This is a genomic window from Arsenophonus sp. aPb, assembly GCF_029873475.1.
Lineage (GTDB): Bacteria > Pseudomonadota > Gammaproteobacteria > Enterobacterales > Enterobacteriaceae > Arsenophonus.
The window spans coordinates 1268771-1499456 of record NZ_CP123499.1; the positions used below are offsets into that span (position 1 = coordinate 1268771).

Annotated in this window: 213 protein-coding genes, 4 tRNA genes, 3 pseudogenes, 2 riboswitches and 1 other annotated feature (1 of these 223 only partly in view); of the genes and pseudogenes, 127 read left to right on the forward strand and 93 right to left on the reverse strand. The window is 37.5% G+C overall.

Going from position 1 to position 230686, the window contains the following annotated elements:
• Positions 1–29 precede the first annotated feature (29 nt).
• Positions 30–105, reverse strand: a tRNA-Asn gene (locus QE177_RS05575).
• A 151-nt stretch (positions 106–256) separates the two neighbouring features.
• A complete protein-coding gene (locus QE177_RS05580) occupies positions 257–742 on the reverse strand; it encodes a YlaC family protein (protein WP_280551835.1) in 486 nt (161 codons plus the stop codon).
• A 475-nt stretch (positions 743–1217) separates the two neighbouring features.
• Here QE177_RS05580 and cspE point away from each other — a divergent pair, with 475 nt between their 5' ends.
• The 14 genes from cspE to QE177_RS05650 all read left to right on the forward strand — a co-directional run bounded on the left by cspE (position 1218) and on the right by QE177_RS05650 (position 14700).
• Complete coding sequence (cspE, locus tag QE177_RS05585) at positions 1218–1430, forward strand: transcription antiterminator/RNA stability regulator CspE (RefSeq protein WP_026823671.1); 213 nt, start codon at positions 1218–1220, stop codon at positions 1428–1430.
• Positions 1431–1520: 90 nt separating this feature from the next.
• Positions 1521–1712, forward strand: a complete 192-nt coding sequence (dsrB, locus tag QE177_RS05590) for a protein DsrB (protein ID WP_280551840.1) — start codon at positions 1521–1523, stop codon at positions 1710–1712.
• A gap of 1031 nt (positions 1713–2743) precedes the next feature.
• On the forward strand, positions 2744–3091 hold the full coding sequence (flhD, locus tag QE177_RS05595) for a flagellar transcriptional regulator FlhD (RefSeq protein ID WP_280551842.1): 348 nt from the start codon (positions 2744–2746) through the stop codon (positions 3089–3091).
• Between the two features lie 2 nt (positions 3092–3093).
• Entirely contained in the window at positions 3094–3663 is a 570-nt protein-coding gene (flhC, locus tag QE177_RS05600; protein WP_280551844.1) for a flagellar transcriptional regulator FlhC, read from the forward strand.
• 122 nt (positions 3664–3785) lie between these two features.
• Positions 3786–4679 (forward strand): flagellar motor stator protein MotA, encoded by an 894-nt coding sequence (gene motA, locus QE177_RS05605; RefSeq protein WP_280551846.1) that lies wholly within the window; start codon positions 3786–3788, stop codon positions 4677–4679.
• Positions 4680–4681: 2 nt separating this feature from the next.
• Positions 4682–5644 (forward strand): flagellar motor protein MotB, encoded by a 963-nt coding sequence (gene motB, locus QE177_RS05610; protein WP_280551848.1) that lies wholly within the window; start codon positions 4682–4684, stop codon positions 5642–5644.
• A 2-nt stretch (positions 5645–5646) separates the two neighbouring features.
• Positions 5647–7581 (forward strand): chemotaxis protein CheA, encoded by a 1935-nt coding sequence (gene cheA, locus QE177_RS05615; protein WP_280551850.1) that lies wholly within the window; start codon positions 5647–5649, stop codon positions 7579–7581.
• 56 nt (positions 7582–7637) lie between these two features.
• Positions 7638–8129, forward strand: coding sequence for a chemotaxis protein CheW (locus tag QE177_RS05620; protein WP_280552221.1), 492 nt, complete (start codon positions 7638–7640; stop codon positions 8127–8129).
• Positions 8130–8376: 247 nt separating this feature from the next.
• Positions 8377–10053 (forward strand): methyl-accepting chemotaxis protein, encoded by a 1677-nt coding sequence (locus QE177_RS05625; protein ID WP_280551851.1) that lies wholly within the window; start codon positions 8377–8379, stop codon positions 10051–10053.
• Between the two features lie 50 nt (positions 10054–10103).
• Positions 10104–11711 carry a methyl-accepting chemotaxis protein gene (locus QE177_RS05630; protein ID WP_280551853.1) on the forward strand — a complete coding sequence of 536 codons (1608 nt, stop codon included), beginning with the start codon at positions 10104–10106 and terminating at the stop codon, positions 11709–11711.
• Positions 11708–12571, forward strand: a complete 864-nt coding sequence (locus tag QE177_RS05635) for a CheR family methyltransferase (RefSeq protein ID WP_280551855.1) — start codon at positions 11708–11710, stop codon at positions 12569–12571. The genes QE177_RS05630 and QE177_RS05635 overlap by 4 nt, the downstream gene beginning before the upstream one ends.
• Positions 12559–13602, forward strand: coding sequence for a chemotaxis response regulator protein-glutamate methylesterase (locus QE177_RS05640; RefSeq protein WP_280551857.1), 1044 nt, complete (start codon positions 12559–12561; stop codon positions 13600–13602). The genes QE177_RS05635 and QE177_RS05640 overlap by 13 nt, the downstream gene beginning before the upstream one ends.
• A 39-nt stretch (positions 13603–13641) precedes the next feature.
• Positions 13642–14028: a chemotaxis response regulator CheY gene (cheY, locus tag QE177_RS05645; RefSeq protein ID WP_026823460.1), complete on the forward strand. Its 387-nt coding sequence runs from the start codon at positions 13642–13644 to the stop codon at positions 14026–14028.
• A 15-nt stretch (positions 14029–14043) separates the two neighbouring features.
• Positions 14044–14700, forward strand: coding sequence for a protein phosphatase CheZ (locus tag QE177_RS05650; RefSeq protein WP_280551859.1), 657 nt, complete (start codon positions 14044–14046; stop codon positions 14698–14700).
• 139 nt (positions 14701–14839) lie between these two features.
• On the opposite strand, the gene QE177_RS05655 is transcribed toward QE177_RS05650, so the two are convergent.
• A complete protein-coding gene (locus QE177_RS05655) occupies positions 14840–15151 on the reverse strand; it encodes a DUF5339 domain-containing protein (RefSeq protein ID WP_280551861.1) in 312 nt (103 codons plus the stop codon).
• A 390-nt stretch (positions 15152–15541) separates the two neighbouring features.
• Here QE177_RS05655 and flhB point away from each other — a divergent pair, with 390 nt between their 5' ends.
• Together flhB and flhA are read left to right on the forward strand one after the other, a co-directional pair.
• The gene (flhB, locus tag QE177_RS05660) at positions 15542–16693 is read left to right on the forward strand and encodes a flagellar biosynthesis protein FlhB (RefSeq protein ID WP_280551862.1); all 1152 of its coding nucleotides are present in this window, start codon (positions 15542–15544) and stop codon (positions 16691–16693) included.
• Positions 16686–18773: a flagellar biosynthesis protein FlhA gene (flhA, locus tag QE177_RS05665; RefSeq protein ID WP_280551864.1), complete on the forward strand. Its 2088-nt coding sequence runs from the start codon at positions 16686–16688 to the stop codon at positions 18771–18773. Before flhB ends, flhA begins: the two co-directional genes overlap by 8 nt.
• Before the next feature lie 302 nt (positions 18774–19075).
• On the opposite strand, the gene QE177_RS05670 is transcribed toward flhA, so the two are convergent.
• From QE177_RS05670 to flgA, 4 genes are all read right to left on the reverse strand, one after another.
• Positions 19076–19348 (reverse strand): hypothetical protein, encoded by a 273-nt coding sequence (locus QE177_RS05670; RefSeq protein WP_280551866.1) that lies wholly within the window; start codon positions 19346–19348, stop codon positions 19076–19078.
• 370 nt (positions 19349–19718) lie between these two features.
• Entirely contained in the window at positions 19719–20162 is a 444-nt protein-coding gene (gene flgN / locus QE177_RS05675; RefSeq protein ID WP_280551868.1) for a flagellar export chaperone FlgN, read from the reverse strand.
• 4 nt (positions 20163–20166) lie between these two features.
• Positions 20167–20460, reverse strand: a complete 294-nt coding sequence (gene flgM / locus QE177_RS05680) for a flagellar biosynthesis anti-sigma factor FlgM (protein ID WP_280551870.1) — start codon at positions 20458–20460, stop codon at positions 20167–20169.
• A gap of 100 nt (positions 20461–20560) precedes the next feature.
• Positions 20561–21235 (reverse strand): flagellar basal body P-ring formation chaperone FlgA, encoded by a 675-nt coding sequence (gene flgA / locus QE177_RS05685; protein WP_280551872.1) that lies wholly within the window; start codon positions 21233–21235, stop codon positions 20561–20563.
• Positions 21236–21430: 195 nt separating this feature from the next.
• On the opposite strand from flgA, the gene flgB reads away from it, so the two are divergent.
• The 12 genes and pseudogenes from flgB (at position 21431) to QE177_RS05745 (ending at position 32638) form a co-directional block, all read left to right on the forward strand.
• Positions 21431–21838, forward strand: coding sequence for a flagellar basal body rod protein FlgB (gene flgB / locus QE177_RS05690; RefSeq protein WP_280551873.1), 408 nt, complete (start codon positions 21431–21433; stop codon positions 21836–21838).
• 16 nt (positions 21839–21854) lie between these two features.
• Positions 21855–22259, forward strand: coding sequence for a flagellar basal body rod protein FlgC (flgC, locus tag QE177_RS05695; protein WP_280551875.1), 405 nt, complete (start codon positions 21855–21857; stop codon positions 22257–22259).
• 13 nt (positions 22260–22272) lie between these two features.
• On the forward strand, positions 22273–22995 hold the full coding sequence (locus QE177_RS05700; protein ID WP_280551877.1) for a flagellar hook assembly protein FlgD: 723 nt from the start codon (positions 22273–22275) through the stop codon (positions 22993–22995).
• Between the two features lie 32 nt (positions 22996–23027).
• Entirely contained in the window at positions 23028–24263 is a 1236-nt protein-coding gene (flgE, locus tag QE177_RS05705; RefSeq protein WP_280551879.1) for a flagellar hook protein FlgE, read from the forward strand.
• Positions 24264–24277: 14 nt separating this feature from the next.
• Positions 24278–25024, forward strand: coding sequence for a flagellar basal body rod protein FlgF (locus tag QE177_RS05710; RefSeq protein WP_280551880.1), 747 nt, complete (start codon positions 24278–24280; stop codon positions 25022–25024).
• 22 nt (positions 25025–25046) lie between these two features.
• Entirely contained in the window at positions 25047–25829 is a 783-nt protein-coding gene (gene flgG / locus QE177_RS05715) for a flagellar basal-body rod protein FlgG (protein WP_280551882.1), read from the forward strand.
• Between the two features lie 59 nt (positions 25830–25888).
• Positions 25889–26638 (forward strand): flagellar basal body L-ring protein FlgH, encoded by a 750-nt coding sequence (locus QE177_RS05720; protein ID WP_280551883.1) that lies wholly within the window; start codon positions 25889–25891, stop codon positions 26636–26638.
• A 61-nt stretch (positions 26639–26699) separates the two neighbouring features.
• Positions 26700–27773, forward strand: a complete 1074-nt coding sequence (locus QE177_RS05725) for a flagellar basal body P-ring protein FlgI (RefSeq protein WP_280552222.1) — start codon at positions 26700–26702, stop codon at positions 27771–27773.
• A pseudogene (gene flgJ, locus QE177_RS05730) lies at positions 27773–28696 on the forward strand (flagellar assembly peptidoglycan hydrolase FlgJ). The gene QE177_RS05725 and the pseudogene flgJ overlap by 1 nt, the downstream one beginning before the upstream one ends.
• 106 nt (positions 28697–28802) lie before the next feature.
• Positions 28803–30446 carry a flagellar hook-associated protein FlgK gene (gene flgK / locus QE177_RS05735; RefSeq protein ID WP_280551884.1) on the forward strand — a complete coding sequence of 548 codons (1644 nt, stop codon included), beginning with the start codon at positions 28803–28805 and terminating at the stop codon, positions 30444–30446.
• Between the two features lie 29 nt (positions 30447–30475).
• A complete protein-coding gene (gene flgL / locus QE177_RS05740) occupies positions 30476–31414 on the forward strand; it encodes a flagellar hook-associated protein FlgL (protein ID WP_280551885.1) in 939 nt (312 codons plus the stop codon).
• A gap of 453 nt (positions 31415–31867) precedes the next feature.
• Positions 31868–32638 (forward strand): transporter substrate-binding domain-containing protein, encoded by a 771-nt coding sequence (locus QE177_RS05745; RefSeq protein ID WP_280552223.1) that lies wholly within the window; start codon positions 31868–31870, stop codon positions 32636–32638.
• 148 nt (positions 32639–32786) lie between these two features.
• On the opposite strand, the gene fliR is transcribed toward QE177_RS05745, so the two are convergent.
• The 13 genes from fliR to fliF form a co-directional block, all read right to left on the reverse strand.
• On the reverse strand, positions 32787–33572 hold the full coding sequence (fliR, locus tag QE177_RS05750) for a flagellar biosynthetic protein FliR (protein WP_280552224.1): 786 nt from the start codon (positions 33570–33572) through the stop codon (positions 32787–32789).
• Positions 33573–33574: 2 nt separating this feature from the next.
• Positions 33575–33844: a flagellar biosynthesis protein FliQ gene (gene fliQ, locus QE177_RS05755; RefSeq protein ID WP_026823270.1), complete on the reverse strand. Its 270-nt coding sequence runs from the start codon at positions 33842–33844 to the stop codon at positions 33575–33577.
• Positions 33845–33852: 8 nt separating this feature from the next.
• Positions 33853–34590, reverse strand: a complete 738-nt coding sequence (gene fliP / locus QE177_RS05760; RefSeq protein WP_280551886.1) for a flagellar type III secretion system pore protein FliP — start codon at positions 34588–34590, stop codon at positions 33853–33855.
• On the reverse strand, positions 34583–35032 hold the full coding sequence (gene fliO / locus QE177_RS05765; RefSeq protein WP_280551887.1) for a flagellar biosynthetic protein FliO: 450 nt from the start codon (positions 35030–35032) through the stop codon (positions 34583–34585). Before fliO ends, fliP begins: the two co-directional genes overlap by 8 nt.
• 3 nt (positions 35033–35035) lie before the next feature.
• Positions 35036–35455, reverse strand: a complete 420-nt coding sequence (gene fliN / locus QE177_RS05770) for a flagellar motor switch protein FliN (protein ID WP_280551888.1) — start codon at positions 35453–35455, stop codon at positions 35036–35038.
• Entirely contained in the window at positions 35452–36465 is a 1014-nt protein-coding gene (gene fliM, locus QE177_RS05775; protein WP_280551889.1) for a flagellar motor switch protein FliM, read from the reverse strand. The genes fliN and fliM overlap by 4 nt, the downstream gene beginning before the upstream one ends.
• A gap of 5 nt (positions 36466–36470) precedes the next feature.
• Positions 36471–36947: a flagellar basal body-associated protein FliL gene (gene fliL, locus QE177_RS05780; protein WP_280551890.1), complete on the reverse strand. Its 477-nt coding sequence runs from the start codon at positions 36945–36947 to the stop codon at positions 36471–36473.
• Positions 36948–37163: 216 nt separating this feature from the next.
• On the reverse strand, positions 37164–38312 hold the full coding sequence (locus QE177_RS05785) for a flagellar hook-length control protein FliK (protein WP_280551891.1): 1149 nt from the start codon (positions 38310–38312) through the stop codon (positions 37164–37166).
• Positions 38312–38752, reverse strand: coding sequence for a flagellar export protein FliJ (fliJ, locus tag QE177_RS05790; RefSeq protein WP_280551892.1), 441 nt, complete (start codon positions 38750–38752; stop codon positions 38312–38314). Before fliJ ends, QE177_RS05785 begins: the two co-directional genes overlap by 1 nt.
• Positions 38753–38761: 9 nt before the next feature.
• A complete protein-coding gene (gene fliI, locus QE177_RS05795) occupies positions 38762–40147 on the reverse strand; it encodes a flagellar protein export ATPase FliI (protein ID WP_280551893.1) in 1386 nt (461 codons plus the stop codon).
• Positions 40144–40884: a flagellar assembly protein FliH gene (fliH, locus tag QE177_RS05800; RefSeq protein WP_280551895.1), complete on the reverse strand. Its 741-nt coding sequence runs from the start codon at positions 40882–40884 to the stop codon at positions 40144–40146. The genes fliI and fliH overlap by 4 nt, the downstream gene beginning before the upstream one ends.
• Positions 40877–41869 carry a flagellar motor switch protein FliG gene (fliG, locus tag QE177_RS05805; protein WP_280551896.1) on the reverse strand — a complete coding sequence of 331 codons (993 nt, stop codon included), beginning with the start codon at positions 41867–41869 and terminating at the stop codon, positions 40877–40879. Before fliG ends, fliH begins: the two co-directional genes overlap by 8 nt.
• Positions 41866–43530: a flagellar basal-body MS-ring/collar protein FliF gene (gene fliF, locus QE177_RS05810; protein WP_280551898.1), complete on the reverse strand. Its 1665-nt coding sequence runs from the start codon at positions 43528–43530 to the stop codon at positions 41866–41868. The genes fliG and fliF overlap by 4 nt, the downstream gene beginning before the upstream one ends.
• 275 nt (positions 43531–43805) lie before the next feature.
• Here fliF and fliE point away from each other — a divergent pair, with 275 nt between their 5' ends.
• A complete protein-coding gene (fliE, locus tag QE177_RS05815) occupies positions 43806–44117 on the forward strand; it encodes a flagellar hook-basal body complex protein FliE (protein WP_280551899.1) in 312 nt (103 codons plus the stop codon).
• 813 nt (positions 44118–44930) lie between these two features.
• Here fliE and fliT read toward each other — a convergent pair.
• From fliT to fliD, 3 genes are read right to left on the reverse strand one after another with little or no spacing between them, the layout of a single operon-like run.
• A complete protein-coding gene (gene fliT, locus QE177_RS05820; protein WP_280551901.1) occupies positions 44931–45266 on the reverse strand; it encodes a flagellar protein FliT in 336 nt (111 codons plus the stop codon).
• Positions 45256–45663: a flagellar export chaperone FliS gene (gene fliS / locus QE177_RS05825; protein ID WP_280551903.1), complete on the reverse strand. Its 408-nt coding sequence runs from the start codon at positions 45661–45663 to the stop codon at positions 45256–45258. Before fliS ends, fliT begins: the two co-directional genes overlap by 11 nt.
• Positions 45664–45666: 3 nt before the next feature.
• On the reverse strand, positions 45667–47088 hold the full coding sequence (fliD, locus tag QE177_RS05830) for a flagellar filament capping protein FliD (RefSeq protein WP_280551905.1): 1422 nt from the start codon (positions 47086–47088) through the stop codon (positions 45667–45669).
• A gap of 177 nt (positions 47089–47265) precedes the next feature.
• Between fliD and QE177_RS05835 the strand changes: the two genes are divergently transcribed.
• From QE177_RS05835 to fliZ, 5 genes are all read left to right on the forward strand, one after another.
• Positions 47266–48453 (forward strand): FliC/FljB family flagellin, encoded by a 1188-nt coding sequence (locus QE177_RS05835; protein WP_280551906.1) that lies wholly within the window; start codon positions 47266–47268, stop codon positions 48451–48453.
• Positions 48454–48633: 180 nt separating this feature from the next.
• The gene (locus tag QE177_RS05840; RefSeq protein ID WP_280551908.1) at positions 48634–49842 is read left to right on the forward strand and encodes a FliC/FljB family flagellin; all 1209 of its coding nucleotides are present in this window, start codon (positions 48634–48636) and stop codon (positions 49840–49842) included.
• A gap of 133 nt (positions 49843–49975) precedes the next feature.
• Complete coding sequence (locus QE177_RS05845; RefSeq protein ID WP_280551910.1) at positions 49976–51208, forward strand: flagellin; 1233 nt, start codon at positions 49976–49978, stop codon at positions 51206–51208.
• Positions 51209–51362: 154 nt separating this feature from the next.
• Positions 51363–52085 (forward strand): RNA polymerase sigma factor FliA, encoded by a 723-nt coding sequence (locus QE177_RS05850; RefSeq protein WP_026822126.1) that lies wholly within the window; start codon positions 51363–51365, stop codon positions 52083–52085.
• 47 nt (positions 52086–52132) lie between these two features.
• Positions 52133–52648, forward strand: a complete 516-nt coding sequence (fliZ, locus tag QE177_RS05855; RefSeq protein ID WP_280551912.1) for a flagella biosynthesis regulatory protein FliZ — start codon at positions 52133–52135, stop codon at positions 52646–52648.
• A gap of 92 nt (positions 52649–52740) precedes the next feature.
• On the opposite strand, the pseudogene putA reads toward fliZ, so the two are convergent.
• A pseudogene (putA, locus tag QE177_RS05860) lies at positions 52741–56616 on the reverse strand (trifunctional transcriptional regulator/proline dehydrogenase/L-glutamate gamma-semialdehyde dehydrogenase); the annotation flags it as partial.
• A gap of 581 nt (positions 56617–57197) precedes the next feature.
• Here putA and putP point away from each other — a divergent pair.
• Positions 57198–58685: a sodium/proline symporter PutP gene (putP, locus tag QE177_RS05865; protein ID WP_280551914.1), complete on the forward strand. Its 1488-nt coding sequence runs from the start codon at positions 57198–57200 to the stop codon at positions 58683–58685.
• Positions 58686–58870: 185 nt separating this feature from the next.
• On the opposite strand, the gene cycA is transcribed toward putP, so the two are convergent.
• Positions 58871–60265, reverse strand: coding sequence for a D-serine/D-alanine/glycine transporter (gene cycA, locus QE177_RS05870; protein WP_280551916.1), 1395 nt, complete (start codon positions 60263–60265; stop codon positions 58871–58873).
• A gap of 481 nt (positions 60266–60746) precedes the next feature.
• Between cycA and modA the strand changes: the two genes are divergently transcribed.
• Genes modA through modC form a run of 3 tightly spaced genes read left to right on the forward strand, consistent with a single transcriptional unit; the run spans position 60747 to position 63288 of the window.
• A complete protein-coding gene (modA, locus tag QE177_RS05875; protein WP_280552225.1) occupies positions 60747–61520 on the forward strand; it encodes a molybdate ABC transporter substrate-binding protein in 774 nt (257 codons plus the stop codon).
• A 17-nt stretch (positions 61521–61537) separates the two neighbouring features.
• A complete protein-coding gene (modB, locus tag QE177_RS05880; RefSeq protein WP_280552226.1) occupies positions 61538–62230 on the forward strand; it encodes a molybdate ABC transporter permease subunit in 693 nt (230 codons plus the stop codon).
• The gene (gene modC, locus QE177_RS05885; protein ID WP_280551917.1) at positions 62224–63288 is read left to right on the forward strand and encodes a molybdenum ABC transporter ATP-binding protein ModC; all 1065 of its coding nucleotides are present in this window, start codon (positions 62224–62226) and stop codon (positions 63286–63288) included. Before modB ends, modC begins: the two co-directional genes overlap by 7 nt.
• A gap of 58 nt (positions 63289–63346) precedes the next feature.
• Here modC and QE177_RS05890 read toward each other — a convergent pair whose 3' ends face one another.
• Positions 63347–64165, reverse strand: coding sequence for a pyridoxal phosphatase (locus tag QE177_RS05890; protein ID WP_280551919.1), 819 nt, complete (start codon positions 64163–64165; stop codon positions 63347–63349).
• Positions 64166–64992: 827 nt separating this feature from the next.
• On the opposite strand from QE177_RS05890, the gene QE177_RS05895 reads away from it, so the two are divergent.
• On the forward strand, positions 64993–65592 hold the full coding sequence (locus QE177_RS05895) for a lytic polysaccharide monooxygenase (protein ID WP_280551920.1): 600 nt from the start codon (positions 64993–64995) through the stop codon (positions 65590–65592).
• Positions 65593–65798: 206 nt separating this feature from the next.
• On the opposite strand, the gene QE177_RS05900 is transcribed toward QE177_RS05895, so the two are convergent.
• A complete protein-coding gene (locus QE177_RS05900; protein ID WP_280551921.1) occupies positions 65799–66365 on the reverse strand; it encodes a 3'-5' exonuclease in 567 nt (188 codons plus the stop codon).
• Between the two features lie 613 nt (positions 66366–66978).
• Here QE177_RS05900 and pgl point away from each other — a divergent pair.
• Positions 66979–67971: a 6-phosphogluconolactonase gene (gene pgl, locus QE177_RS05905; protein ID WP_280551923.1), complete on the forward strand. Its 993-nt coding sequence runs from the start codon at positions 66979–66981 to the stop codon at positions 67969–67971.
• Positions 67972–67983: 12 nt separating this feature from the next.
• Here pgl and bioA read toward each other — a convergent pair whose 3' ends face one another.
• Positions 67984–69258: an adenosylmethionine--8-amino-7-oxononanoate transaminase gene (bioA, locus tag QE177_RS05910; RefSeq protein WP_280551924.1), complete on the reverse strand. Its 1275-nt coding sequence runs from the start codon at positions 69256–69258 to the stop codon at positions 67984–67986.
• Between the two features lie 88 nt (positions 69259–69346).
• Between bioA and bioB the strand changes: the two genes are divergently transcribed.
• The 5 genes from bioB to uvrB all read left to right on the forward strand — a co-directional run bounded on the left by bioB (position 69347) and on the right by uvrB (position 75545).
• Positions 69347–70387 carry a biotin synthase BioB gene (bioB, locus tag QE177_RS05915; RefSeq protein WP_280551925.1) on the forward strand — a complete coding sequence of 347 codons (1041 nt, stop codon included), beginning with the start codon at positions 69347–69349 and terminating at the stop codon, positions 70385–70387.
• Positions 70387–71553 (forward strand): 8-amino-7-oxononanoate synthase, encoded by a 1167-nt coding sequence (gene bioF / locus QE177_RS05920; protein ID WP_280551926.1) that lies wholly within the window; start codon positions 70387–70389, stop codon positions 71551–71553. The genes bioB and bioF overlap by 1 nt, the downstream gene beginning before the upstream one ends.
• Positions 71522–72295 (forward strand): malonyl-ACP O-methyltransferase BioC, encoded by a 774-nt coding sequence (gene bioC, locus QE177_RS05925; protein WP_280551927.1) that lies wholly within the window; start codon positions 71522–71524, stop codon positions 72293–72295. Before bioF ends, bioC begins: the two co-directional genes overlap by 32 nt.
• Positions 72288–72965, forward strand: a complete 678-nt coding sequence (gene bioD, locus QE177_RS05930; protein ID WP_280551928.1) for a dethiobiotin synthase — start codon at positions 72288–72290, stop codon at positions 72963–72965. Before bioC ends, bioD begins: the two co-directional genes overlap by 8 nt.
• Before the next feature lie 567 nt (positions 72966–73532).
• Positions 73533–75545, forward strand: coding sequence for an excinuclease ABC subunit UvrB (uvrB, locus tag QE177_RS05935; protein WP_280551930.1), 2013 nt, complete (start codon positions 73533–73535; stop codon positions 75543–75545).
• Between the two features lie 73 nt (positions 75546–75618).
• On the opposite strand, the gene yvcK is transcribed toward uvrB, so the two are convergent.
• Entirely contained in the window at positions 75619–76569 is a 951-nt protein-coding gene (gene yvcK, locus QE177_RS05940) for a uridine diphosphate-N-acetylglucosamine-binding protein YvcK (protein WP_280552227.1), read from the reverse strand.
• Positions 76570–76809: 240 nt separating this feature from the next.
• Positions 76810–76960, forward strand: a riboswitch (molybdenum cofactor riboswitch).
• On the opposite strand from yvcK, the gene moaA reads away from it, so the two are divergent.
• The 5 genes from moaA (at position 76950) to QE177_RS05965 (ending at position 80050) form a co-directional block, all read left to right on the forward strand.
• The gene (gene moaA / locus QE177_RS05945; protein WP_180560826.1) at positions 76950–77930 is read left to right on the forward strand and encodes a GTP 3',8-cyclase MoaA; all 981 of its coding nucleotides are present in this window, start codon (positions 76950–76952) and stop codon (positions 77928–77930) included. (Overlaps the previous riboswitch by 11 nt.)
• A 32-nt stretch (positions 77931–77962) precedes the next feature.
• Positions 77963–78439 (forward strand): cyclic pyranopterin monophosphate synthase MoaC, encoded by a 477-nt coding sequence (gene moaC, locus QE177_RS05950; RefSeq protein WP_280551932.1) that lies wholly within the window; start codon positions 77963–77965, stop codon positions 78437–78439.
• Positions 78439–78684 carry a molybdopterin synthase sulfur carrier subunit gene (gene moaD / locus QE177_RS05955; protein WP_280551935.1) on the forward strand — a complete coding sequence of 82 codons (246 nt, stop codon included), beginning with the start codon at positions 78439–78441 and terminating at the stop codon, positions 78682–78684. Before moaC ends, moaD begins: the two co-directional genes overlap by 1 nt.
• A complete protein-coding gene (gene moaE, locus QE177_RS05960; RefSeq protein ID WP_280551937.1) occupies positions 78685–79143 on the forward strand; it encodes a molybdopterin synthase catalytic subunit MoaE in 459 nt (152 codons plus the stop codon). It begins immediately after the preceding gene.
• Between the two features lie 196 nt (positions 79144–79339).
• Positions 79340–80050, forward strand: a complete 711-nt coding sequence (locus tag QE177_RS05965; protein WP_280551940.1) for a Bax inhibitor-1/YccA family protein — start codon at positions 79340–79342, stop codon at positions 80048–80050.
• Between the two features lie 85 nt (positions 80051–80135).
• Here QE177_RS05965 and QE177_RS05970 read toward each other — a convergent pair whose 3' ends face one another.
• The 4 genes from QE177_RS05970 to hlyD are packed head-to-tail and all read right to left on the reverse strand — an operon-like array spanning position 80136 to position 85148.
• Positions 80136–81242 (reverse strand): ABC transporter permease, encoded by a 1107-nt coding sequence (locus QE177_RS05970; protein ID WP_280551942.1) that lies wholly within the window; start codon positions 81240–81242, stop codon positions 80136–80138.
• A gap of 9 nt (positions 81243–81251) precedes the next feature.
• The gene (locus QE177_RS05975) at positions 81252–82409 is read right to left on the reverse strand and encodes an ABC transporter permease (RefSeq protein WP_280551944.1); all 1158 of its coding nucleotides are present in this window, start codon (positions 82407–82409) and stop codon (positions 81252–81254) included.
• Positions 82406–84142 carry an ATP-binding cassette domain-containing protein gene (locus tag QE177_RS05980; protein ID WP_280551946.1) on the reverse strand — a complete coding sequence of 579 codons (1737 nt, stop codon included), beginning with the start codon at positions 84140–84142 and terminating at the stop codon, positions 82406–82408. Before QE177_RS05980 ends, QE177_RS05975 begins: the two co-directional genes overlap by 4 nt.
• A 10-nt stretch (positions 84143–84152) precedes the next feature.
• Positions 84153–85148: a secretion protein HlyD gene (hlyD, locus tag QE177_RS05985; RefSeq protein ID WP_280551948.1), complete on the reverse strand. Its 996-nt coding sequence runs from the start codon at positions 85146–85148 to the stop codon at positions 84153–84155.
• Positions 85149–85398: 250 nt separating this feature from the next.
• Between hlyD and rhlE the strand changes: the two genes are divergently transcribed.
• The 3 genes from rhlE to QE177_RS06000 all read left to right on the forward strand — a co-directional run bounded on the left by rhlE (position 85399) and on the right by QE177_RS06000 (position 88118).
• The gene (rhlE, locus tag QE177_RS05990) at positions 85399–86697 is read left to right on the forward strand and encodes an ATP-dependent RNA helicase RhlE (RefSeq protein ID WP_280551949.1); all 1299 of its coding nucleotides are present in this window, start codon (positions 85399–85401) and stop codon (positions 86695–86697) included.
• A 7-nt stretch (positions 86698–86704) separates the two neighbouring features.
• Positions 86705–87646: a tRNA dihydrouridine(16) synthase DusC gene (dusC, locus tag QE177_RS05995; RefSeq protein ID WP_280551951.1), complete on the forward strand. Its 942-nt coding sequence runs from the start codon at positions 86705–86707 to the stop codon at positions 87644–87646.
• A gap of 220 nt (positions 87647–87866) precedes the next feature.
• Entirely contained in the window at positions 87867–88118 is a 252-nt protein-coding gene (locus QE177_RS06000) for a GlsB/YeaQ/YmgE family stress response membrane protein (protein WP_026822154.1), read from the forward strand.
• Between the two features lie 72 nt (positions 88119–88190).
• Here QE177_RS06000 and sseA read toward each other — a convergent pair whose 3' ends face one another.
• On the reverse strand, positions 88191–89033 hold the full coding sequence (gene sseA, locus QE177_RS06005) for a 3-mercaptopyruvate sulfurtransferase (RefSeq protein WP_280551955.1): 843 nt from the start codon (positions 89031–89033) through the stop codon (positions 88191–88193).
• 183 nt (positions 89034–89216) lie between these two features.
• Here sseA and dinG point away from each other — a divergent pair, with 183 nt between their 5' ends.
• Positions 89217–91340, forward strand: coding sequence for an ATP-dependent DNA helicase DinG (gene dinG, locus QE177_RS06010; RefSeq protein WP_280551957.1), 2124 nt, complete (start codon positions 89217–89219; stop codon positions 91338–91340).
• 39 nt (positions 91341–91379) lie between these two features.
• Here the strand turns inward: dinG and QE177_RS06015 are convergent, their stop codons facing one another.
• The 3 genes from QE177_RS06015 to rhtA form a co-directional block, all read right to left on the reverse strand.
• On the reverse strand, positions 91380–91601 hold the full coding sequence (locus QE177_RS06015) for an alkylphosphonate utilization protein (RefSeq protein WP_280551959.1): 222 nt from the start codon (positions 91599–91601) through the stop codon (positions 91380–91382).
• A 148-nt stretch (positions 91602–91749) separates the two neighbouring features.
• On the reverse strand, positions 91750–92256 hold the full coding sequence (gene dps / locus QE177_RS06020; protein ID WP_280551961.1) for a DNA starvation/stationary phase protection protein Dps: 507 nt from the start codon (positions 92254–92256) through the stop codon (positions 91750–91752).
• Between the two features lie 238 nt (positions 92257–92494).
• Positions 92495–93382 (reverse strand): threonine/homoserine exporter RhtA, encoded by an 888-nt coding sequence (gene rhtA, locus QE177_RS06025; RefSeq protein ID WP_280551963.1) that lies wholly within the window; start codon positions 93380–93382, stop codon positions 92495–92497.
• 274 nt (positions 93383–93656) lie between these two features.
• Between rhtA and QE177_RS06030 the strand changes: the two genes are divergently transcribed.
• Positions 93657–94238: a TIGR00730 family Rossman fold protein gene (locus QE177_RS06030; protein WP_280551965.1), complete on the forward strand. Its 582-nt coding sequence runs from the start codon at positions 93657–93659 to the stop codon at positions 94236–94238.
• 86 nt (positions 94239–94324) lie between these two features.
• Here QE177_RS06030 and moeB read toward each other — a convergent pair whose 3' ends face one another.
• Together moeB and moeA are read right to left on the reverse strand one after the other, a co-directional pair.
• Complete coding sequence (gene moeB, locus QE177_RS06035; RefSeq protein WP_280551966.1) at positions 94325–95086, reverse strand: molybdopterin-synthase adenylyltransferase MoeB; 762 nt, start codon at positions 95084–95086, stop codon at positions 94325–94327.
• A gap of 2 nt (positions 95087–95088) precedes the next feature.
• Complete coding sequence (gene moeA, locus QE177_RS06040; protein ID WP_280551968.1) at positions 95089–96330, reverse strand: molybdopterin molybdotransferase MoeA; 1242 nt, start codon at positions 96328–96330, stop codon at positions 95089–95091.
• A 784-nt stretch (positions 96331–97114) separates the two neighbouring features.
• Here moeA and folE point away from each other — a divergent pair.
• Together folE and QE177_RS06050 are read left to right on the forward strand one after the other, a co-directional pair.
• The gene (gene folE / locus QE177_RS06045) at positions 97115–97783 is read left to right on the forward strand and encodes a GTP cyclohydrolase I FolE (RefSeq protein WP_280551970.1); all 669 of its coding nucleotides are present in this window, start codon (positions 97115–97117) and stop codon (positions 97781–97783) included.
• A gap of 3 nt (positions 97784–97786) precedes the next feature.
• Positions 97787–97921 (forward strand): hypothetical protein, encoded by a 135-nt coding sequence (locus tag QE177_RS06050; RefSeq protein WP_280552301.1) that lies wholly within the window; start codon positions 97787–97789, stop codon positions 97919–97921.
• Between the two features lie 105 nt (positions 97922–98026).
• Here QE177_RS06050 and QE177_RS06055 read toward each other — a convergent pair whose 3' ends face one another.
• The 5 genes from QE177_RS06055 to metG all read right to left on the reverse strand — a co-directional run bounded on the left by QE177_RS06055 (position 98027) and on the right by metG (position 104245).
• Positions 98027–99589, reverse strand: a complete 1563-nt coding sequence (locus tag QE177_RS06055) for a phosphoethanolamine transferase (RefSeq protein WP_280551972.1) — start codon at positions 99587–99589, stop codon at positions 98027–98029.
• A 294-nt stretch (positions 99590–99883) separates the two neighbouring features.
• Entirely contained in the window at positions 99884–100579 is a 696-nt protein-coding gene (gene sanA, locus QE177_RS06060) for an outer membrane permeability protein SanA (protein ID WP_280551974.1), read from the reverse strand.
• A gap of 350 nt (positions 100580–100929) precedes the next feature.
• Positions 100930–101625 carry a CidB/LrgB family autolysis modulator gene (locus QE177_RS06065; RefSeq protein WP_280551976.1) on the reverse strand — a complete coding sequence of 232 codons (696 nt, stop codon included), beginning with the start codon at positions 101623–101625 and terminating at the stop codon, positions 100930–100932.
• A 5-nt stretch (positions 101626–101630) separates the two neighbouring features.
• Positions 101631–102086, reverse strand: coding sequence for a CidA/LrgA family protein (locus tag QE177_RS06070; RefSeq protein ID WP_280551978.1), 456 nt, complete (start codon positions 102084–102086; stop codon positions 101631–101633).
• A gap of 131 nt (positions 102087–102217) precedes the next feature.
• Positions 102218–104245 carry a methionine--tRNA ligase gene (gene metG / locus QE177_RS06075; RefSeq protein WP_280551980.1) on the reverse strand — a complete coding sequence of 676 codons (2028 nt, stop codon included), beginning with the start codon at positions 104243–104245 and terminating at the stop codon, positions 102218–102220.
• Between the two features lie 216 nt (positions 104246–104461).
• Here metG and apbC point away from each other — a divergent pair, with 216 nt between their 5' ends.
• The 4 genes from apbC (at position 104462) to asmA (ending at position 109013) form a co-directional block, all read left to right on the forward strand.
• The gene (gene apbC, locus QE177_RS06080; RefSeq protein ID WP_280551982.1) at positions 104462–105574 is read left to right on the forward strand and encodes an iron-sulfur cluster carrier protein ApbC; all 1113 of its coding nucleotides are present in this window, start codon (positions 104462–104464) and stop codon (positions 105572–105574) included.
• A gap of 187 nt (positions 105575–105761) precedes the next feature.
• Positions 105762–106403 carry a uridine kinase gene (udk, locus tag QE177_RS06085; protein ID WP_280551984.1) on the forward strand — a complete coding sequence of 214 codons (642 nt, stop codon included), beginning with the start codon at positions 105762–105764 and terminating at the stop codon, positions 106401–106403.
• Positions 106404–106444: 41 nt separating this feature from the next.
• On the forward strand, positions 106445–107047 hold the full coding sequence (gene dcd, locus QE177_RS06090) for a dCTP deaminase (RefSeq protein WP_280551986.1): 603 nt from the start codon (positions 106445–106447) through the stop codon (positions 107045–107047).
• A 142-nt stretch (positions 107048–107189) separates the two neighbouring features.
• On the forward strand, positions 107190–109013 hold the full coding sequence (gene asmA / locus QE177_RS06095) for an outer membrane assembly protein AsmA (protein ID WP_280551988.1): 1824 nt from the start codon (positions 107190–107192) through the stop codon (positions 109011–109013).
• Positions 109014–109066: 53 nt separating this feature from the next.
• Here asmA and QE177_RS06100 read toward each other — a convergent pair whose 3' ends face one another.
• Positions 109067–110656, reverse strand: coding sequence for a TerC family protein (locus QE177_RS06100; RefSeq protein ID WP_280551990.1), 1590 nt, complete (start codon positions 110654–110656; stop codon positions 109067–109069).
• A gap of 233 nt (positions 110657–110889) precedes the next feature.
• Here QE177_RS06100 and gndA point away from each other — a divergent pair, with 233 nt between their 5' ends.
• The 3 genes from gndA to QE177_RS06115 all read left to right on the forward strand — a co-directional run bounded on the left by gndA (position 110890) and on the right by QE177_RS06115 (position 115516).
• On the forward strand, positions 110890–112302 hold the full coding sequence (gene gndA, locus QE177_RS06105) for an NADP-dependent phosphogluconate dehydrogenase (protein ID WP_280551992.1): 1413 nt from the start codon (positions 110890–110892) through the stop codon (positions 112300–112302).
• Between the two features lie 638 nt (positions 112303–112940).
• Positions 112941–114413, forward strand: a complete 1473-nt coding sequence (locus QE177_RS06110) for a DASS family sodium-coupled anion symporter (protein ID WP_280551994.1) — start codon at positions 112941–112943, stop codon at positions 114411–114413.
• Positions 114414–114556: 143 nt separating this feature from the next.
• The gene (locus QE177_RS06115) at positions 114557–115516 is read left to right on the forward strand and encodes an aldo/keto reductase (RefSeq protein WP_280551996.1); all 960 of its coding nucleotides are present in this window, start codon (positions 114557–114559) and stop codon (positions 115514–115516) included.
• A gap of 108 nt (positions 115517–115624) precedes the next feature.
• Here QE177_RS06115 and QE177_RS06120 read toward each other — a convergent pair whose 3' ends face one another.
• Complete coding sequence (locus QE177_RS06120) at positions 115625–116629, reverse strand: glycosyltransferase (RefSeq protein WP_280551997.1); 1005 nt, start codon at positions 116627–116629, stop codon at positions 115625–115627.
• Positions 116630–117243: 614 nt separating this feature from the next.
• Between QE177_RS06120 and QE177_RS06125 the strand changes: the two genes are divergently transcribed.
• Positions 117244–118044 (forward strand): glycosyltransferase family 25 protein, encoded by an 801-nt coding sequence (locus QE177_RS06125; RefSeq protein WP_280551998.1) that lies wholly within the window; start codon positions 117244–117246, stop codon positions 118042–118044.
• Between the two features lie 83 nt (positions 118045–118127).
• Here QE177_RS06125 and QE177_RS06130 read toward each other — a convergent pair whose 3' ends face one another.
• Positions 118128–119216: a glycosyltransferase gene (locus tag QE177_RS06130; protein WP_280551999.1), complete on the reverse strand. Its 1089-nt coding sequence runs from the start codon at positions 119214–119216 to the stop codon at positions 118128–118130.
• Positions 119217–119524: 308 nt separating this feature from the next.
• Between QE177_RS06130 and QE177_RS06135 the strand changes: the two genes are divergently transcribed.
• The 4 genes from QE177_RS06135 (at position 119525) to QE177_RS06150 (ending at position 124064) form a co-directional block, all read left to right on the forward strand.
• Entirely contained in the window at positions 119525–121951 is a 2427-nt protein-coding gene (locus QE177_RS06135; protein ID WP_280552000.1) for a DMSO/selenate family reductase complex A subunit, read from the forward strand.
• An 11-nt stretch (positions 121952–121962) separates the two neighbouring features.
• On the forward strand, positions 121963–122589 hold the full coding sequence (locus tag QE177_RS06140) for a DMSO/selenate family reductase complex B subunit (RefSeq protein WP_280552001.1): 627 nt from the start codon (positions 121963–121965) through the stop codon (positions 122587–122589).
• Positions 122582–123346 (forward strand): DmsC/YnfH family molybdoenzyme membrane anchor subunit, encoded by a 765-nt coding sequence (locus tag QE177_RS06145; RefSeq protein WP_280552002.1) that lies wholly within the window; start codon positions 122582–122584, stop codon positions 123344–123346. Before QE177_RS06140 ends, QE177_RS06145 begins: the two co-directional genes overlap by 8 nt.
• Positions 123347–123467: 121 nt before the next feature.
• Positions 123468–124064 (forward strand): molecular chaperone, encoded by a 597-nt coding sequence (locus tag QE177_RS06150; protein ID WP_280552003.1) that lies wholly within the window; start codon positions 123468–123470, stop codon positions 124062–124064.
• Positions 124065–124117: 53 nt separating this feature from the next.
• Here the strand turns inward: QE177_RS06150 and QE177_RS06155 are convergent, their stop codons facing one another.
• The 7 genes from QE177_RS06155 to QE177_RS06185 all read right to left on the reverse strand — a co-directional run bounded on the left by QE177_RS06155 (position 124118) and on the right by QE177_RS06185 (position 130958).
• Positions 124118–124663: a DUF924 family protein gene (locus QE177_RS06155; protein ID WP_280552004.1), complete on the reverse strand. Its 546-nt coding sequence runs from the start codon at positions 124661–124663 to the stop codon at positions 124118–124120.
• Between the two features lie 434 nt (positions 124664–125097).
• Entirely contained in the window at positions 125098–125412 is a 315-nt protein-coding gene (locus QE177_RS06160; protein WP_280552005.1) for a PsiF family protein, read from the reverse strand.
• 207 nt (positions 125413–125619) lie between these two features.
• Positions 125620–126450, reverse strand: coding sequence for a hypothetical protein (locus QE177_RS06165; protein ID WP_280552006.1), 831 nt, complete (start codon positions 126448–126450; stop codon positions 125620–125622).
• Positions 126451–126566: 116 nt separating this feature from the next.
• Positions 126567–127091: a chorismate mutase gene (locus QE177_RS06170; RefSeq protein ID WP_280552007.1), complete on the reverse strand. Its 525-nt coding sequence runs from the start codon at positions 127089–127091 to the stop codon at positions 126567–126569.
• A gap of 84 nt (positions 127092–127175) precedes the next feature.
• A complete protein-coding gene (locus QE177_RS06175) occupies positions 127176–127913 on the reverse strand; it encodes a DJ-1/PfpI family protein (protein ID WP_280552008.1) in 738 nt (245 codons plus the stop codon).
• Between the two features lie 274 nt (positions 127914–128187).
• Positions 128188–130143 carry a trypsin-like peptidase domain-containing protein gene (locus QE177_RS06180; protein WP_280552009.1) on the reverse strand — a complete coding sequence of 652 codons (1956 nt, stop codon included), beginning with the start codon at positions 130141–130143 and terminating at the stop codon, positions 128188–128190.
• A gap of 515 nt (positions 130144–130658) precedes the next feature.
• A complete protein-coding gene (locus QE177_RS06185) occupies positions 130659–130958 on the reverse strand; it encodes a phage holin family protein (RefSeq protein WP_280552010.1) in 300 nt (99 codons plus the stop codon).
• 437 nt (positions 130959–131395) lie between these two features.
• On the opposite strand from QE177_RS06185, the gene QE177_RS06190 reads away from it, so the two are divergent.
• Both QE177_RS06190 and thiD read left to right on the forward strand, forming a co-directional pair.
• Positions 131396–131791 carry a winged helix-turn-helix domain-containing protein gene (locus tag QE177_RS06190; RefSeq protein WP_280552011.1) on the forward strand — a complete coding sequence of 132 codons (396 nt, stop codon included), beginning with the start codon at positions 131396–131398 and terminating at the stop codon, positions 131789–131791.
• Between the two features lie 1579 nt (positions 131792–133370).
• Entirely contained in the window at positions 133371–134168 is a 798-nt protein-coding gene (gene thiD, locus QE177_RS06195) for a bifunctional hydroxymethylpyrimidine kinase/phosphomethylpyrimidine kinase (protein ID WP_280552012.1), read from the forward strand.
• A gap of 260 nt (positions 134169–134428) precedes the next feature.
• Here thiD and QE177_RS06200 read toward each other — a convergent pair whose 3' ends face one another.
• The 3 genes from QE177_RS06200 to hxpB all read right to left on the reverse strand — a co-directional run bounded on the left by QE177_RS06200 (position 134429) and on the right by hxpB (position 137393).
• Positions 134429–135784, reverse strand: a complete 1356-nt coding sequence (locus QE177_RS06200) for an L-cystine transporter (protein WP_280552013.1) — start codon at positions 135782–135784, stop codon at positions 134429–134431.
• Between the two features lie 162 nt (positions 135785–135946).
• Positions 135947–136540 carry a metal-dependent hydrolase gene (locus tag QE177_RS06205; protein ID WP_280552014.1) on the reverse strand — a complete coding sequence of 198 codons (594 nt, stop codon included), beginning with the start codon at positions 136538–136540 and terminating at the stop codon, positions 135947–135949.
• Between the two features lie 187 nt (positions 136541–136727).
• Positions 136728–137393, reverse strand: coding sequence for a hexitol phosphatase HxpB (gene hxpB / locus QE177_RS06210; protein ID WP_280552015.1), 666 nt, complete (start codon positions 137391–137393; stop codon positions 136728–136730).
• Positions 137394–137571: 178 nt separating this feature from the next.
• Here hxpB and QE177_RS06215 point away from each other — a divergent pair, with 178 nt between their 5' ends.
• A complete protein-coding gene (locus QE177_RS06215) occupies positions 137572–138111 on the forward strand; it encodes a YniB family protein (RefSeq protein WP_280552016.1) in 540 nt (179 codons plus the stop codon).
• A gap of 407 nt (positions 138112–138518) precedes the next feature.
• On the opposite strand, the gene QE177_RS06220 is transcribed toward QE177_RS06215, so the two are convergent.
• Genes QE177_RS06220 through QE177_RS06235 form a run of 4 tightly spaced genes read right to left on the reverse strand, consistent with a single transcriptional unit; the run spans position 138519 to position 142067 of the window.
• Positions 138519–139382 carry a metal ABC transporter permease gene (locus QE177_RS06220; RefSeq protein WP_280552017.1) on the reverse strand — a complete coding sequence of 288 codons (864 nt, stop codon included), beginning with the start codon at positions 139380–139382 and terminating at the stop codon, positions 138519–138521.
• Complete coding sequence (locus tag QE177_RS06225) at positions 139375–140265, reverse strand: metal ABC transporter permease (RefSeq protein ID WP_280552018.1); 891 nt, start codon at positions 140263–140265, stop codon at positions 139375–139377. Before QE177_RS06225 ends, QE177_RS06220 begins: the two co-directional genes overlap by 8 nt.
• A 3-nt stretch (positions 140266–140268) precedes the next feature.
• Positions 140269–141153 carry a manganese/iron ABC transporter ATP-binding protein gene (locus tag QE177_RS06230; RefSeq protein ID WP_280552019.1) on the reverse strand — a complete coding sequence of 295 codons (885 nt, stop codon included), beginning with the start codon at positions 141151–141153 and terminating at the stop codon, positions 140269–140271.
• A 2-nt stretch (positions 141154–141155) separates the two neighbouring features.
• The gene (locus QE177_RS06235; protein WP_280552020.1) at positions 141156–142067 is read right to left on the reverse strand and encodes a metal ABC transporter substrate-binding protein; all 912 of its coding nucleotides are present in this window, start codon (positions 142065–142067) and stop codon (positions 141156–141158) included.
• A gap of 325 nt (positions 142068–142392) precedes the next feature.
• On the opposite strand from QE177_RS06235, the gene QE177_RS06240 reads away from it, so the two are divergent.
• From QE177_RS06240 to QE177_RS06320, 17 genes are all read left to right on the forward strand, one after another.
• Positions 142393–142941 carry a transglycosylase SLT domain-containing protein gene (locus QE177_RS06240; protein ID WP_280552021.1) on the forward strand — a complete coding sequence of 183 codons (549 nt, stop codon included), beginning with the start codon at positions 142393–142395 and terminating at the stop codon, positions 142939–142941.
• 439 nt (positions 142942–143380) lie between these two features.
• Positions 143381–145303, forward strand: a complete 1923-nt coding sequence (thrS, locus tag QE177_RS06245; protein ID WP_280552022.1) for a threonine--tRNA ligase — start codon at positions 143381–143383, stop codon at positions 145301–145303.
• Positions 145304–145306: 3 nt separating this feature from the next.
• Positions 145307–145846, forward strand: coding sequence for a translation initiation factor IF-3 (infC, locus tag QE177_RS06250; protein ID WP_280552228.1), 540 nt, complete (start codon positions 145307–145309; stop codon positions 145844–145846).
• Positions 145847–145937: 91 nt separating this feature from the next.
• Complete coding sequence (gene rpmI, locus QE177_RS06255) at positions 145938–146135, forward strand: 50S ribosomal protein L35 (RefSeq protein ID WP_280552023.1); 198 nt, start codon at positions 145938–145940, stop codon at positions 146133–146135.
• 56 nt (positions 146136–146191) lie between these two features.
• Entirely contained in the window at positions 146192–146548 is a 357-nt protein-coding gene (gene rplT / locus QE177_RS06260) for a 50S ribosomal protein L20 (protein WP_026821652.1), read from the forward strand.
• A 93-nt stretch (positions 146549–146641) separates the two neighbouring features.
• Positions 146642–146764, forward strand: a sequence feature (Phe leader region).
• Positions 146765–146828: 64 nt separating this feature from the next.
• Positions 146829–147812, forward strand: a complete 984-nt coding sequence (gene pheS / locus QE177_RS06265; RefSeq protein ID WP_280552024.1) for a phenylalanine--tRNA ligase subunit alpha — start codon at positions 146829–146831, stop codon at positions 147810–147812.
• Between the two features lie 14 nt (positions 147813–147826).
• Complete coding sequence (pheT, locus tag QE177_RS06270) at positions 147827–150214, forward strand: phenylalanine--tRNA ligase subunit beta (RefSeq protein ID WP_280552025.1); 2388 nt, start codon at positions 147827–147829, stop codon at positions 150212–150214.
• Positions 150215–150218: 4 nt separating this feature from the next.
• On the forward strand, positions 150219–150515 hold the full coding sequence (gene ihfA / locus QE177_RS06275; protein ID WP_026821649.1) for an integration host factor subunit alpha: 297 nt from the start codon (positions 150219–150221) through the stop codon (positions 150513–150515).
• 407 nt (positions 150516–150922) lie between these two features.
• On the forward strand, positions 150923–152068 hold the full coding sequence (gene arnB, locus QE177_RS06280; RefSeq protein ID WP_280552026.1) for a UDP-4-amino-4-deoxy-L-arabinose aminotransferase: 1146 nt from the start codon (positions 150923–150925) through the stop codon (positions 152066–152068).
• Positions 152068–153060, forward strand: coding sequence for an undecaprenyl-phosphate 4-deoxy-4-formamido-L-arabinose transferase (arnC, locus tag QE177_RS06285; protein WP_280552027.1), 993 nt, complete (start codon positions 152068–152070; stop codon positions 153058–153060). The genes arnB and arnC overlap by 1 nt, the downstream gene beginning before the upstream one ends.
• Positions 153060–155060: a bifunctional UDP-4-amino-4-deoxy-L-arabinose formyltransferase/UDP-glucuronic acid oxidase ArnA gene (arnA, locus tag QE177_RS06290; RefSeq protein WP_280552028.1), complete on the forward strand. Its 2001-nt coding sequence runs from the start codon at positions 153060–153062 to the stop codon at positions 155058–155060. Before arnC ends, arnA begins: the two co-directional genes overlap by 1 nt.
• A complete protein-coding gene (gene arnD / locus QE177_RS06295; RefSeq protein ID WP_280552029.1) occupies positions 155060–155953 on the forward strand; it encodes a 4-deoxy-4-formamido-L-arabinose-phosphoundecaprenol deformylase in 894 nt (297 codons plus the stop codon). The genes arnA and arnD overlap by 1 nt, the downstream gene beginning before the upstream one ends.
• Before the next feature lie 6 nt (positions 155954–155959).
• On the forward strand, positions 155960–157624 hold the full coding sequence (gene arnT, locus QE177_RS06300; RefSeq protein ID WP_280552030.1) for a lipid IV(A) 4-amino-4-deoxy-L-arabinosyltransferase: 1665 nt from the start codon (positions 155960–155962) through the stop codon (positions 157622–157624).
• Entirely contained in the window at positions 157621–157959 is a 339-nt protein-coding gene (gene arnE, locus QE177_RS06305) for a 4-amino-4-deoxy-L-arabinose-phosphoundecaprenol flippase subunit ArnE (protein ID WP_280552031.1), read from the forward strand. Before arnT ends, arnE begins: the two co-directional genes overlap by 4 nt.
• Positions 157956–158345 (forward strand): 4-amino-4-deoxy-L-arabinose-phosphoundecaprenol flippase subunit ArnF, encoded by a 390-nt coding sequence (gene arnF, locus QE177_RS06310; RefSeq protein WP_280552032.1) that lies wholly within the window; start codon positions 157956–157958, stop codon positions 158343–158345. Before arnE ends, arnF begins: the two co-directional genes overlap by 4 nt.
• Before the next feature lie 142 nt (positions 158346–158487).
• Positions 158488–158970, forward strand: coding sequence for an NlpC/P60 family protein (locus tag QE177_RS06315; protein WP_280552033.1), 483 nt, complete (start codon positions 158488–158490; stop codon positions 158968–158970).
• 71 nt (positions 158971–159041) lie between these two features.
• Positions 159042–160058 carry a lipoate--protein ligase gene (locus QE177_RS06320; protein ID WP_280552034.1) on the forward strand — a complete coding sequence of 339 codons (1017 nt, stop codon included), beginning with the start codon at positions 159042–159044 and terminating at the stop codon, positions 160056–160058.
• Between the two features lie 139 nt (positions 160059–160197).
• Here the strand turns inward: QE177_RS06320 and QE177_RS06325 are convergent, their stop codons facing one another.
• The 9 genes from QE177_RS06325 to pabB form a co-directional block, all read right to left on the reverse strand.
• The gene (locus QE177_RS06325) at positions 160198–160554 is read right to left on the reverse strand and encodes a helix-turn-helix domain-containing protein (protein WP_026821639.1); all 357 of its coding nucleotides are present in this window, start codon (positions 160552–160554) and stop codon (positions 160198–160200) included.
• A 351-nt stretch (positions 160555–160905) separates the two neighbouring features.
• Positions 160906–161469 carry a manganese efflux pump MntP gene (gene mntP / locus QE177_RS06330; protein ID WP_280552035.1) on the reverse strand — a complete coding sequence of 188 codons (564 nt, stop codon included), beginning with the start codon at positions 161467–161469 and terminating at the stop codon, positions 160906–160908.
• A gap of 48 nt (positions 161470–161517) precedes the next feature.
• A riboswitch (yybP-ykoY riboswitch) is annotated at positions 161518–161658 on the reverse strand.
• 132 nt (positions 161659–161790) lie between these two features.
• The gene (locus tag QE177_RS06335; protein ID WP_280552036.1) at positions 161791–162249 is read right to left on the reverse strand and encodes a DUF986 family protein; all 459 of its coding nucleotides are present in this window, start codon (positions 162247–162249) and stop codon (positions 161791–161793) included.
• A gap of 98 nt (positions 162250–162347) precedes the next feature.
• Positions 162348–163205, reverse strand: coding sequence for a PTS mannose transporter subunit IID (locus QE177_RS06340; protein ID WP_280552037.1), 858 nt, complete (start codon positions 163203–163205; stop codon positions 162348–162350).
• A 15-nt stretch (positions 163206–163220) separates the two neighbouring features.
• A complete protein-coding gene (locus QE177_RS06345; protein ID WP_180560753.1) occupies positions 163221–164021 on the reverse strand; it encodes a PTS mannose/fructose/sorbose transporter subunit IIC in 801 nt (266 codons plus the stop codon).
• Positions 164022–164094: 73 nt separating this feature from the next.
• The gene (gene manX, locus QE177_RS06350; RefSeq protein WP_280552038.1) at positions 164095–165063 is read right to left on the reverse strand and encodes a PTS mannose transporter subunit IIAB; all 969 of its coding nucleotides are present in this window, start codon (positions 165061–165063) and stop codon (positions 164095–164097) included.
• 448 nt (positions 165064–165511) lie between these two features.
• A complete protein-coding gene (locus QE177_RS06355) occupies positions 165512–166876 on the reverse strand; it encodes an L-serine ammonia-lyase (protein WP_280552039.1) in 1365 nt (454 codons plus the stop codon).
• 169 nt (positions 166877–167045) lie between these two features.
• Positions 167046–167621, reverse strand: coding sequence for a CoA pyrophosphatase (locus QE177_RS06360; RefSeq protein ID WP_280552040.1), 576 nt, complete (start codon positions 167619–167621; stop codon positions 167046–167048).
• Complete coding sequence (pabB, locus tag QE177_RS06365) at positions 167621–168982, reverse strand: aminodeoxychorismate synthase component 1 (RefSeq protein WP_280552041.1); 1362 nt, start codon at positions 168980–168982, stop codon at positions 167621–167623. The genes QE177_RS06360 and pabB overlap by 1 nt, the downstream gene beginning before the upstream one ends.
• Before the next feature lie 123 nt (positions 168983–169105).
• On the opposite strand from pabB, the gene QE177_RS06370 reads away from it, so the two are divergent.
• Both QE177_RS06370 and yebF read left to right on the forward strand, forming a co-directional pair.
• The gene (locus QE177_RS06370; protein ID WP_280552042.1) at positions 169106–169276 is read left to right on the forward strand and encodes a YoaH family protein; all 171 of its coding nucleotides are present in this window, start codon (positions 169106–169108) and stop codon (positions 169274–169276) included.
• A 113-nt stretch (positions 169277–169389) separates the two neighbouring features.
• Complete coding sequence (gene yebF / locus QE177_RS06375; protein WP_280552229.1) at positions 169390–169758, forward strand: protein YebF; 369 nt, start codon at positions 169390–169392, stop codon at positions 169756–169758.
• Between the two features lie 48 nt (positions 169759–169806).
• Here yebF and QE177_RS06380 read toward each other — a convergent pair whose 3' ends face one another.
• The gene (locus QE177_RS06380) at positions 169807–170037 is read right to left on the reverse strand and encodes a DNA polymerase III subunit theta (RefSeq protein WP_280552043.1); all 231 of its coding nucleotides are present in this window, start codon (positions 170035–170037) and stop codon (positions 169807–169809) included.
• Positions 170038–170298: 261 nt separating this feature from the next.
• On the opposite strand from QE177_RS06380, the gene ftnA reads away from it, so the two are divergent.
• On the forward strand, positions 170299–170802 hold the full coding sequence (gene ftnA / locus QE177_RS06385; RefSeq protein WP_280552044.1) for a non-heme ferritin: 504 nt from the start codon (positions 170299–170301) through the stop codon (positions 170800–170802).
• A gap of 180 nt (positions 170803–170982) precedes the next feature.
• Positions 170983–171333: a YebY family protein gene (locus tag QE177_RS06390; protein ID WP_280552045.1), complete on the forward strand. Its 351-nt coding sequence runs from the start codon at positions 170983–170985 to the stop codon at positions 171331–171333.
• A 386-nt stretch (positions 171334–171719) separates the two neighbouring features.
• Here QE177_RS06390 and QE177_RS06395 read toward each other — a convergent pair whose 3' ends face one another.
• Complete coding sequence (locus QE177_RS06395; protein ID WP_280552046.1) at positions 171720–171953, reverse strand: DUF1480 family protein; 234 nt, start codon at positions 171951–171953, stop codon at positions 171720–171722.
• 561 nt (positions 171954–172514) lie between these two features.
• Here QE177_RS06395 and QE177_RS06400 point away from each other — a divergent pair.
• The 4 genes from QE177_RS06400 (at position 172515) to htpX (ending at position 177451) form a co-directional block, all read left to right on the forward strand.
• Positions 172515–173012, forward strand: a complete 498-nt coding sequence (locus QE177_RS06400; RefSeq protein WP_280552047.1) for a GAF domain-containing protein — start codon at positions 172515–172517, stop codon at positions 173010–173012.
• Between the two features lie 95 nt (positions 173013–173107).
• Positions 173108–173824 (forward strand): RNA chaperone ProQ, encoded by a 717-nt coding sequence (proQ, locus tag QE177_RS06405; protein WP_280552048.1) that lies wholly within the window; start codon positions 173108–173110, stop codon positions 173822–173824.
• 19 nt (positions 173825–173843) lie between these two features.
• Entirely contained in the window at positions 173844–175883 is a 2040-nt protein-coding gene (gene prc, locus QE177_RS06410; RefSeq protein WP_280552049.1) for a carboxy terminal-processing peptidase, read from the forward strand.
• 683 nt (positions 175884–176566) lie between these two features.
• Entirely contained in the window at positions 176567–177451 is an 885-nt protein-coding gene (gene htpX, locus QE177_RS06415) for a protease HtpX (protein WP_280552050.1), read from the forward strand.
• A gap of 40 nt (positions 177452–177491) precedes the next feature.
• Here the strand turns inward: htpX and QE177_RS06420 are convergent, their stop codons facing one another.
• The gene (locus QE177_RS06420) at positions 177492–177713 is read right to left on the reverse strand and encodes a DUF2594 family protein (RefSeq protein ID WP_280552051.1); all 222 of its coding nucleotides are present in this window, start codon (positions 177711–177713) and stop codon (positions 177492–177494) included.
• Positions 177714–178058: 345 nt separating this feature from the next.
• On the opposite strand from QE177_RS06420, the gene QE177_RS06425 reads away from it, so the two are divergent.
• From QE177_RS06425 to QE177_RS06470, 10 genes are all read left to right on the forward strand, one after another.
• A complete protein-coding gene (locus tag QE177_RS06425) occupies positions 178059–178487 on the forward strand; it encodes a universal stress protein (protein WP_026821621.1) in 429 nt (142 codons plus the stop codon).
• A 139-nt stretch (positions 178488–178626) separates the two neighbouring features.
• Positions 178627–179064: a universal stress protein gene (locus QE177_RS06430; RefSeq protein ID WP_280552052.1), complete on the forward strand. Its 438-nt coding sequence runs from the start codon at positions 178627–178629 to the stop codon at positions 179062–179064.
• 253 nt (positions 179065–179317) lie between these two features.
• Positions 179318–180115 carry a threonine/serine exporter ThrE family protein gene (locus QE177_RS06435; RefSeq protein WP_280552053.1) on the forward strand — a complete coding sequence of 266 codons (798 nt, stop codon included), beginning with the start codon at positions 179318–179320 and terminating at the stop codon, positions 180113–180115.
• Positions 180106–180576, forward strand: a complete 471-nt coding sequence (locus QE177_RS06440; RefSeq protein ID WP_280552054.1) for a threonine/serine exporter — start codon at positions 180106–180108, stop codon at positions 180574–180576. Before QE177_RS06435 ends, QE177_RS06440 begins: the two co-directional genes overlap by 10 nt.
• Positions 180577–180910: 334 nt before the next feature.
• Positions 180911–181915 carry an endonuclease gene (locus QE177_RS06445; RefSeq protein ID WP_280552055.1) on the forward strand — a complete coding sequence of 335 codons (1005 nt, stop codon included), beginning with the start codon at positions 180911–180913 and terminating at the stop codon, positions 181913–181915.
• Between the two features lie 456 nt (positions 181916–182371).
• The gene (gene phoH / locus QE177_RS06450; RefSeq protein WP_280552056.1) at positions 182372–183163 is read left to right on the forward strand and encodes a phosphate starvation-inducible protein PhoH; all 792 of its coding nucleotides are present in this window, start codon (positions 182372–182374) and stop codon (positions 183161–183163) included.
• A gap of 495 nt (positions 183164–183658) precedes the next feature.
• Positions 183659–188884, forward strand: coding sequence for a DUF637 domain-containing protein (locus tag QE177_RS06455; RefSeq protein WP_280552057.1), 5226 nt, complete (start codon positions 183659–183661; stop codon positions 188882–188884).
• A gap of 19 nt (positions 188885–188903) precedes the next feature.
• Positions 188904–189428: a hypothetical protein gene (locus QE177_RS06460; protein WP_280552058.1), complete on the forward strand. Its 525-nt coding sequence runs from the start codon at positions 188904–188906 to the stop codon at positions 189426–189428.
• A gap of 256 nt (positions 189429–189684) precedes the next feature.
• Positions 189685–190644, forward strand: coding sequence for a hypothetical protein (locus QE177_RS06465; protein WP_280552059.1), 960 nt, complete (start codon positions 189685–189687; stop codon positions 190642–190644).
• A complete protein-coding gene (locus QE177_RS06470; protein WP_280552060.1) occupies positions 190641–190871 on the forward strand; it encodes a hypothetical protein in 231 nt (76 codons plus the stop codon). The genes QE177_RS06465 and QE177_RS06470 overlap by 4 nt, the downstream gene beginning before the upstream one ends.
• A 399-nt stretch (positions 190872–191270) precedes the next feature.
• Here QE177_RS06470 and QE177_RS06475 read toward each other — a convergent pair whose 3' ends face one another.
• Positions 191271–192560, reverse strand: coding sequence for a cytosine permease (locus QE177_RS06475; RefSeq protein ID WP_280552061.1), 1290 nt, complete (start codon positions 192558–192560; stop codon positions 191271–191273).
• A 100-nt stretch (positions 192561–192660) separates the two neighbouring features.
• Here QE177_RS06475 and QE177_RS06480 point away from each other — a divergent pair, with 100 nt between their 5' ends.
• The gene (locus QE177_RS06480; protein WP_280552062.1) at positions 192661–193344 is read left to right on the forward strand and encodes a PAS and helix-turn-helix domain-containing protein; all 684 of its coding nucleotides are present in this window, start codon (positions 192661–192663) and stop codon (positions 193342–193344) included.
• 737 nt (positions 193345–194081) lie between these two features.
• On the forward strand, positions 194082–195173 hold the full coding sequence (locus tag QE177_RS06485; RefSeq protein ID WP_280552063.1) for an SGNH/GDSL hydrolase family protein: 1092 nt from the start codon (positions 194082–194084) through the stop codon (positions 195171–195173).
• A 239-nt stretch (positions 195174–195412) separates the two neighbouring features.
• Here QE177_RS06485 and QE177_RS06490 read toward each other — a convergent pair whose 3' ends face one another.
• Positions 195413–195640 (reverse strand): SymE family type I addiction module toxin, encoded by a 228-nt coding sequence (locus QE177_RS06490; RefSeq protein ID WP_280552064.1) that lies wholly within the window; start codon positions 195638–195640, stop codon positions 195413–195415.
• Between the two features lie 56 nt (positions 195641–195696).
• On the reverse strand, positions 195697–196116 hold the full coding sequence (locus QE177_RS06495) for a helix-turn-helix transcriptional regulator (RefSeq protein ID WP_280552065.1): 420 nt from the start codon (positions 196114–196116) through the stop codon (positions 195697–195699).
• Between the two features lie 659 nt (positions 196117–196775).
• Here QE177_RS06495 and QE177_RS06500 point away from each other — a divergent pair.
• Genes QE177_RS06500 through ptuB form a run of 3 tightly spaced genes read left to right on the forward strand, consistent with a single transcriptional unit; the run spans position 196776 to position 200022 of the window.
• On the forward strand, positions 196776–197714 hold the full coding sequence (locus tag QE177_RS06500) for a retron St85 family RNA-directed DNA polymerase (protein WP_280552066.1): 939 nt from the start codon (positions 196776–196778) through the stop codon (positions 197712–197714).
• Positions 197714–199345: a retron Ec78 anti-phage system effector ATPase PtuA gene (gene ptuA, locus QE177_RS06505; protein ID WP_280552067.1), complete on the forward strand. Its 1632-nt coding sequence runs from the start codon at positions 197714–197716 to the stop codon at positions 199343–199345. The genes QE177_RS06500 and ptuA overlap by 1 nt, the downstream gene beginning before the upstream one ends.
• Positions 199346–199356: 11 nt before the next feature.
• Positions 199357–200022 carry a retron Ec78 anti-phage system effector HNH endonuclease PtuB gene (gene ptuB, locus QE177_RS06510; RefSeq protein WP_280552068.1) on the forward strand — a complete coding sequence of 222 codons (666 nt, stop codon included), beginning with the start codon at positions 199357–199359 and terminating at the stop codon, positions 200020–200022.
• Positions 200023–200200: 178 nt separating this feature from the next.
• Here the strand turns inward: ptuB and ychF are convergent, their stop codons facing one another.
• Together ychF and pth are read right to left on the reverse strand one after the other, a co-directional pair.
• The gene (gene ychF / locus QE177_RS06515; RefSeq protein ID WP_280552069.1) at positions 200201–201292 is read right to left on the reverse strand and encodes a redox-regulated ATPase YchF; all 1092 of its coding nucleotides are present in this window, start codon (positions 201290–201292) and stop codon (positions 200201–200203) included.
• Positions 201293–201411: 119 nt separating this feature from the next.
• Positions 201412–202005, reverse strand: a complete 594-nt coding sequence (gene pth / locus QE177_RS06520; protein ID WP_280552070.1) for an aminoacyl-tRNA hydrolase — start codon at positions 202003–202005, stop codon at positions 201412–201414.
• 292 nt (positions 202006–202297) lie between these two features.
• Between pth and ychH the strand changes: the two genes are divergently transcribed.
• Positions 202298–202555: a stress-induced protein YchH gene (ychH, locus tag QE177_RS06525; protein ID WP_280552071.1), complete on the forward strand. Its 258-nt coding sequence runs from the start codon at positions 202298–202300 to the stop codon at positions 202553–202555.
• A gap of 200 nt (positions 202556–202755) precedes the next feature.
• Here ychH and prs read toward each other — a convergent pair whose 3' ends face one another.
• The 3 genes from prs to lolB form a co-directional block, all read right to left on the reverse strand.
• On the reverse strand, positions 202756–203703 hold the full coding sequence (prs, locus tag QE177_RS06530) for a ribose-phosphate diphosphokinase (protein ID WP_280552072.1): 948 nt from the start codon (positions 203701–203703) through the stop codon (positions 202756–202758).
• Between the two features lie 66 nt (positions 203704–203769).
• Positions 203770–204636 carry a 4-(cytidine 5'-diphospho)-2-C-methyl-D-erythritol kinase gene (gene ispE, locus QE177_RS06535; RefSeq protein WP_280552073.1) on the reverse strand — a complete coding sequence of 289 codons (867 nt, stop codon included), beginning with the start codon at positions 204634–204636 and terminating at the stop codon, positions 203770–203772.
• Positions 204633–205286 carry a lipoprotein insertase outer membrane protein LolB gene (gene lolB, locus QE177_RS06540; protein ID WP_280552074.1) on the reverse strand — a complete coding sequence of 218 codons (654 nt, stop codon included), beginning with the start codon at positions 205284–205286 and terminating at the stop codon, positions 204633–204635. Before lolB ends, ispE begins: the two co-directional genes overlap by 4 nt.
• Positions 205287–205529: 243 nt before the next feature.
• On the opposite strand from lolB, the gene hemA reads away from it, so the two are divergent.
• From hemA to QE177_RS06570, 6 genes are read left to right on the forward strand one after another with little or no spacing between them, the layout of a single operon-like run.
• Complete coding sequence (hemA, locus tag QE177_RS06545; protein ID WP_280552075.1) at positions 205530–206792, forward strand: glutamyl-tRNA reductase; 1263 nt, start codon at positions 205530–205532, stop codon at positions 206790–206792.
• Positions 206793–206821: 29 nt separating this feature from the next.
• Positions 206822–207904 carry a peptide chain release factor 1 gene (gene prfA / locus QE177_RS06550; protein WP_280552076.1) on the forward strand — a complete coding sequence of 361 codons (1083 nt, stop codon included), beginning with the start codon at positions 206822–206824 and terminating at the stop codon, positions 207902–207904.
• Positions 207904–208755, forward strand: coding sequence for a peptide chain release factor N(5)-glutamine methyltransferase (prmC, locus tag QE177_RS06555; RefSeq protein ID WP_280552077.1), 852 nt, complete (start codon positions 207904–207906; stop codon positions 208753–208755). The genes prfA and prmC overlap by 1 nt, the downstream gene beginning before the upstream one ends.
• On the forward strand, positions 208739–209548 hold the full coding sequence (gene sirB1 / locus QE177_RS06560) for an invasion regulator SirB1 (protein ID WP_280552078.1): 810 nt from the start codon (positions 208739–208741) through the stop codon (positions 209546–209548). The genes prmC and sirB1 overlap by 17 nt, the downstream gene beginning before the upstream one ends.
• Before the next feature lie 45 nt (positions 209549–209593).
• Positions 209594–210448 (forward strand): 3-deoxy-8-phosphooctulonate synthase, encoded by an 855-nt coding sequence (kdsA, locus tag QE177_RS06565; protein WP_280552079.1) that lies wholly within the window; start codon positions 209594–209596, stop codon positions 210446–210448.
• Between the two features lie 10 nt (positions 210449–210458).
• Positions 210459–211361 (forward strand): TIGR01212 family radical SAM protein, encoded by a 903-nt coding sequence (locus QE177_RS06570; RefSeq protein ID WP_280552080.1) that lies wholly within the window; start codon positions 210459–210461, stop codon positions 211359–211361.
• A 44-nt stretch (positions 211362–211405) separates the two neighbouring features.
• On the opposite strand, the gene QE177_RS06575 is transcribed toward QE177_RS06570, so the two are convergent.
• Positions 211406–211495, reverse strand: a tRNA-Ser gene (locus QE177_RS06575).
• A gap of 221 nt (positions 211496–211716) precedes the next feature.
• On the opposite strand from QE177_RS06575, the gene QE177_RS06580 reads away from it, so the two are divergent.
• Positions 211717–212265, forward strand: coding sequence for a molecular chaperone (locus tag QE177_RS06580; RefSeq protein WP_280552081.1), 549 nt, complete (start codon positions 211717–211719; stop codon positions 212263–212265).
• An 84-nt stretch (positions 212266–212349) separates the two neighbouring features.
• Here QE177_RS06580 and QE177_RS06585 read toward each other — a convergent pair whose 3' ends face one another.
• Together QE177_RS06585 and mdtH are read right to left on the reverse strand one after the other, a co-directional pair.
• Positions 212350–212910 carry a lipoprotein gene (locus QE177_RS06585; protein WP_280552082.1) on the reverse strand — a complete coding sequence of 187 codons (561 nt, stop codon included), beginning with the start codon at positions 212908–212910 and terminating at the stop codon, positions 212350–212352.
• 44 nt (positions 212911–212954) lie between these two features.
• Positions 212955–214072 (reverse strand): annotated as a pseudogene (mdtH, locus tag QE177_RS06590) (multidrug efflux MFS transporter MdtH).
• Between the two features lie 123 nt (positions 214073–214195).
• Between mdtH and rimJ the strand changes: the two are divergent.
• On the forward strand, positions 214196–214774 hold the full coding sequence (rimJ, locus tag QE177_RS06595) for a ribosomal protein S5-alanine N-acetyltransferase (RefSeq protein WP_280552083.1): 579 nt from the start codon (positions 214196–214198) through the stop codon (positions 214772–214774).
• Between the two features lie 142 nt (positions 214775–214916).
• Positions 214917–216452, forward strand: a complete 1536-nt coding sequence (gene murJ, locus QE177_RS06600) for a murein biosynthesis integral membrane protein MurJ (RefSeq protein ID WP_280552084.1) — start codon at positions 214917–214919, stop codon at positions 216450–216452.
• 138 nt (positions 216453–216590) lie between these two features.
• Here the strand turns inward: murJ and QE177_RS06605 are convergent.
• The 3 genes from QE177_RS06605 to QE177_RS06615 form a co-directional block, all read right to left on the reverse strand.
• A tRNA-Val gene (locus tag QE177_RS06605) sits at positions 216591–216667 on the reverse strand.
• A 25-nt stretch (positions 216668–216692) separates the two neighbouring features.
• Positions 216693–216769: transfer RNA gene (locus tag QE177_RS06610), tRNA-Val, on the reverse strand.
• Positions 216770–216934: 165 nt separating this feature from the next.
• A complete protein-coding gene (locus QE177_RS06615) occupies positions 216935–218308 on the reverse strand; it encodes an MATE family efflux transporter (RefSeq protein ID WP_280552085.1) in 1374 nt (457 codons plus the stop codon).
• A 197-nt stretch (positions 218309–218505) separates the two neighbouring features.
• Here QE177_RS06615 and QE177_RS06620 point away from each other — a divergent pair, with 197 nt between their 5' ends.
• Positions 218506–219117 (forward strand): riboflavin synthase subunit alpha, encoded by a 612-nt coding sequence (locus QE177_RS06620; protein WP_280552086.1) that lies wholly within the window; start codon positions 218506–218508, stop codon positions 219115–219117.
• Between the two features lie 419 nt (positions 219118–219536).
• On the opposite strand, the gene punC is transcribed toward QE177_RS06620, so the two are convergent.
• Positions 219537–220745, reverse strand: coding sequence for a purine nucleoside transporter PunC (gene punC, locus QE177_RS06625; RefSeq protein WP_280552087.1), 1209 nt, complete (start codon positions 220743–220745; stop codon positions 219537–219539).
• Between the two features lie 120 nt (positions 220746–220865).
• On the opposite strand from punC, the gene punR reads away from it, so the two are divergent.
• Complete coding sequence (gene punR / locus QE177_RS06630; protein ID WP_280552088.1) at positions 220866–221771, forward strand: DNA-binding transcriptional activator PunR; 906 nt, start codon at positions 220866–220868, stop codon at positions 221769–221771.
• A 19-nt stretch (positions 221772–221790) separates the two neighbouring features.
• Here the strand turns inward: punR and purR are convergent, their stop codons facing one another.
• Both purR and argS read right to left on the reverse strand, forming a co-directional pair.
• Positions 221791–222816, reverse strand: coding sequence for an HTH-type transcriptional repressor PurR (purR, locus tag QE177_RS06635; protein WP_280552089.1), 1026 nt, complete (start codon positions 222814–222816; stop codon positions 221791–221793).
• Between the two features lie 464 nt (positions 222817–223280).
• Positions 223281–225011, reverse strand: coding sequence for an arginine--tRNA ligase (argS, locus tag QE177_RS06640; RefSeq protein WP_280552090.1), 1731 nt, complete (start codon positions 225009–225011; stop codon positions 223281–223283).
• 522 nt (positions 225012–225533) lie between these two features.
• On the opposite strand from argS, the gene cutC reads away from it, so the two are divergent.
• Positions 225534–226292 (forward strand): copper homeostasis protein CutC, encoded by a 759-nt coding sequence (gene cutC / locus QE177_RS06645; RefSeq protein ID WP_280552091.1) that lies wholly within the window; start codon positions 225534–225536, stop codon positions 226290–226292.
• Between the two features lie 41 nt (positions 226293–226333).
• Here cutC and cmoB read toward each other — a convergent pair whose 3' ends face one another.
• From cmoB to QE177_RS06660, 3 genes are all read right to left on the reverse strand, one after another.
• Positions 226334–227305: a tRNA 5-methoxyuridine(34)/uridine 5-oxyacetic acid(34) synthase CmoB gene (cmoB, locus tag QE177_RS06650; RefSeq protein ID WP_280552092.1), complete on the reverse strand. Its 972-nt coding sequence runs from the start codon at positions 227303–227305 to the stop codon at positions 226334–226336.
• A complete protein-coding gene (cmoA, locus tag QE177_RS06655) occupies positions 227305–228060 on the reverse strand; it encodes a carboxy-S-adenosyl-L-methionine synthase CmoA (protein ID WP_280552093.1) in 756 nt (251 codons plus the stop codon). The genes cmoB and cmoA overlap by 1 nt, the downstream gene beginning before the upstream one ends.
• Positions 228061–228186: 126 nt before the next feature.
• Entirely contained in the window at positions 228187–228585 is a 399-nt protein-coding gene (locus tag QE177_RS06660) for an MAPEG family protein (protein WP_280552094.1), read from the reverse strand.
• Between the two features lie 272 nt (positions 228586–228857).
• On the opposite strand from QE177_RS06660, the gene aspS reads away from it, so the two are divergent.
• Complete coding sequence (gene aspS, locus QE177_RS06665) at positions 228858–230621, forward strand: aspartate--tRNA ligase (protein WP_280552095.1); 1764 nt, start codon at positions 228858–228860, stop codon at positions 230619–230621.
• A 5-nt stretch (positions 230622–230626) separates the two neighbouring features.
• Positions 230627–230686: the 5' portion of a dihydroneopterin triphosphate diphosphatase gene (gene nudB / locus QE177_RS06670; protein WP_280552096.1), read on the forward strand. Its footprint extends 378 nt past the window's final position; 60 of the gene's 438 nt are visible here — the first part of the coding sequence; the start codon lies at positions 230627–230629; the stop codon falls past the right edge of the window.

A 230686-nucleotide genomic window follows, 5' to 3' on the forward strand; every position in this document is an offset into this window, starting at 1 on the left:
AGCCCGCATAATTGCGGGCTTTTAGTATTTGGCTCCTCCAACTGGGCTCGAACCAGTGACATACGGATTAACAGTCCGCCGTTCTACCAACTGAACTATGGAGGAATTGAGCGAGCTAAAAAGCTGGCTGCATACTAACGATGTCCTCGACCACTGTCAATGTTAAAAATATAATATTTTTACTGTTTGTTTGTACTGTAATCACATTGAATTAAAAATGAGCTATTTATCTGATATTATATGATTTATAGGTGAATTATGAGTGGTTTTTTAATGAATTAGGCGAATAGGCAAGTAGATATATATCATAAAATGTTATTTTGCTTTTTTGTTTGATAAGATGCTTTAGCTCAGTTTTGATGGCATCATTGATAGTTGGTTCAGTAAGTATTTTGTTAATAGCTGCATCTGATACTTTTTCAGTAACAAACCATTCACCATTATAACAGACGCGTAAATCCAGTATTCCAATATCCTTAAAGCGGTATGTTGGTTTGATATCAAACAGCAATGCAGCGGCCAACAGCAGGAAAAATAGTGTGAAACCGATTGTCCAGTATAAACCAAAGTAGGGTGTATAATAGATTAGAATCGCTGCCAGCAAGTAAGCAATGACCATTCCTATACAAAGGTAGGGATGGGTAGTAATGAACTGCCAATTTAAATAAGGTTTATTATTACGGTTTTGCTGTTTATTTATTTGGCAGAGATTTTCACTCAGAATTACTTTTATCATATCCATGATATTTACCTTAATTGATTAGATTTATAGATGAATATAAGTTTTGAGACTAGCATATAAAATTGCTTGAGTTATCGACATCGCCGTTTTTCTCTCTATTTAAGCAAAATCTTTATTGATTAGGAATCGTCCCAAACAGAAAAAAAATTTATATTTATGAATTTATTTAGATCATTTTGATTTTTTTATTAATTTGCTGGGTTAACGAAGAATATTCTTGAAAAAATTCAATTTTTTTCTTAAACAAAAGCATAAAACTATTGATATTATTAACTACTCGTGCGTTAATGGGAGGAAGCCTAATAAACAGATCTATTTTATTTACGACATTTAAGTTAATGTGTTATGAGTAGCGTTATCCTTGATAGCCTTTCGACCGTTTCTTGCTGAGTGCTTCCATGAATTAAATAGTGATGTAGGCTTTTGTATACCTGCCGAAAACGGCAATGTTTATTTGTTATATAGGAAAAGGCACATGTCTGACAAAATGAAGGGTCAAGTGAAGTGGTTTAACGAATCTAAAGGCTTTGGTTTCATCACTCCTTCTGATGGTAGCAAAGATGTATTCGTTCACTTCTCTGCCATTCAAGGAAATGGATTCAAAACCCTGGCTGAAGGGCAAAATGTAGAATTTACCATTGAAGATGGTTCGAAAGGCCCAGCTGCAGCGAATGTAACTGCTCTTTAAGATTAGTTAAATAAATGGATTTCTTGAAGCCTGTCGTGCAAGCGGCAGGCTTCTTTATTTTTTATAGTAAAAATTTTTTTGGTATAGCTTATGAAGATCAATGATAGCGTTTTAGTAAAAACTGATGGTGAGCTGATGCGGGAAGGTATTATTCGCTTAATAGAGCCTTTTAATGAGGGAATAATGTATTTAATTGAGTTACCTGAATATCCTACAGGTATTTGGTTTTTTAATGAGAGCACGGCAGGCGCGGGGACTTATGTGATGCCAAAATGTGAATAAATATAAATTAAAATCTTCATAACTCTTAGCGAACGATTATTTCTGTATAGAGTATCCTTGTTATAGTTAAAGGATTTTTAAAACTGAGTAACTTGATGATTATTTTAATAAATAATTTATAACCCAATCTAGTAGGGAATTGTTTACTAAAAAAATTATTATTTTAATATTATATTTTAAATTTTTAAAATGTGCATTTTATTATTTATATTATACATTCTAATTTATAAATAAGAATATCTATATAAAGATATGTTTTTTATTTTATTAGATATTTTTAATAAAAAAATAAGCTATTTTTTTATCGTAAAATAAGTGATTTTTTATATGAAAGATCGATAATGGGATTTTTTTGTCTAAAAATTTGTTGAATTAGAATTTTTAATTTTATAACATATTGAATAATATAAATATTTTTATATTTTTGTTATGAATGGCTTATATGTATAGATAAAATAATTTTTAATTGCCTTTGATGTAAACTAAATTTTAAAAAAATAATTTACAATAATAAATGTTGTTTTTTGGTTGTTTGTGTATAGATTATTTGGTTTTTAATCTTTTTAATGGTTTTATTTGCTGAATATGTAACATATATTGATTTTTAATTTTGAAATATTGCTAATTAATAGTTATTTTAATATTTATTAATTGGCTAAATTAATAAAATAACCTTGGTTATTATTCTATTTTTCTGAGTAAATAAAAAATTAATAATGTGTTTAATAATAAAAGCCGACTATTTTTGATATAACATAACTTTAAATTTAAATAGCCTAAGCACAACTTAATAATCGTAAGAATCAGCTATAAACATGCAAGTTATTCTGGTTATTGAGTGTGAATTTTTATTCAAATTGAAAATATCGAAGTAGGTTATGACTATAAGACTTTGGTTTTGAAATAAATTTATAGAGCAATTTTTAGTGCCACAATAAAAGAGATTTTATCCATTAATGTCATTAATGGTAAGTACTTTTATAGCCTAACACCAGCGAATTTAATTAAATAAAATAAGTGAGTATAAAAATATGAACACAGCAGATTTATTGAAGCAAATTTACGATATTAATCTTTCTTATTTATTACTTGCACAACGTCTTATCAAGGAAGAAAAAGCTTCCGCTATGTTTCGATTAGGTATTACCGAAGAAACAGCAGATTCATTGATCAGTTTGACATTACCAAAGTTAGTTAAATTAGCAGAGACTAACCAATTAATCTGTAATTTTAGATTTAATAATAGCGAAACGATTGAACAATTAACTAAAGAGTCTCGAGTTGATGATCTCCAACAAATTCATACTGGAATTTTGTTATCAACTCATTTGTTCCAACAATTATCGGAAAATGATAAATCGATAAAAAGAAGGGCATAATTATGGCGAGTAAAAGTATTGTTCAAGAAGCAAAAGATATTCATTTAGCTATAGATTTAATTAATTTAGGTGCACGTCTTCAAATGTTGGAAAGTGAAACTCAACTAAGCCGAGAGAGATTAATTAAATTATATAAGGAATTACGGGGCAATCCACCACCTAAGGGTATGTTGCCATTCTCAACCGACTGGTTTATGACTTGGGAACAAAATATTCACTCTTCTATGTTTTATAATGCTTATCGCTTTTTATTAACTAGTGGTCATTATAGAGGAATAAATGCCGTCGTACAGGCTTATCGTTTGTATCTGGAACAATGCGGCACCGAGCCAAGTAACCCGCCCATACTTGCTTTGACAAGGGCCTGGACGTTAGTTCGGTTTGTTGATAGTGGCATGTTGCAATCATCAACTTGTCGCTGCTGTGGTGGAACTTTTATTACCCATGCTCATCAACCGGTGAACAGTTTTGCCTGTAGTTTATGCCAGCCACCTTCAAGGGCGATTAAAAAACGTAAACATTCTTGTCAATTTGCCGATATTCATCCTCAAGTATTGGGGCAAATTCAGTAGCATACCCACTGTACAAATAAAATAGAGAGTTATGGTTTAGGTTTACCATAGCTCTTATCGGTCGGTATGTTAGCTTTGAATACAGATCTCTAGTTTATCATCATCAATAAAGGGAATATCAAGTGCTTGTATTCTTAGGCTATCTTGTGGTTATTGGAGCAGTATTAGGTGGTTATTTACTTGTCGGGGGGCACTTATCTGCTCTATATCAACCGGCAGAGTTTTTAATTATATTTGGTGCTGGTTTGGGCGGTTTTATTGTCGCTAATAATGGTAAAGCGATTAAATCAACATTAAGGGTGTTGCCAAGGTTACTTACAAGCTCCCGCTATAATAAATCAATTTATATGGATCTCATGGCGCTACAATTTCGCTTGTTAACAAAGTCGCGTCAAGCAGGGGTATTGTCGTTAGAGCGCGATATTGAAGATCCCGAACAGAGTGACATTTTTTCTCAATATCCAAAGTTATTAAGTGATCCGCATTTAATGAGTTTTTTAACTGATTATATGCAATTGATGATTACTGGCAATATGAATGCTCATGAAATTGAAGCATTGATGGATGAAGAAATTGCTACTTTTGAGCAAGAGGCTGAAGTCCCTGCGGTTAGCTTAAGTATGTTAGGTGACTCATTGCCGGCTTTTGGTATTGTTGCTGCGGTGATGGGTGTAGTGCATGCACTTGCTTCCGCCGATAGGCCCGCTGGCGAGATGGGAATATTAATTGGTAATGCGATGGTAGGAACTTTCTTGGGTATCCTGCTTTCATATGGTTTTATTTCACCGTTAGCTAATTTGGTACGACAAAAGAGCCATCAACAAATTAAGATGATGGAATGTATTAAAGTCACTTTACTCTCATCCATTAGCGGTTACGCACCACAAATTGCAGTAGAATTTGGCCGTAAAACGCTATTTTTAGATGATAGACCCTCTTTTAGTGAATTAGAGGATCATGTGCGTAGCATGAAAAATCCGACGAATACTAATTCCGCTGATGTTGAAGATGATTGATTATGAAAACAGCAAAATCGACCATCATTATCAAGAAAAAACGGCGTAAGAAATCCAATCATTACCACGGAGGCTCCTGGAAAATTGCTTATGCGGATTTTATGACAGCCATGATGGCTTTCTTTTTAGTTATGTGGATTTTATCTATTTCCAGCCCGCAAGAGTTAATTCGTATTGCTGATTATTTTCGTACACCGCTTAAGGTTTCATTAAATAATGGCCCTAAGAGTGGTGATGCGACAAATATTATACCGGGTGGCGGAAAAGACATTACCTATCGTGAGGGTGATACGTTACCTAAAGAGCCCAACCAACTGCCAGAGACTGAACAAGATCGCTTTAAAAAATTACAACAGGATCTTGAATTATTAATTATGAATGATCCTCGCTTACAGGATCTAAAACCTAATTTGTTAATTGATTTAATGGATGAAGGATTGCAGATACAAATAATTGATGGCGAAAATCGGCCTATGTTTGCTAGCGGCAGTGCGGTAATTGATAAAAATATGCAAAAAATCCTGCATGTGTTGGCACCGGTATTAAATGATTATCCCAATAAAATTAGTCTGGCTGGTCATACCGATAGTACAGCTTATGCCAAAGGCGGCTATGGTTACAGCAACTGGGAATTGTCGGCAGATCGGGCAAACTCTTCGCGCCGGACATTAATTAGTGGTGGTCTGGATGAACATAAAATCATGCGTGTTGTTGGTATGGCTTCAACGGTGCCATTAGAAAATAATCCTGCAGCTGCAGCTAATCGACGAATTAGTATTTTGGTGTTAAACAAAGAGAGTGAAGCCGCGATTATTCACGAAAATCAGCGGCCTCAGCCGACAAAAGAGATTGGCGAACAAAATAGCGAACAGGTAGAGAGTTCGTTAACACCTTCTTTAGCACCAACAGCAGTATTACCTACCGACCATAGCGAAGTGATATTGGCTCAACCAAAGGATAAATAGCCATGGAGCTAGGTGCGTTTTATCAAGTATTTTTCGATGAGACAGAAGAACTATTAGATGAGATGGAGCAAAAATTGCTCCATCTTAATATTGATACTCCTGATAGGGAGGCGCTTAATGCTATTTTTCGTTGTGCACATTCTGTTAAAGGTGGTGCTGCGACATTTGGCTTTAGTCAATTACAAAAAACCACTCATATATTGGAAAATGTGTTAGATGGGCTACGAAGCCAAACGATATTGTTAACGGCCGACATTCTTCAGGCATTATTAAATGCTAAAGATATTTTATTAGCGCAGCTTAATGCTTATCGCAATGAACAATTACCTGATGAATATTTATCTAGTCAAGTTGAAGCACTGTTTTATACGGTGATACCAACCAGTGATAAACCTGTAGTAGAGGCGGTCACAGCTAAAACGGCCGCGGAAACTTATTTTAGTATCAAATTAGTTGATCTTAAGCCACATGAAGTAACATTACTCCTCGATGAATTAAATATCTTAGGTACGGTGATTGAGCATCAAATTGAGCAAACTACATTAACCGCTTTACTACAGACCACTGAGTCTCAACAGGATATTACAGCTGTACTGTGTTTTCTACTTGATGAGCAACAGATCCATTTTTCCATAGCAAATTCAATTGCAGAACAAGATAGTCAGCATAGTCAGTTAATCGATGAAAATAAGCAACTAACTACAGTAGATAAAACAGCCGCGAAAACTATCGCTGCTATAGAGTCAAATCGATCTTTTACCCCCTCAGAGGCATCAACCATTCGCGTCGCGGTAGAGAAAGTTGATCAACTTATTAATTTAGTTGGTGAATTGATTATTACCCAATCTATGTTGATGCAACATAGCCAGCAATTAGATGATCGTCATAATCCATTACATGATTGTCTTAATCAATTAGCTAGGAATTCGCGTGATTTACAGCTTTCAGTGATGTCAATTCGTATGATGCCTATGGATTATGTCTTTAACCGATTTCCACGCTTGGTCCACGATTTAGCAATAAAACTTAATAAAAAAGTTTCATTAACCCTTAAAGGCAAAACGACTGAATTAGACAAAGGGTTAATTGAAAAGATTATTGATCCACTTACCCATTTGATACGTAATAGCCTTGATCATGGGATTGAATTACCCGAAGTTAGACGGCAAAGGGGAAAAGCAGAAGAGGGTCAATTAATGATTTCTGCTGAGCATCAAGGTGGCAATATCTGTATTACCGTTAGTGATGATGGCAATGGATTAAATAGAGAAAAAATTTTACAAAAAGCCCAAAGTATTGGTTTAGAAATATCCGATCAAATGAGCGATCAAGATATTGCGATGCTAATTTTTGCCCCGGGGTTCAGTACGGCGGAAAGCGTGACCGACGTTTCCGGTCGGGGCGTCGGCATGGATATTGTAAAACAGAATATTCACGAAATGGGTGGCCAAATTACATTAACTTTTCAGGCAGAAAAAGGGACTACCACCCGTATTTTTTTGCCATTAACCTTGGCTATTTTAGAGGCCATGTCTGTTCAGGTGAGTGATGAAATTTTTATTTTGCCGCTTAACGCAGTCGTCAGTGTTTTACAACCCAAAGCCGAACAAATTTTTATTTTAGGTAACAATGAAAAATTACTGTTAGTTTGGGATGAATATATTCCGCTGATTGAACTCTATCAAGTGCTGGATATTTCGCAAGGGAAAAAAACGATAAATGAAGGCATTGTCGTCATAGTTCAATATGCAGGTAAAAAATACGCTTTATTTGTTGATAGTTTATTAGGTCAGCAGCAGGTAGTGGTAAAAAATATAGAAACAAATTTCAAACCGATTAAAGGGATCACGTCTGCCACAATTATGGGCGATGGGAGTGTAGCATTAATTCTTGATATTAAAGAACTCTATCAATTGGCTTATTTAAAAAGGCAATAATAGATTATTAAATGGCAAAATTATTAATATAATTGGCAACAAGGAGTTTAGCGATGATGAAACAAGAGGGATTTAGCAATATTAAAACCGAACGACAAGGAACAGGTTATTTAATTTTCACTTTAGGTGAAGAGGAATATGGTATTGATATTCTAAAAGTGCAGGAAATTTGTGGTTACCATCATGTTACTCGCATTGCTAATATGCCTGATTTTATCAAAGGGATCACCCACTTGCGTGGAGTCATTATTCCTATAATTGATTTAAGAATTAAGTTTTCCCAGTCTGACGTAATATATGATAATAGTACGGTTGTTATTATAGTCATGTTATCACAAAGAATTATTGGTATTGTTGTTGATGCGGTTTCTGATGTATTAACGCTAATGCCAGAACAAATTTGTCCACCACCTGAAATATCAACAATTTTATCTGCTGAATATCTTATGGGCTTAGGAATGTTAGAAGAACGGATGTTGATTTTGGTGAATATTGAAAAATTACTTAATAGTCAAGAAATGGCATTAATTCAAGATATCGATGATTAAATAAATTATCATGTTGATTAATCTAGGCAAAAATAGTGCAGGATATTTATTTAATTACAATAAATAACTTGTTAACAACTGACAAAAATAAAATATATTTACTAATCTAGTGGTGTGCTAGCAATATCAGTAAAAAAATACAATTAAACGTATAAAAAAGAATAATAAAAAACCATCAATTATTGCTATAAAGTTTCTATTGCGAGGGACGATATTTTATCTATCTTAATGAAATGGAAATTTTTATATGCTAAATAGAATGAAAATTATTACAGGTTTAATCATCACATTACTTCTGTTTGGCATATTACAATTGGCATCAGGGGCATTTTTTTTCTTTGATTTAAAAGATCAAAAAGAGGAAATAGCCTTATTAGCCCAAATGCGTAACCAGCGAATATTACTTAATGAAGGCTGGGTTCATCTGCTAAAGGCCAGGATCCAACTCAATCGAGCCGGTGTTAGTTATTTATTAACCAAGAAAAAGGTACCGATAGATGAACCAGTTGGCCAAATTATTGAAGCTGCGCGCTTGAATTTAGTCAAAGCAAGAGAATATTTCGATAAATATCAACGTACCGCTAAATTATCTTTGCATGATCCGAAGATCCTCGCTGATTTATCAAAAAATTATACCCGCTATATGGAGTCATTACATTCACTAATTTTTTTATTAGAAAATGATCAAATAAAAGATTTTTCAGATCAACCAACATCAATTTATCAACAAGAATTTTCGCAAGCACTGGATCACTATCTTAACGAAAGTCTAGTGGTGTATGATGAAATTATTGGTCACTCAGAAGTATCATATCGTTATTCTGTTTATACCCTATTCGTTGTCTTGTCAGCGTTGATCCTATTGCTGATCCTCTGTTGGTTTGGTATCCATCGTTTATTGATTCATCCGTTAAATTCATTACTAATGAATATTAAAGCTTTCTCGGCAGGTGATCTCTCATCGCATATTGCTATTACTGGCAACAATGAAATGGGGAGATTGGCGGCAGGACTAAAACATATGCAATATGAATTGATCCAAATGGTCAAAAGTGTTTCAGGCTCTGCCGACAAAATTTATGCACGCACCAGTGAAATTGCAACAGGTAATAGTGATCTTTCCACTCGTTCAGAGCAGCAGGTTGCCGCTCTAGAAGAGACAGCCGCCAGTATGGAGGAGTTAACGATTACCGTTAAGCAGAATGCTGAACATGCTACTGAGGCAAATAAATTGGCTGATTCAGCCTCAGAAATTGCCTGGGAAGGGGGGCAAGTTGTCGCAAATGTCGTTGACACCATGAAAAGTATTTCTGAAAGTGCGCAAAAAATCGCTGATATTACCAGTGTAATTGATGGCATTGCTTTTCAAACCAATATATTAGCCCTTAATGCGGCGGTTGAAGCCGCCCGCGCTGGCGAACATGGCCGTGGTTTTGCGGTCGTGGCCGAGGAGGTTCGTAATCTTGCCCAACGTAGTGCTAATGCAGCCAAAGAAATTAAAGGCTTAATTGAAAATTCAGTTAGTCGTACGTTAAGCGGCGCAAAACTGGCGGAAGAAGCTGGCGAAACAATGGGCAAAATTGTTGAGTCTATAGTTAGTGTGACAGAAATCATGGGTGAAATTGCCTCCGCCTCCGATGAGCAAAGTAAGGGTATTAATCAGGTCAGTATTGCTATCAACGAAATGGATCATGTACTACAACATAATGCTTCATTGGTTGAACAGTCTGGTGCGGCGACGGCGGAATTAGAGATCCAGACTAAAATCTTAACTGATCTGGTTTCGGTATTTAAATTACCCCAAGAGGATACTGATGAGCCATATCATCAATCAAGTGAAAATCTCGCTAAGGGTGTGACGGCGGTAGAAACGATTGATGATAAGAAAAAAGTAACCAATGATGATAATTGGACAGCATTTTAAACACTGATTATTTGCCAAAGAAAAGTGAATTAAGGATTAAAGCTACAAGGATGAAATTAACACTCAGGGTATCTACCCGTCTTCACTTATTACTACTTTTTTTTTGTACTATACAATTTGTGACAGGGGGAACTGCGATCAATATCTTTCATCAGCAGCAATCTCACTTTGAACATTTAGATATCAAGATAGATAAATTAGAGGCTTTGACCTTAAGTTGGAATCATTTACTTAAAGCACGCAGTACCCTCAATCGATTGACGTTGCGGATGCAAACAGATTACCCAGCCGATAAATTGGCCATATTAAGTAGCCGAATTGATAACCAATTAGCCGAGACAGAAAAATATTTTCACCAGTTTAGTCAGTTGTCTCAGCAATATTATCAAGAAAAAAGCCGGAAAATTACCGCTGATATTGAACGCGATTATCAGGCTCTGAACCATGCACTTCATATGATAAAGAAATTATTAGATAAACGAGAGATTAAACAGGCTTTACAAGTACCGAGTGAAGGGCATCTCTTAAGGTTTGAAAATAGTTATTTTACTTATATCAAACATATCAATAGTGAAGTTGGTGAGGCAGCGAAATATAGTCGAGATTCAAGTCAGTTTTCCTTGATTATGTCGATTATTACCCTGATTACGGTTTTTATCGCTTGTCTATTGACCCATTTTAATTTGCAAAAAAAATTAATAACCCGTTTTAAAATGATGAAAAATTGTTTTATCGATATTGCTAATGGTTATTTAGACAAACCGCTAATTGAAAATGAGCAAGATGAATTGGGTAAAATTTTTACTAAGTTTGCAGAAATGCGAGAAGCGATTATTACCTCAGTTGCGGCAGTAAGGTTCAATACCCGCGAAATGCAAACAGGTATGCAAGCGGTGAAAACGGGTAATATAGCCCTGGCAAAACATACTCAACAGCAAGGGGTTAACTTAGAACAGACCGCTGCTGGCATAGAGCAGTTTACCATCATTGTTCAACAAAACGCCCATCATGCCCAACAAGCTAATGAACTGGCAATTTCAGCCGAAAAAACAGCCACTAAAAGTGGAAGATTGACGGGTAAAGTGGTGGATACGATGACCAGTATTACCCAAAGTTCGCAAAAAATTGCTGCGATTATTAGCGTAATCGATGGAATTGCTTTTCAAACTAATATATTAGCCTTAAATGCAGCAGTAGAGGCTGCCAGAGCGGGTGAACAAGGGCGAGGTTTTTCTGTGGTCGCTACTGAGGTCAGGGAATTAGCGCAACGCAGTGCTGAAGCGGCGAAAGAGATAAAAAGCCTAATAGATGAATCTGTCGAGTGTGTCACTATGGGGGCTGAATTGGTCAATCATGCGGGTAGTACCATCAACGAATTAGTCATTTCTGTTAAACAGGTTACCAAGCTTATGCAAGAAATTGCCGCGGCAACCAAAGAGCAAAATCAGGGGATCCAGCAGGTAGCGATTAGCATAGAACAAATGGAACAGATGACCCAACAAAATGCCACCTTAGTAGAGCAATCATGTCATGTTGTTGAGACATTAGAGATACAAACGGAAACCCTGATAAATATCGTGTCAAAATTTAAGTTGCCACAACGTTGTTTTAATCATTTAACCGTTAAAATGAACTTATTACAGGCAGATAATAAATGAAATTAATGCCTGGTGATTGTCATCAGCAGCAATGGCAATTAAGTGATAAAGCGTTTAAACAGATTTGTGACCTTATTTACCAAAAAACTGGCATTGTTTTGCTAAAGCAAAAAAAAATGATGGTTTACAATAGATTGCTTAAGAGATTGAAAATCTTGCAATTAACCTGCTTTGAGCAATATGTCACTTTACTGATGCAGCATAAGCAAGGTACTGAATGGCAATACTTTATCAATGCATTAACTACCAATTTGACCGCCTTTTTTCGTGAAGCGCACCATTTTGATGTGGTAGCGCAACATGCTAAAGCCAATAGACAGGATGTCTATCGGGTTTGGTGTACGGCGGTTTCTACCGGAGAAGAAGCTTATTCCGTTGCTATGGTATTAAATAGTATTAAAACCGATCATATTTTTCGTAAGGAAATTGTGGCGAGTGATATTAATAACCAAGTTTTGCAGATTGCTCAGCAAGGTATTTATGCTGAGGAAGTGATCACTGCTATCCCTGCCCAGTTAAGAAAGTCATTTTTATTAAAAGGCCAAGGTGACAATCAAGGCTATGTACGTATCCATGAGGAATTACGTAAACAAATACAGTTTCAGCAGATTAATCTTAAAGACAAATATTGGCCAATAGAAGGTCAGTTTGATGTCATTTTTTGTCGTAATGTGATGATCTATTTTGAAAGTAAAATGCAACAGGAGTTATTAGATCGCTTTTTACCGCTATTAAAAAAAGATGGTCTATTGGTGATTGGTCACTCAGAAAATATTTGCCAACCAAATAGCCATTATCAATTAGTTGAGCGCAGTATTTATCAATTGAAAAATCAGAAGATACAGCGATGGAAAAAATAAAGGTACTTTGTGTTGATGATTCAGCTTTAATGCGCAAAATTATGCGAGAAATCCTGGATCAGCAGCCAGACATGGAAGTTGTTGGTTGTGCGGCAGACCCCTATATTGCACGGGAAATGATAAAACAGCGACACCCACACGTATTGACACTGGATATTGAGATGCCACGCATGGATGGACTCTCTTTTTTAGAAAAAATCATGCGGTTACGCCCGATGCCAGTGATTATGGTTTCAACCTTAACCACCAATGGTTCTCAGGCAACATTACGTGCTTTGGAGTTAGGTGCGGTAGATTTTGTCACCAAACAAACCTTGAATTTCAAACAAGGCGTATCGGCTTATGCCAACTTATTAAGTGACAAAATTAGAGTGGCAGCAAAAGCAAATATTATAAAAATGCGTCAACCAGCGAAATACCCAAAACTTAATCTGCCCTTACTGCAAGTTACCAATGATGTTATCGCGATTGGTGCCTCAACCGGTGGCACTGAGGCCATTCGGCACTTATTACAAGGTTTACCGCAAAATATGCCGGCAATTGTCGTTGCGCAACATATGCCAGCAGGTTTCACTCGCTCTTTTGCTGAACGTCTTAATCGTTGCTGTTTTTTGCAAGTTAAAGAAGCAGAACAGGGAGAAAAGTTATTAGCGGGACATGTTTATATTGCGCCGGGTAATTTTCATCTAGCTTTAACCAAAACCGGCCGATATTACCAAATAGTCTTGCATCAACAAGATATGGTTAACCATCATCGCCCTTCGGTTGATAATTTATTTTTTTCCGTGGCTCAAACCGCCGGAAAGCGGGCAATTGGCATGATTCTTACTGGAATGGGAAATGATGGAGCTATGGGATTATTAGCAATGCGGCAAGCAGGCGCTTATACCTTCGCACAGAATGAAAAAAGCTGTGTTGTTTACGGTATGCCAAAAGTCGCATTGCATTTAAATGCGGTAGATGAAGTTGGTGATATTAATGATCTTGGTCGATTGTTACTCGATAAATTAGAGCAACGTTATGCAGGGTAATTTGCAACAAATTGAAAGTGAGATAGGGCTATTTAAACCATGACAAATAAAGAATTAATGTTTCTGATCGTAGATGATTTCTCAACGATGAGAAGAATATTACGTAATTTATTGAAAGAATCAGGGTTTCATAATGTCGAAGAGGCTGAAGATGGTGAAGATGCTTTGGCTAAAATGAATAAGCATAATTTTGATTTTATTATTACAGACTGGAATATGCCAAATATGGATGGCTTATTATTACTTGAAACGATCCGCCAACAGGAAAAGTGGGCAAAGCTACCGGTTTTAATGGTTACCGCGGAAGCCAAAAAGGAAAACATTATTGCTGCATCAAAAGCCGGTGCCAGTGGTTATGTGGTGAAACCTTTTACCGCTGCTATTCTTGAGCAGAAAATTGAACAGATTATTCAAAAAATGGCATAAAAACAAGGAGGTAATATGGTCAACAGGCAAGATGAAAAACCAGAATCTCATCACGATAAATTAGAAATCATTAACCGTCTTGGACGGTTGACTCGCATTATTCATGAAGGGTTACGTGAGTTAGGTTTAGACAAAAATATATCCAGAGCGGTAGAAGTGATACCGGATACTCAACAGCGCCTAGATTATATCGCCCAGATGACTTTTCAAGCGGCAGAAAAAACCCTTAATAGTCTTGATCAAATCAAACCTAAGCAGGAGTGGTTAATTCAACAAGCGGAACAGTTAACACAACGCTGGGATAAATGGGCGCAATTATCGATTGAATTAACGGAAACTAAATCGTTGGTGGGGGATACACGACAGTATCTGGCTCAGTCACCGCAAGTCAATAGTCAAATCAATGCGCAATTATTGGCTATTATGATGGCGCAAGATTTTCAAGATTTAACCGGACAAGTGATTAAAAAGCTCTCTTTAATAATACAGGAAATTGAACAGCAACTTGTGTCTGTTTTATTAGAAAATATGACGCCAGATATTGCCAATTCCTTATCCTCGATAAATCGTTCGAATGAATTACTAAATGGACCACAACTTACGACAGATCGGAAAGAAAATTACTGTCAGCAAACACAAGTAGATGAGTTACTGACAAGCTTGGGATTATAAATGCGATAAAATTGCTAGTCAGCGGCATGTACGGTAATTGGTTGTTAATAGGGGATAGACAGCCAAAATAAAAGAGATACAAGATTATGCAAAATAAAATAACCAATGTATCTCTTATAAAGCGATGATCAAATATTATTTACTTCATATTTAACGACTGTTTTATCTGCCGCATTGCTTCAATGCCTTGTTGGCAAGCTTTATCTTGCTGATCTTTAGGCAGGGCAACGATCTGTTTTTTACCATCTTCAAGCTGATTTTTTATTGAATCAAGTTGAGCCTTAGTTTGTGGGTTTTCAGATGCCTTAGTAACTAAGGAATCTACTTCAGAGAAATAAGTTTTACAGGTATCAGTTGCACCGATATAGTCAATTTTTTTCTCTTCTTCTGAACAAGCAGTGATAATAAATGCTAATAAACCCATGCTACAAATTAATAGTAATTTTCTCATAATAATCCCTAACCAAATAATATTTATGTAGTTTAAAAAGTATAGATTCATTTTATTAAGATGTGAAATATTAATGATTTTATTCAGCTATGAATTATACATTCGCATAAAAAGCGCATTTTAAAATGAAGAAAAAGCTAGCGCAATTAGATAACACGATCGTTCATCGTTATTGCGACAAATCAATAGCAATAGCTAATTAGCCGTAATTTAATCATCTTATAATAGGGGCAAATATGAGCACTATTTTGGTTATTATAATTTTTGCATTTTATTTAATAGCATAAATAATAACTATTTTTTCTTTGTTATCTCCCTTTTGAGTTGATTTTATTATGGCAAGCATAGCGCCTTTCCTTTGTCAAAAGAATATTAACGAGGTAAAAGGGAGTGGCAGAAGAGAGTGATTTAGAAAAAACCGAAGAACCCACCGCCAGAAAAAAGGAAAAAGCAAAGGAAGATGGCCAGGTTGTTCGTTCACGTGAATTAAGTTCTTTTTTCATGTTAATTGCCGGTGTTTCGCTATTTTGGATTTGTGGCCATTATTGTTATCAAAAGCTGCATGCACTTTTTTCACAGACTTTTTATTTTGATAAATATATTTTATATAACAGTCAGCTATTGCCTAGTTTAGTGTTTGAGTCGATTAAAATAGGCCTGAACGCATTATTGCCGATTATAGCCGGATTGGTATTAATCACCTTTGCTGCCCCCAGTTTTTTTGGTGGGATACAGATTAATTTTAAATCGATTAAATTTGACTGGAAAAAATTAAATCCAATTACTGGATTAAAACGCTTATTTTCGATTAATGCATTGGCTGAGTTGTTTAAAGCATTATTGAAAGTGATGCTAGTTTCTATTGGTATTACTCTTTTTTTATGGGTTAATCTTCCTCACTTTTTTCACTTAGTCACTGAACCACGTCATTTGGCATTAAGTCAAGCTGCGCAATTAATGATATTTGCCGCTTATATTGCCATTTTTATGCTTATACCCTTAGTGGCCTTTGATCTTATTTATCAGCTGCGCAGCCATTTGAAAAAACTCAGAATGACACGCCAAGAGATCAAGGATGAGTTTAAACAGCAAGAAGGTGATCCGCATATTAAAGCGCGTATTCGTCAGCAGCAGCGAGAGATTTCCCGCCGCAGAATGATGGCTGATGTGCCGAAAGCCGATGTTATTATTACCAACCCGACCCACTATGCTGTGGCGTTACAGTACGATAATCAACAAATGCAAGCGCCGAAAGTATTGGCAAAAGGGGCTGGATTAATTGCATTAAATATTAAGCAACTGGGTGAAGAAAATCGTATTCCAGTGCTGGAGGCACCACCTCTGGCAAGAGCGCTTTATCGTCATAGCAAAGTCGGTGGTCATATTCCGGCAACACTTTATGCCGCGGTGGCAGAGGTGTTGGCCTGGGTATATCAGCTCAGACGTTGGCAGCGAGAAGGCGGATTGAAACCAAAGAAACCAACCAATGTATCAGTACCTCAGGGACTGGATTTTGCAGGAGATAATAATACTCATGGCTAACTTAGCCTCACGATTGCGTCTACCTAAAGACTTAAAAAATACCCAATGGCAAATTTTAGCTGGACCGATATTGATCCTATTAATTTTGTCAATGATGGTTTTGCCATTGCCGCCTTTCTTATTAGATATGTTGTTCACTTTTAATATTGCCCTCTCGATTATGGTGTTATTAGTGGCCATGTTTACCAAGCGTACCCTTGAATTTGCGGCATTTCCGACTATTTTGCTGTTTTCAACTTTATTACGGCTATCACTCAATGTGGCTTCAACCAGAGTCATTCTGTTAGAAGGACACACTGGATCGGCGGCGGCAGGCAAGGTTGTCGAATCCTTCGGCCATTTTCTGGTGGGTGGTAATTTTGCTATTGGCATAGTGGTCTTTATTATTCTGATCCTAATTAACTTTATGGTAATTACTAAAGGTGCTGGTCGTATATCCGAAGTGGGAGCACGCTTTGTTTTAGATGGTATGCCAGGTAAGCAGATGGCTATTGATGCTGATCTGAATGCCGGTTTGATTGATGAAGCTGAAGCTAAAGCGCGACGTAAAGAAGTAACCCAAGAGTCTGATTTCTATGGTTCAATGGATGGCGCCAGTAAATTTGTACGCGGCGATGCCATTGCCGGACTGATGATTATGGCGATCAATATCATTGGTGGTTTAGTGGTTGGTGTTGCTCAACATGGCTTAACCCTGGGTGAATCAGCCAGTATCTACACACTGTTAACCATTGGTGACGGCCTAGTAGCCCAAATTCCGGCATTGATTATTTCTACCGCCGCCGGCGTGATTGTTACCCGCGTAGCGACTGATGAAGACGTTGGTGAGCAGATGCTAAGTCAACTGTTTGATAATCCACGGGTATTAATGTTAACTGCCGGTGTATTAGGGTTGCTTGGTCTAGTCCCCGGTATGCCAAATATTGTTTTTCTGCTGTTTACTTTTCTACTAGGTTTTATTGGTTGGAAGTTGATGAAGCGTTCAGTTAAACCAGTAATTGATGTAGAACAACAACAAAATATTGAGCAGCGTTATCAAGCGGTAGAGGTTAGTTGGGATGATGTTCAACCTGAAGATCCATTGGGGATGGAAATTGGTTACCGTTTGATCCCGATGGTTGATCAGGGACAAAACGGCGAATTACTCAATCGGATTGGTGGCATCCGCAAAAAATTTGCTAAAGAGATGGGTTATTTACCGCCGGTGTTACATATTCGCGATAATATGGCGCTTAAACCAGAAGCTTATCGTATTTTAATGAAAGGGGTAGAAATTGGTCGGGGAGAGGCCTATCCAGGGCGTTGGTTAGCGATCAATCCAGGTGGTGCTATAGGAGAATTGACCGGTGATGCTACCCAAGAGCCTGCTTTTGGTCTACCAGCGATTTGGATCGATGAAGCGTTACGTGAACAGGCTCAAGTACAAGGTTATACGGTAGTGGCAGCCAGTACGGTGGTTGCGACCCATTTTAATCATCTGTTAAGTCGATTTGCCCATGAGTTATTTGGTCGGCAGGAAGCACAGCAGCTTTATGAACGGATCAGTAAAGAATTACCGAAACTAACCCAAGATCTGATGCCTGATGTGATAAATTTGACGCTGTTTCATAAAGTATTACAGAATTTATTAAGTGAGCAGGTGCCGATACGTGATATGCGTACCATCATCGAAACGTTAGCTGAACATGCCGCTGAACAAAAAGAGGTGACAGAACTAACCAGTTTGGTACGCATTGCTTTAGCCAGAGCGATTACTCAGCACTGGTTTGGTGATAAAGAAGAGATCCAAGCTATTGGTCTAGATATTAGCCTTGAACGGGTTTTGATCCAGGCGCTGCAATCGGGTGGTGGATTAGAGCCTGGTCTGGCCGGTAATATTGAGCAACAGGCAATTGAAGCGCTCAATAATCAAAGTTTAATGGGTGCACCACAGGTGTTAATTGTCAATCATAGCTTACGCCCTTTAATGTCACGTTTTTTACGTCGCGCTTTACCGCAGCTTGCTGTAGTTTCCAGTCTTGAAATCAGCGATGAGCGAAAAATTCGTTTAACCTCATTTATTGGCCAACCGGCCAGTTAACATTAACGATGAACGCTTTTGCCACCCAAAAGTGACCAAAGCGTTCATCGCCAGCGATAAAATTCTCTCGCATAATAGCTGCATAAAATATTAACCGATTAAATAAAGCAAAAGTGACGGGGTTTATTGCCTAGTTATGGAGTTAATGAAAAAAATAATACTCAAAAATATAGATATTTCATGAATATTTTATTATTGAGGGATAGAAAACCTAGCAACAAATTGCGGGGATAATTAGAGCCTATTAAATTATATTACATTGATTTTTATTTCTTTTAACCCACAGGCATTTACATATTTTATTATTCTTTCGAGACTTGCCCTGTCCGCATTTCTTTCAAGTTTAGATATTGTTGGCGGATTACCCCGATTTTTGCCGCAATTTCTGCACTTGTTAACCCAGCTTGCTCTCTCCAAGTTTTCATTTGCTCTTGTAATTGAATATGTAATTCAAGGGCTTTTTTATTCTCATTAAACGCCTGAATGAATTCAGAATTTCCCTCTTTTTTCTTAGCTTCCAGCTTTTCACTGAATGTGATTACTTTTTTCCTGCTAACGCTCCTCTTTGATACCAACTAATCATATCTTTTTTTCTATTGATAGCTGTTTGTATATCTTTTGGATCTGTCTTTTGCGTTTTTTTGATGAAAAAACTTAAAATATAAATAATATTTTTTGCTTCACCATAACATCAAGTTCCACCGGCTATATTTTGTCTATCACCCGCCGGCCAAATCGTCAAAAGGCGGCCTTGCAGCTTCACCGACAGTGCAAAGAACAATCAGAAACGGCGATAAAAGAAGCAATATATAGCCATAAGAGAATGAAAAAGAAGGTGTCTAATTACCACATCCATTGCCACTAGTAAGGTATTAATGAAACCGCAATGGCTCAATAAAAGCTTATTAGATAGTAAATAAGGCATTGGTTTGCAATGCCTTAGGATCATATTTTGACCTGGTAACCGCTGGCGACAATATTTTCTGTCTGACCATGCTCACCATACAGTGCTGGACTATGACGTTTTTTAAGGAAGCGCAATTGCTCCTGATTGAGCTGCATATGTTGCTTGAGTATCAGCCCATTTTGACTATTCCGCTGATAAAGCTGTTTAATTTGTGGTTCGATTTTCTGCCAGATTGCTGCTAGCGTCGTATCTTGTTGATAGGGCGGGGAAGAACCACACTGTTCGCTACTAGTGATACGCTTTTGTTCACTATGGCGTAATGCAGTCAACCAATACTGTTTTTTTTCTGTCACTTCATTTAAGCGCAGTAAATCAACTTTGCCAGCATTAAGCAGTTGATATTCAATGTGAAGTAACTCACTGAGCGTTTCCACTTGGGAAAGTTGCTCAATGAGGATCTCCGGTAGTGTCTGTTGAGTCATCAATTTAATCACATTGGCTGGTATTTAATCTGAGCAGCGCATCCGCAATTTTTTCTGCGTCATTGGCTAATTCGCCGCATTCAATCTTTTGCCGAATCTGCTCAACTTTTTGCTCACGAATGTCTTTGTCGTTTGCTTGGAATAGTTTTTCTGCTGCCCCACTCAGACTTAATTTAAAGATGGGATCTTTTTGTTCGCTAGTGGCGGATTGTTTTACTTTTTTTTGTTGTGGCTGTGGCTCTTCATGGTGTGAAAGCGCTGTTATGCCACTGAGCGGTGTCGTTTTTTCAATGCTCATGAGTTACATCCTGTTATTTAATCGGGTTAGGTGTGATAGCCATTATTCATGTTCACTATCCTGCTCTATAGGTGATATAACGGCTTAGCGGCCAAAAACTTTAATGTTTTAGCGCAATTTTCGCATAACCCTCTTTTTGTGCAATAGCGGTGATAATTTGTCCTGTTGGCATTCTGAGCCGGACAGACTCATTTTCAGCGGCATTATTAATCGCTTTGCCCTCATATTTCACTTGAAAATGGCGACCTTGGGCGTAAACAGTGACATTTTTACCGGCCTGAATAACCCAAGCTCGGCGCAACATATTTTGGCTAATCGGTTGGCCGGCAGCAATATCACGTAAGCTAACACTATTTTGGTAGGCTTGAATATCACGAATAATACCACGTGGTAATTTTTCTAGCAGACCACGTTTAGCCATGACATTGTGCTGATTAATGACTGAATGACGTTTTATTGGCTGATTAGCTACCCAATAATTCCCTTCAACGCTAACGGCTAAGCGAAGATAATAGGTTTTTTCGTCACAAATCAGCGGTAGCGTTAATTTTCCCCAGTGCTGTTGGGAAGGGGCTGGTTTAATTTGTAATTGGTTACATACAGATAAATGTTCTGAGGGGGTAAGAATTTTAATATTCACTTTATCTTGCTTCAGATACTGTTGGTTAAAATAGTCCTGAAGTGCGCTTTGCAGGGTAACCGATGCGCTAGTGATACCAGGCAGAAAGAGTAATAAAGAAATAATTAATCGATTAACCACAAATTTCCTCTTCATTTTATTTCATAACCATTATTTAGCTGGCCATTATTTTCAGAACTCGCAGTGTAGAGCATTATTTCGGCCATAATGGCATAAATAAACCATTAATAATCGTTTTTTCCCGCCTTTGACTTTTTTTTCTGCGTATAAGCTACTGCTCTAAAAATAGGATCAAAAAATTGGCTTACAGATCGTTAACTGGGGAAAGTTATGCTCGATAAACTTGATGCAACGCTGAGTTTTCAGCAACAGGCACTGTCACTAAGGCATCAGCGCCAGGCTATTTTATCGGCCAATATTGCGCATGCTGATACTCCGGGCTACCAGGCACGCGATATCGATTTTAGTGCCCAATTAGAAAAAAATCTTATGGCGAATTCAGTCACCGGTAAGCAGTTATCAATGGCGGTCACATCCGTTAAACATATTGCGGTGCAGCCTCCAAATTCACTGACCGCCGATCTGCTTTATCGTGTTCCTCATCAAGTGGCTATGGATGGTAATACCGTCGATATGGATATGGAGCGCAGTCATTTTGCTGATAACAGCGTTAAATATCAAACTGATCTGTCGATTTTAAATGGACAGATAAAAAGCATGATGGCGGTTATGCAATAAATATAAGGAATAGATGATGTCACTATTTTCAATTTTTGAAATTAGCAGCTCTGCGCTTTCTGCCCAATCTCAACGTTTAAATGTCAGCGCCAGCAATATGGCTAACGCTGATAGTGTTACTGGTCCTGATGGTGAACCTTACCGTGCTAAACAAGTGGTCTTTTCTGTTTCTGAGCTTTCAGCTAATGGTATTGGTGGCGTTAGCGTTGCTCAGGTAGTCGACGATCCGTCGCCTTTTCATCTTGAGTATCAGCCTGCTCATCCATTAGCTGATCAACGCGGCTATATTCGTAAACCTAATGTCGATGTCACTGCCGAGATGATCAATACCATTTCCGCTTCACGCAGTTACCAAGCGAATATCGAAGTGATGAATACAACTAAATCGTTAATGCAAAAAACATTAACCTTAGGCCAATAGTAAAGGAAGATAAATGGGTGTTGTAAGTTCAATCAATGAATCACTGGACAACTCCAGAGTGGGTGATCCGGCTTCACAGCAAAATATTAAGAAAAAAGGCAGTGACGATATTCAGAATAATTTTCTGACGCTATTACTGACCCAGATGAAAAATCAAGATCCGACCAACCCGATGCAAAACAATGAACTGACCACCCAGTTAGCTCAAATCAGTACCGTGCAGGGAGTGGAAAAACTCAATGAGACGGTGAGTAATTTAACTGGTCAACTTCATGCCAGTCAGGCGTTAAATGCGACCAAATTAGTTGGTAAGGGCGTGATGATTGCAGGCAATAAAATCACCTTATATGAAAAGCAAAATTCTCAGGCAACCGCGCCTGGCACCAGTGAAACCTTTTTTACTCCATTTGGTTTTGAATTAACCCGTCCAGCAGACAAAGTCACGGTCACCATTAGTGATAAAACGGGCCGAATTGTCAAAACAATGGAGCATGAACAAGGGTTTAAACCGGATGTTTATCACGCTAATTGGGATGGCAAAGATAATGATGGCAACCCATTACCGGTTGGTCGTTATCAGTTTACTGTCACAGCTACTTCTGCCCAAGGTCAGGTAAATGTTAAATCCTTAAATTACGCGTTAGTTAATGGTGTGACCAATGGTGAGCAGGGAGTGTTGCTGGATGTTGGTCTAGGTAACAGTGTTTCATTAGAAGAGATCCGTCAGGTTCTGTAATTGAATAGATTAAAACTTAATATGGAGAGCATATGGCCTTTTCACAAGCAATTAGTGGATTAAATGCCGCATCCAGTCATCTGGATGTCATCGGTAATAATATTGCCAATTCGGCAACTTTTGGTTTTAAGGGAGCTTCAGCCGCTTTTGCTGATGTTTATGCCGGTTCAGGGGTTGGACTAGGGGTAAAACTGGCGGCAGTACAACAAAATTTTAGTGATGGTTCGATCACCAAAACCAATCGCGAGACTGATTTAGCTATCTCAGGTGGTGGATTTTTCCGCCTACAAGATACCAATGGTGACATTTTCTATAGCCGTAACGGTCAGTTTGGTAAAGATGCTAAAGGCCAATTAGTTAACCCGCAAGGGATGGTAGTAACTGGCTATCCGGTGGCGATGGTAAATGGCGTGCCAACTATCCAAAAAGGCGCATTGCCGACACCGATGACTATCCCAACAGATATGATGAATGCCCGAGCCACCGATGATATTCGGATGACGGCTAATTTAGATTCAGGTCAGGCAGCCATTGCAGCGACAGGTGTGACTGCGTTTAATCCAAGCGATAACAAAACCTATAGTTATAGCACCAGTGTGACCGCCTTTGATAGTTTAGGTAATGAGCGGGCACTGAATGTCTATTTTGCTAAGCGCCCTGGCGCTGCGGGTGCGGCAAATACACAATGGGATATCTATGTGGTTGATCCTAGCCAGCCAACGCCAGGTGCAGCAAGCCACAGTCTCTCTTTTAATCAAAATGGTCAGTTAACAAATGCCGCTAATTTCAACTTTAACTTAGCCGCTCATAATGGTGGTGCGGCCAGTACGATTAATTTTAATTTTGCTGATTCACGTCAACAACGATTAGCCAGCTCAGATATTTCTCGTTTAGAGCAAAATGGTTATCAGGCGGGGCAATTCACGGGCTTCAGTTTTGAAGAAGATGGCTCCATTCGTGCTTCTTATGCTAATGGTCAACAGCAATTAGTTGGTCAGGTGATATTGGCCAATTTTGCTAATCCAGGTGGCTTAGTGGCGAAAGGTAATAATGTTTGGTCAGAAACTGGCAAATCGGGTGCCCCAATTATTGGCACGGCAGGCAGCGGTATTCTCGGTAAATTAACCGCCAATGCCTTAGAGGCATCTAATGTCGATATGGGTCAGGAACTGGTGACTATGATTCTGGCGCAACGCAATTATCAATCTAATGCGCAAACCATTAAAACTCAGGATCAAATGTTACAGACCCTGGTCAATTTACGTTAATGATGGGTGATTAAATGGATCATGTCATTTATACCGCAATGAATGGCGCGCGTCATGCGTTGGATACTCAAGCGGTCATCACCAATAATCTGGCCAATGTTTCAACCCATGGTTTTAAAGCCCAGTTAGCCGCTTCGCGTTTTGTCCCGATTGAAGGCTCAGTGGGACACCCAACACGCACGCTAACCATTGCGTCAACACCCACTGCTGATCAGCGTGCTGGTGCAATGAACTATACCGCTCGATCATTGGATGTGGCGCTTAGCGATGGCGGTTATTTAGCAGTGCAATTAGCTGATGGACGGGAAGCTTATACCCGTAACGGTAATATCCAAATTTCAGCTAATGGTGAATTAATGATCCAAAATCGCCCATTAATGGGTGATGGTGGAGAAATTATAGTTCCACCGCAGGCGCAACTGACGATTGCCGCTGATGGCATCATTACCGGCTATATCCCAACCGATCCGCCCACCCAGTTAGGGCAGGTTGGTCAGATCAAACGGGTGAAACCCTTAGCGCAACAGTTGGTACGTGGTGAAGAGGGTTTATTTCATCTTGCCGAACCTAATGCCCAACCTTTAGTGATGGACAATAGTGTCAAATTACTATCGGGTGTCTTAGAGGGCAGTAATGTCAATCCAGCTCAAGCGATGGTGGCCATGATAGCCAATGCGCGTACTTTTGAGATGCAAATGAAAGTTATTCATAGTGCTAATGATAATGCCCAACGTGCTAATCAACTGTTAGCCATCAGTTAAGTTATTAAGGGAGAAACAAATAATGATCCGTTCTTTATGGATTGCCAAAACTGGGCTTGATGCTCAACAAACTAACATGGATGTCATTTCTAATAACCTGGCTAACGTCAGCACTAATGGTTTTAAGCGTGGGCGAGCAGTGTTTCAAGATCTGATGTATCAAACATTACGTCAACCGGGCGCATTAACGTCAGAACAGACCCTATCACCGTCGGGATTGCAACTAGGTACCGGGGTTCGTCCTATTGCAACTGAACGGTTACATAGTCAGGGTAATTTATCGCAGACTAATAATAGTAAAGATGTTGCTATTAAAGGCCAGGGATTTTTCCATATTCAATTGCCAGATGGCACTGATGCCTATACCCGCGATGGTGCCTTTCAGGTTGATCAAAATAATCAATTGATTACTGCTGGTGGTTTTGCGGTGGTGCCGGCCATTGTCCTGCCAGAAGGAACGCTCAAATTTACCATTAGTCAGGATGGTATTGTCAGTGTTGTCATACCTGGTAATTCTGAACCACAGCAAGTTGGCCAATTAGCATTAACCACGTTTGTTAATGAAACCGGTCTGGAGAGTATTGGTGAAAATCTTTATTTGGAAACCAACAGTTCAGGCGTACCGGTTGAGACAGCCCCTGGTGTTAATGGCGCGGGTTTACTTTATCAAGGTTATGTTGAGACATCGAATGTTAATGTGGCTGAAGAATTAGTCAGCATGATCCAGACGCAACGCGCTTATGAAATTAATAGTAAAGCGGTGTCAACTTCTGATCAAATGTTACAGCGATTAATGCAGCTTTAATTCAGCCTACCATCACAGTCACAATTCATTGTGATGGTGATTATACAAGAGTTTTTAACATGAATAAAAAGAGCATCGCCAATTTGGCAACGCTTATTTTTAGGCGATTTCCCCAAAGAGAGGGAAATCGATGGCGGTTTGGCATTATCTGTTCGGCATTAATAATGTCAGGCTGTGCTTACATACCGAAAAAGCCATTGGTCTCGGGTCCGACAACGGTTGAACCAGCAGAAATGCCAAGCATAAAGGTAACTGGCTCGATTTATCAAGCCAGTCAACCGGTTAATTATGCTTATCAGCCGCTATTTGAAGATCGACGTCCCCGTCATGTCGGCGATACATTGACCATCATCTTACAAGAAAATGTCAGTGCCAGTAAAAATTCGTCCGCCAATGCCAGCCGTAAAGGGAAAAGTGGTTTTTCAGCCGGGGCCACACCGCAGGTGTTAAATAAACTGGTGGGGGTTGATAAGTTACAGTTTGACATGGAAGGGGAAAATGAGTTTGGTGGCAAAGGTGGCGCCAATGCGAATAATACCTTCAAAGGAACGATAACGGTCACAGTGACTAAGTTACTGGCAAACGGTAACTTACAGGTAGTGGGTGAAAAACAGATCGCCATCAATCAGGGCACCGAATATATCCGTTTCTCTGGTGTGGTTAATCCAAGAACCATTAGCGGTACTAATACTGTAAATTCAACCCAAGTTGCGGATGCACGTATTGAATATGTGGGTGATGGATATATTAACGAAGCGCAAAATATGGGCTGGTTGCAGCGTATTTTGTTAAATATTTCGCCATTCTAAACAGAGGGAGCTTATGGTTGATTCATTGTTAGGTAAGTTACTATTTTGGTTACCATTGCCAATGTTATTGTTATGTTCGAGCATGGTAACAGCCGAACGTATTCGTGATCTAACGAGTATTGAGGGAGTGCGAGAAAATGCCCTGATTGGCTACGGTTTGGTAGTCGGTCTGGATGGGACGGGTGATCAAACTTCACAAACGCCATTTACCACCCAGAGTATGAGTAATATGCTCTCTCAATTAGGTATCACGGTACCGCCAGGTACCAATATGCAGTTAAAAAATGTGGCGGCGGTGATGATTACGGCCAAATTGCCCCCTTTTGGCCGCGCTGGACAAACGATTGATGTGGTCGTCTCTTCATTAGGTAATGCAAAAAGTTTACGCGGTGGCACGCTATTGATGACACCATTAAAAGGCGCTGATAATCAGGTGTATGCGGTTGCCCAAGGCAATATTATTGTGGGGGGCGTAGGTGCGAGTGCTGGTGGTAGTAGTATCAAGGTTAATCAATTAGCCGGTGGACGCATTAGTGGTGGTGCGGTAATTGAACGGGAACTAGCCAGCCAATTTGGTAAAACCAACACCCTTAACTTACAATTGAATGAAGAAAATTTTTCGCTGGCGCAAACCATTTCCGATGCCGTAAATCGCATTAAAGGTTTTGGTACCGCAACGCCATTGGATGCTAGAACGGTTGAACTCAGATTGCCGGTTAGCCAAAGTGAACAAGTGCGTTTTTTGGCGCAAATTCAGAATATTAGCATTAAATCAGTGCCGATTGATGCAAAAATTATTTTGAATGCGCGTACCGGTTCGGTGGTAATGAATCGCAGTGTGATGTTAGATAATTGTGCTATTTCCCAAGGTGGGCTCTCGATTACGGTAGATCGTCGAGTGAATGTTAGTCAGCCTGATACCCCTTTTGCCGGTGGTAAGACGGTGGTGACACGTAACACCGATATCGCCTTGAATGAAAAACACGATGGCTTACATAAAGTCAATGCCAGTGCCAACTTAAATGAAGTGATCCGCGCGTTAAATGCCTTGGGTGCGACCCCAACCGACTTAATGTCAATTTTACAGGCAATGGAAAGTGCCGGTTGTTTGCGGGCTAAATTGGAGATCATTTGATGAAAGATCTTTCCACCATGGTGGGCGCTGCTTATGATGCTAGATCATTAAATGCCTTAAAAAATCAAGTGAGTCAGCAGCCTCAACAGGGGCTGCGTCAGATCGCTGAACAATTAGAAAGTGTTTTTGTGCAGATGATGCTAAAAAGTATGCGCGCTGCTTTGCCGCAAGAAGGTTTGCTAAGTAGTGAACAAAGCCGCCTTTATACCGCACTTTATGATCAACAATTAGCCCAGGATCTGTCGCGTAAAAGCTTAGGATTTGCTGATCTGATGGTGGAACAGCTAACCCGGCACCAGAATGCGCCCGAGGATATTAAGCCAGCGCCATTACTGAATACTGATCTACCCAGGCAGTTCGTCAGCACTGTTCGCCGTTTTGTACCAGAAGAAGCGGCCGGAGCGCTCAAGTATATATCAGAAAATGGCGCTAGTTTTCTAGCCAAATTGTTTATCCCGGCTAGAATTGCCAGTGAAAATAGTGGTATCCCCCATTTACTGATAGTCGCTCAAGCGGCGTTAGAATCAGGGTGGGGGCAGCGTCAAATTTTGACCGCCTAAGGAACCCCCAGTCATAATTTATTTGGTATTAAGGCAGGTAAAAGCTGGCGGGGAAAAGTGACCAATATTGTCACAACCGAATATATTGATGGGAAGGAAGTAAAAATACGCGATAATTTTCGTGTTTATCCCTCCTATTTTGAGGCAGTCGCCGACTATGTTAATTTGTTAACTCAAAGTAAACGTTATGCTAAAGTTGCGGCCGCCAACACACCCGAGCAGGCAGCAATCGCTTTACAAGCGGCCGGTTATGCCACCGATCCGGGTTATGCGCAAAAACTGATCCAACTTATTCACCAGTTGAAAAATACCACTTCCCAGGTTAAGCAAATCTATCAACATGATCTAAGCGATCTTTTTTGATGCACATTACTTAAGTTTTGCTGGTTTTGGCCGATATTTTATTGCGTAAAACGACTATCTTACTGTCGGCTAACCGGCAGCATTCGAATTTATTAGGGAACTGACTATGTCCAGCAGTTTAATGAATACCGCAGTGAGCGGCTTAAAAGCCGCGCAAACCGCGTTATCAACAATTGGTAGCAATATTGCCAATGCTAAAGTCGAGAGTTATCACCGGCAAACCACGACATTGGCTACCGATGGTAGCAATAATAATATAAATGGTGTGAAAGTGACTGGTATTCAACGCGAATATGATGAGTTTATTAATGCGCATTATAACAAAGCGGTGACCAAGCAAGGTGAGCGCAAAATTTATGCCGAATTTGCCCTAGAGCTAGATAAGCTGATGTCTGTTTCTGATACCGATTTAGCTTCATCGATGACAGAGTTTTTTACTAGTTTGCAAACCTTGTCAACCGATGCCGCTTCTGCGCCTTTACGCAATGCGGTTATTAATAAAGCTCAAGCCATGGTTAGTCGCTTTAAATCCGTTGAACAACAATTTAACGCTATGGAACAACGGATTAATGGCAATATTGGCCAGATGGCCGATAAAGTTTCGCAATTGGCGCAACAAGTGGCCAAACTAAATGGTGAAATGACCAAAATCAAAGGCATACAAGGCTATGTGCCAAATGAGATGTTAGATCGGCGTGATCAACTAACACGTGAATTATCAGCGGTGGCAGGCATTAGTGTTATTCGCCAAGATGATAGCATCAATATTAATCTGGCTAATGGTTTATCCTTGGTTAATGGTACTAAAGCCAACAAAATCACTGCTATACCATCGGCCGCTGATCCCGCTCAAGTCACTTTGGCTTATGATGATGGCATTAATCCGCTACAAGAAATTGATACTAGGTCAATAACCGGGGGGGAATTAGCCGGCGCCTTGGCGGTGCGTGATGAAGTGCTACAGCCGAATCGGCAAAAAATTAATCAGCTGGGTTTAATACTGGCTGAGAGTATCAATCAGGTTCAGCAGGCAGGGTTTGATTTGCAGGGCAATGCCGGCCAAGCACTCTTTCAGACTGGCAAACCGAGCATTATTTCTAATAATCAAAATCAGGGAGCCAGTAGTTTTACTACTCTATTTACTGATGCTACCCAAGTTAAAGGTATTGATTATGCCATGATGTTTGATGGCACTAACTGGGTGGTTACTCAACAGTCAACTGGGGCGTCGGTAAATGTTACTGTCACAGCAGCCACAGCTAATCACGGTACAAAACTCACTTTTGATGGCATGGAAATTGAAATTGCCACAACTTCAGCGCCGCAAACAGGTGACAAATTTATTATCAAATCCGTTGATGAAGTTATTAGTGGCTTATCTGTTGCCATAACAAATCCTGCAGCTATTGCCGCTGCCAGCCAGGCGGGAACTGGACAAGCAGATAATAGCAATATTAAGAATCTATTGGCATTACAAGATAAAAAGTTGGTTAATGGAACGTCCACGCTTAGCAAAGCTTATGCTGCGGTTGCCAGTGAAATTGCATCGAAAGCCAATCAAGCTAAAGCGGATTTTACTGCCCAATCAGTGATCACCAAAAGTTATCTCCAGAAGCAGCAATCGGTTTCCGGTGTCAATCTTGATGAGGAATATCTGGAAATGAGCCGTATGCAGGAATTTTACATGTCAAACGCCAAAGTTATTCAGACGGCCAATAGCTTGTTTGAAACCTTAATGCGTATTTTCTGATAACAGTATTAATATAGAAGGAAGTTGTTATGGTTACTCGTTTAAGCAGCCAGTTTATGCATTATCAGAAAACGGATAGTATGATGCATTCTCAGTCACAACTGGCAGATAAATATCAGCGTATAACGACTGGAAAACGGTTGTTACAATCCGCTGATGATCCAGCAGCGGCAGTAGAAAATCTACAAATTAATCAGACACAAGTTCGTTTGGCGCAATATAAAACGGCGCGTAATTTTTCTCAGCATCAGATGCAATCACAGTTACAGGTGGTTGAGAAAATGGAAGATCTATCACGTCGTATTAAGCAAACTTTTGTGGCGGTTTCTAATCAATCGATCATGAGTGAAGATGCTCGACAAGCTCATGCCACTGAGCTGGAAAGTTTAAAATCTGAGTTAGTGGGCTTAGCTAATAGTAAAGATAGTTCAGGTAATTATCTGTTTGCTGGCTATCAAACCGATACCGTGCCTTTAGTGGTAGGTACTAATGGCGTGGTAAATTATCAAGGTGGCCAAGATGCCATTAAGCAGCATATTGATGCCGATCGTGAAGTGACGGTAAATTTTACTGCTCAGCAAGTTTTGCAGACTGCAACAGGCGGCGATATTTTTCAGTCATTGGATCTGGCAATTAATACACTAAAAACACCATATCAATCAGCGACTTCACAGGTACAAAGTATATTGGCGGCCAATATCGATAGTGCACATAGTGATTTGCAAAATAGCATGAAAAGTCTTTCCACAATTAGCAGTCAACTTGGCTCACAACTAAAGGAAGTTGAACAATTAAATAGTCGTAGTGAAGATGTTTCTTTGCTACTGAAAGAGCGGCAAAGCCAATTGATGGATACTGATATGGCCGCTGAGATATCGGAATATTATCAGGAAGAGGCGATATTGCAGGCTTCTTATGGTTTATTTGCTCAAATGAAAGATTTATCTTTATTTAAGATATTGCGTTGAATCATTTTGTTAATGCATTTTTAGATTATAAAATAAACGGCAAAATAAGCCGATAATTAAGATGAAATTTTCACCAGGGGATGATTTTCTCCTGGTTTTTTATTTTTTTTCTTCTATTCTATTTTTTATTTATATCTTATTTATTTTAATTAATAGCTGGAAAATTATTTTTATTATTCAATAATAGTTAATTCGTTATATTAAATATCGATTCAATATTATTGCAGGAAAATAGAATACGATTAATATCTATTGAATTACCGATCAAGTTACTATATATAATATAACGTCAAAAAGTATAACGTAATATCAAAAAATAACAGTTTCATAATGTTGAAAAAATAGTAAGATTGAATAAATTTTGCTATTTTTCATTTCGTAATTGAGGGTAATCTTGTTTAGCTAGCTTTTGTTTAGATAAACAATTTCCTGGGATAAAAAGGAACAAGCATGATGAAGAAATTGACAGTAGTCAGCCTGGTTTTCTTAAGCGCAGCGGCACAGGCGCAGTCTCATCTTGACCGAGTGATGAAAACGAAAACCTTAACGGTTTGCGCAACGGGTGATTATAGGCCTTATACTCATTTACTTCAGAATGGTCAATATGAAGGCATTGATGTTACCATGATGGAAAATTTAGCCGCTAGTTTGGGGGCAAAAGTTAAATGGCAGAAAACAACCTGGAATACATTAATAGCAGATTTTCATAGCAAACAGTGTGATATTGCAGTTGGGGGAATTTCGGTTACCTTAAAACGTCAGCAAGCTATCTGGTTATCTGTGCCGCTAGCGGTTGATGGTAAAGTTCCACTAGTCCGCTGCGATGATAAGGCGAAATATCAAACGATTGAACAACTCAATAAACCGACAGTACGTTTGATTGCACCCTTTGGTGGTACCAATGAGGCTTTTGCCCATCGCTATTTACCTAATGCCCAGTTGCAATTGACGCATGATAATGCGGCGATATTCCAGCAAATTATTGATAAAAAATTTGATGTTATGGTAACTGATGCATCAGAAGCCCTTTATCAACAAAAGCATTATCCAGCTAAGTTATGTGCACTTAATCCAAAGAGGCCACTACAATATATTGAGAAAGCTTATATGCTACCACGTGATGATATGAGCTGGAAACTTTATGTCGATCAATGGATCCATTTAAATAAAAAGACCGGTGTCTATCGTAATATTGTGTCTGAATGGATAGCAATTCCGAAATAAATGATTAGCTGATCTGCTGATAGGTAAATATTTTATTAACTTATTATTTAGTTAGCACAAAAATAACCCATAATATATAGATTTATTTGGTAGTAGACGAACAATTTAAAAGTTAATACGATAGGGGAAAAAAGTATTTAGAAAAATATTACTTTCCCGCTAATGTAAGTAGTATCAAACTTAATTGACTCAGAATATCGTTAAATATCTTCTCAGCATATTTGGTAATGATAGTGGTTAAAAGAGGTAATAGATAAATACCAATTAAAAGTGTCAGTGGGAAGCCGACAACAAAAATAGAAAGTTGGGGGGTCATTCTATTTAAGATCCCCAAACTGATATTAATAATTAATAGTAAGGTTAAAATAGGTAGCGCTAATAGTAGACCATAATAAAAAATAATTCCCGCCGTTTGAGCAACTAATATAAAACTTTGGCTATTTAATGATAATGATTGGATTGGAATAAGCTGAAAGCTATCTGCCAATAGCGACAATAACCAAAGATGAATATCGAAAGATAAAAACAGTAATAACAATAATAGATTAAAAAAACGCGCAATAATTGGCATATTGGGCCCGGCTGCTGGATCAACAAATAAGGCGAAAGAGAGCCCCATCTGCATGCCTAATACTTCTCCCGCATAACGAACGATGGCAAAGGCGATTTGCATCGTCAGTCCCATTAATAAGCCGATTAAAACTTGTTGTATTAAGATCCAACATCCGATCATGGAAAAAAGAGGGATTTGTGGTAGAGGTATTGCCGCAGAGATTAAAATAGTGATCAGCAAGGCTAGCGCAATTTTGCTTTTTTTCGGGATCTGTTTTTCACCAAAAAAAGGGGCAATACTAAATAAAGCTAATACCCGCACAAATGGCCAAAAAAATTGGTTAATAGAGGTATAAAAAAAATCGGTGCTAAAAGTGATCATCATTAACCAATAAGTTGCGGCAATTGCGTTATTAATTGACGGGTATACTCGATAAATAGTTGTAACATCCACGGGCCAGCCACTACCGCGGTAATAAAAACAGCGATAATTTTAGGAATGAATGAGAGGGTCATTTCATTAATTTGCGTGGCGGCTTGCAATAAACTAATAATTAAACCACTGATCAACGCCGCCAACAACAGGGGTGCTGCTAATGCTAAAGCCACTTTCATACCATCAATACCAAGCCCCATCACTGTTTCCGGTGTCATTTTTACTCCTAATTAAAAAAGCTTTGTGCTAAAGAGCCTAAAATTAATTGCCAACCATCAACTAAAACAAACAACATTAATTTAAAAGGCATCGCAACGGTAGCAGGCGGAACCATCATCATTCCGAGCGCCATTAATACACTGGCAACTACGAGATCGATAATCAAGAAAGGAATAAATAACATAAAGCCGATTTGAAAAGCCGTTTTTAGTTCACTAGTAATAAATGCCGGCACTAAAATACGCATCGGAACATCAGCTTGGGTTTGATACTCACTATCATTGGCTAAGCGGGCAAACAGTGCTAAATCAGGTTGACGGGTTTGTTGTAACATAAATTGGCGTAAGGGTTTGGCACCTTCCGCTAATGCCACTTCGATGCTAATTTTCTCTTCACTAAAGGGCAAATAGGCATTTTGATATATTTTATCAAATACCGGAGACATGACGAAGAAAGTCATAAATAGCGCTAAGCCTAATAAAATTTGATTAGGTGGGGCGGTCGGGGTGCCTAACGCATTTCGCAATAAACCCAGTACGATAATGATACGAGTAAAACTGGTCGTCATCAGCAATAGCGCAGGGATAAAACCGAGGGCGGTGATAAAAATTAGTGTCTGTACCGGTAATGACCAACTTTGGCCACCATTGGCTAAGGGTTGGCTAGTAATTGTAGGTATCGCGGTGTAAGCGGGTAAGGGCAGCCATAATAGCGCGCTGGATAATAAAAATAGCAGTTTACGCATTACTGTTTCTACTTTTCACTAAGTATGTCTTCATGAATTGACCAAAAGAGGGTGGAACAGAAGCTGACTGCTGTTGTTCATTCGGTTCGGTTTTGGCCGGCATTTTATGCAACAAGGTAATGTTTTCTTCGGTGACACCGAGCACCAGCGCCTGCCCTTCAACTTCAATAATGGTAATTTTGGCTTTATTACCGAGTGAGTAATTATCCGTTACCTTGATTGCGCTTGAACGGGTGGTCAGATAGCGTTTGGGTAAAAAACGGCGTACTAACCATAAAGTCACCAATAGTCCGCCAATAATTAGTAATAGCGAGCTACTCATTTCAGTTAACATGCTACTGCCTGAAAGTAAGGAGGGGCTGCTAGTAGTCGTGCCCCCTTTTAATACCGGAGCAGCACTATCTGCCGCTCCAGCAATCAGAAAAGAAGAGTAAACTGACATAATCTATCGACTCAACCGACGCATGCGTTCTGATGGAGTAATAATATCGGTGATACGAATACCATATTTATCAGAAACCACCACCACTTCGCCTTGTGCTATCAGATAACCATTGATCAAAATGTCTAACGGTTCACCGGCCAGACCATCCAGTGAAACCACTGAGCCTTGGGTTAAATTTAATAGCTTTTTAATGGTCATTTTGGTGCGACCTAGCTCTACCGTCAGTTTAACCGGAATATCCATGATCATATTGATATCTGAAAATTGGTTTTCGATATCTTGCATGTCCAAATTATCAAAGATTGCAGGACCATTATCGGTTGGTTTTGGCGGTTTAGATTGCTGAGCAATCGTCTCTGCCCAGATATCTTCAGCCGAGGTTTTAGCTTGATTTTCAGTAAAATCTTTAGTGTCACTCATGGTTTTTGTTCCTCTTCCAGAGCGTTTAAAACTGGGTTAATAAGATGTTCGACGCGCAGGGCATACTGCCCATTTAATGTTCCATATTTACTGGTCAGCACGGGAACGCCATCGACATGAACCATAAGGCGTTCCGGTTTTTCGACAGGAATGACATCCCCTTTTTGCAGTTTCAGGATCCTAGAGAGCCGCGTTGGATGTTCAATCAGATTAGCGATTAATTCCAATTCAGAATATTTAACCTGATTAACCAAGCCTTCCATCCAGACGCCTTCATCTTGTTTAACATTTTCTACCGGCGGATTGATTAATCGTTCACGTAGCGGTTCGATCATGGCAAAAGGGATACAAATGCTAAATTCACCAATCATATTGCCAATTTCCACTAAAAATGGGGTGGTAATAACAATATCGTTAGGTGAGGAAGTGATATTGGTAAATTTTACCTGAATTTCAGAACGAACATATTCTGCCTGAATTTTGAAAATACTCTCCCAGGCATCACTATAGGCGTCAAGCGCCAACTTCATCATTTTATTAATAATACGCTGTTCGGTATGGGTAAATTCACGCCCGTCAACTGGGGTGGGAAACCTACCGTCGCCGCCAAATAGATTATCGACCGCAATATAGACTAAATTGGGTTCAAAGGTAAAAAGGGCAGTACCGCGTAAAGGTTTTAAATGCACCAGGTTAAGGTTAGTCATTACGGGTAGATTGCGCGCGAATTCATGATAAGGCTCAATTTTGATTAATCCTACGGTAATGTCAGGGCTACGCCGTAGAATATTAAATAACCCCATGCGAAATTGGCGCGCAAAACGCTCATTGATAATTTCCAGCGATTGCAGTCGCTCGCGAACAGCACGTCGTTGAGTATTCGGATTATAAGGATGGATATCCATTTCAGCTGTAGATGCTTTTTTCTCTCCACCGGTAACCGTATTATCAGTTGGCGCATCATTTAGCAGGGCATCAATCTCTGTTTGTGAAAGAAAGTTATCGCTCATATGATTTATCGTAAAATAAACGTGGTGAATAACACATCGGTAATAATTTGCTCAGACTCTTCTAATTCAAAAGTCGGTTTTAATACCTGCTTAATTTCAGACATAAGATGAACTTTGCCTGTATCTGTTGCCAAATCAGCGGCGTTTTGGCGAGATAACAATAACAATATACGGCTGCGCACCTCAGGCATAAAATCATGAAGGCGTTTACGGGTTTCTTCACTGGTCAGGCGTAATGTAATATCAATATATAACACGCGATCGCGTTTCTCATCGTCGATTAGATTAACCGTAAAGGGTTCTAGTGACATGAATACCGGTAGCACCAGACTTCTTTTTTCCGGTTGATGCTCATCTTGCTCTTTTGCTTGCAATAGCCACCAACTATAGCCAGCAATAAAACAGCTTAATAGTGTGAATAACGCCATAATGGTTAACAGCATCCCACTTATGCGTTTTCCTTGATGTTGCGACTTAGACATAGACAGGTAATTCCTTTTGATTCTACTTGGGATAATCAAGGCATTGTCGATTAACGTTTTATCCCTGTTTTTGCATTCAACTATAATTATCCCGATCTATGAATAACTTGACGGTAGAATAAAACAGTAAAAATAGGCGGTTATTTTGTCATTGAACAATGCGGATAATGACAGGGGGAATTTTCCCCCACGAGAAAAGTAAAAAAACACATAGATTTAAGCAAATACATCAATACCGGTGGTTATTTGTGCCTGGTTACTTTGCCGGACTTGAGTTAATGAACTATCACTCTCTTGTTCATGGGGCTTAGTAGTTATTGATGATTGCGGTGTTGCAGGCTGATTATCTGGCGGATTATTTTGCCCGTTATGTTGCTCGCCAACATGTGTTTGTCCCAGTTGTATGCCTTGTTCTGATAGCGCATGACGTAACTGTGTTAGATTGCTTTCAATAATCTGGCGAACTTGTTGATTAGCGGTTACCACTGACAGTTGTGCTTTATCGTCGAAAATTTTAAGTTGAATTTGTAGGCTACCTAATTCTTCAGGATGAAGACGTAATTCGGCTTGTTGTGAGCCATGGCGACTGAGCATTACGAGCTGCTCACTAAACTTTTGTCCCCACTCCGGCTGATCAATCGGTGTAGTCAAAGCAATAGCATTGACGCTAGCCGTCATTGAGTGAGTTAATGTGGCTGGATTGGCTGACAAAGTGGTTAAAGGGATCGCATTATTATTGCTTGGCGATAGACTAATTAATTCTGGGTTTTCTGCCGTATTAGTCAGGGTTGCCATATTGATATTAGATTGTATGGCCGGTTGTAATGGCAGAGATTGTGATGTTGCTTGTTCATTAAAGGGGGCGGATAAATTGGCCAGCGGGTATTCGATTGCAGAACTATGGCTTGCGACTGTTGCCAGCTGAGTATGCGATTTTAAACGAAGCTTTTCATCGTTATTGTCAATATTATTAGCTAATTGTTCAATAATTGCTTGTTCAGCTGTTTCATCGGCTAGTGTGGTACGGTCATTTTCCAGCCGTAGCTGTGTTGCTACCTCTGCCAGTTGGATCGGTAATTGGTCAATAAATTGATTAGCGGTTAATGGCGAAAATTGCGGGTTATCTGACTGTGCTGTTGCTTGATCAATTTGGCTGCTGCTTTCCTCAGTTAAAAAGTCATTGAGAGCAGATAAGGTATTTCCCTGTTGTTCAATCGCTGAGTCAGCATTATCTGTTACGCTTTGTTCTTTTGCCGGCGATGAATGGTTAGTTAACAGCTGCGCAAAATTGTCTGAATGCGATGATGATAATGGTTGGTTAGAAGCGTGCCCATTAGCGGTGAATGTTAGCGATGTGTCTATCATTATGATGTCCTTAAAACGGCTTGTTGGGCCATTTCATCCATTTGTTTTTGTTCCAGGCGTTCAGCGCGTTTTTTTTGTAAACGTTCACTACGTTGTTGTAGCTTACTGAAGGCATTGGTTTTTTGCTGTTTGCCTTGCCAATTTTTTTCTGCACTTGTTTCTCGTTGTTGCCATTCAACTAAATGTTGCTGATGTTGCGTGATTGCTTGTTCAAGGGTCAGCAAAAACTGCTGATAATTTTGTAATATTGCCGAAGAGGTGCCTTGGTGGAGCATGCTATTAAGTTGTTGGCGATATTCATCCTGATACTGTAGCAATTGTGTCAGTTGTTGTTGCATTTGTTGATGTTGATGGCGAATATGCGACAGTTGTATCGCCGCCTGGTTGCTATCGTTATGGCTTAAATCACGTAATAGTGTGAAGGAATCAGTTGCTTTCATGCTTCCTCATTAGTGATTTTCAGTATTAGCTGTCGGAAATAACTGACAAAGTTGTTGATAGGCACTCTCCTTTGAACAATACTCATCGCAATCTTGGCGTAAAAATTGTTGCAAATGGGGATAAAGCTGGATGGCCTGATCAAGAATCGGGTCACTACCAACAGCATAAGCGCCAACATTAATCAGATCTTGATTACGCTGATAACGAGATAATAGTTGTTTGAACTGTTGAGCCTGATAAAAATGGTTTTTATCCACCAGAGTGTTCATTGCCCGGCTGATGGAAGCTTCGATATCGATAGCTGGATAATGGCCAGATTCTGCTAGGCTACGTGACAGTACAATGTGACCGTCTAAAATAGCACGCGCTGAATCGGCAATCGGATCTTGTTGATCATCACCCTCTGTTAGTACGGTATAAAAAGCGGTGATACTACCACTACCTTGTATGCCATTACCGGCACGCTCTATCAGGGCCGGTAATTTGGCAAACACAGAAGGTGGATAACCCTTAGTGGCTGGCGGTTCACCGATCGCTAATGCGATTTCACGTTGTGCCATGGCATAACGGGTTAATGAATCCATAATCAGTAACACGTTCAAACCGCGATCGCGAAAGTCTTCGGCAATTCGGGTGGCGTAAGTTGCGCCTTGTAAACGTAAAAGTGGTGAGACATCAGCGGGAGCGGCGATAACTACCGAGCGCTGTAACCCCTCAGGGCCGAGAATATTTTCAATAAAGTCTTTAACTTCTCGGCCGCGCTCACCGATCAGGCCAACTACGATCACGTCAGCTTGGGTATAGCGTGCCATCATGCCTAATAAAATACTTTTACCAACTCCAGAGCCGGCAAATAATCCCATCCGTTGGCCGCGACCTACCGTTAGTAAACTATTAATCGCTCTTACCCCGACATCAAGTGGCAGGTTAATCGATTCTCGTTGTAAGGGGTTAATTGGTGCAGTAACTAGCGAAGCAAAGCTGTCTATGGTTGGCAAGGGTTTGCCATCTAATGGTTCACCAAAACCATCCAGAACGCGACCCAGTAGTGCAGGGCCAAGAGGGAATTGTTGACCACTGTTTTGTTGCTTGTCTGAAGCTGAAGGATGATAGACTTGAGCGCCCGGTACAATGCCTGCAAGATCCTGATAAGGCATTAATAGCATTTTATGGCCATTAAAGCCGACCACTTCGCACGTGATCTCGTCACTGACTGCTTGATGTTGGCGTTTTATTAGACAGTTTGCCCCTAACGGCATTTGCAGACCGGTTGCTTCTAACACTAAACCTGTCACGCGGGTTAATTTGCCATAATGGCGCACTGGCGCTAGCTGGCTAAGCTGCTGTTCAAAGCTGTCAATTCGGCCTAACCAACGGGCAAGTTTGGCGGTCATGGACATTTCTCCGGCATAATCAACTGACAAAGCTCAAGCCAGCGGGTTTCTAAACTGGCATCCAATTCACTATTTTCAGCGCTAATTTTGCAACCATATCGATGCAGCTCTGGCACCGCGATCAGACGCCAGCCATTAGCGGTTAAGGTATCACCTAGTTGTGATTCAACCAGTGCCATATCATTTGGATTAACTTGTAGTTGAGGACGGCCAGCCAATAGCGGATCTTGTTGCAGAAAATGACTAATTTGGCTCAATAATGCGCTACCATCACAAACCGCCGGTTGCCCTAATACTTGACGAGCAGCCTGCAGGGCAATCTGCATTAAACGAGAAGCAATGAAACTGTCTAATCCTTCTAAGGAGTGACGAAACTCAGTTAATAGCGCTTGCCATTGTTGGGTGATAGCAGCCATCTCATTTTTGGCATCATTAGCACCTGCCTGATGGCCTTCAGCTAAACCTTGCTGATAACCGGCCTGGTATCCTTGTTGTTGACCATCCGTCAAACCAGCTTGTTGTCCAGCCGCGTAACCTTCTTGATAGCCGATTTCTTTGGCTTGCGCTTTTAAGTCATCCAGTTGATTGATTTGCGCTAAAACATCTTTTTCACTCTGTTCAGCTAATGGCGTATCACTGGCAACATGCTGATTATTGATCACAGGATTTAAACCTGGCCAAAGGGTAATTTCGTCTGGCAGCCAGGGCTGCCATGGTGAGAGCGATTTTTTAGACATAGGTTTCTTCACCGCCATTCATCACAATTTCACCATTTTCTGCCAAGCGACGAACGATGAACAAGATCGCTTTTTGTTCTGCTTCCACTTGCGGCAGGTGAACAGGGCCGCGTGAAGCCAGATCATCGCGCATGATTTCAGCGGCTCGGCGTGACATATTGTTGAGGAAATGATCGCGTAAATTCTGTTCACATCCTTTTAATGCAATAACCAGCGAATCGTTTTCCACTTCTTGCAACAGACGCTGCATAGAACGATTGTCCATTTCAATAAGATTTTCAAACAAGAACATTTCGTCGATAATTTTTTGTGCCAATTCATCGTCATACTCTTTAACTGCGCTAATAACCACCTCTTCTTGCTGACTTTTCATCAAGTTGATGATTTCAGCGGCAGTACGCACGCCACCCATTTTACTACGCTTAATATTTTGCCCATCAAGTAGGTTATTCAGCACCTCAGTCAACTCAGCTAAAGCGGAGGGTTGTACGCCACCAAAGGTAGCAATTCTTAACATGACATCATTACGTAGTTTTTCATCAAATAAAGCTAACACGTCGGCCGCTTGTTCACGCTTTAAATGCACTAAAATGGTGGCAATAATTTGTGGATGTTCATCCCGGATCATATCAGCCGCCATCTGCGGCTCCATAAAGTTCAGCGTATCGATACCGGTAGCGGTCTCTTTGGTTTCAAAAATATCCTCCAACAAGGTATTGGCACGCTCTTCACCCAATGCTTTGACTAATACTGAACGCAGGTAATCATTGGTATTAACGTTAATAGCTGCATATTGAATGGCATTTTCTTCAAATTCGGCCAATACATCCGACAATTCCTGGTTAGAGATTTGGCGTAAGCTTGACATAGCCACACTTAATTTTTGCACTTCACGGCTATTTAAGTGTTTAAAGATTTCAGCGGCTTGTTCTTCACCCACTGACATTAGCATCACTGCACTTTTTTCTGTTCCACTAAGACTCATAATTCTTTACTCATCCAATCACGAACAACCATTGCCACCACACGGGGATCTTTCTGTACCATCTCACGTAAGCGTTGGGTATGCATCTCTGCGTTAACACGTTGACGGGTCTGTTCTTGACGCGCAGCTTCATCTTGTTCAATTTTTTGTCGGGCAGCCTGCTCCGCATCTTTTTTCGCTTTCAGATCAGACGCCATTTTAGCGGCTTTCTCTGCTTGACGTTTTTTCTGTAATTGGGGTTTGACCACTAAACGCCACAATAACCAGGCCAACAGTAATAACAGCAGATAGCGACCAATCTCTAACACGTTGGCGATAAAAATCGGCTGTTGCCAAAATTCAAGCGGTTTAAGTTCAGCATCTTGCGCTTGAAATGGCGCGTTTACCACATACAGGCTATCCCCACGCTGGTCAGAAAACCCCATCGCTTCTTGTGCTAACGTTTTAATTTGCTTCAGTTTTTCATCAGTCAGCGGTAAGCTGTCATCATTTTCTTTTTTGTCGCTATCAGCATAATTAACGATGATGGCCACTGAAAGTCGCTGTAAATCGCCAATTTGATGTTGGGTATGACGAATGCGTCGATCTATCTCATAGTTAGTCGTTTCATCAACCCGACTATTATGATTATTATTTATTGGTCGCGGTGCATCTTTATCATTAGGTTTGTCAATCGGTGCTTTAGGCGCCGGCGTGGGTTGGTTGGATAGGGCACCAGGTACGCCGCCAACTAATAATTGACCGTTTTGCTCACTGCGACTGGTCTGTTTTGAACGTACCGCTGATTCATTGGGCGGCTGATTGGGTTTGTACTCTTCCGCTGTCTCTTCAGTGCGGGCAAAATTAATTTGCGCCGTAACTTGTGCGTGTACATTACCTCTACCAACTAATGGCATAATAATCGATTCGATACGTTGCTTATAACGATTCTCTATCGATTGCACATAGTTGAGTTGCGTCAAGTTAAGATCGCGGCTAATGCCATCGGGCTGAGTTAATAGATTGCCCAACTGATCAACGATAGTGACATTATTGCTCGTTAACCCACTGACACTACTGGAGATCATATGTACAATAGCGGCAATCTGGCCGTCATCCAGTTTGCGGCCGTTTTGTAGGTTGAGGGTAACCGATGCGGTAGGATTTTTTTGCTCGCGTACAAACAGTGACGGTTTAGGGATCGCTAAATGTACCCGGGCGCGTTGCACAACTCCCAATGATTCAATGGTTTTGGCTAATTCACCTTCCAAAGCGCGTTGATAGTTGATCTGTTCACTAAATTGACTCAAACCAAATTTTTCTTGATCCAGTAACTCAAAACCGGCATTGCCGCCTTTTGGCAATCCTTGTTGGGCTAACTTTAGTCTAACCTCATGGACTTTATCAGCAGGCACTTTAACCATACTGCCGTCGGCAGATAGTTGATAAGGAATATTCATTTGACTTAGCTGAGTAACAATTTCGCCGCCATCCTTATCACTAAGATTGGTATAAACTGGGCGATAGTCAGGTCCCTGTAGCCAAAACAAAGCAGCGATGAAAAAAGTTATTGCCAAAGCACCAGCAACGATCAGCGGTACTTTAGGGTCAGATTTTATTTTGTCGAAAATGGTACTTAATCCTTTGAGCGGATTTGCTCCATTAGTATTTACGGCATTCATAGACAATCCTTGCCTTCTCGTTCTTGATGAAGATTGATAACGTGGCGTAACAAAGTGGCTTCCTCATACTGATAAAGTATTTCCAGTTTCATCTTTATATTATCGTTTGTCGTGCATTGGTTTAATGGCTGAAATAGACTTTTAGTTCGGCGCTAATTGTCGGTTTTGATTTATTTAACTTGTGGTAGGGTTATTTTCCGCTTAGTGCCAAAAGATGAGTTAATACGATGGCACAGATTAGAGAAAGGTATTTGAAAAAATAGATAGAGGTTTTTATGTCAATTCCAGCCATTCAATCTGTTATCGCGCAAATGACAACAGATATGGTTAGCCAAAATAGTATACCGTTAACAGCGACACCGCAATCCGGTTTTGCCAGCCATTTATTAACTGCGGTGAGTAAAATTAATCAGACCAGGGTGAGTGCTAGTCAGAAAGCACAAGCATTAACCTTGGAAAAACCAGGGGTTGAGCTCAATGATGTAATGGTCGATCTGCAAAAGGCCAGTTTATCACTTCAGTTTGGTATTCAAGTGAGAAACAAATTAGTGGGTGCCTATCAGGAAATCATGAATATGCCAGTTTAAATGAGCTTTTAGTGTAACTAAGCCACGGACAAGTAGCTATCTTGGTTATTATTTGCCGGTAATAAATTTGTTATTGTAAATAATATCCACTGAATTAGTGACTGATAAAAGATAGTTATAACTATCATTGCTAGCGTTTTTCGCTGGCAATGTAGGTTACTGAGGGAATTATGTCTACTAATAATCTTAAACCTACCTCTTTCGTTATTAAATATCACTATAATAATCTTGATAACAAAATTAACCATTAATTGTTTATTGTAAGCTATTAAATTTAAAAGTTATTATATTAATATTGCTTTTTGCTGGAAAAAAAACTGATTGAACTTACAAATTCTGTTGCGTATTTTATTTTATTAAAATATGACGGACAAAATAAATTAAATAATTATTAATAAAATAAACAATTATGATTGTTTTAATATAAGAGGCAAGCCTAATAATAGTTCAAAAATGTAATGATAGTTTAAATCATGGTTGGCAAATCGTCGCAATAAAATAACTTATTATTCAGGAGAGAAGATTATAGCAACAAGCAAAGGAGATTTTTGGAACAGGAAGCAGGGCATAAAAACTTAGGTATTTGCCAAATTTCTAATTCAAAAAGCATGCTGATTTATTATTTCCCCGCAGTAATTTCTGTGTCATTTAACTACCCTGGTATTATGTTTTGGCCGCTTAAGCGGTCTTTTTTTTATTCGTTTTTAAACCATAAACCTAGCGCTTTATACTCAAGTAAAAAAGCATAATTTATATTAGTGATAATCAAATAAATAATAGTCAATTGGTCTAACCATGAAGTATAGTAGCCAATTATTCAAATTCTCTATAATGGGATTGCAATTGCTGCTGTTGAGCGCTCTGTTTAATTAACTGAGCCAGTTCATTCATCCGGCTTTCCATTAATTGGCGGATGGCATTTTCATTGGTTAATATCGCTTGTAATAGCTCAGTTAATTGATGGCATAGCGGCTCAGCTAGATCAGCAATTGAACCTAGAGCAGTGACTTGGTCAACCGCTTGCTGATAAACATTTTCGATAACTAATAATTGTTCCCATTGGTCAAGTTGTGCCAGCGATAACATTTGCTGACTAATGGTCAGCAAATGTTGATAAGCACTTAGAAAGGTATGTTGCTTACTGTACATTTGATTTTCTTGCCGGATCGTTAAGTTGGGCCCAGGTTTGGGCGGAGTCAGTCAATAATTTAATCACATGCTGAATTCTGTCAACATCATTATGCAGACTGGCATACAGTAGCTCGCGGATCATATAGTCATATAACAGTGTCATATTTTCGCCAATTTCACCGCCTTTTTCCCGATCAATACCGCCATTTAATCCTTCACCAATAATGGCAATCGCTTTGGAGATGGCGTTGTTTTTTTGTTGAATATTATTTTGTTCAACAAAAATGACCGCCCGCTTTAAGGCGCTAAGCGCCTCTTTATATAAGATTTGCACCAGTTGATAAGGCGAAGCATTTAAAATTTGGCTTTCAATATCCACCTGAGCATACATAGTTTCGACAGTTGCGCTATTCATAATTTATTTTGTTAATAGGGCCATTAAGGAGTTACTGCTCTGTTTCATATTGCTAATAGCTTGATCCATCGCGATGAATTTTTTCTGATAACGTTTCAGTGTGGCGGCAATCGTGGTTTGAACACTCTCCATTTTTGTCGCTAACATTTTTTTCTGTTGATTGAGGGATTCGGTGCTTAAATGTAGTGGTCCTTCAAGTTTATCCAGGGTCTTTTTTAAATAATGAAAAGTTTCGGTAGCAAAACCGCTTTTTTCACCATCACCCATAAAGAACTGTTTAACTTTGGCTGGGCTATCTTTTAGCGCTTCATCCAATTTTTTATCATCAATCGTTATTTTGCCTTCATGATTAAAGCCAATGCCAAAATGGTTCAAGTGATTCATATCGGGCATATCTTGCACATTTAGCGTCAAATCTTTCACTTGGGAAAAGATCATCGCTGCTGAGCTATCGTTTAATAAAATACCATTGTTAGCCGAAGGTGCTTCACCTGGTTTAGTTGGTACATATTTGGTTTGGGTTTTATAAAAGCTATGCAAACTATTAAAGGCATCAACCCAGCCTTTAATCGCTTTTTTAGTCGGCTCAATATCTTTAGTAATAGTGACGTTTTCAGCAATAAAAACGGTGTTATTAGCAGTAGAACGATTGGTATCTATTTCTGACGTTTTAGTCAGTTTAAAGTTCACGCCATCTGGTGCATCTTTAATCTCATTGGTTTGGCGTTCAATGTTAATACCATTAATTTTTACCTGGGCATTTTGTGCGCTAACGGTTTCAGTCATATTATTGCTGTTAAAAATAGCATCCAGTGTGCTATCGCCTTTCACCTCAATAGCCATTTTTGCTTCAGTGCCGGTTTTCTTTGAGCTCAGGACTAATTGATGTTTATCATCTTTGATTTTTACCAGGCTGGCAGTGACATTGCCATCAGTTTTATTGATCGCATCCCGGATTTCCAGCAGCGATGTTTGTTCATCGCTTAGTTTAATTTCCAGTGGTTGTTTTTCACTGTTTTGCTTAATAACTAATACCCGCTCTTGACCTGTAGCAACATTTCCGCCTAGTTTTTTCTTCACATCATCGATAGTGTTAGTCTTTAAAGCTTGTGCCTGGGCTAATTGTTCAACAACCACCTCATAATTACCGGCAGCCGCCTTCTCATCAGTGGTCACCGCGACGGTTTTATGATCTTTACTGACAGCGGTGGCATTGATTTTGTCAAACTTCATCAAGGTTTCCGAAGCCTGCTGTAATTTATCCAGTTCAGCCCGCAATGCACCATAGGCGCTGATCTGTTTATCGTATTTCTGCTGTTTTTGCTTTAAAGGATTCAGTTTTTGATTCTCTGAGCTTTCTAATTTATCCAGCCATTCGCCAATTGGCATACCGGATCCTGCACCTAATACTGTCATATTTGACATGATCTTTTCCTCTTCCTGTGACCAAGGTTATTCCTGTTATCGGCACTAACTAAAAAAAGCTGAGTCAATAGAAAAAATAAATTTATTTGCTCAAATGATTAAAGAATTAAAACTCAACGACGATAACCAAACCAGCCAATCGTTTTGGCATTATGAAAAATTAACAAGGAAATTATTATGGCTTTGGTTATTAATACAAATATGTCTGCGCTAAATGCACAGAAAGCACTGAATAAAACTCAAGATACCTTAGGGACTACTATTCAACGTCTATCGACTGGCCTACGCATTAATAGCGCCAAAGATGACGCGGCGGGTATGTCAATTGCTAATGGTATGACCTCTAACATTATGGGTATGACACAAGCTGCGCGTAACGCCAATGATGGTATCTCATTAGCGCAAACCACTGAAGGGGCGTTAGCGCAAGTTAATGATAACCTGCAAGCGATTCGTCGTTTAGCCGTCCAGGCTAGTAACGGCACTAACTCTGCCAGCGATATTGCCACATTACAAAATGAAGTCAAACAGCGTTTAGACGAAATCAACCGTATCTCTGAGCAAACTGATTTCAACGGCACGAAAGTGTTAAGCGCTAATGCAATGAAGACTATCCAAATCGGTGCTAACTACGGTGAAACGATTGAAATTGGATTAGAGAAAATCACTTCTGGTGAGTTAAAAATTGAAGAAGTGAATTTAAATATTTTTGCTAAGTCTTATGCTGATTATGCTACCTCAGCAACTGCAGCGGTAGATATTGGTAAGGATGCAAACCTTTCATTCCCAGCGTCAGCAACTAAAGATTTGACTAATGGTAATATTAAAATTGGTGGTACTGCACTAACTAATGATCAGAAATTACATCAAAAAATTGATGCAGCTACCGGTAAAGCAGTCGATGGCCAATATGTGTTAGTGGATACAGCAAATAATACAACTAAAGTTCATGAAGTAACGTTAACAACTAAAGCGGTTGGTACTAATGGAGAAGATAAAGCGGTAGATGTAACTTTAGGTAAAGAGATCACTGATGAAGCGGTTGCCGGTACTGTTGATACTAAAGTGGCTCGTGCTGGTATGTTAAGCGACGATAAAGTCCTTAGCAGCTTGGATGATGCTTTAACTAGCGTTTCTGCCCTACGTAGTTCATTAGGTGCGATGCAAAACCGCTTTGAAGCAGCGGTAGAGAACCTGAATAACACTATCAACAATCTATCTTCTGCCCGCAGCCGTATTCAGGATGCTGACTTTGCTGACGAAGTTTCTCGTTTAAGTAACGGTCAGATCCTGCAACAAGCGGGCACTACCGTATTGGCGATGGCTAACCAGTCGACTCAGTCAGTACTCTCTTTATTGCGTTAATTTCAGCGATAAATTAATTAGTCAATTTATTATTTTACTTTGCCGGCCTAGTGCCGGCTTTTTGTCGCTATTGGTAGCGAAAATATAGCAAATGGTACTCAAGTTTGGCGCTGCTGAGCCGATAAAGATAATCAGCCAGGCAAACTGGCGAACAATAAAAACTGAAATAAAGGAATAATTATGGCTCTGGTTATTAATACCAATATGTCTGCGCTAAATGCACAGAAAGCACTGAATAAAACCCAAGACACCTTAGGTACCACTATTCAACGTCTATCAACTGGCCTACGCATTAATAGTGCTAAAGATGACGCGGCGGGTATGTCAATTGCTAATGGCATGACCTCTAACATTATGGGTATGACGCAAGCAGCGCGTAACGCTAATGATGGTATCTCGCTCGCACAAACCACTGAAGGTGCGTTAGCGCAAGTTAATGATAACCTGCAAGCGATTCGTCGTTTAGCGGTTCAGGCTAGTAATGGTACTAACTCCGCTAGCGATATTGCCACGCTACAAAATGAAGTCAAACAGCGTTTAGACGAAATCAACCGTATCTCTGAGCAAACTGATTTCAACGGCACTAAAGTGTTAAGCGCCAATGCGATGAAAACTATCCAAATCGGTGCTAACTACGGTGAAACAATTGAGATTGGATTAGAGAAAATTACTTCTGGTGAGTTAAAAATCGAAGAAGTCAATTTAAATATTTTTGCTAAGTCTTATGCTGATTATAAGACCGCCGCTGCATCAACGACTGAAATTTCTGCAACGGCTAACGATCCAATTTATGCAGCGGCAGTGAATAAATTAGTTGATGGCGATATTAAAATTGCTGCAGGTGGTGCAGGGCAAAGTGGTATTGCTGTAGGTGCAATCGGTGCTAATAAACTACATCAAAAAATTGATGCCGCTACCGGTAAAGCCATTGATGGTCAATTTGTGATCAAAAAAGATGGTTCTGGTGAAGTTTATGATGTTGATTTGACATTTAAAGTCACTGGTACGGCTCAAAATACTAAACAAGAAGTTGAAGTTACTGTCCGTAATGAAGTTAAAGATGCACAAGACGGTGCTGTCGATACTAAAGTTGCTCGTGCTGGCATGTTAAGTGACGATAAAGTACTTAGCAGCCTGGATGATGCTTTGACTAGCGTTTCAGCTCTACGCAGTTCATTAGGTGCGATGCAAAACCGCTTTGAAGCGGCGGTAGAGAACCTGAATAACACTATCAACAATCTATCTTCTGCCCGTAGCCGTATTCAAGATGCTGATTTCGCAGACGAAGTTTCTCGTTTAAGCAACGGCCAGATCCTGCAACAAGCGGGCACCACGGTATTGGCGATGGCTAACCAGTCTACTCAGTCCGTACTTTCTTTACTGCGTTAATTGCTTTATTTAACCACTATACTGGTGGTTTTTTACTGGCCGGCTTTGCCGGCCATAGTTGTAAAATAGCGATGGGTATTAGCTACAGCAATATTAATCATCATTATTATTATAGGAATGAATAAATAACAGTATGGCATTTGTCACCAATAACAATCATGCAGCGCGCTTTGCTCAACGAGCACTGAATAATCAGCAACAGAGCCTGACAACCACTATCCAGCGCTTATCGACCGGACTGCGTATTAACAGTGCTAAAGATGATGCCGCTGGGTTATCGATTGCTAATGGTATCAGCAGCAATATTGTTAGTTTATCGCAAGCGGCACGCAACACGCAGGATGGCATCTCCTTGCTGCAAACCACCGAAGGGGGCTTAAGCCAGATGAGCGATAACCTACAAGCCATCCGACGGTTAGCGGTGCAGGCGTTCAATGATACTAATAGTGACCGCGATATTAAAACGCTCCAGTATGAGGTTAATCAACGCTTGCAGGAGATCGATCACATTGCCGCGCAAACTAATTTTAATGGCATTAAGGTATTCGCCAGACAGGCAAAAACCTTGTTGCAGATTGGCGCCAATTATGGCGATACGATTGAAATCGGTGGCCAAGTAATAAGTAGCAAGGCGTTAGCAATAGATGATCTGGATTTAACTAACCGATCTAATATTGCCACCAATCCAATTAATCCAGTCAATCCCGCGCAGCCAAGTAAACCCTATGCCGATTATCATATTCAGCCAGCATCTTTGCATGAAATTAATACGCAACTATTAGCTTTGGGTCGAATAACACAACCATTAACCACTGTAAATCTAAAAATTATCGTAACATTACAGTCGGGATTAACGCCACAATCGGTATTTGGTGTCGATTATCAATTACATCAAAAAATTGATAATTTAACTGGCCAAATTATTGCTGGTGAGTTTGTATTAATTACTGCCAATAAAGACCGTTATGATATAAATATACATGCTAGAACACTAGTGTCGGGCCTATCGGAAGCTCGAATTCATCTGCTAAGAAATAATCAGGGCACAGCTGGATTACCCGGCGTTCTATTGCAACCAACGCCAGCGACTAATGATAATATCCTAACCCGCATCGATAACGCCTTAGCGCAAATCAATAGCTATCGCAGTTCTCTTGGTGCAACGGAAAATCGGCTGGCAGCCACCATCAATAATTTAGGCAATACCACTAACCAATTACAGGCTGCCCGTAGCCGTATTCAGGATGCTGATTTTGCCTATGAAGTGGCTAATTTAACTAAAACCCAGCTTTTACAACAGCTGGGATCATCAGTCTTAATGTTGGCCAATCAATCAGCCCAAGAAGTGTTAACCTTATTCCGCTAACTTTTCTTTAATTATAGATGTGCCACTCCAGCGATTTATGTGGTTAAAAATAGTTGCTAAGTAAAAAACGGCCATTTTTTATCGCTATTTTCGCCATTAGCTTAAATTTAATTTCGGATAATAAGCGCCAGTTGATAACTGACAGGTGCTTACGGTGAACGATCTCTATACCCAGGATGGGGTGATTGAAAAAGATGTGCTGTGGGAGCGTTATATTCCCTTAGTACGCCATGAGGCATTAAAATTGCAAGTGAGATTACCCGCTAGTGTGGAACTGGATGATTTAGTTCAGGCGGGCGGTATCGGTTTGCTAGATGCATTAGAGCGGTTTGATGCCAGCCAAGGCACCGCTTTTACCACCTATGCGGTACAACGCGTGCGTGGTGCAATGTTAGACGAGTTACGCGCTCGCGATTGGGTGCCTCGTAGTGTGCGTCGTCAGGCGCGAGAAGCGACCAAAGTCATGCAGCAGCTTGAGCAGGCGTTAGGCCGGCCGGCGACCGAACAGGAGATCGCTGATAAGTTACACATTGGTCTGCTGGAGTATCAGCAGCTACTGCAAGATACCAATAATAGTCAGTTATGCTCGTATGATGAGTGGCATGAAGTGCATGGCGAGAGCTGTGAACCGATTATTGAGGTTGACGACGAGCGAAATCCGCTGCAAACTTTAATAGCAACTGATATTCGCAAAAATATTATAAAGGCGATAGAATGTTTGCCTGAAAGGGAAAAAATGGTTTTGACGCTCTATTATCAAGAAGATCTGAACCTGAAAGAAATAGGCGCCGTGTTGAATGTGGGGGAATCCCGCGTCAGCCAGCTACATAGCCAGGCGATAAAACGGCTACGAGCACGCTTAAATCCAGATAAATAATATTTTTTATTTTTTTGTTTACGTTTTACACACAGGGCTTATCTAATATGTCTGTTTCTAACCAAAAGAAGCGGCCGCTGAGCCGTTATATTAAAGACTATAAACATAGTCAAATTCACTGCGCGCACTGTAACAAAACCCTTGATCGGATTTCATTAGTATTTAATGATCAAATTCTGAATAAAGAAGCGATTTCAGCCATGACCGAACTGGTTGATGGCGAAGCATGGGCAGAATTGCAGCATAAATTTACTGCGTTATGTCGTTTTTGTAGTGAGATATATTGTAATAGTGATACCGGCTATTTTGATATTATGTCCTTTAAACAGTATTTATTTAAAGAGACTGAGATGAGCCATAGCACAGTGCGTGAATATGTGGTGCGCTTGCGTCGCCTGGATGAGTTGTTAAGTGAAGCGCAATTTCCTGTCAATGAAGTGGTGATTGAAAAAATTCAAGCGCAGATGCAGGATAAAATGACCGAGTCGGCCTTTAGTAATTACAACATTGCTTTGCGTAAATATGAGCAGTTTCTTAACTGGCAGGCTAGTCAGTCAGCCTAATACGGTAATCAATAGCAACTGAATGCTTTCCCAGTAATTAGGTAAATAAGGCCTTAGCGGTGTGCTAAGGCCTTATTGTTTGAAGGTAAAAATTATTCAAGCGTCATTAAACTGGCATTACCGCCAGCCGCTGCGGTATTGATACTGACGACGCGCTCATGGACTAAACGCTCGAGTAATAACTGACTGTCACCGGGTCGGTATCCTTGTACGGAAATAATTGGCCCCTCACGTTCAGCGACGAGGCTACAAACGGTTTGTAACTGCTGGCTTTCACCATGAAAAATAACCGCATCAAATTGGCAGTCAACATGTTGCCAGTTATCCGTCAGGGTGATCACTTGATTGACCAATTCAGGCAAAGTCGCATGCAGTTGCTGTTGCATAGCATTATTGGGCCATACTACTTGACATCCCATGGTTAACACCGCTGCCAGTTGCAGCAGGGCGTCTGATTGGCTTTTAGCCAAACATAGGATCCGCCCGCGCGGCACTAGGCGATAACTATTATGTTCACCAGTTGGGCCAGCTAATTGATAGTTAATCCCGCTATGGGGTAATTGTTGATAGTGGAGAATAACGCTATTTAGTACTTGATCATGCTGTTTTTTCGCCCAATCAGCGAAGGCATCAAATGGCGTTAATTGAGCTAATGGGAGTTGGTCACTAGTTAATGGAGAGGGATTATCTGGCTGCTTAAACAGTTTATCGATAACGCTATCTGGCCGCTGGCTGAGTAATCGATAGAGATAGAGCGGGCCACCGGCTTTTGGCCCGGTACCCGATAACCCTTCACCGCCAAAGGGTTGTACGCCAACCACGGCACCGACCATATTGCGATTAACGTAAATATTACCCACTTTCGCCGTTTGGCTAACATAAGTAATGGTTTCATCAATACGGGTATGCAAGCCTAACGTTAAGCCATAACCTGAGTCATTAATTTGTTTGATCAGTTGATCTAATTGATGCCGTTTAAAGCGCAAAACATGCAGTACTGGGCCAAAAATCTCCTTTTTTAGTTCGGCAAAATGGTCGATTTCAATTAAGGTAGGGCGGACAAAAGTGCCTTGTTGCCATTGATTATTATCCGCTTGACTAGCTTGTTCAGCCTGATAAATCCGTTTACCCGCTTGGCGCATTTTTTCAATATGTTGTTCAATATTCTGTTTTGCTTCGCGATCAATGACTGGGCCAATATCCGTCTCTAGCAGAGTCGGATCACCGATCCGGTATTCGGCCATCGCACCGGTTAACATAGTTAGCGTGCGTTCGGCGATTTCTTCTTGCAGGCAAAGAATACGCAAGGCAGAGCAGCGTTGGCCGGCACTATCGAAGGCTGAGATGATAACATCATTGACAACTTGTTCAGTCAGAGCGGATGAATCAACGATCATGGCATTTAAACCACCGGTTTCAGCAATCAGTGGAATGGGCTGTTGCTGCGCATTGAGTCGATTGGCAAGATTGCGCTGGATCAGTTTGGCCACACAGGTTGAACCGGTAAACAGCACACCTGCTGTGCGTTGGTCATTAATCAATTTTGTGCCCACTTGCTCGCCTTGGCCAGGCAGCAACTGGAGAACATCACGTGGTATACCTGCTTGATGCAACAATTCGACGCCTAGTATCGCGATAATGGGTGTTTGTTCGGCCGGTTTGGCCAGTACGCTATTACCGCTAGCTAAAGCTGCAGCAATTTGACCACTAAAAATAGCCAGCGGAAAATTCCATGGACTAATGCAAACCATCACACCCAGTGGAGAATAAGTTTCATTATTGAAATTTTCACTGATCTGCTCAGCGTAATAACGCAGAAAATCAATGGCTTCGCGCACTTCAGCAATGGCATTACTATAGGTCTTGCCCGCTTCACGGATCAATACACCGATTAAACGGGAAAATTGCTGCTCCATTAGGCTAGCCGCTTGTTGCAAAATCGCCGCTCGTTGCTCGACGGGTACTGTCGCCCAACGAGTAGCAGCCCTAGTGGCCACTTCCAGTGCATGCTCTACGTCGGACATAGTCGCTTCCTGAACATAGCCGACGATATCGCTATGATTGGCCGGATTAGTGATCGGCCGCCGGGCTGAAATTTCATACTGTGAATGATGTTGACCGCCGAGTAAAGGTGTAACCTGATAACAGCTTGGAGTGGCTAGTAAAGTCTGCGACAGGGCCGCTAGGTGATGCTCATTGGTTAGATCAATACCAATCGCATTAAGGCGCTTTTGGCCATAGAGTACGCGAGGCAGCGGGATTTGTGGGTGTGGTAAACCCAGTTGGCCTTCTGTTTCAGCCGCTGATAGCACCTCTTGCACTGGATCGGTAAGCAATTTATCTAATAGGATCTGATGATCGGCAATCCGATTAACAAAAGAGGTATTAGCGCCATTTTCCAGTAAGCGACGCACCAGATAAGCCAGTAAGGTTTCATGGCTACCAACCGGGGCATAGATCCGGCAGGGACGATTAAGTTTCCCCTCAGCGATGGAGCCGACAACTTGCTGATAGAGTGATTCGCCCATGCCATGTAGACATTGAAATTCATATTGCCCCGGATAATAATTTTCACCAGCCATATAATAAATACTGGCTAAGGTATGGGCATTATGAGTGGCAAATTGCGGATAAATTAAATTAGGTACTGACAGCAGTTTACGGGCACAAGCCAGATAGCTGACGTCAGTATAAATTTTTCTGCTAAAAACGGGGTAGCCTTCAAGACCATCTATTTGCGCGCGTTTAATTTCACTATCCCAATAAGCGCCTTTTACCAAACGGATCATTAAACGGTGCTGACTGCGTTGCGCTAAATCGATAATTTCGTCGATAACATACGCACAGCGCTTCTGATAGGCCTGAATAACAAAGCCAATGCCATTCCAGCCAGCCAGTTGCGGCTCGAAGCACAGTTTTTTCAGTAAATCGAGGGAAATTTCTAGCCTATCAGCCTCTTCAGCATCAATATTAATGCCGATATCATAATGGCGTGCTTGTAAAGTTAATGTTAATAGACGAGGATAAAGTTCATCCATCACACGCTGATATTGTGCGCGACAATAGCGCGGATGTAGCGCCGACAGTTTGATGGAAATGCCAGCACTGGTATAAATGCTTTTGCCGCTGGAAGCCTTACCAATTGCATCAATTGCTTGTTGATAAGCGGCCATATAGGTTTTAGCATCTTCAGCAGTTAGGGCGGCTTCACCTAACATATCATAAGAGTAGCTAAAGCCTTTATTTTCCATTTTTTGGGCATTACTGAGTGCTTGTGTGATGGTTTCACCAGTGACAAATTGCTCACCCATTAGTCGCATTGCCATATTCACAGCTTGACGAATAATGGGTTCACCACTTTTACTAATGATTCGTTTAAGGGCACTAGCCAGTTTAGTTTCATTATGGCTGGCAACTAATTTACCGGTAAATAGCAAACCCCAAGTAGCGGCATTAACAAATAATGACGAACTTTGTCCAATATGTGACTGCCAGTCACCACCACTAATTTTGTCGCGGATTAAGCTATCACGGGTCGATTTATCCGGGATCCGCAGCAGTGCTTCCGCCAGACACATAAGTGCAATTCCTTCTTGCGAGGAGAGAGCAAACTGTTGTAATAGGCTCTGTACTAAACCAGCGCGGCCAAGACTACTTTTTTGTTCGCGTAGATTTTTAGCTAGTTGATAGGCCAGTTGATAAACCGCTTCGGTTTCAGCTAGCTGGGCTTGTTGTAGTAATGGCGGTAATAGCTGTGTTTCAGGTAATCGATAAGCTGCTGTAATTGCCGAGCGTTTGGCTGATTGCGGTAAAATATGCGCGGCGAAATTTATAAAAAGGGGATGATCAGTTTTAGCGCATATCGAGGGTTCGCTGGATAAGTTTACTTTTTCATTAACTTTGGTAGCCGGGAATTGAACCATAGTTTCCTCATTATCAAAGTGTCTAAGATAATTAAATGTTGCCTGTCCTGTTCACTAAGCGATGTAAAATCCAGGCGTTGTAAGGTTTTTTGCTACCTTCTCTGATTACTTTATCAACAGTAAGAATAACTGCAATTATCGTGCGGCTCATTCTTACTGTAGATAATTGTTAGAAGTCGGTAATTTAACAATATCCTTTATGTTTTAATTTGGTGCAATATTGTTAACTGATGAAAGTGTTAGAAATGTGAAATAAATCTATTTTTGTATTAATTAAAATAGATTTTATTATAAGTATTGTTATATCTTTCTGAAACATAAATAAATAAAAAAAGATTAAAGCAAATAATAAAATAATTATTTTATTAAAATATAACCAAATAAATTAACATTTGTGACTTATTCGTTGTTTATGGGAATAAAACGATGGAATTTGTATTGTTTGATAGTTCATCAATTAAGTTGAACACATTTTTATCCAAAATTAAATTTCAGGATGGATAGGAAAATAAAAAGTCAGTTTATGTGTTAATAGTGAGTTTAATTTATGTTAATGCTAAATGATAGCCAATATGCCTGCAAACTGACTAAAACTAAAAAAAGAGAAAAACGATGGAGAGGGACAGATGATATTAAGCTACCCAATGATAACTATGTTTGTGGTTTATATTTTTGTTATGTTACTAATTGGTTTTTGCGCTTATCGTTCGACAACGAGTTTTGATGATTATATTTTAGGCGGACGTCGTTTAGGTGGGGTAGTAACCGCGCTTTCTGCTGGCGCATCGGATATGAGTGGTTGGTTATTAATGGGCTTACCCGGTGCGATTTTTCTAAGTGGTATAGCGGAAAGTTGGATTGCTATCGGATTATCATTAGGTGCTTATTTAAACTGGCGATTAGTTGCTGGGCGATTACGCATTCAAACCGAAAATAATCATAACTCCCTGACATTACCAGACTATTTTACCAGCCGTTTTGAAGATAAAAGTAAAATATTACGTATCGTTTCGGCTTTGGTGATCCTAATTTTTTTTACTATCTATTGTGCTTCCGGTGTCGTTGCCGGTGGACTACTGTTTGAAAATACTTTTGGCATTAGCTATCAACAAGCGATGTGGTTAGGTGCATTAGCCACGATAATATATACTTTTTTGGGTGGTTTTTTAGCGGTCAGTTGGACCGATACGGTACAAGCTACTCTGATGATTTTTGCCTTGTTATTAACCCCGCTGATGGTGATTTTTGCTGTCGGTGGTTTGGACAGCGCAGTAACACTAATTAACAATAAAGATCCGGCTTACCTAGATATGTTTAAAGGATTAAATTTTGTCGCCATTATTTCTTTACTAGGATGGGGGTTAGGTTATTTCGGCCAACCGCATATATTGGCACGTTTTATGGCCGCCGATTCAGCGCAAACTATCAACCAGGCACGACGTATTAGTATGACCTGGATGATACTCTGTTTAGCGGGTACGATTGCCGTTGGTTTTTTTGGTATTGCTTATTTTGATCTGCATCCCGCCGTTGCCGGCGCGGTTATAGCCAATCCGGAACGGATATTTATGGAATTAGCCACTATTTTATTTAATCCTTGGCTGGCCGGGATATTGCTATCCGCCATTTTGGCGGCCGTGATGAGCACCTTGAGTTGTCAATTATTAGTGTGTGCTAGTGCACTAACTGAAGATCTGTATAAACCCTTTATCAGACCAAAGGCCAGTCAACGTGAGTTAGTTTGGATTGGTCGTGCGATGGTGTTAGTTGTGGCGGCAATGGCTATTTTTATTGCTCGTGATCCCAATAATAGAGTGTTAGTTTTGGTTAGCAACGCCTGGGCGGGTTTTGGCGCGGCCTTTGGCCCGGTTATCTTAATTTCAGTGTTGTGGCAACGCATGAATCGCTACGGTGCCTTAGCGGGTATGTTGGTCGGCGCTTTAACGGTGTTAATTTGGATGCAATATAAGTGGTTTGGTTTGTATGAAATTATTCCCGGTTTTATTTTTGCTTCAATCGCCATTGTGATCGGTAGCTTGTTAACTGCTGCTCCTAGTCAAAGTGCAGTTAAACGTTTCATTAATGCGGAGGCAGAGTATAAGGCCAGTCAATAACTAGCCGCGACTGCTGATTATGCTTTAAGCTAAGATTTATCCGCTATTAAGTTTAGTCAATTATTTTTATTAACTAAATCACCAATTAATTTAGCAGCTCGGGCGCAATGGCGTTTTAACCTACAGAAGTCTTACAAATTAATTCTAATATGGTGGTTTTATTCAAACCACCATTTTTCGTTTGATTAGTGCGCCGGTTTCCGTTTTTTAGCGATTTGATAACCAATAAATAACATAACAAACCAAACCGGTACTGCCAACAGCGCCTGGCGAGTATCTGGTTCGAAGGTCAGCAATATTAAAGCAAAAACAAAAAATAACAGACAGACCCAAGACATAAAGATCCCGGCTGGCATTTTATAAATCGAAGTTTGATGTCGATCAGGCTGTTTTTTGCGATAAGCCAAATAAGCGCACAGGATCATACTCCAGATAAACATAAAAAGAATGGCTGCAACGGTAGTAATAAGGACAAAAACACGCATAACATCGGGAATAAAGTAGATCAATACCACAGCTAAGATGAGACAGCAGCAGGTAAAATATAATCCCTTAACCGGTACCGATTGGTTCGATAATTGACTAAATTGCCTGGGGGCATTTGCTTCCTTGGCTAGGCCAAATAACATACGGCTGGTGGAAAAGACGCCACTATTAGTCGAGGAAGCAGCTGAAGTTAGCACCACAAAGTTGACAATACTCGCGGCGGCCGGCACCCCAATTAGAACAAAAAGCTCAACGAATGGGCTTTTATCGGCAGCAATCTCACGCCAGGGCGTGACCGACATAATAACCACTAAAGAAAGAACATAAAAGGCGATGAATCTAAATGGAATGGCATTAATCGCTTTTGGCAACACACGATTTGGATCCCGCGTTTCAGCGGCGGTGGCGCCAACAATTTCAATACCCACAAAAGAGAAGATCGCTAATTGGAAACCGGCAAAAAAACCGTTAATACCCATAGGAAAGATGCCATCATTCCAAAGGTGGCTAAAGGAAGCAATATGTCCGCTAGGTGTTTTGAAGCCGATGATGACTAATACTAAGCCAATCAGAATAAGAAAAATAATGGCAATAATTTTGATAATAGCAAACCAAAATTCTGTTTCACCAAATAAGGACACTGAGACTAAATTAAGGGTTAATAACATCAGTATACAAAGTAATGAGGTCAGCCAGGGCGGAAAATCAGGTGCCCAGTAGCCAATATAGGCAGTAATAGCAACAATTTCTGCAATAGCAGTGATCACCCAACAAAACCAATAAGTCCAACCAACGCAAAAGCCGGCCCATGATCCTAATAGTTCAGCACAAAAATCACTAAAGGATTTATATTTTAAATTTGAAAGCAGTAATTCCCCCATGGCGCGCATCACGAAAAACAAGACTAACCCAATAATTAAATAAATAATTATAAGGGATGGGCCAGCTAAAGAAATGGCTTTGCCTGAGCCCATAAATAATCCGGTTCCTATGGCACCACCAATAGCGATCAATTGAATGTGGCGATTTTGTAAACCTCGCTTGAGTTGTCCTTGATCTATGTTTACTGTCGATGATAATGGTTTGTCATTCATAGATTGTCCAATGTTGTGTTATTTTATTCAGGCAGGATTAACTGATTACCATTTTTTAAACATATCATTATTTAACTTAAGGTGACACAATTATAGCAACAATAGAGGTAATATTTGATTTAATTAAATGATTATTAAATCATTGATGGTGAATATTTTATATTTAATCATAAAGCTATTTTGTATAAATAATTTTATTTTAATGATAAGAAAAATAACCGATCTTTTATCAACTAATTCCACTAATTGAAAATTGATATGATTTTTTTTCATTAACTATCAATATGATATAATTATTTTTATTTTATCGGCAATTATATTTTAACAAAAGATGTTTAGCAATTGTTATTGCATTCATTTATTCTATTTAGCACTATTTTTTACTAACGAAAACAATTTAATTTTATCGATATCATACAACTTTCTTTATTCGTTATATCCTGATATATATAACGATAAAATAATGAAAAAGGTATTAATGATGAAAAAATATATTGCTAAATTAGTGACAGCAATGGCACTTTTTTGTTTGGTCAGTGGATCAAATTGGGCAGCGGAGAATAAAGTGACCGTTTTTGCTGCCGCCTCATTAACCAATGCATTAAATGATATCGTAACGCAATATGAAAAAGATCATAACATTAAAATTATTGCTGCTTATGCTTCATCTTCAACCTTAGCCAGACAAATTGAACAGGGAGCTCCTGCGGATATTTTTATCTCTGCCGATCAGCAGTGGATGGATTATGTGCAACAAAAACAACTTATTGCTAATGCTAGTCGCTATACTTTGTTAGGCAATAATTTAGTCCTTATCGCACCAATAAATTCAAAATTAAAGCGGGTTACTATTAGCAAAAATACTGACTGGCGCCAATTGGCCAATGGTGAACGAATTGCTGTTGGTGACCCTGATCATGTGCCGGTGGGTATCTATGCTAAACAGGCATTAATGGCGTTAGGCGCCTGGAAAACCGTTGAGACTATGTTAGCCAGAACCAATAATGTCCGTAGTGGCATGGCATTGGTTGAGCTGAATGAAGCACCGTTAGGCATTGTGTATGGCTCTGATGCCGGGGTGAGTAAAAAGGTGAAAGTGGTTGGCATGTTCCCAACCAGCAGTTATAAAGCCATCGAATATCCAATGGCAATCGTCAAAAATCAGCAAACTACTAAAGTTAACGATTTTTTTGCTTATTTAAAAACACCGGTGGCGGCAGCAATATTTAAACATTATGGTTTTAATCCATTATAGGAAATTGATTTTTGCACATGTTAAGTGAATATGAGTGGCAAGCTATTATTCTGAGTTTAAAAGTATCGAGTGTTGCCGTATTGGTGAGTTTGCCTTTAGGCATATTAATGGCCTGGATATTGGTGCGCTGCCATTTTCCCGGCAAAACATTACTCGATAGTCTGATCCATTTACCTTTAGTATTACCGCCGGTAGTGGTAGGTTATCTACTTTTGCTATCATTTGGTCGCCATGGGGTCATTGGTGCATCGCTATATAATTGGTTTGGATTTAGTTTTACATTCAGTTGGCGAGGTGCTGCTTTAGCTTCCGCCATAATCGCCTTTCCATTGATGGTTAGAGCGATAAGGTTAGCATTAGAAGGCGTCGATCAACGCCTTGAGCAAGCAGCTCGAACATTGGGCGCTAATCCATGGCGGGTTTTTTTTACCATTACCTTACCATTAATCGTACCGGGAATTATTGTTGGTATGGTTTTGGCTTTTGCTCGCTCTTTAGGTGAATTTGGTGCCACGATTACCTTTGTGTCTAATATTCCAGGTGAAACAAGAACCATTCCATTAGCCATGTATACGCTGATTGAAACGCCAGGCGCGGAAATGGCCGCTGCTCGTTTATGTATTATTGCTATCATTTTAGCCTTACTATCGTTACTCCTGTCTGAATGGTTAACTCGTTGTGGCAGAAAACGTTTGGGGGCAATATGTTAGCGTTGCGTCTTCAACAACAGCTAGGCGATTTGTCTATCAATGTTGATACCCTACTTTCAACGCAAGGGATCACCGCCATCTTTGGTGTTTCCGGTGTTGGTAAAACATCCTTGATCAACTTAATAGGTGGGCTCACCAGACCCGATAAAGGACAAATTATCTTTAATGATCGCGTTTTAGTTGATACGGATAAAGGGCTATTTGTACCAGCGGAAATGCGTAGAATGGGCTATGTTTTTCAAGATGCGCGCCTTTTTCCACATTATAGCGTCAAAGGTAATCTGCAATACGGTATGGCCAGAGCAATGCAATCACATTTTGATGATATTGTTCAGTTGCTAGGTATTGAAACATTATTGCCGCGCTTGCCTGCTATGTTGTCAGGTGGCGAAAAACAACGAGTTGCTATTGGCCGCGCATTATTAACCGCGCCTGAATTATTATTAATGGATGAGCCGTTGGCTTCGTTAGATTTACCTCGCAAAAGGGAGTTACTTCCCTATTTGGAAAAGTTATCGCAAGATATCCAAATTCCTATTCTCTATGTCAGTCATAATCTTGATGAAATAGTCCGGCTGGCTGATAATGTAATTGTTATGTCAGCGGGTAAAATTGAGGCTGTCGCGCCGTTAGCCGACATTTGGTCGAGTAGTATTTTACGCCCCTGGTTACAAGCTGATACATTAAGTAGTATCATAAATGTTAAGGTAATCGAGCATCATACCCTTTATGCTATGACATCGGTGGCGATATCGGATCAAGTGTTGTGGCTTCCCCAATTGCAATTTCAATTAGGTGAAGTGGTTCGCATCCGTATCGATGCCGCAGACGTCTCTTTAACATTAAATAAACCAACACAAACGACTATTCGTAATATATTAAGAGCGAAAGTCGTCGAGTGCATTGATGAGTCAGAGCAAGTGGATGTTAAGTTAGCAATAGATAGCCACTTTATCTGGGCAAGGATCACGCGCTGGGCAAAAGAGGAATTAGAAATAAAGCCGGATAAATGGGTTTATGCCCAAGTTAAGAGCCTATCGCTAGCTCGTCGGCTTTAAATCTGTTGATTAAGTGATGATTGTTAACAAAGGTTGTTGGCTAGTAGCATAAACAGCCTTATAGCACATATTTCTGTATCACTTCAGCAATTCCAGGTGCAGTATTTTGCTCGGTAATTATATCGGCATATTTTTTTACTTCATCACAACTATTACCCATTGCAACGCCGAGACCAGCGGCAGTTAGCATGCTGACATCGTTGAAATTATCACCAAAAGCGATGACCTCTTGCATCGTTAAGCCTTGTGATTCGACCCAACGTTGTAAACGCACACCTTTACTGTTACCTTTTTTAGCAATATCAACTTGATCAAACCATGACCACTCGCAAGCCAGCTCCAGTTCTTGCTGAATAGTTTGGCTAAAAACGCGTAATTTCTCGATATCCGGCGTACAAGTGGCAAATTTCCAGATAGCGTTGACCTGTTGGATTGCCGTATTGAAATTATCAATTTTATGGATATTGGGGCGTTGATTTTCAGGTAATGAATCCGCCCATTTCAATGTTCGTTCGATAGCATCATTATGTTGTTGATATAGCATAGCGTCATCAACATACATCAAGTGGTTGATATTAGTACCTTGTAAATGCGCAACCACTTTAGTCGCTTCTTCTGCCGATAAGGGATCCGATTCCACTACTTTTTTAGTCTGATAGTCGTAGAGATAAGTCCCATTGCAACAAATTGCTGGGGTCTCTAAATCCAATGCTTGATAAAATGGATGAATAGCAACATGATGGCGACCGGTAGCAATAATAACTTTGATTCCTTGGCGACGAGCTTGGTTTATAGCGGCTAAAGATTGTGGCAAGATCTGCTTGTTAGGATCCAATAGAGTACCATCAAGATCTAATGCGATGACGCGGTATGACATAAATCAGCCTCATTAAACAGATTAAATAGCGATTTAGCATTCAATCTATACAGTAATTTTAAAAAGTACAATTTAGTGAATTATTTATCTTAATTGTTCAAACCGATAAATTTTTCTAGCACTAATCATATCGGATAATAGTCGTTAACTAAACCCGTAAAAATAAATAATTACCCTAATAGATGATAAACTAGCGACATAACTCAATATCAATAATCAGCTAAATTTTTAGCCTGGCGGGTTATTAACAAGTTGTTATATGGGAAATAAGATTTAAATCAATATAATTGACAAGTAGAAGTTAATAAATTGCTATTTTTATTGATTTAATGTCAATATGATTGATTTTAAATCGATATCTATAACCATTTTTAACACTAAGTGCTGCTTTAGGAATAGCATCTTTTAATATTGGTCTTTAAAATTATTATGATAATTAATGTTAATTTTTAGCTGTTTTTTTCGTTAGATTATAAATTGCAGCTTAACATTATTATGTTTTATCGCCAGCGATTATTTGTAAATTGCAGTGTTTATTATTGTTAACTATAACGCTAAAATAATTTAGCTAACATGAGATGAAATTATATTTCTAATTTATTCAATATTTTATTTTTTATTAGCTGGTCACTGTTTTTCATAGAAAATCTAATATATTAATTTTTTATTTTCTTTATATTTAAATGAAATATTTTTTTAAGCAAAAAATAGATTAATTAAATTGATATTTGATTTTTATCTGCATAATAATTAACTCTGCTGTAAGTGATGTTATATAAAAATATTCTCAATTGATAAAAATAGAAACTATTTACGGGATGAATTAAATGAAAAGTAAATTATTATTAGCGCCGTTGGCACTAATCTGTGCTGCTAATGTAGCCGTGGCCAATGTTAAGCCTGAACCACAACATGGTTTTATTTTTGCACCTAAAAGCCGAGCAGTGCTATGTTGGATACATGAAAATAGCAACTGTGGTGCTGTTGAATATGATCCTATGTCGATTGAAGGGCCAAAAGGTTTTCCGCAAAGCGGTCCTCGTGATGGTAAGATAGCCAGTGGTGATAACTCATTATTTTATAAACTCAATGAACAGAGCGTGGATCGTTGGAAGAAAGTACCACTGACTTCTGGTAAAAACACCTTTCATTGGACTTTAACCCAACCACATAAAACGCAAAAATGGGAGTTTTTTATTACTAAGCAGGATTGGAATCCTAATGCACCACTAACTCGTGCCTCTTTTGATTTAAAACCGTTCTGTGAGCGTTTTGACGGCGGTGCATATCCGGATAAAGATCAACTTTATTTTGATTGCAATGTTCCGCAACGCACCGGTTATCAGGTTATTTTAGGTGTTTGGTCAATTGCTGACACCGCAAATGCTTTTTATCAAGTTGTTGATGTGGATATGAAAGCTAAATAATATTAATAACAATTTTTCAGCAAGTAAATTAACCAACATGATAAATTTAAATTAGATTGGTAGACATTTATATAAGGCTATTTTTATTGTTATCAAATGCTAGCTATTTCTATTTAGCTAGCTTTTATTAAATAATTATCTGTAATAGCAAGTTTATTACTAACTAATAATCGTCATTAATAATTTTCATTAACTGGAATATTTCGTCATTCCTCATGTTGGATAATTTTTTGCCAAATATTGGCAACATGATGCACTTGGTAAAGCGCACAATTGAGTGCATTATCTCGCGCTTGATCAATGGACAGATCATTTTGTACATTAACGCCAAGATTAATTCCCATATCGATAATAGTATGAACATCACGATCATTGCCGACATGCCAAAAAGGAGTTAATTGTGATCTCTCATAAGCGCCTCTTAAGACAAAATTAGCGCTTTTCCCCCAGACTTTCAAACAATCCATCCGTTCTTGGGCATTTTCTCGCGCCCAAAAATGTAATTCACGCAGGACATTATCAATAAGTGGTAAACTTTTTTTGGCAATCGTTGCGCGAGCTTCATTGGATTGGCATAACCACCACTTTATGGTTTCACCATTGACGGTACCACCGGCAGACATTGATGAAGAGAGATCGACAGCTTGATAAAAGGCAGCGCCTGTTTCACCTGTCGCTGGATTAAAAAAAACCGCACCGATTGCTACAATGGCAGCACAACTGCCCATGCCCATGGTTTCTAAGTCAACCATTAAATTTTCGCGGGGTTTCATTATTATTCCTTAATTTTCTATTAACACTTTACTGTGTCAATCTACTCGTCCTAATATTTACGGTTTATTATTTTTAAATTTAGCTCACGACTTGTTGATTTTATTTATTACTAACAATAATTATATAAAATGGAAAAAAATCGATACAGAGAACTGGATCAAATAAAGTTAGCTTATATGTTGCTTATATTAAAAAATAATGTGAAATTTATATTAAATTTTCATTCTCCTCTGTATTGATTAGTGTTATTGCGATTTTAGTAAAAAATCTTTATTAACAAAAATAAAGAGTTTATATATTTATATAATATTATTATTTTACTTTTTAACAACAGGTTTTTTATAGGGTTTAATTTAATTTTTTATCATCTGAATACTAAATTTATTTGAATAAGGCTATATTCAACGGCGATTGTCGGTTGGCTAATTATTATCGCTAAACATAACCTTTAATTGCACTGTGATATTAATAAAAACACTCCACATACTGATATCAATTGGCTGAACAATAAATTTTTTTATTAACCTTTATACTATTTGGGTGATTATCTGCTATCAAATCAGATATGATAACGGAGGCTATTTTATCGGATAATTTCTGAGGAGTTAATCAATGAAACAGGTAGTGTATGTTGCCAGTCCAGAAAGCAAACAAATTCATGTTTGGGCAATGGATAAAAAGGGGAAACTGACATTATTGCAACAATTGACATTACCCGGTGAAGTACAACCGATGCAGATAAGTCCTGATGGTCGTCACCTTTATGTTGGTATTCGCCCTGATTTTGCCATTATTACTTACCTTATTTCAGCCGAAGGAAAACTCAGCCAACAGGCCATTACCGCTATTCCTGCCACACCAACCCATATTGAAATTGACAAGCTCGGTCGTTGGCTATTTATTCCCTCCTATCACCAAGGAAATTTAGTGGTGTTGCCCATTAATCAACAGGGGAGCGCGCAGCCTGCAATTCAAGTTATTGGCGATTTAAAACATCCCCATGCATCGGGAGTAAGTTTTGACAATTCACGCTTGTTTGTCCCGTGTTTAGGCGAAGATCATATTCGCATTTATGCAATTGATGACAATGGCCACTTAACCGAACAGGTTGCTGATCGGATTACGACTAACCAAGGCGCAGGGCCACGTCATTTAGCATTTGCACCCAACCAGAACGCTTTTTATTGCTTAAATGAGTTAGATGCCACAATTAATGTTTATTCAGCATGTGAACCTTATCAGCAAAGGCAAAATTGTGACATTCTACCTGCCGGATCGAAATATAAACCCTGGGCTGCGGATATCCATATTACGCCAGATGGCTGTCATCTTTATGCAAGTGAACGCTCTGCCAGTATTATTCGTCATTTTCAAGTGACAGCAGAGGGATTAGTATTATCGCCAATGAAGACTTATGCAACCGAAACTCAACCGCGTGGCTTTAATATTGATCAAACGGGCCATTTTTTGCTAGCCGTGGGTCAAAAGTCTGATCACATTGCTGTGTATAAAATAGATGCGCTGACAGGTGCGCTACAAACATTAGCGCGTTATCCGGTTGGTAAAGGGCCGATGTGGATCACGACCCATTTGATTAAAGACTAAACTATTTTTAATTTACAGTTTGATAACTATTTTTTTTATCGCTTCGGTTAACTTAGTTAGTTGCACAGCGGTAATGATATAAGGCGGCATCAGATAAATTAATTTACCAAATGGCCGGATCCAGACCCCTTCAGCCACAAAATGACGTTGTAATTCAGGCACATTGACGGGGTTTTTCATTTCAACAACGCCAATTGCGCCTAACACTCGCACGTCAGCAACTTGGGGTTGATCTCGTAGTGGAAAGAGTTCAGCCATCAATTGCGTTTCAATGTCCTTCACCCATTTTTGCCATGGGCTATTTCTTAATAATGTTATGCTCGCATCGGCGATCGCGCAGGCTAATGGATTGCCCATAAAAGTGGGTCCATGCATAAAACAGCCCGCTTTGCCTTGGCTAATGGTATCTGCAATATGGCGGCTGGTTAAAGTGGCTGACAGAGTGACATAACCACCGGTTAGTGCTTTACCTAAACACAAAATATCTGGCGTAATGGCGCTATGCTGACAAGCAAACAATTTGCCAGTACGGCCAAAGCCAGTGGCTATCTCATCGGCAATCAGCAAAATATCATAGTGATCGCATAATTCTCTTACGGCTGTCAGATAATTAGGATGATAAATTCGCATACCACCGGCACCTTGAACTATCGGCTCAATGATAATGGCAGCAATTTTGCCAGCTTGTTCGGTTAACTTTTTTTGTAATGGGATCAAATCGTCGGCTTGCCACTGTTGATAAAAACCGCATTGTGGTGCTTGAACAAAAAAATGGGTTGGCAGATAACCTCGATAAAGGCTATGCATTGAGTTTTCAGGATCACAAACTGACATAGCACCAAAGGTATCACCATGATATCCCCTTTGTAAGGCAATAAACTGGTGGCGTGTTTCCCCTCGTGCCTGCCAATATTGTAATGCCATTTTTAATGCTACCTCTACAGCTACTGAGCCGGAGTCAGCCAGAAAAATACACTCTAATCTATCATCAGTTATATCAATTAATTGTCGGCACAAAGCAGTTGCTGCCGGATGCGTGATGCCGCCAAACATAACATGGGACATTTTTGTTAATTGCTGAGAAGCGGCTTGGTTGAGTACGGGATGATTATAGCCGTGAATAGTGGCCCACCAAGAAGCCATACCATCAATCAATTTTCTGCCATCGGCTAATTCAAGTTCGACACCTGAGGCGCTCACGATAGGATAAGCCGGTATTGGTTGAGTCATTGAAGTGTATGGATGCCAAATATGTTTAGCATCAAAATTAATATCGTCTTGTTTCATTATGTTTGGTCAACTAATTTTATTTATTTTAGTTGACATGATAACGCGGTTATTTAAACTGGCAACACTTTTTGTTTCAAGAGAGAGAATGGTGAAGATGGAAAAACCATGGACGCTTAACCAGGCACAAGCATTATTTGATTTACCTTTTTTTGAATTACTTTTTCAAGCTCAGCAAGTTCATCGTCTACATTTTGATCCGCAACAGATCCAGATTAGTACTTTACTCTCAATTAAAACCGGTGCCTGCCCGGAAGATTGCAAATATTGCCCACAAAGTGCTCGCTATAAGACGGGATTAAAAGCTGAGCGACTGTTAGAAGTCAAACAAGTGATCGAATCGGCTAAGCAAGCCAAACAAGCCGGTTCAACACGTTTTTGTATGGGCGCGGCCTGGCGAAATCCCCATGAACGCGATATGCCTTATCTAGAAACTATGGTGAAAGAAGTCAAAGCATTAGGCTTGGAAACTTGTATGACGCTGGGTAAGTTAAATGACCAGCAAGCGCAGCGCCTAGCAGATGCAGGACTGGATTATTACAATCACAATTTAGACACTTCACCCGAGTTTTATGGTTCGATTATTACCACTCGAACCTATCAGGATCGGCTTGATACGATTGATACCGTTCGCCAGGCAGGCATGAAGGTATGCTCTGGTGGTATTGTCGGCTTAGGTGAAAAGGTGACTGATCGGGCAGCGCTATTAGTTCAATTAGCTAATTTACCGCAGGTTCCCGAAAGTGTGCCAATTAATATGCTAATAAAAATAAAAGGCACCCCCCTTGAAGACAATGAAGATGTCGATGCCTTTGATTTTATTCGTACCATAGCTGTTGCCCGTATTATGATGCCAACCTCTTTTGTCCGGCTCTCTGCTGGCCGTGAACAGATGAATGAACAGATGCAAGCACTCTGTTTTATGGCTGGGGCGAACTCTCTCTTCTATGGTTGTAAGTTATTAACGGCCGCTAATCCTAAACAAGATAAAGATCAACAACTTTTCCGCAAACTAAATATTAATCCACAAGCCACTGAAACCGCATTGACCCATCAGCAGCAAATAGAGCGGCTGCAAGAAGTTATGCAGCAGGTGGATACAGTCCAATTTTATAACGCGGCGCTATAATGAATTGGTCAACATTTTTAGCTCATCAACTGGATATGCGCAAGCAGCAAGCATTGTGGCGGCAACGGCAAATTATTAAAAAAAATGATGCACGTACCCTAATCTTTGATCAACAACAGTATGTTAATTTTTCCAGTAATGATTATCTGGGTTTAAGCCAGCATTCGGCCATAATTAAAGCCTGGCAAACAGGATTAAGCCAATATGGGGCAGGTAGTGGTAGCTCTGGTCATGTTATCGGTTATCGTTGCGCCCATGCCCAATTGGAGCTACAACTGGCTGATTGGTTAGGTTACTCTCGTGCTTTGTTATTTATTTCCGGCTATGCGGTAAATCAAAGTGTGATCATGGCCTTAATGAACAAAAATGATCGTATTGTGGCTGACAAGCTTAGTCATGCATCCATTCTGGAAGCAGCCATGATGTCACCAGCCACATTACAACGTTTTGCCCACAATCAACCGGACGCTTTACAGCAACTTTTGGCGGTCAATCATACGGGTAAAACACTGGTTGTCACTGAAGGCGTATTTAGTATGGATGGCGATAGAGCCCCGTTAGGCCAATTGCAAGCTTCAGCGAGGCAAGCGCAGGCATGGTTATTAGTGGATGATGCCCATGGTATTGGTGTTAGCGGCGATGAAGGTAGAGGGAGTTGTTATCTGCATAAGGTAAAGCCTGAACTGCTGGTGGTAACCTTTGGTAAAGCGTTTGGCCTTAGTGGGGCCGCATTGCTTTGTGATGAAAACACCGCTGACTATTTTCTACAATATGCCCGTCATTTGATTTATAGTACTTCAATGCCACCAGCTCAAGCGGTCGCGTTAGCTGAGGCGGTTAGGCAAATTCGTCAGGCTGATGAATCAAGAGCCAATTTGCAGCGCAACATTGACTATTTTCGCCAATTAGCCAATTACTATAATTTGCCATTATTAAATTCCCCGAGTGCCATTCAGCCACTGATTATTGGTAGTAACCAACGTTGTTTACATTTATCGCATTTTTTACGTCAGCGAGGATTTTGGGTGCAAGCTATTCGGCCGCCAACGGTGCCGCCGGGTAGTGCAAGATTAAGGATCACATTGACGGCTAATCATCAATTAGCCGATATTGCACAGTTAATGGAAACGTTAAATGAATTTTTTAACAACCATGCCGATAAATAAGCAAGCAATTGCGCATGCTTTTGGGCGAGCGGCTAAAAATTACGATAATATTGCGTTATTTCAACAGCAAAGCGGTCAACATCTGTTTGATTGCTTATCTGAGATGCCAGGTAACATGATTCTGGATGCTGGCTGTGGTACCGGCTATTTCAGTAAGCAGTGGCAATTAGCAGGAAAACAGGTTATTGCGCTTGATCTATCTGGATCGATGTTAGCAATCGCACAACAAAAGCAAGTGGCTAAAAGTTATATCCAGGCCGACATGGAGTGTTTACCACTAGCCGATGAAAGTGTCGATCTCTGTTTTAGTCATCTTGCTATCCAGTGGTGTAGTAACTTATATACCCCATTAAGTGAGTTATATCGTATCACTAAAAAGGGAGGGATAGTTGCTTTTTCTACTTTAGTCGATGGCTCATTACAAGAGTTACAACAGTGTTGGCAAAAAGTTGATAATAACCGACACATTAATTCTTTTATGACTTTTGCACAAGTTAAGCGGACTTGTCATGGTTGGCGGCATAGTTTAGAACAACGATCTTGGCATGTAACTTATCCTTCATTTGCTTGTTTACTTCAATCTCTCAAGGGGATTGGCGCGACTTATCTAATTGATGGTCGTCAGCAGCAGGGTCTAATGACAAAAAATCATTTAGCTAAACTCCTTGATCATTATCCTCATGTCGATGAGCAATTCCCATTAACTTATCAACTTGTTTACGGAATGTTATATCGTGAATAAATGTTTTTTTCTCACTGGAACTGATACAGATGTGGGCAAAACTGTTGTTAGTTGCGCGCTGCTACAAGCAGCCGCGTCTCGTGGCTATCAAACAGCAGGTTATAAGCCGGTAGCTTCAGGTAGCGAACAATTAACCGATGGCTTAAGAAATTCAGATGCGCAGTTATTAAGAAAAAATAGCAGCCTGAGACTGAATTACCATGATGTTAATCCGATCGTTTTTGCCCAAGCAACTTCACCCCATATTGCCAGTAAGCTAACAGGAAAGCTTATTGATTGGCAAATAATGGCAGCAGGATTAAATAAATTAAAACAATCTGCTGACTGGATCATTGTCGAGGGTGCCGGTGGATGGTACACACCGCTTTGTGCTGAGCAAACCTTGGCTGATTGGGTTAAACAACAGCAATTGCCAGTAATATTAACAGTTGGCGTTAAATTAGGTTGTATCAATCATGCAATATTGACCGCACAGGCAATTAAGCAAAGCGGTTTATTATTGGCAGGCTGGGTGGCTAATGAAATTGTTTTACCGGGTCAGTATCAACAAGATTATTTGCTAACATTACAGCAGCGCCTGTCAGCGCCCTGTTTAGGTGTTATTCCGCATTTGTCGGATTGGCAATCTCATCCTATTGGCAAATTTGTCAATATAGGTAACCTACTGTAACAGGAATAATTTTGAGGCTGAAGTATGATGCCATTTTAGCTATATTTTGCTTGAATTAGCTAAATTGTAACAAATGAAATGCTATTTTTCATTTTTTTTCTTATACAAAAAATTTTTTTTTAATTATTTTTCTGGCAAAAATTTTTTGCTAATTCTCAAGTGAAAATCTTACAACTATTGATGCCTAAAAGAATTTCTTGAGTTATCCACTATTCCTGTGGATAACCTTGTGTATTAGATCTAGAAAAGTGCCTCTAACCAAGATGGGGTGAGGCTTGGTGTGACGTTGATGCCATTCTCGGCTCTCAAGTAAAATTATATAAATATTAACAAGTTATATAAAATCAAGTCTGAAATGATATATAATAAAGTTTTATATTAGCTAATTAGCATAAAATATAAAATATAATTAAACATCAAAAAAAGCTTGGGGATAACTAAGTTATTAAAATAATAAATATATGTAAATGATTTGTTTTAATTTAAGCTAATTTTTTATTTATGCTGTCATTGAAACTGTTTTTTTATCCAGTATGATAAAGAAATATTTTTAGTAGAGAGGGTTAGATGAGTAAAGTCTTCAAATTGCATGCTGAGTTTCAACCTGCGGGTGATCAGCCCGAAGCAATAAAGAAATTAATCGATGGCCTTAATGATGGATTGGCTCATCAAACGTTGCTTGGTGTCACCGGATCGGGTAAAACATTCACTATCGCTAATGTGATTGAGCAGGTTAACCGCCCGGTAATGGTGATGGCTCACAATAAAACGCTGGCAGCACAATTATATAGTGAAATGAAGGCTTTTTTCCCTGAAAATGCGGTGGAATATTTTGTTTCTTATTATGATTATTATCAACCTGAAGCGTATGTTCCAAGTTCCGATACCTTTATTGAAAAAGACGCCTCCATTAACGAACATATTGAACAGATGCGACTCTCTGCCACTAAAGCACTGCTTGAAAGACGTGATGTTATTGTTGTTGCTTCAGTGTCAGCGATTTATGGTTTAGGTGATCCTGATAGCTATCTAAAAATGATGCTTCATTTAACCAAAGGGATGATTATTGACCAGCGGGCTATTTTACGCCGCCTGGCAGATTTGCAATATAGCCGCAATGATCAAGCATTCCAACGTGGTACATTTAGAGTTAGAGGGGAAGTGATTGATATTTTTCCTGCTGAATCAGATGAATATGCGCTACGGGTTGAATTATTTGATGAAGAAGTAGAACGGCTGGCGCTTTTTGATCCCTTAACCGGCCAGCTCCAACATAATGTACCAAGATTTACCATTTATCCCAAAACCCATTATGTCACGCCGCGTGAACGTATCCTTGAAGCCATGGAGCAGATTAAAACCGAATTGGCACAAAGACGTAAATTGCTATTGGAAAGTAATAAATTGGTTGAAGAGCAGCGGTTAACCCAGCGTACTCAGTTTGATTTAGAGATGATGAATGAACTGGGTTATTGTTCCGGTATTGAAAATTACTCACGTTATCTTTCAGGCCGTGCAACTGGTGAACCACCCCCTACGCTGTTTGACTATTTACCGGCAGATGGCTTATTAGTTATTGATGAATCTCATGTCACCATTCCACAGATTGGCGGTATGTATCGTGGTGATCGTTCCCGTAAAGAGACATTGGTAGAATATGGTTTTCGTTTACCTTCTGCGTTGGATAATCGCCCGTTACGTTTTGAGGAATTTGAAGCACTTTCCCCGCAAACAATTTATATTTCTGCCACGCCAGGTAAATATGAATTGGAAAAATCGGCTAATGAAATTATTGAGCAAGTTGTCCGGCCAACAGGCTTGCTCGATCCAGAAATTGAGGTTCGTCCAGTTGCTACTCAGGTTGATGATTTATTGTCTGAAATCCATCTACGTACAGCAGTAAATGAGCGAGTGCTAGTAACAACCTTAACTAAAAGAATGGCAGAAGATTTGACCGATTATCTGCAAGAACATGATATTAAGGTTCGCTATCTGCATTCAGATATTGATACCGTTGAACGAGTCGAAATTATCCGTGATTTACGATTAGGCTTATTTGATGTGTTAGTGGGTATTAACCTGTTACGTGAAGGTTTGGATATGCCAGAGGTATCGTTAGTTGCTATTTTAGATGCAGATAAAGAAGGATTTTTACGTTCAGAGCGTTCATTAATTCAAACGATTGGGCGTGCAGCACGTAACCTGAAAGGGAAAGCGATTTTATATGGTGATAAAGTTACTGATTCAATGGCAAAAGCGATTAGAGAAACTGAGCGTCGCCGAGAGAAACAAATCGCATTTAATCAGCAGCATGGAATTGTGCCTAAAGGTTTAAATAAAAAAGTTGGCGATATTTTACAAGTAGGCGCACCCGTATCAGCAAAAGCTAAACGTAAACAGCCGCAAGTAGCAGCGATTAGCGAGGATTATCATAAACTTTCGGCTAAAGAATTGGAGCTTAAAATTCAGGCGTTAGAAGCACAAATGTATCGTTATGCGCAAGATCTTGAATTTGAACAAGCAGCCAGTTTACGCGATCAAATTCAATTACTACGTGAACAGTTTATTGCCAACTCTTGAACAGATAGGCTAATTTTATCCGCTGCGCCGCCAAACCGCGCCCTTGAGGGCGAGGAGAATGCCAAGCAAGAAGCTAGTTGGCATTCGCAGATGATAAATTAAAAGGTTTAAGCTGGTGAATTTTTTGGGCGATGTCTTCAATAGCTTGGCGCAATAAGTCTCTATCATGACGGTAACAGACATCTTGAGCAGCCAATTTGCGTTGGATTACTATTCTTTCTGTTAGGCTTGATGTATCGGTTGCTGGCCCAACGATAATGGCATCAATTTTCTGTTGGCCGATCCTTTTTTCCATCATGGCAATTTTATCAGTTAATTGCATATTGGCAGCAGGCTGGTTAAGTTCTTTACCAAGATTACCTATATAGATAATTGCTGCTCGGCATTCTTGTAGTGCCTGCGTTAAGTCATTCATCAGAAATAAAGGCATCAGACTAGTTAAAAAACTACCTGGGCCAATGATAATCAAATCAGCGTTATAAATAGCATCAAGCGCTTCAGGCGTGCTACTTACTTGCGGAGATAGCATTAATTTTTGTGGCAGAGAGGTGAGTTGATCAATATTAACTTCACCATAGATTTCATTGCCCATCAAATCGATTGCCAGCAAATCAGCCGGTTGCTCGGACATAGGAATAAGATGCGCCTTCACTTTTAATAGATTACGGATTAAGTTTATTGCATCTAACGGCCTAACACTCAAATGATCGAGCGATTTGAGCATTAAATTACCTAGATTATGGCCACCAAGTTCACCGTTACCCATAAAACGGTATTCAAACATTGTTGAAGCGATGGACGGTTCAGTAATTAATTGGTTTAAACAGTTGCGCGTATCTCCCCAGGCAATACCGCCTTCGGAACGGCGAATACGGCCGGTAGAGCCGCCATTATCTGTTGTTGTTACTATACCCGTTAATTGAGAATTTAGGACCGCAAGAGATGACATAACACGACCCAAGCCATGACCACCTCCTAGTGCAACAACTTGCCCTAACTTATTAAGAATACTGCAATAATGCATCACTTCCCCTATTTTATTATCTGTCTTATCACGGTTTGACATAATTTATCATTAAATATCCGATCTTATTGAATTAACGTGATATTAAACAATAACTTTGTCATTTATTTATATTACATTATTCTCTGTTAATTAATTAACTTATTGTATTGCAAGCGATAGATTTAAGCGTTTATTCGCTTTTTTAAATATTTAGCAATATTATTTATAGCAACCATCACATTACGCTATTATTGTATGTGATGTTATTAACTCCTAGCCTTTTTACCTAAGTTTGTGATCTTAATGGTTTAAATAGGGTATTAAGGCCGTGGCACTTATCGGCCACTAGGGTGCGAGGTAGAAATGCCTGCATCTCCCGTGTTTGGAAAGGCGTTATTATGACTCAACTTATTGATACTTTTGCCCGTAAATTCTACTATTTAAGACTATCTATCACTGATGTGTGTAATTTTCGCTGCACATATTGTCTACCGAATGGTTATCAATCAAAGGGTTATCAAGATTTTTTATCGCTAGAAGAAATTGGTCATTTAACAAAAGCTTTTGCCGAGCTTGGTACGGAAAAAATTCGTTTAACTGGCGGAGAACCGACCATGCGGCGTGATTTTTTTGACATTATTGCTACCATCAAACAAAACCAGGCGATCAAAAAAATTGCAGTAACGACCAATGGTTATCGGCTGGCCAAAAATGTTAGCCATTGGAAAAGTGCAGGTTTAACCGACATTAATGTAAGTGTTGATAGCCTTGATCCACGACAGTTTTTAGCTATTACCGGGCAAGATAAGTTTTTTCAAGTAATGGCTGGGATTGATGCGGCATTGGAGGCTGGTTTTGCCAAAATAAAAGTTAATGTTGTGTTGATGAAAAATATCAATGACAGTAATTTAGTGAGTTTTATAAACTGGATCAAACTGCGGCCAATTCAACTGCGATTTATTGAATTAATGGAAACCGGTGAGAGTGGTAAAATATTTCATCGTCATCATGTCTCAGGTGAAAAAATTCGTCGGCGCTTATTAGAACAAAGTTGGCAACAAATACCACGCTATCGTTGTGATGGCCCTGCCCAGGTATTTAAGCACCCTGATTATTGTGGTGAAATTGGTTTAATCATGCCCTATGAGAAGAATTTTTGTCAAAATTGTAATCGCTTACGTGTCTCTTCTATTGGTCATCTTCATCTCTGTCTATTTGGCGAACGCAGTATTATTTTACGTGATTTATTAGTTAATGCATCCCAATCGGAGGCATTGAAAGCGCGTATTCAGGCAGAATTACAGTTAAAACGTGAAAGCCATTTTCTTCATCAAGGTGATAGTGGTATCACGTCAAACCTTTCCATTATTGGAGGATAAATGGAATTTTTAGTCATTCTAAGGAGCTTACCATGTCTCAATTAACCCATATCAACTCAGCGGGTGAGGCACACATGGTGGATGTGGCCACAAAGGCGGAAACCATTCGTGAAGCACGAGCAGAAGCATTTGTAACAATGAATGCTAAGACACTTAATATGATTATCAGTGCTAGTCATCATAAAGGTGATGTTTTTGCTACTGCGCGGATTGCCGGTATCCAAGCCGCCAAAAAAACTTGGGATTTGATCCCGCTTTGTCATCCGCTATTACTCAGTAAAGTGGAAGTTATACTGGAAGCGCAATTAAGCGCTAATCGCATCCGAATTGAGTCGTATTGTCGGTTATCGGGTAAGACTGGTGTTGAAATGGAAGCGCTAACTGCCGCATCAGTTGCCGCATTAACCATTTATGATATGTGTAAAGCGGTGCAAAAAGATATGGTAATTAGTTCGGTTAGGTTATTGGAAAAAACGGGCGGTAAATCCGCTGATTTTAGGATAACGTGATGATTAAAGTGCTTTTTTTTGCCCAAGTCCGTGAATTGACCGGCACCGATAGATTAGAGTTAGAACATCGCTATTCGACGGTAGAAGAATTACGTAATGCATTAAGCCAACGTGGTGAGCGCTGGGCATTAGCACTAGAAAAGAAAAAACTGCTTTTTGCGGTCAATCATACCTTTGTACAGCCAGATCATCCATTAACTGCTGGCGATGAAATCGCTTTTTTTCCACCGATAACGGGAGGATAAATGACAGATACACGGCTAGTTATTCAACAAGCGAATTTTAATGTAGGTGAGCAGTATGAATGGTTAGCCCAATGTCAGGATGATGGGGCGGTGGTAACTTTTACTGGTAAAGTGCGTAATCATAACTTGGGTGATAATATAAAAACCCTCACTCTTGAGCATTATCCTGTTATGACAGAGAAAGCGTTGCAGGATATTGCTAATGAAGCACGTTCTCGTTGGCAATTGCAACGTATCTGTATTATCCATCGAGTTGGTACTTTACAACCGGGCGAGGAAATTGTGTTTGTTGGTGTTACCAGCGGGCATCGTAGCAGTGCCTTTTCAGCCGCCGAATTTATAATGGATTATATGAAGACTAAAGCGCCATTTTGGAAAAAAGAGCATTTGACTCAAGGGCAAAGCAGCCGTTGGGTTGAGGCCAGACTGAGTGATCAAGCCGCATTTGAGCGTTGGTAAGCCAATTTTTATTGAATTTATTTCAATTTATTGAAGTTTAGCTCAATAAAGTAAAAGTAATGTAAAACCTTCATTTATTTGCTCATATCAAACCATGGTTTTAGTAAGAAATTATGATAGACTTAACTTAAGTTTACTGAGCTATCTAGTTTATTAAATAGCTTTATCTTTAACGCAAGTGATGAGGGTAATCATCATGGATCGATTTGAACGTCAAAATGATTCGATCGTCCAGCGCGCTGGCGCAGGTATTCAAGCCTATATGGCGCAAGTATACGGCTGGATGACGGTAGGTTTGTTATTAACTGCGTTTGTTGCTTGGTATGCAATTAATAATAGTAATATTATTATGTATCTGGCAACGCATGGTTGGGTATTGATAGGCCTCATTATTGCTGAATTTGCATTAGTCATTGGGTTGTCATTTCTGTTGCCTAAATTGAGCGCAGGGCTGGCAACGGCAATGTTTATGCTCTACTCGGCGCTAACAGGCCTAACGATTTCTCTGGTATTAGTTGCCTATACTGGCGCTTCTGTCGCTAGCACTTTCTTTATCACCGCTGCTATGTTCGGTGCACTTAGTTTTTATGGCTATACAACCAAACGCAGCTTAAGTGGCATGGGTAGCTTCTTATTTATGGCACTAATCGGGCTAATTATTGCCTCATTAGTGAATATTTGGCTGCAAAGTTCTGGCTTAACCTTGGTTATCACCTATGCGGGTGTATTGATCTTTGCAGGTTTGACGGCTTATGATACACAGAAATTAAAAGACATGGGCAGCCAAATTGATAGTCGTGATCAAGATGGTATGCGTAAATACGCTATTCTTGGTGCATTGACACTCTATTTAGATTTTATTAACTTGTTCTTAATGATGTTACGTATTCTTGGCGATCGCCGTTAATTTAATCTGTCTTATTAAAAAATCCTGCTGATGCTATTAGCGGGATTTTTTATATTGTTATTCAGGCAATCAGGCAATCAGGCAATCAGGCAATTTTTCGACTAAATAACCAATACGCCAGGGTTGTGGTACATAATGAAATAATAATTAATGGCCACAAGTTATGCCACAGTACGGCAAAATCGGCATTTTTTAAATAAATTTGTTTAGTGATATCCGTAAAATGTCGAATAGGATTGATCCAGGTGAAATTTTGTAACCAAACCGGCATGTTTTCTATTGGTGAAACATAGCCTGATAACAATACTGCCGGCATCATAAACACAAATACCCCAATAAATGCTTGTTGCTGAGTTGAACACATAGCCGAGATCAATAAGCCAAAACCGACTAAAGACAAACCGTAAATTGTCATCGTACTATAGAAAACAAATAATGAACCAGAAAATGGAATTTTGTAACAGAAAATCCCAATAACTAGCACTAATGTGGCTTGAAAGGTGGCAATAAGCAATGCTGGAACCGCTTTACCAATAAAGATCTGCCAGGTGGTCAGAGGTGAAACCAATAACTGATCCAGAGTTCCTTGTTCGCGCTCACGTGCAATTGACAAGGAAGTGACGACTAATACACCAATAGTGGTAATTAGTGCTACCAGAGATGGAACGATAAACCATTTATAATCAAGATTAGGATTATACCAATTGCGAATAATTAATTCGCTATTGTTTTTTGCCATCTGCGGGTTAGATAACTGTTGTTGATAATTTTCAATAACTTGGTTAACTGTATTAGCGGCGATCTGGGCACTATTGGAATTTCTACCATCAAGGATTAATTGAACTGGTGTCGATTTTCTTTGTGCTAGCTGAGCACTAAAATTTTGCGGGAAATGTACAACTAGCAGCGCCTTACGATTATTGATGGTTTCAGCAACCTGTTGATAATTATTGAGTAGCAACACGTTAGCGAAAGTCGTCGATTTTGCCAATCTTTGTGTTAATTCAATTGAATCTTGGCCTTTATCCTCATTGAAAATAGCTATTGTGGTGTTAGTGACATCTAAAGTGGCAGCCAGTGGAAATAATATCATTTGGAAAATAACGGGTAAGATCAGGATTGCACGGGTTTGCGGTTCTTGTAGTAGCGACTGTAACTCTTTAATAATGAGTGTATAGAGACGATGCAGCATATTCTCTCCCTAATCAAGTCTGCGGCGTGTTTTTAGTGCGGTGAGCCCGATAAAGATGATGGCCGTCGTGACTAATAAAAGAAAATTGGTCAGTAGAACAAAATAAATGTCACCGGCCAGAAATAGCGTTTGTAAACTACTAACAAAATAACGAGCCGGGATCAAATAGGTTACCCATTGAATAACTAACGGCATACTATCAATTTCAAAAATAAAGCCGGACAACATTATAGCTGGTAAAAAAGCGGCATTTAATGCAACGATAGCGGCGTTAAATTGGTTACGAGTTAAGGTAGAGATAAGTAACCCCATACCAAGGGCAGTAGCTAGATAGAGACTGGTAATAATAAATAACCACCAGAGTGAACCGCGATAAGGAATGTGTAAAATAAATACCGTGACTAACATGCAAAGCAGCATGACAAAGGTGCCTAATAGTTGATAGGGTAACAGCTTGGAAAGTAGTAACTCTGTGCGTGTTATTTGGGTGGAAAGTAAAGCTTCCATGGTGCCGCGTTCCCATTCGCGGGCAACAACTAGTGAAGTCAGAATGGCACCAACCACAGTAATAATAATACTGATTGCCCCTGGAATAATAAAATGTTGGCTAATTGCTGCTGGATTAAACCAGAAGCGTAATTCAGGAACAATTAATGGCGTAGTATTATAACCGGCGTTTTCGCCTTGTTGTTGTTGCCAGGTTTGCCAAATACCTTTGGTATACGCCTGTACAAAATAGGCAGTATTTGGCTCGCTTCCATCGGTAATAACCAGGATCGACGTATGACCCGACGGGCGATTAAGCTGATTAGCAAAATCGACTGGGATCACTACCATACCGCGAATTTCCCCGGCTTGCATTTTATCAATTAGTAATTTTCGATTATTGCTAATTGTCGCCTCAATAAAAGGAGAACCGGTAAAGGTAGCGACAAATTGCCGTACTTGGTTATTTTGTTGATTGACGAGAATGCCAAGCCGTAATTTACTCGAATCCAGATTGATGCCATAGCCAAAAATAAATAGCAGCATTAATGGAATAACCACAGCAATCAGTGCACTACTGGGGTCACGTAAGATCTGTTTACTTTCCTTAATACACAGGGCATACAAACGACGCCATGAAAATTGCGCTTCATGGGATGATTGTTTTTCTGTCTGCTTCATTGTTTCCCTCGATCATAGTTAAGTATCAAACTAATAAAAGCCTGTTCCATCGACGGATCTTGATTTTCTGTCGTGGCAATTTGGCTTTTTAGTTCATCAGGTGTACCGGCAGCTATTATTTTACCGTGGTAAACTAAACCAATTCGATCGCAATATTCAGCTTCGTCCATAAAATGAGTGGTAACCATTACAGTGACACCTTTATTTACCATCCCGTTAATATGTAACCAAAATTCTCTTCGCGTGAGAGGATCTACGCCTGATGTGGGTTCATCTAAGAAAAGAATGTCAGGCTCATGCATTAACGCGCAGGCTAAAGCGAGTCGCTGTTTGAAACCTAATGGCAATTCATCGGTGGTTTGTTTCAGTATCGAATCTAAATTAAAGGCATTGATCATGCTACTGATTTTTTGCTGTTGCTGACTGCCACTAAGACCATAAATACCAGAGAAAAATTTTAAATTCTGCCCAACGGTTAAATTACTGTACAGGGAAAATTTTTGCGCCATATAACCAAGGTGTTGGCGGGCTTTATTTGAGCTTATTTTTAAATCCATCCCCAAGACTAACGCTCTACCAGCGGTTGGCACCATTAATCCGCACATCATTTTAAAGGTTGTCGATTTGCCGGCGCCATTAGGGCCTAGCAAGCCAAAAATTTCACCACGTTTAACCGCAAAGTTAACATTATCTGTTGCGGCAAAGTCACCGAATCGTTTGCTAAGATTTTGTGCCTCAATGACCGTTTCAGACGGATTAGCAGGAATTTGCGGCATAATTTCTGCCAACTCAGAACGTTGCGATGGGCTACCGCCTAATAAATCAATAAAAGCATCTTCAAAGCGCGGTTTGGCGGTAATTAATTTACTATTAGCTAAATTCAGACGGGTTAGAAAATCCCTTTGCTGGCTGTTTTCTTTCAAGATCACGCGAATATAATGCCCTTGAATAACACAGTCAGTAGTTTGCGGTAATAATAGTGCCTCTTGTAAATATGCCCGGCGTTGTGAGGCTGGAACTTGGAGTAAAAATGAGCGTCCAGCCATTTTGTTAGTTAATGTTTGCGGGATCCCCCGATAGAGAAGTTGCCCTTGATTTAACAGTAAAATATCTCGGCATTGTTCAGCTTCATCTAGATAGGATGTACTCCACAGGATCAGCATACCATCACTAGCAAGTTCATGTACCATGCGCCAAAGCTCTTGACGAGCAATAGGATCAACTCCCACGCCAGGTTCATCTAACAACAGAACTTTCGGCCGACTAATTAATGTACAAGCCAGCCCAAGTTTCTGTTTCATGCCACCAGACAATTTACCAGCCAGCCGTTGGGTAAAACGAGTAAGGTCGGTAAAATCCAGCAATTGCTGATAGATTTTTTGCCGACTTTCACCCATCACGCCACATAAGTTAGCATATAAATCCAGATTTTCTTGTACAGTAAGATCTTCATAAAGACCAAACTTTTGTGGCATATAACCAAGATGACGACGAACTTCAACACCTTGACGGATAGGATCTAAGCCCATAACAGTGATATTACCGCTATCGGGTTTTAATAAACCAGCAAGCATCCGTAGTAGTGTGGTTTTTCCTGCGCCATCAGGTCCAACTAAGCCAGTAACTGAACCCCCAGTGATCTCAGTGGTCAGTGTCGCCAGCGCAGGTGAAACTAAGCCAGCAAAGCGTTTCTCGACTTCAGTCAAAATTATCTTATCAATAGCTGTGACCATTCATTAAGCCTTACTGTTTTTTTTCTGTAAAATGAAGTGTCACCGGCATACCTTGGCGCAACATATCGTCAGCATCATTGACAATGACCCGAATACGATAAACTAAATCGGTACGTAAATCGGCTGTTTGTACACTTTTTGGCGTAAACTCTGCGGTTGGTGAGACGAAACCGATGTTTCCATGGTAGGGTTGGTCTGGACGACTGTCGGTATAGAGTAATATTTCTCGTCCAGGTATTGCTTGCCCCAGATGGGGTTCACTGATATAAGCTCTAACCCAGACAGGTCGGGTCAACGAAACGGTAAAAACAGTGCTACCGGCAGTAAGGATAGTCCCTGGTTCAATGGCTCGGGTTAGAATAGTACCTGGCGAGGGTGTGGTTAATATCGTATCTTCCAGATCGAGTTTTGCTTGCGCTAATGCGGCAACTGCCTGCTCCCATTCACCATGTGCGGCGGCGATTTCTTCAGTTCGATAGCCAGTCTGGTATTGATTTAATTTATCTTTTGCTGCATTTAGCGCTGCCAGCGCTTGGTTTCGATTGTTTTTTGCGTTTTCTAAGTCATTGGCGGAAATTACGCGTTGCGTCCAAAGCCCTTGTTGGCGGTGGTAAAAACTATCAGCATATTTCCAGGCTGCTTGCCTTTGTGCTACTTCAGCTTCAACCTGGGCAATTTCTTGGCTACGATAACCACTTTCAAGCATATCTAATTTAGCTTTTGCGCTAGCAAGGCTACCTGTCGCGCGTTGCAAATTATTTTGATAGGGTGTTTTATCAAGTGAAGCTAAGATCTGACCGGCGCTAATTTTATCTCCTTCATCTACATTCAGTGTTTGAAGTTTACCATTGACTCTGAAGCTTAAATTAACCGTTCTAATATCAACGTTACCATACAAAATGAGCGCCTTATTTTGCTGGGTTTGATAGTAGTAGTATCCAGCTACTATAATAGCCATAAATAGACAGATGATAGCAATAGATAATAAGCGCAGATTTTTTTTCATAGCATCCTTAAAATAGTTCAACAAAATGGAATAAAATAAGGTTATGCATAATTAATTTTATCAGGTTAATTGTTATTTGATGAATTTATGTGAATTATTTTATTTAGTCTTGATTACTCGGTGATAGCGATTGCCAATAAACAGTTACTTTACTGTCATCAACCGCTATTGTTTTAGTAGTTTATCGTGGTGGTTTTTATATTCAGTTGACTGAAATTAAGTCAAATGAAATTTGGAGTATTTTATATTTATGTGTTTTAACTCATTGGGTTTATCTGTAGAGATATTATCGGCGATTAAAGAGGTTGGTTATGAAAAGCCGACTTTAATTCAGCAACAGGCAATACCAGCAATATTAGCGGGAAAAGATCTGTTGGCCAGTGCACAGACAGGAACCGGCAAAACCGCAGGATTTGTTTTACCTATATTACAACATCTTAGTCAGACGCCCGTTGCTGTAAAAGGTAAAAAACCCGTGCGGGCACTAATATTGGCACCGACCCGTGAATTAGCTGCTCAGGTTGGTCAAAATGTACGTGATTATAGTCAGTTTTTGCGTTTAAAATCGTTGGTCGTTTTTGGTGGTGTTAGCATTAACCCACAAATGATGAAATTACGGGGTGGAGTTGATATTTTAGTGGCCACACCCGGTCGTTTGCTTGATTTGGTACAGCAAAATGCTGTTAGCCTGTCACAGGTTGAGATTTTAGTATTGGATGAAGCCGATCGGATGTTAGATATGGGATTTATTCATGATATACGACGGATATTAAATAAATTACCGCCAAAACGGCAAAATTTACTTTTTTCTGCCACTTTTTCTAACCAAATTAAACAATTGGCTAATAGTTTGCTGCATAATCCGACCATATTGGAAGTGGCTCCGCGTAATTCCGCCTCACAGCAGGTCAAGCAGCTTATTCATTTTGTTGATAAACGACGTAAAGCAGAATTGCTTTCTTATCTAATTGGTAGCGAAAACTGGCAGCAGGTATTAGTTTTTACCCGAACTAAATACGGGGCTAATCGTTTAACTGAACATCTGATTAAAGATGGGATTAAGGCGATGGCAATTCATGGCAATAAAAGTCAAGGTGCGCGCACGCGAGCTCTGGCGGATTTTAAATCAGGCGCTATTCGAGTGTTGGTAGCAACTGATATTGCTGCTAGGGGATTAGATATTGAACAGTTACCTTATGTGGTAAATTATGAATTACCTAATGTGGCAGAGGATTATGTGCATCGTATTGGACGTACTGGACGCGCCGCCGCGACTGGTTTGGCCGTTTCGCTAGTTGCTATTGATGAGCAAAGTTTATTAACAGCGATTGAGCGATTATTAAAACAGAGTATCCCGCGTATGGCATTGGCAGGTTATGAACCTGATCCGACTATTAAACCAGAACCAATGCCGCAAAAAAAACCGGCAAACAAACAACATCGACGCCATTCGGCAGCAAAAGCCTCTCATGCTAATGGTCAATCATTAAAACAACGGACAACTCGTAACGTTGATAATAAAACATTAGCACCAAAGAAATCCAGGTAGAGGATAAATGCGAATATTACTTGCCCCGATGGAGGGGGTTCTCGATTCTTTAGTGCGTGAGTTATTAACTGAAGTTAACGAATACGATCTTTGCATAACGGAATTTTTGCGGGTAGTTAATAGTTTATTGCCAGCCAAAGCATTTTATCGGATTTGCCCTGAATTATATCAAGCTAGTAAAACCGTATCGGGCACATTAGTGCGTATTCAGTTACTTGGTCAGCATCCGCAATGGTTAGCGGAAAATGCGGCTCGAGCAGTAGAATTAGGCTCTTGGGGCGTGGATTTTAATTGTGGTTGTCCGTCGCCGACAGTCAATGGCCATGGTGGCGGGGCGACACTATTAAAGGATCCTGAACGGATATACCAGGCGGCTAAGGCAATTCGGGCGGCGGTACCCGCTAATTTGCCGACTTCAGTAAAAGTTAGATTAGGTTGGGATGATCGCTGTCTGGCATTTGAGATTGCTGATGCCGTGCAACAGGCTGGCGCGACAGAAATTATTATTCATGGCCGAACCAAGGCTGAGGGGTATCGGGCAGAAAAAATTGATTGGCTAACTATCGGCCGGATACGACAAAAATTAACGATACCAGTTATCGCCAACGGCGAAATTTGGGATTGGTGTAGTGCAAATGAGTGCAGGACTATAACCGGCTGTGACGCGCTGATGATTGGCCGCGGTGGATTACATGTTCCTAACCTAGCTCAGGTAATCAAATATCAAACTGAACCGATGGCTTGGTCGCAGGTTATGCAACTTTTGTTTAAATACATTCAGCTGGAAAAACAAGGTGATACTGGTCAATATCACACAGCGCGTATTAAACAGTGGCTAGGTTATTTGCGCAAAAAATATGTTGAAGCGGCTGAATTATTTAATCAGATCCGAGTAGTGAAAAAATCGGCCGATATTGCTAATATAATTGAACGTCATACTTTTTGTTGACTTGTCACAACATACCGAAAAAAAATTATCAAATACAATATATTATAAAGTTCCTAATCAATTAATATAAAATGATTATCACAAATTTTTTATAAAAAATAGCTTATCTATTTGCATTTCTGGCGGTTAGGTTCTTTACTAAAAAGTGTTCATATATTTGAAATGTTAGCAAGTTAGTTTTTTAACTTATTTAATATGTTGGATATTTCGGAGGGTGTGTATGGGTATTTTGTCCTGGGTTATTTTTGGTTTGATCGCTGGTATTATTGCTAAGTGGGTCATGCCAGGTGCTTACAATATGGGGATTATTATGACCATTATCCTCGGTATTGTCGGTGCAGTTGTCGGCGGATATATTAGTACCTTCTTTGGTAAAGGCAAAGTAGATGGTTTTAATTTAAGCAGTTTTATTGTTGCGGTAATTGGCGCTATCGTGGTCCTTTTTATTGCCGGAATGGTCGGCCGCCCATAGCCCACTTATCTAAAGATAATAAGCATTTCTCATATAAAAACATAACTGCTAATTGGTAGTTATGTTTTTATTTTAGTTAATTTCAATCGGTAATCCATTATCTTGGCCCCATTCAGCCCAAGAGCCATCATAAAGTTTGACATTTTTATTACCCAAAAGTATTAAAGCAAGTAATACTACAGCGGCAGTCATACCAGAACCACAGCTGATTACCGTAGGCAGTGTGATGTCAACTTGTTGGTTGGCAAAAATCGTTTTTAACGCTTCTGGGGATTTATAACAACCTTCATTGACTAACCAATCCCAAGGAACATTTTTACTGCCTGGCAGATGTCCCATCCGCAATCCTGGACGTGGCTCTGGTTGCTGTGCGTTAAAACGGGCAGCTGGGCGTGCATCGATAAATTGAACATTAGGTTGTTGAAGTAGAGCAATGACTTGCTGTTGTGATAAAGCTTGTTCAGGAATACACTTAGCGGTGAAATGTTGTCTTTGACGCACCGTAGGCATGCCTGAATCGAGCAGATAGCCAGCTTTTTTCCATCCGTGTAGCCCACCGGTTAAAATTTTGACATTATTACAGCCTAATGTTTTAAACGTCCACCAGGCGCGTGGTGCAGAAAATAGTGCGCCTTGATCATAAATAACGACTTGATGATGATTGCTAATACCTAATTGCTCAACGGCATGAGTGAAAGTTATTTCATCCGGCAGCATATGAGGCAGATTATTACTTTGATCAGCGACGATATCTAAATTGAAAAATTGTGCACCAGGAATATGTTCTTGATAATAGCGTTGTTGATAATCAGTTGGGTCGGTTGGTGGCGGTGCAGAAGCATCAACTAGAATAATATTTTCATTAGTTAAACGTTGATGAAGCCATTGCGGGCTAACAAAAAATGCTTCGTACATGATACCCTTCTATTATAAACAATAACTTATGGTTGCGTGTTAATTAAAAATAGTATATCGATTTTCAGTGAGAAATTAAACGTAGATTAAATTTTTATCCTATTGATAAAACACTATGATAAATTAAATTTTATCGTTTTATACTCATCAACCGAATGGTTGATATTTTTATATAAGATTTCTATGGCGCTAACTAACGCAATTAAAAACCAAATAAGTCTTTGGTACAAATCGTTATCAACTTCTATTGATGGCTTTATGCCACGTATTGCCCAACGACAGATGATCGCCGAAGTTGCAAAGACATTATCAGGTGAACAAGGACGTCATTTGGTTATTGAAGCACCGACCGGGGTAGGTAAAACACTATCTTATTTAATCGCCGGTATTGCGATTAGTCGGGCAGAAAATAAGCCTTTAGTCATTAGTACGGCAAATATTGCTTTGCAAGATCAAATTTTGCATAAAGATCTTCCTTTGTTAGCTAAAATTATTCCTAAACTACGATTTATCGCTATTTTTGGCCGCAGACGTTATCTGTGTCCACGCAATCTGGCCGCTATCTGTGCAGTGGATGAACCGCAAATGGACTTGACGCTTTTAGTGCAACAGGAGATGTCGGTAACAAGTGAACAAGAGCGAACTGCTTGTCAGCAGTTACATGCTGATTTTATGGCTGGTCTCTGGGATGGGGTCAGAGATCATTATAAAACCGCGTTAGATGATAGTTTATGGCAAAAAATTAGTACTGATAAAGTCGGATGTTTAGCCAGAAATTGTCAGTTTTATCATTGCTGCCCCTTTTTTTTGGCAAGATGGAAAATTGAGCAAGTTGATGTCATTGTCACTAATCATGCGTTGGTGATGGCGGCGATGGAAAGTGGCTCGGTGTTACCTGAGGCTAAAAAGATGTTGTTAGTCCTTGATGAAGGGCATCATATCGCTGATGTGGCACGCGATAGTTTAGAAGTTGAAGGGAATATTACTTTAGCGTATTTGACGGCGCAGCTAGATAATTTTGTGCGTCATGTCGAGTACTATTTGAGCCAATACCGCCCAGTTAAACCGCCAAAACTGGCCAAAGCGAACCATTTAACCCAGCATAGACAAAAATTAATTGATTGCTTCAACCAGCTTATGACAATCACTCAGCGTTTATTACCAGACAAAAGCCAGGATCCGATTTATCTATTTAAATTAGGCCAATTACCGCCGGAATTGTATATTTGTTGCCAACAGCTTTTACAGCTTAGTCAAGATTTGGTGGTACTTACTGAAAAAATAGTCGATCACTTGTCTGAACAGAGTGGCAAACATGATGCAGCTAGTTTGCATCGTAGCCTGCTAATCAGTGGTAAGATGCTCAGTTACTGGCAAAATATGGTTAAACTTTGGCGTTTAGCGGGTTGTGAAACTTCATCAAATGCGCCGGTATCCAAATGGTTGAGCCGTCATTATGACAAAAATCAGTTACATTACTATTTTCATTGTGCCGGTATAAGGGTTAGTGAACAATTAGAAAAGCTGTTATGGCAAAATATTCCTCACATCATAGTGACGTCAGCCACTTTGCGCTCATTAGATAGTTATAGCCGTTTCACGGAGCTAACAGGATTAAATGAACGTGAGGATGATCGCTTTGTTAGCTTAGATGCTTCTTTTGATCATGTTCGACAGGGGCGGTTAGTGATCCCTAAAATGTCAATTGAACCGACCCTGCAAAATGAAATATTACATTTAGCGGAAATGGCTGCTTATTTTAAACAACAACTCCAGTCCGGAAAACATCGCGGCATCCTATTTTTGTTTAGTAGTCAACGTGCAATGGAAGGCTTTTTACATCAGATTGGTGAGTTACGCAGCCAATTGTTGGTTCAAGGAGATAAACCGCGCTATCGCTTGGTAGAAACCCATTGCCAACGTGTTGATCAAGGACTCACTAGCGTATTAGTTGGCTTGCAATCCTTTGCTGAAGGATTGGATCTGAAAGGCGATTATTTGTCACAAATACATATTCAAAAAATCTCTTTTCCTCCGATTACAAACCCGATTATCATTACAGAAAATGAATGGTTAAAAACGTTAAAACTTTATCCATTTGAAGTACAAAGTTTGCCAAGCGCCTCGTTTACGTTAATTCAGCAAGTTGGCCGCTTGATCCGTAGTAATAATTGTTATGGTGAGATTATTATCTATGATAAGCGACTAAGGACTAAAAAGTATGGTGCTCGTCTATTAGCTTCATTACCGGTATTTCCGATTATTGAACCGGAAATATCCAATATACCAACGAAGAAAACGGAGTAACCAGTATTATTATCTACTACTTATTACTCCTGATTGAAATTAGTTAATTTTTTTCAGAAAGCAGGTTTTTAACACTAAACCTTTAATGCCTTCTGCGTTACACTCAATTTCATCTTTATTTTGCGTTAGGCGAATGTTTTTTATTGCCGTGCCTCGTTTTAAGGTCTTTGATGTTCCTTTAACTTTGAGATCTTTTGTAACTTGCACACTATCCCCATCGCTTAAGCATGCCCCATTAGCGTCTTTAACGACAATATCCATAAATATCCTTGTTGATTGCAAACTATGTTGATAATTATAGTAAAATAATTGATTGATATTAAGTGGATAGAAAAAATAAAAAAAGCCACACTCTTATGTGGCTAAATGACGACATTTTATTTTTATATAGTTATCAAATTTACATTGGTTATTTCTCAATATTTGCTTCGATAAACCAGAGATATTTATCCAGATCACGTGAAGCAGCGGTAAGAATATCTTCCGCATCAACTTCACCAACTTCACCAATCGCTTTACGAACATTATTTGCCACCACCGCAGCGCGATCAGCCAAGGCTTTCAAATGATCTTGTACATCGTGAATATTGGTTGGGTATGCTTTTAGTGGGGTATGGTCATGCACATACTCTATCGTGCCCATCGCCGTACCGCCCATTTGTACCACACGTTCAGCTAATTCATCTTGATGCTCTAAAATAGAGGAATTAAATTCATCTAATAATTCATGAACCGCAATAAAGTTTCTACCGCGCAGATTCCAATGCGCTTGTTTGGTCATTAATGAAAGATTGATAAATTGGGCAACTAGCGGATTTAAAACAGAAATAACGTGTTTTTTAGTACTGTCACTAACATCATTACGGGTATAGAGTAAATCAATTTTCGGTACTTTAACTAATTTAGCTGTGCTCATTATTACGCTCCCGTTATATCAAATAATGTATTAATACTTTATCTAAAAAATAGCTTATTATTGATCAATAGTCTTATCATTTGATCCTATTAAATTGATAGGTAATATTGATGTAAGCGTTATTTTATTACTTACAATTATAAATATGGCGATAAAAAATAGGAATGCAAGGTAAATTAGCAACAAGAACAGTGTGAATATAGGTTTGTATTCACACTGTTTGAACGAGAAGAACGACTTAATTAATTTCGACCGTTTCGCTTTTTGTTTTCATGGTTGATGTTGAACCAATTGATGCGCCAATGATACAAAATAGCGCGAACCACTGGGTTAACGTTAAGTGTTCATTAAGAAATATCATGCCCATAAAAGCCCCCATTGCCGGTTCCAAACTCATTAAGGTACCAAATGTTTTCGCCGGCATGCGTGTTAGCGCAAACATTTCAAGCGTGTAGGGGAAGGCGGTTGACAAAATAGCAACTGCAAGTGCAATGGGTAGAATTGACAGATCAAATAGAGGCGCGATGCCAACGGTGAGAAGGCCAACCGGAAAAAAAATCAATGTCGAGATAAACGAACCTAAAGCGACTGTTGCTGAGCCATAACCTGCCCCAGCCCGCTGACCAAAGATGATATACATTCCCCAACAAATACCGGCAGCTAATGCATAAACAACACCAACAGGATCTAAACTATTAATACTGTTTCCAATCGGTAGTAGAAAGCCTAATCCAACAATAACCATTAATATCCAAACAAAATCAATCGCCCGGCGAGATGAGAACATTGCTACAGCTAAAGGGCCGGTGAACTCTAACGCAACGGCAATCCCCAACGGGATCCTTTCTAACGATAGATAAAACAGCGAATTCATTGAACCTAACGAGATACCATAAATAAGTAAATGTTTTAATGAATGTCCACGTAACTTTTTTCGCCAGGGTTTAAAAATTATAAATAGAATAATCGTTGCCAAAAATAGTCTTAAAGCCGTTACGCCAAGTGCACCGATAGTTGGAAATAGACTTTTGGCTAATGAAGCACCACTTTGTATTGATATCATTGCAAAGAGCAACAATAATACTGGCAACAGCGTCTTACGCTTTTGATTTAAGACAAATGACATCTGGAGGTAACCTCAATAAATATAGAACCAAATAAATGTTAGAAAATTAAATAAAAACTCAGTAACAGCAAGATTTACTTAATGATATTGAGTAATTATTACATAAAAGATAATTAAACAAATATTCTTTTTATTGCCGATTGTAAATAGGATAGTCACTATAATAAATGTTAATTTTAAAAAAGAAATCACATGAAAAATATTTATGCGTTTGTTAGATTTAATTAATGTCTGCTGGGGCTGGAACTAGCCAATTTAAGTTATGGAGGATAATGTGGGAAAGATAAATAGTGTAACGGTTTATTGTGGCTCAAGTGTAGGAGCCAGTGGTATCTATCAACAGCAGGCTGTCGCATTAGCATCTGAGCTGGTTAACAGAAAAATAACGCTGGTCTATGGCGGTGGTCGCGTTGGTATTATGGGCGTTTTGGCCAATTCGATATTGGAACAAGGTGGTCAGGTTATTGGCGTAATGCCTAAATTATTAGTCGAACGTGAGATTTCTCATACTGGACTGACTAAAATCCATATTGTAAATACTATGCATCAGCGTAAGCAGAAGATGATTGATTTGGCTGATGGATTCATTGCGCTACCAGGGGGATTTGGTACCTTGGAGGAATTTAGCGAAGTGTTTACTTGGGGCCAAATTGGCTTACATGCGAAACCTTGTGGACTATTAAATGTTAATGATTATTGGGCACCCTTAGTTGCTATGATAGAAAAAATGGCTGATGAAAAGTTTTTACAAGAAAAATATCGCCATATGGCAATTGTTGATGATAATCCGGCCAATTTACTTGATCGTTTCTTGCACTACACGGCACTATCAGTAAAAACTTATCATGATCTGTAACTGAGCTATGTTTCCATCATAGTTAGCATTAACAAAATAGATGGTGACAAAAGCGCTATTCTGCTCCTACGGCGATAAATATTAGCCTATTTTTGGCTAGGCTGACAGATTTCACAATTAGGATCAGGCATTAAATTGATGGTGCGAAATTCTGTTGACATAGCATCATAAAATAGCACTTTCCCGCTGTTGATTTGACCATAGTTAGTGAGTAATTTTAGTGTTTCCATCGCTTGCAGGCTACCAATAATACCAACCAGTGGAGACATAACGCCAGTTTCGATGCAGGAGAGATTATCTTCACCAAATAAACGACTTAAACAGTGATAGCAGGGAGTATTATCTTGATAAGTTAATACCACCAGTTGTCCTTCCATGCGAATAGCGGCGCCGGAGACTAATGGGCGCTTTAGCGTTAAACATAGGCGATTAAGCTGCTCGCGAATTGCCACATTATCCGTACAATCGACAATCACATTTTGCTGCTTAATTAAAGTATTAAGTTCATGTTCTGTTAATTTTTTATTAATGGTAGAAATTTTTATATACGGATTAATGTTAAGTAATGTGGTTTTGGCCGAGTCAACCTTTGCACTACCGATAGATTGGGTGTTATATAGGATCTGTCGTTGTAAATTTGATAGGGAGACCGTATCAAAATCCAGCAGGGTCAGTTGTCCAACGCCTGCGGCCGTTAAATATTGAGCAGCGGCACAACCTAAACCACCCACTCCGACAATCAAGACTTTCGCTGCTTTTAATTTTTCTTGTCCGTCAAAATCGAAGTTTTGTAAAATAATTTGGCGATTATAACGCAGTATTTCTTGGTCAGATAATTCAATAGCCATGCTTATTCACTTATTAATAAATGATTAAAATACTCAATATCAACTAACTCACCCGCGTTAACCTGGCCACGATTTTGCGCTAAAACGATAAAACAGTTACTTTGGTTAAAAGAACTCAAAATATGTGAACCCTGTTGTGCCGTTGGTGTTACCTCTAAATCACCTTGAGAATTTACTTTGGCAATTCCGCGTTGGAATTCAAGGCGCCCAGGTGATGTTTTTATCAAGCGGGTGGCGCGCGCTTTTAAATAGGGGGTGCTTTGCCATTGACTAAAGGCGCTCAGGTGATTAATAAGCGGTTGTACAAGTTGATAAAAGGTAACCATAGCGGAAACAGCATTACCCGGTAAGCCACAAAACCAGGCAGATTTTAGTTTACCAAAGGCAAATGGTTTACCGGGTTTTATTGCTAGTTGCCAGAAATTGATGCTGCCTATTTCATTAAGAATCTGCTTGGTATAATCAGCTTCACCCACCGACACGCCCCCGCTACTGATAACCAGATCGGCTTGTTGAGACGCCTGTTCAAACGCTTGATAAAGTTTGCTAGGGTCATCCGCAATAATACCTAAATCAATCACTTGGCAGTTCATTTTTTCCAACATCAAACGTATTGCCAGCCGATTAGTATCATAGATTTGACCAGCAGCCAGTGGCTGGCCAATAGTTTGTAGTTCATCGCCGGTAGAGAAAATGGCTACTTTCAGCTGGCGAAAAACTTCAATCTGACTTATTCCTAATGAGGCGATAAGAGATACCTGAGTTGCGGAAAGTTTCGTTCCTATTGGCAATACGCTATCACCTTGTTGAATATCTTCGCCGGTAAAACGAATATTTGTACCTGGTTTTATTGGTTGTGTGAAGCTGATGGCATTATTAGCTAACTGGGTGTTTTCTTGCATGATGACCGCATCAACGCCAATGGGGATCGGCGCTCCAGTCATAATGCGGATACAAGATTTCGCAGGCAGCGGATCACGAAAAGGAGAACCAGCCAGTGCTTTACCCGCAATAACCAAAGGAGTTGCGTCATGGTAATCATTAAAGCGTATTGCATAACCATCCATGGCTGAATTATCGAATGGTGGGACATTAATAGGCGATATAATTTCTGTGGCAGTTATGCGGTTAATTGATTCTATTAGTGGGATAATTTCTTTTTCTGCGATTGGGGTAGTTAGGCTAAATATATTATTTAATGCTTCCTTAAGCGATAATAATTCGCCGTTATGATAATGCTCCATATTTTACTCCCAAAAAGACTATCATTTTGACTGATATTGGCATAATTTTGCCAAATATTTTCAGCGTATTATGACAATAATCTCACTTATTGACAAAGAAGTTATCTACTATGTCGCCTTTTTATTGATGAATTTAATCTCCTATGCCTGGTAGAGAAAATAATTATGTATATTTGCATAGGCTAGGGTTGTACCATTTGTGGCTAATTTTACCGTTGATTGCGACAGTGGTTATTTTTGCTGTTAATCCTAGTCATTATTATTCTATTGCTGGATTATTCTATTGCTGGATTTTCCCTACTCCTTAAGCGCCTTATGATTTTGCTAATAACACCGTGAAGACGCTAACGGAAAACTCTAATCACATTAAAAGATTTAAGTGAAAAAACACGACTGCTTCATCTTTAGGTTAACTGGTGTAGTATTTTTCGTTTTACTAGGTCAAAAATAGCAGGTTAAGCGCCTAACGATGGCTATTTTTGTTCTGCTATATTGAAGTAATAGATTTTTGTAGTTAATACTCACATCTGTTACAACAAAAAATTTAATCGCCGCTGAGTGAGTTTAAAATGAGGATATAGTCAGTAAATTGATTATTTAGAGTAAATATAATAGATAATTTTCTATAGAAGGATAGCAAAAAGGATAAATAATGACTCTGATATGAAAAATTAGCGCGATATAAAAAATATTTTGTTAGGATAGGTTATTGTAATGGGATAATGTTATCCATTGCTTGAATATGTAGTTGGATAAATGTTGAATTTTATTGTTGGAGAAATGCATGTCATCGCTAAGTCAAGAAGCGCATCTTGTTCGTAAAGCGCTCGAAGCTCGTGGTCTTGAAACCCCACTTTGCGGTCAATCTCTTTCCTCAAATGAGCGTAAGCAACAGATTGAAGTGCACATGGGTGAAATTATGCGTTTACTTAATCTGGATCTTAGCGATGATAGCTTAGCGGAAACACCGAAGCGCGTTGCTAAAATGTATGTTGACGAAGTTTTCTCTGGGCTCGATTATAATAACTTCCCTAAAATTACCTTGATCGAAAACAAAATGGATTTCGACGAAATGGTGACGGTTCGTGATATCACTTTAACCAGTGTCTGTGAGCACCATTTTGTTACCATCGATGGCAAGGCGACAGTAGCCTATATTCCAAAGGATAAAGTGGTTGGCTTATCTAAAATTAATCGTATTGTTCAATTCTTTTCTCAACGGCCACAAGTTCAGGAGCGTTTAACCCAACAGATTTTAATTGCGCTACAAACTTTATTAGGCACAGCTAATGTTGCAGTTTCCATTGATGCCGTTCACTATTGTGTCAAAGCCAGAGGGGTTCGTGATGTAAGCAGTAGCACAATGACAACCTCACTAGGTGGCTTATTTAAATCTAGTCAAAATACCCGTCAGGAGTTTTTACGTAACATTTCTCGCCGGCGTAACTACTAATTAATGTTTATTACAACAGCCAAATCGCAGCGGATTGAGCAAATTGATCTGCTACGCGGAAGCGCTATTTTAGCTATTTTATTGGTAAATATTTTTGGCTTTGCACTACCTCAATTAGCTTATGTCAATCCAGTTTAAAATGTAGTGTTTTTATAACGTAAAATTAAATAAATATTGATATCTCAATCGTTCCAGATATTGACTGGATACCAAAGTCCCAATACTAAAAGGGAAAACTCTTTACTAAATACTTTTTTCTATTGGGAACTCAAGGTAGTTTATTACCTTATTGTGAAAGTTAATAACATTGTTTTGATTTTCACATTTATCATTAGAGATCATATGACATTTTTTATCGATAATTTTATCATCAATGCCAGTCCATTCTGAAAATAAACTCATAAAACTAAGGGCACTTCTTTTTTCTTTAATATATATTTTTTCTTTTGAATCATAAGACGTAATAAAAAATGGAATTTCATAGTTTTGTCTATAACTACTGCCATGCATAATTCTTAATTGTTGAATATCATTTCTATTCGCATAAGATAGCCCATGGTCAGAAAAATACATCATAGACCATTTTGTTTTTGTTAGTGAAAGTTCATTATATATTTTCGATAGCAGGTTATCTGTTTCTTTTATACTTTGTATATAACATGAAACATCTTTACTTTTATAAAAAATTTCATAATAGTCGTTTGTTCTATTACAAGCAGGAGGATGACTTCCCATTAAATGAATAATTATTAACTTATTTTTTTTATTGTCATTTATTGCTGTTTTAATAAATGGCAATAAACCAGTATCATTAGAAGAATTTGTACTATTATCATAATCACCTTTTTTCAAAAAGTGATATTTGTTGGCCTTTTTACCCATAGATGCGATTGGAGTATCAAATATTCCTAATGATCCTTGATTTGATAACCAATATGTATTAAACCCAGCTTTGTTTGCTAATGATACAATATTATTTGATAAATTGCCTTTTATTGCTATTGTATTGCTTAATGAGATATTAGTCGATGCACCTGCTGATATATAATTAGTAAAAAATATACCGTTAATTGTATTCATAAATGGGGTATTATTGATATGAAAACCGTAAAAATTCATTAAATCACGTCTGGCACTCTCACCAATTACCATAACATAGGTATTATATTTATTTTTACTATTTACAGGATTAAAATCATCTTTTTGATATATCAATTTTTCCAATTTACTGTTTTCGTTATTTAGCTCAACTAGAGAGTAATAAAATTCTTTAATAAATTTTATTTCTGGGTAGCCACTATTTAATATGTTAATGCTACTTTCTTTTCTATAATCTTTAATTGGAGTAGATAATAATATCACCAAAAAAATAATGAATGATATTAATGAGACATATTTTATTTTCTTGATTTTTAAAAGCGAACAAAAAACACCCAATAATAAAATTAATAAAGAAAATAAATAATAATAATAAGGAATTAATGATAAAAATCCGATAGCTTCGTCTTTATTTGTATAAAATAAAGATGCTAATATATTAAAAGATGGAGAACCATATAGTATAGCAATAGGCAAGTATATAGTTGAAATAATCGTAAATATCCAGACAAAAGAAATGTATAAAAATTTAACTCTATTGATAAAAACTAAAAAAGCCACAACACCAATTGTATAAATAAATTTTGGTTGATAGCCTAATCCATAATGTATAAAAGAAAAGGTAATAAAAAGTAAAATAATTTTTGGTAAAAAGTATTCATTACTAGCTATTTTATTTTTTATAAAATGTTTTATCAAATTTTTCATATGAGAATTTAGGTTATGGGATGATGATTCTATCTAATAAGTCTTCTAAAATTTGCCAACTCTGCTTTATGATATCTCCATCTTGAGCCTGACTCTGGGCTCCTTTTCCTTTTATGAGCGGCAATGAGTATAATGCTAATTTCCTCTAATAACAAATTTATGTTCATCGATTTCATTAGATCGTTGGCACAGAAACAAAAATAACATGATCCAACTTGAGTAGATGATTTGAATATAAATATGTATATTAAATTATTTAAATCATAACAAATGTGCTAATTGAGCTGGCTAATATTATTTGAGCTCTTCAGGTAAAACGGCAGGATATCCTTTGATCCCATCAGGCATTTTTATTGGTGCAGGAATGGATTCTTGTTGACCTAAAAACCGGGGTTCGCTTTTTAGTATGTAGAGATCAATCAGGGCATTAATACGGGCAAAAACCTCGCGCAAACGAACTTTAATAATTTTTTTTGGTGAAGAAACTGCATAGCACTGTGCATCTATCCCTTTTTTCATAGCGATAAATAGTGCCCTTTCACAATGAAAACGTTGGGTAATAATAGTAAAGTTATTGGTGGCAAATACTCGGCGAGTTCGGATAACAGAATCCAATGTTCGAAAGCCGGCAAAATCCAATACAATCTTTGCTGCCGGTATACCCGCTGCGATTAGATCTCTACGCATGGTGATCGGTTCATTGTAATTGTAATGTGCATTATCACCACTAACGAGCAAGTATTTTATTTTACCACTATTGTAAGCATTTATGGCGCCTTGAATTCGATACTTATAGTACTCATTAGGTAAGCCGGCAGAATAAAATTTAGACGTGCCTAAAATCATGCCAACGCTACGAGGTGGCAGTTTTTTTACATCATCATAGATATAATTAGCCGTTTTCCAGCTAATCCACTGATCGAATGCCAGAGTGGCAACGATTGCTGTTACTATAATGGTAAGTAGACTATAAATAAGGAATTTCCTCATCACCTATGCCTATAGATTACATGATAGTGAAAACAGCTCAATTAGGACTATTTCACTTATTTTCATGTGGCTCCCTAATTAATTTAACAGCTTGTTGTTAGTTAAGACTTATAATAGTCAGAAGGGGGTAAGTTTGTAAATACGATATTCAGACAAGCAAAAATTGCCTTCAATAACTAGATCAAACACATCGTACAAGATCGCTGTGATCATTCGCTAGATTTAATTTAAATTTTTCAACTTATAAACCCTAAATTAAAGTTAGCGTCTGTTAGTGAGGTTGAATTTTTTACCTTATAAAATAAAGTAAGTGTTTATTATCTAGCTGAGTTGTTCTTATCGATGATTATTTAATGTAATAATTTAATTAATAGAGGAAAAATAAAAGGTGCAATTAATGAAGTAATAATGCCACAAGTCATCAATGCGAGAGAACTATATGCACCTTCAATGTAGTCTATCTCGGCGCTGCGCGCCGTACCTACTGCATGTGAAGCTGCTCCCATCGCTAATCCTCGAGCGATAGGGTTTTTTATCTGCAATAGATTAAACAGTAACTGTCCAAACATAGCGCCAAAAATACCAACTAAGATCACACAAGCTGCACTGATGGCAGGCACACCGCCAATAGCCTCTGATACAGCCATAGCAATGGGTGTCGTCACTGATTTTGGTAATATGGAAGCGGCCATTTCTACGGTTGCACCCGTCCATAAGGCAATAGCAGTTCCGGTTACCATGGCAATAAGACTACCAATAAAACAAATGCTAATTATGGATTTCCATTGGGCACGAATTTGATGTAACTGTTCATATAATGGCAAAGCTAAGGCAACAACTGCCGGCTGTAACAAATCATTCAGAATACGGCTACCAGAGAAATAATGGTCGTAAGAAGTCTGCGTTATCAATAAAACAGGAATAATGATGCCGATCGAAATCAACAAAGGATTTAAAATGATCAGTTTATATTTTTGGAATAATTTTCTCGCTAATAAGAAAACGATAATGGTAAAAGGTAGTGACCACCAAATATGATTTAACATTATTATTACTCGTTATTTGGCCAATTTTTTTTGGCTGAATTTTGTTTTTTACTCTGTTGTTTATCAGTATCCGAGGTATTTATGCTAGTTTCACGATGGATGTAGTGTGAGCTATAAGCAACAATAATCATAATAATCAATGTACTAACAATGCAGGAAAGTAAAATAGGGATAATTTGTTGGCTAAGCGTATCATAATAATTCATTATGCCTACCCCGATAGGAATAAACAGCATTGTCATATTTTTTAGCAATAAATGGCAACCTGGTTGTATCCATTGGACAGGTATGATTTGGATTGTTAACAAGCTAAATAAGATCAGCATGCCGATTATACTACCTGGTAGAGAAAAAGGCAGTAAAGTTGAAATTAGGTTTCCTAATATTAGGCAGAGATAAATGAGTAAAAAAGCGCGTAGATACTGCCAACTAATATAAAGGATATTTTTAGAAAACAACATAATACCAGTCCTATAACAAAACATACTGATAATACAATTAACTCACTTAATGTATTAGGCTGGTGTAATAAGTGAGATTAAAAATGGCGAAAATGCTATTGTCGCCATTTTTATTTAATGTTTTTATTAATCTATTTTACTTGCATGCCAGGTTTGGCGCCAGTATCAGGACTTAATAGAAAAATATCTTTATTACCAGGGCCGGCTGCTAATACCATTCCTTCGGAAATACCAAAGCGCATTTTTCTTGGCGCTAAATTAGCAACCATAATTGTTAAGCGACCTTCCAGTACTTTAGGATCTGGATAAGCTGCGCGAATACCCGAAAAAACTTGTCGACTGCTATCACCTAAATCTAATTGTAGTTTTAGCAGCTTATCGGAGCCTTCGACTAAATCAGCTTGCTTAATTAGAGCAACTCGTAAGTCTACTTTGTTAAAGTCATCGAAACTGATTACATCTTGGCTCGGATTTTCTGAATCTGGTTGATTAGTCATCGTTTGCGCCGTTATATTTTTGCTTGATGCCGCTAACATTGCGGTTACATTGTTCATTTCAATTCGCTGGAATAAAGTTTTAAATGGCGTAATTTCATGATTTAGCAATGGATTGCTGATATCATCCCAGTTGAGTGAAGTATTTAAAAAAGTTTCTGTCCGGCCGGTAAGTCCCGGTAATATGGGTTTTAAATAAGTCATTAGCACACGGAATAAATTGATACCCATAGAACATATGTCATGTAAATCTTGTTCGCGACCCTCCTGTTTAGCGACTACCCAAGGTGCTTGCTCATCGATATAACGATTGGCCAGATCAGCCAGTAACATAATTTCACGAATGGCTTTATTATATTCACGTTGACAAAATTCTTGACCAATTTTGTCTGCTGCGGCAATAAATTGCTGGTAGAGCTCGGGATCCGCAAGGCGTGATGATAACTTACTATGAAAGCGTTTATTAATGAATCCGGCATTGCGTGCTGCAAGGTTAACGACTTTATTAACAATGTCGCTATTTACCCGTTGGACAAAGTCTTCTAAGTTAAGATCAATATCATCAATGCGGGATGAAAGTTTAGCGGCATAATAGTAACGTAAACAATCAGCATCCAGCTGATCTAAATAGGCGCGCGCGGTAATAAAAGTGCCTCGTGATTTGGACATTTTTGCGCCATTAACAGTGATATAACCGTGAACAAAGATATTGGTAGGTTTACGATAACCACTGCCTTCTAATATTGCTGGCCAAAATAAGCTATGGAAGTAGACAATGTCTTTGCCGATAAAGTGGTAAAGATCGGCCGTAGAATCTTGTTGCCAATAACTAGCAAAATCAATATCAGGTTGTTTTTCACATAGATTTTTGAATGTTCCCATGTAACCAATCGGTGCGTCTAACCAGACGTAAAAAAATTTGCCAGGCTCATTAGGAATTTCAAAACCAAAGTAAGGGGAATCACGAGTAATATCCCACTGCTGTAAACCCGCTTCAAACCACTCTTGCATTTTATTCGCCACTTGTGGTTGTAAAGCACCTGAGCGTGTCCAAGTTTGTAACATCTTACTAAATTCAGGTAAATCAAAGAAAAAATGCTCTGTATCGCGCATTTCAGGTGTTGCACCGGAAATCACCGAGTGGGGATTGATGAGCTCTGTTGGGTTATAAGTAGCACCACAAACTTCACAATTATCACCATATTGATCAGCAGCTTGGCATTTTGGGCAACTCCCTTTAACAAAGCGATCGGGTAGAAACATTCCCTGCTTAGGATCATAAAGCTGCGAGATTGTTTTGCTTTGGATAAAACCGTTCTTTTTTAGTGTCAAATAAATTTGTTCAGATAATGTTTTATTTTCTACACTATGAGTTGAATGATAATTATCATAACTGATGGCAAAGTCAGCAAGATCGTGTTGATGTTCCTGATTTACTTTACTAATCATCTCTTCAGGCGTTATACCTAATTGCTGCGCTTTTAGCATGATTGGCGTGCCGTGGGCATCATCGGCACAGATAAAGTAAACTTGTTTGCCGCGCATTCGTTGATAACGAACCCAAATATCGGCCTGAATATGCTCTAACATATGGCCAAGGTGAATTGAACCGTTAGCATAAGGTAACGCACAGGTTACCAAAAGTTTTTTCGCGACTTGAGACATAGTAAGGATCTAACTTCCATAAAATTGAACAATAATTGATGTTAACCGATTGTATTTTTTCCGGCTAGGCCTGAACATGACTAATCTAACATTATTTTATCGTAATTTTGATTGATAAGTGTCGTTTTTATTATCTATTTATCTTAACTAGATTGTTCTCTGGTATGATGCAGTGATCAATTGTTGATAATTTAATACTAAATAAAAGGAGCTGCGATGAATTCAGGATCCTTCGAACAAATAAAACCAGAACAGTTAACTCAGCAGGTTGCTGAGGTTTTGGACACATTTTTCCATCCAACACTGCAAAGTAATCTGACTACATTAAAAGCATTATATCATTGTGCGTTACTAGATGATGTTTTGCATATTGAATTAGTAATGCCTTTTGCCTGGAAAACACCTTTTAAGCTATTAATTGACCAGAAAACATCACAATTACGAAAAATAGCTGGTGCGCATGCAGTAGAGTGGAAATTACGGCATAATATCAATACATTACGTAGAGTGAATGATTTACCGGGTATTAATGGTGTGCGCAATATTATTGCGATCAGTTCAGGTAAAGGGGGAGTTGGTAAATCAACCACGACAGTGAATTTAGCGTTAGCATTGGCGCAAGAAGGCGCGAAGGTAGGTATTCTGGATGCGGATATTTATGGCCCCTCTATTCCGACTATGTTGGCAACTAAAAACCAGCGACCCACTTCACCTGATGGGCATCATATGGTACCTATAATGGCTTATGGTCTGGCAACTAATTCAATTGGTTATTTAGTAAATGATGACAATGCAATGATATGGCGTGGTCCAATGGCTAGCAAGGCCTTGATGCAAATGTTACAGGATACCGAATGGCCAGAATTAGATTATTTAGTGGTCGATATGCCGCCGGGAACTGGTGATATCCAATTAACATTATCACAGAATATACCGGTTACCGCAGCAATTGTGGTTACTACACCGCAAGATATTGCTTTGCTTGATGCGATGAAAGGCATTGCGATGTTTGATAAAGTCAAAGTGCCGGTACTGGGGATTGTTGAAAATATGAGTCTCCATATTTGTAGCAATTGTGGCCACATAGAGCCCATTTTTGGTTCTGGTGGTGCAGAAAAATTGGCTGAAAAATATCAGTGTAAGCTATTAGGTAAAATACCGTTACATATTTCGCTGCGTGAAGATTTAGACCAAGGTCAACCAACGGTTGTTCGAGATCCAGATGGTGAATTTGCTGATATTTATCGGGAAATAGCCTCGACGATATCTGCTCAAATGTACTGGGCAGGGGAAAAAATTCCCACTGAAATTGCTTTTCGGGCTATTTAAACTGATTAATCCCATGATTCATTGATTGAAAATAAATATGAGGTGATAATTATTGTTAGGTCTTGCTATAAAAATTAGCTAGACCTAATTTTAAATGCTGGAAGATACTAAAATAACCCCTTATAATTCCTGCGATCATAATATTTAATTATATTAATTTCCTTTATTCAAATTCAGGTTATTTAAAATGGCTGATACAGCACATAAGTGCGCTATTGTAGGTATATCAGGTGCTTCAGCATCGGGTAAAAGTCTTATTGCGAAAACGCTTTATCATGAATTACTTACTCAAGTGGGTGACCATAATATTGGTGTGATTACTGAGGATTGTTACTATCGAGATCAACATGATATTCCGATGGAAGAACGAGTGAAAGTAAACTATGACCACCCAAACTCAATGGATCATGATCTGCTTTGTTATCATCTTCAATTGTTAAAGAGCGGAAAAGGCATTGATCTGCCGCAATATGATTATACTCAGCATACACGTAAGCCTGAGACCATTTTTTTTCAACCCAAAAAAGTCATTATTATTGAAGGTATTTTATTATTAACGGATAAGCGGTTACGCAAAAATATGGATTTTGCCATTTATGTTGATACGCCACTGGATATTTGCTTAGTAAGAAGAATCAAACGGGATGTAAATGAACGAGGGCGAACATTAGATTCTGTTATTGAACAGTATACTAAAACAGTCCGTCCAATGTTTCTTCAGTTTATTGAGCCATCAAAACAGTATGCAGATATTATTGTCCCTCGAGGCGGAAAAAATCGGGTGGCGATTGATATTCTAAAAGCTAAAATAGGGGAGTTCTGCCAGTAAATCTATAAATAGATTAGGCATTCTCGCAAGGAGATGGAAAAATGCGACTTTGTGACCGCGATATAGTTAAATGGCTTGATGAAAAGAAATTGGTGATAGAACCACGTCCATCAATCGAACGGATCAATGGGGCCACAGTTGATGTTTGTCTAGGCAATAAATTTCGAGTATTTCAGGGTTATACTGCACCTTATATCGATCTTAGTGGGCCGAAAAATGAAGTTAATGCTGCATTGGATCGGGTGATGAGTGATGAAATCACCTTGAACCATAATGATGCGTTTTTTTTGCATCCGGGTGAATTAGCATTGGCGGTCACTTTAGAATCAGTTACCTTACCTGATAATGTTGTTGGTTGGCTTGATGGTCGTTCTTCTCTTGCTCGCTTGGGGTTAATGGTGCATGTTACTGCTCACCGTATTGATCCCGGTTGGTGTGGTCAGATTGTGCTTGAGTTTTATAATTCAGGTAAACTGCCATTGGCATTACGTCCGGGTATGGTTATTGGTGCATTAAGTTTTGAAGCCTTATCCGGTTCAGCTGATCGTCCCTATAATCGTCGTCAGGATGCAAAGTATAAAAATCAACAAGGTGCGGTCGGCAGTAGAATTAGTGAAGAGGGTAAAAATAATCATAAATTGTGATATTTTAAGTTAATTAATTCGGTGTTTTGCTGAGATCATGCTATAACCAAAATAATTCTATTTTCTCAGGTTACGGGAAATAAGCTTTATCTCATGATGAAGTCATTAATTGGTTGTTTAAGTACCATTGATGGAGACAGTGATGAAACGATTTTTGACAACATTAGCTATCCTGATGGTGGTTATTTTAGCAGGATTAACGACGCTAGTGTTGCTTGTTAATCCCAATGATTTTCGTCACTATTTAATTGATAAAGTTGAACAAAAAAGTGGCTATCATTTGGTTTTTCAAGGCGAAATGCGTTGGCATGTATGGCCCAGGCTAAGTATTATTACTGGGCCAATTTCACTCACTGCATCAGGCGCGACTAAGCCAGCGATTATTGCAGATAACATGCGGCTTGATGTCTCGTTATGGCCGCTAATTTCCCATCAACTTTCAGTTGAACAGATTGTAATTAGTGGTGCAGTTTTGCGCTCTACACCAGACAGTGCACCAAAATTAAATCAAGATGATCCCATTGCACCGGAAGGTCTTAACCGTATTAGTAGAAAAAATAATAATGATAGTAAATGGTTATTTGAGATTAATAAAATTAAATTGAACGATAGTTTGTTAATTTGGCAGTTGGATAATGATACTCAGTTAAATATGCGTAATATTATGTTATCACTCGATAGGCAGGATGATCATTTTATTAACGTTAACTTTAGCAGCAATGTGAGTAAGGATCAGCAAGATCTAACTTTTTCTTTAAAAAGTAAACTTAATATTGCAGATTATCCGCATCAAATCGCTGGCGAAATTAATCAATTAGAATATAAGATGAGTGGTATTAATTTACCAACAGATGGAATTAGCGGCGATGCGACTTTATTGTTTAATTATTTGCGTGGTCAACAACCCGTATTAACTCTTTCAAATTTAGCTATTAATGTTAACGATAGCCATTTAACTGGCAATTTGGTTGCTCAGTTAGGTAACTCACCAGATTATCAATTAAATATTGCTTCAACCAAACTGGATCTTGATAAGATTTTAGGTTGGCAACCTTTATTGCAGCCTCTGATAGAGACAAAAATAACACCTCAGATGAGTACTAAGCCTGTTATTGCTACAGCTAACACCGATAGTTATGATCTTAGCTATTTAAAGCAATTTCCATTTCAAGCGACAATTTCTGCCGATAAACTCATATATCGAGGTTTAATTGTTGATAGCTTCAAGTCTAAGATAACCAATAAAAAAGCGTTATTAAATGTTAGTCAGCTAGAAGGTGGATTATTAGGTGGAAATTTTGAATTACCTATTAGTTTAAATTATGAAAATAGTCCGGTTATTGTCACGGCTAAACCTAAATTTAATAATGTTAAGTTGGCTCCTTTACTTCAAGCATTTAACATGCCCGCTAAACTAGATGGTTCACTGATATTAACCGCAAACTTATCGGGGCCTGGTTATGGTAAATTCGCGGTGCTAAATTTTTGGTCCGGTAACGCTAATGTAATGTTATCCAAGGCACAATTAGCAGGATTAAATATAGCTTCTTTAATCCAACATGCTTTTTCACGCCTTTCTGATAAAGTTGATACTCCCCAAAATCTTGCAGATAATACTCAAATTGAAAATTTAAATGTTGATACAAAATTTAATAAAGGTTTGTTGTCGTTCACAAATTTGGTTGCTTCTTCTGACGCTATCAGTATTGATGGTAACGGTTGGTTAAATTTAGCGAGCAAATCTGCAGACGTGAAATTGTTGGTTAACATCAATAAAGGCTGGCATGGAGATGATAATTTTATTAATAAACTGAAAAAATTGGTAATTCCTCTACGTATTTATGGTAAGTGGCAAAATTTACAATATCAATTGAATATTGAAAAATTACTGCGTGATGAGTTTCAATCACAAGCTAAAAAAGCATTAGATAGTTGGTTAGAAAAAGAAGTTAAATTGCAACATTAGTTTAAGCTAATCTTTATAGTAAATTTAACGCGCCATGAATCAGCGCGTTAAAGTTATGTTAAAGTAATATTTTGTTTAACATCTTTTTTAGCCAGTTGCAGGGGGGTGATCAATACTTTTTTAAGGCGGTGGCTGGTTACTTCCAACGGTTCAAAAATCCAATTTTCAATTTTAATACGTTCACCAACAACCGGCATTCGTTGTAAATGCTCCATTAATAATCCGGCTATCGTCTCATATTCACGTTTTTCATCAAGCGTAATTGGTACATAAAGGATCAGATCTTCTAAAGGCATAAAGCCATTAGCAACCCAGCGACTATCCTCTAATTGTTGAATATCATGACGAGAATCCACCTCTTCTTCACTGATTGGCATATTACCGGCAATAGTTTCCATAATATCTGTCAGCGTAACTATCCCTTCGACAGAGCCAAATTCATCAACAATAAAGGCAAAATGAGTATGAGCTTTACGAAATTGCTCCAATGCTTGAAGTAATGATAAACCTTCAGGGAAAATTAGTGGTTGAGTAATTAGGGCATGTAAGTTAAGTTTTTGCTTTTTTAATTGTTGATTTAATATGTCGATAACATGTATAACCCCGACAGGCTCATCGCTTATTGATTCATCCGTAACAACAAGACGTGTATGGGGTGTTTTTTCTAATAATGAAAGTAGCTTATCCGCAGACTTGTTGATATCAATATATTCAACGTCATGGCGCGAAGTCATAATACTACTAATATTACGTTGAGCGAATCCTAATAAACGCACAATCATTTGTCGTTCTTGTGGATCAAAAATGCCATTATTATCAGCAATCAAATCAGAGGTGCGATGATCTAATTCAGCGCGTTCATGTTGACCATCTAAAACCCGCAATACTGCTTCAGCGGTTCTTTCTCGTAGTGATTTGCTTCCTTTTAAAAAACGGCGTCGATTAAAGGAAGCAAATTGATTAAATGATTCGATCATAATAGAAAAACCAATAGCGGCGTATAAATAGCCTTTCGGTATCAGATAACCGAATCCTTCAGCCACTAAGCTGAAACCTATCATAAGTAAAAAACTGAGACAGAGAATAACAATAGTTGGATGGGTATTAACGAACATGGTTAAAGGTTTACTAGCGATAATCATTAAAATCATAGCAATAGTGACTGCCGCAATCATAATGCCAATGTGTTCAACCATGCCAACAGCTGTAATAACTGAATCAAGTGAAAAAATAGCATCTAATACAATAATTTGTGCTACAACAGCCCAGAATTTGGCCGTTTTGCGTTGTTTGCCAGATTGTTTATCTTTACCTTCTAACCGCTCATTAAGCTCCATAGTGGCTTTAAAAAGCAGAAAAAGCCCACCACCAAGCATTAAAATATCGCGCGCGCTAAATGGGTGACCCCAAATGTTAATGATAGGATTAGTTAAGGAAACGAGTAAAGTAAGACTAAATAATAAGATAACACGCATGAATAGTGCGCATGTTAAACCGGTTATTCTTGCTTTATTACGTAATTTAGCTGGTAATTTATCAGCTAAGATAGCGATAAAGACTAAATTATCAATGCCAAGTACGATTTCGAGTACGATAAGAGTAAGAAGCCCCGCCCACATCGTAGGATCAGCGATCCATTCCATAAAATTTATTTTACCCTCTAATATGACGGCTCATGCCGCCCTTTAGAATAATGGGCACTTTGAACAAAAATTTCAATATAATAACGTTTTTTTAATCGCTTTTAGCCGAAATATCGTGTGGTTGAAGGCATGAAATTACTATCACCAAACTATAGAGTAAGTTAATATATCAATACGTAAAAATATATTTGCTCGTTAACTGTGGGTAATGAATTGTCAGACAGGAGTTTTTCATGTCAAAACAACAAATTGGTGTAGTTGGTATGGCTGTTATGGGGCGTAATTTAGCGCTCAATATTGAAAGCCGGGGTTATTCTGTTTCGATTTTTAATCGCTCGAAAGAAAAAACCGATGAAGTGATCGAAGAAAACCCAGGTAGAAAATTAATCCCCTGTCATACGATTAAGGAATTTGTTGATTCATTAGAAAAACCACGTCGTATTTTATTAATGGTAAAAGCGGGTGAGGCGACAGATAAAACTATAGCTTCATTAACACCTTATCTGGATAAAGGTGATATCCTAATCGATGGTGGTAATACTTATTTTCAGGATACTATTCGACGTAATCAAGAACTTTCAGCGCAAGGATTTAATTTTATTGGAACCGGCGTTTCTGGCGGTGAAGAGGGTGCATTAAAAGGGCCTTCTATCATGCCTGGTGGGCAGAAACAGGCTTATGACTTAGTAGAACCTATCTTGCAACAAATTGCAGCTAAGGCAGATGGTGAGCCTTGTGTAAGCTATATTGGTCCTGATGGTGCAGGTCATTATGTAAAAATGGTACATAATGGCATCGAGTATGGTGATATGCAGCTTATTGCTGAAGTTTATTCTATCCTCAAAAACGCATTAAAGTTAACTAATGAAGAATTAGCCGATATTTTTACTGAATGGAATAAAGGTGAATTAAGTAGTTATCTAATCGAAATTACGGCGGATATATTCCGTAAGAAAGAAGACAAAACCAATAATTATTTGATTGATGTTATATTGGATGAAGCCGCTAATAAAGGAACCGGTAAATGGACCAGTCAAAGTGCTTTAGACTTGGGAGTGCCGGTTACGCTGATTACTGAATCGGTATTTGCACGTTATCTCTCTTTTTTAAAAACGCAGCGGGTTGCAGCAGCAAAAATTCTGACTGGGCCAGTGGTTAATTCATTTAAAGGTGATAAGCAGGAATTTATTGAAAAGGTTCGCCGTGCACTTTACTTAGGTAAAATTGTGTCTTATGCACAGGGATTTCAGCAATTAAAGGCCGCATCGGATGAATATCACTGGCAGCTAAATTATGGAGAAATTGCCAGGATTTTCCGCGCAGGATGTATCATTCGGGCGCAATTTTTGCAAAAAATTACTGATGCGTATAGCCAAAACCCATCTTTAGCAAACTTGATGTTAGCGCCTTATTTTAAAAATATTACTGATGAATATCAGCAATCGTTACGGGATATTGTCTGTTTTGGTGTACAAAATGGTATTCCGTTACCCACGCTCACGGCAGCAATTTCTTATTATGATAGTTATCGTTCGGCAGTTTTACCGGCAAACTTAATTCAAGCACAACGTGATTATTTTGGCGCTCATACTTATAAAAGGATTGATAAAGAAGGTATTTTTCATACCGAATGGTTAGATAAATAAGTGTAGTTGAACTGATATCAAAACCAAATTGGATGGTCTTGACTAATAACGTTAAAGGCCATCTTTATTGGTTTTGGATTAGTGCAGATGGACACATTTATTTGCTGCTGTATTTTGTGACTTTAATTTTATATCTATTCAAAATAAATAGATTTATACATTATATTGTAATAAAAAATATATTATTTTTTATAAAGTAATTCTTATTTTTGAATGGATTTATTATTTTTTAATAATATAAAAAAACCATTTGTTATTTGACAAAATTAAACCGTTACTAATTATAGTTAATTTCCTATATTAAGAATATCATTAAGAGTGAAAAATAGAAACAGTTCGTCACAATAAATTAATAAATAAAATTTATTGTAATTTTTGTAATACATATCACAGTTTTAACATATGAAAATAACTTATTCTTATAATAAAGAGATAAAAATTAAAAGAATAAATTGGATAATTTAATAAAATTATAAATCAATATTTCTTTATTAGTAAGCTTGATAAAAATAAATATAGTTACTAATCTATAAATTTATATAATAAGTAGTTGTATGATTTGTTAGCGTGATTTTGTTCATTTATAAGTTGTTAATTATATCTTGTGTAAATATGTTTCACCAATTGGATAATACAATATGGATAAATTGACCCCATTCAAACCTTTACCAACCATAATTGCTATTACAATCACTCTCATCATCTGGTTTATTATTCCCGCTCCAAATGGTGTTGATGTTAATGCTTGGCAGTTATTTGCGCTTTTTATTGGGACTATAATAGCCATCATCGGTAAAGCTTTACCTATAGGTGCAATCTCCATTATCGCTATTGCTTTAATTGCTATTACGGGAGTAACTAATCCCAATAATCCGACAGCAGCAATTAATGATGCATTGAGTGGTTTTTCAAATCAACTTATTTGGTTGATAGGTATTTCAATAATGATTTCTGTTAGTTTAAATAAGACAGGATTAGGTGCTCGGATTGGTTATTATTTTATTTCTTTATTTGGCAAAAGGACATTAGGTATTGCTTATTCATTAGCGATTGCAGAGACAATATTAGCGCCGGTTACACCCAGTAATACAGCACGTAGTGGTGGAATTATTCATCCTATTATGCGTTCAATTTCAAATAGTTTTGGCTCTGATCCAGAATCAAATAGCTCACAAAAAATTGGCCGCTATCTTTCATTGGTTAATTTTAATATTAATCCAATTACATCAGCGATGTTTATTACGGCAACAGCACCTAATCCATTGATTGTTAGTTTGATTATGGAAAATACATCGCCTCCATTTGAGATCAGTTGGGGAATGTGGGCAATAGCTGCTTTTATACCAGGCATAATTTCATTATTAGTTATGCCATTGATTATTTATTGGATTTATCCGCCTGAAATTAAAGTAACACCAGATGCACCCAATTTCGCTAAACAAAAATTACATAAGTTAGGACCTATTTCATCTGCAGAAAAAATTACTTTAGCGGTATTTGCCATGCTATTGTTGATGTGGGCTGGTGTACCTGCGCTTATTTTCGGTAGCGCTTTTACTATTAACCCTACGGCGGCAGCATTCATTGGTCTTTCCGTTTTACTGTGTTCAGGCGTATTAGCTTGGGATGATATTTTAAAAACCAAGGGAGCCTGGGACACAATTACTTGGTTTGCGGCATTGGTTATGATGGCATCTTTCCTAAGTAAGCTTGGATTGACCAATTGGTTTTCTCAAACAGTAGGAGACGCTATTGATCATATGGGAATCGGCTGGATTGGAGGTATGTTGTTACTTGTTTTGATATATGTCTATTCTCATTACTTTTTTGCCAGCACAACAGCCCATATTATGGCAATGTTTGCGGCATTTTTTACAGCTGGATTAGCATTAGGCGCTCCACCTATTTTGCTCGGTTTGATCCTGGCTTTCTCTTCATCATTAATGATGTCGTTAACACATTATGCCACTGGTACCGCGCCAATTATTTTTGGTTCGGGTTATACAACCTTAGCTGAATGGTGGAAAATTGGTTTTATATTAAGTGTGGTCAATCTTTTTATTTGGTTTGTCATTGGTGGTTTATGGTGGAAGTTACTAGGATATTGGTAAGATATGATCAATATAACTAAATTGCGGTAGTATATCTGTAAGTTAAATAGGCTGTAACGTTTTAAATACAATCTTGTTGTAAGAGCACCACTACAATCTTCTAGCGAGTATATTCGCTTTATTTAATAAATAAGTGAGGAAATATGCAATTGCGTAGGTTAGGTTCAACAGGATTTGTTATTCCACCACTTGTTTTTGGTGGTAATGTATTTGGCTGGACTATAAATGAAAAAGAGAGTTTTACCATCTTAGATGCGCTTTATGATAACTGTTTAGTTGCAATTGATACGGCAGATGTTTATTCAAGTTGGGCAGCCGGTAATCAAGGTGGAGAATCGGAAACCATTATTGGAAATTGGCTGACTAAACATTCGATTGCCAGAGACAAATTAGTTATTTTTACCAAAGTAGGCGCAGACTTAGGTTCACCCGGTAAGCGAGGTCTGTCTGCTCGCTGGATTATAAAAGCGGTTGAGGATTCATTGCGGCGTTTGCAAACAGATTACATTGATCTTTATTTTTCCCATTGGCCTGACATAAATACCCCTTATGAAGAGACGTTAAATGCTTATCTGAAGCTTTTAACAACGGGTAAAATTCGTGCTATAGGTGCTTCAAATTTGGATGCAAGACAATTAAAAACGGCTTTAGAGGTAGCGGATAGTCAGCGTTTACCGCGTTATCAAGTATTACAGCCGGAATATAATATTTATGATCGCGCTGCTTTTGATGATAAGTTGAAGAAACTCTGCATCGAAGAAAATATTGGTGTTGTTACTTACTATAGTTTGGCATCTGGTTTTTTAACTGGTAAATATCGTCGTCAAAGTGATTTAAATAGTAGTGCTAGGAAAAGTGATATTGATAAATATCTCAATCAAAGAGGCGAAAAAATTCTCAACGCGTTGCAGGTAGTTGCTGATGATCATCAAGCTACATTAGCAGAAGTTGCGCTTGCCTGGTTAATGGCTTTTAATGGGATCACCGCACCGATTGCTAGTGCAACTACCGTTGCTCAGGTGGAAAGTTTTGTGAAAGCCATTAATTTAACATTAACTAAAGCGCAATTTGAATATATAGATTCAGAAAGTAAATTAAATTAAAAATATTTTTTATATCTATCTAATTGAAAACTTAACTATAAAAATGGATGATTGTTTATTATCAAGAGTAATTATCCATTTTTCGGATTTCTGTCATGAGCTATTTTTTTATTTATGTAGCGCTTTATTAACAAAATAATAGAGATAATTTAATAGCCAATCAATGTATTTTTTCTTATTAAACATATGCTTAGCGGCATATCTATATTGGTTAGACGTTGATGCCGCAATAAGCGGGGTAGTTTTCCAAGGGGAATTTTCTTTTATTGTAATAAAGAGATGGGTACTTGGGTATTCAGACCAATTATTCCATGGTTTGGTTGGGCCAATATAATGAATGAATTTTATATTATTGATTATAGGCAATAATGTTTTATTTTTTAACTCATAATTAATACTAAATTGGGTATTAAATTTCTTATCTAAAAATAAAACTTGATTTACCAGAGATATATTCAATGCATCCTGATCATAAAATACAAATTTTGCTTTTGTCTTGTCATCAAGTAATATATTTATTGTTTTCTCAGTTATCTTATTTTTGTGCCACTTATCAGTATCAATTAGCATAACGCCTGAGTTAAAGTAACCATTAGCTATTTCTGGTGTTACTAACATTTCAGCACGTTTATTCCATAGGTATTGATCTCGGTCAGCGACGGCAGCAATAATATGCTGGCTTAAATTGATGTCGAATAATTCTGATATATCACCCGAACAAATAATGTCTGAATCCAAATATAATATTTTATTTGTTTTATGGTAAAAATAATTTGCAATAATAAAGCGAAAATAGATCGCATGAGACCATAGTTTATTTGTTGGTAATTTTTTTAGCTGTAGGGTATCAATAAGTAATATTGTTATTTTTGTATTATAACATCTTGTTAGCTCATCAAATTTTTTTAGGTCGCATTTAGAAATCGTATCAGTGAAGATATAAAAGTGAAAGGTATAATTTTTATTAAAATGTAGAATCGAACAGATAGAGATCGCTGTGCCAAGGGAGAAATTCATATCTGCGCCATAAGCAATATGAAATTGGGAGTTTTTTGCATCAGCAGATGAAAATTCATAGCTTGTTAGTATGATCTCCTTAATATTGAAATACATTAAGTTTCCTTTTGCACAGCAGGCATTAATATTATCGTAAAGTGTTACTAATTTTAGCGTTAGTCGAAAGAAAAAACCATTACTATCATCATTATACTTTATAAAGATTGATTAATAATAATTATATTTTTTTAGAAATGAATAAAAACTTATATCTTGTTGAAAGTAAACACAATATATTCTAATGACTATATGTTTTAAAATGGTTTTTTATCCGTTTCAAATCAATTTTTTTCTTATGTGAAATTAAGTAATTTTTGAAAATATAGTGTGAATTAGCCTCTGATAATTAATTTTATGAAAAATAATATCATGATACGTAAATATAGTAATTGAATTAATGTTACTTTTATATTTGTGTAATATATTTAAGTAATTAAATTTATGATTTAATACCAAATCACCCATAATAAATAACATTTTTGATTAAGTTTCAACATGATAAGTTGTTTTGTGTTTTTTTTAAGAATCATTATGCTTATATTTCCATAAATACTAGAATATATGATGCTACTTTGCTGTTGGAATTTGCAAGTAAAATAGTTAGTAAAATAAATTCGATTAGTTATAATTTATGTTAAAATATTATTAAATATAAAGTTTTGGTGGCGTCAATGAATGAATCTTGCCCTATTTTTATTGTTTCTTTAAAGAAGGATACAGATAGAAGAACACAAATTAGTTACGTATTGTCGTCACAAGCTTTGCCTTTCACTATCGTTGACGCCATTGAAGGGAGTAAATTAACTCACAACGATATAGCTGGGTTAAAATATCCTTATTATGATAAACCATATGGTAAACCGAACGGCATGAATGAAATTGCCTGTAGCTTGAGCCATCAATCAATCTATCAACATATTATAAAAAATGATATCGAATGGGCATTGATTCTCGAGGACGATGTTATCATTGATAAAAAATTATCGCCTTTAATTAAAGCGTTGGAGCAGGGTAAAAGTAATTTATTAAAAAAAGATTATGTTTATCTGCTCGGTGGTCAAGAAGGGCTTAATTCCAGAAAACGAATTTCATTAAGTTTTTTTAATAAAATAACCATCGCTAATGTAACATTTCGTCTATTAACTTATAGCCCGGATAAAATTTTTCGTACTTGTTGTTACTTAATTCATCGTAGTACCTGTGAAAGAATAATTGCTGAGTTTGCCCGGGGATTTTTTGTTGCTGATTCGTGGGGCTTGTTATACAAAAAAAATGCAGTTAAAGGCTATTATTTAGCCGAAATTATAAAACATCCGATTGTCACCGCTGAAAATAGCAATTTGGAGGCGGATAGGGAAAAGTATTTTATTAAAGCAAAAAGAAGAAAGCGAGGTAACTTTGAGTCTGCTTTGGCATTTATTTTGCTACAAATCAGGCGTTTTTATCGTTCATTAATTTTTTGGCAAAAATAGTGTTTAGGTCATTTTGGTGTTGTTGCAAGCTAATATGGTTTTTGCTACGGATTAATCAATAATGATTAATCCGCTAAATGATATTATGCTAGAATTTTTTTAAGGGATAAATTAACTCTTTCAATATAGCTATCTTCATAAAAATCTAAAATAGAATTTTTTATGCTTGTCTGTGTGGGTAAGGTTTTATTATTAACGATAGCTTGCAAAATATTAACAAAACAGGGCATATCATTTACAGGAAATAATTTTCCATTAATATCATTTTTAATGATATCTTCTGGACCGGTTAAGCAATTTGAACTTATCACATAAATACCATAGGAAATGGCTTCAGGCAGTACCATAGGAAACCCTTCACTATTCGATGTTAATAATAAAGCAGTAACTGTTTTTATATTATTTTGTATATATAACCAGGACTGTGATTGCCAGCCATGCCAATTAATTTTTTCTGTTATATTTAATTTTTTAGCTAACTGTTTTAACTGATGGATCTCATTTTCTTCGCCACTACCGACAATATTGAGCTGCCAGTCACCGCTAATATTTGCCAGGCTATTAAATAGAAATGCGAGTTGTTTATCTCCAGCAAAGAAAATTCTGCCTAAATAGAGAAAGGCAGTTTTATCTTTAGGTCGCGGTATAATGATATTGTGTTTTTTAATTGGATTAAATAAGGTAAAAATATGACTTCTATCAGCACCGATGGCAACCAATTGTCTCGCTATACCCTTGCTTATGGCGTAATAGTAATCAGCTTTTAAAAGATATTCTTTTTTATAAATTCTGTTAATGGGAAAATGTGGCCAGCAAATAAGCGGTATTTTTCTACCTAAGATAAATTTTCTACTGATATTTGAGTTATAACAGGCAATTGCATCCAAGGCGATAATTGCGTTGATTTTCTGTTCGATAAGTAATTGCCGCAGTTGCAAAGCATAATGAATACGGCGTAGCTTACCGTTTCTAATACTAGAATAGAGTCGTGAATATTTTATATTGTCTAACCAATCATCATTCGGTTGAGTGTGTTTATCATTAAAAAAGACAAAGCTGACGGTTATATCTGGTCGCCGTTGTTTTAATAACCTAATAAAATCACGACAAACAGTTTCCATACCGCCAAAGCCACTAATGTTGTAGCTAGTTATCAATATTTTGCTTGGCATCATCCACTCGTCTCAATCAAATTTTAGGTTAAATTATGCCTGTTCATTTCACCTACTATAAAGAAAATACTTTGTTATTTATCAAATAGTTCAGATAGTGTTTTTGTTATTAGAAAATATAACCAATTAGTCGGCTAATAATCGATAAAACGCAATAATTTTATCGCCATTATTTGGCAAACTAGTGCATATTACTGCAAATTTGATAATTACTCATCATTGATTTAAATCATAATCTATTTTGTCATTATTTTTTAACATAAAACAATAACAATAATTTGTTGTTATTTTACTATTGGGTAATGTCAATGACTAAAAATAAAACAACACGCTTTGTGCAAATGAATCGGCGGGAATTTTTGCAAACTTCAGCAACGATTGCCAGTGTTGCAGCCATTGCTGGCAGTATTACACTTCCGTTTTCTGTTCAGGCTAAATCGACCGGTATTATGCCTGATGAAACAGAGGAGATAATCAAATATAGCGCTTGCTTGGTTAATTGTGGTAGCCGTTGTCCACTTAAAGTACATGTGAAGAATAATATCATTCAACGTATTTCAAATGAAACCTTCTATGATGATAGCAAATTTGGCGAACATCAAATTAGGCCTTGTTTGCGTGGCCGCTCAGTTCGCTGGAGAACCTATAATCCGGATCGGTTAAAATATCCCATGCTACGGGTGGGTAAACGAGGTGAAGGTAAGTTCAAAAAGATCAGTTGGGATGAAGCAACAACCCTTATTGCGCAGAAGTTAAAGCAAACGATTGAGAAATATGGTAATGAAGCTATCTATTATCAATATGGTACCGGTTCAACTGGAGCAAATTTACATGGACGTACCGCTTGCAAACGTTTATTAGCGCTTATTGGCGGCTTTCTGGGAGATTATGGTACCTATTCTTATGCCCAATTAACTGAAATTACACCATTCGTTTACGGTAGTGCTGAAGAAAGTTTATTAAGTGAAATTGCTCATTCAGATTTAGTTGTGATGTTTGGCCATAATTTAGCAGAAACCCGTATGTCTGGTGGTGGTCAGTTTTATGAAACCTTAAATGCGCTGCAAAAAAGCCAAGCAAAAGTCATTATTATTGATCCCCGTAATACCGATAGTGTTACTACATTGGGCGCTGAGTGGATACCTATTTATCCTGGCACTGATGCAGCATTAGTCGCAGCGTTGGGTTATGTTATGATTAATGAAGGGCTGACAGATGAAGCATTTCTTGCAAAATATTGTATAGGCTGGGATAAAACGACGTTGCCGCCAACAGCGTTACCAAATGCCGCTTATAAAGATTATATTTTGGGTAATGGGGCCGATGGCATTGCTAAAACACCGGAATGGGCAAGTCAACTTACGGGTATTTCAAGTCAACGTATTATTCAGTTAGCACGTGAAATTGCTAATGCTAAAGCTGCATGGATCTCACAAGGCTGGGGGCTACAACGCACCGCTAATGGTGAACAAGCCTGCCGTTCAATTATGATGCTACCTTTGATGAGTGGCCATATTGGTCGTCCAGGTACTAATACCGGGCTTTGGGGGGGTAGCGTTACTTATCCTGTTGCCAGTTTTGCGCTACCAAATCCAGTAAAAACAACAATCCCAACATTTATGTGGAGCGAGGCTATTGTTCGAGGTACTGAATTAACGGCTAAAAACGCCGGTATTAGAGGTAAAGATAAATTAGATTCCGGCATTAAATTTTTGTGGTGTTATTCCAGTAATGTGATTGGTAATCAGCATGCTGATTTAAATAAAACGCATCAAATTCTTACTGATGAATCAAAATGTGAGTTTATTCTGGTATGGGATAATCATAATACGGCTTCAGCCAAATATGCGGATCTGTTGCTGCCTGATGTTACCCCGGTGGAAACAGATGATTTAATCAATAACTCATATGCAAGTGGTGCCTATCATTATTTAGTGCGCTTACAACAAGCTATTAAACCATTATGGCAAAATCGGCCATGTTATGATGTGTTAGCGGAGATTGCAGAAAAATTAGGTGTTGCAACTGAATTTACCGAAGGTCGTACTTATCAACAGTGGATCGAATACTGTTATAATAAAACCCGTGAAACCATGCCTCATTTACGACCTTTCGAGCAAACTCATGATCAAGGAATTATAGATCGGCGATTAGCCGCGAGTGATCAACAAATTGCGCTTAAAGATTTTCGTCACGATCCAGATAAATATCCACTAAAAACTCCGTCAGGGAAAATTGAGATCTACTCCGAACAGTTAAATAAAATAGCGCAAGAATGGCAATTACCTGACGGTGACCGTATTCCCGCTGTACCTGAATATTGTGCTAACCATGAAGGTGTTGAAAATATTGCTCGCAAAAAACAATATCCTTTACAAATGACAGGGTTTCATAACAAGGGCCATGTCCATTCAAGCTATTATAGTGTTGCAATATTACGTGAAGCTATTCCTCATCAGTTTTGGATTAATCCAATTGATGCAAAGATGAGAGGTCTGAAACAGGGCGATATAGCCGAGATTTATAATGATCGCGGACGTATATATATCAAAACTAAAATTACTAATCGGGTTTTACCAGGTGTAATTGCTGTTCCGCAAGGTGCCTGGCGCAATGTTAATAAGGAAGGAATTGATGTGGGAGGATGTATTAATACACTAACGTCACTACATCCTTCCCCTTTTGCTAAAGGTACTCCACAACATACGAATTTAGTTGAAGTTAAATGCGCATAAGGATTTGGTTTATGAAACAGTATGGTTTTTTCTTTGACTCTACTAAATGCACGGGTTGTAAAACATGTCAGGTTAGTTGCAAGGATGAAAAAGATCTAAAATTAGGCCCTAAATTTCGTCGGATTTATGAATATAGTGGAGGTAGTTGGCAACAACAAGATGGTATTTGGCAGCAGAATATTTATAACTATTATTTATCAATTGCTTGTAATCATTGTGATTCACCAACTTGTGTGGCGGGTTGTCCAACAGGTGCGATGCATAAACGTGCAGAAGATGGGTTAGTGGTAGTAAATCAAGATGTGTGTGTGGGATGTCGTTATTGTGAGCTCCGTTGCCCTTATGGTGCTCCTCAATTTGATGTTAATAAAAAACTGATGAGTAAATGTGATGGTTGTTACCAACGTGTTGCTAAAGGTATGAAACCTGTTTGTGTTGATTCATGTCCACAACGAGCGCTGGATTTTGGTGAAATTACTTTATTACGCGAACTACATGGCCATGAAAATGGCATTGCCCCGTTGCCGGATCCTGGATTAACTCAACCGAATATTGTGATTAAACCTCATCGAGATGCTAAACCATTTAATGATCAAAGTGGCAAATTACAAAATCTCGCGGAGGTTAAATATGCATGAACTCCCGCTGGTTTTTTTTACGGTATTGGGTCAGTCAGCAGCAGGATTATTTTTTGTTGCCTATTTGAGTAATAAACTTAATCTAATTAATAACAATCAACTTAATGTTGCAAACCTGCTTGCTATGGTAGTCATGTTTTTGGGATTAATTATAGGTGGTTTACATGTTGGCCAACCAATACGTTTTTTTAATATGCTGTTGGGAATTGGTCGTTCACCGATGAGCAATGAAGCTTTTTTTAGCGGTATTTTTATGGCATTGGCAGTTGGTACGGTAGTTTTTTCTTTTTTTGAAAAATTTACTAAATTGAAACAAATTTGTAATTTAGCTGGTGTTGTTGCCGGTTTAGTCTTTGTTTGGTCAATTCCACAAGTTTATTACATTGATACAGTAGCTAATTGGAACACTCATTATACTGCATTACAAATGTGGATGACTTGTTTTATCGGAGGTGGTGCATTAGCGACTTTAATTGGTGCACATAAATTAGGGGCATTGTTTTTTATTATTGGCGCAATGGTTATTTTGGCTACTAAAGCCGATTATATTAGTTTACTTAACGCAAAAGCGATTGATCAGACTGGGTTATGGGGAATACAGTTAGTCATACTTGGTTTATCGTTATTTGTAATGGCCGCCGTAGTATTAAAAAATAATGTCCCGCAGACGACTTTAGTTGCATGTACAGTTATTATTTTTGTTGCAGAGCTTTCTGGTCGTATTGCATTTTATAATTTATGGGAAATCACTATGTAAGATATGTTTTATTATTTACTCTGCAAAATTTCCTTGCAGAGTAAATTTCGTTCTCTATTTCTTAATTATTTGATTTTAATCTTAATTAATTGCGTGTTTTTTTGCTGGAAAAATAAAATTTATGTTATTAAATACTTCAATTTTACGTATTCTTGGGGCATGTTTTTATTATTCACCTGATTCACCTTCGGTAAAATCATTAATTCCTTTAATGCCTTTTTTGGTTGAATTGTTTCCATGGCCAGATAGGCAGAAAATTAAGAAATTAACAAAAGAAATAGCAAAGCAAGATTTTGAACTACTATATTATGATTTTTCTATTTTATTTGAAGGGCAGGGTAATATGCCAGTGCCTCCATGGGGATCCGTTTATTTAGATCCAGAAAAAATTGTAATGGGAATTTCAACTCAAGCATATCAACACTTTCTATCTTTACATTCTATAGCTGTAGAAAGTGTACAAAATGAACCAACAGATCAGTTTGGACTTATGTTATTGGCAGTAGTTTATTTATTAGAAAGAGATAAAAAAATTATAGCAATTGAATTAATAGAGCAGCATTTATTACCGTGGGCATATCGCTATTTATCTTTAATACAAATGACAAAGTTAGAACATATTTTTTATCGAAATCTTGCAGCTATTTTAGAGGAATATTTAAAAACAATTGAACAAAAATTTAATTTAAAAGTTCCCAAAAGACAATTGTTTCATTAATCCAGAAAGTAGAGTATATGTTGAAAACATATACTCTACTTTTCATTTATAAACTAAAAACTTGAGCCCGATTTTTTTAAAAATAAAATTTCTTCAGGCGTAGAAATTCTATTAAGAATTTCATTTCTATGTGGGTAGCGGCCAAAATGGTCAATAATTTCTTTATGCCGCATTTCAAATTCAAGTGTTATTTTATCATTTAATGCAGTAAAAAGAGGAATTGCTTGTTGATGAATAAAAGGTGATTCTGAATGCATGAAAGGCATTAAAATGAATTTTCGTTGTGTTATTGGTAATTTCGTATAATCAAGTTGTTTAATTGCTTCTTGAGCTAAAATTAACGCCATATTATCTTGTGAAAATGCTTTTGCTGTATCACGCCAAATATTACGAGAAAACTGATCAAGCACGATAATTTCAGCTAATCTACCTTTTATTGAACAGCGCCAATGAGCAAGTTCACCACGAATCGCTTTTTCAGTTGTTAGTTTAAATCTATTCCGAATGATAGCGTCAAATTGTGGTTTTTTTTCGAACCATTGTTTATTAGTAGATTCTTTAAACCAGAAATCAAAAACTTCTTGCCATTCATTATGCATTATATTTATCTCTTTAGGTTAGCAACTTTACCGCTGGAAACCATCTATAATTCTGAATATGTAAAAATGAAATGAAGATGAAAATATAATATAGCTACTTTATAAGAAAAATTCTGTTAAATGAAGCAAATTATTATATAAAATTACTTGATATATAATGATACTGTGATCTTATATTTTCTATTAATATGGGTAAAATGAATAAGGTTATTATTTTAAATTATATTGAATTTAGAAAGTAAACTTTTTAAATATTAATTATTATTTTTTATATGTTAAGTATGTCAGTTTTTCATAAATAATGTTCTATCTTATTTTTTATTAAATATTTAATGTGGTAATTGCAATTTAAATTATTTAATTAAAAATCAAACACTATTCTGGAAATGAAAAATAAGACCACTAAAAGAAAATGGCCTTATTTATATATTAAATTAACCACGAAGGCATTTACTCATAAATATTTTTCGTTCACCTTCTTTAAATTTTATTTTGCCAGCTTCGGCATTACACTTTATCATTTTCTCATTTTGAGAGTTATTTTTTTTAGAAGGTTTACTGCTAAGACAAGATTGCATAAAGGATTTTCTTTTTTGACCCTCTAATGATTTTTGCTTAGCTTGAATATTACAATCTTTCATTTTAATTTGTTGAGATGACATGGTTTTTTTCGTCGTTTTTTCGGCAGCTAAAACCGGGTTTATAAGTAAAACGCCTATTAATGTAACAAAAAATATTTTCAATTTCATAATAAAACTCCGAATTTGCAAGATATCACTACAACAATAGCAGCAAATCATGATTTGTGGAGAAAATAGTTATTAAATAATTAGAAGAATCTTTTCTATGAGGTAATTTCTGCTTTTTGTTAGGCTAAATTATCCTGCTTCTTTTGTTTGTATAAGCTGGAGTATTGGAAGATATACTAGTTATAGTAATGTAAGATTTAGCTACTTCTATATTTGACTGCTTGACTCTAACTTTTTAAATTCCTGTATTATCGATTCGGCTATATAGAGTGATTTGATTTCCGTTAGCACATCACATTCTCTAGCTAATTCTTCAACATGACTATTTTTATTTCTGGCTAAATAATTATTATAAAAAAGATTAACCTCTTTAAGTTGTATATACAAAATATCATTTTTAGGATACTCACCAGCAAAAGATTTCTCGCATAGGATTAGCGCACAGCGTGCATTTGCTATTGCAAATACTGTATCTTCTGGCAAATTTTTTGTTTTTAACTCATCGACAATGGAATAATATTCTGCATTATTCTTATCAGCGGGAGGTTCAACCTTTTCATAGGCTAATTGATGGGCAAAGTTATATAAACAACAAGACCAGACATAATTTCTATTTTCTTCCGTTATTTTTTGTAATTGCTGATCATCTGATGATAATAAACATAAATTAGAGTTAAAAAATTTATTATTATTTTCAAGTATTTCTTGAGAAAGGCCAAGACTCTCCCAATCAGTATCGCCATATTTCATAGCAACCATACCAAATTTTACTTTTAGTATTTGTAATTCTTTTATAAAAGTGTGGTTAATATTTTTATGTGATTTGATGTGTTTATCATGTAAATTTTCAATTTCATTAATTAACCCCATAATTTCACTGTTAAAATCTATTTTTTGTTTCAATGGTATATCGTTAGAATTGGTAATTATTTCATCAAATTCTAATAATTGATTATTAAAATTGTCGGTATTATATTCGTTATCGTTTAGTTGCTCAGATGAATATACTGGAATAGTAGTTAATGGTGATATACGCATATTAATTTTTCTCAAGAATATAAATTAACTAAATAGAAAATTTTGCTAATTACTCTATGATTTTCGCTATTAGCGTTTTTATTTTTTTAAAGATATTTGTTTGAGTGATGAACAGATTATTTTTTATCAGTGTCTTTAAGATTATGCAGCTGGATTTTATTTATATATAAACAGATCGGATTTTTTATTTGGCCATTCTTTTTTAATTCCTTAGCAATTAATTGTAAGATGTCATCACTTAATTTACTGATTTTTAATCGAATATCTGCCAAGTCATCATCTTGAGTCATGGTTTCCGGCATGGATAGCCAATCTGCCTTATAACGATACTGAATTGCTTTAGCTGCATTTATTTGGGATATCATAAAAGGCTCTATTGATTTTTTATCCAAGCCTAAAGTTTCTGCTTTATTAATAGAGTTTATAATAACTTTATTTTCTTGTGTGCGATCTTCTACCGAAAGGTGTTTTTCAAATTTATACTTAGCAACATATTTCATATAAGAGAGACGTTGCTCAATAAGAGCTGCGATTTTTTGGTATTCATGAGCTGTAGCTGTAAAAGAAATGAAAAATAGCGTAGATAAAGAATACTTCAATATAACTGCACAGGGTTTATGGCGCTTAAGGTTATTAATCATAATGCATCCGGATGCTTATATTGTCAAAATAACCTAAATGTATCAATAAATTAAATAATATTCAACATTATTAAATACATTAATTTAATTATCCATGAAGTCTTTTTTTCTTTCAATGGTACGTTTAAGTATTTCTAGATAATCGGGTGTTTCTGTTTCAAACGATGTTTTAATGTTATCACACGCTATTTTAACTATTTCAGGTTCGGCTGTTTGAGGATTTCCTGATTGAAAGTGAGGTTGAGGATCATATTGGGTAAGTAGTTGCATTACCTTGGCATCAGTTTCTGATTTTATTATTGATAATATGTGTAGCCCAAAATCAATACCAGCGGTTACGCCTCCACCTGTAATTCTATTTCTATCAATGGTAATCCGTTCGTTTGAAACAGTAGCACCTAACTTAGCTAGAAACTCATTACAACTCCAGTGTGTTGATGATTTATAGTTATCTAAAAGATTTACTGCGGCTAAAAACATAGAGCCATTACATACACTAGTAATATACTTAGCATTCTGTCCAACCTTATGGATCCATTTTAACATTTTTATATCTTTAAGTGCGGGAAATGGATTATGTGAACCGGTAATGCATAATATATCGACAGCATCTAATTCATCAAATGTTATAGTAGGTGTGAGGGTCTGACAATTAATTTCTGTCGTGATAGGTTGTTTATTATGCCAAACATATTCTATACTAAACCCTTGATTTTGCAATAGAGTGGCAGGCCCTATAATATCTAATGGTGTCATTCCAGGGAAAAGGACAAATGCAAAAATTAAATCTTTTTTCTCGTTAGTAATTTTTTCTTTATTCATCTTATGACCTATTTAATTCCATAAAACGTTAAATGCCAAGTTACTATTATGATGTGGTTAACTTATTTTCTTACTATTAATCTTAAACAGTTTGTCTTACTAATAGCAAAAAAATATAACTCAATGATATTAATAATAGCTTTTTTTACCGATTGAAATTGATCGAATATCCAATGTGAAATATTATGGTTTATTATAGAAATAATTATTAGTAATACCTTTTTTATTAAAAAGAGTATTACTATTTATCTATTATTTTCGTAATATTATTAAATTATCCGTTGATTGTAATATCCAATAGAATATTTTTACATAAACGAGCTGCAGAACCACTTTCATCACTGCCATGGAGCGCAATAATCCCCTTAAATGTTCCTTTACCAATTAAATGCAGGTTATCCTCGGGGTAATAACAAATTCTTAAATATGATGGTCCTTTAAAGTCATAATTACATTTTACATTAATTCTGCTTGGAGTATAGATCAAAGGGTAAGGCTCACTTGCGGTTACTGATTTAATCCGATATGCCTGGAAAGTAACTAGCTCTTTTTCACCTTTTTCATTAATGACTTGTGTTTTTAGAATTGAGTAACCATCACTAATTTCACCAACATTTTCTGGTCCTTGCCCATGGCGTAGAGTATAAAATGATAAATTAGGATTGGTTTCGGTAAATGGGTGTAGAATAGTATTAGCTTGTTTGGCATCAAAAATTAATGGCATGCAATCTGCATTGTTAACATCAAATGGTATTTCGAAGACATCGTAGTTATAGCTTAAAATGCGAGTAATGTAATTGTTGACAATTTCTCCATCTCGTTCTATTCGAGCAACAAACCAGCTTTTAATAACAGTTTCTTGTGGATGTTGATAAGGAATAAATCTCAGCGTTACTTCACCAATTAACGCAGGATCATTAAGATGGCTTACCTGGTGATTAGACATAATTGCCAAGACTTTATATTTTACTGGCATAGTTTTTCTGGTTGTAAGATCCAATCCAGCCATTTCGACAATAGAGTAGCCATCATGGTTTTCAACAAGAATAGTATCAAAAGGAATTAATTGTTCTTTATCACCTAATATCACTTTAATTTCAGCATTATCGACCGGAGTAGCTTCAATATTATGTGTCACAATATTTTCTTGTGCTTTGATATGAATATTACTATCAGAAATAAAATCTTTAAGCTTATCGATAAGGTATGGTGATGAAATGCCATGTTGGGTAAATAAAAGCCGCCCCCATAAAATTCCTAATATATTGTGTGTTTCGCGACCAATTAGAGGAGAGCCTGAAGATCCTGGTTCCATATCTCCTAGAATGAATAAATCACCATACTCTGGCTGAGGGGTTATTGATGCAAAAGGATGCATAGAACTCACCAGCCGTGCACTGATTTGTAACGGTTTTGCTCCACCATGTTGCGGAATATAGATATTTTCTCGCTCATTATTTATGGTTTCTTGAAGCTTTAGACCACCAAATAAAGTTTTAACGTGAGCATTTTGATAATCAAAATCCGTGATAGTAAATAAGGCATAATCCTCAACCCCACCAATTTCTTTGCCGTAAGTTAATACCTTATCGATATCAAAATGGATAATATCAGTAATCGGTGATGAAAAGTCGTTAGTAATATTGTGCCAGTTAACCCACATTTCACTGGAATTTATTGCTTCTGGATCAATTTGGCTATTGGCGCCTAAAGCGACATGGCGATTTGTTAATACGTGATTAGCTGAACCTATAAATGAGCAACTTCCACCATAACCATTAAATGCAGCAAAATGGACAGCGCGAACTGGATTAAAAAAAGGTGTATTTTTATACCACATGTAAGGTTGCCGCCCATCATGACTATCTTCAACAATTTGCGTTAGATCTTGGGGAAGTGCTTCATAATAAGTAAGCTCTGCTATTTGATTTTCATTATAGTAATAATTTTTGGGTAAAATAACTTTGATATCGATACAATTAGTATAAAAAGTTACATCCAGCGTAGCACCTTTATTTAGTGGAAATATACGTGTATGTTGTCTCTTACGATCAGTTATTTCTATATATGAACCAGATGGCATATTGGCCAAACTAAACACCAATCGGATAAATTCAACATTAACTTCTTCAATAACAAAAGTTCTAATTAAGGAGCTTTGGTTGTCTTGCATAAAGTTATGATTGACATGTATTATTTTACTATTATCTGCATATTTTTTTATATTCATTTTTTCCTGCTTCTGTCTAATTTACTACTTGTTAATATGATCCAAAAATGATTAAGGATCTTAATGTTTTATCAGGATAAAATGAAAATAATTTTACTTAATATTATTAAAAATACAAAAATAAATTTTTTATATTATAAATGTTATTTTTTATTTTATCTTTTTGGCTTATTATCTTTAATAAATGAATATAATAGATTGTATAATTTATGATTTATAAAATATTTTTAATATTAAGGAGAACTAATATTAACAACTACAATTTCTCCCTATTATTTAAATGAATTAATTTAATAATAGGCATATAATATAATAAAGTTAACATTGTATTTAAATAATATTATCTATTTAGTAAATAAGCTGTGAATATAATATTTTATTTATCAGAATGATAGAACTAATATCACTAAAAGTAGAATATTATTTCAAAACTACCCTTAGTGGTAATTATAGTGAATAGAGAACATAGCTAGTTATAATTGAGTGTTTATAATTATGGTAGTTATAAAAGTAAATTATTTTTTATCAATCTTTAAATTGAAGACTTTTTGGTATAGTAATTTTAATCCTGTACCACCCATGGACCCAAGTAAACCTGCAATCACTAGTGTAATATAGTGACTAGAGCCATATTCCATAGCTAATAAGCCGCCAATAAATCCAGTAAAGCAAGATATAATCATTTCAAACATCATTGCTATCCATCGTCGTTTTGATTTCTTTTTTTCCGTATTTAGTATATATCTAGTAGCACCTCCCCATGCAGAAAACAAACCTATAAGACACCATATAAGAACATCATTTTCTTTAGGCATATGGGTATAACCCCCAGATTCTAGATTTACTTTTTAAAGGATTTCATTGAAACAAAAATAAGACAAATATTAAACTTTATTGTTACAATCATTATGATTACCATAATGATACGTTCATTATTTTATTTTATAAATATACTATTTGGAAAGATATAATTGATTTTTTTTTAATAAAATAGATAAAGATGACTTTAAAATTTTCCATAATTAGTAATAATATTTAGATACTATTAGGAACTAAAATTCATTAAATGAAATAAAATTTATGTTAATTAAACCTGTTATTGCTGTAAAATGAATTTAGTTAATTTAGTCTTTAAAAAAACTATTATCAAAATTTTGAACATTAGCTCAATAAAAAAGTATAGTTTTGTATTCTTTATTGATATAAGTATAACTATATTAGTTTATTTATATTTTATCAGGAGGAGGAAGCTATGAAGTCGTATATAGTTATCAATAGCGTTGGTAGGACGGTTGAAGTAGAAGATGAAGTTGTAAAATTAACCCCTAAAGAATTTCTTATGCTTGAAGTTATCCTCAATTTTTCTCATGGCAAAGATACGATGGATTTAGAACACCTTATTCAATATGTGTGGATGGATAGATATAGGAGTATTACAGCAAATAATGTAAGCCAATTGTTTTCTAGAGTACGAAAAAAACTTTACAATGTCAGTGGTTATCTAGATTTGAAAAGAATGCCAAACGGTATGATTTGTGCAATTATAAAAGATGGTACAGAAATATTATGGAATGAAAAACCTCCTAAACGATATCTTCTTATTACTCATATCTACAATTATTTAAAAAAATTACAAATTAAATTATAATTTATCTCAAATTATTATCTAAAATTAAAATAGTAGAATCTTATAGTATATAATTCAAATCGCCTTATTGCACCAGGGAAATCACGGTAGCTTAAATGTATGTAATATTGATTATATTTTGTTTTTATTAAAAAAACACAAACGTTAAATAAAATTTGAAAATTATATCATTATGTTAATTATATGTTCGTTATTTATATATGCAATTTGGAAAAATAGCCCATTACTGTTCACGTTTGAAATTTATTAAGTATTTTTAGTGTAAATCTTTTTTTAAAATATTAAATTGTACTAACAATGAATTAAATCAATTATCAAATTCCATTGTTGTTTTTATCAAATAATTTAACTAAAATCATAAAATCATAAAATCATAAAATTATTAATGCCAAATTTAAGATTAAAGTTATAATCATCGTCTAATAAGCTAATCAATATGTTTATAGTTTTTTAGTTATATTTTTTAGATAGTGAAAATAATTGTTATATATTAATTTTCAAGTCAGTTATTTCACGATGAAATGGATTACTAAAGCTAAATATTTATTGTGTTTGAAGTGCTTATAGTACTTTGTTATGTATAGCAAATGTTTTAACTATATTTCCCAATCTCTAAATTAAACAAAGGATAAATAATAAAAAATTTTTACAATAAAATTAGTTGAATATTAAATCACTGTTGAGTGTTTGGTTATTTCAATGAAATAGCATTAGTATTAACAACAAGGTTACTGCGGCTTTTTTCTACTTTTAATAAAATAATTTTCAAATGAAATTATTTTCTCCTTTTAAAAAATAAAGCTTGATTGTGAAAACGTTCGATTACGAAATTCATATATCAGGCTTTAATAAGCTATTTATCATTCAATTTTTATTTAAAAAAAGCATAATAAATACTATTTTTATTCACCACATTAATTTTTGTACTATTAAATAATTTTTTTAGTTATAAATAGTTTTTGTTAATAAGTATTGGATTTCTAACTTATTATGTATTGTAGTTTATATAATTTTTTTATTGAAACTAATGAAAATAAACATCTTTATATAATTTATTATATTTCAAGATTGAAAGATAATACAATCTAATAATATTGTTATTTTTTTGTTTATAAAAAAATTTATTTTATAGTCATATTATAGATAAACGAGACTGTGATAAATAAACATGTTGTAATGAAATATTATTCTTAAGTTAAAGTAAGATAATAACATGTGATATTGATTTGTTTATTCATAACAGATGATTGTTATTAATAGATAAATTGTTTAATTTTATAAACTATAATAAATTAAATTTTAAATTCGAAGGTTACTCTAGATAAGTAATAACATTATGTTTAAGTTTTATAAAATTAGTTTTATTAAAGTTATTTTATTAAAACGCAAAATTAATAAAAATATATATAATGAGAATGGTTTTTATTACATATCTAATGTTAAATAAAAATAGCTAAATTGGCTAGTAAAAGCAATATATTCATTTGCTGTGATATAAAATAACTATTGGCCTAATTTAATAAGTCAAGTAAGGTAGCATAAATTATTCTGATTAATATATGAAATATTAGGAAAATTTATGATTTATAATTCGTTATCAATTGCAGGAACTGATCCAACGGGTGGTGCAGGTATTCATGCTGATTTGAAAGTATTTTCAGCATTAGGAAATTATGGTGCGGCTGTGATAACAGCATTAGTCGCGCAAAATACATGCTCAGTACAGTCAATTCATAATCTTCCAGGCGAAATTGTCGCTTCACAGCTTGAATCAGTATTAACAGACGTTCGCATTGATAGCGTGAAAATTGGTATGTTATCAAATACTACAAATATATGCATAGTAGCGGCCGCATTACAAAAATATTCATTATCTTTTACTGTACTTGATACCGTTATGCTAGCAAAAAGTGGGGTACCATTATTAAATGCTGATGCGATCGATAGTCTTATTAATGTTTTGTTACCTAAAGTGTCTCTTATCACGCCGAATTTGCCGGAGGCTGCTGTACTTCTCAACTGCACGGTGGCTAAAAGTGAACAAGAGATGATATCTCAGGGAAGAAAACTATTATCATTTGGTTGCCCGGCTGTACTTATGAAAGGTGGACATCTTAATAATAAAGAAAGCCCAGATTGGCTTGTTACGCATAGTGGTGAATGGCGATATTCATTACCTAAAGTAAAAACACGACATACCCATGGTACCGGTTGTACATTATCTGCAGCGTTGGCTGCACAGCGGCCTTATTTTAATAACTGGCATGATACAATTATTGCAGCTAAAAATTATGTGCAAAATACTTTGAAACATGCCAATAGATTAAATGTTGGAAAAGGTGTTGGGCCTGTGCACCATTTTTATAACTGGTGGTAATTTTTCATATAGTAAAAAGATGATTAGTAATACTATAATTGTGCAAAATAGGATGTTTATTTAATAATATGCATTTATTAATTATCTAATGTTTCTAAAATGAAAATAATTAATTGAAGTGATATTTATTTAATTTTCAAACTAATTTTTTATTGTCAATAGTATTTAAAAATAATCTATTCCGTAAAATTGATTAGAAGTTTAAAGTCCTAAATAGATTTCTAATAGGACTTTGCGTAGAGGATTATAAGTTTGAAATATTATTTATTGAAAATTCGTTTATCTGTTTGATGCATCAGTTGGCTAGTAATTGTTCCAGCAACCATTGAGCCATTAACATTTAATGCTGTTCTTCCCATATCGATCAATGGTTCAATTGAGATAAGTAACGCTACTAGAGTAATGGGTAATCCCATTGCTGGTAAAACCATTAATGCAGCAAAAGTTGCTCCGCCACCTACGCCGGCAGAACTAATAGTTACAATACCAACAAGTGTAGCGATCCATATAGGATCCAGCGGATTGATCCCAACCGTTGGGGCGACCATTACAGCCAGCATGGCAGGGTAAATACCTGCACAGCCATTTTGGCCAATTGTTGTACCGAAGGATGCTGAAAAATTAGCGATTGATTCAGGAATACCTAATTGTTGAGTTTGTGTTTCAACGTTTAATGCAATACTGCCAGCACTAGAACGACTGGTAAATGCGAAAATTAATACTGGAATAACTTTTTTAAAAAATTTTACTGGATTAATGCCAGTGAAAGAAAGAAGTATACCGTGGATAATAAACATTAAGGATAATGCTAAATAGGAGGCAATAACAAAACTACCCAGCTTAATAATATCTTGCAGGTTTGAATTAGCTACGACTTTAATCATTAAAGCCATTACTCCATATGGTGTAAGCCGTATAACTAAACGAACTAGCTTCATAATCCAGGATTGAAAAATATCAATCGCGGATAAAATTTTTTCACCTTTTTCTGGATTACTTTTGGCTAATTGAAGCGCTGCTATACCTAAAAAGGTAGAAAATATAACGACGCTAATAATAGATGTTGGATTAGCACCTGCCAGATCAGCAAAAGGGTTTTTAGGAATAAATGATAATATTAACTCAGGTATTGTTAAATCAGAAACCTTTTGAATATAGTTATTTTCTATAATCTCAAGTTGAAGAGTTTCATGGCTAGTTTGTACTAGGCCTTCTGCAGTTAAGCCAAACCAGCATGTAACAGCGATCCCAATCAGAGCGGCAATGGCTGTAGTAAAAAGAAGGATCCCAATCGTAAAAAAACTGATTTTCCCTAATGAAGATGTTTGATTTAAGCGTGCTATAGCATTAAGTATTGAAGCAAATACCAACGGCATGATAACCATTTGAAGTAATTTTATATAACCATTGCCTATAATATTGAACCATGATAATGAATCATGCACTATTTGATTATTTGTACCATATACTAAATGTAAAATAACTCCAAAAAAGGTACCGATAAGAAGACCAACAAAGACTTTTTTTGATAGACTCCATCCATTTGCACTTACTTTGGCCAAAAAAAGCAATAATATGGTAAAGATAAGTAGATTAAAAATTACGGGGAAATTCATACCCTCTCTCCAGCTCCGGTTTATTGTTATAGGTATAAGATTCTTTGTCATTGGTGAAGTAAGATGATGAACAACTCCCAATGAAATTCATTTTCCCTTATATATTATCAGTAATAAAAATAATTTTGTTATAACTAAATGCAATTTCTTATTCATAATGCATCAAGGGGAATGTAATGAAATTAAATCGTTTAGTTCATTAACTACATATGTAATAACGTTTTTTCTCGTTTCTTGCAATATAGGTTGTAGTGGTAATTGATAGTTCGATGGAATTAAAATCGCACAAATAGCTAATAAGATGGCGATAGAATGCTCCGCTCTTTGATTAGAATTATTACCTAAGATAGGAAAACAGAAAGAAATTTTTAATGGCCATAAGAAAGGTATCCCTTTTACGGTTAACATATCTCCAACTAAGTGACTGAAATAGCCTAATAAAAATGCTTGAACTAGTGCATCAGAAAGCCAGTAACTATGGGGAAGTTGAACGGATAATAACATAATGAGCAACCATGCGAGTAAACTATGGGTAAAACCACGGTGGCCACATAAACGACAAATTGGAACAGAAATAAAACGAAATAAACGTCCCAGATGAGATGATGGATGATCTATATCGGGTAGCAGAGCGCCAAGTAATGCACCGGCCAATAAATGAAGCCAATCACCATATGCAAACTCGGGTGTAATTGCTAGTTTATGCACAAGTATTAATGATGATACTGAAAAAAGCAGATGCCCGGTGGCAGTCATAGCATATAATATCCAACTGTTTATTTATACAGTTTGCAAAGTATAATAGTTTTGGCTTGGTTTGAGTAGTGTAATCGGAAAAAATATCTTATTTATTAAATAATAAGAGTAATTTTTTGTAAGAAAAATGATAATGTATTAGTTTGGCAGTATACTAATGCATCAACTTACTGCCAATCATTGAAATTTAAACGATATGCTTAGTTGCTAATTCAGTCAGGGTGGTGAGCTTGAAGTCTGCTAATGTCCACCGTGTATCAGTAAAGTAATCTTTTGGTGGTACAACGATACTACGCATACGTGCAGCTTTTACAGCAATCATGCCATGGAAAGAGTCTTCAAAAGCAACACAATGAGTTGGTTCAATATCTAGCAGTTTTGCTGCTTGTAAGTAAACTTCTGGGTGGGGTTTACTGTATGGTAATGGCGTTGCTGAGACTACGGCTGAAAAGTAATCGCGAATATTAAACATAGTGAGTACTTTTTCTAGCATGTGCTTTGGTGAAGCTGACGCTAAACCAATTTTTAAATTATGATCTTGGCATAGTTGAAGTGCATGTTTAACACCTGGTAATAACGGTCGTTGTTCTTCTATAAGTTCAATAACACGTTTAACAATTTTTTGTTCAACCTCTTCTAATGAGGTTCCTTGCCAAGGAGCAGCTGAGTACCACAGTTGTACTACTTGATCAATACGTAATCCTAGTGTGTCAGGGAGTTGATTGGCAATTGATGTATTAACGCCAAGTTTACTAAGAATTTCTTTTTCTGCTTGGCTCCAAAGGGGTTCAGAATTAATCAATAACCCATCCATGTCAAAAATAGCAGCTTTGATAGATAGCTTATGACACATTAAAAGCACTCCTATTATTCATGATTTGCTGATTAATTCTACCAACTTAAAATAAAGAAATCTTTTAATATAGATAGGTGAGGGCTAATTTTGATTAGGGATAAAATAACATTTATATATTTTTGATAACATTTTGTCATTTAGTATAAACGTAATATAAAAAATATGAGGAGTTTGAATGAATTATCAAACAGCATTTTATATCGCTATTGGAAAGCGTGTTTTAGGGTGGATAGTTTTTTCATTAGCACTGGTGTCTACAGTAGTTTCTTTAGTCTTACTAGCAGAAAAGCAAGGTTTGCAGGGAGATGGCTTAAATGCTGTAGCCAATGACTTTATTAAAACTATGGCTCATATCATACGACAAAACACAGCCTTTTTAGATTTTTTTTGGCATAATTCACCAATTCCCAGTACACATATGGGGTTTTCGACAGCTAATCTTGCTTTTATTTTGCTATTTTTCTTAATGTTTGTTGGTCAAGCTTTGAGTGCGTCAGGTAACAGAATGAATCGTCAATTGAAATTTATTAAAGAAAGTATTGAAGATCACCTTATTTTCGAAAGAGCAAAAGGTATGAAAGTATCAAAAGAAGATATAGAAGCCAAAATTACTATTCCTCATCATACTATTTTCCAGCAGTTTTTTATTCTGTATATGTTACCGCTTATAATAGGAGGAATACTTTACTTTATGATGAATATCTTAGGCTGGTAGTTTTCTTATATTATAATCAATTGGAAAATAATTTTATTGAACAGTTACAACAAGATTATCAATAATGCCTTATCTAGTAATAAAGCTATTATTGCGGATATTATAGCAATTTAACAAATAATAGCGTTGATATATCAATTGGCGCTTATCACAGCCTACAGGGAAAGGTAAACTACTTTACTAATGGGGGTTTGAGATAATTCCATTTAATTAAATTTTTAACATCAATTAATTGCAATATATAGTGAATTATTACCTATTTGTGTTCTAAGTTATTTCACTATTAATTTAAATTTTTAAACTCCTTCAATGATGGTTTGCAGTAAATAAATAGTCTTTGTAAGAAAAATTCAGGATTATCATCTGCAATAGATAAAATAATCCTAACTTTGCTAATTATTTTTTACTTAAGAACGAATTGAAATTTTATTGCAAGAAGAACGTTTTTTTATTTTACTAATATAGTTGTAGATTAATGCAGCTATAAAATAAATTGCTTGAGTTAATACAATACAAGGCCCAGTTGCTGCATCAATATGAAAACTCAAAATAGTGCCTATTAAAGAAGATGTGGTCGAGGCAATAACCGCAATAATTAGCATTCGATTAAAATTTTGGCATAGTGTAAAAGCAATAATGCCAGGGGAAATAAGCATGGCAATAACTAAAATAATTCCTACCGCTTGTAAAGATGCAACAATAGTCAGCGCCAATAAAGAGAGTAATCCATAATGTAAAAGTTTAACGGGTAAACCAATAACTTTTGCCTGATTGGGATCAAAACAATAGAGCATAAAATCTTTACGCTTTAATAGGATAATCGCGATAGTAAAACCTGAGATCCAAAGTGTTTGTTTAAATTCTACTGTAGTAATGCCAAGGATATTACCAAAAAGAATATGAGTAAGATGTTGGTCTGTGTCGATACGTGCAAATAGTACTAATCCAAAGGCAAACATACCGGAAAAAACAATTCCCATAACAGTATCTTCTTTTACACGGCTATTTTCTTTTAGATAACCGGTCGCAAATGCACAAAAAATTCCTGACACAAAAGCGCCAATTGATAAAGGAATACCAATAACAAAGGCGACAACAATACCGGGTAATACAGCATGAGAAATAGCATCACCCATTAAAGACCAACCTTTAAGTATTAAAAAACAGGACAAAATAGCGCACACTGTTCCGGTTACAAGGGCAGTAATGATGGCTTTTTGCATAAATGGAAAAATAAAAGGTGTTATTAATAATTCTATGAAATCATTCATTGTTGCTCACCTCTTGTTCTACCTGTTTGAGGTGTAGAATTTCTTGGCGTGCTTTTTGGCGAGAAGCAAATAGACCATATTTAGGTGCAAAAAAGAAGGCAAAAAGAAAAATCAGCGTTTGTAAGGTAACAATTATTCCGCCTGTTGCACCATTAATAAAATAACTGATATAAGCACCAAGCGCACTAGAGGTGAATCCGATTAGTACGGCAATAATAAGTAACCGTTTAAATTGATCCGTTAATAAATAAGCCGTTGCGCCTGGTGTAATAACCATTGCGATGACAAGTATGGCTCCCACTGTCTGTAAAGCAGCCACCGTACATGCGCTTAATAGGGTAAAAAAGATAATTTTTAGTTTTAACGGATTTAGTCCAATAGAGCGGGCATGATTTTCATCGAAGAATACGACAAGTAAATCTTTCCATATAAACATAAGTATAATAAAAGAAATGGCAATAATAATTTCAACTTGTAGTACATCTTCATCTGCAATACCTAAAATATTGCCAAAGATAATGGTTTGTACGTTAACTGAAGTCGGATTTAGAGAAAGGATTAACAACCCGCTGGCGAAGAATGTGGAAAAAATAAAACCAATTATTGCGTCTTCTTTCAAGCTTGAAATATGGCGTACTAAGGTCATGGAGAGTGCGGCCAGAATACCGGTAAAAAAAGCCCCTACAGAGTAGGGAAATCCAAGTGCATATGCGCCTGCCACACCAGGAACAACTGAATGGGAAAGAGCATCGCCCATTAACGACCATCCCTTTAACATTAGATAAGCAGAGAGAAAAGCGCAGACTGCTCCAACAATAGCACTGACCCAGATTGCTTTGACCATATAGTTATATTCAAAGGGTTGAAGTAATAGATCAAACATGATTTATTTCTCCGGTTGCTTTTTAATGACGGATGTTTGTTCATGGTGGCCATAAAAAACAGCGGCTCTTTCATCATCAGTAATAACAGTTAATGAACGAGGATCATCATCATCGTGAAGTTCTGCACCAGAGAGATTAATATGCCGTAGTACACCGCCAAAGGCGAGTTGAAGATTCTTTTGGGTAAACGTTGTTTCAATTGGCCCACTAGCTAGTATAGTTCGGTTTACTAAAATAACTTGATCACAAAATTCAGGTACGCTTCCCAAGTTATGGGTAGAAACCAAAATTAAATAGCCATTGCTACGTAATGAGCGTAAAAGCTCAATAATCGCATTTTCTGTTTTTACATCGACGCCGGTGAAAGGTTCATCAAGAAGTAATACTTTTCCTTCTTGGGCTAGTGCTCGAGCAAGAAAAACTCTTTTCTTTTGGCCACCAGAAAGCTCACCTATTTGGCGTTGTTCTAAACCCGTAAGATCAACACGCGCTAATGCATCAGCAACAATTTGTTTATCTTGTTGGCTTGGAATACGTAAAAACCCCATTTTACTGTAGCGACCCATCATAACAACATCGGAAACGAGAACTGGAAAGTTCCAGTCAACTTCTTCAGTTTGTGGTACATATGCAATAATATTTTGTTTAAGTGCTGTTTTGATCGCAGCATTGTTTAATGTTACACGTCCTTTTGTTGGCGTCACTAAACCCATTATTGTTTTAAACAGCGTTGATTTGCCACTACCATTGACTCCTACTAGCGCGCAAATTGATCCTCCAGTTATATTGAAGCTGGCATCATAAATCGCTGTATGCCCGTTACTATATGTAACGGTAGCATTATCAACAATTAAGTTAGGTTTTTCGTAAAAAATATTATTACTCATTATTATTGACCAAAACCTTTTGCAATAGTATCAACGGTAGTTTTTAATAATTCTATATATGTTGGGACTGGGCCATCAGAAGTAGAAAGAGAGTCAACATAGAGTACACCACCATATTGCGCCCCGGTTTCTCGACTTACTTGTTTCGCTGGTTTATCAGAAACAGTACTTTCGCTAAACACGACTGGAATATGGTATTTTTTTACAATATCAATAACTTTACGAACTTGTTGCGGTGAACCTTGTTCTTCTGCATTAATTGGCCACAAATAAGCTTCTTTAAAACCATAATCTTTAGCGAGATAACTAAAAGCACCTTCACTAGTAACTAACCAGCGTTTTTGCTGTGGGATTTGTGCCAGTCTTTTCCGTAGCGGTGCATCAATTTTGCTAATTTCACTAGCATATATTTTCGCATTTTGGTTATAAATATCTGCATTATTAGGGTCATATTTTACCAGTGCTGCTCGAATATTTTCAATATAGATCAATGCATTTTGGGCAGACATCCAGGCATGAGGATTAGGATTACCTTGATATTCACCTTCTCGAATAGGCATCGGTTTTATTCCTTTAGTCACAGTAACGGCAGGAATATGTTTGAAGTTTTCAAAAAAACGATTAAACCATGTTTCAAGTCCTAAACCATTCCATAAAATTAAATCAGCATTATGCGCTTTTAATATATCTTTAGGAGTTGGTTGATATTCATGAATTTCTGCCCCAGGTTTGGTAATTGATTGGACATTGGCGGCATTACCGGCCACATTTTGCGCAATATCTTGAATAATAGTAAAAGTAGTGACAACGGTAAATTTTTTTGCGTATGCGATTGGATTAAAAAGAACAAGAATAGCGATTATTTTTAAACCAGTAAAAGTATGCCTAGATGAAAGGTTGGGTCTTTTATACATAAGTATTTCCCGGTAATAAAGTAGTAAATTGCACTTTAATGAGAATGATTATCAACTATATATGAAAGATGTCAATATGATCAATTATTGTAATTGTAATGTAGGTAGCAGATATGAGAGCCTCTTCACAACTCAACGCTAAAGGGATTAATTTTTATTTTTATCTTATTAGGCTATGCTAAATAGGATCAAGCCATTAGAAGGTTGGTATAAGGTGAAATTTAAATGTTGTGGCGTCATATTCATTTTTTTATTAATAGGCTGCTCAAACAAACAATCTAATAGCCCAAAAACAGTTTATCAGAATGATTATTTGCGTTATTTCATGGAGGAACAAACCGAAAGTGAACCGTTAAAAACGCCTTATGATGTTGCAATTAGACAAGCAGCGCAACGCTATGGTATTGATGAAAACTTAATTAGAGCCATTATTAAAGTGGAGTCTAATTTTCGTGTTAATGCAGTGAGTAAATCCAATGCGATAGGTTTAATGCAAGTTAAGGCTTCTACTGCTGGTCGTGATGCATATCGGCTACAAGGTAAAGCGGGGCAACCTACCACGAGTCAGCTTAAAGATCCGGTTATTAATATTGATGTGGGAACAGCCTATATACGTTTTATTCAAGATAATCATTTATTCGGTATTCAAGACCCTAAAGTTCTTTATTATGCAACTGTGGTTGCTTATGTTAATGGTGCTGGCGCATTATTACGCATTTTTGATAACAATCGTCATGTTGCGATCGATAAAATTAATAAGCTGTCCGCAGAAGAGTTTTATCAACATATTCAAACAAAACATCCAAATGCACAAGCACCGCGTTATCTTTGGAAAATTAAAAATGCATACAATTCAATAGCTATGATAGATTAGTTATTGATTTATATTAATAAAAAATGACAATGGTTTTGATCATAATCTATTTTTACTAAAAATCACGGCGTTAGTGATACGAAAATTTTAGTAATGGACTAATCTAGTTTTTTATTACTATTTCGCTGTATAATAACGAATAAATTTAAATTCGCTTAATTTATCAAAATTTAACTAGCTGACAATTAATTTGTCACTGGTTTTTTAGCATTTTATTCTTATTATCCAAGATTTAATCTATTAATTAGACCTTCATGGTGGTAATATGCGCCGCTAAGTTAATGCAAGTACGTATTCCTTTTGCCCTATTTGGGCTGTTTTAACACGTACATCACTTACAAGGTGAAGTAAGAAGTTGCTTTAACTCAAATTTAATAAAAATATATTTCTATACATGTGATCTTGCGTATGGGTCACCACTGTAAATTAAGGATTTTAAATGCCAGTTATTACTCTTCCTGACGGAAGTCAACGTCAATATGAGCATGCTGTTTCAGTAATGGATATTGCAAATGATATTGGCTCAGGCCTTGCAAAAGCCTGTATAGCCGGTCGTGTTAATGGTGAACTTGTTGATGCTAATGATCAGATTAATAATGATGCTCAATTAGCCATTATTACGAGTAAAGATCTTGAGGGCTTAGAGATTATCCGTCACTCATGCGCACATTTACTCGGTCATGCGATTAAACAATTATGGCCAACGACTAAAATGGCAATTGGGCCTATCATTGAAAATGGTTTTTATTATGACGTTGATCTGGAGCAAGCTTTAACTCAGGAAGATTTAGAAAAACTTGAACAGCGGATGCACGAACTTGCTGAAAAGAACTATGATGTTATCAAAAAGCGGGTTAGTTGGCAGGAAGCAAGGGATACGTTTGTTGCTCGAGGTGAGGATTATAAAGTTAAAATTTTGGATGAAAATATTAATAAAGATGATCATCCTGGACTTTATTATCATGAAGAATATATTGATATGTGTCGTGGGCCGCATGTTCCTAATATGCGTTTTTGTCATTACTTCAAATTACAAAAAGTGGCTGGTGCCTATTGGCGCGGTAATAGCGACAATAAAATGTTACAAAGGATCTATGGAACAGCTTGGGCCAATAAAAAACAGTTAGCGGCTTATTTATTACGTTTAGAAGAAGCAGCTAAGCGAGATCATCGTAAGATAGGGAAACAACTTGATCTTTATCATATGCAGGAAGAAGCTCCAGGTATGGCGTTTTGGCATAATGATGGTTGGGTAATATTTCGTGAATTGGAAACCTTTATCCGTACTAAATTAAATGAATATCAATACCAGGAAGTAAAAGGTCCATTGATGATGGATCGCATTCTTTGGGAAAAAACAGGTCACTGGGAAAACTATAAAGAAAACATGTTTACCACATCATCGGAAAATCGAGAATATTGTATAAAACCGATGAATTGCCCAGGCCATGTTCAGATATTTAATCAAGGCTTGAGATCTTATCGTGATTTGCCATTACGTATGGCAGAGTTTGGCAGTTGTCACCGTAATGAGCCATCAGGCGCTTTACATGGCTTGATGCGCGTACGTGGTTTTACCCAAGATGATGCGCATATTTTTTGTACTGAAGATCAGATTTTAACTGAAGTGAAAAGTTGCATTAAAATGATTTATGATGTTTATGCAACCTTTGGTTTTGAAAAAATTGCTGTTAAATTGTCAACCCGGCCAGAAAAACGGATAGGCACTGATGCGCAATGGGATCGTGCAGAAAGCGATCTCGCTAAGGCACTAGGGGATATTGAATTTGATTATCAACCCGGTGAAGGTGCATTTTATGGGCCTAAAATTGAGTTTACTCTGTATGATTGTTTGGATCGGGCTTGGCAATGTGGTACTGTACAGCTTGATTTCTCATTACCGAGTCGTTTAGGTGCTTCCTATGTAGATGAAAATAATGAACGTCAGGTGCCTGTGATGATTCATCGCGCTGTTTTAGGATCACTTGAACGTTTTATTGGGATTTTAACTGAGCAGTATGCAGGTTTCTTCCCAACCTGGTTAGCACCATTACAAATTGTTATAATAAATATCACGGATGCACAAGCTGATTTTGTACAAAAAGTAGTAAAAAAATTGAGTAATTTTGGTATTCGTGTAAAAGCAGACTTGAGAAACGAGAAAATAGGCTTTAAAATTCGTGAGCATACTTTGCGTCGCGTTCCTTATATGTTAGTTTGTGGTGATAAAGAAGTTAAATCGAATCAGGTATCTGTTCGAACCCGTGATGGGAAGGATTTAGGAACATTTGACGTCACAGAATTTGCAGAAAGAGTGCTTGATGAAATTCGCACTCGTCGTATTTATCAACTGGAGGAATAAGGTATTAAAGGCGGAAAAAGAATTCAAACGGCGCGCCCGAATCGTATTAATACGGAGATTCGTGCTTCTGAAGTTCGTTTAACTGGTTTAGATGGCGAGCAGATTGGTATTATCAGTCTAAAAGAAGCTCTTGAAAAAGCCGAGGAAGCTGGTGTTGATTTAGTCGAAATCAGTCCAAATGCCGAGCCGCCGGTTTGCCGTATCATGGATTACGGCAAGTTCCTCTATGAGAAGAGTAAATCGCTCAAAGAGCAGAAAAAGAAACAAAGAGTTATTCAGGTAAAGGAAATTAAATTCCGACCTGGTACAGATGAAGGTGATTATCAGGTCAAACTACGCAACCTGATTCGCTTTCTGGAAGATGGTGATAAAGCCAAAATCACGTTACGGTTTCGTGGTCGTGAAATGGCGCACCAACAAATCGGTATTGATATGCTTAATCGTATCAAAAACGATTTGGATGATATGTCAGTCGTCGAATCTTTTCCAAGCAAGATCGAAGGCCGTCAGATGATCATGGTGCTTGCACCGAAAAAGAAATAGTTAGGCAACCAAGTAATAGCGTTCTATTTAGATGGGAAACTATTCGCCTGGCTAGTTAGTTATAATTAACAATGCGAAGTGGATATTTAAAATGCCAAAGATTAAAACAGTACGTGGTGCGGCAAAACGTTTTAAAAAAACTGCCAGTGGTGGTTTTAAGCGTAAGCATGCTAACCTTCGTCATATTCTGACTAAAAAGTCAACTAAGCGTAAGCGTCATTTACGACCAAAGACCCTGGTTTCTAAAGGTGATCTGGGTTTGGTAGTGGCTTGTTTGCCATACGCATAAGTTTGAGTTTTTAGTTTAAGATTATCGAATTTAATTCGAAGTGATAGGAGAAATGTATGGCTCGCGTAAAACGTGGTGTAATAGCCCGCGCACGTCACAAAAAAATATTAAAGCAAGCGAAAGGTTACTATGGTGCCCGTTCGCGTGTTTATCGTGTTGCTTTCCAGGCGGTAATTAAAGCCGGTCAGTATGCTTATCGTGACCGTCGTCAGCGTAAGCGTCAGTTCCGTCAATTATGGATCGCACGTATTAACGCTGCTGCTCGTCAGAATGGTTTGTCTTATAGTCGTTTCATTAATGGCCTGAAAAAAGCCTCAATTGAAATTGACCGTAAGATCTTATCTGATATTGCTGTTTTTGATAAAGTTGCATTTGCAGCATTAGTCGAGAAAGCAAAAAGCGCGTTAGCTTAAATCAGCTAAATTAAGAGGGGCTTAGCTCCCTCTTTTTTATTTATCAATGAACCGATGTATTATAAATAAGAGTTATTTTATGAATAGCTGCTTAAAGATGAAAATTGTTTTTTTTCGTTTCTTTTTTTATTTTAGCACCTAAAATTTGGGGCTTTCGCGTATTTAAGAAAAGAAACGAAAAACTGCGATAAGCCTCCAAATGGAGGCTTTTTTGTTAGTAATTCTAAAAAATTTTATTTTCAACAATGATTAGGCCAAAGGGTCGTAAGAAGAGGGAACAATGCCACATCTCGTCGAGTTGGTTGCGCAGGCAAAAGCAGCCATAGAAAAAGCTCAGGATGTTGCTGCGTTGGATTCAGTGCGTGTTGAGTTTTTAGGTAAAAAAGGCCATTTAACACTACAGATGTCAACGTTGCGTAATCTACCTGCAGAAGAACGCCCTGCAGCAGGAGCCGTTATTAATCAAGCAAAACAAGAAGTTCAGCATACATTGAATATGCGTAAAGAGCAGTTAGAAAATGTGTTATTGAATGCTCGATTAGTGGCAGAGAAAATCGATATTTCATTACCTGGTCGCCAAACTGAAAATGGTAGTCTTCATCCAGTAACCCGTACCATTGATCGTATTGAAGAATTCTTTGGTGAACTTGGTTTTTCTGTTGTTTGCGGTCCTGAAATAGAAGATGACTATCACAATTTTGATGCTTTAAATATCCCTGCACACCATCCTGCTCGAGCTTCACATGATACTTTCTGGTTTGATACTACGCGTCTATTACGTACACAAACTTCAGGTGTTCAAATTCGCACAATGAAAGGTAAACAACCACCGATTCGTATTATTGCCCCTGGTCGTGTATACCGGAATGATTATGATCAAACTCATACGCCAATGTTCCACCAAACAGAGGGCTTGATTGTTGATAAAAATATTAGTTTTACCAATTTAAAAGGTACACTACATGACTTTTTAAATCATTTTTTTGAAGAAAAAACCCGTGTTCGTTTTCGACCATCATATTTTCCATTCACTGAACCTTCAGCTGAAGTCGATGTGATGGGTAAAAATGGTAAATGGTTAGAAGTGTTAGGTTGTGGCATGGTACATCCAAATGTATTACGCAATGTTGGTATTGATCCTGACTTATATTCTGGTTTTGCCTTTGGGATGGGAATGGAGCGCTTAACGATGTTACGTTATGGTGTGACCGATTTACGTGCTTTTTTTGAAAATGATCTTCGTTTTCTTAAACAATTTAGATAAGGCAGGATTATCACATGAAATTGAGTGAATTTTGGTTACGTGAATGGGTAAATCCAGCAATAAGCAGTGAAGCCTTATCAGAGCAAATGACGATGGCGGGTTTGGAGATTGATGATGTTAAACCTGTAGCCGGTCAATTCCAAGGTGTGTTAGTTGGTGAGATTGTTGAATGTGTGCAACATCCTAATGCAGATAAATTGCGGTTAACAAAGGTCAATATTGGGGCTGAACAGTTACTCAATATTGTCTGTGGAGCACCAAATTGCCGACAAGGATTAAAAGTCGCTGTGGCAACCATTGGCGCGGTTTTACCTGATAATTTTAAAATAAAAGCAACAAAACTACGCGGTGAGCTTTCTGAGGGTATGCTTTGTTCTTATTCAGAACTTGCCATTTCTGATGACCATGCAGGTATTATTGAGCTACCACACGACGCGCCTGTTGGTATCGATATTCGTAGCTACTTGCAACTTGATGACCATATTTTCGAAGTAAGTTTGACGCCGAATCGTGCTGATTGTTTAAGTATGTTAGGTATCGCACGCGATATTGCGGCTATCAATAACCTTGCGTTAAATACGGTAAAGATTGAACCAGTTAAAGGCACTGATGCAGGGGTTTTTCCTATTCGGGTAGAAGCGCCTATGGCGTGCCCCCGTTTTTTAGGCCGAGTAATAAAAGGTATTGATATTACAGCGCCAACCCCTATTTGGATGAAAGAAAAATTACGTCGTGGAGGGATCCGTGCTATTGATCCAGTGGTTGATATTACTAATTTTGTGTTATTAGAGTTAGGTCAGCCTTTACATGCTTATGATCTTGATTGTTTAAATGGCGCGATAATTGTTCGCATGGCGAAACAGGATGAAACATTAGTTTTACTTGATGACAGTGAAGTGACTTTGAAGCAAGATACTTTAGTCATCGCCGATGAGAAAGGTGCCTTAGGGATTGCCGGAATTTTTGGCGGCAAGCACTCTAGTGTCAAGCAAAATACCACCAATATCTTGTTAGAGAGTGCTTTTTTCGATCCATTAACAATTGCTGGTCGAGCACGTAATTATGGTCTTCATACTGAGGCTTCACACCGTTTTGAACGGGGTGTCGATCCACAGCTGCAATATAAAGCCATGGAGCGTGCAACCAGATTAATCGTTGAAATTTGTGGTGGTGATGCTGGAAATATTATTGATGTTAGCCATCAAACTAGCTTACCACAAGTGGCAAAAATAACCCTGACTCGACGAAAACTTGATCGTTTAATTGGTCATAGTATCCCGGATATTAATGTTAATCAGATCCTTCAACGTTTAGGTTGCCAAGTGATTAGTGAGCAAGATAGTTGGCAAGTGGTTGCTCCATCTTGGCGTTTTGATATGCGAATTGAAGAAGATTTGATTGAAGAAGTCGCTCGTGTTTATGGTTATAATAATATACCCAATGTACCGTTACGTGCTGATTTAGTCATGACCCCTCGTTGTGAATCCGTTCTGCCATTAAAACGAGTGAAAACGTTATTAATTGATCGTGGTTACAATGAAGCGATTACCTACAGTTTTGTTGATCCTAAAATTCAGCAACTGCTGCATCCAGATTCCGATGCGATGATTTTACCTGATCCTATTTCAACTGATATGTCGGCAATGCGGCTTTCATTATTGCCTGGCTTATTAACGACAGTAATTTACAATCAAAATCGCCAACAAAATCGTATTCGACTGTTTGAAACTGGATTACGATTTGTGCCGGATACATCAGCAGAACATGGTATTCGGCAAGAATTGATGTTAGCAGGCGTGATTACTGGCAATCGCTATGAAGAGCACTGGTTACAAGAAAAACGCGCTGTTGATTTTTTTGATATAAAAGGTGACGTTGAAGCAATACTGGAATTAACCGGAAAATTAGACAATATTATTTATAAGGCTCACTCGAATCCTGCACTTCATCCCGGACAAAGCGCTGGGATTTATCTGAATAATAATTATATTGGATATGTAGGTGTTATTCATCCAGAACTGGAAAATAAGCTAAATTTGAATGGTAGAACACTTATTTTTGAATTGCTGTGGGATACTGTTGCCGAGCGCGTTATCCCTAAAGCAAATATGATTTCACGTTTCCCTGCCAATCGACGAGATATTGCTGTTGTAGTACCAGAAGAGGTAGCAACGGCGGATGTATTGGCTGAATGCAAGAAAATTGGCATAAATCATATAGTTGGCATAAACTTGTTTGACGTGTACTGTGGTAAAGGTGTAGCGGAAGGTTATAAGAGCCTTGCTATTAGCTTAATCTTGCAGGATACAAATCGTACTCTGGAAGAAGAAGAGATTGCCGCAACTGTTGATAAATGTGTAGCTGCGTTAAAACGGCGATTCCAAGCATCCTTGAGGGACTAAACCTATGGCGCTTACAAAAGCTGAAATGTCAGAAAGTCTGTTCGAAAAACTGGGTATAAGCAAACGTGATGCAAAAGACCTAGTTGAACTTTTCTTTGAAGAAGTTCGTCGTTCATTAGAAAATGGGGAGCAGGTGAAACTGTCAGGGTTTGGTAATTTTGATCTGCGTGATAAAAGTCAACGTCCAGGTCGAAATCCAAAGACTGGAGAAGATATTCCCATCACTGCTCGTCGAGTGGTGACTTTTCGACCAGGGCAAAAGTTGAAAGGCCGGGTTGAAAAGATAAAGCCTCATAAATAATGAATTATTATATGCTAAAAAGCCGCTTTAGCGGCTTTTTTATTATTTATTTATGTCAAAATAATTTTAAAAAATAAAGATACCTTTAATAGATTAGTTATAAGAGTTTTTAGCAAGTCAAACAATTTTACTGGTAAAAGTTGCGCTAATAATGATTTTATATTCACTTATTTTTGTTATTGGGTTACTTTTTTATTGATAAGAATTTTTAGGGAATTAATTAGTTTTCTATTCTACTTGAGTAACATAAGGCAGAGCTTAAGCTTTATGCATTTATTAAGTAAATGCGTTCTAACTAGTTATATTAGAAAGTTATTGTCATGTTGATGTGTAGTTAAGCTATTTTATGATAATATAGACAACTAACTCTAAAAAAATATTAGACGAATTGTTAGTAGGTTAATCTCATGAATGATTTTCTTCCTTTTTCTCGTCCAGCAATAGGTGACGAAGAGATCCGGGCGGTAGAAAATGTATTACGTTCTGGTTGGATCACCACTGGACCGCAAAATCATCAACTAGAAGAAGACTTTCGCCATAAGTTTGGTTGTCAGCATGCAATTGCTTTTTGTTCGGCAACAGCAGGTATGCATATAACGCTTATGGCCTTAGGAATTGGTCCTGGAGATGAAGTTATTACCCCCTCATTAACATGGGTGTCAACCATTAATATGATTACCTTGTTAGGGGCTCATCCAATCATGATTGATGTTGATCGTGATACTTTAATGGTTCAACCTGATGTCGTTGAGAAGGTAATTACCCCTAAGACAAAAGCGATTATACCGGTACATTATGCCGGTGCACCATGCGATCTTAATGCGTTACGTGAGATTGCACAAAGAAATAATATCGCATTGATCGAGGATGCTGCTCATGCCGTAGGTACTCAGTATCAAAATCAATGGATTGGTCAACAAGGCACGGCTATTTTTTCATTTCATGCGATTAAAAATATTACTTGCGCCGAGGGTGGCTTAGTTGCTACTGATGATGATGCCTTAGCCACCCGCTTGCGATGTTTAAAATTTCATGGTTTAGGTGTGGATGCCTTCGATCGACAGATACAAGGTCGTAAACCACAGGCCGAGGTTGTTGAACCGGGATTTAAATATAATCTTTCTGATATTCATGCGGCAATTGCTGTTGTGCAATTGAAAAAATTAGCACAGATAAATAAACGGCGGGCTGAGCTTGTTGATTACTATCGACAAGCGCTTGCCGACCTGCCGTTAAAAATGCTGAAGGTGCCTAATTATCTCCATCTGCATGCCAATCATCTGTTTATGGTACGAATTGATGAAGTGGTCTGTGGTATTAACCGAGATAGTTTTATGGAACGCTTAAAAGAGAAGAATATTGGCACCGGTTTGCATTTCCGAGCGGCTCATACGCAGAAATATTATAGAGAACATTATCCATCCCTTTCTCTACCTAATTCTGAATGGAACTCGGCTACCTTATGTTCATTGCCACTATTCCCTGATATGCGTGCTCAAGATGTTGATCACGTTGTTGCTGCTATTAATGAAATTTTTTCGGAGCTGAAATAGTGCCTGTTCAAAATGATTTTGAAGAAATAAAGAAAGTTTCTATCGTTATCCCTATTTATAACGAAGAGCAAAGTTTACCCCAATTGTTGGAAAGAACATTGGCTGCTTGTCAGAGATTGAAACAGCCATATGAATTAATTTTAGTTGATGATGGTAGTGTTGATAATTCTGCTAACTTGCTAATAGCTGCTGCTGAAAATTCGGCAAATCATGTTATTGCCGTAATTTTAAATCGTAATTATGGACAACATTCTGCCATTATGGCTGGTTTTAAACAGGCAACCGGCGATCTTGTGATTACGTTAGATGCTGATTTACAAAATCCACCTGAAGAGATTCCAAATTTGGTACAGGTTGCAGAGCAGGGCTATGACGTAGTCGGCACCAGACGGATGAATCGGCAAGATTCTTGGTTTCGTAAAACAGCGTCGAAAATCATTAATGCCATGATCACCAAAGCAACAGGGCGTACCATGGGCGATTATGGCTGCATGTTGCGTGCTTATCGGCGTAATATTATTAACGCAATGCTACAGTGTCATGAACGTAGTACATTTATTCCCATTTTAGCAAATACCTTTGCTAGAAGAACGATTGAAATTGATGTTGCCCATGCAGAACGTGAGTTTGGTGATTCAAAATATAGCTTTATGAAGCTAATAAATTTAATGTTTGATTTACTCACTTGCTTAACAACTACTCCGTTACGTTTATTGAGTGTTGTTGGTAGTTTTATTGCGGCAAGTGGATTTTTACTGGCGGTTCTGCTAATTATCTTACGCCTTATTTTTGGTGCAATATGGGCTGCAGAGGGTGTTTTTACGCTGTTTGCTATTCTATTCATATTTATTGGTGCGCAGTTTATTGCCATGGGATTACTCGGTGAATATATTGGCAGAATGTACAATGATGTTCGTGCCCGACCCCGTTACTTCATTCAAAAGATAGTTGGTATTCATCAATATACTGACGAAAATCAGGAAAAAAAATAATGAAAGCTATTGTTTTTGCTTACCATGATATTGGTTGTGTGGGATTAAAGGCGCTACAGAAGGCGGGCTTTGAAATTCAGGCTGTTTTTACACATACAGATGATCCTAAAGAGAATCATTTCTTTTCCTCAGTTGCATGTTTGGGGGCTGAGATGGGCTTGCCTGTATTTGCGCCGGAAAATGTCAATCATTCACTTTGGATTGAACGTATTGAGAAAATGCAACCTGATGTCATTTTCTCTTTTTACTATCGCCATATGCTTAGTCAAGAATTATTGGCGTTAGCCCCTAAAGGTGCTTTCAATCTACATGGTTCTTTACTACCAAAATATCGTGGTCGCGTGCCAATTAATTGGGCTATTTTAAATGGCGAAACAGAAACCGGTGTTACGTTCCATAAGATGATAGCTAAGGCAGATGCTGGTGATATTATTGCACAGAAAAAAGTCGCCATTGATGCCACAGATACCGCATTAGTGTTACATGAGAAAATTCGCCAGGCCTCCGAACAGCTGTTAGCTGATTCATTACCATTAATTAAAATGGGTGATTATTCAGCAACACCACAAGATGAGAGTCAGGCTACCTATTTTGGCCGTCGTCGCGCTGAGGATGGTTTAATCGATTGGTCTAAATCTGCTACTGAAGTGAATAACTTAATACGCGCAGTAACCAAGCCATATCCGGGTGCATTTACTTATTTAGCTGAGAGTAAGATGATTGTCTGGCGTGCTCGTGTGTTAGAAAAATCACATGATAAATTACCGGGTACAATCATTTCTACTGAGCCATTGCAAATAGCATGTGGTCAAGGCGTACTTGAGATCCTAACTGGCCAGTGTGGATCGGGTTTATACGTTGAAGGATCGCGTTTAGCGGCTGAAATGGGCATTGTGACTGGTGTGCGTGTCGGTGCAAAACCGACGGCACAGGTAAAACGCCGTAAGCGCGTTTTAATTTTGGGGGTAAATGGTTTTATTGGTAATCACTTAACCGAACGTTTATTAGCCGATGGACACTATGATATCTATGGCTTGGATATTAGTTCTTCTGCTGTTTCACGTTTTATTAATGATCCCCGTTTTGGTGATGATCAGCGTTTCCATTTTGTTGAAGGTGATATCAGTATTCATACTGAGTGGATTGAATATCATATTAAGAAATGCGACATCATTTTGCCTCTGGTTGCTATTGCAACACCGATTGAATATACCCGTAATCCATTAAGAGTTTTTGAATTAGACTTTGAAGAAAACTTAAAGATAGTACGTTATTGTGTAAAATATAATAAGCGTATTATTTTTCCATCAACTTCTGAAGTTTACGGGATGTGCGATGATAAAGAATTTGATGAAGATACCTCTCGTTTGATTGTGGGGCCAATTAACAAACAGCGTTGGATTTATTCTGTTTCTAAACAGTTATTGGATCGTGTTATTTGGGCATATGGTGCTAAAGAAGGGTTAAAATTTACCTTATTTAGACCGTTTAATTGGATGGGCCCACGACTCGATAGTTTACATTCTGCCCGTATTGGTAGCTCAAGGGCGATTACCCAATTAATTTTAAATTTGGTCGAGGGTTCACCGATAAAATTAGTTGATGGTGGCGCTCAAAAGCGTTGTTTCACCGATATTAAAGATGGTATCGAAGCATTATTTCGTATCATTGAAAATAAAGATGAAAAATGCGATGGCCAAATTATCAATATTGGTAATCCAACCAATGAAGCAAGTATTGCTCAATTAGCGGATATGTTACTTGTCAGTTTTGAAAAACATCCGTTACGTAAACTCTTTCCTCCATTTGCTGGCCTCAAAAAGATTGAAAGTAGTAGTTATTATGGTAAAGGATATCAAGATGTTGAGCATCGTAGACCGAGCATTGAAAATGCGCGTCGCTTGCTCGATTGGGAACCAACTATTGATATGAAGCAGACTATTGATGAAACTTTAGATTTCTTCTTACAAGCTGCAGCGGAAGAATTAGGTAAAAAATAATGAAGAAAATTGGCTTAAGAATTGATGTAGATACCTATCAAGGTACCAAAGAAGGTGTGCCACAGTTACTTAAAGTGCTCGCTAAATATCAAATTCGAGCCAGTTTTTTTTTCAGTGTCGGTCCAGATAATATGGGGCGCCATTTATGGCGCCTATTTCGACCTAAATTTTTATGGAAAATGTTAAGATCGAATGCCGCGTCACTGTATGGTTGGGATATTTTGTTAGCCGGAACAGCCTGGTCAGGTAAAAAAATTGCCAATGATCTAGGTTACTTAATGAAACAAACATTGGATGAAGGTCACGAAGTTGGGCTACATGCATGGGATCATCACGGCTGGCAAGCTAATGTTGGTAAATGGCCGAGAACTAAATTGGTCGAACAAATTAAATTAGGTGTGGATGCGCTTGAAGCCGTAACGGGCGCTAGTGTGAAATGTTCAGCTGTAGCAGGTTGGCGTGCCGATGAACGTGTATTAACGGCAAAAGAAAATTTTAAATTTGACTATAATAGTGATTGCCGAGGTACTCATCCTTTTCGTCCTATTTTAGCTGATGGTTCAATTGGTACCCTACAAATTCCAGTGACACTACCAACTTATGATGAAGTTGTTGGCACGTTGGTTAAAAATGAAAATTTTAATGATTTTATTATTAATGCGATGCAGGAAGATGTAGGTACGTCTGTTTATACTATTCATACTGAAGTGGAAGGCATGTCTCAATCGAGGCAATTTGAGAATTTATTAGAGAGAATGATTGCAGAACAAATGGTATTTTGTCCGTTGCGTGAATTAATACCAAATGATATAGATTCTTTACCATTAGGAAAAATTATTCGTTCATCTTTTCCAGGTCGTGAAGGCTGGCTAGGGTGTCAACACGAGGTATAGTGCTTGATGTTAACTAAACAGTTACAGAAAATAGGTGCTTTTTTATTAGCACTTTTTTTCATTTTTACTTATTTAGTGCCGTTAAATGGTCGATTGCTCTGGCAGCCTGATGAAACGCGTTACGCAGAAATTAGTCGAGAAATGTTGCTTCGATGCGATTGGATTGTGCCTTATTTGCTTAATATTCGCTATTTTGAAAAGCCAGTGGCCGGATATTGGATAAATAATATCAGTCAAATGATCTTTGGTGATACTAATTTTGCTGTCCGTTTTGGTGCTGTGTTTTCAACTATGATCAGTGCCGGCTTAATTTACTGGTTGGCGATGATAATGTGGCGTAATCGAAATGTCGCGTTTGTTGCTACTTTAATGTATGTTTCGATGTTTTTGGTATTTGCGGTTGGCACTTATAGTGTACTCGATCCTATGCTTACCATGTGGCTTACTGCTTGTATGCTATGTTGTTTTTGGTTATTAAAAGCACCTACGGTTGCTGCAAAATTACTTGCTTGGGCCGTCATGGGGCTTACCTGTGGTATGGCCTTCATGACTAAGGGTTTTTTAGCGTTAGCTATTCCGGTGATTGTCATGTTGCCAGTTATGCTTTATCAAAAACGTTTTACTGAGATACTCAAATTTGGTGGCATAGCAATAATCAGTGCGGCATTGATAAGCCTTCCCTGGGCATTAGCTATTAATAAATATGAACCCGATTACTGGCATTACTTTTTCTGGGTAGAACATATTCAACGCTTTTCATCAGAAGACGCTCAACATAAAGCCCCTTTTTGGTTTTATATTCCAATCATTTTACTTGGTGTAATACCCTGGTTAGGACTTTTACCTGGGACATTATTTAAGAGTTGGCAGGAACGAAAAATCAAGCCAGAAATGTTTTTTCTGCTTTGCTGGTTTGTTGTCCCGTTCCTATTTTTTAGTATTGCTAAAGGTAAATTACTCACTTATATGTTGCCAGTGATGGCACCGCTTGCATTAATGATGGCAAAATATGCGGTTGATTGTGTTAAAAATTGCAATCTAGCCCCACTTAAATTTAACGGATTTACCAATATCGCCTTTGGCATACTGGCAATTATTACTTTGATTATCATGGGGTTATTTGTTGATCATCCTCTATATACCCTAGCGGAATGGCCGAAACTGGCATTAGGTATCACTGTTTTTTGTATTTGGTTGATTATTGGCTATTTTAGTCTGATATCCAATGCTAAGTATTGGTTGTGGGGCGCGGCATGTTCTTTAGCCTTGAGCTTATCAATAGGTTATGCATTACCGCAAGATACAATCGATTCTAAATTGCCACAGCAATTAATTCGGCAAAATGTTTCTTTGTTGGAACAAAGTAAATTTGTGCTGGCGGATAATGTTGGAGTAGGTGCAAGTTTGGCATGGGAATTACATCGAGGTGATATTTATTTATATGAAAGATCAGGTGAACTAAGATACGGTTTGAATTATCCTGATAGTCAATTTCGCTTAATCAAACAAGGCAATTTTGCTAAATGGCTTAACCAGACCCGGAAAAAAGGACAAATTTCAGTGGTTCTTTTATTACGTAGAAATGAAGGTCTGCCTGATGATATTCCAAAGCCTGATCATGTGGTTCGTAATACACGAATGGCAATAATGACTTATTATCAGCAGCCATGACACATTTTTTATTATTGATAATTGTTAGTCTGTTAACTTGCTTTGGACAAGTTTGTCAAAAGCAAGCGGTTATATATTGGCAAAGTGGTCTGCCGACAAAAAATAGTTTAGTTTTTAAATGGCTGGTAATCGCTATTATTTTACTCGCCTTTGGCATGTTATTTTGGCTTAAATTATTACAAATTTTACCGCTTAGTATTGCTTATCCGATGTTAAGTTTTAACTTTGTTATCGTTACCCTGATAGGGCAATTTATCTATCAAGAGAAAATCAGCATAAAACATTGGATAGGTGTATTTATTATCATGCTGGGTATTGTTTTATTAAATATATGAAAGGTTATTTTTGGGGTATCATTAGTGTAATATTGATAACTTTCGCTCAGCTTTGTCTAAAAGCTGGCGTAACTTTATTACCTGAGTTTAAATTAAATCATCAATGGATGGATGTTAACTGGCTATTTGAAAATCTCCCGGCGTTTGGGCTGATTTTTGTCGGTTTGATTGGCTATGCTATTTCTATGGTTTGTTGGCTATTTGCCTTGAGATTTTTAGCTTTAAGTAAAGCTTATCCACTAATTAGTTTAAGCTATGTATTCGTTTATTTATTCGCGGTCACATTGCCTTGGTTTAATGAATCGGCAACATTAGTTAAATTTGTGGGTGTGGTATTCATTTTGCTCGGTATTTGGATCATTTCTCGGCCTGAAGTAAAACGGTAATAAAACAAAAAAAGTGTGCAGGATATTTATTTTTAATCGCCAGCGTTTACTAAAAATAAAGATCACCCATTAATAAAAACTTGTTTTTTTATTAAACGCTGATTAAAGTCATTTAGTTATCTTAAAGCGATAAAGGTGCTTTATGCTAATTAGAATTAAACACCTTCTTTTTTTATTTTATCTAGCCTTAATTGGCTGTTCCTCTTCAGTAAATAGAACAGCTCCGCCATTAAAAACCCAACTTTCTGATCCAATTATGACCATCGCTCAACTAAAGGAGCAACTATTACAATGGCATGGTACACCATATCGGTATGGTGGTTTAGCATCAAGTGGAATTGATTGTTCAGGATTTGTTTATCGAACTTTTAGTGACCGTTTTGCTATTCAATTACCGCGTACTACAGTAGCCCAAACAACATATGGTACTCGTATTGATATTAAGGAACTGATGCCGGGTGATCTGGTTTTTTTTAAAACGGGTTCTGGTGAAAATGGCTTACATGTAGGTATTTATGATACAGATAATACTTTTATTCATGCATCAACTAGTAAAGGCGTTATCCGCTCTTCATTGAATAATATCTACTGGCGCAAGGTTTTCTGGCAAGCACGTCGTATTTAAATGTCATTTTTAGTTATAAGAACTTTTCCTCTTTAGCTGTAGCAAAATGAATATAGGCTGGCAAAATTTATATGGCTTCAATACGTCTTCTTATTTCTGAATCATTTGATCCCTGGTTTAATTTGGCGGTTGAAGAGGCTATTTTTCGTCAAATGTCAGTTAAGCAACGGGTTATGTTTCTTTGGCGCAATAATGATACAGTCGTTATTGGACGGGCACAAAATCCATGGAAAGAGTGCAATACCCGAAAAATGGCACAAGATGGGGTTAAATTAGCTCGCCGCCGCAGTGGTGGCGGTGCGGTTTTTCATGATTTAGGCAATACTTGTTTTACCTTTATGGCAGGTAAACCGGCTTATGATAAAACAGTTTCAACTCAAATTATTATTGCAGGGTTAGCTGAGGTTGGGGTTAGTGCTCAAGTTTCCGGTCGAAATGATTTAGTTATTCATTCCGCACATGGCGAGCGTAAAATTTCAGGCTCAGCTTATTTTGAAACTCATGATCGCGGTTTTCATCATGGTACTTTACTAATTAATACGGATTTAAATCGATTAGCCAGTTATTTAAATCCAGACCCAAAAAAGTTGATTAGCAAAGGTATTACCTCTGTGCGTTCTAGGATAATGAATTTAGCTGAAATTGATGCCGGCATTACTCATCAAAAAGTTTGTAACGCTTTAGCAAACAATTTTTTCAACTATTATGGTGAGGTAGTGAAGGCAGAAATAATTTCACCAACTAACTTGCCTGATTTACCCGGTTTTATTGACATTTATGCTAAGCAATCTAGTTGGGAATGGAATTTTGGCCAAGCGCCGGCTTTTAGTCATATACTTGAAACACGATTTGTTTGGGGTGGCGTTGAACTATATTTTGATATTGATAAAGGCAAAATTTCAGCTAGTAAAATTTATACTGATAGTTTAGAACCGTCGCCATTGGAGCTTTTTAGTCAAAAGCTGATTGGGAAAAAATACCAACCAGCAACAATTAAGGAGATAATCGCGGAGATACAGGTTCAATATCCAGATCTTAATCAGCAGCTTATACAATTAGAAAATTGGTTGGTTAATGAAATAACATGAATAAAGTTAGTCATTATTAATTATTGGCACTCATTGCTGGCTAAATAAACATTCAAGCGAATTTTATTGTAGACAGAACATAAAGCCAGTATTTAGACTGACATATAACAAGGAATATTTAAAAATTAATAATTTTAGCTTAGTCCATAAATTGATTGAAATCGGGTAACTGTCCATTTTGACGAAATTTAGCCGGTGTAGTATTAAAATGTTTTTTAAAAATGCGGGTAAATGTTGCTTGGGAGCTAAAACCGTATTGTAGAGCTATATCCAAAATAGAAAATTTATCTTCTCGTAATAGCCTGGCTGCTTCAAGTAAACGACGTTTACGAACATATTCACCTAAGGTGCAACCTTTTAATTGCTTAAAGATCCGTTGTAAATGCCATTTAGAATAACCACTTTTATTAGCAATGGTATCAATTTTAATACCTTCATTTCGTTGTAATTGGCTCTCTAACCAATTAACAATATCATTGATTACATTTTCCGACATGTTCACCTTCCACAATCAGTGGGTAAATAGTCTAGCTGTAAAGAATTATTCATTTATTTATAAATTCTATTTTATGATTTTTGATATTTATAGATAGGCAAAAAATGCCATTTGTAATTGCTAATAATTATTATCATTAGTCTATAATATATTCCGTTTTATTTTAAAATAATGAAATTAAACTATTAAATAGTTTATCATTTTTTTAATAAATATTATACATTAAAGAATATTTCAATTAATAATTTTTGTTAGAAAAAGTAAAAATTCTTATTGTTTAGTGTCTCTTATCTATTATTTTTCTAACATAATAAAAGCATTAAAAAACATTGAAATGAATTATTTAATAAATTAAATATGTTGATAAATTATACTAAATCCAATCATAATTAGCGTAACACCACCAATCATTTCGGCTGTTTTTCCTAATAATGGACCAATATAACGACCTAATAATATTCCAAGTGTTGCCATAATCATGGTCATTAGTCCGATTGTCATCGCTGTATGGATGATATTAATTTGCAAAAAAGCCAGACTAACGCCAATAGCCATTGCATCCAGGCTAGTTGCGATGGCGGTAGTAATAAGGGTAAAAGAATTGTGATAGTGGATAAGAGGAGGTTTGTTATTGTTTTTGGCACGATGGTAGCTTTGATATATCATTTGGATACCCAATATAAATAATAAACCAAACGCTATCCAATGATTCCATTTTATAACATATTGACTGGCTAATAATCCTAAACCCCAGCCAATAATGGGTGTTATGGCCTCAATTATGCCAAAGATAAAGCCAGTTCTTATTGCTTCACGTAAAGAGGGATTAAATAAGGTAGCACCTTTGCAAACTGATACAGCAAAAGCATCCATGGATAATGCTAGTGATAAAGCTAAGGTTGCGTATAAGTTCATTATACTGTCTCAGTTGGATAGTTACCCATACACATATTTTTACTTCCAACCTTAAGTAAAAATATGCCTATGGTCTTGCCAACCTTGTCAGGTATTCATGCCACGTTACGTTAACATAACGAGTATGTTGACATGAAATTTCTAAATTATAATTTTATTTAGAACAGGCTACTCCCCAATGACTTATAGCAAAAGATATCATAAAAATAATAAAAGGCAATTATTTAAATTTTTATTATTTTATAAAATTAATATAATTAAATAAAAATAATAATTGTTGTTGATTAATTACATAAGAATGATTAACAATATTGCTTATATTTATTTATTATTGATCAAAAAGTTATAAATTCTATCTAAATCATCAAACTGTTTAACAGCAATATAAATTTTTCTTTTTGCTAAACCGACTATTAATATTCCATCTTTAGATAAATTAATCGTTTTAATATGTTCGTATAATATATAAACATTATTGTAATAAAAACCTTTATCTTTAAAATAAACCTTAGGGTAACGAATGAATGTTAAGTAAATAGCAATGAGAACTGTGATCATTAATAAATAGGTTGTTAGCTGACTTCCATGTTGAATAATATTATGATAAATAACAATTGCGATAAGTATAATAAAAATAACGGCATCAATTCTATTTCTACGTCTTAACTTTATTTTTAATTTTGTTTTTCCATTTAACAAGTTAACAATCAATTCTTCATAGATAGCATAAGTTAGCATTAGTAGAATCAAGATAGTCAAGACAATATTGTTCATATTCATGAGCAAACACTCCCATCGATTATTATTCTGCTGTAAAGATAAAATTAAAAACGGGAGGCTGCAACCTCCCGTAACTGGCAATTAAGATATTGAGTATCTTAGCCTAAAAATCCTGCCCAGTAGCCAACAATACCAAGGATAAAGAAACCAACAATGATCCATAATGGATTGACTTTACGCCGTAATAACCACATACAACCAAAGGTTAATAGTAAAGGTACTAGACCAGGCATTAATTGATTTAATATGGTCTGTACGGTAGTGATTGTTACCTCGCCCGTCTCTGGATTTTTTATTTCGGATACAACTAAAGGGATATTAACATTGGTCCATTTATTGACTAATGCACCCATCACAAATAGTCCTAGAATAGAGGCGCCTTCGGTCATTTTTTGTAGGAAGCCACCTCCCATGTCATGAACAATATCGAGCCCTTTTTTGTAACCATAGCTGACACCGTAATAACGCGTTAGTAAACGAACTAAATTAAATAAAATAAAAAACAGTAATGGCCCCAGTAGACTACCTGACATCGCAATTCCTGCACCTAATGCTGCAAAAACTGGACGCACCGTGCCCCAAAAAATAGGGTCTCCAACACCTGCCAAGGGGCCCATTAAGCCAACTTTAATACCATTAATTGCGCCATCATCGATATCTGCACCATTAGCTCTTTGTTCTTCCATTGCCATGGTGACCCCTAAAACCGGTGCTGCAACATACGGATGGGTATTAAAAAACTCTAGATGGCGCTTAATTGCTTGTTTACGTTCTTCGCTATTTTCAGGATATAAACGACGGATCACGGGGATCATGGAGAAGCAAAAACCAAGTGCTTGCATGCGTTCAAAGTTCCACGATCCTTGAAAAAGATTGGAACGTAAGAAAACTCCGCGAATATCACCAGCAGTAAGCTTTTTTTGATTTGTCTGGTTTGCTGAAGTTGTATCTACCATTATTCCATTCCTTAATTAATCTAATTCATTATCTAAGTCGCTATTGCCATTATTTTGCGAATTAGCAACTTGTGATTGGTTGTATTTTGGACTGAGTTGAATATAGAGGATCGCCATTACGATACCAATAACGCCTAAAGCAACTAGGTTGAAATTGGTAAATGCCGCAGTTACAAAGCCCAAGTAGAAAAATGGCATTAGATAACCTGCGCGCATCATGTTAATTACCATCGCGTAACCGACAACAACGATCATACCACCCGCAATATTCAATCCTTTTGTCACAACCTCAGGAATCGAATCCAGTAGGTGTTGGACTTCTGAGGTACCAACAGAGATAGCAACAATTAAAGCAGGAATAGCAATACGCATCGCCTGTAGTAACAGGGCTGAGATGTGAATTGTTGTTAATGCACGCAAATTGGCAGATTGAGCGGCACGATCAGCGGCATGTTGAAATGCAACAGTGAGTGTCCGAACAATAATAGTCAATACTTGACCTGCGGCAGCTAGTGGGATCGCCAGAGCAATACCGGTACCGATATCTTGGCCGCCAGCAATAACTAAAATGGTAGAAATAATTGAGGCGAGTGCAGCATCGGGAGCCACGGCTGCCCCGATATTCATCCATCCGAGGGCGATCATTTCCAGTGTACCACCGATAATTATCCCTGTTTTTAGATCACCGAGAACAAGGCCAATAAGGGTACATGCAATTAAAGGGCGATGAAATTGGAACTCATCTAGAATAGAACCCATACCTGCAATACAGGCAACTAGGAAAACGAGTATGATTTGAACAACGGTAAGCTCCATTGTTTATCTCCTGTAACCAACAAAGTTGGTGAATCTATTTTTAAGTCGTGAATGTATAACCAAAAAAGAAAACTCAGCTTTTTGCTTTTTTGATGAGAGTTAACATATCCAGTTTGTTGTCACTAGAAACTTTACGTGCTTCGAGTTCAATGCCCCGTTTAGATAATTGATTAAAAGCCTCAATATCCTCATTATCAATCGAGATCGCATTGTTAACCTGAGTTTTACCATCACGGTAGGCCATGCCACCAATATTGACAGATTTTATTTCGACGCCGCCTTCCACAATGCGTAAAACGTCTGTGGGATTGGTAAATAACAGCATAACGCGTTCACCGGCATACTTAGGATTATTATAGACACGAATACATTTTGCTATATCGATCACATGCGCAGTCACACCCGGTGGCGCCACCTGCTTTAATAAAGTTGAACGAACATGATCTTTAGCAACTTCATCACTTACTACGATAATACGCTTAACTTTTGTCTCTTTAGTCCAGCGAGTAGCCACTTGACCATGAATTAAACGGTCATCAATTCGTGCAAGGGCAATAAACATATGACCCTGTGCAGCTGAATTGGCTACCTGTGATGGGGGAGTTGGTGTCGGTGAATTTTGCGGTTTATTGCTAGTCTGTAGACTATTTAGCGCTTTAATTTCACTGCGACCCGTTTCAATAGCAGTGCTAACTAAATCACTAAAGGTAGGATCGTCATCACGGGATAGTAACGTCGCAACTAACATGGGGACGTTAACACCGGTAACTATATCATATTTGTCTTTATCTTTACTTTCGATAATGCGACTAGCGGCGTTAAATGGACTGCCTCCCCACACATCTACCAAAAATAACACACCTTGAGAAACATCCAGCTCATTAAGCTTTTGATTATATTTTTCAATTAATGTATCAGCGTTTTCACCTGGAACAAAATCGATATAAGCGACATTTTGTTGTTCGCCAATCAACATTTCAGCGGTCATGAGCAACTGTTTTGCAGCAACACCATGAGTGCTAATTATAATAGCTACACTCACTACTTTTCCCCTTAGAAATAGATTAAATAATAAAAATGATTATTAGAGTGTACTCTCCGTTGACGGATGAATACAATCAAATAATCACTGGTATGAATAGTTCTTCATGTTATAAAGTATTAACCATAATTGAAACTAATTAATAATTTTATAGACTATCATTTAAATATAAGAAAAAATATGTCAGTGATCAGAAAATTTAAAATACGTATCAATATATTTAGAGAAAGATAAACTTCATCAATCAATTTAATTTTGTTATAGTTGTTATTATCTTGTGTGAAATAATAATAAATTTTAATTAGTAATTCTATGAATATAAACTGTACTTTAATACAGGAAAATTTTTTGACTAATTGAATATGAAGATGTGTGATAAATAAAAATAACCCTTTTTATATTAAGGGTTATTAAAAGAAAAGGAATATATTTTAAGATGTGCAATACATTAATCACATTGGACTTTAATAGCTAAACCGCCACGAGAAGTTTCACGGTATTTAGCATTCATATCTTTACCTGTTTCATACATGGTTGCGATAACTTTATCTAAAGAAATGCGTGGTTCACTTGTTCTACGTAGTGCCATTCTTGCAGCATTAATAGCTTTTACTGACGCAATTGCGTTACGTTCAATGCAAGGGACTTGAACTTGTCCCGCAACCGGGTCACAGGTGAGCCCCAAATTATGCTCCATACCAATTTCAGCCGCTATACAGACTTGTTCAGAATTGCCGCCCAGTAATTCAGCTAGCCCAGCAGCGGCCATTGAACAGGCAACACCGACTTCTCCTTGGCAGCCAACTTCAGCACCTGATATAGAGGCATTCATCTTGTAAAGAATACCAATTGCCCCTGAAGCTAAAAAGTAACGGCTATAAAGTGCTGGGGTAACAGGTTCAATACAGTGATCATAGTAAGCTAAGACAGCTGGAATTATGCCACAGGCACCATTAGTTGGTGCGGTTACCACGCGACCACCGGCCGCATTTTCTTCGTTAACCGCTAATGCAAACATATTAATCAGATCAACGATATCCATTGGATCATTAGACAGTTTTTGAGATGCAGTCAACATGCGATGTAATGCCGGAGCGCGGCGAGGGACGCGAAGAGGACCGGGTAAAATACCTTCAGTATTCAGTCCTCGAGCAATGCAGGCCTGCATGGTATGCCAAATATTAGCAAAATAGTGTTCAATTTCTTCTTTCGTATGCAGTGCTAATTCGTTTTTCATCACAAGATTAGAAATCGATAAACCGGTTGTTTTACAATGAAGTAGCAGTTCAGCTGCTGAGTTATAAGAATAAGGTACTGCTTTATTAGTAGAGGTTTGTTGGTCAAAATGTTCTTCATCAACAATAAAACCCCCTCCTATCGAATAATAAGTTTTAGTAAAAATTTTGTTATTATTATTGAAAGCGGTAATGGTCATGCCATTTTCGTGTAATGGTAAATTATTATAATGAAAATTTATCCCACCTTGACGTGGAAAATCAACATAATGGTTTGTATTTGCTAAAGATAAACGCTCGGTTTGCTCAACATTAGCAATAAAATCTGTTATTGATTCAATATCAACGGTTGCTGGTAAATTACCCGCTAAACCCATAATAATAGCGATGTCAGTATGATGCCCCTTTCCGGTTAATGAAAGGGATCCATAAATATCAACAGCGATACGAGTGACGGAGGAAAGTAGATTTTTTTCGATCAATTGATCAACAAATTCTTTACCCGCTTTCATTGGTCCAACGGTATGAGAACTGGATGGGCCAATACCTACTTTAAACATATCGAAAACACTGATCACTAATAACCCCCTGAAAAATAAAAACCGATAAAATAATCACTTAATACTAAATGTTATAGTTGTAATATTAACGTGTTATAATTGATTGCCAGTTTATCGTTTTTTTTGAAATTTACTAGTGCTAGTGAACAAAATGTAAAATAAAAAGACTTTTTATATTTTGCCTATTTTAAACCAGTTGTAATGCCAACTTATTGAGAATAGCTGCAGTTAATCCCCAAATTAGGTATTGATTATACCGATAAAAGAATAGACGTTTTTTATCGCGGGCATCATTAATCATAATGGCATGATGATGAGTTAAAGAGAGGGCATGTTTCAATGGTACTTCAAAGATAACGGCTACTTCCGCCGGATTTTTGTAATAAGAAACTTTTGCTGATAGTAATCCGACAATAGGCGTTACTAAATAGTCACTATGGCTTTTTATTGGCTGCATTTTTCCCAGGATCTGTACTTGATTTGGCAAAATATTAATTTCTTCATAAGATTCGCGTAAGGCCGTTTCAATTAAGCTATGATCATTGGGTTCACGAGCTCCACCGGGAAAAGAAATTTGACTTGCATGTAGGCGTAAGTTATCCGTTCTTTTGGTAAATAGCAGAGTAGGTTCAGGTTTACAAATAACGGGTAATAGCACAGCAGCACTTTTTTTGCTGCGATCGTCATCGACAGATTGGATGGTGTCAGTGGGAACAGGTAATATTAATTGAAATCGGTTAATAAAATTATCTAATATATTCATTAACGTTGATTATTTTCTAATACGGGTAATATTCGACTTAGTTTATCGAAAGTCTCTTGATACTCTTTTTCAGCTGTACTATCAGCCACAATTCCTCCGCCTGCCCAACAATAAAGGTATTGTTTTTCAGTTAATAGGGTACGTATGCTGATGTTTGTATCCATTGTACCGCAAAAACTGATATAACCAATCGCTCCACAGTAGCTATGGCGCCGATGAGGTTCAAGTTCGTCAATAATTTCCATCGAGCGTATTTTCGGCGCACCTGTAATCGAGCCGCCTGGAAAGCAGGCTCTTAATAGATCAGTGGCATGATAATAAGCGGGTAATTGTGCAACGATAGTGCTGACTAGATGATGAATAGCAGGAAAAGATTCAACCACAAAAAGTTCTGGTACACTAACTGTCCCTGGTATCGCGACTTTACCAATATCATTACGCAATAAATCAACTATCATTACGTTTTCAGCGCGATCTTTGATTGATGATTGTAAACGTTTTATTTGTTCTTGATCTTCTTTTGTATCCGTCAGTCTAGGTAATGTGCCTTTAATCGGACGGGTTTGAATTGAATCGTCGTGCAGCCAAAGAAAACGCTCAGGGGATACACTCAGTACGCAATGTTGTTCTAAACGAATAAAGGCAGAGAAAGGGGCTTGATTATTTTGATTTAGTTTAAGAAAGGCCTCCCATTCATTACCTTGATATTTGGCTTTAAAACGTTGTGCTAAATTAATTTGGTAACAATCACCATTGCGTAAATATTGATGAATTTGGCTAATTTTATGGTGATATTGCTGTTCTGACATGTTACTTTGCCATTTTTCACACATTTGAAACTGTTTAGCGGGTATTTTTGTTTGATTTTCTAACCAAGTCAAACGTTGTTCGACATTTTGATAACTAAGTAAAGTAACTATTTTTTTATGGTGATCAACTATTAATGCCCAAAGATAAACACCGATCGCCATATCGGGAAAGCTTAATTCTTTTTTTGCCTGTTCGGGAAGAATTTCGATTCGCCGACCTAAATCATAGCCCCATATACCTAGAGCTCCGCCCTGGAAAGGAAGATCGTTATTCGCTACGAAAGTGACATTCAAATGTTGCATTTCACTTTTTAATAGCTCAAAAGGATCAAGTTCCGAGTTAATTTTTTCATTTTCACGGTTAATTAGCGTGATATTATCTCTTGTTTCTAGGGTAGTTATTGGATCAGCAACCACAATATCAAAACGGTTATGTGGGTGGTTCGCATTACCTGAATGTAATAACATCGCCCATGGTTGGTCAGCTAAAGCATGAAAATAATTTAAAGCGGCATCTAAGGCATAAGGTAATTGAATTTTTTGCAGGCGCATATTTAATTGGGCAAGATAAGGGTTATTAACGAATATACTACCATAAAATAACGTTTTTCATAGGCCAAACTATGCTAATGTTATATTAATAATGATGTTTAAATTAAAAATGAGTAAAAATAAATGTTTTCAAAAATGCCAACGTTAAATCATCAAGAGCAACAAGAAGCAGCTGAGCGCATTCATCAATTGATGGCTAAAGGAATGAGTAGTGGAGAAGCAATTGCTTTGGTCGCTAAGGAGATACGTGCAAAGCATACCAATAAAGAGCAAATGTATAACGACCCTAAGTAACAAAAATAACTTTTTTTACGTAATCGCATATAGTTGATGTAAAGGATACGCCTTTACACTGCTACTTATAGTTATTGATCTTAAGAAAATATTTAGGAGTAAATGTGAAAGTGATGAATAGGCTTTTTATATTGCTTGCTATGATATTATTCACGTTAGTATCTTTTTCAATAATGGCTCAGGCTATTGAAATTAATGAGGTAAGAACAGCTAAATTTATCAGTTGTGATAATTTAAGCCAGCAGCAAATTGGCGCAAAAGTGAAGAATGATTTTATTCAAACCCGCTTACCATATTGGGATGAAGATAAAAAGCTACTTGGCCCGAAGGTAGTGGTGTGGATTAATAACAATAGCATTACACCAATTAAAAATGGTTATAAAATTCTTTTGACTGTTCGGGGTGCGAGAAAAGATCTTAACTACCAGGTGCTTGTTAATTGCCAGAATGAGACCGTTAGTTATCAAATTGATAGCCATTAAAGATTAATAAATTAACAGCAAAAAGTTGTCGGCATATTAATGTTTATATTATCCTTTTCGCGGAACATAAGGTAATTGATTCAATGTATGAGAAATTTTGCGAAATAGAGTAAGTCGTTTACGGAAATGTTCTCGTAAATGCGCAGCTTGCTCTGCTTCGATTTTAGCAACGATAACAGGCATATTATACCTTTCTTTAAAAGCCACACTTGCAGCAGCAAGATCGAGGTTTAGTTTTTCTCTTTCTTCTTTTGCTAATTCGGCAAGATTATAACTCATATTCGTATTTCCGCTCTGATCAAATAAGCTACTAAATAAATTTTAATAAACGAAACACGGTTTGTCTTGAATAAATATGTAACTGTTTATTATCTCTTTAATATTTTAATAGTGTTTGTAATCAAAATGATCGGGTTTAACCCGGTTTTTGATCAAATAACGGTTAATTTTAATTTTAATTTTATTACAACACCTTTATTATTCGCATAACTGAAGATAATAAAATTGAATTTTTATTTAATAACATAGGAATTGTGGACAATGTTGCAGCAAGAGATGGTTAAAAAATTAAATAAACAGCTTAACTTAGAATTTTTTTCAGCAAATTTCTATCTTCAAATGAGTGCATGGTGTAATTATAAAGGTTTTGAGGGTGCTGCGGTGTTTTTAAAAACGCATTCTCAGGAAGAGATGGGGCATATGCAACGTTTATTCAATTATCTTAGTGACACTGGCGAAATGCCGATATTAGGTCAAATTGATGCGCCAACTGGGAAATTTAATTCAGTAAAAGAGGTTTTTGAAAAAACTTATCTACATGAACAAAATATTACACATGAAATTAATGCACTTGTAGATCTTGCATTGGAGATGAAAGACTACTCGACATTTAATTTTTTGCAGTGGTATGTTGCTGAACAGCACGAAGAAGAGAAGTTATTCAAATCAATTTTGGATAAGTTTGAGTTAGTTGGAGAAGATGGTAAGTCACTATTTTTATTAGATAAAGAGTTAAAAGGCATGTCTAACGCTGTGCATGTTTAATTGATAACTTCCCACTTTGCCTACAAGTGGGAAGTTTATTTTCTCTATTATTACTTAGAATTTTATTTTTTCTTCTTGCTCAATGAAAAATAAAAAATAGTTGTAATAATTATTTTAATAATATGAAAGATATTGTAAGTAATAGTGTTTCATCATTACAAATGATAAGGAAATATTGATATGGTAAAGTTTAGTAGATTAGTATTACTATTAACAATAACAGCCTCTTTTCCTGTCATTTCAGCACCACCAATTGTAACGGTTAGTAAAAAACAATTTGGTGACAAATGGATTTTTAAGCGTGAGGAAGTTATGCTGGAGTGCCGCACCAATGGCGCATTATTTGTTATAAATCCTAGTACATTAATGCAATATCCTCTTAATAATATAGCGGTAGAGCAGGTGAAAAAGCGTCAAATTATTGCATCACCACTTTCAGCTATTTTACTCGAACCTGCCAATTTAGCACAACAGAAAATAGATATCACACCGATACTCAAAACCGCGCAAAATCTTTGTAAAACTAATTAAAAATTATTAATTGATTTATAATCTCTATCAAAAATAGTTTGGGTGGCGATATTATTAAAATACAGACGATCCTTTAAAAATTTATTAATTTTTGGTTGTTAACAAATTTCAGGTAAACATATCGAGTATATTTCATATTTGATAGAAAATATGGGCAATTCAAATTTAATTTTAGGCTAGTCAAATATTTTATTCTATAAAAACAATCAATGTTAATTTAATGTAATAAATATGTTTTTGTCACTAGCTAATTTTGTAACTGACAGCTAGTATTAAATTGCATTTTGTTACGTCTCTATGACACATTTTAGCGCACGGCTCTCTAGAGCCATTTCCCAAGACCGAGTATTGGAATTAGCTCGGTCTCTTTTTTAGTGCTATTGTGATTAAACTATTCTCATAACCCAATGATGCTTTTTTTTATCATAGTACTGACGATAGAGAAGAACCGGTTTATTATCTAGCGTGGCAGGAATACTCGTATTTTCATCCCAGCCATCAAGTTGCATACAAAATTCAGTATCTGATTCACATGGAATACTGATAGTATTTTCAGCTGCGTCAAATAAGAGTGCATCATCAATAACATAGGTGGAAATTTTTAGTTTTGCTCTTTTCATATAAGTGATCCCCACTAATTATTCAAAATGTTAATAAATCGCTATAATTACTTTAAGTTCTTAGAATAGTATAAATGGAACTCTTTTCCAAAATAATTACTGCGGCAGTAAATTGGCGGTTTTCTACTATTATTTATTGAAAATTAACAGTTTTAAATAAATTTTCTATTGATGGAAAATGTACTTTAGGCGAAATAACAAGCTACTAACTTACAGATAAGTTGCTTTGAGTCAATATTGCTAATTTAAATAGAAATAGGTCTTAGGTTAATAGAATAATAGGGGGTAGCCAAAACAATTATCGCTGGTTTTTTTGTTATATGTTATTACTGAAAATGTTTATAATTTTTTTACTAAAACTTATTTCATATTTAATAATTAGCTAAAATTTGAATTAGTTTTCACTTATTGTGTGATTTGACCGGCCAATTAAATTACAATAAGTTAAAAAATATCACGATTAATAGAGCGAATTGTTAACCTTGAGAGATAAAAAGTCGCCATATTGGTGATTTTTTATCTGCAAGATGAGTATATGTAAAATTTAACAAACGGAATGTTATGGGAAAAAAAGCCTTTTATCATGATCTTTCATGTGATTTAACTAGCTTAATTGCGGGTGAATATGATTTTATTGCCACACTTGCCAATACCAGTGCACTACTTTTTGAAAAATTAGATAATATTAATTGGCTAGGGTTTTATCTGAAAAGTCGTGATACGCTTGTGCTTGGGCCTTTTCAGGGTAAAGTTGCATGTGTGCGTATTGCGCAAGGAAAAGGTGTTTGTGGGACCGCTTTTATAGAAAATAGAGTGCAGCGTATTGCCAATGTCCATTCTTTTGCCGGGCATATTACATGTGATAGTCTTAGTCGTTCAGAGATAGTTTTGCCGCTGGAAGTCGATGGACAGTTAATAGGCGTATTAGACATTGATAGTCCTATTTTTGATCGTTTTGATGAAGAGGATGAAAATGGTCTAAAAGCCTTAGTTGTAATACTTTGTAACCACTTGAAAGCGTGTGTTATAGCAAAATATCCACAAATTAATGTAATTTAACAGTTGGTTTGCGTGGCAATTGTCTGCAACGCTATTATAATATCGCCTGTTCATGCCTGCGTTGGTTGGCAAAACCGTTGTAATCAGGAAATTTCATGGAAAATCAACCTAAGTTGAATAGTAGTAAAGAAATAATTGCTTTTTTGGCTCAGCGTTTTCCTCACTGCTTTATTGCTGAAGGTGAGGCTCGTCCACTGAAGATTGGAATCTTTCAGGATATTGTGGCGAGACTGACTGAAGAGGATGGCATCAGTAAAACTCAATTGCGATCTGCTTTGCGGATGTATACTTCTAGTTGGCGTTATCTATATGGTGTCAAAGAAGGTGCTAAACGTGTTGATCTGGATGGTAATGATTGTGGTGATTTGGAATCAGAACATGTGGCGTATGCACGTCAACAGCTGATAGAAGCAAAGGCTCGTATTCACGCTCAACGTACCGAGCAAAAATTAAGAAAACGGGAATTTCAACAAAAAGCACAGAAGACAGATAACGAAAAAGCTTTACCGGCAACTTCTAGCAAGAGAAATGAGGCCTTGCGCTCAACGACTAAGGAAATAAATAAAAAAAATAAACATTATTCTTACTCTAAAAATCAAGCTAAAAAAGCCCATAATAGTAAAATGGCTAACCTAACCAAATTACAGCCAGTAACGGATATTTCTACATTAAAAGTTGGTCAAGTATTAAAGGTTATGGTTGGCCAAAGTATTGTAGATGCATCAGTGCTTGAGATAGCTAAGGATGGTGTTCGGGTACAATTGACGACAGGATTAGCAATGATTGTACGCGCTGAGCATTTAAAGTTCTGATACGGAGGCCAATCACGGCATGAATAATTATATTAAACTGGCTTTTGTGTTTGGTATAACTACAATGGCTACTTCATTCGCAGATACTGTAGCGCCTCCAACACTATTAACAGCTCAGAAGCTTCCTCAGCTTCAACAGGAACGCCAGCATGCCATTATTAGCGAAAGAGTTGTTTCACGCTTTACCCGTTCTCACTATCGTCAATTTGATTTGGATGAAAATTTTTCTAGCAAGATTTTTGATCGCTATTTAAATCTGTTGGATTATAGCCACAATGTTTTTTTACAATCGGATATTGATAAATTTGCTAGTGAAAAAAGTAAAGTAGGACAACAACTTAAAACTGGTCATCTCAATGAGCTATATGCAATATTTAATTTAGCACAACAACGGCGCTATGAACGTTTTCAATACGCTTTATCACGGCTTAATATGCCGCTAGATTTTGCTAATAATGACGTTATTGAAGTTGATAGAAGTAAAGCGCCTTGGCCTAAAAACGTTGAGGAGCTAAATAAGCTGTGGGACGCAAAAGTTAAGTTTGATTGGTTGAATCTGAAGCTGTCAGGCAAAAATGACAAAGAAATTAAGCTAATATTGACCAAACGCTATAATTTTGCACTAAAACGTCTAGCACAAACCCAAAGTGAAGATGTTTTTCAGTTGATTATGAATGCTTTTGCACGAGAAATAGATCCGCATACTAACTATCTATCTCCCCGCAATACGGAACAGTTCAATTCAGAAATGAGCTTATCATTGGAAGGGATAGGCGCAGTACTTCGGCAAGATGAAGATTATATTATTATTAACTCAATGGTGGCAGGTGGCCCGGCAGCAAAAAGTAAATTATTAAAGGTTGGCGATAAGATTATTGGTGTAGGCCAAATGGGTAAGTCGATGACAGATGTTGTTGGCTGGCGACTAGATGATGTTGTTGCGCTAATCAAAGGACCTAAAGGCAGTAAGGTACGTCTTGAAGTTATTTCAGATTCAAAAGGCGCCAAGCCCCATACCGTGACATTAATCCGTGAGCATATTCGACTGGAAGATAGAGCGGTGAAACTGACGATTAAAAATGTTGGCAAGGAAAAAGTTGGTGTACTTGATATTCCCGGTTTTTACGTTGGGTTAACCAATGATGTTAAAACACAGTTACAAAAAATGGCTAAAAGTCATGTCGTTGCACTTGTCATTGATTTACGAGGCAATGGTGGTGGTGCTTTAACCGAAGCAGTATCATTATCGGGTTTATTTATTCCAAGTGGTCCAATTGTTCAGGTGCGTGATAACAACGGTAAAATTCGTCAGGATGTGGATGATGATGATGTTGTTTATTACAAAGGCCCACTTACAGTATTAATTGATCGCTTTAGTGCTTCAGCATCAGAAATTTTTGCTGCGGCGATGCAAGATTATGGTCGAGCATTAATTGTTGGTGAACCATCCTTTGGTAAAGGAACCGTTCAGCAATACCATCCCTTGAGTCGTGTTTATGATCACATGTTACGCCCAGATTGGCCTGCTTTAGGCTCTGTCCAATATACTATTCAGAAGTTTTATCGTATTAATGGCGGAAGTACCCAGCGCAAAGGCGTAACACCGGATATTATTATGCCAACAGGTATAGATCCGGTTGAGACAGGTGAGAGTTTTGAAGATAATGCCTTACCTTGGGATAGTATTGCGCCAGCTAGCTATAGTGTTATTGGTAATATTAGCCAATATGTTGCTAATTTAATTGCTAATTATAAGGAACGTATAGCGAAAAATCCTGAGTTTAAATATATTGAGGAAGATATTGCCCGCTATCATGCTATGAAAGCCAATAAAAATATTATTTCGCTTAATTATGTTAAGCGTGAAAAGGAAAATAAAGAAGTTGACACGATTAAATTACATCGCATCAATGAACGCTTTGCTCGACAAGGCAAAGCACCATTAAAAACGATAGATGATTTACCTAAAAATTATGAATTGCCAGATCCATACCTTGATGAAACAGTGAGAATTGCAGTTGATCTTGCAGATTTGGCAGTGCATCATCAGGCTAAATAATAATTAAAATTCACGTTATACAAAAAACCGGCTGTTGCTGGTTTTTTGTATATAGAGTTTATTAATCTTTATTGAAAATTTTTACCTCCATTCCAGGTTATTTATTTTATAATTTAACTTATTGAGATAGATGCCTTTTATTTAAGTGATGACTATATTATCTTCGAGATAGCTTAAATAGGGCTATTTAATAATATGTTATAGCTTATATAATTTATCGCTATTTGAATTATCTATTTATATTCACATATTAAATCTAATCTATTTGTATAACAATATTTAATGTTTTTTAGCGTGTTATCAATTATTTATTAATAATTTTACAACTCCTTTATAAAATATGAATATTATATTATTTTGCTGAGCTGTAACTTATTTGGAGCATAACTAAACAAATAATTTTAACTCATTAAGCAAAAAATGAAGCCATAATTGACCCGCTTACAGTTATTTTGTATAGTTTTTAACTATAATGGTTTTATTAAAAACAATAAGTTATATTAACAAGTCGTTATTAAGATAAATAAAAATGCAAGCTTATGCTGGTTTTTTTGTAAAAATGTAAAGTTGCGTGGTTTTTTCCATATCTGCACAACAAAGGGCTTGAAAAATAGTTAAAAAACATTATTTATATTACTAATTTAATGTTAATCGTCATTAATTAATAAAGGAAAGCAATTTTTATGATGCGAATCGCCTTGTTTTTACTTACAAACTTGGCAGTTATGTTTGTATTTGGGATTATTTTAAGTTTGACTGGTATCCAGGGACAAAGTGTTCCGGGGCTAATGATTATGGCTGGTCTTTTTGGTTTTGGTGGCTCATTTATCTCATTATTAATGTCAAAATGGATGGCATTACGTTCTGTTGGAGGGCAGGTGATTGAAAGTCCGACAACAGAAACAGAACATTGGTTGTTAAATACCGTCAAGCGTCAAGCTGATCAAGCTGGTATTAAAATGCCAGAAGTTGCTATTTATCAGGCACCTGATATTAACGCTTTTGCTACCGGGGCCCGTCGTGATGCGTCTTTGGTTGCTGTTAGTACCGGTTTGCTAGAGAGTATGGATCGCCATGAAGCCGAAGCGGTTATCGCTCATGAGATCAGTCATATTGCTAATGGTGATATGGTAACAATGACTTTATTACAAGGAGTCGTAAATACTTTTGTCATTTTTATTTCACGTATCATCGCTCAGCTGGCGTCTGGATTTTTGTCAAACAACAATAATGACAGTGAAAGTAACCAGGGTAACCCAATGATTTACTTTGCTGTATCAATGGTGTTAGAAATTGTATTTGGTATTTTGGCAAGTATTATTACTATGTGGTTCTCACGCTATCGTGAATTCCGTGCAGATGCTGGTTCGGCTCATTTAGTAGGTAAAGAAAAAATGATTGCTGCGCTACAGCGTCTAAAAACAAGTTATGAACCTCAGGAAGCTGGTAGTATGATGGCTTTTTGTATTAATGGCCGTTCTAAATCATTTAGTGAGTTGTTTTTATCACACCCTCCTCTTGATAAACGCATTGAAGCTTTACGTATGGGCACTTATCTGAATCAATAAAACAATAACTAATCCCACCTAAACAGGTGGGATTTTCTTATTAACTTCGATAGGCAGTTTTGATTTGTTCGATTATTCGTTTAAAAACTTCTGCTTGTTTAGGATCTTGCATGGTAAGCATTTCTTTTTCTATATTGAGTATAGCTCTTCCCGCATCAGCTTGATTTAGTGCTTTTAATATATAGGTTATAAAAGTTTTCAAGCAACCAATTTCAGTAGCAATGGTTTCTGTATCAGGAGTACTCGAACAATCATTTGTCATTTTTATGCCTCAATGAATTAAAAAATAAAGCAATAATTACTTTGGCGTATTTTACACAGTTGTGGAATTCAATATAAGACTTTATACCAGTTTTTTAATTTAAATAATCTATTTAATATAATATTAACTATTTGATTTTAGTCTTTATAATATCTCTTTATTGCTATTGTATTACAGAATTAAATGGCGAAGAATGGTAATAAAAACAAGGTTGTTGATAAGTGCGGCAGTTATTACTGTTTAGTAAAATATTTAATTTATCCACGTAAATATATTCACAATTATTTTATCACTTTTATCTTATACTTAAAAAGTTGGATTAAAAACTTTTAGATGGAGGTGTGTATGTATAAAGTTATTTTAGTGGCTGTTGATATTGCTCAAGAAGAATTAACCAGTAAAGCTATACGACAGGCAGTACAGTTTGCTAAAGTTTCAGGAGCTAAACTAAATTTTATCCATGTATTACCTATTTCATCGGCGATTATAAATGCTTATGCGTTGGGATATATGGAAATAAAAGATCGTGCCACACTAAAAGCAGAAGATGATATGCAAAATCTACTTGAACCAATCGATTTACCCGCGGATCGCCTGGGTTATACCATTGCTTTTGGCTCGCCGCGTGATGAAATTGTTAGTCGAGCAGAGGAAATTAACGCTGATATCATTATTCTTGGTTCAAGAAGTCCCAATATAACAACTCATCTGTTAGGCTCGACAGCGGCGGGTGTTGTACGTTATGCAAAAACGTCTGTATTAGTAGTGAGATAAGGATTAATAATCAAAACTAAAAGTTTAATCATTTATTATTTTAACGACTAGTTTAATCAATTTTATTGCTTTAGTACGGTATTTTAAATTAATGAAAATGGAAATTAAGATTTAGTGCTTACCGTGTCAAGGAGTAAATATGTATAAAATAATTCTCGTTCCAATTGATATCTCAGAAAAAGAACTAATAAAAAAGGCACTTAAACATGCACTTTATATTGCTAAATTATCTGATGCTAAATTACATTTCTTGCATGTTGCCCCTGATATGTCTCGTTATTCAATGAGTTATAGTTATCATTATGATTTATTAGCAAATTTTGCAAAAAAAACAATCGAAAGTTCAGCAAAACAATTAGAAAAAATAGTTAAGCATATTGATTATCCTAAAGAGAAAATTTCTTATTCTGTGGAGATGGGGTCACCTAGAGATAAAGTTCTATCAGAAGCAGAAAAAATAGGCGCTAATTTGATAGTAGTTGGCTCTCGCCGCCCCAATATTGCCACCCATTTGCTAGGTTCTAATGCTTCGGCTATTGTTTCTAATGCCCTGATTTCGATATTGATAGTTCGCTAGTTAATATTATTATAATGCAAAAATTTAGTTAATTTGGCTATTTTGGGTTAAATTAGTGGCTGATTTTTTATTTTAATCATATTGAATGCAAGGTATCGCAGCAATGATTAGTCGTAGTAAATTAGATTATTTACAAAAAAGTAATGCTAATTTTGATCTAAATAGAGCGTTCCTAGTTATGTTGTCTGATATGGTCAACAACTTGATCCGCTATGATTACTATTAATAAAATTCTGTAGGTATAGGCCACAAAATGGAATATGTTGAATCTAATTATCATACTGAAACTGAAAGGCAGAGAAAAATTACGCGCCTATGTATTCAATGTGCTCAGCTCCTTTTTCAACATGGTGCTGAAAGTATGTTAGTGGAGCAATTATCAACCCGATTAGGCATTGCTTTAGGCGCGGATCAAGTTGATAGCGCAATTTCTTCTAATGCAATTGTATTAACAACCGTAATTGACGGTCGTTGTATGACGTCTACCCGTAAAAATATTGATCATGGCATAAATATGCACGTGGTGACTAAGGTTCAGCACACGGTGATATTGGCTGAATATAAATTGTTAGATAGCGATAAGGTTCAACAGCGTCTGGCTGAGATAAAACCACTACGTTATCCTCGTTGGTTACTGGTTCTTATGATTGGATTATCTTGTGGCTGCTTTTGTAGGCTCAACGGGGGAGGCTGGGATGGTTGCTTAGTCACTTTTATTGCCAGTGGCTGTGCAATGTACATTCGACAAATTCTTACAGCCCAATATATGAATCCATTGATTAATTTTTGTATTACCGCCTTTGTGGCCACCACAGTATCTGGTTTTGTATTAAAGATTCCTTATTTTTCCAATGCATCAACGGTTTCTATGGCAGCCAGCGTTTTACTGTTAGTTCCTGGATTTCCATTAATTAATTCTGTAGCAGATATGTTTAAAGGTCATATTAATACTGGATTAGCACGTTGGGCAATGGCAAGTTTACTCACTTTAGCAACCTGTATTGGTATAACCATGGCGATGGCTGTTTGGGGATTAAGAAATTGGGCATAATATTTTTATTGACCTTAATTGAAAAAATGTTATTAGCTGCAATACCAGCAGCTGGTTTTGCCATGGTTTTTAATGTACCCGTACGGGCATTAAAATATTGTGCTTTGCTTGGCGCCGTAGGTTATGGTTTTCGTATGATACTGATGGAGATGGGCTTTAGTATTGAATGGGCAAGTTTTTGTGCTGCAATTTTAATTGGCATCATTGGTATTCAATGGTCACGTTGGTGGCTGGCACATCCAAAAGTATTTACTGTTGCGGCAATTATTCCGATGTTCCCAGGGATAAGTGCATATATCGCGATGATATCGTTAGTAAAAATTGCTCATTTGGGTTATAATGCTGAGTTACTTGAGACATTAGTAACACATTTTATTAAAACTTTATTTATTGTCGGCGCGTTATCAGTTGGTTTATCTATTCCTGGATTATGGTTATATCGTAAACGTCCACGAGTTTAGTTTTGTATTGAATTTAAGGTAATATCAAATTCATCTGCTAAAAATTGAGTAATAACGACTTGAACATCATTTTCTTGAGCATGTTTTAGTCACATCAATTAATTCTTCTTTTAAGAGTTTTATTAATGTATTCATTTTTTCTAAATAAAAATTAAATTTTTATTTAATGTATTTTAAAGCGTTAATTATATTTTTATACAAAAAAAGATATTTTTTTTATAGAAATTCATCATATAAAATAAGAAAATAAAATTAAATTTTTTCATGCGGTTGCGATAATAATGAAAAAATTATATGACTAAAATGATCGATTTATATATTAGTTTTAACCAGGATGTTAATTTTGAAATTAAGCCCTTTTTTAACGGTAATAATTACCGTGATAGTAGTTTTTTATACGCCATTTAATTTATCAGCGACTCCCACTAGTTTTGACGAAGCAAAAAAAATTGCCCGTAATGAAATTTACTTTGATCAAGCTGCCGGAAATCAAGGAACGCTTTATTGCGGATGCCAATGGCAATGGATGGGAAAAAGTGGAGGTAGGGTAGATTTAACTAGCTGTGGTTACCAAGTTAGGAAACAGATAAACCGAGCTCAGCGAATAGAGTGGGAACATATTGTGCCGGCATGGGTATTTGGTCATCAGCGTCAATGTTGGCAAAATGGTGGGCGAAAGAATTGTGTAATTACAGATCCGGTTTTTCGCGCCATGGAAGCCGATCTGTATAACATTGCACCTTCAATTGGTGAAGTCAATGGTGATAGAAGTAACTTTAATTATGGTCAATTGCCAACCACATTTTTGACTTCTTATGGTCAATGTCAAAGCCGGGTGGACTTTAAAAATCGTATTTTTGAGCCCAGGAATGAAGTAAAAGGCCAGGTTGCCCGGGTTATGTTTTATATGTATGACCGATATAATCTCAATATGTCAAAGCAACAACAACAGCTATTAATCGCCTGGGATCGACAATTTCCGGTTAGTGAGTGGGAAAAGTTGCAAAATGAGCGCATTAGTAAAATTACCGGCCACTATAACCCGTTTGTAACCGCTGAATTAACCTGGCAATTAGGACATAAAAATCAGGCAGCGGGTTTATCTGCAATAACCGCTGAAATAGACAACAAAGTAAGCAAAACAAAGCGTAATATTTCTGATATGGCAAACAATTATCTGACAACAATGATTAAAGGCAACCAAATTAGCCAAATATACCATTTTTCTCATTGTCAGGGATATAAGGTTTTATCAGCAAAAAATAGTGTTGTTTTTGAAAATGAGCAAGCAGCGATTGCTGCGGGTTATCGATTAGCAAAAAATTGCCAGCGACAATAAAAAAACATTTATTATCAAATAAATAGCATATTATCATGCTGGTCTTATTAACTCGGCTATTAATAAATTATCAAGTGACTGAAGGTGATTGTTTGCGTAATAAAGTTGACAGGCAAGCAATAATCGACAATATTTTTTGTATCACAGATGTTAAAATATTTTTATAGTCAATCAATGGATATAAGATAATATTAAGTTCTTGAAGATGTTTTATAGTCGTAGTTCTGTGTTTGATGCTGTTCAACATAGGGGATATAGATGATAAAATGTTTAAAATATACGCTTCAGACGTTAACCGGTTATAAGTTTTCCATAACATGCAAGATGGAGAAATTTGTAACCGGTTTTTTCATGCAAATCATAAAATTGGAGTCAATTCTCTGTTTTAGATAGCTTTTTTGTGTAGATATTCAAATATTATTACCATCGAAATATAGACTATCGAAAGGTAACACTATGAGTAGACAGAAAGCTGCAACAAGAGCACGCCGAGAATTAAGAAGATCTTTAAGAAAAGAAAGCCGTTCGTCTCGTTTAAAAGAGATCAACAATGTGGCATCTTTTGCTGATTTTACAGGTATTGAAACCATTGGTATGGCATGTGAAACTCGTGATCGTTCTCCCATTATTCCTCGCAGTGATGCACAAAGAAAATATATTGAAGCGATTAAGTGGCAAAAATTGATTTTGGCAAATGGTGAAGCAGGATGTGGTAAAACGTTTATTAGTTCTGCAATGGCTGCTGATGCCCTCATCAATAAAGAAATCAATAAAATTATCGTAACTCGTCCGGTTCTGCAAGCAGAGGAGGATTTGGGTTTCTTACCGGGTGATATGGCAGAGAAATTCGCGCCTTTCTTTCGGCCGGTATATGATATTTTAGCCAAAAGATTGGGTCACTCTTTTCTCCAGTACTGCTTACGGCCTGAGATTGGTAAAGTAGAAATCGCGCCTTTTGCTTACATGCGTGGCCGAACCTTTGAAAACGCCTTTGTGATCCTGGATGAAGCGCAGAATGTGACTGCCAATCAGATGAAAATGTTTTTAACCCGCTTAGGAGAAAATGTAACTGTAGTTGTCAATGGTGATGTTTCCCAATGTGATTTACCGTTAGGGATCATTTCTGGTCTGGAAGATGCGTTACGACGTTTTAATTGTGACGATTTGGTTTCTGTCGTGACATTTACCATTGGCGATTGTGTCCGCTCTGAGCTCTGCCATAAGGCCTTATTAGCCTATGAGCTTTAAATAGGTTGTTTATTGGCATAGCGCCCAGACAATCTGGGCGCTATTTGTTTTTGCCTAGTAAACAGAAACTCTTTAATTTATTTTATATAGACTATGTTATAGCTGCATTATCAGTGAATAGTAAAGTAGGTTTTTTGCTTTATGGGGTGGTGAATAGCAGTAAACATCAGCGTATTGCTTAGACTTTTATCATCGTGAGTCGTTAACTGAATTTAATTAACATCAATAATTCTATCAATGATAGTGGTAATTTAATCACTAGCTTTTATTTATTAAATATAAAATTATAAAAATTGTATTTAATTTTAGGAATAAAAATAAAATCGTATCACTTAAATTTAACATATTGAATTACAAATAAAAACATTGATCATTATAATAATAACTAATTAACTTATTGATTATTATATATTGCCTATTAAATTTTTCCTTTCTATTTTGGAGACGATAGCTTTCATCCTCATATTTATTCAAATATAGAATATAGGTAATGCTATGAAAAATAAAAATATTAGTTATAGCACAAAAATAGTTTATCTCATTGCCAGTTATCCTCTGTTGCCGGTTTTCAGTTCCACTATCCAACCGGCGAATGACAAAACTCAACTAACGGTTAAAAATCAAATTCCTATCATCAATATAGCAGCGCCAAATCAGGCGGGTATTTCTCATAATCACTATCAGCAATTCAATATACCGCCACAAGGTGCGGTTTTAAACAACGCGATCCAATCCGCTAATAGTGAATTGGCTGGTCAACTGGCTAAAAATGAACAGTTGGCTGAGCGGGCGGCAAACTTGATCATTAATGAAGTAACTGGTTCATCTTCTTCACAACTTAATGGCAAATTGGAAATCGCAGGCAAGCCAGCGGATGTGATCATTGCCAATCCTAATGGCATCAGCTGTGATGGCTGTCATTTCAGCAATATGGGTGGATTAACCTTAACGACTGGCCAGCCGACACTGAATCAACGAGGCGAATTTAGCCATTTAAGGGTGAAAAAAGGGGATATTACGTTCCGTAATAAAGGGCTCTATAGTGGTAGTCAAAATTATACTGAGATGATCAGCCAGACTACTACGATCAATGCCAGTATTCACAGCAAAACTATTAGCTTACTGCAAGGCACTAATGCGATTGATTATCAGACTGGAAAGATTTCCCAAATACCTAACCCGAGCCTAAAACCACAATTCGCCGTTAACATTACCGCACCGGGTGGCATCTATGCTAATCAAGTTAAAATAATTGCTACCGAGCCAGGCAGTGAGGTGAAGCTGGACAATATTAAAACCAGTGAAAGAGATTTATTTGTTTCTGCAAAAGGTAAACTGACGCTAGGTCATATTACCACTAAAGGCCATTTAACCGCCAAAGCGCCAGCGGTTATAATTCCTGCAACCAGTAAAATTTTATCACAGCAAGATCTCTTAGTTGAAAGCGATAGCCTAATTAATCAAGGTAAAGTAACCGCTCAACAAAATATGCATCTATTTAGTAATATCATCCGTAATCAAGGTGAAAGCGCTAAAATTGAAGCCTATAACAATCTTTGGCTGCAAAAAAATGCCCGAGGTGAGCTTAGTGAAAGGATTGAAAATAGCGCGGCCACTATCTCAACCCAAACCGGTGATCTGTTCCTGAGAGCCAAGCATATAATTAATCAAACTAATAACCCTAACATCACGCAACAATTGATAACACCGGACAGTAATAAAGTTAAAGAGTATGTTGTCAGAGCGTATGGCCACGGTGTTGTTCTCAGCAAAAAACTAAAACCCAATTATCAGATTAATGGCAAACAGCGCTGGTTTGGTGAAATTGATCCGCTGTTTACGCAATTTGTGCAATTGGAGAAAACGACTTACAGATTAGCTTCCCCGCTAGTCGTTGGGCGCATTTCTGCCGGTAACAATCTCTATATTAAAAGTGATCAATTAGTTAATGATAAATCGATTATTAAGTCCCGCAATGATAGTTATCTGCACAGTAAGAATATCACTGCCATTAGCCAGAAACTGGGTGAAAAATCCGTCTGGGTAGCGATGCACAATGCGTTAGATCAATCGGCTAACTATATTTTACTGCAAGGATCTTTACATCAAATATTCGGTTATATACCAGCGCATCATGCTTATGAAAAAAGTGATTATAATGATGCTCGCATTCGTTATTTTGTCGATTATGGTCAATATCTGTCATTTATACCGGCAGACATAGCAGAAAAAGCACCTTATGAATCATTCGTTTATGACAGCGCAACTCACTTAATACCCGTTAACCAGCCAGAAATAGGCCTTTGGCGGGATCACGATTTTTTAGCGGCCAGATTTTCAGCGACCAACAACCTGGTTATCACTGCGGATAACATACAATTCAATAAGATCTATCCACAGCCGCTTAATTCCGTGGCTGAATTACATGAAAAGTTCGATGATAAACAACTTTTAGTCGGCAAAAATATTACCCTAAATAGTAAACAGCTCACTGGCTCATTATCAGCCCAGGCACAAAATAACCTGTCTATTAGCAGTGAAAATATTGTACTCAATAATAGCGAGCTTAGCGCTAACAACGAACTTAACCTGATCGCTAAGAATGACATTGCACTAACGGATACCGGCTTAGCAGGCCATAATGTGCTGCTACTGAGTAAAAATGGGGCTATCAGCTATCAGGCAGCTGAATATCACCGCTACGATGACGATGATTTTTGGCAGTATGATTTGTTTCCAGATGAAGACTTATTTCCTTACTTTGATATAGCGCCAAAATATAAATTGCTGGCGGCGAAAAACCGGTTGGATATGATTGCCGGCCAGGATATACAAATTGATAACAAAGTGGCGTTAAATGTGCCAATAATCAATATTACCACTAAAGGCAGTATTTATTTCAATCGCCCGGAAAAAGCGTTGTTTAACAAACCGCTGCATTATGATCGATTAGAACTGAACTTAAAATCAATCTATGATTTCCATGATAAAGAATATCATCATCAAAGCGACTTAGAAACGAGTGAGCAATATCAACCTAAATGGCAAAAAGCGCGCCATATTTTACTTAATGCCGGTAAAGATATTGTTTTTAATGGCGTAGACTTACAGGCTGAGCAAGGGATAGAAGTCTTCGCTGGTAACGATATTCAGTTAGCACCCGCGCCATTTAAGCTACAAGACAATTTTTATCTGCTATTAAAACGTCGTTTTACCAATTTGGATACCTTAGCGGCATCGTTTTATTCCCCACAGCTTAAATTGCCTTTTGATTTAATTAGTAATATAAAATCACCCACAACCCAAGCATTTAAATCTTATTTGACCTCTGGAGGGACTTTACTGCTTAATGCAGGTGGCGATCTTAACTTGCAGGCCGCCGAATTATCCTCTAAGCAAGCCACCCATCTCTTTGCTGGACGTAACATTGATCTCTCTGTCAAGATCCTGACAACCGATTTAATCGCCCAAAAAGAGCTTCAACAGACTTATCAACCACAAAGTTTCACGCCAGTGGTACACTCGGGTGGCGCATTATATATGGTGGCCGGTGAAAATCTTTTTTTACAAGCCGCCAATATTAAAAGTGCTGGGGCAATGGCACTGACCGCCGGCAATGAGTTTGTCATTGATTACGTACCTTATCGAGCAGAAATCGAATCCGATGGCTATCATGAAAAACTTCGTCACCTAACTACGCAACTACACAGTGGTGGTCGTTTAGATTTATTCAGTAAACAACACTTGCTTATCAAAGGCGCTCAACTGCATGCAACTGGCGATATTACGATGGTATCGGCCGGCAATACAGAATTGAAAGCGCTAAAAAATCGCGATCACGGTTGGCAGCATGGCAAATTAATTGATAAAACCTATCAACAAGGGATTGAAATTGAAAGCGGTGGCGCGCTTAACATCCACGCGGGTGGCCATCTGCTTTTTCAGGCTGCTAAGCTTAAGGCACAGCGAACAATGGATATTGCTGCGCAAGGAGGCTATCTCTACGCTCAGGCGATGGAAGAGACTGAACACTATGAAGAAAAACGTAAAAGTTGTAATCGTTGGACATTGTGTTTAACTAAAAATAGTGAGCATCGTACCTATCATGCAGTAAAAAACAGAGTGACTGAATTTCATGCCGGTAATGATATCAGTTTGTTAAGTTATAATGACAGTATCTATGAAGCGACAAAAATTAATACCCAACGCAACGCGACATTAACGAGTACCCATGGCCGTGTTCTATTTAAGGCGGTGCAGAACCAAACCTTGAATCAAACCATTAGTAACTCACAAGATATCTTCATTACTCGGCGTGATAAAGGGTCGTATTCAGCAGTGTGGCAGTTACCGACGATTCAATATGGTGGTGACCTAACAGTAAATGCCGCACAAGGGATCGAAGCAGATGTTAACGGCCAAAAAAAACAAACGCTAAAACAGGTTATCGCCAGTTTAGGTGACTCGCCTGAGTCTCAATGGTTGAAAGTACTGCAAGACAAGCCGGACGTTAATTGGCATAAAGTTGAAAATGAGTATAAAAGCTGGGATATCACGCAACAACAACTGCACCCGGTCAGCGCAGCGGTGATAGCAATTGCGACCGGTGCGGCCGCCTCGGCCTTGGCGATACCGGCAGGAATAAGCGCGGCCTCGGCGGCCGGCTTGAGCGGCACGAGTGCGATTGTGATGCAGGGGGCAGTCTCAGCCGGTGTAAGAGCGATTGCCGCTAAAGCGGCCGTTTCACTGGCGAATAATCAGGGGAATATTTCAGCGACCCTCAAAGAGCTTGGCAGCAACCAATCGGTCAAATCGATTATTGCCTCGATGGCCATCGAAGGGTCACTGGCCGGTTTAGATACGACAGTATTCAGTCACGGTGATAGCGTTGCGCACAGCGCCCAACCCTATAACCCAACCTTTCCAAGATTCAGTGATGGTGAATGGCAACATACTGTTCAACGGGTGGCGGCGCAATCACTGATTACGTCAAGTGTGGACACGGCACTGAATGGTGGCAGTTTTAAAGATAAACTGGCCGCCGCGTTAGTCAGCCAGACCAGTCGTCAATTACATGCCGAAGGGGCGCATTTAATCGCTAAAAATGGTCAGGTACTTGGCAACCCGGGCAAACTACTTAGTCATGGCGCCATGGCGGCTTTGAGTGCAGAGATAGCCGATAGTGATAAAGTAGCAGCGGCAGCTGGCGCCTTTGCCGCAGAATTGGCAGCAATTGGATTGGGTGATAATTACTATGTTGATAGTTCCAATCGACAGCAAAAAATTCTCGACACTAGCCGAGTGATAGGCGGCCTGGCCGGCGCCCTGGCTTCAGGCACCGCCGAAGGCGCCTATAGTGGCGCGGATGCCGGTGTTATCGCGGTACAGAATAATTATCTGACGGCTAAGGAATCTCAGCAATTAGAGAAAGACTTAGCCGCTTGTAAAGCAACGGGTGGGGATTGTCGTTCAGTTATTCAAGAGTACATTGATATTAGTAATAAGAATAGCCAAGCACTGATAGAAGCTTGTACTGGCGGTGGCGTATCTTGTGTGACTTGGGAAGAACTGATTACCGCGTATACCAATGAAGCCAAAAATGCGCATCCATTGCAAATTCGATTTGGCGAAAGATTAAAAGATCCAGATGCAGCCGCTTTAGTGAATTATCTTAATGGAACAGATCTGAAATTTTTGCAAAGAAAATATCACGGAAGGTGATAGAACGCTGGTAGTGATAATGGATCCGAGCTCTTGGCCTGTCGCCGTGATGGGAGCAAAAGCGATAGTTACCAATAGTGTTACAAGAGGTAAAGAACAATTAATTGCAGTAGGAGTATCAAGTGCGGCTAATGCAGGGATCCAATATGGTATAACTGGGGAAGTAAAACTGTCAGATGTTATTGGCGCCGGCGTTATTGGCTCGATTACAGCAGGAAAAGGATACAATCCAACAGTAACCTGGAATGCGGCAGGAGGTTATTACACTGCTGAAATTAAAGGTGATGATCCGTTTATTTCTGCATTATTAAGTAAAGCTGGTGCATCTGGTGGATATGCAACTGGTAATATTATTAAGGTACCGATGAATAAGAAATTAAATCCTGTATCGAAACAATATGAATGGGTTCCAACAGGCGTTTGGACTATAACTAAGCCAGCCCCACAAAATTCAATACCATCGATAGCAGGTAATATTGGTGATTCTGTTATGTCAGAAGTAGTTCAAGATAAATTAAAAAATATGCCGAGAAAAGAACAATGAAAAAAATAATATTATTTCATTGCTCAATCTTGTGTACATGTGTATTTCAATGACATTTATGATCTTTTTTTGGTAACGCTGGCACAATTATTTGGAGCATGGTTATCTTGGTATGGCAGTAGTGATTTTCCCTATTCGATAGAAGATTTTATTGTATGTTTAAAATTATTATGGCTAGGACCTTTTATAGGGAGTATTTTATGGCTTTTTTATTACAAAAATGTCTAAAAATCCTACATGCTCTTAACTAATCTAATTGACTTGGTGGTTTATCGCCCTGGCCTCGGGCACCGCCGAAGGCGCCTATAGTGGCGCGGATGCCGGTGTTATCGCGGTACAGAATAATTATCTGACGGCTAAGGAATCTCAGCAATTAGAGAAAGACTTAGCCGCTTGTAAAGCAACGGGTGGGGATTGTCGTTCAGTTATTCAAGAGTACATTGATATTAGTAATAAGAATAGCCAAGCACTGATAGAAGCTTGTACTGGCGGTGGCGTATCTTGTGTGACTTGGGAAGAACTGATTACCGCGTATACCAATGAAGCCAAAAATGCGCATCCATTGCAAATTCGATTTGGCGAAAGATTAAAAGATCCAGATGCAGCCGCTTTAGTGAATTATCTTAATGGAATAGATCTGAAATTTTTGCAAGAAAATATCACGGAAGGTGATAGAACGCTGGTAGTGATAATGGATCCGAGTTCTTGGCCTGTCGCCGTGATGGGAGCAAAAGCGATAGTTACCAATAGTGTCACAAAAGGTAAAGAACAATTAATTGCAGTAGGAGTATCTAGTGCGGCTAATGCAGGGATCCAATATGGTATAACCGGAGAAGTTAAACTGTCTGATGTTATTGGTGCCGGCGTTATTGGCTCGATTACAACAGGAAAAGGATACAATCCAACAGTAACCTGGAATGCGGCAGGAGGTTATTACACTGCTGAAATTAAAGGTGATGATCCGTTTATTTCTGCATTATTAAGTAAAGCTGGTGCATCTGGTGGATATGCAACTGGTAATATTATTAAGGTACCGATGAATAAGAAATTAAATCCTGTATCGAAACAATATGAATGGGTTCCAACAGGCGTTTGGACTATAACTAAGCCAGCACCTCAGCACTCTCTTCCTTCTAACATGGGAAATATGGGGGGATCAGTTGTATCAGAGCTGGTACCAAAATTTTTAGAAAAAGATAAAGAGGCTCAGAAATGATAAAAAGCCTCTTTGTATTGTTAAAAATTTTCTTATTAATTGCTCTATCTTTAAATTTTATAGTGTTAGTTGCTTTCCTGTTTTTTGAAGGACTCTCATACTTATCTGAGGGAGTTTTTAAATTAGATATATTGTGGTTAGGGCTAAAAGGAGGGGTATATGGTGCTATTGCAGCTAGCCTAATAATTTGGTTCTTTTACCATATAATACCAACTGTTAAAAAATAAAAATTTTGTTTCGCAGAATAATAATAACTTAAGCCCTAACTATACTGCTGGTAACGTTATTAAGGTTCCATTTGATAAGGTATTTAATCCTATATCAAAACAATATGAATGGGTTCCAACAAGCGTTTGGACTATTACTAAACCAGTTCCACAAAATTCAATACCTTCGATAAAGCAACCGCACTAGTTCAAAATGGCACACCATTCGATGCAATAGGAGTATGGGAAGAATTAAACGGCGGTGTCGATTTAGCGGATTGATTGAAATGGGCTACTATTTTTGCTGATCTCAGTGCTGAAAAAACACTCGACTAATTAGGCTAGCAGAATAATGTTGATAAATAGTTATTCGTTCTGTCTCTTGTCAATGTCACCTAATCAAGAGACAGATTTCAATAGCTAGTTTTTATTTTCAAAAATAAAAATCTTAGTTTTCATTAACAAAAAATAAACTATGCTGGCCGTTAAAATAGAGTTTAATGACGGTATCCCCATCTTAACTTCTATGCCGACAACAGCGCCTAGAATGCATGCAATAATCGCTGACCAACCAATAAATGGTGTAGATAATTCATTCGGTAACACGCAATTTTCTCTGCTTGCATTTAATACTTGCCGGCTGGTTTGCAAAATATAATAATCAACTAGCATCACACCCGCAATGGGTGGAAAAATAGTTCCTAGTAAAGAAAGAAAATTAGTAAAGTGAGTTAGAATACCCAGCATCGACAAAAGGGTACCGATACAGCCGACAATTAATGTTAACTGAAAATATTTAAATTTTTTACCGGTAAAAATTTCGATGGTATTAGCGATGCCTAAAGATGAAGAATAGAGATTAACATCATTGACTTTAATAGCAGATAATATAACCGTTAATAGACCTATTACGCCGGCACTGGTTGTCATTATTTTTACTACATCAGCCGTATTTAACGCATGGGCAATTAATATTGCTATTCCACTTACAATAAATGGTCCTACTATTATTGATACTGTGCTCATTAAAATGACATCTTTAGTATTTCTACAATAACGACTAATATCTGGTGTCGTTAAAGCGCCTGCTATGCAACCGCCTGCAACTATTGTCGCTCCCTCGCTAATAGTTAGTCTATTTCCGTTTGGTATTTTATTAAAAACATCAATAATATTAAAATCTTTTGTAAGAATAAAAAAAATATAACCAATTACGATAAAAAATAATGGAACGGAGATTAAAGCGGTAAAGCTTAAAGCACGAAAACCAAAAGCAACTAAAAAAGTAAGACACAAACCGGATAAAGCCGAAGTTAATGTGAAGTTTATCTTGTAATCAAAAGTATATTGTATTCCTTCCGCCAAAACAGAATTTTGTATACCAAACCAACCTAATAAGCTAGTAGCAATAGCTAATCCTATTATTGCCGAACCAATTTTTCCAAATCCACACCATTTCGCCAAAATTGAAGTTGATAAACCTTCCTTCATTCCAGCTAATCCCAATCCTAAACTAACAAATTCTAAAATCAAACTGCCAAAAAAAGTCGCTAATATAGCATCCATGAATGTCATAGAATGACCTAATGTTGCTCCAAGCATAAATTGACTTAGCGATGTTAAATATCCGATTCTAACTAAAGTGACCTTAATTATCCCAATCCTAGATTGCATCGGAACTCTATTAGAAGCATAATCATTCTCAGTCATATTTAATTCCTTTAAATAAGATGGAATGAATATATTACTATACTTAAATATATTTAACTATATGATTTTGTATGGATATTAAGATAACAGGAGATTTAATATGAATATTTTTTCCGAAAAAAACATTCTATCTTTTATGGAAAAAAGCTTAGGGAATTGGTGTGTTAAAGATATAAATTCAGACTATATATTTATGAATAAAAAAGGAATTGATTATTATGGTTTTAATAAAATAGATTTTGAAGGCAAATCTGATAAAGATATACCGATTGAACGATGCCAAGAACTTTGGCCGGAATTTATAGCGCATGATCGAAAAGTAATTGAAAAAAATAAAAAAATCGCTGCAATAGAAATTCATAAATATAATTCAAGCTCATCAGCAAATATAATTGCAAATTATTGTGAAAAGACACCACTGTATGACGATAACAATAATGTAGTTGGCGTTGTTTGTTATGGCATTGAGCTTGATAATGCCGCGTTATTGCATTATATGAACCGATTCAGTATACAGAAAATTGAATTTGATGCACAAAATGATATTTTTAGTAAACGGGAATTAGAAGTGATCTTTTGGGCACAACAGCGCCTAACAGCGAAAGAAATAGCGAAACGGTTAGGGATTTCACATCAAACTGTAGAAGGGCATTTGAAGCTAATTTATAAAAAAGCCGATGTTCATAGTATCTTTCAGCTTATTGAATATTGTAAACATATAGGACTTGATAGATATATTCCAATGGATTTTATTCGTAAAGGTGTACAGATAATTGATGAATGATTTTTCTGTCTTAACAGCTAAAATGCGTTGTCCGATTTGGTAGCTGATGGTGAAATGATAGCACATTAAAATACAAACAGATTCAAGTAGTTACCGCTGATAGCCGCCTTTGGGTTGGAGCGGGGCTTTTATCGGTTGGGTCAAAAACCGACTGCACAACGTCTTGATTTTACAGTCGGTTCTTTCGTCGTCTGAAATTTTACTTTATAATTGCTTTTGGCCATTGTGACTACTCTGATTAGTTGCGTGGTTAGCAGTGATGGCAGGTAGCCGACTGTCATCACTGCATCGCTTCGTTACTTATCTTTTTTATCCCTATTTCCCGCTTTTTTGCCTAATTTTCACTAAAGTTTGCCTGACTTAACTCTCCATCAGCCTGGTTTTAATTATCGCTTTAGTAACCGTTTGGCCAATTGTTGATATTGCAACTAGCATTGTAAACTACTGTTGCATATTGCCTGCCTGTAAACCCTTATTTAACTAAAACAAGGGTTAGTTAACTAAAGTGTAAAAGTTCGGCAATGGTTAACGCGTTTTTTCGTAATAGTTCTATTTATTCAATAAAGTCACTCAATTTTTGCCAGTTGGATGTATAAAACTAACGGTAAGAAAGGTAAGAAATGACAAATAAATTAGTAAAACAGTTATTGTTCGGTCGTTATTACCCTTTATGACTAATATTTTATTTAATCTACGACCCCATTTAATGACGCTAAAATACAAGTGAGGGAAAAGGAATGCAGTCCACACGATTTCGTAATGTTATTGTCTTCGGAGACAGTTTATCTGACACAGGTCTGATGGCCAGTTCCATTATTGGTAAGCTAGCGAGCGCATTCGGTGCCATGACGGTCAATCCGACAGGGCGTTACAGTGATTGCCGTAACTGGACAGATCATATGTTTGAGGCGGCAACTGGTGGAGAATCACTGGTGATGGCTAATGCTAGCATCTCAAAAAAATTAACTAGCAAGCATCAATCATTTTCGCCAGATTCCGGCTGGGGACAAAGTTCTGACTTGTGGTTTCGTTATGCCAATTACGCCGTTGGTGGTGCTACAGGGGGGATACCGCACGCTATTGCTCACAAATGCTCACTCACTACCATGAAAAATGAGGTCAATGCGTTTAGGAAAGATTTTTCATCATTAGGGATAACAGATGAAAATTTTCTTTTTATTGTTTGGTTTGGCGCTAACGACCTTTATACGGCTGGTTTGCCTGCCACCAGGATGAGCGAAGTAGCAATTAAAATTGCTGATAAACGTAGAAAAGAGCTGGCTAGTATCGTAGGTGCAAGTGCAAGTAATGCACACTTTATCTATATAAATATGGGACTTCCACTATCGGCTGCGCGTTATCAGGAGATGGTTAATTCTGCCAAGGCGAAATATCAAACGTCAGCCAACGAAGATAAAGCTAAGCGTATTTTTGATAACGTCAGGCAACAAATTAATAACTTTGAAAGTGGTGCGATGTTATTTAACCACACATTAAGAGAGATAACCGAACGTAATGATGATATGTATGTCGATATGGCGTCGTTACTGAAACCAGAATCGATGACTAATTTATATGAACAGTTACATTTATTAAAAGGGGTGCAAGCCGCCGGCACCAGTAACCAATTTATTGATAGTTGTAATTACGATATTATTATGGGTAATAAAACTAAAGTGTCTACTTCAGATAAAGCCCATCCAACGGATCGTGTTTATCGCGTGGTATGGCAAAAAATCTGTGAGGCGCTGTGGGAAAGAGGTTACACCTTTGGCACCCTGCCTGTCGCTAAGGGAACTAATTGTACTCATTTCTGTACAAGGCTTTGATTGGGGCAATAAATAAAATAAGGTTGTTTGTATCATGTCATTTTTGTGCAGATTAAAAAGCCAAAAATTCCGCATGGTAGATAAAATGTAACTATCAGCCTTAGAAGCAATAGTGGAAACTATTCGTGCAGAATGAAATAGAGTGCTAGGTTATTGTTGAATACATTCGCCAAAATGCCACTAAGACAACGACAATAGTTAGAAGAGCCCAGTCTAGCGCTGGGTTCATCCTTTAACTCTCAATTATTTTCAACTAGCTGGATGACCAACTCACCTGCTTGGCGGTTGATGGTGAAGTGACTGCCGATATGAAACCCCAGTTCGCTTAGCCACTTGCCACTGATGATCATTTGTGGGCTGGGGTTGGGTTTTCGTTTGTTTGGTAAATAACCAACTGTATATCTTCTTGATTTTGCGGCTGCCACTGTCACCGTCAGTGGTTTTACTTTACAATTGCATGTAGCCATCGTGACTATCTCCGTTAGTTGCGTGGTTAGCAGTGATGACAGGCGGTAACCTGTTATCACTGCGTTGATTTGTTATTCGTCCTTTTATTGTCATGTCTGGTGTTTTTACTAACTTCCGTTACAGCCCGCGTGACTTGGCTTTTTACTATGATGGCATCAATCACCGCTTTTACGACCGCTTGGTCAGTTGCTGACATGGCGGACAGCGCTTCAAAGCGCAGTTTCATATCTTCCTTAGGTTCACGCTCTTCTGGCTCAAACAATAAAAAATCCGAGGTGACATGTAAGACGACAGCTAGCTTTTTGAGGGCATCGGCCGTAGGTAAAGAACTACCAGACTCGTAGCGTTTTATCTGTTGGTCATGAATACCTGTGGCATCCGACAGTCCTTGTTGGGTCAATCCACGTTGTTTGCGCAAGGTAACAACCCGTTGGGAGAAGCTCATGTTTATTAACCAGTAATCAATGGTGATCATGATAATACCTCGTCCTTGATTGACTGGTCGACAGTATATTAAATGATACTATGAAAGTACATAAAACACCTTAACAAATTTTTAAAGTAAATCTGAAAAGGTTACCTGACTCAAAAATCTAGAATTGGTTTATCACAATGCTTTATAACTTATGTACAAGTAAGAGAGCGTTAAATTAGCTAACACTCTGTTGATCTGGAGGATAATTGTGAAATATTTATATTCATATTAGTAGTTTTTTTAGCTATTCAAATAATAAATTTCTTGTGTAGAATTTTCTGATATTTTAAAAAATATTATTAAATTGTATTTAATAGAAAAAATATAGATGTTATTAATGAATAATTTTTTGTTATTTGTTTTGATTAATTCATATTTTTATGAAACTAATTAATACTGTGAAATATAGTTTCTCATAGCCGGTCAGAATATTGTTAAATTTATAGTATTAGAGTAAGCTTAAAAGACTCTTTAGCGTGGACGATTTTCGTCTTGTCGGGTGATTAGCCAGACACTAATTTATTGAACGTTTTTAGGGTTGCGAAAGTCTCGCAACCTAAACTCATTCTTCCTTTAGGTTGCGAGACTTTCGCTTCCTTTAGTAAAGAGTCAAAAAACCAAGAAGTTGCTTACTTCTTGGCTTTTTTATAGAGAATTTTATGCGTATAATTAAACAGTTAGCACAATACTTTGCTATTAATGAATCTAAGGTGATGCTTTTTTTGGTTGATGCACCGAATAAATATAAGATCTATAAAATTCCTAAGCGTTCCAGTGGATATCGCATTATTGCGCAACCGTCTAAAAAGCTTAAAGAGTATCAGCGAGCTTTTTTAAAACTTTATCATTTCCCAATACATAAAGCAGCAATGGCTTATTGTGAAGGAAAAAGTATTAAAGATAATGCATTGTCTCATATACACGGTCAGTATCTATTGAAAACGGATTTTGAAAATTTTTTTGGTTCAATAACACCTTCTGTCTTCTGGAATTGTATTGAAAACTGTACAGAAAAAGTGCCGCATTTTTCCATTCCAGAACGAAAAATTGTTGAAAAAATACTATTTTGGCGCCCAACTAAGAATAAAGATGGAAAATTGGTATTAAGTGTTGGCGCACCAAGTTCACCGGTTTTGTCCAATTTTTGTCTTTATGAATTTGATCGATTATTAGATTCTTTATGTAGCGAACGAGGTATTGTTTATACTCGCTATGCCGACGATCTGACATTTTCTACCAATACTAAAGATATTCTTTATCCCTTAATTCCGATTATTCAGGAACTTCTTATAAAACTTTTTCAACACGCCTTAAAAATTAATCATAGTAAAACAATTTTTTCATCAAAGGCACATAATCGGCATGTCACGGGAATAACCATCAATAATGAAGGAAAACTTTCATTAGGGCGTGAACGTAAGCGATTTATCAAACATTTGATCCATCAATTTAAATATAATCAATTGGATAAATTTGATATTGATTACTTGAAGGGGTTACTTTCTTTCGCCAGCTATATTGAGCAGGATTTTATAATACGATTAAAACAAAAATACTCAGCTGAATTGATCGATAAAATTTATAAGGAAGGTAGTTAGTGAATTATCAAGATAAATTTAGAGGGTTAGAACAAAATGCAACAGAAGGTGATCTATTACCAATATTTCAACTTTATCAAAACTATGTTGATGGAAAAAATGGTGTTGATGAAAATAAGATCATTGCACAACAGTATCTTAACCAATGTGTGCAATATCTGTCTGAGGACAAGAATAGATTTCGTTTAAAAAGCCTTGAACTGTATGATTTCCGGCGTTTCCAGCGGTTAAAAGTAATGTTTGAGAACGACTTAACGGTATTGATAGGAGATAATGGTAAAGGGAAAACCACTATTCTTGACGCTATTGCCAAAACCTTAAGTTGGTTTAGTGCCAATATAATCAAAGAGGATGGTATCGGGCAGAGGATCAGCGAGCTTTATGATATAAAAAATGATTCTAAGCAAAATTATAGTGAGATTGTGACAAAATTCTCTTATGGTAAGGGTTTAAAAGATATAACTGTTCGTTTGTCTAAGGCAGCTCCAGGATTAGCTGAAAAAAAAGATAGTGACATTAAAAAGTTAAAAGAGATTGCCAATATCTGGCGTATTATTAATAGTGAAGTACAAGTAGATCTGCCTCTCTATGCTTTTTATTCAATTGAGCGTTCCTATCCTATTAAGTATGGTAAAAATATTTCCGAGCTAAGGGATGAACGTTTTGATGCCTATAATGATGCTCTAAAGGGCGCTGGCAAGTTTGAGTATTTTATTGAATGGTTTATTGCATTACATAAAAAAACGGTTAATGATTATTCTTTAAGAATAGAAGAGTTAAGGCAACAAGTTAGTGATTTAAAAAAGTCCGTGGAGAAGGGAATTGTCTCGCTTAAACCCTTATTAGATGATACCCGCCATAAATTAGCAGAGGCACTTTTAAAGCAAAAAATTGCCGGAAAACATCAGACATTAACGGATTTTGAACGAAAGGAAGTTATCTCTAATGCGATATGTGCGGTTGTTCCAAGTATAAACAAAATCTGGGTTGAAACAGATTCTGGCAGCGATATCATCATGATTGAAAATGATGGTATTAATGTAAGACTTGAGCAACTTTCAGATGGGCAGCGAGTATTACTTGCATTAGTTTCAGATCTTACCCGTCGTTTAATTCTACTTAATCCTGTCAGGAAAAACCCACTTCATGGCCAGGGGATTGTATTGATTGATGAGATTGAGCTGCACTTACATCCCAGATGGCAACAACGTATCTTGCTAGATCTGCAAAAAACATTTTCTAATATTCAATTTATTGTAACAACACACAGCCCCCAAGTATTGTCGACAGTGGGTAAACATTGTATTCGTCAGTTTATAGATATCAATAATGATGGTGAAGCAACTATCAGCCGACCCGATTTCCAGACAAAAGGGGTAATTAATTCTGATGTACTTGAAAGAGTAATGGGAGTTAGTGCTACACCTGATGATATCGAACAATCACATTGGTTAGGGCAATTTGAGCAATTATTAGCCGAAAATAGTTATGAAAGAAATCCTAAAGCACAAGCGTTTTATGAAAAAATGAAAAACCATTTTGGACTTGATAGTAATGAATTAAAGCGATGTGATAGTTTAATCCGTGTGCAAACGATGAAAATAAAAATGCAACAAAAAATGAAAAAATGAGAACAGGAATAATGCGGAAATTAACTCGGGATCATGCTCCTGCGTGTTTAGCAAGACTTAAATTAAGTGGTGTTGAATGGAAGAAAGTATCTAGAGAAGATAAAAATGAAATTTGGTCTGGGCTGAATGACATGCAAGATGGCTTTTGTGCTTACTGTGAATGTCGATTATCAAAAAGAAAGCATATTGAGCATTTCAAGAAAAGGGAAAGGTTTCCTGACTTGAGATTCGATTGGTTTAATCTATTTGGTTCATGTGGGGATACTGATCAAACGGGAGGTTGGGATAATTGCGGTATTTATAAAGATAATCGTAAAGCTGTAGGTAAATTTGATATTGTTCAGTTAATAAAGCCTGATCAAGATGATCCCGAGGATTTTTTGTTTTTCTCTGAAACAGGAAAAGTACTTCCTCGTCCAAATTTAAATGAGCAGGAACATAAAAAGGCTAGTGAGACTATTCGTGTATTGAATTTAAATACTACATCTTTACGCAACCGTAGAAGAATAGCTATTGAAGCTATTCTGCCAGCTGTGTATGAGCTTTATGAGATAGAAATAAATGAAAATTTTACTATAAAGCAATGGCAGCAATTTCAACAGTGTGAACTAGATGAAGTTAGAAAACAGGAATTTCAGACAGCACTAAAGCATCGATTTGACTACGATAAAACTTAATACGAATGGCTGCAACAAGAAGTAGATATAAAATTGTATTTATATTTGCTATTCACTTATTGTTAAAAATGTAATAAAAAATTAAATTGTTAAAACAAAAAAACCACGCAACAGCGTGGATTTTTATGGTTTCTATTTAATGAAATAAGTATTAGGAAGGGTGGAAATAGTAATTCCATCAAACATTAAACAAAAAGTTCATTACATCGCCATCTTGCACAATATAATCTTTACCTTCAGCGCGCATTTTGCCGGCTTCTTTGGCACCTTGCTCGCCGTTATAGTGAATAAAATCGGCAAAGGAAATTGTTTGGGCGCGGATAAAACCTTTTTCAAAGTCGGTGTGAATTTTGCCGGCTGCTTGTGGGGCGGTGGCACCAACTGGAATGGTCCAGGCGCGAACTTCTTTAACGCCGGCCGTGAAGTAAGTTTGTAAATTGAGTAACTGATAGCCGGCGCGGATCACGCGATTAAGTCCCGGCTCTTCAATACCCAGCTCAGTCATAAATTCGTCACGTTCATCTTCATCCAGTTCGGCGATATCGGCTTCAACGGCGGCGCAGACTGGCACAACAACCGAACCCTCTTTTTCAGCAAAGGCACTGACTGCATCTAGGTGGGGATTATTTGTAAAACCATCCTCACTAACATTAGCAATATACATAGTTGGTTTCAGGGTTAAAAAGCTGAGATAGCGGATGGCAGCTTTTTCTTCTTTACTTAAGGCTAAAGTCCGTAGCATTTCTGCATTTTCAAGATGGGGTAAACATTTTGTCAAAACGTCTAATTCAATTTTTGCCTCTTTATCGCCACCTTTAGCTTTTTTCTGAATGCGATGAATTGCGCGTTCACAAGTGTCTAAGTCAGCTAATGCCAATTCAGTATTGATGGTGTCAATGTCTGCTAGTGGATCGACCTGGCCGGCAACGTGAACGATGTTATCATCGTCGAAACAGCGAACGACATGGCCGATTGCTTCAGTTTCTCGGATGTTGGTTAAAAATTGATTGCCTAAACCTTCACCTTTAGATGCGCCTTTTACTAATCCGGCGATATCGACAAATTCCATTGTGGTCGGTAATACTCGCTGTGGTTTGACAATTTGCGCTAATTGATCGAGACGAGGATCGGGCATCGGTACCACACCCGTATTAGGCTCAATCGTACAAAAAGGAAAGTTTGCAGCCTCGATGCCGGCTTTGGTCAGTGCATTAAAGAGCGTTGATTTTCCTACATTGGGCAGACCAACGATACCGCATTTAAATCCCATAAATATGTTACCTTAATTTTTATCTGTTCAACCGCGTATCGCTAATTGATAAATGTGAATAAATTTGTCGACAATTATACACTTAAAAATGATCTTGCCGAAGCTATGCTACTATACAATTAATTTGATGCTTTAAATGCATGTAAGCGATTTACAGCTTTATGAACTCCTTCATTAAGCAGGATCGGTGTGCAGCCTATTGCCTCATCAATGGTGTCATCGATTAATTTTTGTTCCGCTAGGGTCGGTTTGCTCAATACAAATCCAACAACTTTATTTTTATCACCAGGATGACCAATACCAATACGTAAACGGTAAAAATTAGGGTCGTTGCCCAGCTTATTTTGGATATCTTTAAGACCATTGTGTCCGCCATTGCTGCCGCCCAATTTTATTTTGGCTGTTCCTGGCATTAAATCTAATTCATCATGGGCAACAAGAATTTCAGCTGGCTTGATACGATAAAAATTGGCCAATGCTAACACTGATTTTCCACTGAGATTCATATAGGTTGTTGGTATCAGTAAGCGAACATCATTATCTGCCAAATTGATCCTGGCGGTATAACCAAAGAATTTACTTTCTTCTTTTAGTAATTGATTATGATGTTTGGCTAATAATTCTACGTACCAGGCACCTACATTATGCCTGGTAAGCGCATATTCAGCTCCTGGGTTAGCCAGACCGACGATCAGTTTTATGTTACAAACCATATTCTTTCACTATTTAGCCGATTTTATTAAAGAACATAGCTTACCTTTTCTGACAATGGAGTACAAAAAGTTAAATTTGATGACAGTAAAATCGATTAATCAGATTAGTAGCATGACGGTGACTATTTTTTCAATAAAAATAGTTTTATGTATAGATTTGTGAATAAAATCTTACCTAGTGTGATCACTTCCTCAATCTTTGTCAGAAAATTATTACTATAATATAGCAAAAGAGCCGCTATTTTTATTATTCAATATTATACATAGAGATAAGTATTCTGGAGGGTATGATATGAAAAGAAAACAGTCTTTTTTATTAGGTAATTGCCTAATGGTCACTGGGATGGCAATTATGGTGATCAGTATTGCTTATAATATTTGCAATCATGTTTTTCAGTTAGATTTACCTGAATATTTAGCAGAAATATCACTGATTAGTCTTTTTATTGGTGCTTTAATTTGGTTAGCTGGCGCCAGGGTGAGTGGGCATGAGGGTATTGCTGATCGTTATTGGTGGCTAAGAAATTTTGATGAGCATCATCGCCGCTAATCGTTAACGTTTTAGCTGAAGCAACAAGATATCCGGTCAAAATAAATTTGATCGTATTTTAATTAATACATTTATTATTAGGGTTATGCTGTTATTATCTTATCGCAAATAAAAACCCCGTGATAAGTATCAAAGGGTTTTCGGTAATACTAAGTTAATAAATGCGGCCGCTAAAAATTTAACTAAGGGTAATTTATTATTTAGTGTTCAAACATCGCTGAGATCGACTCTTCGTTGCTGATCCTACGAATGGCTTCAGCCAACATGCCTGACAGCGTTAAAGAGCGAACCTTATTGAGCTGTTTGATTTCAGCTGATAAGGGAATAGTGTCACAAACAACCACTTCATCAATGACTGAACCTTTAATATTAGCGACGGCATTACCGGAAAATATGGGATGGGTAGCATAAGCAAATACCCGTTTAGCGCCTCGTTCCTTAAGTGCTTCAGCTGCTTTACACAAGGTACCTCCAGTATCGATCATATCATCAACCAGTACACAGTCTCGATTAGCAACATCACCAATGATATGCATAACTTGGGAAACGTTTGCTCGTGGCCGACGTTTATCAATAATAGCCATATCGGTATCATTTAATAATTTAGCAATGGCGCGGGCACGTACTACTCCGCCTATATCGGGTGACACGACAATCGGATTGTCGAGATTTTGTTGTAGCATATCTTCTAACAAGATTGGACTACCAAAAACGTTATCTACCGGAACATCAAAAAAACCTTGGATTTGCTCGGCATGGAGATCGACAGTTAAGACACGGTCAACACCAACACTGGAAAGAAAATCGGCCACTACTTTAGCGGTAATAGGCACACGAGCTGAACGTACGCGGCGATCTTGACGTGCATAACCAAAATAGGGAATGACAGCGGTGATCCGACCAGCAGATGCACGGCGCAGCGCATCAACCATGACAACAAGCTCCATTAAATTGTCGTTTGTTGGGGCACACGTAGATTGTATGATGAAAATATCGCCACCACGGACATTTTCATTAATTTGTACACTAACTTCACCGTCACTAAAACGACCAACCGCAGCATCGCCAAGGCTCGTATACAGACGATTGGCAACTCGTTGAGCAAGTTCCGGTGTAGCATTACCAGCAAAAAGCTTCATATCAGGCACGTAAAAAACCTCAGGCTTGCATCTATAAAGATATTATCGACCAAAAATATTATTATATTAATGGATTCAATATCTGGAAATCCCAGCGCGGAATGTATGCAAAGGAGATTGGTTAACGCCTTGCGCAACGAAACCCTGCACCCACTCTGGGGCTTTATTTAACACCTTACGGGCAGCTACTTCAGTTTCGAATTCAGCAAAAACGCAAGCACCTGTGCCGGTAAGACGTGATGATGTATATTCTAGCAGCCATGAAATAAGCTCTTCAACCTTAGGAAAACGTTTTCTTGCGATTGGTTCACAATCATTTGTGTATGGCCCTTGTAATAATGCGCTTAATGAGCGTTTTACTGAATTTCGTTTTAATTCAGGATCAGCAAAAATTTGTTGAGTAGCAATGTTGATTCCAGGGTGAGCCACTAAATACCATTTTTCTGCCGGATTGGCTGGCAGAAGTTGATCACCGATACCTTCTGCAAATGCGGCGTGACCTTTTACGAATACCGGAACATCGGCGCCGAGCTGTCGAGCAAGCTCGGCTAGGGTATTATCATCAATATTGGTTTGCCAATGGTGATTTAACGCAATCAATGTTGTCGCTGCGTTAGAGGAACCACCACCTAAACCACCACCAGTAGGTAATTTTTTATTAACATAAATATTTGCACCTTGCTGATTACCCGCGTGGCCTATTTCAATGCAATAATGCTGTAATAGATGCGCGGCTCTAACAATTAGGTTTTTTTCTGCGGGTAGATTAATAAAGGGCGTAACTAGCTGAATTTGGTTATCTTCACGTGGCTCAATCGTGATTTCATCACCATAATTAAGAAATTGAAACAGAGTCTGAAGTTGATGGTAACCGTCCGCTCGACGACCGGTAATATACAGAAATAAGTTAAGCTTTGCTGGTGAAGGCCAGGTCAATGTCATTCGTTTAACGTCCAACTGTCCATTTTTAATTTGATACGTTGTTTACCTTGAGTTAATTCAATACGGCTAGGTAGTTTAGGCTGGCTATCCTGATGATAAGCCAGGTAGTTTAAATGCCAGGTTTCGCCATTTTGCCTATATTCGATAGTTTTTAACAGCCCATTTTCGTCCAATGTGAATGATGTAGCATTGGTTGGTAAGCCGATTAACCAATAGGGCAGATTTTCAATCGGGATTTCCATCCCCGTTAATTGATAAATCATCTGTGTTGGATGATTATTTACATATTTTTTACCTTCTCTATCCATTAGCTGAGTAATGCTTGGTGTTACATTGAGCTCTAATTCTGTTGTTCCTAGTGGATTGGTCAGCAACAGGCGGTAGTTAGACAGGGTATATTGTTGCCAAAAGAATTTGGCATAGGTTTTATTATCCGGGCCAATATAGGCAAAAGCACCACGGGTTTGAAATTTTGTCAGCTTGGCTAGTTGTTGCTGGTGGCTTATCCATAAGGGATTGTTTATTGAGCCGTCTTTTTCAGTTGTTAATTGTTGATTAAATGTACAGGCGGTCAAAAAAATAGCAAGTAGCGGAATAAATCGCCAACAAACATGACGCAAACTAGCAAACTGCTTGGCAATGAGTATCATTAAATATTTCCTATTCACTCGGTTGATATTAATTTTTGCTATCGATCAGAATGTTACTAAGGTAAATGTAACTATAATTGGGGAAAAATGCCCGATTTATTCATTTGCTTAGTTTAACATCTTTAATTGCTTAGTTGCATAAAGTAGAATACTACCTCAAAATTTTCTTATTAAAGTTATCGGTTTTATTTTTGTGTGCTTAACAGATGTTTAGAATCCATTTAGTTACTTGATTTAGTGAATATGACATTACTTGCACTCGGTATAAATTATAAAACCGCGCCTATAACGTTACGTGAACGGTTAACCTTTGGGCCGGAACGAATTGAACATGCACTGGATAATTTACTCCAGCAGCCGTTTGTTCATGGTGGCGTTGTGCTCTCTACCTGCAATCGTACTGAGCTTTATCTCTGTGTTGAATTACAAGAATCTCTGCAAGATCAATTAATTGATTGGCTATGCAGCTATCATCGTTTAAATTTAAATGAGGTTAAAGCGAGTATTTATTGGCACCAGGATAATGCTGCTGTTAGCCATTTAATGCGTGTTACCAGTGGATTAGATTCATTGGTCTTAGGTGAACCACAAATTTTAGGTCAAGTTAAACAAGCGTTTTCTAAATCTCAGCATTATAAAAAATTATCCAGTGAGCTGGAGCGTTTATTTCAACGCTCATTTTCAGTTGCTAAACGTATTCGTACGGAAACAGAAATTGGTGCTAATGCGGTTTCGGTTGCTTTTTTAGCCTGTACGCTAGCTCGTCAGATTTTTGAATCACTGTCTGAATTGCATATTTTACTGGTAGGAGCCGGTGAGACGATCGAACTGGCTGCGCGCCATCTGTGTGAGCATCGTGCTAAGCACTTGATTATCGCTAACCGTACTCGTGAACGCGCATCACGTTTTGCCAATCAAGTTGGTGTGGAAATTATCACTTTAGCTGAAATTGATACCCGTTTAGCGGAAGCAGATATTGTTATTAGCTCTACTGCCAGCCCTTTACCGATCATTGGTAAAGGGATGGTTGAACGGGCAATGAAAGCCCGGCGTAATAAGCCTATGTTGCTAATTGATATTGCTGTTCCGCGAGATATTGAACCGGATGTTGACAAGCTGAATAATATTTATCTCTATAGCGTTGATGATTTGCACGCTATTGTGCAACACAATCTGGACCAACGGAAAATGGCGGCAGTTCAGGCAGAGCTTATTGTTGAGCAAGAAAGTGCTTATTTTATGGATTGGTTGCGTTCTCAGTCATCAGTCAATACAATTCGTGATTATCGTAGTCAGGCAGAGCAAATTAGGGCTGAAATGGTAGAAAAAGCGCTTGCTTCGCTGCGAAATGGTGCAGATAGCGAGCAAGTGATCAACCAATTGACCTATCAGTTAATGAATCGCCTGATCCACTCACCAACCAAATCACTCCAGCAAGCAGCGACAGATGGTGATATACATCGTCTTAATATTTTAAAAGATAGCTTAGGACTGGGGCAAAATTAAACTACCTTAAGTAAGGTCTAACATAACGAATGAAGTCTTCAATAATTGCTAAATTAGAAGCATTACAGGAACGCTACGAAGAAATTCAAGCTCACCTAATCGATGCAGAAGTAATCGCAGATCAAGAGCGTTTCCGGGCATTGTCTAAAGAGTATGCGCAGTTAACTGATGTAACTAAATGTTTTCAGTCATGGCGCGCTGTTCAGCAAGATATTGAGACGGCTGAAACATTACTGCATGATCCTGAAATGCGCGAGATGGCGCAGGAAGAATTGAAAGAAGCGAAAAAGCGTAATGAAGAATTTGAACAACAGTTGCAGATTTTGCTATTACCAAAAGATCCTGATGATGAGAAGAATTGTTTTTTAGAAATTCGGGCCGGTACCGGTGGTGATGAGGCGGCAATATTTGCCGGTGATCTTTTTAGAATGTATAACCGCTATGCTGAATCCCGTCGTTGGCGCATTGAAATTATGAATGCGAGCGAGGGTGAACATGGGGGTTATAAAGAAATTATCGCTAAAGTTTCTGGTGATAGCGTCTATGGCCGTCTAAAGTTTGAGTCAGGCGGACATCGTGTACAGAGGGTACCGGAAACAGAATCTCAAGGGCGTATTCATACCTCTGCTTGCACAGTCGCTATTCTGGCGGAAATTCCGGCAGCAGAACTGCCAGACATTAACCCGAGTGACTTAAGAATTGACACTTTTCGTTCATCAGGAGCGGGTGGACAACATGTTAATACCACTGACTCCGCGATCCGTATCACTCATATTCCAACCGGAATTGTGGTTGAGTGTCAGGATGAACGTTCACAACATAAAAATAAAGCTAAAGCGCTGTCGGTTTTAGCCGCCCGTATTCGCGCAGCGGAAGTGCAGAAACGCCGTGAAGCGAAAGCCTCAGAGCGCCGCAATCTACTCGGCTCAGGTGATCGTTCCGACAGGATCAGAACTTATAATTTCCCACAAGGCCGTATCACTGATCATCGTATCAACTTAACGCTCTATCGTTTAGATGAAGTGATAGAGGGAAAATTAGATATGCTGATCCAGCCTATTATTAACGAATATCAAGCAGATCAACTTTCTGCTTTATCAGAGCAGGATTAATGAATTATCAGCATTGGTTAACTTATGCGGCTAATAAGCTTTGCCATAGTGATAGTGCAAAACGTGATGCTGAAATTCTGTTGCAATATATAACAGGTAAAACACGAACTTTCCTTATCGCCTTTGGCGAAACAGAATTAAACATTAAGCAACAACAGCAGCTTGAACATTTATTAGCTCGTCGTGCTAAGGGTGAGCCTATCGCGTACTTAGTAGAAGAAAAAGAGTTTTGGTCGTTACCAATAAAAGTTTCACCTGTTACGTTAATCCCTCGTCCAGATACAGAATGCTTAGTTGAACGGGCATTACAATTATTATCAGACAAGCGAGCAGTAAAAATATTAGATTTAGGGACAGGTACCGGGGCTATGGCGTTAGCTTTAGCATCAGAGTGCCCGCAAGCTCAGATAGTCGGTGTTGATATTAATGATGCCGCAATTACACTAGCCCAACTTAATGCTGATAATTTGCTAATTAATAATGTCAAATTTTGCAAAAGTAATTGGTTTACTTCACTACCTATTCAGCAATTTGATATGATTGTCAGTAATCCACCTTACATTGATGAATGTGATCCTCATTTACAACAAGGTGATGTGCGTTTTGAACCCAAAACAGCATTAATATCGGCTAATCAAGGGTTGGCTGATATTCAATTGATAATTGAACAATCACCAAACTATTTAGCTAATAAAGGATGGCTTTTACTCGAACACGGGTGGTTGCAAGGAAGGCAAGTAAGGCAGTTATTCTCCTGTCATCAGTATCAACAGGTAGTAACTTTTCAGGATTATGGTGGTAATGATCGTATTACAGTAGGTCAATGGAAATGTGATGAAAACCATAGCTGATTTTGAATTTAATAAAGCACCACTGAGCGAAGGTATTATCCTTGTTTCACGGATTATTCGGCCAGATTTTCCTGTTGAACAAGTCAATGCACAACTTAGGCTTCTAGTGGCAAAAGCGAGGCAAGCAATACAAGCTGATGATGATATAGAAACGCAAGTATCTATATTACTAAAATTATTTTATCAAGACTGGCTTTTTAGCGGTGTAACGGGGGTTTATTCGCTTTCTGAGGCACTTTGGCTAGATAAAGTGCTAATAGCAAGACAGGGGGCACCTGTTTCATTGGGGACAATTTTTTTGCATGTTGCCACTCAATTGCAGTTGCCGGTTATGCCAATTATTTTTCTGACTCAACTTATTCTATGCGTTCGTCGAGATGATGGCACTTATTGGTATATTGATCCTATAAATGGTGAAACGCTCACCGAGCAGATGCTTGATTTATGGGTTAAGGGAACAATTAGTCCTTTTGCTCATTTGACGCGAAAAGATATAGAAGAAACTGCACATAGAATTATCATACGCAAAATGTTTGATACAATAAAAGCGGCGTTGATGGAAGAAAAGAAAATGGAACAAGCACTAAGAGTTTGTGAAACATTATTAATTTTTGATCCGAAAGATCCCTATGAAATACGCGATAGAGGGCTTATTTTTGCTCATCTTGAATGTAATCATGTTGCCATTTCTGATTTAAATTATTTTGTTGAGCAATGCCCAGAAGATCCTGTTTCAGAAATGATAAAAATGCAAATCTATTCAATAAAAGGGCAGCAGGTTACATTGCATTGATTATCAAAAATCGTAATTAATTGCTGTCATAAAAAGGGTAAGAGCATGCAATATAAAGTCGTCGCTATTGATGATATTAAAGTAGCAAATAATCTACCATTTGTTTTATTTGGTGGGATGAATGTACTTGAATCGCGCGATCTGGCAATGAAAATTTGCGAACATTATGTCACCGTAACAGACAAGCTTAACATTCCTTTTGTTTTTAAGGCCTCCTTCGACAAAGCGAACCGTTCTTCAATTCATTCCTATCGTGGCCCAGGGCTCGAAGAAGGAATGAAAATTTTTCAAGAAATCAAACAAACATTTGGTGTTAAAGTCATTACTGATGTTCATGAACCAGCGCAAGCAGCACCAGTGGCTGAGGTGGTCGATGTTATTCAACTACCGGCTTTTTTAGCCCGGCAAACTGATCTGGTTGAAGCGATGGCAAAAACCGGTGCGGTTATTAATGTTAAAAAACCACAATTTATTAGCCCTGGTCAAATGGGAAATATCGTTGAGAAATTTAAAGAAGCCGGTAATGAAAAGGTTATCCTCTGTGATCGCGGAGTAAATTTTGGTTATGATAACTTGGTCGTCGATATGTTAGGTTTCAATGTTATGATGAATGTATCAAAGGGTTCGCCAGTTATCTTTGATGTTACTCATGCATTGCAATGTCGTGATCCTTTTGGTTCTGCTTCCGGCGGTCGTCGTGCACAGGTTGCTGAGTTAGCAAGAGCGGGTATGGCAGTTGGTTTGGCGGGATTATTTTTGGAAGCGCATCCTGATCCCGCTAACGCTAAATGTGATGGGCCATCGGCACTACCATTAGCAAAATTAGCGCCTTTTCTTGAACAGGTGAAAGCCATCGATGATTTGGTGAAAAGTTTTGCCTCATTAGATACCGCTAATTAATTGTGATTTTATGCAGTTAAATGATGTTGTTACTATGTTTGGCGCTGATCTTCAGCGCCGCTACGGTGAAAAAATTCATAAGATCAGTTTGCATGGTGGTTTTAATTGCCCTAATCGGGATGGCTCATTAGGGCGTGGCGGCTGTACCTTTTGTAATGTTGCCTCTTTTTCCGATGAACAACAACAGCAATTTTCCATCCAGCAACAGATCGAGCTAAAAGTAAAAAAAATTCATCGTGCTCAGCGTTATCTGGCTTATTTCCAAGCTTATACCAATACCTATGCTGAAGTTTCTATTCTAAAAGCCTTATATCAACAGGCATTAAATCAGGCTAATATTGTTGGACTTTGTGTTGGTACGCGACCGGATTGTGTTTCGCAACCAGTATTGGATTTATTAGTCGAATATCAGCAGCAAGGATATGAAATCTGGTTGGAACTGGGTTTACAAACCTCCCATGATAAAACCTTAAAAAGAATTAATCGAGGCCACGACTTTGCCTGCTATGAAAAAATTGCTCGAATTGCTAGCAAAAAGGGATTAAATGTTTGTGTCCACTTAATTGTTGGACTGCCAGGGGAAACAGCTAAAGAAAATTTGCAAACTTTATCTCGCGTTATTGATACCGATGCTGATGGTATTAAATTGCATCCCTTACATATTGTTGATGGAAGTATAATGGCAAAAGCTTGGCGAGCAGGACGTTTGTTATCACTTGAATTAACTCAATACGTTGAAATGGCCGGAGAAATGATCCGTCATACGCCAAAAAATATTATTTACCATCGGATCTGCGCCAATGCCCGCAAGCCGACTTTACTTGCGCCAGATTGGTGCGCCAATCGTTGGTTAGGCATGAATGCGTTATATCAATATCTTAGTCGTTATGGCGGTCAGGGATCTGCGGTATAAATGTGTGGTGGGGAATTTAAATAGTTGCAGAAAGACATTTTATATGGCGGTGAGGGAGGGATTCGAACCCTCGATACGTTTTCACGTATACACACTTTCCAGGCGTGCTCCTTCAGCCACTCGGACACCTCACCGGTTATCATGCTAATATAGCGATACTAGCATGACGGGGCGCTACTATAGGAAAAAGCAGACTAACCGTCAATAATATATTGCAACTTTTGCCTCTTTTTGCAGTTAACCAGATAAATAAAGACCAATCTGTTGAAAATATATTCAATATTGCTAGTCAATGTTTTATTGTCCTTACTAAGAAGTAAAATTATTAAATGTATAGCATAAGTTGGAAATAATAATGAATGAATTTTCCGTGATTTGCCGAATATTAGGAACCCTCTTTAATCGTTCGCCAGAGGATCCGGTTACTAAACCTCTATTCGAATTGATTATGCAAGATCAATTGAAATTGTCTTGGCCATTAGAGCAAGATGAATTATTAACGCAATTAGCTGCTAGCAGTCAGGATCTAGCGCTAGTGATTAAAGATTTTAAGCAACTATTTCTTGATCCTAGCTCAGCTATTGCTAATGGTATTAGTCAATATAGTGAAATATCCGCCACGGCAGTTAATGAATTTTTATTAGCAAATGGCATACCGCTATCAGCGGAAAAAACTGATCGTTTTGCGGCTTTGTTATTGGCAGCATCTTGGTTGGAAGATAATGCGCCGCAGGATCCGCTATTGACTCAAATTCAGTTATTTGATCAGTTTATTTTACCTGCCAGCGAATTATTTTTTAGCCAAGTGGAAACCCATGCAGTGAGTGATTTTTATCCTACTTTAGTTATGATAACGCGTGAAGCTTTAGTGGCATTGCGCGAAGAGCTGGTCGATAGCGAGTGACGCTGTCACTTAATATTAAAATCTAACAGGCGAGAATAGAGCGCCTGTTATGCCTTATTGGCAGTTTGATAGTTGCTAATTTGCTCATTCTACTAATGGTATAACTAGCTTACCCGGTTTGACTTCAAGCCCTTTGGCGATTTTTTTGGCTAATGCTTCTGCTTTACTTTTTTCTGGTTGTAATACATAGACAGGATTTTTCTCAAAATAGGCTTTTAAGGAGTTATTAACAATCGGCAGTATTGGGCTAATCGTGCTGGCCATTTTTTCAGGTGTGATTTTGTGATCAGAAATTTCCAACTGTTTTAAATAGATGGCACCGGTTTTTACATCAAAATAGGGCAGTGAAGTGATAGCTAAAGACACTTCGGCCTGTGTTGAACCAAATAGCGTTTCAAGGTTAATTTTGGCTACGCCCATTAAGGTGATTTTATTCGGCTCAGTTCGACCTATTTGAGCAGAAAGATTAGCTAAATCGATACTGGCATCTGCAAGTCCAGCAATGCCTATTTTTTTACTGTAGTGAGTATGTTTGATCAGATAGTTATTAATGGTGTCTTCACTAATACTGAATTCGGTTAATTGATCGCATCCAGCTATCACTCCACATAGTAACAATAGTGCTGCGGTAAAAAAATGCTTCATATTTTATTTTTCTCCTGTAACTTTGATAGCAAGATTGTACACAACTATTCATCGTTATTGATGATAGTTTTGTTTTGCTGCTGATTAAATTGTTGGTACAAAGCCCATAGGGTTAATAATCCTATTATGGTTAATAGATACCAAGGTAGTGCCGGTAAATTCCACTGATATCCGATATCATATAGCCAACCGCCACCGATATAACCTATTGCACCGCCTAAAGCATGGCCTAATCGGCTAAAACCCATATAACTGCCGCGAGCGTGAGGATCTGCCAATGAAGCACTTAATGTTTCACGTGCTGGCTCAGCAGTGATAGTACCCCAGTCATTAACCGTTGCTCGAGGCGAAAATGCTTTTCACTCCAACGGGCGATTGGATAAAGTAAGGTTAAAGAAATAATGGCTTCAATGGCATACATCCATTTAATGGCGGTCGGTGAACCGGTTATTTCATTAACAACAATTGGAAACATTAACATAACTTGCACGAACAAAATAAAATAGCCAGTCAGAGTAAGGATGTATTTTATAAAGCGTTGATCGCGAAAAACTTTACTCATACCGATACGAATCGATGTTCGACTCGTTGAGATACGATAAGCAGGTAACAACCAGGCGTTGGAAATGGCCGCGATAATAAAAATTGTTGTACCCGTCCAACAAACAAACTGAAAATCATACATTAAAAGCCAGCCACCGAGTAGGGCACCGAGAACAGCCCCTGCACTATCTTGCATTAATAATAATGAATAAAAGCGACCTCTTTCATGGGGTTTGGTTAACTTAATGACTAAAGCAGTACGAGGAGGATCAAATAAAGTTCCGCCTAAGGCGGACAGAATGCAGGAGAACCACAAAATCCAGGGAACAGTAGCCATTGCCATTAAAGCGAAACCGACAGCACGTAACAACATGCCTAGCACTATCATTGGCTTAGCACCAAAACGATCGGCTATTGCGCCGCCGAAAATACCTAAACCTTGTTGGAATATTTGTCTAAGGCCAAGGGCAAAACCAACCACTAAGCCAGGCCAACCTAATTGTTCAACAAAGTGAATCGATATTAGTGGAAATACGACAAAAAAACCCAATACGACTAACATATTATCGAGTAAAAGAAAATATTTACCGAGGTTTCGCGCTTTTGTTACTGGAGACATTAAGCACCATTGGGTATCGCATAGTGATATTTTGTAAATATAATACTAGTAGATTAGATATACTTACTATTGTAAAAACAAAATATATTTATATTCATCACAAATATCCTGGAGTTGGCTGCGATGTTTGGATATCGAACCAAAGAGCCTGAATGTTATTTTATTACTGAACGTTTGATCATACGGTTAGCTTGTGAAACTGATGCTAATCGTCTGGTTGATTACTATTGCCGGAACGAAAATTTTTTAAAGCCTTGGGAACCCATTCGGGATAGTAGTTATTATCAGCCTTCAGCCTGGACTAAACGTTTGCATATTATGGCAGAAATGCATCGTAGGAAAAGTGCTTTTCATTTCCTGTTGTTAGATAAGTGTGAAACTAAAGTTATCGGAGTGATTAATTTTAGCAATGTTATTAGAGGGGCTTTTCAGGCTTGTTATCTTGGTTATTCAATGTGTGAAATATGGCAAGGAAAGGGATTAATGTATGAAGCATTAATACCGACGATCAATTTTATGCAATATCAGCAGCAGATGCATAGAATTATGGCAAATTATATGCCACATAACCATCGCAGTGGTAATTTACTGAAAAGGATAGGTTTCAAACCAGAGGGATATGCGAAAGCTTATTTAAAAATTAATGGTGAATGGCGTGATCATATTTTAATGTCACTAATTAGCAAAAATAACCAGGAATAATTTTGCTAAATAAAACCAGCATAATAATGATCGATTTTTTTTGCTAGTTTAGTAAAAATAGTTATTTTAATTCATGGTCATGCTTACAGGTCGCTGATACACTTTATCAATCTATTATGGTCATCATTAATAAAGATATTGCATGAATCTACTAAAATCGTTAGCAGCGATAAGCTCTATGACTATGTTTTCCCGAATATTAGGTTTTATTCGTGATGCGATTATCGCCCGTTTTTTTGGTGCTGGTATGGCGACAGACGCTTTTTTTGTTGCTTTTAGATTGCCGAATCTTTTGCGCCGAATTTTTGCTGAAGGCGCATTTTCTCAAGCATTTGTTCCTCTCTTAGCAGAATATAAAAATCAGCAAGGTGATGAGGCTACTCGCACTTTTATTGCTTATGTCTCCGGTTTATTGACCGTGATTTTGGCCATTGTTACATTGGCAGGGATATTAGCGGCCCCTTGGATTATTTATATTACCGCACCTGGTTTTACCGATACACCGGATAAATTTGATTTAACCGTTCGTTTATTGAGAATCACTTTTCCATATATTTTATTGATCTCTTTAGTTTCGTTGGGAGGGGCTATCTTAAATACTTGGAACCGTTTTTCTGTTCCTGCTTTTGCCCCTACCTTACTTAATATCAGTATGATTATGTCAGTACTGTTGTTAGCACCATATTGTAAACCACCTATTATAGCGTTAGCGTGGGGGGTTTTTGCTGGTGGTATTTTACAGTTGTTGTATCAATTACCTTATTTAAAAAAAATAGGTATGTTAGTTTTACCGCGTATCTCTTTGCGTAATAGCGGTGTGTGGCGAGTAATGAAGTTAATGGCGCCAGCGATTATTGGTGTTTCAGTAAGCCAAATTTCGTTAATTATTAATACTATTTTTGCTTCATTTTTACAATCAGGTTCTGTGTCGTGGATGTATTATGCAGACCGATTAATGGAACTTCCTACCGGTGTTTTAGGGGTAGCACTGGGTACTATTCTATTACCTTCTTTGGCGAAAAGTTTCTCCACTGGTGATCACAAAGAATATCAGCGTTTAATGGACTGGGGGTTACGGCTTTGCTTTTTATTAGCACTACCTTGCGCTATTGCATTGGCTATTTTAGCTCAGCCATTAACGGTGTCACTTTTTCAGTATGGCAATTTTACCGGCTATGATGCGGTAATGACTCAGCGGGCCTTAATTGCCTACTGTGTCGGTTTAATGGGGTTAATTATCGTTAAAGTATTAGCACCTGGGTTTTATTCGAGACAAGATATTAAAACACCGGTCAAAATTGCCATTATTACCTTAATTTTGACACAATTAATGAATCTTGCCTTTATTGGCCCGCTAAAACATGCTGGCTTGGCCTTATCAATCGGTTTAGCGGCATGTTTTAATGCTTTGATGCTTTATTGGCAATTACGCCGCCAGGCAATTTTTATCCCATTAGCTGGCTGGGGGAAATTCTTGTTCAAATTAGTTGCCGCTTTAATGGTTATGGTCGCGGTATTATTGCTGGTATTAAATTTTATGCCGGCCTGGGAGCAGGGAAATATGTTGATACGGATTATGCGGTTATTATTGGTGGTTTTTGCCGGTGCAATAAGTTATTTTGCGGCATTATTTGTTTTTGGTTTTCGTTTGCGAGACTTTTCACAGCGAGCTATTTAGTTAATTAAGCGATAAATAGTCTTGGTTAAGTGATCATGAGTAGGGTGAAAAAGCGTTAAGGCGCTTTTTTATTGTCCATCAAAACTGGTAAACTCACTGGCTTTACAATCTAAAGAGGGTATTGGCAACAAATAGATTTGGTGCGTCCGAGTGGACTCGAACCACCGACCCCCACCATGTCAAGGTGGTGCTCTAACCAACTGAGCTACGGACGCACAAGATAAATATATCGCTAACAATTGGTGCGTCCGAGTGGACTCGAACCACCGACCCCCACCATGTCAAGGTGGTGCTCTAACCAACTGAGCTACGGACGCAATAAGAATTGCTATGGCGACAATGTGGAAACGAATATTAACGGGCAGTTTCCATTCTGGCAAGGGAAAAAATACAATTTTACGTCTAACTGCTCGTATTTAATGCTATTTAGCATAAAAGAACAATTTTCATTGTTTATACCTTTTGCCCGTTTGACAAAAAAGTTATCGAGTTGAATGCTGTAATACAAACTCGTCTGGTTGGCGTTGAAGCCATAATATGCGAGAAAGTATCATGATAGCTGATGCCGTTAAGCCAATAATAAAACCGATCCAGAAACCTCTAGGCCCCAGATGTGGCACAATAAAGTCAGTTAAACCAAGTAGATAACCTATTGGTAGACCGAGCAACCAGTAAGCAATGAAAGTGATAAAGAAAATCGAACGGGTATCTTTATAGCCGCGTAATATACCGGCGCCAATTACCTGAATGGCATCGGAAATCTGATAAATTGCAGCGAATAACATTAATTGTGACGCCAAAAGCACCACTTCTGGATTGCGATTATACATTAATGCGATCTGCTCTCTAAGTGACACTGTCACAAGTGCGGTGCAGCAAGCTACTGTTAAACCGACCATAATACTAGCATAGGCTGATGTTTTTGCGTTTTCAGTTGAAGAACTGCCTAAATTATATCCGACGCGAATGGTTGCTGCTATACCTAGAGAAATAGGAAACATAAACATTAACGAACTAAAATTTAATGCTACTTGATGTCCTGCGACAGCGATAATACCTAATGGCGCGACCAGTAATGCGACAATAGCAAAAAGTGTCACTTCGAAGAAATAAGCAAGACCAATAGGTAATCCTAACGCAAACAGATGTTTTAATAACGAAAAGTCAGGTAAAGCAAATTGTTTATTAGCACGGATATCTCGTTGCGAAGGGGTATGGCGGATATACCAACGCATAAAAAAGAACATTGCCCAATATACCGAGGCAGTGGCTACACCACAACCGACACCACCAAGCGCCGGAGCACCAAAATGACCATAGATAAAAATATAGTTGATTGGTATGTTAATAAATAAACCAAGAAAACCAATGAACATGCCGGGTTTTGTTTTAGATAATCCATCGCACTGACTACGTAAAACTTGATAAAAAAGATAGCCTGGTGCTCCCCACATAATGGCATGTAAAAACCGCACCGCTTTATTTGCCAGTTCATGATCAATATTAGGCATATTATTTATAATATGATGGGCGTTATAAATAACACCAATGACCAAAAGTGATAAAAAGAAAGCTAGCCATAAACCTTGTTGTATATGATTACCAATAACTTGACGTCGGCCTGAACCATTTAATTGCGCTACCACCGGAGTTAAAGCCATCAATAAGCCGTGGCCAAACAAAATAGCAGGTAACCAGATAGAGGTTCCTACCGCAACTGCAGACATATCTGTTTCACTGACTTTGCCCGCCATTACTGTATCGACAAAACCCATCGCGGTTTGTGAGAATTGAGCAAGAATAATCGGAATACCCAATGCTAATAGGCTTTGTGCCTCTTTAAAATATTTATTCACCCACCATACCTTATAAAAAATGAACAGATGCTGGAAAAGGAATTGATTCCTTAAAAAATTACTTATTGTATCGATTTGGTAAAGTTATCGCTATAAATAGATAGAAAGCTACCATATTTATTGTTTCTTGAGTGCTTATCTAGCATAAGTGGCGTAGAATGATGACTAATTTGTTATTAAAGTTGGGAACTCAATATATGTTTACAGGCATTGTGAAAGGAAAAGGAACATTAATTGCGGTGGAAGATAGCGTTAATTTTCGTACTTATACTGTCCAATTTCCTAGTGAATTACTCGCTGGTTTAGAAACAGGCGCCTCTGTGGCTAATAATGGCTGTTGTTTAACGGTAACTCATATTAATGGGGATAAAGTGAGTTTTGATTTAATGAAGGAGACTCTGCGACTGACAAACTTAGGCAGTTTAAAACTAGGCGATATGATTAATTTAGAGAGATCAGCAAAATATGGTGATGAAATTGGTGGCCATGTTATGTCGGGTCATATTATTACTACCGCCGAAGTAGCTAAGATTTTTAAAGCTGAAAATAATCTCCAAATTTGGTTTTATGTGCATGATAAACAATTAATGAAATATATTCTGCATAAGGGATTTATTGGTATTGATGGAATCAGCTTAACAGTCGGGGATGTGGTTAATAATCGTTTTTGTGTCCATCTGATCCCAGAAACCATTGCGCGTACCACAATTGCACAAAGGCGTCTGGGAGAAAAAGTTAATATCGAAATTGATGCTCATACTCAAGCGGTAGTCGATACTGTTGAGCGGGTGATGGCTCAAAAAATATAATCATAAAGCATGTTGTCATATCATTTTAATTAGGTTAGATGACTGCTAAAAGAAGAAATGGAATCTGTTAAACAGTAGGCGACAGTTTCTTCTTATTATTAGAACAAGGTTAATGCCAAAAATGGTTTTCTGAGTCTAATTTACTTATTTGTGGCTAAGCTTTATCTGCAAATAAACGCTTTGATAAATATAAAATAGCCTTACTAAAAAATGCGTTGTTATTAGCAAGACTCGCCTATATAGAAATACAGGTTCATTAGCCAAATTAATGTAATGAAATATTTATAAAACGTTTGCCACTCTATGGCCACTTGGCAGGTAAAACGAGTGACAAGACGCTTATTAAAAAGTGAGGACTTAATAGGGTTAGTTATTCAACGTCAAAAATTTTATCATCGTTTGTTTAAATATTTTTCTTACTATTCGATGGTTTCCGTTGCGATTTTGTCTGAGTTTTTACTTTTTTGCAGCCAGTAACCTATTAGCAGTGGAATAATGGTAGAAATCATAACCGTGCTAGTTGCTAGCAGAGGATTAGCAATTAAACTAGATACGGCCAGACTTGCCGCAAAACATAAACCTAGCTGGAGAGTATTTTGTAACGCGGCAGCTTTACCACTGACTTTAGGAAAAACACTTAATGCATTTGATACTACAATAGGATAGCAAGCACCATTCATCGCAGCCATACAACAGAAAGGCAGTAACAGAGTAAATAAAGTAGGTTGTGAAAAAATAGCAAGAGCAAAGATAATCAATACACTTAGTGCATAACCGATAAGAATAATTGGCAGTAAGATTTGGTTTTTTATTTTGGCTATTAAATAACGTCCACCATAGCCACCGAACATAAAAGCGATGGTTTGAGGTACGTAACTGATGCCAATATCCTGCGGATTATATCCCATTTCAGTTAAAATAAATGGTGAGCCTGTCAGCCAGGCAAAAAATCCGGCACTACAAGCGGCATAAATTAATACATTACCACTAAAAACGGCAGAACGTAGGAAGGTGATAAAAGAGGTAGTGGATTTTATTTCCTGTGTTTTTTCTAAACGTTTTTTTTCCTGTAATAAAAGGGTGGCCAGAAAAAGCAATATTCCGATGATAGCTAAACTAAAAAATATCATTTGCCAGCTATTACTAGCCAGGATCCAGGCACCTAATAGGGGTGCTAATGCGGGCGAAAGTGCAACTAAAGGCATGATGGTAGCAAATACCCGTTTAGCATATAGGCCACTAAAACGATCGATTACCAAAGCTTGCCAAATGACCGCTGTTGAACATACTCCAATACCTTGAATAAATCGCAAAATAAGTAATTGTGTACCAGTAGTGATGCAGAGTGTTGCTAGACAGCTAAAAATAAATAGCGCCAACCCAATTAATAAAACGGGTTTTCTACCAATACGATCGGAAAGCGGCCCCCAACTAAGTTGAGCGAAGGCAAAACCACATAAAAATAGACTAAGACTTGCACTAATAGTATTTGCTGAGGTGTTGAGTTGCTGTTGCATTATACTAAAAGCTGGTAAGTACATATCAATGGCCAAAAAACCGAGCATACTTAAGCCAGCAAGATAAAGCATAAAGCCAAAATTATGTTTATTGGGGTTATTTTTATTCATGTTGGTATCAATAAATTAAATAATATCAAATATCGCTTTCTATTGTATAAGAGATGAATTTTTGTTGTGAAGCGTTATTATTTGCATATTGTTATCAAATATTTTGACAGGTAAGAGGCTATGTGGTCAGAGTATTCCCTTGAAGTGATTGATGCCGTTGAAAGAACGGGTAGTTTTAGTGCCGCAGCCGCAGAGTTACATAGAGTCCCCTCTGCGGTAAGTTATACCGTAAAACAATTGGAAGAGTGGCTAGCTGTTCCTTTGTTTGAACGGCGTTATCGTGATGTTGTACTTACTGATGCTGGTAAATTTTTCGTTAAAAATGCGCGCAATATTATTAAGACAATGCGTGAAACACGCCATCAATGTCAACAGATTGCCAATGGTTGGCATGGACAATTTAGTATTGCTATTGATAGGGTTGTTAAGCCCGAAAGAATATTGCAATTAATATTAGATTTTTATCGCCACTTTTCTGATATTGAACTTTTTATTCAGCAGGAAGTTTATAATGGGGTATGGGAGGCGTTGGTCGATGGGCGAGTAGATATTGCTATTGGTGCCACTCGCGCGTCCCCGATTGGTGATAGATATAGTTTTCGTGATATGGGCTTTATGCCCTGGTCATGTGTTGTCAGCATAAATCATCCTTTAGCACAAATAAACGGTCTAATTAGCGATCAACAATTACGTCAGTATCCAAGTTTATGTTTAGAAGATACCTCTCGCTACTTGCCAAAGCGAGAAACTTGGGCATTAGATAATCAAAAACGGCTTATTGTGCCAGACTGGGAATGTGGTTTAGCTTGCTTAAAAAATGGGTTATGTTTAGGATTTGCGCCTAAACATCGGGTAGAACAACTTTGCCGCAAAAATGAATTAAAAACCCTGCAGATTAAGCAACCCTTACCTGATAGTCCCTGTTGTGTTATATGGAATGAAGAAAAACGTTCTTCGACCTTGAGTTGGTTACTGGATTATTTAGGTAATAGCGAAACGCTCAATGCCGAGTGGCTGGCTCATTGATGAAGTTTAAATCTATCGATTATCTGCGGTAGTCAATAAACGGACCATCGACAACCGAACGGCGTTCAATAAGCTCAGGATGTATTTCAATAGTTTGCGCATTTTTGCGTTTATTAATAATACGATCCAGCAGCATAGTAAAAGCCATTTGACCTAAACGCTCTTTAGGTTGATGAATGGTGGTTAGTGCTGGCGTAAAAAAACGTGCATTGCGAACATTGTCATAGCCAATAATAGAGATATCTTGTGGGACCCGAATGCCTAATTCATTCGCTGCACAGATAGCCCCCATCGCCATAATATCACCGCCACAAAAAATAGCGGTCGGTCTTTGTTGATGATTTAAAATTTGTTTCATCGCGTCGTAGCCGGAAGTTGGCTCGAAATCACCCTCAACAATCCATTTATCCAGTGGCTGGATGTTAGCTTCCTTCATGGCATTGAGAAAACCTTGCCGCCGGCCACTGCCAGTATTGCGTTTTAATGGCCCAGAGATAATACCTAAATCACGATGCCCGCGTTCAATCAGATAACGCCCGGCAAGATAGCCGCCATAAACCGCATTATCAATGATGACATCGGTAAAATCACCATGAGCTTGCCCCCAATCCATTACAACCATTGGAATATTACGGTATTCCTCTAACATTCGGAGTAGTTGTTTTGGATATTCTGAGCACATTACCAGTAAACCATCAACCCGTTTTTGCGCTAACATTTGTAAATAGGCTTGTTGTTTGTTTAGATTGTTATGTGAATTGCACAGGATTAATGTATATCCTTGACTATAACAGTTGTTTTCTACTGACTCGATGACCTCTGCAAAATAAGGAGCTTCATTAGATGTAGCCAGTAACCCAATGGATTTAGTATGGTTAACTTTCAAACTACGAGCAACGGCACTAGGAGAATAATTAAGAGTTTTAATGGCTGCCCAAACAATCGTTTTTGTCTCTTTGGCAACAAAACGGGTGTTATTAATTACATGAGATACGGTGGTAGTTGAAACACCCGCCAACTTTGCCACATCCTTAATTGTTGCCATGTTAAAAAGACTCCTGAACCATTGCCAATTCCATTGCTATTATTTAAAAACGACTATCATTAAACTATAAAAATAAGCAACTGATAATTAAGTTATCAGCAAACTGTTCATTTTGTCTGATTTGTTATAAAAACAAAAGTGTTAATCAATATTTCCTTGATGATATAATAAAAAATAGTTTTTATTGTTGTATGATGTTATGAAATTAAATGATTTTTCATTAGCTAATTTATGGATAAAGCTGTGAGAATAGTGAGGTGAAGTTATGGATACCGATTTTAAGTATGGTTTATGTACTGCGATTGTTGCATTATTAATGATCGTATCATTTGTTTCTTTTATTTTCTGACCATTATGTTGGCTTTAACCGTCTACTTTATCCCTACAACGATAATGATTTTTGGCTTAACCAGCATACTATAATCAGCAGGCTGCGTTATTGGCAGCCTATAGCTAGTAGATGATTACATTCTTCCTACCGTTTCAATTCCTAATGTGTCTAGACCAATTTTTAAGGTTTTTTGCGTCAGTAACGCCAATTTTAATCGGCTTTCTTTTGATGCGTCATTTTCTGCATTCAAAATTGGGCAATTTTCATAAAAACTAGAAAATAAACCAGCCAGATCATATAAATAAGAACACATAATATGTGGTAAACCTTCGCGAGCAACAGTTAGTATTGTCTCTTCAAATTGTAATAAACGTATTGCAAGAACTTGCTCATATTCATTGGCCAACATCACCGGTGCGGTTAATGTTGCGGGATTAATATTAGCTCGTTTAAAAATCGAGGCCACTCGGGTATAGGCATATTGCATATAAGGCGCGGTATTACCCTCAAAAGCTAACATATTGTCCCAGTCAAAAATATAATCAGTCGTACGATTTTTCGATAGATCGGCATATTTTACTGCACCAATACCAACCGCTTGGATAATCGATTGTAATTCCTTTTCTGGCATAGCTGAATTTTTTTGACGGATAAGATGATCAGCACGCTCAATCGCTTCATCAAGTAAATCGGCGAGCCGGATTGTTCCGCCGGCGCGAGTTTTAAACGGTTTACCATCCTTACCTAGCATCATACCAAACATGTGATGCTCTAATGACATTGTATCAGGAATATAGCCGGCTTTACGTACAATAGCCCAAGCTTGCATGAGATGTTGGTGTTGTCGTGAATCGGTATAATACAACACACGATCGGCGTGAAGCATTTCATGACGATATTTTGCGCAGGCAATATCTGTTGTCGTATAGAGATAGCCACCATCTTTTTTCTGGATGATCACCCCCATGGCATCGCCATCTTTATTCTTAAATTCATCCAGATAGACAACCATAGCACCATCACTTTCAACGGCTAAGCCTTTAGCCGTTAAATCAGCGACAATATCAGGCAGCATATTATTATATAAGCTTTCACCCATCACATCGTCTTCAGTCAGCGTGACATTTAAACGCTGATAGGTTTGTTGATTTTGCACCATGGTAATATCAACTAATTTGCGCCACATTTTACGACAATATTCATCACCAGATTGCAGTTTAACCACGTAATTACGTGCCAACTCAGCAAAATTTTCATCTTCATCATAATGTTTTTTAGCTTCACGATAGAAAGTTTCCAGATCAGCTAAGGCCATATCGGTAGCATTTTCTTGCTGAACTTTTTCCAGGTACGCAATTAGCATACCAAACTGGGTGCCCCAATCGCCGATATGGTTAGCACGGATTACTTTATGACCTAAAAACTCTAATGTACGAGCGACAGCATCGCCAATGATGGTAGAACGTAAATGGCCAACATGCATCTGTTTTGCGACATTGGGAGCCGAATAGTCAATAATAATGGTTTGTGGCGTAATGGTACTAATAGCCAATTTTTCATGTTGTAAGGTAAGTTCAATCTGTTTGGCTATCCATTGCTTATCAAGAAAAATATTAATAAAACCCGGTCCCGCTATTTCAACTTTACTGGCAATATTTTCCAGCTTCAATAACGGTAGCATTTTTTCCGCTAACTGACGCGGAGGCATACCGATTTTTTTAGCAGCTGACATCACACCATTAGCTTGGTAATCACCAAATTGGGCTTTTGTTGAAGGGCGGATATGTGCATCACTACCTTTAGGAGCGCCTGCGGCGATTAATGCATTACTAATTTTTTCTGAAAGAAGAGCCTGAATATTCACCTGATTACCTTAATGATGAAGATAGCTGTCGTTTTCGACTTAGTAAGATACAGCTATGAGGGTCGAGATAAAAAATAGCTGGCTTTATACCATAATTAGCTATTCACATGCTACTAATCAACAATTTGATCGATAAATCTATTGTAAAATAATATCAGATAGGATCGCTTTTTATCATCTTGCTAAATGCCATTAGAGGATTTTTGCTTTATCTAACTTTAAAAAAAGGATTGATTGTAAAATTGCAATTTTGATTAGAAATATTAATTTAAAAAATAGGCTATGTTAAGTTTCTTATTTAGCAGATTAAAATTTATCTTCATGAAAAGTTAAAAGTATATTTAAAATTTGTTATTAAAAGTTAATTACCTTTTATAATAAAATATTATCCTTTTTGATTAAAATTAATTACTTGTCGTAATTACAGTTTGAAAAATGGGTATTTTATTTGCAGAATAGTATGCTTATTAATTGATAACTAAAAAATAGAAATAACAATAATTAATCAGAGGTGGCAGTATTATGATAACCCTTGAAATTTGCTGCTATGGGGCTGAATGTGCCCTAATTGCGCAAGAATTTGGCGCAGATCGTATTGAACTTTGTTCCAGTCCAGCTGAAGGCGGATTAACACCGAGTTATGGTTGTTTAAAACAGACTATGGATACAGTAAATATCCCCGTTCATCCAATTGTACGCCCTAGAGGAGGGGATTTTTGTTACAGTGATAGCGAGTTTGAAGCTATTAAACATGATATTAGCCTTATCAGACAGTTAGGTTTTCCCGGTGTCGTATATGGCATATTAAATCGAGAAGGACATATTGATATACCCCGCATGCGTATTTTAAAAGCATTATCTGGTGATATGGCCGTTACCTTTCATCGTGCTTTTGATATGTGCATTAGCCCAAAACAAGCTTATGAACAGCTGACAGAACTTGGTGTTGCACGTATATTAACCTCAGGTCAGCAGCAGAATGCGGAATTAGGTTTACCGTTATTGAAAGAATTAAATGTATTAGCTGGCAAAACCCCAAATGGTCCGATTATCATGGCAGGTGCTGGGGTAAAATTGTCAAATTTACAGAAATTTATTGATGCAGGTTTATCTGAAGTACATACCTCTGCTGGAAAAGTGATGCCGTCGAGCATGAATTACCGCAAAGCAGGGGTTACTATGAGTGCCAATATGGAGATGGATGAATTTACCCATTATTGTGTCGATAGGGATGTGGTGGAAGCAATGAAAAATTTATTAACGATTACCAATTATGACTGATAAGTAAGCTTATTTATTGACGGTATTTAATACCGTCATGTTTACCTTTTTTTGGCAACTAAAGTAGCGCGTAAAGGAGCCGGATAACCTTCAACTGTCAAATGAATGTTATTTGGGGCAAGAAAATTTGCTAATGATTCAGTTTCCATCCAGGCAGTTTTGCGCTGTTCTTGTAGGGTTGTTACTGTTTGATCAACAATATACACATCACAAAAGCCACATTTTTCTAACCAGATTTTAAGCATTTTTGCTGATGGAATAAAATAGACATTACGCATTTGAGCATAACGATCATTAGGTATTAAGCATTGGTTTTCATCACCGCCAATAACTAAACTTTCAAGTACTAGCTCACCACCAGAAACTAATTGATTTTTTAGTTGATAGAGATGATCTAACGGTGAACGCCGATGATAAAGCACCCCCATTGAGAATACAGTATCAAAGGCAGCGAGTGTCGGTAGTTGCTCAATGCCTAGGGGCAATAGATAAGCTTGTTGATTATTGCCAATTAATTTACGTACTGCTGCAAACTGACATAAAAATAGTTGGGTAGGATCAATACCGATAACCATTTTTGCGCCTTCACCAACCATTCTCCACATGTGATAGCCATTACCACAGCCGACATCAAGTACCAATTTATCTGTTAATGGTGAAAGATAAGGTAGGATACGTTGCCATTTCCAGTCCGATCGCCATTCGCAATCAATGTCAATATCGTAAAGGGAAAACGGGCCTTTACGCCAGGGCATCAGGCTTTTTAACAGTTGGGTGATGCGTTGCTTCTCTTTAGGACAAAGTGGGTACTCATTTTTGGCCATAACTGCAGTTTTTAGATCTAAGTCAGTGGGCGTTATATTGGGCAGATTTTGCACTATTTTTTGCCAACTATTGAATTGACCATGTTGAGTAGTTTTTTTCCATTGCTCAATTTGGCATGGCAGTGTTTCTAGCCAGTGACTTAGCGGCCCGATTGCGATTTGTTGATAAAAATGACCAAAATCTATCATCAATCTTGACCCTTGATAGCGAGTAATGAACCAAAATTAAAACATTGAAACCATAAATCACAATGATTAAACCCTGCAGTGCGTAGACGTGCTTTATGGTTGTCAATCGAGTCAGGTAACATGGTATTTTCTAGCATATTTCGTTTTTGACTTATCTCTAGTTCACTATAACCGTTGGCGCGCTTAAAATCATAATGCATATTAAACAGTAAAGACTCAATTTTCTTATCGCTAAAATTAAATTTTTCAGATAGCACTAGGACACCACCAGGATTCAGTCCTTGGTAGATACGGTTAATTAATTGCTGTCGAACAGTTGGGGCAATAAATTGTAAGGTAAAATTTAATACCACCATTGAGGCATTTTGGATATCAGTATCGAGAATATCGCCCTCAATAATTTCAACCGGCGTAGTCGCTTTATAAGCATAAACATATCGCTGGCAACGTTCGATCATCGCGGCTGAATTATCAATAGCAATTATTTTACAATTTTCAGCTTTGATATTACGGCGAATCGATAATGTGGCTGCACCTAATGAACAACCGAGATCATAAATAGTGCTATTGGCTGTGACAAAACGGGTCGCGAGCATGCCAATCATAGTAATAATATTTGAATAGCCAGGAACTGAGCGCTTAATCATATCAGGAAAGACTTCGGCAACGTTATCATCAAATTGCCAGTCACCTAAGTTAGCGATAGGAGTAGCAAACAAGGTGTCTTTCTGTTTATTTAAAATATGGCTGGGCATAACTTATGGATCAATTAAATAGCAAACGGTAATTTATTCTAACAGATTTTAAGTTAGTACATACATTAAATCTCATTAACATGGCAAAGGATTAAGTATGCCCATGTTAATGAAATAAGCATGATATTAAAGATCAAACGAGAAAATTTGGATCCAAGGCAAATAATAAATGTTAACCAGGATCATTAAAATCATAGAACTAAAGGTGGTTATTCGACCAAAATAGCGCCAAGTGCGTTCTCTATGTTTTAGACCAAAGTAATGGAGAATTCTGGCAATAATAAAAATTAATCCACAAATATGAATAGCCCAAACAGGTGCGCCATTCATTTCCATCATTAATAATAACAGCATAGAGATAGGAATATACTCAATTGCATTACCCTGAACGCGTATTGCTATTTGTAATTCACAAAAACCACCATCACCGTAAGTCACTTGATATTGAGTTCTGAGTTTAATGACTTCCAAAGATAACTTAAGCAATATTAAAGCGCTAAATACAATGTACAGAGAACTAACCATTTTTTTCCCCAATTTTATTAAGCAAAACAGCGAAATAATGATACATCTCAAAGCTTCAACTGTTACCATAAATATAGTATTTAAATCAATAAAAAGCTTTGCGATTGCGAAAACGGTAAAAGTTATTTATCCAATATGACAAGGCATACTTATTTCCCAATGGAATTTTCTGTATAATAGCGATATTTTTTATTGCGTTTAAAATAAATAGCACTAAAACGACTAGTGCAAGCGACTCTGCAAGTTGAGTATGATGAGTAAAAGGATATCGTATGCGGACAAATTATTGTGGGCAATTAGGTGTTGCTCACGTCGGACAAAAGGTGACTCTCTGTGGCTGGGTGAACCGCCAGCGTAATTTAGGTAAATTAATTTTTGTCGATATGAGAGATCGCGAAGGTTTAGTTCAAGTTGTTTTTCTGCAGGAAAATCATGCCGAACTTTTTACTCAGGCGTCACAGTTACGTAACGAATTTTGTATCCAGATCACAGGTATGGTACGAAAACGTGAACAAATTAATAAAGAAATACCGACCGGTGAGATTGAAATTGTTGCAGAAGCATTGACAATCATTAATCGTTCTGAACCGTTACCGATAGATAGCAATCAACAAAATTCCGAGGAAATTAGATTAAAATATCGTTATCTTGATTTACGGCGGCCGGAAATGGCAACGCGCTTGAAAGAGCGAGCAAAAATTACCAGTTTTGTGCGTCGTTTTATGGATGCGGAAGGTTTTGTTGATATTGAAACGCCTATTTTGACGAAAGCAACACCGGAGGGGGCGCGTGATTATCTTGTCCCAAGCCGTGTGCATAAAGGCGAATTTTATGCTCTGCCGCAATCACCACAACTTTTTAAACAATTATTGATGATGTCCGGCTTTGATCGTTATTATCAAATAGTGAAATGTTTTCGTGATGAAGACTTACGTGCTGATCGTCAACCTGAATTTACTCAGATAGACGTAGAAACCTCTTTTATGACGGCTGAGCAAGTTCGTGAAGTCATGGAGCGTTTGATCCGTAATTTGTGGCAGGAAAATAAAGGTATTGAGTTAGGTGCTTTTCCCGTAATGACTTTTGCTGAGGCCATGCAGCGTTATGGTTCAGATAAACCAGATTTACGTAATCCCTTAGAATTAATTGATATTGCTGATTTGGTCAACCTAGTCGAATTTAAAGTATTTGCAGAGGCTGCCAATAATCCGAAAGGGCGTGTTGCTGCACTTTGCGTTCCAGGAGGAGCGACATTAACGCGTAAACAACTGGATGGTTATGCTGAATTTGTTGCTATTTACGGCGCAAAAGGGTTAGCCTGGATGAAAGTCAACTCACTGGCTGAAAATCAGGCCGATATTCAAAGCCCGATAGCTAAGTTTTTGCCACAACATGTAATTGATAATTTGTTAGCACGTACCCAAGCTAAAGCTGGCGATATTTTGCTATTTGGTGCCGGCAAACAAAATGTGGTCAATGATGCGATGGGAGCGTTACGGTTGAAAGTAGGGCGTGATTTAGCAATCACCCAAAATAACAGCTGGAAAGCATTGTGGATTATTGATTTCCCCATGTTTGAAGAAGATGAACGCGGTGAACTTAATGCCATGCATCATCCTTTTACTGCACCGAAAGATTTTACGCCTGAACAATTGCAAGCCAATCCTCTAGCGGCTGTTGCTAATGCCTATGATATGGTCATTAATGGTTATGAAGTAGGTGGTGGCTCAGTGCGTATTCACCATAATAAGATGCAACAAGCAGTTTTCCAAATTCTCAATATTAGCGAAACAGATCAGCAAGACAAATTTGGTTTCTTATTGGAGGCATTACAATATGGAACGCCGCCACATGCTGGTTTAGCATTCGGTTTAGATAGGCTGGTTATGTTGTTAACGGGAACAGAAAATATTCGCGATGTGATAGCGTTTCCTAAAACCACCGCAGCAGCCTGTTTAATGACCGATGCGCCCAGTGAGGCGAATCCGGCCGCATTAGCGGAGTTGGCGATAACGGTTGTTGAGAAAACTAAATAAATATTATGCAATATAAACGGCCGGAATCAGTATTAGTTGTAATTTATGTGCAATCAAGTCGCCAA

Bases quoted from the DNA above. Each gene is read 5' to 3' on its own strand.
- QE177_RS06335 (WP_280552036.1), bottom strand. From the start codon at position 162,249: ATGAATATGAACAATATTGTCTTGACTATCTTGATTCTACTAATGCTA.
- QE177_RS06205 (WP_280552014.1), bottom strand. From the start codon at position 136,540: ATGACTGCCACCGGGCATCTGCTTTTTTCAGTATCATCATTAATACTT.
- QE177_RS06580 (WP_280552081.1), top strand. From the start codon at position 211,717: ATGAATGAATTTTCCGTGATTTGCCGAATATTAGGAACCCTCTTTAAT.
- flhA (WP_280551864.1), top strand. From the start codon at position 16,686: ATGGCTAACTTAGCCTCACGATTGCGTCTACCTAAAGACTTAAAAAAT.
- cycA (WP_280551916.1), bottom strand. From the start codon at position 60,265: ATGAATGACAAACCATTATCATCGACAGTAAACATAGATCAAGGACAA.
- QE177_RS06215 (WP_280552016.1), top strand. From the start codon at position 137,572: ATGAATTATCAAACAGCATTTTATATCGCTATTGGAAAGCGTGTTTTA.
- metG (WP_280551980.1), bottom strand. From the start codon at position 104,245: ATGTCTCAAGTCGCGAAAAAACTTTTGGTAACCTGTGCGTTACCTTAT.
- QE177_RS06420 (WP_280552051.1), bottom strand. From the start codon at position 177,713: ATGACAAATGATTGTTCGAGTACTCCTGATACAGAAACCATTGCTACT.
- udk (WP_280551984.1), top strand. From the start codon at position 105,762: ATGGCTGATACAGCACATAAGTGCGCTATTGTAGGTATATCAGGTGCT.
- flgB (WP_280551873.1), top strand. From the start codon at position 21,431: ATGCTCGATAAACTTGATGCAACGCTGAGTTTTCAGCAACAGGCACTG.
- fliI (WP_280551893.1), bottom strand. From the start codon at position 40,147: ATGACCGCCAAACTTGCCCGTTGGTTAGGCCGAATTGACAGCTTTGAA.
- bioB (WP_280551925.1), top strand. From the start codon at position 69,347: ATGGTGAAGATGGAAAAACCATGGACGCTTAACCAGGCACAAGCATTA.
- QE177_RS06445 (WP_280552055.1), top strand. From the start codon at position 180,911: ATGTTAATTTTGAAATTAAGCCCTTTTTTAACGGTAATAATTACCGTG.
- fliJ (WP_280551892.1), bottom strand. From the start codon at position 38,752: ATGAAAGCAACTGATTCCTTCACACTATTACGTGATTTAAGCCATAAC.
- cmoA (WP_280552093.1), bottom strand. From the start codon at position 228,060: ATGCCCAGCCATATTTTAAATAAACAGAAAGACACCTTGTTTGCTACT.
- sanA (WP_280551974.1), bottom strand. From the start codon at position 100,579: ATGAGGAAATTCCTTATTTATAGTCTACTTACCATTATAGTAACAGCA.
- QE177_RS06140 (WP_280552001.1), top strand. From the start codon at position 121,963: ATGAAACAGTATGGTTTTTTCTTTGACTCTACTAAATGCACGGGTTGT.
- modA (WP_280552225.1), top strand. From the start codon at position 60,747: ATGAAAAAATATATTGCTAAATTAGTGACAGCAATGGCACTTTTTTGT.
- QE177_RS06110 (WP_280551994.1), top strand. From the start codon at position 112,941: ATGGATAAATTGACCCCATTCAAACCTTTACCAACCATAATTGCTATT.
- pgl (WP_280551923.1), top strand. From the start codon at position 66,979: ATGAAACAGGTAGTGTATGTTGCCAGTCCAGAAAGCAAACAAATTCAT.
- bioC (WP_280551927.1), top strand. From the start codon at position 71,522: ATGAATTTTTTAACAACCATGCCGATAAATAAGCAAGCAATTGCGCAT.
- ychH (WP_280552071.1), top strand. From the start codon at position 202,298: ATGAAAAGAAAACAGTCTTTTTTATTAGGTAATTGCCTAATGGTCACT.
- QE177_RS06155 (WP_280552004.1), bottom strand. From the start codon at position 124,663: ATGCATAATGAATGGCAAGAAGTTTTTGATTTCTGGTTTAAAGAATCT.
- QE177_RS06000 (WP_026822154.1), top strand. From the start codon at position 87,867: ATGGGTATTTTGTCCTGGGTTATTTTTGGTTTGATCGCTGGTATTATT.
- ispE (WP_280552073.1), bottom strand. From the start codon at position 204,636: ATGACATTGACCTGGCCTTCACCAGCAAAGCTTAACTTATTTCTGTAT.
- QE177_RS06430 (WP_280552052.1), top strand. From the start codon at position 178,627: ATGTATAAAATAATTCTCGTTCCAATTGATATCTCAGAAAAAGAACTA.
- fliR (WP_280552224.1), bottom strand. From the start codon at position 33,572: ATGATCACTTTTAGCACCGATTTTTTTTATACCTCTATTAACCAATTT.
- QE177_RS05890 (WP_280551919.1), bottom strand. From the start codon at position 64,165: ATGTCATACCGCGTCATCGCATTAGATCTTGATGGTACTCTATTGGAT.
- putP (WP_280551914.1), top strand. From the start codon at position 57,198: ATGATATTAAGCTACCCAATGATAACTATGTTTGTGGTTTATATTTTT.
- QE177_RS06320 (WP_280552034.1), top strand. From the start codon at position 159,042: ATGGCTTCAATACGTCTTCTTATTTCTGAATCATTTGATCCCTGGTTT.
- fliG (WP_280551896.1), bottom strand. From the start codon at position 41,869: ATGAGTCTTAGTGGAACAGAAAAAAGTGCAGTGATGCTAATGTCAGTG.
- QE177_RS06125 (WP_280551998.1), top strand. From the start codon at position 117,244: ATGAATGAATCTTGCCCTATTTTTATTGTTTCTTTAAAGAAGGATACA.
- QE177_RS05725 (WP_280552222.1), top strand. From the start codon at position 26,700: ATGTTATTGTTATGTTCGAGCATGGTAACAGCCGAACGTATTCGTGAT.
- QE177_RS06585 (WP_280552082.1), bottom strand. From the start codon at position 212,910: ATGAAGCATTTTTTTACCGCAGCACTATTGTTACTATGTGGAGTGATA.
- QE177_RS06380 (WP_280552043.1), bottom strand. From the start codon at position 170,037: ATGAGTTATAATCTTGCCGAATTAGCAAAAGAAGAAAGAGAAAAACTA.
- aspS (WP_280552095.1), top strand. From the start codon at position 228,858: ATGCGGACAAATTATTGTGGGCAATTAGGTGTTGCTCACGTCGGACAA.
- QE177_RS06175 (WP_280552008.1), bottom strand. From the start codon at position 127,913: ATGAATAAAGAAAAAATTACTAACGAGAAAAAAGATTTAATTTTTGCA.
- QE177_RS05700 (WP_280551877.1), top strand. From the start codon at position 22,273: ATGGGTGTTGTAAGTTCAATCAATGAATCACTGGACAACTCCAGAGTG.
- QE177_RS06315 (WP_280552033.1), top strand. From the start codon at position 158,488: ATGCTAATTAGAATTAAACACCTTCTTTTTTTATTTTATCTAGCCTTA.
- QE177_RS05635 (WP_280551855.1), top strand. From the start codon at position 11,708: ATGAAATTAATGCCTGGTGATTGTCATCAGCAGCAATGGCAATTAAGT.
- bioA (WP_280551924.1), bottom strand. From the start codon at position 69,258: ATGAAACAAGACGATATTAATTTTGATGCTAAACATATTTGGCATCCA.
- QE177_RS06400 (WP_280552047.1), top strand. From the start codon at position 172,515: ATGGGAAAAAAAGCCTTTTATCATGATCTTTCATGTGATTTAACTAGC.
- punR (WP_280552088.1), top strand. From the start codon at position 220,866: ATGTGGTCAGAGTATTCCCTTGAAGTGATTGATGCCGTTGAAAGAACG.
- hlyD (WP_280551948.1), bottom strand. From the start codon at position 85,148: ATGAAAAAAAATCTGCGCTTATTATCTATTGCTATCATCTGTCTATTT.
- arnE (WP_280552031.1), top strand. From the start codon at position 157,621: ATGACACATTTTTTATTATTGATAATTGTTAGTCTGTTAACTTGCTTT.
- pth (WP_280552070.1), bottom strand. From the start codon at position 202,005: ATGGTTTGTAACATAAAACTGATCGTCGGTCTGGCTAACCCAGGAGCT.
- QE177_RS05720 (WP_280551883.1), top strand. From the start codon at position 25,889: ATGAATAAAAAGAGCATCGCCAATTTGGCAACGCTTATTTTTAGGCGA.
- prc (WP_280552049.1), top strand. From the start codon at position 173,844: ATGAATAATTATATTAAACTGGCTTTTGTGTTTGGTATAACTACAATG.
- prfA (WP_280552076.1), top strand. From the start codon at position 206,822: ATGAAGTCTTCAATAATTGCTAAATTAGAAGCATTACAGGAACGCTAC.
- moaE (WP_280551937.1), top strand. From the start codon at position 78,685: ATGACAGATACACGGCTAGTTATTCAACAAGCGAATTTTAATGTAGGT.
- fliF (WP_280551898.1), bottom strand. From the start codon at position 43,530: ATGAATGCCGTAAATACTAATGGAGCAAATCCGCTCAAAGGATTAAGT.
- QE177_RS05620 (WP_280552221.1), top strand. From the start codon at position 7,638: ATGAAACAAGAGGGATTTAGCAATATTAAAACCGAACGACAAGGAACA.
- arnD (WP_280552029.1), top strand. From the start codon at position 155,060: ATGAAGAAAATTGGCTTAAGAATTGATGTAGATACCTATCAAGGTACC.
- folE (WP_280551970.1), top strand. From the start codon at position 97,115: ATGTCATCGCTAAGTCAAGAAGCGCATCTTGTTCGTAAAGCGCTCGAA.
- QE177_RS06455 (WP_280552057.1), top strand. From the start codon at position 183,659: ATGAAAAATAAAAATATTAGTTATAGCACAAAAATAGTTTATCTCATT.
- moeB (WP_280551966.1), bottom strand. From the start codon at position 95,086: ATGGCTATTGAATTATCTGACCAAGAAATACTGCGTTATAATCGCCAA.
- QE177_RS06620 (WP_280552086.1), top strand. From the start codon at position 218,506: ATGTTTACAGGCATTGTGAAAGGAAAAGGAACATTAATTGCGGTGGAA.
- cspE (WP_026823671.1), top strand. From the start codon at position 1,218: ATGTCTGACAAAATGAAGGGTCAAGTGAAGTGGTTTAACGAATCTAAA.
- ptuB (WP_280552068.1), top strand. From the start codon at position 199,357: ATGCGGAAATTAACTCGGGATCATGCTCCTGCGTGTTTAGCAAGACTT.
- motB (WP_280551848.1), top strand. From the start codon at position 4,682: ATGAAAACAGCAAAATCGACCATCATTATCAAGAAAAAACGGCGTAAG.
- dsrB (WP_280551840.1), top strand. From the start codon at position 1,521: ATGAAGATCAATGATAGCGTTTTAGTAAAAACTGATGGTGAGCTGATG.
- punC (WP_280552087.1), bottom strand. From the start codon at position 220,745: ATGAATAAAAATAACCCCAATAAACATAATTTTGGCTTTATGCTTTAT.
- modC (WP_280551917.1), top strand. From the start codon at position 62,224: ATGTTAGCGTTGCGTCTTCAACAACAGCTAGGCGATTTGTCTATCAAT.
- QE177_RS06100 (WP_280551990.1), bottom strand. From the start codon at position 110,656: ATGGAATGGATCGCTGATCCTACGATGTGGGCGGGGCTTCTTACTCTT.
- QE177_RS06050 (WP_280552301.1), top strand. From the start codon at position 97,787: ATGTTTATTACAACAGCCAAATCGCAGCGGATTGAGCAAATTGATCTG.
- flgL (WP_280551885.1), top strand. From the start codon at position 30,476: ATGGTTACTCGTTTAAGCAGCCAGTTTATGCATTATCAGAAAACGGAT.
- QE177_RS06495 (WP_280552065.1), bottom strand. From the start codon at position 196,116: ATGATCACCATTGATTACTGGTTAATAAACATGAGCTTCTCCCAACGG.
- QE177_RS06435 (WP_280552053.1), top strand. From the start codon at position 179,318: ATGGAATATGTTGAATCTAATTATCATACTGAAACTGAAAGGCAGAGA.
- QE177_RS06370 (WP_280552042.1), top strand. From the start codon at position 169,106: ATGTTTTCAAAAATGCCAACGTTAAATCATCAAGAGCAACAAGAAGCA.
- fliZ (WP_280551912.1), top strand. From the start codon at position 52,133: ATGTCTGTTTCTAACCAAAAGAAGCGGCCGCTGAGCCGTTATATTAAA.
- QE177_RS05580 (WP_280551835.1), bottom strand. From the start codon at position 742: ATGGATATGATAAAAGTAATTCTGAGTGAAAATCTCTGCCAAATAAAT.
- flgK (WP_280551884.1), top strand. From the start codon at position 28,803: ATGTCCAGCAGTTTAATGAATACCGCAGTGAGCGGCTTAAAAGCCGCG.
- cheA (WP_280551850.1), top strand. From the start codon at position 5,647: ATGGAGCTAGGTGCGTTTTATCAAGTATTTTTCGATGAGACAGAAGAA.
- sirB1 (WP_280552078.1), top strand. From the start codon at position 208,739: ATGAAAACCATAGCTGATTTTGAATTTAATAAAGCACCACTGAGCGAA.
- moaA (WP_180560826.1), top strand. From the start codon at position 76,950: ATGACTCAACTTATTGATACTTTTGCCCGTAAATTCTACTATTTAAGA.
- fliP (WP_280551886.1), bottom strand. From the start codon at position 34,590: ATGCGTAAACTGCTATTTTTATTATCCAGCGCGCTATTATGGCTGCCC.
- QE177_RS06500 (WP_280552066.1), top strand. From the start codon at position 196,776: ATGCGTATAATTAAACAGTTAGCACAATACTTTGCTATTAATGAATCT.
- QE177_RS06425 (WP_026821621.1), top strand. From the start codon at position 178,059: ATGTATAAAGTTATTTTAGTGGCTGTTGATATTGCTCAAGAAGAATTA.
- QE177_RS05745 (WP_280552223.1), top strand. From the start codon at position 31,868: ATGAAGAAATTGACAGTAGTCAGCCTGGTTTTCTTAAGCGCAGCGGCA.
- QE177_RS06325 (WP_026821639.1), bottom strand. From the start codon at position 160,554: ATGTCGGAAAATGTAATCAATGATATTGTTAATTGGTTAGAGAGCCAA.
- flgA (WP_280551872.1), bottom strand. From the start codon at position 21,235: ATGAAGAGGAAATTTGTGGTTAATCGATTAATTATTTCTTTATTACTC.
- QE177_RS06475 (WP_280552061.1), bottom strand. From the start codon at position 192,560: ATGACTGAGAATGATTATGCTTCTAATAGAGTTCCGATGCAATCTAGG.
- QE177_RS06055 (WP_280551972.1), bottom strand. From the start codon at position 99,589: ATGAAAAATTTGATAAAACATTTTATAAAAAATAAAATAGCTAGTAAT.
- arnT (WP_280552030.1), top strand. From the start codon at position 155,960: ATGTTAACTAAACAGTTACAGAAAATAGGTGCTTTTTTATTAGCACTT.
- flhD (WP_280551842.1), top strand. From the start codon at position 2,744: ATGAACACAGCAGATTTATTGAAGCAAATTTACGATATTAATCTTTCT.
- fliN (WP_280551888.1), bottom strand. From the start codon at position 35,455: ATGAGTGACACTAAAGATTTTACTGAAAATCAAGCTAAAACCTCGGCT.
- QE177_RS06660 (WP_280552094.1), bottom strand. From the start codon at position 228,585: ATGGTTAGTTCTCTGTACATTGTATTTAGCGCTTTAATATTGCTTAAG.
- fliH (WP_280551895.1), bottom strand. From the start codon at position 40,884: ATGTCTAAAAAATCGCTCTCACCATGGCAGCCCTGGCTGCCAGACGAA.
- cutC (WP_280552091.1), top strand. From the start codon at position 225,534: ATGATAACCCTTGAAATTTGCTGCTATGGGGCTGAATGTGCCCTAATT.
- QE177_RS06225 (WP_280552018.1), bottom strand. From the start codon at position 140,265: ATGTTTGATCTATTACTTCAACCCTTTGAATATAACTATATGGTCAAA.
- mntP (WP_280552035.1), bottom strand. From the start codon at position 161,469: ATGAACTTATACGCAACCTTAGCTTTATCACTAGCATTATCCATGGAT.
- flgE (WP_280551879.1), top strand. From the start codon at position 23,028: ATGGCCTTTTCACAAGCAATTAGTGGATTAAATGCCGCATCCAGTCAT.
- fliL (WP_280551890.1), bottom strand. From the start codon at position 36,947: ATGTCTAAGTCGCAACATCAAGGAAAACGCATAAGTGGGATGCTGTTA.
- moaD (WP_280551935.1), top strand. From the start codon at position 78,439: ATGATTAAAGTGCTTTTTTTTGCCCAAGTCCGTGAATTGACCGGCACC.
- QE177_RS06485 (WP_280552063.1), top strand. From the start codon at position 194,082: ATGCAGTCCACACGATTTCGTAATGTTATTGTCTTCGGAGACAGTTTA.
- QE177_RS05840 (WP_280551908.1), top strand. From the start codon at position 48,634: ATGGCTCTGGTTATTAATACCAATATGTCTGCGCTAAATGCACAGAAA.
- kdsA (WP_280552079.1), top strand. From the start codon at position 209,594: ATGCAATATAAAGTCGTCGCTATTGATGATATTAAAGTAGCAAATAAT.
- ihfA (WP_026821649.1), top strand. From the start codon at position 150,219: ATGGCGCTTACAAAAGCTGAAATGTCAGAAAGTCTGTTCGAAAAACTG.
- dinG (WP_280551957.1), top strand. From the start codon at position 89,217: ATGGCGCTAACTAACGCAATTAAAAACCAAATAAGTCTTTGGTACAAA.
- QE177_RS05650 (WP_280551859.1), top strand. From the start codon at position 14,044: ATGGTCAACAGGCAAGATGAAAAACCAGAATCTCATCACGATAAATTA.
- pabB (WP_280552041.1), bottom strand. From the start codon at position 168,982: ATGCGCCTGCAAAAAATTCAATTACCTTATGCCTTAGATGCCGCTTTA.
- moaC (WP_280551932.1), top strand. From the start codon at position 77,963: ATGTCTCAATTAACCCATATCAACTCAGCGGGTGAGGCACACATGGTG.
- dusC (WP_280551951.1), top strand. From the start codon at position 86,705: ATGCGAATATTACTTGCCCCGATGGAGGGGGTTCTCGATTCTTTAGTG.
- htpX (WP_280552050.1), top strand. From the start codon at position 176,567: ATGATGCGAATCGCCTTGTTTTTACTTACAAACTTGGCAGTTATGTTT.
- QE177_RS06070 (WP_280551978.1), bottom strand. From the start codon at position 102,086: ATGTTGTTTTCTAAAAATATCCTTTATATTAGTTGGCAGTATCTACGC.
- QE177_RS06570 (WP_280552080.1), top strand. From the start codon at position 210,459: ATGCAGTTAAATGATGTTGTTACTATGTTTGGCGCTGATCTTCAGCGC.
- rplT (WP_026821652.1), top strand. From the start codon at position 146,192: ATGGCTCGCGTAAAACGTGGTGTAATAGCCCGCGCACGTCACAAAAAA.
- flgM (WP_280551870.1), bottom strand. From the start codon at position 20,460: ATGAGCATTGAAAAAACGACACCGCTCAGTGGCATAACAGCGCTTTCA.
- flhC (WP_280551844.1), top strand. From the start codon at position 3,094: ATGGCGAGTAAAAGTATTGTTCAAGAAGCAAAAGATATTCATTTAGCT.
- QE177_RS06230 (WP_280552019.1), bottom strand. From the start codon at position 141,153: ATGAGTAATAATATTTTTTACGAAAAACCTAACTTAATTGTTGATAAT.
- QE177_RS05640 (WP_280551857.1), top strand. From the start codon at position 12,559: ATGGAAAAAATAAAGGTACTTTGTGTTGATGATTCAGCTTTAATGCGC.
- purR (WP_280552089.1), bottom strand. From the start codon at position 222,816: ATGGCAACAATTAAGGATGTGGCAAAGTTGGCGGGTGTTTCAACTACC.
- cmoB (WP_280552092.1), bottom strand. From the start codon at position 227,305: ATGATAGATTTTGGTCATTTTTATCAACAAATCGCAATCGGGCCGCTA.
- arnA (WP_280552028.1), top strand. From the start codon at position 153,060: ATGAAAGCTATTGTTTTTGCTTACCATGATATTGGTTGTGTGGGATTA.
- QE177_RS06480 (WP_280552062.1), top strand. From the start codon at position 192,661: ATGAATATTTTTTCCGAAAAAAACATTCTATCTTTTATGGAAAAAAGC.
- QE177_RS06340 (WP_280552037.1), bottom strand. From the start codon at position 163,205: ATGGTAGATACAACTTCAGCAAACCAGACAAATCAAAAAAAGCTTACT.
- phoH (WP_280552056.1), top strand. From the start codon at position 182,372: ATGAGTAGACAGAAAGCTGCAACAAGAGCACGCCGAGAATTAAGAAGA.
- fliD (WP_280551905.1), bottom strand. From the start codon at position 47,088: ATGTCAAATATGACAGTATTAGGTGCAGGATCCGGTATGCCAATTGGC.
- QE177_RS06390 (WP_280552045.1), top strand. From the start codon at position 170,983: ATGGTAAAGTTTAGTAGATTAGTATTACTATTAACAATAACAGCCTCT.
- modB (WP_280552226.1), top strand. From the start codon at position 61,538: ATGTTAAGTGAATATGAGTGGCAAGCTATTATTCTGAGTTTAAAAGTA.
- yebF (WP_280552229.1), top strand. From the start codon at position 169,390: ATGAATAGGCTTTTTATATTGCTTGCTATGATATTATTCACGTTAGTA.
- thiD (WP_280552012.1), top strand. From the start codon at position 133,371: ATGATTTATAATTCGTTATCAATTGCAGGAACTGATCCAACGGGTGGT.
- QE177_RS06460 (WP_280552058.1), top strand. From the start codon at position 188,904: ATGGATCCGAGCTCTTGGCCTGTCGCCGTGATGGGAGCAAAAGCGATA.
- arnF (WP_280552032.1), top strand. From the start codon at position 157,956: ATGAAAGGTTATTTTTGGGGTATCATTAGTGTAATATTGATAACTTTC.
- fliT (WP_280551901.1), bottom strand. From the start codon at position 45,266: ATGTACAGTAAGCAACATACCTTTCTAAGTGCTTATCAACATTTGCTG.
- dcd (WP_280551986.1), top strand. From the start codon at position 106,445: ATGCGACTTTGTGACCGCGATATAGTTAAATGGCTTGATGAAAAGAAA.
- QE177_RS06150 (WP_280552003.1), top strand. From the start codon at position 123,468: ATGTTATTAAATACTTCAATTTTACGTATTCTTGGGGCATGTTTTTAT.
- QE177_RS06135 (WP_280552000.1), top strand. From the start codon at position 119,525: ATGACTAAAAATAAAACAACACGCTTTGTGCAAATGAATCGGCGGGAA.
- ftnA (WP_280552044.1), top strand. From the start codon at position 170,299: ATGTTGCAGCAAGAGATGGTTAAAAAATTAAATAAACAGCTTAACTTA.
- moeA (WP_280551968.1), bottom strand. From the start codon at position 96,330: ATGGAGCATTATCATAACGGCGAATTATTATCGCTTAAGGAAGCATTA.
- flgN (WP_280551868.1), bottom strand. From the start codon at position 20,162: ATGACTCAACAGACACTACCGGAGATCCTCATTGAGCAACTTTCCCAA.
- QE177_RS06240 (WP_280552021.1), top strand. From the start codon at position 142,393: ATGGAGGAACAAACCGAAAGTGAACCGTTAAAAACGCCTTATGATGTT.
- QE177_RS05895 (WP_280551920.1), top strand. From the start codon at position 64,993: ATGAAAAGTAAATTATTATTAGCGCCGTTGGCACTAATCTGTGCTGCT.
- sseA (WP_280551955.1), bottom strand. From the start codon at position 89,033: ATGTACGAAGCATTTTTTGTTAGCCCGCAATGGCTTCATCAACGTTTA.
- QE177_RS06180 (WP_280552009.1), bottom strand. From the start codon at position 130,143: ATGAATATAAAAAAATATGCAGATAATAGTAAAATAATACATGTCAAT.
- uvrB (WP_280551930.1), top strand. From the start codon at position 73,533: ATGAGTAAAGTCTTCAAATTGCATGCTGAGTTTCAACCTGCGGGTGAT.
- hxpB (WP_280552015.1), bottom strand. From the start codon at position 137,393: ATGTGTCATAAGCTATCTATCAAAGCTGCTATTTTTGACATGGATGGG.
- rimJ (WP_280552083.1), top strand. From the start codon at position 214,196: ATGTTTGGATATCGAACCAAAGAGCCTGAATGTTATTTTATTACTGAA.
- QE177_RS06065 (WP_280551976.1), bottom strand. From the start codon at position 101,625: ATGTTAAATCATATTTGGTGGTCACTACCTTTTACCATTATCGTTTTC.
- QE177_RS06185 (WP_280552010.1), bottom strand. From the start codon at position 130,958: ATGCCTAAAGAAAATGATGTTCTTATATGGTGTCTTATAGGTTTGTTT.
- QE177_RS06360 (WP_280552040.1), bottom strand. From the start codon at position 167,621: ATGAATATATTAGATAATTTTATTAACCGATTTCAATTAATATTACCT.
- QE177_RS05835 (WP_280551906.1), top strand. From the start codon at position 47,266: ATGGCTTTGGTTATTAATACAAATATGTCTGCGCTAAATGCACAGAAA.
- QE177_RS06470 (WP_280552060.1), top strand. From the start codon at position 190,641: ATGATAAAAAGCCTCTTTGTATTGTTAAAAATTTTCTTATTAATTGCT.
- QE177_RS05970 (WP_280551942.1), bottom strand. From the start codon at position 81,242: ATGCTGCATCGTCTCTATACACTCATTATTAAAGAGTTACAGTCGCTA.
- QE177_RS06120 (WP_280551997.1), bottom strand. From the start codon at position 116,629: ATGTATTTCAATATTAAGGAGATCATACTAACAAGCTATGAATTTTCA.
- QE177_RS05785 (WP_280551891.1), bottom strand. From the start codon at position 38,312: ATGATAGACACATCGCTAACATTCACCGCTAATGGGCACGCTTCTAAC.
- QE177_RS06235 (WP_280552020.1), bottom strand. From the start codon at position 142,067: ATGTATAAAAGACCCAACCTTTCATCTAGGCATACTTTTACTGGTTTA.
- prmC (WP_280552077.1), top strand. From the start codon at position 207,904: ATGAATTATCAGCATTGGTTAACTTATGCGGCTAATAAGCTTTGCCAT.
- fliO (WP_280551887.1), bottom strand. From the start codon at position 35,032: ATGTCAGTTTACTCTTCTTTTCTGATTGCTGGAGCGGCAGATAGTGCT.
- fliE (WP_280551899.1), top strand. From the start codon at position 43,806: ATGTCAATTCCAGCCATTCAATCTGTTATCGCGCAAATGACAACAGAT.
- QE177_RS06130 (WP_280551999.1), bottom strand. From the start codon at position 119,216: ATGCCAAGCAAAATATTGATAACTAGCTACAACATTAGTGGCTTTGGC.
- QE177_RS05900 (WP_280551921.1), bottom strand. From the start codon at position 66,365: ATGAAACCCCGCGAAAATTTAATGGTTGACTTAGAAACCATGGGCATG.
- flgG (WP_280551882.1), top strand. From the start codon at position 25,047: ATGATCCGTTCTTTATGGATTGCCAAAACTGGGCTTGATGCTCAACAA.
- QE177_RS06145 (WP_280552002.1), top strand. From the start codon at position 122,582: ATGCATGAACTCCCGCTGGTTTTTTTTACGGTATTGGGTCAGTCAGCA.
- QE177_RS05710 (WP_280551880.1), top strand. From the start codon at position 24,278: ATGGATCATGTCATTTATACCGCAATGAATGGCGCGCGTCATGCGTTG.
- rhtA (WP_280551963.1), bottom strand. From the start codon at position 93,382: ATGTCATTTGTCTTAAATCAAAAGCGTAAGACGCTGTTGCCAGTATTA.
- rpmI (WP_280552023.1), top strand. From the start codon at position 145,938: ATGCCAAAGATTAAAACAGTACGTGGTGCGGCAAAACGTTTTAAAAAA.
- yvcK (WP_280552227.1), bottom strand. From the start codon at position 76,569: ATGCATTATTGCAGTATTCTTAATAAGTTAGGGCAAGTTGTTGCACTA.
- pheT (WP_280552025.1), top strand. From the start codon at position 147,827: ATGAAATTGAGTGAATTTTGGTTACGTGAATGGGTAAATCCAGCAATA.
- QE177_RS06490 (WP_280552064.1), bottom strand. From the start codon at position 195,640: ATGGCTACATGCAATTGTAAAGTAAAACCACTGACGGTGACAGTGGCA.
- proQ (WP_280552048.1), top strand. From the start codon at position 173,108: ATGGAAAATCAACCTAAGTTGAATAGTAGTAAAGAAATAATTGCTTTT.
- bioF (WP_280551926.1), top strand. From the start codon at position 70,387: ATGAATTGGTCAACATTTTTAGCTCATCAACTGGATATGCGCAAGCAG.
- QE177_RS05965 (WP_280551940.1), top strand. From the start codon at position 79,340: ATGGATCGATTTGAACGTCAAAATGATTCGATCGTCCAGCGCGCTGGC.
- asmA (WP_280551988.1), top strand. From the start codon at position 107,190: ATGAAACGATTTTTGACAACATTAGCTATCCTGATGGTGGTTATTTTA.
- QE177_RS05630 (WP_280551853.1), top strand. From the start codon at position 10,104: ATGAAATTAACACTCAGGGTATCTACCCGTCTTCACTTATTACTACTT.
- QE177_RS05980 (WP_280551946.1), bottom strand. From the start codon at position 84,142: ATGGTCACAGCTATTGATAAGATAATTTTGACTGAAGTCGAGAAACGC.
- fliM (WP_280551889.1), bottom strand. From the start codon at position 36,465: ATGAGCGATAACTTTCTTTCACAAACAGAGATTGATGCCCTGCTAAAT.
- QE177_RS06170 (WP_280552007.1), bottom strand. From the start codon at position 127,091: ATGATTAATAACCTTAAGCGCCATAAACCCTGTGCAGTTATATTGAAG.
- hemA (WP_280552075.1), top strand. From the start codon at position 205,530: ATGACATTACTTGCACTCGGTATAAATTATAAAACCGCGCCTATAACG.
- QE177_RS06015 (WP_280551959.1), bottom strand. From the start codon at position 91,601: ATGGATATTGTCGTTAAAGACGCTAATGGGGCATGCTTAAGCGATGGG.
- pheS (WP_280552024.1), top strand. From the start codon at position 146,829: ATGCCACATCTCGTCGAGTTGGTTGCGCAGGCAAAAGCAGCCATAGAA.
- rhlE (WP_280551949.1), top strand. From the start codon at position 85,399: ATGTGTTTTAACTCATTGGGTTTATCTGTAGAGATATTATCGGCGATT.
- QE177_RS06395 (WP_280552046.1), bottom strand. From the start codon at position 171,953: ATGAAAAGAGCAAAACTAAAAATTTCCACCTATGTTATTGATGATGCA.
- fliQ (WP_026823270.1), bottom strand. From the start codon at position 33,844: ATGACACCGGAAACAGTGATGGGGCTTGGTATTGATGGTATGAAAGTG.
- QE177_RS06160 (WP_280552005.1), bottom strand. From the start codon at position 125,412: ATGAAATTGAAAATATTTTTTGTTACATTAATAGGCGTTTTACTTATA.
- gndA (WP_280551992.1), top strand. From the start codon at position 110,890: ATGTCAAAACAACAAATTGGTGTAGTTGGTATGGCTGTTATGGGGCGT.
- QE177_RS06190 (WP_280552011.1), top strand. From the start codon at position 131,396: ATGAAGTCGTATATAGTTATCAATAGCGTTGGTAGGACGGTTGAAGTA.
- apbC (WP_280551982.1), top strand. From the start codon at position 104,462: ATGAATTCAGGATCCTTCGAACAAATAAAACCAGAACAGTTAACTCAG.
- dps (WP_280551961.1), bottom strand. From the start codon at position 92,256: ATGAGCACAGCTAAATTAGTTAAAGTACCGAAAATTGATTTACTCTAT.
- thrS (WP_280552022.1), top strand. From the start codon at position 143,381: ATGCCAGTTATTACTCTTCCTGACGGAAGTCAACGTCAATATGAGCAT.
- lolB (WP_280552074.1), bottom strand. From the start codon at position 205,286: ATGATACTCATTGCCAAGCAGTTTGCTAGTTTGCGTCATGTTTGTTGG.
- murJ (WP_280552084.1), top strand. From the start codon at position 214,917: ATGAATCTACTAAAATCGTTAGCAGCGATAAGCTCTATGACTATGTTT.
- QE177_RS06115 (WP_280551996.1), top strand. From the start codon at position 114,557: ATGCAATTGCGTAGGTTAGGTTCAACAGGATTTGTTATTCCACCACTT.
- QE177_RS05975 (WP_280551944.1), bottom strand. From the start codon at position 82,409: ATGAAGCAGACAGAAAAACAATCATCCCATGAAGCGCAATTTTCATGG.
- ychF (WP_280552069.1), bottom strand. From the start codon at position 201,292: ATGGGATTTAAATGCGGTATCGTTGGTCTGCCCAATGTAGGAAAATCA.
- arnB (WP_280552026.1), top strand. From the start codon at position 150,923: ATGAATGATTTTCTTCCTTTTTCTCGTCCAGCAATAGGTGACGAAGAG.
- cheY (WP_026823460.1), top strand. From the start codon at position 13,642: ATGACAAATAAAGAATTAATGTTTCTGATCGTAGATGATTTCTCAACG.
- QE177_RS06345 (WP_180560753.1), bottom strand. From the start codon at position 164,021: ATGGAGCTTACCGTTGTTCAAATCATACTCGTTTTCCTAGTTGCCTGT.
- flgC (WP_280551875.1), top strand. From the start codon at position 21,855: ATGTCACTATTTTCAATTTTTGAAATTAGCAGCTCTGCGCTTTCTGCC.
- fliS (WP_280551903.1), bottom strand. From the start codon at position 45,663: ATGAATAGCGCAACTGTCGAAACTATGTATGCTCAGGTGGATATTGAA.
- QE177_RS06165 (WP_280552006.1), bottom strand. From the start codon at position 126,450: ATGCGTATATCACCATTAACTACTATTCCAGTATATTCATCTGAGCAA.
- QE177_RS06220 (WP_280552017.1), bottom strand. From the start codon at position 139,382: ATGAATGATTTCATAGAATTATTAATAACACCTTTTATTTTTCCATTT.
- QE177_RS05625 (WP_280551851.1), top strand. From the start codon at position 8,377: ATGCTAAATAGAATGAAAATTATTACAGGTTTAATCATCACATTACTT.
- QE177_RS05845 (WP_280551910.1), top strand. From the start codon at position 49,976: ATGGCATTTGTCACCAATAACAATCATGCAGCGCGCTTTGCTCAACGA.
- QE177_RS06200 (WP_280552013.1), bottom strand. From the start codon at position 135,784: ATGAATTTCCCCGTAATTTTTAATCTACTTATCTTTACCATATTATTG.
- QE177_RS05655 (WP_280551861.1), bottom strand. From the start codon at position 15,151: ATGAGAAAATTACTATTAATTTGTAGCATGGGTTTATTAGCATTTATT.